The sequence below is a fragment of the Paenibacillus sp. PastM-3 genome, assembly GCF_029893965.1.
Lineage (GTDB): Bacteria > Bacillota > Bacilli > Paenibacillales > Paenibacillaceae > Paenibacillus_AQ.
This window is the reverse complement of record NZ_JARXXP010000013.1, coordinates 1-178,647: the sequence shown is the minus strand read 5'-3', so window position 1 is coordinate 178,647 and position 178,647 is coordinate 1. Positions and strand designations below refer to the sequence as shown.

Annotated in this window: 163 protein-coding genes, 2 pseudogenes, 1 riboswitch and 1 other annotated feature; of the genes and pseudogenes, 122 read left to right on the top strand and 43 right to left on the bottom strand. The window is 53.2% G+C overall.

From position 1 onward, the window contains the following. Positions 1-305 precede the first annotated feature (305 nt). The 4 genes from M2108_RS18880 to M2108_RS18865 all read left to right on the top strand — a co-directional run bounded on the left by M2108_RS18880 (position 306) and on the right by M2108_RS18865 (position 6,066). Complete coding sequence (locus M2108_RS18880) at positions 306-2,189, top strand: glucose PTS transporter subunit IIA (protein WP_277470769.1); 1,884 nt, start codon at positions 306-308, stop codon at positions 2,187-2,189. Then, positions 2,186-3,943 (top strand): phosphoenolpyruvate--protein phosphotransferase, encoded by a 1,758-nt coding sequence (ptsP, locus tag M2108_RS18875; RefSeq protein ID WP_277470770.1) that lies wholly within the window; start codon positions 2,186-2,188, stop codon positions 3,941-3,943. The genes M2108_RS18880 and ptsP overlap by 4 nt, the downstream gene beginning before the upstream one ends. Before the next feature lie 193 nt (positions 3,944-4,136). Continuing rightward, positions 4,137-4,673, top strand: coding sequence for a sigma-70 family RNA polymerase sigma factor (locus M2108_RS18870; RefSeq protein WP_277470771.1), 537 nt, complete (start codon positions 4,137-4,139; stop codon positions 4,671-4,673). Next, positions 4,660-6,066 (top strand): hypothetical protein, encoded by a 1,407-nt coding sequence (locus M2108_RS18865; protein ID WP_277470772.1) that lies wholly within the window; start codon positions 4,660-4,662, stop codon positions 6,064-6,066. Before M2108_RS18870 ends, M2108_RS18865 begins: the two co-directional genes overlap by 14 nt. A gap of 92 nt (positions 6,067-6,158) precedes the next feature. On the opposite strand, the gene M2108_RS18860 is transcribed toward M2108_RS18865, so the two are convergent. Next, a complete protein-coding gene (locus M2108_RS18860) occupies positions 6,159-6,683 on the bottom strand; it encodes a type 1 glutamine amidotransferase domain-containing protein (RefSeq protein WP_277470773.1) in 525 nt (174 codons plus the stop codon). Between the two features lie 207 nt (positions 6,684-6,890). On the opposite strand from M2108_RS18860, the gene M2108_RS18855 reads away from it, so the two are divergent. From M2108_RS18855 to M2108_RS18845, 3 genes are all read left to right on the top strand, one after another. Beyond that, complete coding sequence (locus M2108_RS18855) at positions 6,891-7,343, top strand: hypothetical protein (protein ID WP_280777146.1); 453 nt, start codon at positions 6,891-6,893, stop codon at positions 7,341-7,343. A 274-nt stretch (positions 7,344-7,617) separates the two neighbouring features. Continuing rightward, positions 7,618-8,628 carry a catabolite control protein A gene (gene ccpA, locus M2108_RS18850; RefSeq protein WP_277470775.1) on the top strand — a complete coding sequence of 337 codons (1,011 nt, stop codon included), beginning with the start codon at positions 7,618-7,620 and terminating at the stop codon, positions 8,626-8,628. A gap of 108 nt (positions 8,629-8,736) precedes the next feature. Beyond that, a complete protein-coding gene (locus tag M2108_RS18845; RefSeq protein ID WP_277470776.1) occupies positions 8,737-9,438 on the top strand; it encodes a 5'-methylthioadenosine/adenosylhomocysteine nucleosidase in 702 nt (233 codons plus the stop codon). Positions 9,439-9,449: 11 nt separating this feature from the next. Here M2108_RS18845 and M2108_RS18840 read toward each other — a convergent pair whose 3' ends face one another. Continuing rightward, positions 9,450-10,082, bottom strand: coding sequence for a GNAT family N-acetyltransferase (locus M2108_RS18840; protein ID WP_277470777.1), 633 nt, complete (start codon positions 10,080-10,082; stop codon positions 9,450-9,452). Between the two features lie 161 nt (positions 10,083-10,243). Here M2108_RS18840 and acsA point away from each other — a divergent pair, with 161 nt between their 5' ends. Then, the gene (gene acsA / locus M2108_RS18835) at positions 10,244-11,965 is read left to right on the top strand and encodes an acetate--CoA ligase (protein WP_277470778.1); all 1,722 of its coding nucleotides are present in this window, start codon (positions 10,244-10,246) and stop codon (positions 11,963-11,965) included. 73 nt (positions 11,966-12,038) lie between these two features. On the opposite strand, the gene M2108_RS18830 is transcribed toward acsA, so the two are convergent. Then, positions 12,039-14,972: a transglycosylase domain-containing protein gene (locus M2108_RS18830; protein ID WP_277470779.1), complete on the bottom strand. Its 2,934-nt coding sequence runs from the start codon at positions 14,970-14,972 to the stop codon at positions 12,039-12,041. A gap of 138 nt (positions 14,973-15,110) precedes the next feature. Then, positions 15,111-15,367: a binding site (T-box leader), on the top strand. Between the two features lie 59 nt (positions 15,368-15,426). Here M2108_RS18830 and tyrS point away from each other — a divergent pair. Then, positions 15,427-16,435: pseudogene (tyrS, locus tag M2108_RS18825) on the top strand (tyrosine--tRNA ligase). 51 nt (positions 16,436-16,486) lie between these two features. On the opposite strand, the gene rpsD reads toward tyrS, so the two are convergent. Continuing rightward, a complete protein-coding gene (gene rpsD / locus M2108_RS18820) occupies positions 16,487-17,086 on the bottom strand; it encodes a 30S ribosomal protein S4 (protein WP_277470780.1) in 600 nt (199 codons plus the stop codon). A 392-nt stretch (positions 17,087-17,478) separates the two neighbouring features. On the opposite strand from rpsD, the gene M2108_RS18815 reads away from it, so the two are divergent. The 5 genes from M2108_RS18815 (at position 17,479) to M2108_RS18795 (ending at position 22,508) form a co-directional block, all read left to right on the top strand. Next, positions 17,479-19,482 carry a sensor domain-containing diguanylate cyclase gene (locus M2108_RS18815; RefSeq protein ID WP_280777145.1) on the top strand — a complete coding sequence of 668 codons (2,004 nt, stop codon included), beginning with the start codon at positions 17,479-17,481 and terminating at the stop codon, positions 19,480-19,482. 159 nt (positions 19,483-19,641) lie between these two features. Continuing rightward, entirely contained in the window at positions 19,642-20,487 is an 846-nt protein-coding gene (locus tag M2108_RS18810) for a hypothetical protein (RefSeq protein WP_277506284.1), read from the top strand. A gap of 94 nt (positions 20,488-20,581) precedes the next feature. Then, positions 20,582-21,697 carry an aminopeptidase gene (locus M2108_RS18805; RefSeq protein WP_277470783.1) on the top strand — a complete coding sequence of 372 codons (1,116 nt, stop codon included), beginning with the start codon at positions 20,582-20,584 and terminating at the stop codon, positions 21,695-21,697. A 114-nt stretch (positions 21,698-21,811) separates the two neighbouring features. Beyond that, complete coding sequence (locus tag M2108_RS18800; protein WP_039872573.1) at positions 21,812-22,057, top strand: HPr family phosphocarrier protein; 246 nt, start codon at positions 21,812-21,814, stop codon at positions 22,055-22,057. A gap of 148 nt (positions 22,058-22,205) precedes the next feature. Then, positions 22,206-22,508, top strand: coding sequence for an Fpa/YlaN family protein (locus M2108_RS18795; protein WP_068727580.1), 303 nt, complete (start codon positions 22,206-22,208; stop codon positions 22,506-22,508). Between the two features lie 92 nt (positions 22,509-22,600). Here the strand turns inward: M2108_RS18795 and cax are convergent, their stop codons facing one another. Then, on the bottom strand, positions 22,601-23,671 hold the full coding sequence (cax, locus tag M2108_RS18790) for a calcium/proton exchanger (RefSeq protein ID WP_277470784.1): 1,071 nt from the start codon (positions 23,669-23,671) through the stop codon (positions 22,601-22,603). A gap of 152 nt (positions 23,672-23,823) precedes the next feature. On the opposite strand from cax, the gene M2108_RS18785 reads away from it, so the two are divergent. Further along, positions 23,824-24,189 (top strand): Asp23/Gls24 family envelope stress response protein, encoded by a 366-nt coding sequence (locus tag M2108_RS18785; protein ID WP_019911482.1) that lies wholly within the window; start codon positions 23,824-23,826, stop codon positions 24,187-24,189. A 79-nt stretch (positions 24,190-24,268) separates the two neighbouring features. On the opposite strand, the gene ftsW is transcribed toward M2108_RS18785, so the two are convergent. Both ftsW and M2108_RS18775 read right to left on the bottom strand, forming a co-directional pair. Next, complete coding sequence (gene ftsW, locus M2108_RS18780; RefSeq protein WP_277470785.1) at positions 24,269-25,516, bottom strand: putative lipid II flippase FtsW; 1,248 nt, start codon at positions 25,514-25,516, stop codon at positions 24,269-24,271. Then, positions 25,513-25,860, bottom strand: a complete 348-nt coding sequence (locus M2108_RS18775; RefSeq protein ID WP_277470786.1) for a YugN family protein — start codon at positions 25,858-25,860, stop codon at positions 25,513-25,515. The genes ftsW and M2108_RS18775 overlap by 4 nt, the downstream gene beginning before the upstream one ends. Positions 25,861-26,035: 175 nt before the next feature. Between M2108_RS18775 and M2108_RS18770 the strand changes: the two genes are divergently transcribed. The 11 genes from M2108_RS18770 to M2108_RS18720 all read left to right on the top strand — a co-directional run bounded on the left by M2108_RS18770 (position 26,036) and on the right by M2108_RS18720 (position 36,861). After that, complete coding sequence (locus tag M2108_RS18770; protein ID WP_277470787.1) at positions 26,036-27,205, top strand: M20 family metallopeptidase; 1,170 nt, start codon at positions 26,036-26,038, stop codon at positions 27,203-27,205. A 78-nt stretch (positions 27,206-27,283) separates the two neighbouring features. After that, positions 27,284-27,715, top strand: a complete 432-nt coding sequence (locus M2108_RS18765) for a CBS domain-containing protein (RefSeq protein ID WP_277470788.1) — start codon at positions 27,284-27,286, stop codon at positions 27,713-27,715. 108 nt (positions 27,716-27,823) lie between these two features. Beyond that, positions 27,824-29,521 carry a DNA repair helicase XPB gene (locus M2108_RS18760; RefSeq protein ID WP_277470789.1) on the top strand — a complete coding sequence of 566 codons (1,698 nt, stop codon included), beginning with the start codon at positions 27,824-27,826 and terminating at the stop codon, positions 29,519-29,521. Beyond that, complete coding sequence (locus tag M2108_RS18755) at positions 29,518-31,422, top strand: helicase-associated domain-containing protein (protein WP_277470790.1); 1,905 nt, start codon at positions 29,518-29,520, stop codon at positions 31,420-31,422. Before M2108_RS18760 ends, M2108_RS18755 begins: the two co-directional genes overlap by 4 nt. Before the next feature lie 73 nt (positions 31,423-31,495). Then, positions 31,496-31,933, top strand: coding sequence for a YlbF/YmcA family competence regulator (locus M2108_RS18750; protein ID WP_277470791.1), 438 nt, complete (start codon positions 31,496-31,498; stop codon positions 31,931-31,933). A gap of 42 nt (positions 31,934-31,975) precedes the next feature. Continuing rightward, on the top strand, positions 31,976-32,239 hold the full coding sequence (locus tag M2108_RS18745) for a YlbG family protein (protein WP_039872590.1): 264 nt from the start codon (positions 31,976-31,978) through the stop codon (positions 32,237-32,239). Between the two features lie 197 nt (positions 32,240-32,436). Beyond that, positions 32,437-33,345, top strand: a complete 909-nt coding sequence (locus tag M2108_RS18740) for an EAL domain-containing protein (RefSeq protein WP_277470792.1) — start codon at positions 32,437-32,439, stop codon at positions 33,343-33,345. Further along, a complete protein-coding gene (locus M2108_RS18735) occupies positions 33,326-34,294 on the top strand; it encodes a GGDEF domain-containing protein (protein ID WP_280777144.1) in 969 nt (322 codons plus the stop codon). Before M2108_RS18740 ends, M2108_RS18735 begins: the two co-directional genes overlap by 20 nt. Before the next feature lie 117 nt (positions 34,295-34,411). After that, on the top strand, positions 34,412-34,849 hold the full coding sequence (locus M2108_RS18730) for a hypothetical protein (RefSeq protein ID WP_277470913.1): 438 nt from the start codon (positions 34,412-34,414) through the stop codon (positions 34,847-34,849). A gap of 92 nt (positions 34,850-34,941) precedes the next feature. Further along, on the top strand, positions 34,942-35,841 hold the full coding sequence (locus M2108_RS18725) for a selenium metabolism-associated LysR family transcriptional regulator (RefSeq protein ID WP_277470794.1): 900 nt from the start codon (positions 34,942-34,944) through the stop codon (positions 35,839-35,841). 138 nt (positions 35,842-35,979) lie between these two features. Then, positions 35,980-36,861, top strand: coding sequence for a PHP domain-containing protein (locus M2108_RS18720; protein ID WP_481856926.1), 882 nt, complete (start codon positions 35,980-35,982; stop codon positions 36,859-36,861). Positions 36,862-37,006: 145 nt separating this feature from the next. Here M2108_RS18720 and M2108_RS18715 read toward each other — a convergent pair whose 3' ends face one another. Beyond that, entirely contained in the window at positions 37,007-38,878 is a 1,872-nt protein-coding gene (locus M2108_RS18715; protein ID WP_277470796.1) for an Rqc2 family fibronectin-binding protein, read from the bottom strand. A gap of 193 nt (positions 38,879-39,071) precedes the next feature. Between M2108_RS18715 and M2108_RS18710 the strand changes: the two genes are divergently transcribed. From M2108_RS18710 to M2108_RS18690, 5 genes are all read left to right on the top strand, one after another. Beyond that, positions 39,072-41,891: a calcium-translocating P-type ATPase, SERCA-type gene (locus tag M2108_RS18710; RefSeq protein WP_277470797.1), complete on the top strand. Its 2,820-nt coding sequence runs from the start codon at positions 39,072-39,074 to the stop codon at positions 41,889-41,891. Between the two features lie 83 nt (positions 41,892-41,974). Beyond that, positions 41,975-42,811, top strand: a complete 837-nt coding sequence (gene dapF / locus M2108_RS18705; RefSeq protein ID WP_277470798.1) for a diaminopimelate epimerase — start codon at positions 41,975-41,977, stop codon at positions 42,809-42,811. 190 nt (positions 42,812-43,001) lie between these two features. After that, positions 43,002-44,654 (top strand): spore germination protein, encoded by a 1,653-nt coding sequence (locus M2108_RS18700; protein ID WP_277470799.1) that lies wholly within the window; start codon positions 43,002-43,004, stop codon positions 44,652-44,654. Next, positions 44,641-45,852, top strand: coding sequence for a Ger(x)C family spore germination protein (locus M2108_RS18695; RefSeq protein WP_277470800.1), 1,212 nt, complete (start codon positions 44,641-44,643; stop codon positions 45,850-45,852). Before M2108_RS18700 ends, M2108_RS18695 begins: the two co-directional genes overlap by 14 nt. A gap of 17 nt (positions 45,853-45,869) precedes the next feature. Continuing rightward, on the top strand, positions 45,870-46,970 hold the full coding sequence (locus tag M2108_RS18690) for a GerAB/ArcD/ProY family transporter (RefSeq protein ID WP_277470801.1): 1,101 nt from the start codon (positions 45,870-45,872) through the stop codon (positions 46,968-46,970). On the opposite strand, the gene M2108_RS18685 is transcribed toward M2108_RS18690, so the two are convergent. Next, positions 46,943-47,200 carry a hypothetical protein gene (locus tag M2108_RS18685; protein WP_277470802.1) on the bottom strand — a complete coding sequence of 86 codons (258 nt, stop codon included), beginning with the start codon at positions 47,198-47,200 and terminating at the stop codon, positions 46,943-46,945. The two genes, M2108_RS18690 and M2108_RS18685, sit on opposite strands and share 28 nt — an antisense overlap. Before the next feature lie 170 nt (positions 47,201-47,370). Between M2108_RS18685 and M2108_RS18680 the strand changes: the two genes are divergently transcribed. From M2108_RS18680 to spoVM, 16 genes are all read left to right on the top strand, one after another. Beyond that, positions 47,371-49,245 carry a bifunctional homocysteine S-methyltransferase/methylenetetrahydrofolate reductase gene (locus M2108_RS18680; protein ID WP_277470803.1) on the top strand — a complete coding sequence of 625 codons (1,875 nt, stop codon included), beginning with the start codon at positions 47,371-47,373 and terminating at the stop codon, positions 49,243-49,245. Between the two features lie 38 nt (positions 49,246-49,283). Continuing rightward, positions 49,284-50,180: a YicC/YloC family endoribonuclease gene (locus M2108_RS18675; RefSeq protein ID WP_277470804.1), complete on the top strand. Its 897-nt coding sequence runs from the start codon at positions 49,284-49,286 to the stop codon at positions 50,178-50,180. A 50-nt stretch (positions 50,181-50,230) separates the two neighbouring features. Then, complete coding sequence (remA, locus tag M2108_RS18670; protein WP_006209218.1) at positions 50,231-50,491, top strand: extracellular matrix/biofilm regulator RemA; 261 nt, start codon at positions 50,231-50,233, stop codon at positions 50,489-50,491. Positions 50,492-50,509: 18 nt separating this feature from the next. Then, positions 50,510-51,079 carry a guanylate kinase gene (gene gmk / locus M2108_RS18665; protein WP_090716573.1) on the top strand — a complete coding sequence of 190 codons (570 nt, stop codon included), beginning with the start codon at positions 50,510-50,512 and terminating at the stop codon, positions 51,077-51,079. 55 nt (positions 51,080-51,134) lie between these two features. Continuing rightward, positions 51,135-51,335 (top strand): DNA-directed RNA polymerase subunit omega, encoded by a 201-nt coding sequence (gene rpoZ / locus M2108_RS18660; protein ID WP_277470805.1) that lies wholly within the window; start codon positions 51,135-51,137, stop codon positions 51,333-51,335. A 283-nt stretch (positions 51,336-51,618) separates the two neighbouring features. After that, a complete protein-coding gene (coaBC, locus tag M2108_RS18655) occupies positions 51,619-52,854 on the top strand; it encodes a bifunctional phosphopantothenoylcysteine decarboxylase/phosphopantothenate--cysteine ligase CoaBC (RefSeq protein WP_277470806.1) in 1,236 nt (411 codons plus the stop codon). Continuing rightward, positions 52,854-55,385, top strand: coding sequence for a primosomal protein N' (priA, locus tag M2108_RS18650; RefSeq protein ID WP_277470807.1), 2,532 nt, complete (start codon positions 52,854-52,856; stop codon positions 55,383-55,385). The genes coaBC and priA overlap by 1 nt, the downstream gene beginning before the upstream one ends. A gap of 62 nt (positions 55,386-55,447) precedes the next feature. After that, entirely contained in the window at positions 55,448-55,933 is a 486-nt protein-coding gene (gene def / locus M2108_RS18645; protein WP_277470808.1) for a peptide deformylase, read from the top strand. Positions 55,934-55,938: 5 nt separating this feature from the next. Continuing rightward, complete coding sequence (gene fmt, locus M2108_RS18640) at positions 55,939-56,877, top strand: methionyl-tRNA formyltransferase (protein WP_277470809.1); 939 nt, start codon at positions 55,939-55,941, stop codon at positions 56,875-56,877. Positions 56,878-56,885: 8 nt separating this feature from the next. Beyond that, on the top strand, positions 56,886-58,367 hold the full coding sequence (gene rsmB / locus M2108_RS18635) for a 16S rRNA (cytosine(967)-C(5))-methyltransferase RsmB (RefSeq protein WP_277470810.1): 1,482 nt from the start codon (positions 56,886-56,888) through the stop codon (positions 58,365-58,367). Between the two features lie 165 nt (positions 58,368-58,532). Next, positions 58,533-59,573 carry a dual-specificity RNA methyltransferase RlmN gene (gene rlmN, locus M2108_RS18630; protein WP_277470811.1) on the top strand — a complete coding sequence of 347 codons (1,041 nt, stop codon included), beginning with the start codon at positions 58,533-58,535 and terminating at the stop codon, positions 59,571-59,573. A gap of 6 nt (positions 59,574-59,579) precedes the next feature. Next, on the top strand, positions 59,580-60,356 hold the full coding sequence (locus M2108_RS18625) for a Stp1/IreP family PP2C-type Ser/Thr phosphatase (protein WP_277470812.1): 777 nt from the start codon (positions 59,580-59,582) through the stop codon (positions 60,354-60,356). Beyond that, entirely contained in the window at positions 60,353-62,635 is a 2,283-nt protein-coding gene (pknB, locus tag M2108_RS18620; protein WP_277470914.1) for a Stk1 family PASTA domain-containing Ser/Thr kinase, read from the top strand. The genes M2108_RS18625 and pknB overlap by 4 nt, the downstream gene beginning before the upstream one ends. A 117-nt stretch (positions 62,636-62,752) precedes the next feature. After that, a complete protein-coding gene (rsgA, locus tag M2108_RS18615; RefSeq protein WP_277470813.1) occupies positions 62,753-63,658 on the top strand; it encodes a ribosome small subunit-dependent GTPase A in 906 nt (301 codons plus the stop codon). Positions 63,659-63,661: 3 nt separating this feature from the next. Then, entirely contained in the window at positions 63,662-64,330 is a 669-nt protein-coding gene (gene rpe, locus M2108_RS18610) for a ribulose-phosphate 3-epimerase (RefSeq protein WP_277470814.1), read from the top strand. 209 nt (positions 64,331-64,539) lie between these two features. Further along, complete coding sequence (spoVM, locus tag M2108_RS18605) at positions 64,540-64,620, top strand: stage V sporulation protein SpoVM (RefSeq protein ID WP_020431362.1); 81 nt, start codon at positions 64,540-64,542, stop codon at positions 64,618-64,620. Positions 64,621-64,727: 107 nt separating this feature from the next. Here the strand turns inward: spoVM and rpmB are convergent, their stop codons facing one another. Further along, positions 64,728-64,916: a 50S ribosomal protein L28 gene (rpmB, locus tag M2108_RS18600; protein ID WP_036686205.1), complete on the bottom strand. Its 189-nt coding sequence runs from the start codon at positions 64,914-64,916 to the stop codon at positions 64,728-64,730. 191 nt (positions 64,917-65,107) lie between these two features. Here rpmB and M2108_RS18595 point away from each other — a divergent pair, with 191 nt between their 5' ends. From M2108_RS18595 to M2108_RS18580, 4 genes are all read left to right on the top strand, one after another. Then, complete coding sequence (locus tag M2108_RS18595) at positions 65,108-66,880, top strand: DAK2 domain-containing protein (protein WP_277470815.1); 1,773 nt, start codon at positions 65,108-65,110, stop codon at positions 66,878-66,880. Between the two features lie 29 nt (positions 66,881-66,909). Next, positions 66,910-67,770, top strand: coding sequence for a DegV family protein (locus M2108_RS18590; protein WP_277470816.1), 861 nt, complete (start codon positions 66,910-66,912; stop codon positions 67,768-67,770). Between the two features lie 7 nt (positions 67,771-67,777). Beyond that, positions 67,778-69,835, top strand: coding sequence for an ATP-dependent DNA helicase RecG (gene recG / locus M2108_RS18585; RefSeq protein WP_277470817.1), 2,058 nt, complete (start codon positions 67,778-67,780; stop codon positions 69,833-69,835). 66 nt (positions 69,836-69,901) lie between these two features. Continuing rightward, complete coding sequence (locus tag M2108_RS18580) at positions 69,902-70,189, top strand: stage VI sporulation protein F (RefSeq protein WP_090716595.1); 288 nt, start codon at positions 69,902-69,904, stop codon at positions 70,187-70,189. Between the two features lie 100 nt (positions 70,190-70,289). Here M2108_RS18580 and M2108_RS18575 read toward each other — a convergent pair whose 3' ends face one another. The 3 genes from M2108_RS18575 to M2108_RS18565 form a co-directional block, all read right to left on the bottom strand. Further along, positions 70,290-71,162 (bottom strand): YitT family protein, encoded by an 873-nt coding sequence (locus M2108_RS18575; protein WP_277470818.1) that lies wholly within the window; start codon positions 71,160-71,162, stop codon positions 70,290-70,292. A 70-nt stretch (positions 71,163-71,232) separates the two neighbouring features. Beyond that, on the bottom strand, positions 71,233-71,616 hold the full coding sequence (locus M2108_RS18570) for a hypothetical protein (protein WP_277470819.1): 384 nt from the start codon (positions 71,614-71,616) through the stop codon (positions 71,233-71,235). Positions 71,617-71,921: 305 nt separating this feature from the next. Then, positions 71,922-72,860, bottom strand: a complete 939-nt coding sequence (locus M2108_RS18565; RefSeq protein ID WP_277470820.1) for a C40 family peptidase — start codon at positions 72,858-72,860, stop codon at positions 71,922-71,924. Positions 72,861-73,192: 332 nt separating this feature from the next. On the opposite strand from M2108_RS18565, the gene M2108_RS18560 reads away from it, so the two are divergent. From M2108_RS18560 to M2108_RS18545, 4 genes are all read left to right on the top strand, one after another. Then, positions 73,193-74,263, top strand: coding sequence for an ABC transporter substrate-binding protein (locus M2108_RS18560; RefSeq protein WP_277470821.1), 1,071 nt, complete (start codon positions 73,193-73,195; stop codon positions 74,261-74,263). 68 nt (positions 74,264-74,331) lie between these two features. After that, positions 74,332-75,258, top strand: a complete 927-nt coding sequence (locus M2108_RS18555; RefSeq protein WP_068727508.1) for an ABC transporter permease — start codon at positions 74,332-74,334, stop codon at positions 75,256-75,258. After that, positions 75,245-76,039 (top strand): ABC transporter ATP-binding protein, encoded by a 795-nt coding sequence (locus M2108_RS18550; protein WP_277470822.1) that lies wholly within the window; start codon positions 75,245-75,247, stop codon positions 76,037-76,039. The genes M2108_RS18555 and M2108_RS18550 overlap by 14 nt, the downstream gene beginning before the upstream one ends. A 274-nt stretch (positions 76,040-76,313) precedes the next feature. Next, the gene (locus M2108_RS18545; RefSeq protein WP_277470823.1) at positions 76,314-77,198 is read left to right on the top strand and encodes a GNAT family N-acetyltransferase; all 885 of its coding nucleotides are present in this window, start codon (positions 76,314-76,316) and stop codon (positions 77,196-77,198) included. Here M2108_RS18545 and M2108_RS18540 read toward each other — a convergent pair. Then, on the bottom strand, positions 77,181-77,420 hold the full coding sequence (locus tag M2108_RS18540) for a hypothetical protein (protein ID WP_277470824.1): 240 nt from the start codon (positions 77,418-77,420) through the stop codon (positions 77,181-77,183). The genes M2108_RS18545 and M2108_RS18540 overlap by 18 nt on opposite strands. Positions 77,421-77,577: 157 nt before the next feature. Here M2108_RS18540 and M2108_RS18535 point away from each other — a divergent pair, with 157 nt between their 5' ends. The 12 genes from M2108_RS18535 (at position 77,578) to M2108_RS18480 (ending at position 93,375) form a co-directional block, all read left to right on the top strand. Further along, a complete protein-coding gene (locus tag M2108_RS18535; protein ID WP_277470825.1) occupies positions 77,578-78,369 on the top strand; it encodes an SDR family oxidoreductase in 792 nt (263 codons plus the stop codon). Positions 78,370-78,585: 216 nt separating this feature from the next. Continuing rightward, positions 78,586-79,308 (top strand): MgtC/SapB family protein, encoded by a 723-nt coding sequence (locus M2108_RS18530; RefSeq protein WP_277470826.1) that lies wholly within the window; start codon positions 78,586-78,588, stop codon positions 79,306-79,308. A gap of 84 nt (positions 79,309-79,392) precedes the next feature. Next, the gene (locus M2108_RS18525) at positions 79,393-80,382 is read left to right on the top strand and encodes an aldose 1-epimerase (RefSeq protein WP_277470827.1); all 990 of its coding nucleotides are present in this window, start codon (positions 79,393-79,395) and stop codon (positions 80,380-80,382) included. Positions 80,383-80,599: 217 nt separating this feature from the next. Beyond that, positions 80,600-82,405 (top strand): LTA synthase family protein, encoded by a 1,806-nt coding sequence (locus M2108_RS18520; protein ID WP_277470828.1) that lies wholly within the window; start codon positions 80,600-80,602, stop codon positions 82,403-82,405. Between the two features lie 174 nt (positions 82,406-82,579). Continuing rightward, positions 82,580-83,593: a substrate-binding domain-containing protein gene (locus M2108_RS18515; RefSeq protein WP_277470829.1), complete on the top strand. Its 1,014-nt coding sequence runs from the start codon at positions 82,580-82,582 to the stop codon at positions 83,591-83,593. Positions 83,594-83,617: 24 nt separating this feature from the next. Then, complete coding sequence (locus M2108_RS18510) at positions 83,618-85,486, top strand: cache domain-containing sensor histidine kinase (protein ID WP_277470830.1); 1,869 nt, start codon at positions 83,618-83,620, stop codon at positions 85,484-85,486. Between the two features lie 18 nt (positions 85,487-85,504). After that, positions 85,505-86,749, top strand: coding sequence for a response regulator transcription factor (locus tag M2108_RS18505; RefSeq protein WP_277470831.1), 1,245 nt, complete (start codon positions 85,505-85,507; stop codon positions 86,747-86,749). A gap of 253 nt (positions 86,750-87,002) precedes the next feature. Beyond that, positions 87,003-88,097, top strand: a complete 1,095-nt coding sequence (gene chvE, locus M2108_RS18500; protein ID WP_277470832.1) for a multiple monosaccharide ABC transporter substrate-binding protein — start codon at positions 87,003-87,005, stop codon at positions 88,095-88,097. 103 nt (positions 88,098-88,200) lie between these two features. Continuing rightward, entirely contained in the window at positions 88,201-89,730 is a 1,530-nt protein-coding gene (gene mmsA, locus M2108_RS18495) for a multiple monosaccharide ABC transporter ATP-binding protein (protein ID WP_277470833.1), read from the top strand. Between the two features lie 5 nt (positions 89,731-89,735). Next, positions 89,736-90,899 (top strand): multiple monosaccharide ABC transporter permease, encoded by a 1,164-nt coding sequence (mmsB, locus tag M2108_RS18490; protein WP_277470834.1) that lies wholly within the window; start codon positions 89,736-89,738, stop codon positions 90,897-90,899. Positions 90,900-91,090: 191 nt separating this feature from the next. Next, the gene (locus M2108_RS18485; protein WP_277470835.1) at positions 91,091-91,759 is read left to right on the top strand and encodes a TraX family protein; all 669 of its coding nucleotides are present in this window, start codon (positions 91,091-91,093) and stop codon (positions 91,757-91,759) included. A gap of 101 nt (positions 91,760-91,860) precedes the next feature. Beyond that, on the top strand, positions 91,861-93,375 hold the full coding sequence (locus M2108_RS18480; RefSeq protein ID WP_277470836.1) for a copper amine oxidase N-terminal domain-containing protein: 1,515 nt from the start codon (positions 91,861-91,863) through the stop codon (positions 93,373-93,375). 77 nt (positions 93,376-93,452) lie between these two features. Here M2108_RS18480 and M2108_RS18475 read toward each other — a convergent pair whose 3' ends face one another. Continuing rightward, positions 93,453-93,668 carry a helix-hairpin-helix domain-containing protein gene (locus M2108_RS18475; protein WP_277470837.1) on the bottom strand — a complete coding sequence of 72 codons (216 nt, stop codon included), beginning with the start codon at positions 93,666-93,668 and terminating at the stop codon, positions 93,453-93,455. A gap of 29 nt (positions 93,669-93,697) precedes the next feature. Next, positions 93,698-95,128, bottom strand: coding sequence for a metallophosphoesterase (locus M2108_RS18470; protein ID WP_280777143.1), 1,431 nt, complete (start codon positions 95,126-95,128; stop codon positions 93,698-93,700). A 272-nt stretch (positions 95,129-95,400) separates the two neighbouring features. Between M2108_RS18470 and M2108_RS18465 the strand changes: the two genes are divergently transcribed. Both M2108_RS18465 and M2108_RS18460 read left to right on the top strand, forming a co-directional pair. Next, the gene (locus M2108_RS18465; RefSeq protein ID WP_277470839.1) at positions 95,401-96,000 is read left to right on the top strand and encodes a nitroreductase family protein; all 600 of its coding nucleotides are present in this window, start codon (positions 95,401-95,403) and stop codon (positions 95,998-96,000) included. A gap of 75 nt (positions 96,001-96,075) precedes the next feature. Continuing rightward, positions 96,076-96,270, top strand: coding sequence for a DUF2188 domain-containing protein (locus tag M2108_RS18460; protein ID WP_277470841.1), 195 nt, complete (start codon positions 96,076-96,078; stop codon positions 96,268-96,270). Positions 96,271-96,353: 83 nt separating this feature from the next. On the opposite strand, the gene M2108_RS18455 is transcribed toward M2108_RS18460, so the two are convergent. Beyond that, positions 96,354-97,556, bottom strand: coding sequence for a peptidylprolyl isomerase (locus M2108_RS18455; RefSeq protein WP_277470842.1), 1,203 nt, complete (start codon positions 97,554-97,556; stop codon positions 96,354-96,356). A gap of 227 nt (positions 97,557-97,783) precedes the next feature. Beyond that, complete coding sequence (locus M2108_RS18450) at positions 97,784-98,119, bottom strand: hypothetical protein (RefSeq protein WP_090716633.1); 336 nt, start codon at positions 98,117-98,119, stop codon at positions 97,784-97,786. Positions 98,120-98,344: 225 nt separating this feature from the next. On the opposite strand from M2108_RS18450, the gene M2108_RS18445 reads away from it, so the two are divergent. Continuing rightward, positions 98,345-99,451, top strand: coding sequence for a lactonase family protein (locus M2108_RS18445; RefSeq protein WP_277470843.1), 1,107 nt, complete (start codon positions 98,345-98,347; stop codon positions 99,449-99,451). Positions 99,452-99,523: 72 nt separating this feature from the next. On the opposite strand, the gene hfq is transcribed toward M2108_RS18445, so the two are convergent. Further along, positions 99,524-99,745: an RNA chaperone Hfq gene (hfq, locus tag M2108_RS18440; RefSeq protein ID WP_039872699.1), complete on the bottom strand. Its 222-nt coding sequence runs from the start codon at positions 99,743-99,745 to the stop codon at positions 99,524-99,526. 110 nt (positions 99,746-99,855) lie between these two features. Here hfq and M2108_RS18435 point away from each other — a divergent pair, with 110 nt between their 5' ends. Next, complete coding sequence (locus M2108_RS18435) at positions 99,856-100,500, top strand: phosphatase PAP2 family protein (RefSeq protein ID WP_277470844.1); 645 nt, start codon at positions 99,856-99,858, stop codon at positions 100,498-100,500. A 65-nt stretch (positions 100,501-100,565) separates the two neighbouring features. Here the strand turns inward: M2108_RS18435 and M2108_RS18430 are convergent, their stop codons facing one another. Beyond that, complete coding sequence (locus M2108_RS18430; protein WP_277470845.1) at positions 100,566-101,060, bottom strand: hypothetical protein; 495 nt, start codon at positions 101,058-101,060, stop codon at positions 100,566-100,568. Positions 101,061-101,327: 267 nt separating this feature from the next. On the opposite strand from M2108_RS18430, the gene M2108_RS18425 reads away from it, so the two are divergent. The 3 genes from M2108_RS18425 to bcbE all read left to right on the top strand — a co-directional run bounded on the left by M2108_RS18425 (position 101,328) and on the right by bcbE (position 106,214). Then, complete coding sequence (locus M2108_RS18425; protein WP_068727474.1) at positions 101,328-102,359, top strand: FUSC family protein; 1,032 nt, start codon at positions 101,328-101,330, stop codon at positions 102,357-102,359. Positions 102,360-102,404: 45 nt separating this feature from the next. Continuing rightward, positions 102,405-104,759, top strand: coding sequence for an RNA polymerase recycling motor HelD (gene helD, locus M2108_RS18420; protein WP_277470847.1), 2,355 nt, complete (start codon positions 102,405-102,407; stop codon positions 104,757-104,759). Between the two features lie 192 nt (positions 104,760-104,951). Further along, positions 104,952-106,214, top strand: coding sequence for a bacillibactin exporter BcbE (bcbE, locus tag M2108_RS18415; protein WP_277470848.1), 1,263 nt, complete (start codon positions 104,952-104,954; stop codon positions 106,212-106,214). An 8-nt stretch (positions 106,215-106,222) separates the two neighbouring features. Here the strand turns inward: bcbE and M2108_RS18410 are convergent, their stop codons facing one another. The 3 genes from M2108_RS18410 to fsa form a co-directional block, all read right to left on the bottom strand. Beyond that, on the bottom strand, positions 106,223-107,428 hold the full coding sequence (locus tag M2108_RS18410; RefSeq protein WP_277470849.1) for an MFS transporter: 1,206 nt from the start codon (positions 107,426-107,428) through the stop codon (positions 106,223-106,225). Positions 107,429-107,440: 12 nt separating this feature from the next. Further along, the gene (locus M2108_RS18405) at positions 107,441-107,881 is read right to left on the bottom strand and encodes a MarR family winged helix-turn-helix transcriptional regulator (protein WP_277470850.1); all 441 of its coding nucleotides are present in this window, start codon (positions 107,879-107,881) and stop codon (positions 107,441-107,443) included. 126 nt (positions 107,882-108,007) lie between these two features. Beyond that, on the bottom strand, positions 108,008-108,661 hold the full coding sequence (gene fsa, locus M2108_RS18400) for a fructose-6-phosphate aldolase (protein WP_277470851.1): 654 nt from the start codon (positions 108,659-108,661) through the stop codon (positions 108,008-108,010). A gap of 225 nt (positions 108,662-108,886) precedes the next feature. Between fsa and M2108_RS18395 the strand changes: the two genes are divergently transcribed. The 7 genes from M2108_RS18395 to M2108_RS18365 all read left to right on the top strand — a co-directional run bounded on the left by M2108_RS18395 (position 108,887) and on the right by M2108_RS18365 (position 115,578). Beyond that, positions 108,887-109,357, top strand: coding sequence for a hypothetical protein (locus M2108_RS18395; RefSeq protein ID WP_277506274.1), 471 nt, complete (start codon positions 108,887-108,889; stop codon positions 109,355-109,357). Further along, positions 109,341-109,895, top strand: a complete 555-nt coding sequence (locus tag M2108_RS18390) for a macro domain-containing protein (protein ID WP_277470853.1) — start codon at positions 109,341-109,343, stop codon at positions 109,893-109,895. The genes M2108_RS18395 and M2108_RS18390 overlap by 17 nt, the downstream gene beginning before the upstream one ends. 38 nt (positions 109,896-109,933) lie before the next feature. Then, positions 109,934-110,410 (top strand): GNAT family N-acetyltransferase, encoded by a 477-nt coding sequence (locus M2108_RS18385; protein WP_277470854.1) that lies wholly within the window; start codon positions 109,934-109,936, stop codon positions 110,408-110,410. A 63-nt stretch (positions 110,411-110,473) separates the two neighbouring features. Beyond that, positions 110,474-111,160: a ribose-5-phosphate isomerase RpiA gene (gene rpiA / locus M2108_RS18380; RefSeq protein WP_277470855.1), complete on the top strand. Its 687-nt coding sequence runs from the start codon at positions 110,474-110,476 to the stop codon at positions 111,158-111,160. Between the two features lie 194 nt (positions 111,161-111,354). Then, positions 111,355-111,795, top strand: coding sequence for a GNAT family N-acetyltransferase (locus M2108_RS18375; RefSeq protein ID WP_090716662.1), 441 nt, complete (start codon positions 111,355-111,357; stop codon positions 111,793-111,795). Positions 111,796-111,967: 172 nt separating this feature from the next. Then, positions 111,968-112,420, top strand: a complete 453-nt coding sequence (locus M2108_RS18370) for a MarR family winged helix-turn-helix transcriptional regulator (RefSeq protein WP_277470856.1) — start codon at positions 111,968-111,970, stop codon at positions 112,418-112,420. Then, positions 112,417-115,578 (top strand): MMPL family transporter, encoded by a 3,162-nt coding sequence (locus tag M2108_RS18365; protein ID WP_277470857.1) that lies wholly within the window; start codon positions 112,417-112,419, stop codon positions 115,576-115,578. The genes M2108_RS18370 and M2108_RS18365 overlap by 4 nt, the downstream gene beginning before the upstream one ends. Positions 115,579-115,667: 89 nt before the next feature. Here M2108_RS18365 and M2108_RS18360 read toward each other — a convergent pair whose 3' ends face one another. Continuing rightward, a complete protein-coding gene (locus tag M2108_RS18360) occupies positions 115,668-116,339 on the bottom strand; it encodes a tetratricopeptide repeat protein (RefSeq protein ID WP_277470858.1) in 672 nt (223 codons plus the stop codon). Between the two features lie 126 nt (positions 116,340-116,465). Between M2108_RS18360 and M2108_RS18355 the strand changes: the two genes are divergently transcribed. Beyond that, complete coding sequence (locus M2108_RS18355; protein WP_277470860.1) at positions 116,466-117,464, top strand: aldo/keto reductase; 999 nt, start codon at positions 116,466-116,468, stop codon at positions 117,462-117,464. Positions 117,465-117,632: 168 nt separating this feature from the next. Then, complete coding sequence (locus tag M2108_RS18350; protein WP_277470861.1) at positions 117,633-117,791, top strand: hypothetical protein; 159 nt, start codon at positions 117,633-117,635, stop codon at positions 117,789-117,791. Between the two features lie 105 nt (positions 117,792-117,896). Here the strand turns inward: M2108_RS18350 and M2108_RS18345 are convergent, their stop codons facing one another. The 3 genes from M2108_RS18345 to M2108_RS18335 all read right to left on the bottom strand — a co-directional run bounded on the left by M2108_RS18345 (position 117,897) and on the right by M2108_RS18335 (position 119,429). Beyond that, a complete protein-coding gene (locus M2108_RS18345; RefSeq protein ID WP_277470862.1) occupies positions 117,897-118,796 on the bottom strand; it encodes a manganese catalase family protein in 900 nt (299 codons plus the stop codon). Positions 118,797-118,907: 111 nt separating this feature from the next. Further along, on the bottom strand, positions 118,908-119,213 hold the full coding sequence (locus tag M2108_RS18340) for an HNH endonuclease (RefSeq protein WP_277470863.1): 306 nt from the start codon (positions 119,211-119,213) through the stop codon (positions 118,908-118,910). A gap of 3 nt (positions 119,214-119,216) precedes the next feature. Next, positions 119,217-119,429, bottom strand: a complete 213-nt coding sequence (locus tag M2108_RS18335) for a hypothetical protein (RefSeq protein WP_277470864.1) — start codon at positions 119,427-119,429, stop codon at positions 119,217-119,219. A 198-nt stretch (positions 119,430-119,627) separates the two neighbouring features. Between M2108_RS18335 and M2108_RS18330 the strand changes: the two genes are divergently transcribed. The 18 genes from M2108_RS18330 to M2108_RS18245 all read left to right on the top strand — a co-directional run bounded on the left by M2108_RS18330 (position 119,628) and on the right by M2108_RS18245 (position 142,848). Continuing rightward, positions 119,628-120,971 carry an ABC transporter substrate-binding protein gene (locus M2108_RS18330; RefSeq protein ID WP_277470865.1) on the top strand — a complete coding sequence of 448 codons (1,344 nt, stop codon included), beginning with the start codon at positions 119,628-119,630 and terminating at the stop codon, positions 120,969-120,971. Positions 120,972-121,088: 117 nt separating this feature from the next. Continuing rightward, positions 121,089-122,042: a carbohydrate ABC transporter permease gene (locus M2108_RS18325; RefSeq protein WP_221799559.1), complete on the top strand. Its 954-nt coding sequence runs from the start codon at positions 121,089-121,091 to the stop codon at positions 122,040-122,042. Further along, positions 122,039-122,902, top strand: coding sequence for a carbohydrate ABC transporter permease (locus M2108_RS18320; RefSeq protein ID WP_277470866.1), 864 nt, complete (start codon positions 122,039-122,041; stop codon positions 122,900-122,902). Before M2108_RS18325 ends, M2108_RS18320 begins: the two co-directional genes overlap by 4 nt. 132 nt (positions 122,903-123,034) lie before the next feature. Further along, on the top strand, positions 123,035-124,759 hold the full coding sequence (locus M2108_RS18315; protein ID WP_277470867.1) for a sensor histidine kinase: 1,725 nt from the start codon (positions 123,035-123,037) through the stop codon (positions 124,757-124,759). Between the two features lie 35 nt (positions 124,760-124,794). After that, positions 124,795-126,141: an ABC transporter substrate-binding protein gene (locus tag M2108_RS18310; RefSeq protein ID WP_277470868.1), complete on the top strand. Its 1,347-nt coding sequence runs from the start codon at positions 124,795-124,797 to the stop codon at positions 126,139-126,141. Between the two features lie 18 nt (positions 126,142-126,159). Then, entirely contained in the window at positions 126,160-127,764 is a 1,605-nt protein-coding gene (locus tag M2108_RS18305) for a response regulator (RefSeq protein WP_277470869.1), read from the top strand. A gap of 264 nt (positions 127,765-128,028) precedes the next feature. Continuing rightward, positions 128,029-129,096, top strand: coding sequence for a Delta(5) desaturase DesA (desA, locus tag M2108_RS18300; protein ID WP_277470870.1), 1,068 nt, complete (start codon positions 128,029-128,031; stop codon positions 129,094-129,096). Positions 129,097-129,226: 130 nt separating this feature from the next. After that, complete coding sequence (locus M2108_RS18295; RefSeq protein ID WP_277470915.1) at positions 129,227-130,366, top strand: sensor histidine kinase; 1,140 nt, start codon at positions 129,227-129,229, stop codon at positions 130,364-130,366. Continuing rightward, positions 130,363-130,965, top strand: coding sequence for a response regulator transcription factor (locus tag M2108_RS18290; RefSeq protein WP_068727400.1), 603 nt, complete (start codon positions 130,363-130,365; stop codon positions 130,963-130,965). Before M2108_RS18295 ends, M2108_RS18290 begins: the two co-directional genes overlap by 4 nt. Positions 130,966-131,261: 296 nt before the next feature. Beyond that, positions 131,262-132,698 (top strand): SWIM zinc finger family protein, encoded by a 1,437-nt coding sequence (locus M2108_RS18285; protein WP_277470871.1) that lies wholly within the window; start codon positions 131,262-131,264, stop codon positions 132,696-132,698. Between the two features lie 56 nt (positions 132,699-132,754). After that, the gene (locus M2108_RS18280; protein WP_277470872.1) at positions 132,755-134,605 is read left to right on the top strand and encodes a HEAT repeat domain-containing protein; all 1,851 of its coding nucleotides are present in this window, start codon (positions 132,755-132,757) and stop codon (positions 134,603-134,605) included. A gap of 347 nt (positions 134,606-134,952) precedes the next feature. Further along, on the top strand, positions 134,953-136,056 hold the full coding sequence (locus M2108_RS18275; RefSeq protein WP_221799575.1) for an AAA family ATPase: 1,104 nt from the start codon (positions 134,953-134,955) through the stop codon (positions 136,054-136,056). Then, a complete protein-coding gene (locus M2108_RS18270) occupies positions 136,053-138,398 on the top strand; it encodes a DUF5682 family protein (RefSeq protein ID WP_277470873.1) in 2,346 nt (781 codons plus the stop codon). The genes M2108_RS18275 and M2108_RS18270 overlap by 4 nt, the downstream gene beginning before the upstream one ends. Further along, positions 138,399-139,613, top strand: a complete 1,215-nt coding sequence (locus M2108_RS18265) for a VWA domain-containing protein (RefSeq protein WP_277470875.1) — start codon at positions 138,399-138,401, stop codon at positions 139,611-139,613. 395 nt (positions 139,614-140,008) lie between these two features. After that, the gene (gene asd, locus M2108_RS18260; RefSeq protein WP_277470876.1) at positions 140,009-141,094 is read left to right on the top strand and encodes an aspartate-semialdehyde dehydrogenase; all 1,086 of its coding nucleotides are present in this window, start codon (positions 140,009-140,011) and stop codon (positions 141,092-141,094) included. Positions 141,095-141,219: 125 nt separating this feature from the next. Beyond that, positions 141,220-141,393, top strand: coding sequence for a DUF3934 family protein (locus M2108_RS18255; protein ID WP_277470916.1), 174 nt, complete (start codon positions 141,220-141,222; stop codon positions 141,391-141,393). A 9-nt stretch (positions 141,394-141,402) separates the two neighbouring features. Continuing rightward, positions 141,403-142,098, top strand: coding sequence for a pseudouridine synthase (locus M2108_RS18250; RefSeq protein ID WP_277470877.1), 696 nt, complete (start codon positions 141,403-141,405; stop codon positions 142,096-142,098). 186 nt (positions 142,099-142,284) lie between these two features. Further along, complete coding sequence (locus M2108_RS18245) at positions 142,285-142,848, top strand: GNAT family N-acetyltransferase (protein ID WP_277470878.1); 564 nt, start codon at positions 142,285-142,287, stop codon at positions 142,846-142,848. Positions 142,849-142,920: 72 nt separating this feature from the next. Here M2108_RS18245 and thiE read toward each other — a convergent pair whose 3' ends face one another. From thiE to M2108_RS18210, 7 genes are all read right to left on the bottom strand, one after another. Next, on the bottom strand, positions 142,921-143,586 hold the full coding sequence (thiE, locus tag M2108_RS18240) for a thiamine phosphate synthase (protein WP_277470879.1): 666 nt from the start codon (positions 143,584-143,586) through the stop codon (positions 142,921-142,923). Continuing rightward, positions 143,579-144,403: a bifunctional hydroxymethylpyrimidine kinase/phosphomethylpyrimidine kinase gene (gene thiD, locus M2108_RS18235; RefSeq protein WP_277470881.1), complete on the bottom strand. Its 825-nt coding sequence runs from the start codon at positions 144,401-144,403 to the stop codon at positions 143,579-143,581. Before thiD ends, thiE begins: the two co-directional genes overlap by 8 nt. 27 nt (positions 144,404-144,430) lie before the next feature. After that, a complete protein-coding gene (thiM, locus tag M2108_RS18230) occupies positions 144,431-145,234 on the bottom strand; it encodes a hydroxyethylthiazole kinase (RefSeq protein ID WP_346780570.1) in 804 nt (267 codons plus the stop codon). A gap of 33 nt (positions 145,235-145,267) precedes the next feature. Further along, positions 145,268-146,326, bottom strand: coding sequence for an ABC transporter substrate-binding protein (locus tag M2108_RS18225; protein ID WP_277470883.1), 1,059 nt, complete (start codon positions 146,324-146,326; stop codon positions 145,268-145,270). Further along, positions 146,323-147,099, bottom strand: coding sequence for an ABC transporter permease (locus M2108_RS18220; RefSeq protein WP_277470884.1), 777 nt, complete (start codon positions 147,097-147,099; stop codon positions 146,323-146,325). The genes M2108_RS18225 and M2108_RS18220 overlap by 4 nt, the downstream gene beginning before the upstream one ends. Next, positions 147,080-147,838 carry an ABC transporter ATP-binding protein gene (locus M2108_RS18215; protein ID WP_277470885.1) on the bottom strand — a complete coding sequence of 253 codons (759 nt, stop codon included), beginning with the start codon at positions 147,836-147,838 and terminating at the stop codon, positions 147,080-147,082. Before M2108_RS18215 ends, M2108_RS18220 begins: the two co-directional genes overlap by 20 nt. A gap of 121 nt (positions 147,839-147,959) precedes the next feature. Beyond that, positions 147,960-148,061: riboswitch (TPP riboswitch) on the bottom strand. Between the two features lie 66 nt (positions 148,062-148,127). Further along, on the bottom strand, positions 148,128-148,745 hold the full coding sequence (locus M2108_RS18210; RefSeq protein WP_277470886.1) for a TetR/AcrR family transcriptional regulator: 618 nt from the start codon (positions 148,743-148,745) through the stop codon (positions 148,128-148,130). A gap of 183 nt (positions 148,746-148,928) precedes the next feature. Between M2108_RS18210 and M2108_RS18205 the strand changes: the two genes are divergently transcribed. The 4 genes from M2108_RS18205 (at position 148,929) to M2108_RS18190 (ending at position 152,890) form a co-directional block, all read left to right on the top strand. Continuing rightward, entirely contained in the window at positions 148,929-150,443 is a 1,515-nt protein-coding gene (locus tag M2108_RS18205; RefSeq protein WP_277470887.1) for a DHA2 family efflux MFS transporter permease subunit, read from the top strand. A 156-nt stretch (positions 150,444-150,599) separates the two neighbouring features. Further along, complete coding sequence (locus tag M2108_RS18200; RefSeq protein WP_277470888.1) at positions 150,600-151,433, top strand: amino acid ABC transporter substrate-binding protein; 834 nt, start codon at positions 150,600-150,602, stop codon at positions 151,431-151,433. A 22-nt stretch (positions 151,434-151,455) separates the two neighbouring features. After that, positions 151,456-152,124, top strand: a complete 669-nt coding sequence (locus M2108_RS18195) for an amino acid ABC transporter permease (protein WP_277470889.1) — start codon at positions 151,456-151,458, stop codon at positions 152,122-152,124. Positions 152,125-152,137: 13 nt separating this feature from the next. Beyond that, positions 152,138-152,890 carry an amino acid ABC transporter ATP-binding protein gene (locus tag M2108_RS18190; protein WP_277470890.1) on the top strand — a complete coding sequence of 251 codons (753 nt, stop codon included), beginning with the start codon at positions 152,138-152,140 and terminating at the stop codon, positions 152,888-152,890. Positions 152,891-152,964: 74 nt separating this feature from the next. Here the strand turns inward: M2108_RS18190 and M2108_RS18185 are convergent, their stop codons facing one another. Continuing rightward, entirely contained in the window at positions 152,965-153,630 is a 666-nt protein-coding gene (locus M2108_RS18185; RefSeq protein WP_277470891.1) for an S-layer homology domain-containing protein, read from the bottom strand. Positions 153,631-153,852: 222 nt separating this feature from the next. Between M2108_RS18185 and M2108_RS18180 the strand changes: the two genes are divergently transcribed. Further along, a complete protein-coding gene (locus M2108_RS18180) occupies positions 153,853-154,326 on the top strand; it encodes a Fur family transcriptional regulator (protein WP_277470892.1) in 474 nt (157 codons plus the stop codon). Positions 154,327-154,418: 92 nt separating this feature from the next. Here M2108_RS18180 and M2108_RS18175 read toward each other — a convergent pair whose 3' ends face one another. Continuing rightward, entirely contained in the window at positions 154,419-155,099 is a 681-nt protein-coding gene (locus M2108_RS18175; RefSeq protein ID WP_068727359.1) for a TIGR00266 family protein, read from the bottom strand. A gap of 187 nt (positions 155,100-155,286) precedes the next feature. On the opposite strand from M2108_RS18175, the gene M2108_RS18170 reads away from it, so the two are divergent. Then, complete coding sequence (locus M2108_RS18170; protein ID WP_277470893.1) at positions 155,287-155,505, top strand: hypothetical protein; 219 nt, start codon at positions 155,287-155,289, stop codon at positions 155,503-155,505. Positions 155,506-155,521: 16 nt separating this feature from the next. Here M2108_RS18170 and M2108_RS18165 read toward each other — a convergent pair whose 3' ends face one another. Continuing rightward, positions 155,522-156,340, bottom strand: a complete 819-nt coding sequence (locus M2108_RS18165; protein WP_277470894.1) for a helix-turn-helix domain-containing protein — start codon at positions 156,338-156,340, stop codon at positions 155,522-155,524. Positions 156,341-156,655: 315 nt separating this feature from the next. Between M2108_RS18165 and M2108_RS18160 the strand changes: the two genes are divergently transcribed. The 5 genes from M2108_RS18160 to M2108_RS18140 all read left to right on the top strand — a co-directional run bounded on the left by M2108_RS18160 (position 156,656) and on the right by M2108_RS18140 (position 161,670). Beyond that, positions 156,656-157,423 carry a sugar phosphate isomerase/epimerase family protein gene (locus tag M2108_RS18160; protein ID WP_277470895.1) on the top strand — a complete coding sequence of 256 codons (768 nt, stop codon included), beginning with the start codon at positions 156,656-156,658 and terminating at the stop codon, positions 157,421-157,423. Beyond that, positions 157,416-158,519, top strand: coding sequence for a Gfo/Idh/MocA family protein (locus M2108_RS18155; protein ID WP_277470897.1), 1,104 nt, complete (start codon positions 157,416-157,418; stop codon positions 158,517-158,519). The genes M2108_RS18160 and M2108_RS18155 overlap by 8 nt, the downstream gene beginning before the upstream one ends. 85 nt (positions 158,520-158,604) lie before the next feature. Continuing rightward, positions 158,605-159,675 (top strand): Gfo/Idh/MocA family protein, encoded by a 1,071-nt coding sequence (locus tag M2108_RS18150; protein ID WP_277470898.1) that lies wholly within the window; start codon positions 158,605-158,607, stop codon positions 159,673-159,675. Between the two features lie 36 nt (positions 159,676-159,711). After that, positions 159,712-160,680 (top strand): sugar phosphate isomerase/epimerase family protein, encoded by a 969-nt coding sequence (locus M2108_RS18145; RefSeq protein WP_277470899.1) that lies wholly within the window; start codon positions 159,712-159,714, stop codon positions 160,678-160,680. A 6-nt stretch (positions 160,681-160,686) separates the two neighbouring features. Continuing rightward, the gene (locus M2108_RS18140; RefSeq protein ID WP_277470900.1) at positions 160,687-161,670 is read left to right on the top strand and encodes a phosphotransferase family protein; all 984 of its coding nucleotides are present in this window, start codon (positions 160,687-160,689) and stop codon (positions 161,668-161,670) included. Positions 161,671-161,745: 75 nt separating this feature from the next. Here M2108_RS18140 and fabV read toward each other — a convergent pair whose 3' ends face one another. Continuing rightward, a complete protein-coding gene (gene fabV, locus M2108_RS18135) occupies positions 161,746-162,936 on the bottom strand; it encodes an enoyl-ACP reductase FabV (RefSeq protein WP_277470901.1) in 1,191 nt (396 codons plus the stop codon). Positions 162,937-163,042: 106 nt separating this feature from the next. Between fabV and M2108_RS18130 the strand changes: the two genes are divergently transcribed. The 3 genes from M2108_RS18130 (at position 163,043) to abnB (ending at position 166,481) form a co-directional block, all read left to right on the top strand. Then, positions 163,043-163,630: an HXXEE domain-containing protein gene (locus M2108_RS18130; protein ID WP_277470902.1), complete on the top strand. Its 588-nt coding sequence runs from the start codon at positions 163,043-163,045 to the stop codon at positions 163,628-163,630. A 137-nt stretch (positions 163,631-163,767) separates the two neighbouring features. After that, positions 163,768-164,826 (top strand): ABC transporter ATP-binding protein, encoded by a 1,059-nt coding sequence (locus M2108_RS18125; RefSeq protein WP_068727342.1) that lies wholly within the window; start codon positions 163,768-163,770, stop codon positions 164,824-164,826. Between the two features lie 251 nt (positions 164,827-165,077). After that, positions 165,078-166,481: an arabinan endo-1,5-alpha-L-arabinosidase AbnB gene (gene abnB, locus M2108_RS18120; RefSeq protein WP_277470917.1), complete on the top strand. Its 1,404-nt coding sequence runs from the start codon at positions 165,078-165,080 to the stop codon at positions 166,479-166,481. 97 nt (positions 166,482-166,578) lie between these two features. Here abnB and fabF read toward each other — a convergent pair whose 3' ends face one another. Then, complete coding sequence (fabF, locus tag M2108_RS18115) at positions 166,579-167,814, bottom strand: beta-ketoacyl-ACP synthase II (protein WP_277470903.1); 1,236 nt, start codon at positions 167,812-167,814, stop codon at positions 166,579-166,581. Positions 167,815-167,961: 147 nt separating this feature from the next. Here fabF and M2108_RS18110 point away from each other — a divergent pair, with 147 nt between their 5' ends. The 3 genes from M2108_RS18110 to M2108_RS18100 all read left to right on the top strand — a co-directional run bounded on the left by M2108_RS18110 (position 167,962) and on the right by M2108_RS18100 (position 171,147). Beyond that, positions 167,962-168,798, top strand: a complete 837-nt coding sequence (locus tag M2108_RS18110; RefSeq protein WP_277470904.1) for a helix-turn-helix transcriptional regulator — start codon at positions 167,962-167,964, stop codon at positions 168,796-168,798. Between the two features lie 129 nt (positions 168,799-168,927). After that, complete coding sequence (locus M2108_RS18105; protein WP_277470905.1) at positions 168,928-170,040, top strand: citrate synthase/methylcitrate synthase; 1,113 nt, start codon at positions 168,928-168,930, stop codon at positions 170,038-170,040. A gap of 342 nt (positions 170,041-170,382) precedes the next feature. Next, a complete protein-coding gene (locus M2108_RS18100; RefSeq protein ID WP_277470918.1) occupies positions 170,383-171,147 on the top strand; it encodes an exodeoxyribonuclease III in 765 nt (254 codons plus the stop codon). Between the two features lie 83 nt (positions 171,148-171,230). Here M2108_RS18100 and M2108_RS18095 read toward each other — a convergent pair whose 3' ends face one another. From M2108_RS18095 to M2108_RS18085, 3 genes and pseudogenes are all read right to left on the bottom strand, one after another. Next, a complete protein-coding gene (locus tag M2108_RS18095; RefSeq protein ID WP_280777133.1) occupies positions 171,231-172,706 on the bottom strand; it encodes a serine hydrolase domain-containing protein in 1,476 nt (491 codons plus the stop codon). Between the two features lie 40 nt (positions 172,707-172,746). After that, positions 172,747-172,995: pseudogene (locus M2108_RS18090) on the bottom strand (amidase); the annotation flags it as partial. A gap of 33 nt (positions 172,996-173,028) precedes the next feature. Continuing rightward, positions 173,029-174,162, bottom strand: a complete 1,134-nt coding sequence (locus M2108_RS18085; RefSeq protein WP_277470907.1) for a VanZ family protein — start codon at positions 174,160-174,162, stop codon at positions 173,029-173,031. A 226-nt stretch (positions 174,163-174,388) separates the two neighbouring features. Here M2108_RS18085 and M2108_RS18080 point away from each other — a divergent pair, with 226 nt between their 5' ends. The 4 genes from M2108_RS18080 to M2108_RS18065 all read left to right on the top strand — a co-directional run bounded on the left by M2108_RS18080 (position 174,389) and on the right by M2108_RS18065 (position 177,999). Next, positions 174,389-174,736, top strand: coding sequence for a hypothetical protein (locus M2108_RS18080; protein ID WP_277470908.1), 348 nt, complete (start codon positions 174,389-174,391; stop codon positions 174,734-174,736). 202 nt (positions 174,737-174,938) lie between these two features. Next, entirely contained in the window at positions 174,939-176,171 is a 1,233-nt protein-coding gene (locus M2108_RS18075) for an aminopeptidase (protein WP_277470909.1), read from the top strand. Between the two features lie 171 nt (positions 176,172-176,342). Then, on the top strand, positions 176,343-176,876 hold the full coding sequence (locus M2108_RS18070; RefSeq protein WP_277470910.1) for a sigma-70 family RNA polymerase sigma factor: 534 nt from the start codon (positions 176,343-176,345) through the stop codon (positions 176,874-176,876). Further along, positions 176,869-177,999 carry a DUF4179 domain-containing protein gene (locus M2108_RS18065; protein ID WP_277470911.1) on the top strand — a complete coding sequence of 377 codons (1,131 nt, stop codon included), beginning with the start codon at positions 176,869-176,871 and terminating at the stop codon, positions 177,997-177,999. Before M2108_RS18070 ends, M2108_RS18065 begins: the two co-directional genes overlap by 8 nt. Here the strand turns inward: M2108_RS18065 and M2108_RS18060 are convergent. Continuing rightward, on the bottom strand, positions 177,944-178,144 hold the full coding sequence (locus M2108_RS18060; protein ID WP_277470912.1) for a hypothetical protein: 201 nt from the start codon (positions 178,142-178,144) through the stop codon (positions 177,944-177,946). The two genes, M2108_RS18065 and M2108_RS18060, sit on opposite strands and share 56 nt — an antisense overlap. Between the last annotated feature and the right edge of the window lie 503 nt (positions 178,145-178,647).

Below are 178,647 nucleotides of genomic sequence, written 5' to 3'. Positions count from 1 at the left end.
TGGTGGCTGGTGGCTGGTGGCTGGTGGCTGGTGGCTGGTGGCTGGTGGCTGGTGGCTGGTGGCTGGTGGCTGGTGGCTGGTGGCTGGTGGCTGGTGGCTGGTTGATTGCTGAGTAGAGTTGGCTGTAGCAGCTGGTGAGCTGGGGCATCTTAAAGCAACAAAAGTAACTGTCCGGCAGACCCGGACAGCCAGATAAAACTTCCCATCCTCCCGCCCCGCGTGGTATTCTAGGAGTTGCGTATTCTTTTTGACAAAAACTGCTGGAGCGCTTACCATTTAGCATAGAACGAAAGGAGAGGGTCACCTTGAATTGGCTCGGATCACTGCAGCAGTTGGGCAGAGCCATAATGCTTCCTACCATGGTGTTACCGGCTGCAGCTATTCTGCTGAGTCTGGGCAGCTTGCCGTGGTCTGCATGGGGACTTTCTTCGGTATCTGAAGTGACTACATACGCGGGGCAGGGAATATTTTATTTCATGCCTTATTTATTTGCTGTGGGCGTTGCCTGGGGGCTGTCCAATCAGGCCGGGCCGGCCGGTCTTGCAGCATTAGCGGGAATGTTCACCTATGACCGGATTGTTTCCAATATGGGCGACGGAACGGTTCAGCCTGCAACACTCATCGGAATTATTCTCGGGATTGTCGCCGGTGTGGCGCATAACAAATTTAAAAATATCAAGCTTCCGGAGGCGATCCAGTTTTTTGGCGGGTCGCGGTTTGTGCTCCTGTTCATGGGCCTGTTCTCCGCCCTGTTTGCCTGGGTAATGCTCGGCGTTTCGCCGCTGCTGCAGGATGTGCTTGATCATCTGTTCCGCAATATACAGTCTGCTGGCGGGTACGGCGTGTTCGTATACGGGGTACTGTACAGGGTGCTTACAGCCTTCGGGCTCCATCATATCCTGAATAACGTGTTCTGGTTTCAGCTTGGCAGCTTTACTACTCCTGACGGCAGTGCAGTCGTGCAGGGGGATTTGCCGCGTTTTTTTGCGGGTGACCCGACTGCAGGCGTGTTTATGGCCGGGCTGTTTCCGATTATGATGTTTGCGCTCCCGGCAATTGCACTGGCCATCATCCAGGAAGCGCGTGAGGATCTGAAGCCTAAGATCAAGAAGACTTTTTTGCGTGCCGCGCTGGTCTGCTTTTTGACCGGGGTGTCGGAGCAGATCGAATTTGCGTTCCTGTTTGCGTCCCCGTATCTGTTCGCCGTGCATGTGGTAATGTCGGGTCTGGCTATGGTGCTGACCTATCTGCTGGACATCCATCACGGGTTCTCGTATTCGGCGGGAGCGATTGACTTCTTCCTGAATATGCATCTTTCCCAACGTGCCTGGCTGCTGATTCCGATCGGCATAGGCTACGCGGTTGTTTATTATAATCTGTTCCGCTGGGCGATCCGCCGCTTCCAGATTCCGACTCCGGGACGCGAAGAAGGCTCTGAGCTTGGCGACTGGGCGGGTAATATACCTTATCAGGCTCCGCTGATTCTGGAGGCGCTGGGCGGCAAAGAAAACATCGTCCAGGTGCAGGCCTGCATCACAAGGCTAAGATTAACCGTGCACAATGACCGATATATAGATACATCAGCGCTCAAGGGCCTCGGCTCTGCGGGCATTATTAAGCTTGGCGGCGGCAACGTGCAGGTGGTATTCGGAACCTATTCCGAGCTGATCCGCGAGGAAATCGACAAGCTGATGCTGCGCGATCTGCCGCAGGTACTGTTCTGTGCCCCGATCCAGGGCAAGATGATGCCGATTGAGGAAGTGCCTGACCATATTTTTGCCGCAAAGCTGGTTGGCGACGGGGTGGCTTTTTATCCGGAAAAAGGAGAGCTGGTCTCGCCCGTATTCGGCAAGGTGATGCACGTGTACCCTACAATGCACGCAATTGGCATTTCTACGCCCGAGGGGCTTGAGGTGCTGATGCATATCGGGATCGATACATCCCAGCTCAAGGGGCCGTTTGAGGCGCTTGTACAGGAAGGCGACAGCGTGGAGCCGGGGCAGCTGCTCGTCCGGTTCGATCTGGCTTACCTGCAGGAGCATGCCGCTTCGCTGGCAACGCCGATGGTTATCACCAATCCTGACCGTGTCAAATCGTGGAGCTATGCTCCATTCAAAAATGTTAAAAAGGGGCAGTCTTCGGTAATGTCCGTGGTATTACATGAAAGTGTTGGAGGGGTGGAAGCATGATTCAAGGCATAGGCGCTGCAGCAGGTGTAGCTATCGGGAAGGCCTTTGTCCTGCCTAACTGGGAATGGAGCCTGCCGGACACGCAAGTGAATCCGGTTGATCTGGCCCAGGAATTTGAGCGGTTATATGAAGGAATCCGCACCTCTAAGGATGAGATTGAATTTATCAAAAAAGAATTCCGCGAGGTCGTCGGGCCGGAGGAATCCAGCATTTTTGATGCCCATCTGGCCATTCTGGATGATCCGGTGTTTATGAGTGAAATCCGCGGTATTATTGAACGCCAGTATAAGGCAGCCGAAGTGGCGGTAAAGGAAGCTATCGATCATTTTGTGGCCATGTTCGATCTGCTGGACGATGAATATATGAAGGAGCGGGCGGTAGACATCAAGGATGTCGGCAACCGGCTGCTTAAGCATCTGCTGGGCGCTCCGGAGGTAACTTTGCCTTCTGATACACAGCCCTACATTCTGGTGGCGAAGGAGTTGTCTCCGTCCCAGCTGGCCCACCTGAATCCGGTGTACGTACTGGGGATTGTCACCATGATGGGCGGCAAAACTTCACATTCCTCGATCATGGCCCGGGCGCTCGGGATCCCGCTGGTTGCGGGCCTTGAGAACAAAATCAGCAATCCGATCCAGACCGGCGACATGCTGGCGATGGACGGGGATACCGGCATTGTACAGCTGCATCCGGATGAAGCCACGATACAGTTATATGCCGCAAGACGCGATAAGCAGCAGCGCAAAAAGGAACAGCTTGAGCTGCTCGCTACCGTTGAAGCTGTTACGAAGGACGGCGTAAATCTGCATCTGGCCGGTAATATCAGCTCCGTCAAAGAGCTGGATATGGCGCTGAAGTACGGTGCGGAGGGAGTCGGCCTGTTCCGTACAGAATTCCTGTACATGGACCGGCATTCCTTCCCGACAGAGGAAGAGCAGTTTGAGGTTTATAAGCTGGTCGCCGAGAAGGTTGGCAGCAGCACGGTGGTTATCCGCACGCTGGACGTCGGGGGAGACAAGCATCTTGATTATTTCCAGCTTCCGGAAGAACAGAACCCGTTCCTTGGCTATCGCGCCATCCGCATCAGTCTGGACCGGACGGATTTGTTCAAAACCCAGCTAACAGCAATCCTGCGGGCCAGCCATTACGGCAATGTCAAAATTATGTTCCCGATGATTTCTTCTGTAGAAGAGGTTCAGGCGGCCAAGGCCGTATTGAACGAAGTGAAGCAGGATCTGGATCAACGGGGTATTCCTTATAACGCCAACATTCCGGTCGGCATCATGATTGAGGTTCCGGCAGCTGTTATGATTGCCGACCTCCTGGCTGAGGAAGTCGATTTCTTCAGCATCGGCACCAACGATCTGGTGCAGTATGTGCTGGCCGTGGACCGGATGAACGAGCAGATCGCCCATATGTACCACCCTTACCATCCGGCGGTGCTGCGCATGATCCGGATGACTGTGCAGGCGGCACGCAGCGCCGGTATTGATATCAGCGTCTGCGGCGAGCTGGCGGCGGATGAACGTTCACTGCCGCTCTGGCTGGAGCTCGGAATCAGCAATCTCAGCATGTCGCCGCAGGCGCTGCTGCGTGTGAAGCACAGAACCCTTAATACCATAGCGTCCGAGGCCAGAGAGACGGCAAAAGCCTGCTTCCGCTACAAGACAAGCCTGGAGACGGAAGAAGTACTTGGCGCATTTGCCGGACGGGGAGCTACGGCGGCAGAAGTTATAAAAGAAAAGACATCATAGTGAAAACCAGCGAATAACAGGTTCGCTGAATTGCAGGGTCCGGCGCAATACGCCGGACTTTTTGCGTTACAGGGTACACATAAAAGCATTAGAAAAAAAAGTAAAACCGTTTCCGGGCTCCGGAAGTCAGTATAGATAGAAGTACAAAAGAAGCTTTTGAAGCTGCAAACAAAGGAGGTTAGGATAGCGGAGAATGGAAAATCTGATGGAGGTTGAACATGTCCAGCAGGCCAAAGAGGAGGCTCAGGCCTTTATCAGCCTTGTATCCGGACAGAAAAGGATCCTTTACGGGATAGCCTACAGCTATTTCCGCAGTGAAGCGGATGCACTTGAGATGCTGCAGGAAGCAACGTACCGGGCCTGGAGCAAGCGGAAAAGCCTTAAAGATCCCGGGAAATTTGCACCCTGGATAACACGGATAATGGTTAACTGCTGCAACGATGAAATGAAGCGGAGAAAACGGCTGGTTCCGGTAAAAACACCGGATGAAAGCGGCGGGGTTGTCATGGTATTGACCAGTGACCGGAAGCTGGATATGGAGCAGGCGCTGGATAGCGTGAAGCTGAAATACCGCCAGGTGCTTGTGCTGAAATACTACCGCGACATGACGTTAACAGAGATTGCCGAAGTGCTGGACAAGCCGGAAGGAACAGTCAAAACCTGGCTGAACAAGGGGCTTAAACAGCTGCGTAACAAAATGAAAGGGGGAGCGGCAAATGGCTGGCAGTGAGGAAAGGCTGTTAAAGGAGTATTTTGACGGAATATCAAGGGAATTGGAGGATATACCGCATGTTAAAATGAATGCGGCAATACGCAGCGGCATATCAGGCCCGGCCCGAAACCGGACATCAGCACGTAAGAGGTTTTCGGTAAGTGCAGCAGTAGTATTAGCTGCTGCGGCGCTGTTCGCAGTTCCCTGGATCGGTAAGCAGCCGGAGGCGCTGGAACTACAGAACTTATCAGCTCCATCACAGATGAATGAGGCGTTTACACCTTATCTCTGGAAGGCAATAAATGATACTACCGTATCCTCAGCCATTGAAGCAGGATTGATTGAGCGGGTTAGCGGTGTAACGGCTGAGCAGAACGGGTTTGTACTTAAGGTAGACGGAATTGCCGCAGACCGCAAGGGTATTATGATCTTGTATTCCCTGCAAAATAATACCGGTCAAAAAGCACGTGTGGATAATCTGCAGCTGGAAGGCAAAAGTAACTCACCGGTAAACTACCGGTATGGCTGGGCTTTAAATAACACGGATGTACCAACCGGTACGACTCTAAATTATGAAATATTACAGTGGGCTGAAGGGTTTGATTCACTGCCTGACGAAATCACCCTTGAATTGAATCTTGGTGAGAGCAGGCCGGTTTCTCAAGCTTCCGGAGAAAAACCGCTGGCGGCGCTGTCTGTCCCTATCACACTGGATAAAGGGAAGATGGCCAAGTCAGGCGAGGTCCACACCGTTAACAAAACGCTGACAGTCGGCGGGCAGGAAATCTTAATCAACGAAGTGTATACTTCTGCGACCGGGATTTATCTGGAACCCGTTTACAATGAGCAAAACAGCAAACAAATCTTTTCCATGATTTATCCGCGGTTTTTGTTGGGCGGCAACGGTATTTTTTCAAGTATGAGTCCAGTCCGCACGGTGGTGGTTGAAGGCAAGGAGATGCTGGTATTCGGGAATGACAGCCGTTCCAGCCAGCCGCTTCAATTTCAGCTCGACGGCATTTTGGCGCTGGATAAGGATGCCCTTAAACTGGTTATTGATACGGAACAGCAGCAGATCATCAAAGCTCCCGACAATAACTTAACTATGTCCCTGTATACGGCCGAAAGAGGAACAACGATGATTCTGAAACATAACACAGCACCGGGGAAGAAAAGGTTCTATAACGCTTTAATGCTGGATACTGAGTTTACCGATTCCAAAGGCCAGATTCATTCAACCGCTAATCTGTATGATATTCCGCCGTATCAGGCGTCAGCCGACCAGAAGTCGGTCCCTGTGCTGGATTATATGGGACTAGGCAGCAATAAGTACGCCCAGCCGCTGATATTTACTATAACCAGTTATCCGGCCCCGATTAACCAGAAGGTATCGCTCGAAATCCGTGACTGACTGCCGGACAAAGAAACGGAACAAGCCCTGGACCTCAGGAGATGATGAGGCAGGGCTTGTTTGTCATGCTTGAAAATAAACGTATCGTCCGCTTATTCCCCGGCCAGCGCATCGCAGAAGGCTTTGCCGTATGGAGGAAGGTCAGGCGGGCGGCGGGCGGATATGATGTGTCCGTCAGTCACTACAGCTTCATCCTTCCAGATAGCTCCAGCATTCTCCATGTCGTCGCGAATGCCTGGTGTAGAGGTAACGGTTACCCCGTCCAGGATTTTGGCGGAGATCAGTACCCAGCCGGCATGGCAGATCTGGCCGATCGGCTTTTTGGCCGTGTTGAAATCCTGAACCAGCTTCAGTACGGCACTGTAGCGGCGGATTTTATCGGGTGCCCAGCCTCCGGGCACAAGAATACCGTCGTAATCGGCTGCGCTCAGATCATCCCAGGAATATTCGGCTGTTGCGGGTACACCGTATTTGCCGATATAGGTTTTACCCTTCTCAAGTCCGGCCAGATGGACCTCGGCGCCTTCCTCGCGCACCCGGTATACCGGATACCAGAGCTCCAGATCCTCGAATTCATCATCCACCAGTGCGATCACTTTTTTACTTGATAATCTCATTGTCAGCAGCTCCCTTCGGATCTCGATATCCTGTTCATTCTATCAAATTTGAAATATGAAGTCATCTTTGCATAAACATTACTTTGCTTTATTGCCAAATAAATCATTTAATGCAAATCGGAAGGAGTTTGGATGCCGGAAGTCGAATATAGCTTTGAAAAGGCAGGTTTCTGTGTTTTTTAATTTTTTCAGCCTGAGGTGTAGGAGATGTTAAAAGATAACGTTGTTAAAAAGTCATGCAGCTGCGGTGGAACCATGACCATACATATGCACACCCTGATTTACAGCGCAAAGATCAAAATCACTCACGTCCCTGTCTATACGTGCGGTGTCTGCGCCCGTTATGAACCGTTGCCATCCATTAAGAGGGAGCTGGGCAGACTGATCGGCGAACTGGAGAATGTCATTCCGGGGCGGCGGCTATCTTTTGCTGAACGGAATGAGTGGGCGAGTGTGCTTAAGGAGGTCTTCAGTGCAGGCGAATTTCCCGGGGGGTTCAGTGAACTGGAGGAGAGCATCCGAGAAGCCGCTGAGGCCCGGATTGATGTCCTGCTTGATGTTTACCGGCTGGCTATCGAGCTTGCTGATGTAAAATGGATGGAAGAAACCGGAAGCAGACTGGCGCAATTGGCAGTAAAATCGGCAGAAAACGCGAAATGAAAAGTTTTTTCTGCAAAAATGATGAAAATTTTTCACGAATGTTGGATTTTTCACGGACTTTTTGTTACCATAGTAACAGGTTCATAATTTGTGCAGGTTGAACGCGCTGTATTTGCGGTTTATAGACAAAAACTTCATCCTTTCACAGGACTTTTTTAACATTGAAAGAAATTTGAAAGGAAAATGAAGCGTTATCATTGCACAATTGTACAAAGTGTCGTATCATAATTTTAATTAGTCGAACGATAAAATTTATCGCAATGGAGAGAGTAATTTGACGGTAACCATTTACGATGTAGCTCGCGAAGCAGGCGTATCTATGGCTACGGTATCACGGGTTGTGAATAATAACCCTAACGTGAAGCCGCAGACCCGGAAGAAAGTATTTGAAGCAATTGAACGTTTGGGCTATCGTCCAAATGCCGTGGCGAGAGGTCTTGCCAGCAAGAAAACGACAACCGTAGGGGTTGTCATTCCCGATATCTCCAACTCGATTTTTGCGGAAATTGCCCGCGGGATTGAGGATATCGCGAACATGTATCATTACAATATTATTTTGTGTAATGCGGACAAACGCAAAGAGAAGGAAATCCGTGTTATCAATACGCTTCTGGAGAAACAGGTTGACGGGCTGCTCTTTATGGGCGGTACGGTAACGGATGAGCATATCCAGGCATTCCAGACCTCGGCTGTTCCAATCGTGCTTTGCGCAACCCGCGACGAGAAGGGCACCTATCCTTCGGTTGATATCGACCATGAGAATGCGGCTTTTGATGCGGTGAACACGCTTATCCGTCACGGGCACCGTGAAATTGCGATGATCAGCGGAACGCTGCAGGATCCGGCTAACGGCTATGCGCGGTTCCAAGGCTACAAGAAGGCGCTGGAAGCGGCTGGAATTGAGTATCAGGAAGATCTGGTGCGCATCGGTAACTACCGTTACGAATCCGGTGTCGAAGCGATGAAGTACTTCCTCGGACTCAAGAAGAAGCCGACTGCCATCTTTGCTGCAACAGATGAAATGGCGATTGGCGCCATCCACAGCATTCAGGATGAAGGTCTGAAGGTTCCTGATGACTTCTCGATTATGAGTGTTGACAACATCCGCATGGCTTCCATGGTTCGTCCGCTGCTGACTACTGTAGCTCAGCCGATGTATGACCTGGGTGCGGTTGCGATGAGACTTTTGACCAAGCTGATGAAGAAGGAGACCGTTGAGAATCCGCGGGTTATTCTGCCGCATGAGACAATTCTCCGCCTCTCTGTCAATCACGTGAACAAGTAACAATCTTTTATAAAGGTACGTAGAAAGCTCCTTCGGGAGCTTTTTATGTTGCCCGGGGTGTAATGGTTTCAGATTCCCGCGACAGCGGAGGTAACGGAGGAATATCGATTGAGTGAGGTTATCGGATTAATAGGCGCGATGGATGAGGAGATTGAGCTGCTGCTCAGCAGCATGGACAACAAGCGGACTTCAGTCAAGGCAGGGGTTACATACTATTCCGGCGATGTTTTCGGCAGAAGGGCGGTTCTCTGCAGATCAGGGGTGGGCAAAGTGAATGCGGCAGTCACAACGCAAATTCTGCTGGATACGTTTGGTGTATCCAAGGTGCTCTTTACCGGAGTGGCCGGTGCGGTTCATCCGCTTCTTGACATCGGCGATATCGTCATTTCCTCGGCCTGTATTCAGCATGATATGGATGTGACGGCGCTCGGCTACCCTAAGGGGGTTATTCCTTATCAGGAGGTATCTGTCTTTACTGCAGACGAGAAACTGGTGAAGCTGGCCGAGCAGGCCTGTAAAGAGCTTAAGCAGCATTTTGTAACAGGTATTGTGCTTTCAGGGGATCAATTCATCGCCAGCAGTGAAGCAGTGGAAGCGCTATACCGTGATCTGAACGGCGCTTGTGCAGAGATGGAGGGGGCGGCTGTTGCCCAGGTCTGTTATATGAATGAAGCTCCGTTTGTCATCATCCGTTCCATGTCGGATAAAGCCGACGGCTCAGCTCATGTGAGCTATAATGAATTTACGGTCACAGCAGCACGGTGCTCCCATGCCATTCTCGAATATATGCTGAAGGCGCCGGAGCTGTAAAGATTAATCGGCTAATACATAAAACGCTGCCTGAAGCGGACCCTGTCAAAGGTCTCCTGGGAGGACAATGGCACCCTCTTGCCGATCCGGACCATCAGGCAGTTGGCCGGATGTGAACAAATCTCCGGATCATCGGTGGCGTACCAGACCATCCCTACGGATTTCATCAGCTTTTCCATCATGTTCCGGTAGGCCCATACATCCAGCCCGCTGCCTTTAAGGTCCCAGTGCCAGTAGTATTCTGTAGTGAACACAATACAATTCTCCAGCTGTTCCCGCTCAAAAGCGGCGGCAAGCATCAGTCTGCCAAGCCCGCTTCCCCTGTAACCATTGGCTACCTCTATTGCCCCCAGTTCAATCAGATCCGGCATATTTGCCTGTGACCACAGCTCCAGCTCATCCGGATAATGAAAAGTGACATAACCAACCAGGATCTGGTTACAGACGGCGGCAATAACCCGGCCTTCAGACAATTCGCTGATTTCTATAAGGGCCACCAGCTGCTCATGCGGTTTGCGGAAGGCATCAAGATCGGGATGAATAGTGAGACTGTGCAAAAAGCTTGAAGACACAGGGCCGCTCACGGTGATTAGGCTTATGTTATGCAGGAGGGTGTGTGAGACTGGGATTTTGCAGTGCTCCATGTACCGGGCTCCTTCCGTCTAACTAAATTATGGAATGTAATCGCTTACTGTGTTATACTGATTCCGACATAAAATATTCACAATTATTGTATTGACAGTTGGCGGGGTGTTGAAGTCCCGCTTTTCAAGCTTAAATCAATCCAGCAGGGGAGGCAAGAGTAATGGGGCAAGTCCACAATGAAATTTTGCCGGGCCGTGTAGAACATGCTAATTTGCGCGATTATACCCTGGCAGTGCAGCAATTCCGGTGGGAGGATGTAGAGCGGACTTTCTCCTGGTATCACACCGGCAAGGTGAATATGGCCCATGAAGCGATTGACCGCCATGTCTCGGAAGGACGGGGTGCGGCCACTGCCTTGATCTACAGCGATCTCTCCAGGGAAGAGCGGTACACCTTCTCCGACCTGCAGGAACACTCCAGCCGTTTTGGTAATGTTCTGCGAAAATACGGCGTGGGCAAGGGAGAGCGTGTTTTTATTTTTATGCCGCGCAGCCCGGAACTGTATTTCAGTCTGCTCGGTGTCCTCAGGGTTGGGGCGGTAGCAGGGCCGCTGTTCGAGGCGTTTATGGAGACAGCTGTAAAAGACCGGCTGGAGGATAGCGGTGCGGTTGCTCTGGTGACTACACCGGAGCTGCTGAAACGGGTGAGACGGGAGGAGCTGCCTGCACTCCGGCATATTATAGTAGTTGGCGGAGCCGTAGAGGAGCAGGGAATCATCAGCTATGAGGCGGAGATGGCGGCAGCGAAGGCGGAACTTGAGCCGGAATGGCTTACCCTGGAAGATGGCCTTATTATGCATTATACCTCCGGTTCTACCGGCAAGCCCAAAGGGGTCTATCATGCACAGAGAGCGATGATCCAGCATTATTATACAGGCAAAATTGTGCTGGATTTGCGGCCGGATGATATCTACTGGTGTACCGCAGACCCCGGATGGGTCACCGGCACCTCTTACGGAATTTTCGCGCCCTGGCTGAACGGTGTTGCCAATGTGGTGCGGGGCGGGCGCTTCAGTCCGGGAGACTGGTACAGAACGATTGAGCGCTTCGCTGTCACCGTCTGGTACAGTGCGCCTACAGCATTCCGCATGCTGATGGGTGCAGGGGAGAACAGCCTTGCCGGAATCGATCTGGGCAGCCTCAGGCATGTGCTGTCTGTAGGGGAGCCGCTGAATCCGGAGGTGGTGCGCTGGGGCGATAAAGTCTACCGGCAGCGTATTCATGATACGTGGTGGATGACTGAAACCGGCGCCCAGCTGATCTGCAACTATCCCGGGATGGATATTAAGCCGGGGTCCATGGGACGCCCGCTGCCCGGCATTGAGGCAGCCATTCTCGATGACAGGGGGAATGAGCTGCCGCCTTATTCGATGGGAAATCTGGCGATACGTACGCCCTGGCCTTCCATGATGGCGAAGATCTGGAACAACCAGGCTAAGTACGATGAATACTTCCGGATCCCCGGCTGGTACATCTCCGGTGACTCTGCTTATATGGACGAGGACGGATATTTCTGGTTTCAGGGCCGGATCGATGATGTAATCAATTCCTCAGGGGAGCGCATTGGCCCCTTTGAGGTGGAGAGCAAGCTGGTAGAGCACCCTGCCGTGGCTGAGGCAGGGGTTATCGGGAAGCCCGATTTGCTGCGGGGGGAGATTATAAAGGCTTTTATATCGCTCAGAGAGGGTTATACAGCGACTGCAGAGCTGAAGGATGAGATTGCAGCCTTTGTCAAAGCAGGGCTGTCTGCGCATGCTGCGCCCCGTGAAATTGAGTTTAAGGAGAAGCTGCCCAAAACCCGTTCCGGCAAAATTATGCGCCGCGTGCTGAAGGCCTGGGAGCTGCAGCTTCCGGCAGGCGACCTCTCCACCATTGAGGATTAACGTGATAGGAAGGCACAAAGAAACACCGGTTCCTGCATTCAGCGGGAACCGGTGTTTCTTTGTGTTCTATAACTTATTGGGCATTGCCGGAGCCGGCATTGCTGTTGCCGCCGGCAGCGTTGTTAACGCCGCCGGTCGGTACTTCTTCAGCGCCCGGCGGCTGAATGATAATCATGCCGGGATCTTCTACAGTGCCGTCAGGCGGCAGACTGCCTTCAGGTGTAGCCTCTGCTCCCGGAAGGATCTCCGGGGTTGGCGTCGGCTCTGGTGTCGGGGCAGCGCCTCCGGCAATACTGCCTGAAGCTGTCTCATGCCCGGCTACGTCCACAGCTGTGACATAGAAGGTGGCGTTGACATTCTGCGGTGTGCCCGGTTTAAAGACGGTGCTCTCGCCTGCGGAAATGACCGCCTGCTTCTGGAAGGCGCCTCCGTTCAGTGAACGGTACAGGCGGTAGCCTACTACATCCGGTGAGCCGCTTGCTGCAAAAGCAATGACAGCCTTGCCTGTACTGTAGGAGACACTGACATTACCGGGAGGTGACGGAGCCGTCCCATCGTCTACACGCGGGTCAACCTCGGTCGGGAAGTCGGTTTTGGCATCCGCAGGCAGATAATACTGCAGCGATTCATGCTCTTTCATTCCCTCGAAGGCTGCCAGCAGCTCCTTGATGAGATCCTGAATCGGCTTCTCCCGCTTGACAACGATCTTCTCCTTAAGGAAATCGTCAGGTGTGCCTTCGAGCGGAAGGTAGTTCACACCGTTGTAGGTAATGTATTTGGCTTTGGAGATGCCGTCATCACTGTCCTGCGGCACATATTTGGCATTAAACAGGTCTGTAGTAAACTTATCGGTCAGATCAGTCGGCAGCTTGCCGCTGTAAGCCGAGACCGTCTTCTTGACTATCCCTTCAGGCTGGGCGAACTCCTTGGTTACAAACAGATCCGGCTGCTTGTCGATTACGGCGTTCATGACCTTGGCCCACAGCGTCTGGGCCTGCCGCTTCTGGGTATCGCCCTGTAGCGTATTAATCTGCTCCTTGTAGCCGACCCACATGCCGAGTGTTACATCAGGTGTATAACCCATGAACCAGACATCACCATAATTTTGTGTGGAACCGGTTTTGCCGACTATCGGCACTTCCTTGAAGTGCTTGTAGGTGCTTTTTACGGTGGAAGCCGTACCCTCTGTAATGACGGTCCGCAGCATGTCTGTCATCAGATAAGCAGTCTGCTCGGAGAACACCTGCTCCGGATTCACTTTATGCTGGTAAATGATTTTGCCCTGGGAATCGACGATCTTCTCAATCATGTAGGCATCATTAAAAGCTCCGTTGTTGCCGATTGAAGAATAGGCGTTGGTTAATTCCTCAACGGATACCCCGTAACGGAGACCGCCGATAACCCCGGTCTGCGCATAATAATCATCATCCTGAATAGTGGTTATCCCCAGCTTCTTGGTGAACGCCCAGGATTCTTCAATACCGACCTTGTCGTTAAACAGCTTCAGAGCCGGCAGATTAAGCGATTTGTTAAGCGCGTAGCGGGCTGTAACAAGCCCCTGATAGCGGTTGTTGGCATTCTTCGGAATGTGAAAGCCCTTGGTCCCGTCCTTTAGGATAATCGGGGCATCGTCCAGGATGCTGGCCGGCTGGATCAAACCGCTGTCGAGCGCAGGCAGATAGGCAGCGATCGGTTTCATGGTTGAACCCGGCTGACGGATCATCTGTGTGGCATAGTTCATCTGTTCAATATTAAAATCACGGCCCTCGATCATTCCAAGGATCGCCCCGGTCTTGTTGTCGATCAGCATACCGGCCGTTTGTTCCTTGCCTCTTGTTTCGCTGTCCTTCGTAAAATTATCACTGTCTTCCGAAATGCTGTGCATGGCGCTGTATACTTTTTTGTCAATTGTGGTGTATACGCGGTAACCGCCGGTCATCAGCTGCTGACGGGCTTCCTCAAGCAGGACAGTGTCGTTGCCGGAGGCTGTTGAACCTTCAGCACCCTCCGTGCTCTCTGTAACGTACTTATCCTCATTGATGGACAGCAGAATTTCCGCTGCCTTGCGCTCTGTTTCCAGCATCAGGTAAGGGAAGGTGGCATAAGCTTTCTTCGTATGCGGAGCCAGAGAAGCCTGGATATCAAACTGCAGCGCTTCATTGTATTGTGTTGTCGTGATTTTGTTCTCTTCAAGCATCCGGCGCAGCACAAGCTTCTGGCGCTCCATGGCCCGGCCGAAGGCCGTCTCATTGAATTCACCTACGCCGTTGAAGGCGGAATACTTGGAGGGAAGCTGGGGAAGCCCGGCCAGGTAAGCAGCTTGAGCGACATTGAGCTTGTCGAGATCATCCAGCCCGAATATTCCTTTGGCAGCTGCCTTGATACCGTAAACATTGTAGCCGTTGGAGCCGTTTCCGAAGGGAACCTTGTTAAGGTAGGCTGTAAGGATTTCCTGTTTGGATAAAAATCGCTCCAGGCGCAGCGACAGCAGAATTTCCTTGACCTTGCGGTCCTCTGTACGGTCAAGGTTAAGAAATACACGTCTGGCCAGCTGCTGGGTCAGGGTACTGCCCCCGGTCTGGAAGGACTCGTTAAGCAGCTTCTGCTTGACGGCACGCAGGGTGCTGCTGAAATCAATTCCTACATGCTCGTAGAAATTGTTGTCCTCAATGGCGAGAACGGCATCGATCACCAGCTGTGGAATATCATTAAATTCAATAAGCCTGCGGTCTTCTTCGGTACGGAGCTGGCCAATCGGCTGTCCGTCACGGAAATAAGCAAAGCCGGTGATGGCGTTCTGGCTAACCTGCTGCTGAATCAATTCCTCGGAGCGTACAGGGTCGTCCTTTACAATGGAAGTGACATAGCCTGCCACGGCACCGCCGGCAAACAGAAGGCCCAGGATGCCGAGTATAAACACCCATTTTACGACTGAACCGAACCTGCGGAGCCAGGATCTGCGCGGGGGACGCTGTTTTGCGGTCTTCTTCTTTTTCTCCTCAACCATCGACGATAATCCTCCTTTTAACGGAACTATTATAGCACAATTTGCCGGTTTTGAATGCGCTTCTGCCGGAAAGTAAGTTTAAGGCACTGTTGACTTTTAGAATCCTTTCATGGTATAAAATTACTCAATTGGATACGGACAAAAGCGTTGAAGGACATCAGTAGAAGACAAGCCATGTGTTTCAGAGAGCCGGTGGGTGGTGCGAACCGGCAGCAGGCCCCTTTGAATTACAGTCCGGAGCTGTCCGGAGGAACACAGGTGCACAGGAGGCCTGCCAGTAGTCCGGAACCGGGGCATACCCGTTATGATAATGAAGTGAAGGATCTGCTGCTGCCTCTCTCATGGCGGGGATCTTTAATTAGGGTGGTACCGCGAGCCGTCTGCTCGTCCCTTTGGGGATGAGCAGACGGCTCTTTTTGCATTCAACTGAGACAATTTGAAGGAGGACATGGGTATGAAATGGGAAGATTTGACCCCTGCGCAGCAGCAGGAGGTGGAGCGCCAGCTGGAAATAGCCGTTCGCGGTGCAGCGGAAATTGTGCCGGTGGAGGAACTGAAAAGCAAGCTGGTGAAGTCAGTGGGAACGGGGGTGCCGCTCAACATTAAGCTGGGGCTTGATCCGTCGGCACCCGATATTCATATCGGGCATACCGTTGTTCTGCACAAGCTGCGCCAGTTTCAGCAGTCCGGTCATCAGGTGCAGCTGATTATCGGGGATTTTACCGGAATGATTGGGGACCCTACGGGCAAATCGGAGACACGTAAACAGCTCAGCAGGGACGAAGTGCAGCGTAATGCGGCTACCTACAGGCAGCAGATTTTCAAAATTCTTGATCCTGATAAAACCAGGCTGCTGCTCAATTCGGATTGGCTAAGCCCCATGGACTTTGCGGAGGTTGTCAATCTGGCGGCAAAAGTGACGGTGGCGCGGATGATGGAGCGGGATGATTTCACCAAGCGGTTCCAGGCCGGGCAGGCGATCAGCGTGCATGAGTTCTTCTACCCGCTTATGCAGGGAATGGATTCGGTGGTGAGCAGGACGGATATCGAGATCGGCGGCACTGACCAGAAGTTCAATATCCTTATGGGCCGTACCCTGCAATCCGCGGGATGTGAAGATGCGTCTGGCCCATACGCTGGTCCGGATGTACCATGGGGCAGAGGCGGCAGAGTCCGCACAGCAGCATTTTGTTACAGTGTTTCAGCAGCGTGCGCTGCCGGAGGAGATAGAGAGCTATAGCCTTGCTGCCGCAGAGCTGGAGAACGGTACCCTCAAGCTGGTTAGGCTGCTGACGCTGCTTGGTTTTGCAGAGACGAATAGTGAGGCCAGACGCAGCATCCGGCAGGGGGCAGTGAAGCTGAACGGAATGAAGCTGGAGGAACAGGCTGTAGAGGTCACTCCGCAGGATGGGGATATCATTCAGTTAGGGAAGCGCAGGTTCGCCAGGCTGAATCTGATGTAAAAGACAACAAAAAAAGCCTCCGGGGAACCGGAGGCTTTGATCGAACCAATCTTAACGGTTGTAGAACTCGACGATTTGCTTTTCATCGATATCTTGGGACAGCTCAGCGCGTTCCGGCAAACGAACATATTTGCCTTCGAATGCTGCATCAGCATATTCCAGGTAAGCTGGAAGGTGATTGCGGTTTTCCAGAGCTTCCTTGATGGACTTCATGGAACGGCTTCTTTCGCGAAGACCAATTACATCGCCTACGCTTACACGGTAAGAAGCGATGTCGACTTTTTTGCCGTTAACGGTTACGTGGCCATGGGCTACCAGCTGACGTGCGCCTGCACGGGAGTTAGCAAATCCAAGACGGTAAACGAGGTTATCCAGACGGCTTTCGAGCAGGAACATGAAGTTTTCGCCCGCGATACCCTGGATCTTTTGAGCTTTGGAGAACAAAGTGCGGAATTGCTTCTCGCCCAAACCGTACATGTGACGGAGTTTTTGTTTTTCCAAAAGCTGCATTCCGTAATTACTTACTTTTCTGCGTTGGTTAGCGCCGTGCTGTCCCGGAGGGAAAGGGCGTTTCAGGTCTTTGCCTGTACCGCTAAGGGAAATGCCCAGACGGCGGCTGAGTTTGAATTTAGGTCCGGTGTAACGTGCCATATTAAAGTAGACTCCTTTATAATTGAAATTTCATGGTAGGGCCTATTTGTGCCGCAACCGTCTTCGTGAAAGCGTGTATTTGGTTTCACTCTGCCGGGGAAGTTCAGCCGCTGCCCTGGCAGTAACGGGATGCGTGAGGGTGACACAACGTTACGCCCAAGTAAGACTTCTTATCAGTCTTGTTCAACAATAAATATTATATGAAAACAACAGGCAAAGTCAAGTTCTTCTTTTATAAGATTTTGTCTATCTTTGTCGTTAGTTCTTTGGTCCTAAAAAAAATCCCGGGTTTTAGGAAAATATAATGCATTACAGGAAGAAAGGGAGTAAAATATAGCTAATTAGATGTTATCGGATATATTTTAATTTGAGATGTAAAGGGGATCCTAGTTATGTCGGAACAGGAAGCATGCGTTCAGAAAGATACACGTATGCTGTTGCAGGACACAATGCAATCAAGCGGAGACCCAGGTGATCCCGCCGCGTGGCTGAGGGAGACGGATATCGTATCCTACGATTTCCCGTACGCAGGCCAGTTGCTTGCAGAGAGTTTCAGAGAATGGCGGGGGCTGAATGTACCTCCGTTTGCGAAGCTGTGGGATTGGTGTGTGCTTAACTATAAAGGAAAATGGATTGAAGCGGCTGACGGAACCGGTGCGCAGAGCGGGCTCTGGAGAGCAGAGTGGGAAAAAGGCGCAGCCGGCAGCCTGGACTCACGGGAGCCTGTTACATTCGCCGCAGAAGTTCCGGCGGACAGTTCCGGGATGCAGCTGCTGGTGATCCCTGTGTTTACCAGAAGCAAAGGTGAAATCTTCGCCCTGCTTGGCTGTGCAATGCCGGCTGAGCAATACGAACTGGGCGGACGGCATACGGCGGAAGCGATGGCGATACATTACCAGACCTGCTTTTACCGCAGGTTCGAGCATGTATTTGTCTCTGATCTGGCAGGCGTCCACCAGCATGCCGAGCGTGAAAGCAGCCGCCGCTCCCTGTTGTTCCAGATCGTCCAGCGGATGCACGACAATATTGACGTCAACGCTGTGCTGACCGAGGTGATCGACAGCATTTCTGCGATGTATCCTGGTGCGCGGCTGGAGCTGTTCATGTCGCAGGATCACCGCAGCACCCACCCGCAGGTCAAACCGCTGCCGCTGCGCTGGGGCCAGGACGATGTCTGCGCCAAGGCCTTCAAGGACGGGCGCGTGACTCTGCATGCCGGGCGTGATAATAATTCTGTAGAGATCGGCCTGCCGCTGGGCGGCAAGCAGGGGATATACGGCGTATTTCATATGATGCTGGACAAGCCATCCTTCCCGGATGTAGATCTCCGTTTTCTGACCATGATTGCCGATACTGCAGGAACAGCCTTCGAGAACGCCAAGCTGTATGAGCGCTCAAACCAGCTGATCCGCGAGCTGCGCATGATGAGTGAGCTGACCCAGCGCCTCAACCAGAGTCTGCGTCTCGGGGATATTTTTCAATACGCCTTTGAAGAGCTGCTGGAGATGTTCGGCGCCGATTACTGCTGTATACTGCACCTTAATGAAGAGAAGGGCGGGCTAGAAGCGATCGCCTGCAACTTTCCGCCACTGCGCGGAGAGATTATCGAAACAGGAAAGGGACTGGGCGGGCAGGTGTATGCACTGGGAGAGCCGCTTATATTATCAGAATATAGAAATACCGCAGGCGTTTCTTCAAGGCTTATGACCGCAACGGAGTCGCAGTCGGTGATTGCAACTCCGCTGAATGTGGGCGGAGAGATCCGGGGCGCAATTATGCTGACCCACCGCGAGCCGCATTATTTCTCCTATGACAGCTTCCGTCTGCTGCAGGCGATGGCCGGCCACATCGGACTGGCTGTCGGCAATGCCCGCCTGCATGCTGAGGTCCGCTATCTGGCGAACCGGGATAGCCTGACCGGCCTGTACGCCCGTCACTACCTGGATGAAGAGATCAAGGAGCGGCAGACAAAAGACTTCTGCGGAACACTGGTAGTAGTGGACATCGACCAGTTCAAGATGGTAAACGATACATACGGTCACCAGAAGGGTGACAAAATTCTGAAGCAGGTCAGTGAAATTGTCAAATCTTCCATCCGGCAAGGTGATATAGCAGCGAGGTGGGGCGGTGAGGAGCTCGCGGTTTATTTGCCGCAGCTTGGAATCCAGCAGGCCCAGTTCGTGGCTGAACGGATCCGCAAGCGGGTGATGGGCGAGACGGAGCCTCGTGTCACTGTATCCTGCGGAATCGCCGAATGGAGCTGGACGGATGAGCGGATAAGCGTAGAATCGCTCTTTTACAGGGCGGATATGGCGCTTTATGAGGCAAAGAACAACGGGCGGAACCTGGTAGTCATTGACGGTAAAAATTCAGATGTAAGCATAAAGAATCCTTAGGCTGCCAGCCCAAAGGGTTCTTTTTTTTTGATAAGAACGGGGTCCCTACTAAAGTAACGGAGTCAGCTTCCATGTTAAACCCCGGACTCTGCTTTCTGCATAAGCCTGTTATTGAAGGAGAACCTAGAAAGAAAACCGATCAGGAAAGGCATGAGTGCCATGATAATACGTGTCTTGTCTTATAAGCGAAGAGTTTCGGCGGTGCTGGCTATGCTGCTGCTCAGCGGCTGCACTGTATCCGGCGGCAAGCCGGCCGCGGAGGAGTTGAATCTGGCTCTGGCCGGAATGGACGGAAAGGATGCCGTTACGTTTGAAGGCTCGGCGGCACTGCTGATAGCGGGGAAGCCGGTACCGGAGTCTGCCCTGTATTATGGAGGCAAAGTGCAGGACCATAACCGGATCAGCCTGTATTCCCTGCTTCCGGATGAGGCGGGAGAGATCAGGACGGCTTCGGAGGAAGGCAGCATGGAAAAGTTAGGCGGCAGCAAGGCGTCAACTCCTGCTCTGTATACAAAGCTGGAGAAGAAGAACGGGGAATGGCAGCCTCAGCAATCCGGTGAAGCCGGCAGGCTTGCCGGCCTCAACCCCCTGCAGCAGCTGGAGGAGCTGCAGAAGCCGGACACGCAGGTGACTGAGGAGTCCGGTTCTTCCGGCGGGACCCGGGTGCTGCGGATCAGGTTAAGTCCTGATGCAGCCAAGCGGCAGCTGTCCGAGGAGCTGGAACGGGAAATGCAGGCAATCCGGCAGGAGTCAGACGCTGAATCTGCAGGGCAGACTGCTGAGGTCAAGGAAGCGATGAATGCGCTTTGGACACAGAAGTCCAAGGAGCTTGAACAGCGGATAGATGAAGCTGAAGTGACCTCCGTCTATTTTATGAAGGTGGATACCAGACACAGCCTGCCCAAGAGATTGACCTGGACGCGGACCATCCGTTATCCGGGGATGAGAGATCCCGCAGCCGGGGAAGCGTATGTGACCAAGGTGGATTTTTACGGCTATCAATAGAATGTTACCGGGCACAGAAGGCTTGCGCTGAGTAGAGGGCGTGCTACAATAGAACGGTATGCCATTTTTATGTAAGAGGAAGGAAGAGAGCAGGATGAAGGATCCAAGAATTCAAAAGCTGGCGGCAAACCTTGTAGGGTATTCCGTAGACGTACAGCCTGGCGAAAATGTGCTGGTCGAGATGATCGGCAGTGAACGAGATTTGATCAAAGCTGTTGTGGAGGAGGTCGGCAAAGCCGGAGGCCATGCCTTTGTCCAGCTGACTGACCGCACCGTCCTGCGCAGCATGCTTAAATATGCAACCCCGGAAGGGATCAAAACCTGGGCTGAGATCGACCTGAACCGCATGAAGCAGATGGATTGCTATATCGGTATCCGTGCCGGCGAGAATGTCAACGATCTGGCTGATGTGCCGGAAGAAAATATGAAGCTGTACAATTCCCTGTATTCTCATCCGGTACATAGTGAGCAGCGTGTCAAGCATACCAAATGGGTAGTTCTGCGTTATCCTAACGCGAGCATGGCTCAGCTGGCCAACACCACCACTGAAGCTTTTGAAGACTTCTACTTTGAAGTATGCAACCTGGATTATGCCAAGATGGACAAAGCCCAGGATGCCCTTGCAGAGCTTATGCGGAAGACAGACAAGGTGCGGATCACAGGTCCCGGAACGGAGCTCACCTTCTCGATCAAGGGAATCGGTGCGGAGAAATGCTCCGGACAGAAAAATATCCCTGACGGTGAAGTCTACAGCGCCCCTGTCCGCGATTCCGTTAACGGAACGATCAGCTATAACGCGGCCACGCTGTACAACGGCATCACTTTTGAAAATGTGAAATTCCGCTTTGAGAACGGAAAAATCGTGGAAGCGACCAGCAATGATACCGCCCGCCTTAACGAAATTCTTGATTCCGACGACGGCGCGCGCCATATCGGTGAATTCGCAATCGGCTTCAATCCGTACATCCTGCACCCGATGAAGGATATTCTGTTCGATGAGAAAATCGCCGGCAGCCTTCACTTTACTCCGGGGCAGGCTTATGAAGTGACTGACAACGGCAACCGCTCCTCCATCCACTGGGATCTTGTGCTGATCCAGCGTCCCGAGTACGGCGGCGGGGAGATTTATTTTGATGACGTGCTGATCCGCAAGGATGGAATTTTCGTGATTCCGGAGCTTATTGGTCTGAATCCTGAAAACCTGAAATAAAATGTAATCAACAGAAAACACCTTGCGCGAGTAAGCGGATTCAAGGTATCATGGAATTGGTTACAAATCAACAAGCGAACTAAGTTTTTCTAATCAAGTTGCGGAGGGATTCCTATGTCCAGTAACAATGCGGCAATCGTGGATATTGCCCAAACGGCAAGCCAGTTCAACTCATCAATCGTCCTTCAGGCGGACAACAAGTACATTGACGTCAAGAGCATCCTTGGGTTGTTTACAACTCTGGTTTCCAGTCAAAGCTACGAACTTCATGTTCACGGCACTGATGCCGAAGAAGCAAAGAAAGCAATGAGCGAAGTTTTTTCCAAGCACGGTCTGAATTTTACTGTTGTTGCTGAGTAATCTATCAGCCTCAAAGACGTCCTGCCTATGCGGCAGGGCGTTTTTTTGCAGTCGCGAAACTGAATTCTTGTATTGAATCTCAATTTCGACTAATATTAAACTAAATAGCAGTAACAGCTGTAACTTTTGGACATGGGGGGGAAAATGCATGACTTCATCGGATTTGCAGGAACAGCTTAATCTTAAAGCAATTACTCTTCTACAAGAAGATGCCGATAAAATTCAGAAGCTCATCGAAGTGCAGATGGAGAATCTGGCGACTCGTTACTGCCCTCTCTATGAGGAAGTGCTGGATACCCAGATGTACGGCTTCTCCAGAGAGGTTGATTTTGCGGTCAGGGCGGGGCTTGTACCGGAGTATACAGGTAAGCAGGTACTCAGTGAGCTGGAGCGTAATCTGGCTGTGCTGTACGAGGCGCTGAACAAGAAGGCGGAAGAGCGCGGGAATTAGGCTGAGGCTTCCATCTGTTCATAAAAACGCACATGAGGGTTAGTGACCGCCCATGTGCGTTTTTTGTTGTACAGCAATGTTGGAGAATGAGCCTATACGAGGTAGAAGGAGACTCCAAGAATCATATAGACCGCCAGCAGCAGCAGCCCTTCGTACCAGTTGGTTGAACCGTCCTGAATAATAGACTTGGCTATAAACACGGAGACGGCGATGGCTACAATCTCTATAGTCGTAAAGACGATGTCCATGGTATTACCCAGGAAGTAGCTTGCGAAGATGAGGACAGGCGCTACGAACAGGGCAATCTGCAGGCTGCTGCCGACAGCGATCTCTACAGCAGCCCCGATTTTGTTCTTCATGGCCAGCATTATCGCCGCACTGTGCTCAGCCGCATTCCCGATAATAGCGACGAGGAACGCGCCGACGAACAGTTCGCTGAAGCCGAAGCGCTCGGTCAGCGTCTCCAGCGTGCCGACCAGCCATTCGCTGACAAAAGCGACCATTACCGTAGCCAGAATCAGATACAGGATGGACTTGCCCTTGGACCAGGCAGGAGCATGCTCGTTAGGCAGCTCCTCTGCGTTGTCATCCGTTACATCGGCCAGATATTTCTTGTGGGTAATCATGGAGAAGATCAGCCACGCCATATAAGCAGCAATCAGCAGACCCGCCACAACAAGACTGAGCACATCCGTGTCCCGTTCGGTGATGGAGTGGGTGTTAAAGAACATGGCGGGAACAAAGAGGGCGATGACTGCCACGATCATCAGTGAGCCGTTGAGCCCGGCCAGGGTGACGTTGAAATTCTGAACCTTGAACTTCATTCCCCCGGCAAAAATGCTCAGGCCCAGCACCAGCAGCAGGTTGCCGATAATGGAGCCGGTGAGACTCGCTTTCACCATGTCAAACAGCCCTTCCTTGACCAGGAAGAAGGCAATGATCAGCTCTGCGGCATTACCGAAGGTGGCATTAAGAAAGCCCCCCAGCCGCTGTCCGGCATAGTGGGCTACGCTTTCGGTTGCCCGGCCGAGGAAGCCGGCTACAAAAACAACCGCCACTGCGGATAACACGAATTGCAGCGTGTGATCCCAGTCCGCATAATGTCCGGCTGCGCTTAAGATAAAAGTGATTATCAGCAGCGCCGGAGAAATCCATTTTTTCAAGTGAAACACACCCCGATCTTTGTATGTAGGTTAAATTCATATTTCAATATACCCAAATTAAACCAGGGTGTAAACGGTGCTGCAGAAGTCATTTGCTTTTTAGCCTATTTTCGAATTACAATAATTGATAATGAGTGTAGGGGGGATATGGCATGGCGGAACAACTTCAACTTGAAATGGGAAACATACGGATATCCAATGATGTCGTCTCAAAAATTGCCGGACTAGCGGCATTGGAGACTCCGGGTATAGCGGCCATGTCAGGCGGCTTATCCGAAGGCTGGGCCAAGCGCCTCAGCGGCAAAAATGTGCAGAAGGGCGTCACTGTCGAAGTCGGACAGCTTGAAGCTGCAGTGGATCTGCGTATTATCGTATTGTACGAGACACCGATTCATGAGGTCTGCCGGATGCTGCAGCAGAACGTGCGTGAAGCTGTAGAGAGCATGACAGGGCTCCATATTGTTGAGGTCAATGTAAAGGTAGAAGGCGTTGCCTTTAAGAATGACGAAATCTCTTAAGCCAAGAATGTAAAAAGGCAGTCCGGAATGGGTTTTCCGGACTGCCTTTTTGTATCTTATGAAGCATGAACCGGCAGATTCAGCGGCTGGCGCGTACCTGTCTGACGGTAGTTACAGATTTGGTGACCTCTTCTTTGGCCGGACGGTTGGTTTCACGCGAAATGCTCAGCATAATGCCCATGCAGAACATCGTTACGACCAGTGAAGAACCGCCGTAGCTGATGAACGGAAGTGTGACTCCGGTAAGCGGGATCGTCTTGGTGACTCCGCCTATGTTGACAAAGGCCTGAATGGCGATCAGCCCCATGACCCCGACACCGACCAGCGTACCGAAAGGATCGGTACATCTGAGGGCAATCAGAATCCCTCTCCAGATAAAGTACAGATAGACCAGCAGGAAAATAGCAGTCCCGATAAAACCGAGCTCCTCGCCGATAACAGCGAAAATAAAGTCCGTATAAGGATAAGGCAGGTAGTGCAGCTTCTGGATGCTCTGTCCGAAGCCGGCACCGCCCGCACCGCCTTCTCCAAGTGCCATCAGCGACTGGATAATGTTATAGCCTCCGTCTTCGGCATCCTGGAACGGGTCAAGAAAAGCAGTGATGCGGTCCATTTTGTAATTATTAGCTGCGGCAACAGTAGCAGGCTGCGGCGACAGGAAGTCGATGGCGGTCTTTGCGCCCATTACAATTCCTACACCGAGCACCAGAAGTGCGATAGAGGCGAGAATATGCTTCATGCTGGCACCGCCGGCATAGATAACGAGGCCGCTGGTTGCCACGAGAATCAGACAGGAGCCCAGATCCGGCTGCATCATAATAAGACCGGCAACAATGCCGACTATAACCATGACCGGAATATAGCCGGTGCGAAAATCTCTCAGCCGTTCCCCTTTTTTGGTAATGAGTGCGGCCAGATAGAGAATAATGGAGATTTTGGCCAGCTCTGTGGGCTGGATGCCGAGTCCGCCGATGTTGAACCAGCTCTTGGCCCCGTTAGTGCGCTCAGTGAAAGCGACAAGTAACAGCAGAATAAGCGTAATCAAAAAGATCGGGGCATACCATTTCTTGAATTTGCTATAGTGGATATTCATCACAGTAAACATTACAACACTGCCGACCACTACCCACTGGATCTGATTCTTAAGGAAGTACAGCGGATCGTTTCCGAACTTTTCACTGGCCAGCGTCAGATTGGAGCTGGAGCTGAATACCATGACGAGTCCGAAGCCGACAAGCAGCAGAGTCAGGATAAGCAGCTGGAAATCGGGAGTGCCTCTTTTGGGCAGGCTGGCCTTTTGTTTAGTTTTTCCTTTTACGGTGTTCAAGCTTCAAGCAGTCCTTTCAGCTCAAGAATGCGCTGTGCTGCAGTGTCCAGTACGGGCTGAGGAACCGGGGATTCGTACTCCAGGCCATGGGGAAAGGTGGCCTTGCCCAAGTAAACGGCTTCAATCGCAAGCACGGCATCGGGCTTCTCCAGCTTGCCTTCGACGGCGCGTGTGTTGATCCGCAGGAAATATTCGCTGCCATTCTGGTGATCCTCAATCTTGCAATCGTAAGTGGCTCGGTAGTATTCCCATTGCCAGCGGATAAATCCGGCTTTGGCCGCACTTTCATCCAGATACTGAAGGTCGCTTTGCAGTCCTACGAGGCCAGTGTTCTCAAATATCATAGCGCACATATCCCCCTTGTGAAGTATAATGATAATTTCGTAGCAATATTATAGATGTTCTTCCTCATGATAGTATGTTTCCAGGGGTTGTGCAAGGCAGATCGGCTCTGCAGATACACAGTTTTTTGCGATTCTGCTACAATATAAACACTTGGGAGAAGGGAATGGAACCGTAATGGATAAAAGAAAGATTGAACAGCTGCTTCCGGACATGGTGGAATGGCGCCGTCATCTGCACCGTCATCCGGAGCCGTCGTATGAAGAGAAGGAAACATCGGCTTTTGTGGCGGACAGGCTGGCCGCATTTGGCATAGAAGTGAGGCGCAGCAAAGCCGGTTACGGACTGACCGGAATTCTCAAAGGGGGCAGCCCGGGCAAGACGGTGGTGCTGCGTGCTGACATGGATGCGCTCAACATCACAGAGGAGAGCGGAAGTGAATATGCTTCGCAGAACCCCGGCGTCATGCATGCCTGCGGGCATGACGGGCATACGGCGATGCTGCTTGGGGCAGCGGCCTATTACAGCTCCCGCCGGGACGAGCTCAAGGGCGAGCTGCGCTTCCTGTTCCAGCCGGCGGAGGAGATCTGTCCGGGCGGGGCAAAGGATATGATCGCCGAAGGCGTGCTCGCGGGAGCGGATGCCGTCTACGGGCTGCATCTGTGGACACCGCTGCCGCTGGGGACAGTCGGCAGTGCGCCGGGACCGCTGATGGCCTCGGCCGACGAGTTCTTCATTGATATTACCGGGAAAGGCGGACACGGCGGGATGCCCCACCGCACGGTAGACAGCATTGTAGCTGCTGCGGCGCTCGTAACCCAGCTGCAGACCATTGTCAGCCGCAGTGTGGATCCGCTGCAGCCGGCTGTCCTGAGTATCGGAACGATCCAGGGCGGTACAGCCCAGAACATCATTGCGGAGCGCTGCCGGATAACAGGAACGGTCCGCGCTTTTGATGAAGAGACAAGATATATCATCCGCCGCAGAATTGAAGAGATGGCGGCTGCAGTTGCCGCGGTCTACGGGGCGGAAGCAAAGGTGGATTACCTGATGGGGTATCCGCCGCTTGTCAATGATGAAGCGGAGTTCAGCCGGTTTTTCCGGGTGGCCCCTGAAGCGCTTGGAGATACAGTGCAGGTTATACAAATGGAAAAAATTATGCCGGCTGAAGATTTTGCTTATTATGTGAAGGAGATTCCCGGCTGCTTCATCTTTGTAGGCGCAGGGAATCCGGACAAGAATGCCGTATATCCGCATCATCACAGCAAATTTGATTTTGATGAGGATGCGATGCTGCACGGCGCCAGACTGCTGGTGGCACTTGCTGACTCCTGCCTGAATGAATAATTGTTCTGACTGTGCATAATTCGCCAGAATGAGGGGAACCTACTTCCGTATATTACGGAGCAGACAGGAGGTTCTTTTGTGAAAACAGTCCGGGAAGTGATGACATCGCAGCCTGCAGCGGTTACGCTGCTGGACAATGTCTATGAAGTTGCCGTCAAAATGAGAGACTACGATACCGGGTTTATTCCCGTAGTGGATTCGGAAGCGGGAGGAAAGCTCATCGGGGTTATTACAGACCGCGACCTGGTTCTCAGAGGGTATGCGGAGAAGCATCCGGGTTCTTCCTCAGTTGAGACCGTCATGAGCAGTAAAGTGATCTCCATAGAGGAGACAGCAACTGTGGATGAGGCTGCTGAGCTGATGGCTTCGGAACAAATCCGCCGTCTGCCGGTAACACGCGGCGGCAAGCTGATCGGTGTGGTATCGCTTGGCGATTTGGCTGTAAAACGTATCTTTGCTGACGAAGCGGGAGAAGCGCTGAGTGAAATTTCGCAGCGCCAGCTGCATTGAAGAGGGCAATAAGGGGAGCTCATATCCGCAGCAGTGCGGAGATGGGCTTTTTCCTGTTCGGCCTGTTCTCAGAACAGCTTACAGTGACAATAGACAGGAGGCGATGCTATGAACGGATCCGGGGCATGTATTGCCCGCAAAGACAAGACGGTGCTGCTGGAGTGCGGACATCCGGGGTTTGAGGCCGCAGGCAAAGAGCTTGCAGATTATGCGGAGCTTATAAAAAGCCTCCCGGCCTATCACACCTACCGGATAACCCCGCTGTCCTTATGGAACGCTGCAGCCGGAGGAAGGACGGCGGAGCAGATTATCGCCAGCCTGCGGAACCTGGCACGATGGGGAATTCCGGCCGGGCTGGAAGAAGAAATCAATATGCTGATCACGCGGTACGGGAGACTTACGCTGCATGCCCATGCCGCCGACAGCCGGCTGGTGCTGCTGCGTGCCGACAGCGCGTCGCTGCTGGATGAACTGGAAGGCCGCTTTGGGCTGTATGGGCTTCACCTCAAAAGAAGCGGTGCGCTGGAATGCGTATGCCCGGCAGGCTGCCGTGGGCTGCTGAAGCAGGAGTTGACAAGACTGGGGTACCCGGTGCTGGATTATGCGGGTTACCGGGAAGGGCAGGAGCTGAGCCTTGCCTGGAAGCAGGAAGGGCCCAAGGCTGCAGGCGGCAATGAGGCTGCCTTCGGGCTAAGGGCGTATCAGGAGGAGGCGGTCCGTCTGTTTTACGTAACGGGCGGCAGCGGGGTCGTTGTCCTGCCCTGCGGAGCGGGCAAGACGGTTGTCGGTCTGGCGGTAATGGAAAAGCTGCAGTGCGAGACTCTGATCCTGACTTCCAATACAACCTCGGTTGAGCAATGGCGGGAGGAACTGCTGCAGCGGACCAGCCTTACGGGCAGTGAGATCGGAGAGTATACCGGTGAACGCCGGGAAGTACGGCCTGTCACGCTGGCCACCTATCAGATGCTTACGCACCGCCGCTCTAAAGGAGAGAACTTTGTCCATATGAATCTGTTCAATGAGCGGAATTGGGGCCTGATTATCTATGACGAGGTCCATCTGCTTCCTGCTCCGGTATTCCGGGCTACCGCCGATATTCAGGCGACGCGGCGCCTGGGCCTGACCGCCACGCTGGTCAGGGAGGACGGCCGCGAGGGGGATGTCTTCTCGCTGATCGGGCCGCGCTGCTATGAGCTGCCCTGGAAGTCGCTGGAGAAGCAGGGCTGGATCGCTTCTGTCGAATGTGTGGAGCTGGTCGTGCCGATGGATCCGGGCCTGCGGAGCCGGTATCTCTATGCCGGCGGCAAAGAGCAGTTCCGGCTTGCCGCCGGCAACCCGTCTAAGGCTGCGGCGGCTGCAAGGATCATTGCGGCCCATCCCGGCTCAAAGGTGCTGGTCATCGGCCAGTACCTGGATCAGCTTGAGGCGCTTGCTGCCATCCTGAATGCACCGCTGATAACCGGGAAAACACCGCAGCGCGAACGCAACGCGCTGTATGCAGCGTTCAACGAGGGAATTCTCAAGGTGCTGGTGGTATCCAAGGTAGCCAACTTTGCTGTTAATCTGCCTGACGCCTCGGTTGCAATCGAGGTCTCGGGTGCTTATGGCTCCCGCCAGGAGGAAGCCCAGCGGCTGGGGCGGATTCTGCGTCCCAAGCAGGGCGAGAACAGGGCCTATTTCTACACGCTGGTTACCGGTGACAGCCGTGAACAGGAATTTGCACTGCGGCGCCGCCTGTTCCTGACAGAGCAGGGATATGAATATGCGGTTAAAGCGGCCGGAGAACCGGAGGAGGCAATGTCATGATGACGCTGAGCCCATCTGCCATGGAAGTGCTGGGACGGATATGTGCCGCTTATGCAGACAGGCCGTTCGCAGCGGAGAAGGCCGAGCGGCTGCGTCCTGAAACGCTTTGCCGCGCAGAGCTGCAGCTGGCCATACTGGAGCTGCGCCGGGCAGGGCTGGTTGAGCTGCGCCAGAAGGTCTGGGGCGAGCAGCTGTTCCAGATTCCGCCTCGGCAGCTGGCGGCGGTTCAGCAGGAGTATTTCGCCTGTAAGCTTGAGCCGGTGGCCGGTGAACAGGTGGCCGCCCAGTGGCCCGCTGAGGCGGGACTGGCGGCACAGCTGTTCCGGACGCTGGTGTTCATCGGCCGGGAGGGGCTTCCGCTGACTGTCAAAGGCGGTATCCACAAGAAGCATTCCGGCCGGCTGGCTGCCCTGCTGCCTGTACAGGACAGGCATCTGCAGGGGGTATTTCCGGAATCTCCGGTCTATGAGTCGGTGCCGCTTCCGGTTACGGTGCTCCTGGATCTTGCGCTCACGCTGGGACTGGTCAAGGCCGGGGATAAAGCCTATCAGCTGGAGCAGGATGTATTGCAGAGCTGGCTGGACCTTGATGAATCACAAATGACAAGCCTTTTGTACAGTGTGCTTCTGGAACGTTATGCTGCTGCTGAATCTGCCCTGCAGCATTTTCGCTATCTTTTGCCGTCTCCCGCTTTTGTGCCGGGCAGCTGGTATACGCTTGGCTGTATCCTGAACTTCATGCACCAGTCCGGCCTTGCTGACGGCAAGGAAGCCGGGATACTGCAGCAAGGCTGTCTCAGCTGGCTGCAGTGCCTGGCCGGCTTTGGCTGGTGTGAGCTGGGAATGACGGGCAGCGGAGAAACCTGTTTCCGGTGGACCGGACACAAGCCGGTGCTGTCCGCCGTGAAGCTGCAGGCTTCCGGAGCGGACGCCGATTCCGCTCATCCCTTACCCGATAGCGAAGCAGCTGGAGGGAGCTTTATCGTCCAGCCGGATTTCGAGGTATTGGTATTTCCGGATGTCTCCTACCGGCTGCGCTGGGGGCTCGCAGGCTGTGCGGAGCTGCTGAATATGGACGACGGGATATGGAGCTTCCGGCTTAGCCGGGAAGGGCTGGAGGAAGCGGCAGAACGGGGGCTGCCACCAGAGGAGGCGGCCGGCTGGCTTGCCGCCCGTGCCCGCGGCGGGCTGCCTGATCAGGTCAGGCAGTCTCTGGCCCAGTGGTCGCGCAGCATCGGCCGGACCGCCTGGTCACAGGTGATCCTGCTTGTCTGCCAGAATGAGGTAGACGCAGCCGACATTGCAGCGCATCCCCGGCTTGAGGATAGCCTGACCCGGATCGGCCCGCTTCATTTCATTGTACAGCAGGGCCGTGCGGAACAGGTGCGCAGGGAGCTGGCAGCAGCCGGTCTGGCGCCGCCGCGGCAGATCGGCGGAACCGGGGAAGGGGACGCGGCGCAGCCGCTGTGTCTGCCTGATGACGCCCCCTGGGCCGGGCCGGCTTATGTGCTCCCCTCAGCGGAAGGCGCTTCCGGCCTGCTCGGCAGCAGGGCTGTACTGCGGACAGTACCGGCAGCGTCAGACGGGGCGGGAGAGCCCTTGCTTCCAGGGGAAGACAGCATTCCGCAGATGTGGGTAAGGGAATGGAGAGAGTACCATACAACTACGGCTCAAAAGGTGATGGAGCAGGCTTTCCGGTGGGGGATTAAGGTCCGCTTGTCTATAGACGGGGAGATCTGCGATTTCATCCCTGAGCAGCTCCGCGGGCATCCCTGGAGGGTGGCCGGCGGCCTGATGCCTGCCGGAACCGGGCAGTGCGAAGAAGCGGAGCTGGCGCCGGGTGACTGGAAGGAAATGAAGCTGCTGCTCCCGCAGGAGCTGAGAAATTCTTCTTCTGCTTAGGTGACTGGTTATGTTATGATAGGATAGTCTACACGTTACTGTAGAACATCAGTACAGAAAAGAGTTGACGTTCATGAGCGTAGCGGAAATGAATACGGTCGATATGGCCGAAGTGCTGACATACGCCTATGAATTAGGCGATATGATTAATCAATCCGCTGAAGTTTCGGATTATTTATACTGGAAGGGGCGCGTAAGCGCCAATCCCGAAATCCAGGCCATGGTCAGACGGCTGCAGAGCAAGAAGGAGCTGTTCGAGGAGACACAACGTTTCGGGCATTTTCACCCGAATTACCATATGGCCAAGGACGAAGTGGCAGCAGTCGAGAGGGAGCTTGAGATGTTCGAGGAGGTTGCCCGCTTCAAGCAGGCGGAGGCGACGCTGGACGATATTTTACACTCAATGTCGGAAGCGATCGCATTCTCGGTATCGGAGAGCATCAAGGTGCCAAGCAATGATCCGTCGCCAAAGGGCGGATGCGGCAGCGGAGGCAAGTGCTCCTGCGGATAAGCTGCCCCTTGCAGGGGAGAGAACGAAAGGGCGGATGAGCTTATGTTTGCGGAACGGACAGGATATATCGTATGGGTCAGCGATGTCAAGGCGGCACGCAACCTTGAGAAATACGGAACATTGCATTATGTCTCCCGGAGGATGCATTATGCGGTAATGTATGTGAATGCGGAACGTGCCGAAGAAGTGATGAAGAACGTCCGCAGACTCTCATATGTGCGTAAGATCGAAAGATCCTACCGCAATGAACTGAAGACGGAATACACCAGCAACGGGCAGGACAAGTCACGTTATTACGGCCTGTAGGATAAGTTCATAGGGAGATTGGTATCAGGAAGCAGGCGCTGTCAGCGTCTGCTTTTTGCTTTGAAGTGAAACAGGCCCGAAAAAAAACGGGTGATTGTCGATATTTGGCAGGAAATTTTATCACCGCTTAATACTTTGCGTATATGCTTGTGCTAAGAGTGATAAAATTCACGAAGACAGGCATACAGGTGATCAAAATGAGCAAAGAGCGGGCGCTGTCCCACAAGATAAAATCCATTCCCAGGTATCTTCAGCATTTGAATGTCAGGCTTAAGGGAGAGCTGCAGGAGCTCGGCCAGTTATCCGCCCTGCTGGACATCATGAACAATGAACGTCTGGATACGTATTTTCAGCCGATTCTGCAGCTGCGTACCGGTCATACCGTCGGGCATGAGGTGCTAAACCGTCCTCCGTCCTCCACCTATTTTCCGACCACAGAGCACTTCTATGAATTTGCCGGTCGGACGGACCAGATGTTCCGCTTTGAGCAGAACTGCCGGAGAATGTCACTGCTGAGGTACATGGAACGGCTGCCTCTGGAGGACCGTGCCAGCGGCACGTTAGTCTTCATCAATGTCCATCCCGGTGTGCTGAATGATACCCGCCATAAGAGCGGAGAGACGCTGGCCCTGTTGCAGTCCCTTGGACTGTCTCCGGAGCGTGTCGTGTTTGAACTGACTGAACGGCAGGCTGTACAGGATTATATCGGCTTTGAAAAGGTGCTGTCCCACTACCGTGAGCAGGGCTTCCGCATAGCGGTTGATGATGCAGGCTCAGGCTACAACAGCCTCAAAACACTGGTATACCTCAAGCCGGAATTCATTAAGCTGGACAAGTCGCTGATCCGCGGCATCCACGGCTGCCGGGAACAGCAGGAGCTGCTGGAGCTGATCCGGGAATATGCGGCGCGTTCAGCCACCAAAGTCATTGCGGAAGGCATCGAAACAGCGGAGGAGCTGGTATATCTGCAGAGGGCGGGCATTGAGTTCGGGCAAGGTTATGTGCTGGGCAGGCCGGGGCAGCTTCCGGTACAGGGCAGCTGTCCTGTCGAGCCTATCAAAGCTGCTGGAAGGGGAGTCTATGGCTATGTTTCTTCAAATCGGTGAAATTGCGGAGCATATCCCGGAGATTTCCCCGCAGCATAAATGTGAATATGTGGATCAGATTTTCAAAAGCAATCCCCGGCTGCAAGGTGTTTCCGTTACGGAAAACGGGAAAGCCGTAGCCCTGATTATGCGTATCCGCTTTTATCAGCAGATCGGAACTTTGTATGGCTATACGCTGTATATGGGCAGGGCAGTGGAGCTGGTCATGGACCGCAATCCGCTTGTGGTGGACTACAAGACACGGATTACAGAGGTCAGCCGGCTGGCGATGGACAGAAGCGAGGAGAATCTCTACGACTATGTGCTCGTTACCCATGAGGGGCGTTTGTTCGGTGCGGTGAGCGTGCGCGACCTGCTGCTGAACTTTGCCGAGATTCAGGCGGTGGCAGCCAGCTTTCTTAATCCGCTAACCGGCCTGCCGGGCAATCTGAGTATCAATGAATGGATGGTAAAGGCGCTGCTGCAGGAGCAATTCAGTGTATTATACATAGATCTTGATCATTTCAAGGCTTATAACGATACGTACGGATTCAAAGAAGGGGACCGGCTGATCCAGGCGGCTGCAGAGATTTTGAAGCATTGCGCCCTGCAGCTGGAAGGGTTCCTGGGGCATATCGGCGGGGATGACTTTATTATTTTTATTAACGACTACCAGTTTGAGGAATGCTGCAGGGCGATTATCAGGGAATTTGAGCAGGTTATAAAAGAGTTCTATCATCCGGGCCATCTGGCACAGCAGTACGTTCTGACCGAAGGCCGTTCAGGCGGCATGGAAAAGATCCCGCTGGTCTCAATCTCCGTTGCGGTTGTGACAAACCGTTTTCGCCAGTTTGCTTCGATTGAGGCGTTGTCCGAGGAGGCGGCACGGCTCAAAAAAAAATGCAAGAAGATCAAGGGCAGCAGCTATGTGGATGATTCTGACCTTGCAATGAGCAGAGTGAGCCACTGACTGCAAGCCTGATACCGGCCGTCCCCGGAGCGGCATGCTTGAACAAGCTGCGTCAATGCGGTAAGATTGACAACAATAAGAGCATGCCCTAGACCCTTCCGGTGGAGAGTGATGATGATGCATGGCAAAGGGTTAGACTGGTGGGGGGCATATGAGCCTTTTCACATCATGCTGAATGACTACAGGGTCGCTGATATTATGATAACAAGCCACGCGCAGAGCCGCTATGCGGACCGGGTCAGCCGGGAGGAAGAGGCCGGTTTGGAACCCGCCGCTTTTTTGTGGCAATGCCTGAAGCAGAACCGGATCAAGCCGTATCTGCAGAGCAAATACAACGCCTATTTGATCGATGGAGATATCGTTGTGATTGCAGAGTTCAAGGAGTTGGAGGGTGTCACCAGCCTGTCCGGCCGGCCGCTGCACGTGATGGTGATTGTCTCCTTTCTGGGGCGGATCTCGGCGACTCCACAGCTGCGGGATCTGCAGGGCTACTTCTCGCGTCTGCGGAATTCCCGCCGGATGAAGCTGATGAAGAAGCGCCGCAAACGCAGATAGCGCGCAGCAGTACGCAAAAAGGCATGCGGCCGAGAACCGCATGCCTTTTTTAACAAGATTGATCTATACAGCATTGAAGGAGTCCTGAATACATGAATTTTCATCAGCTTCATATTTTTTATACGGTATCCGAGCAGGGAAGCTTCTCGGCAGCCGCCCAGCGGCTGCATATGACACAGCCTGCGGTTACGATGCAGGTGCAGGCGCTTGAGGATTATTTCGGCACCAAGCTGTTTGACCGCTCCAGCAAGAAGATCGTGCTCTCGGAAGCGGGACAGGTGCTCCTGCCGTATGCACGGCGGAGCATCCAGCTGATCCGCGAAGCGGATCAGGCCATGTCGGCATTCACGCATATGCTGGAGGGACGGCTGCAGCTCGGGGCGAGCCTGACCATCGGCGAATATGTGCTGCCGCGCCTGCTTGGGCCGTTCGGCAAAGACTATCCGAATATCTCTATTAACATGAAAGTTATGAATACCTCACAGATTATTGAGGAGATTCATAAGCATCAGCTGGACTTCGGGCTGGTTGAAGCGCCGGTAGCCCATCCGGCCATGATGCTGGAGCCGGTGATGGGGGATGAGCTGAAGCTGATCGTACCGTGGGGGCATCCGCTGGCCGATCAGGAGGAGGTTACCCTGGCGGATGCGCTGCAATACCCGTTTGTTCTGCGGGAACAGGGGTCGGGTACCCGTATTGTGATGGAGGAGCAACTGCTCGACAAAGGGCTTGATCCGGGAGCCATGAGAATCGTCATGGAGCTGGGCAGTACCGGTGCGGTAAAATCGGCGGTAGAAGCCGGCCTGGGGATCACGATTATCTCTACGTCCTCGGTCAAGCATGAAGTGGCGCTGGGGCTGCTCAAGGTTGTCGATATTACGGATGCCTCCTTCAAGCGGCAGTTCTATGCCATTCATCTGAAGTCTACGCTGCTGCCGATCCCGGCAGTCACCTTCCTGACTTATCTGCGTGAGCATAAGGACGACCGGTAGTACGACAGGGGCTGGCTTGTGGCAAGCATTAAGATGCAATCAAGATGGGTATTCTCCGTGAGGAATGGGATAGTATGAACCGCGTACCTACTTTAGAACAACGGGGTGGCAGAGATGGACAATCAGCAGGATGACATTATGTTAAAAGAAACCGGCCGGACCGGACTGCAGGGATATGCCGACCTGCATACGCATACGCAGGCTTCGGATGGCATGCAGCCGCCGGCGGAGAATGTACGGATCGCCTTTGATAAAGGACTGTCGGCCGTAGCGATCACGGACCATGATACGGTCAGCGGCGTTGCGGAAGCGCTGGAGGCAGGACGGAAATACGGCATTACTGTCGTACCGGGAGTAGAGATCAGCACCCGTGCAGAAGGCAAGGAGATACATGTTCTGGGCTATTATATAGATACTGAACAGGAGCTGTTTCTCTCCAGGCTGGCAGCCCAGCGGGATACCCGGGCTGCCCGGAACGAAGCGATCCTGGCCAGGCTGCGTGAACTTGGTATTGATATTACACTGGAGCAGGTGCTTGCCAATCTCGGCCGTGCATTGAAGCCAGACGAGAGCATCGGACGGCCGCATATTGCCGATGAGCTGGTACGGCTCGGGGCTGCTGCCGACATGCGTGATGCCTTTGACCAATATCTTGCTGAGGGCGCAGCGGCTTATGTCTCACCCCCGCGCATTACACCGGAGGTAGCTTGTGAATGGATCATTCAAGCAGGCGGGACGCCGGTGCTCGCCCATCCCGGCATTTACGGCGATGATGAGCTGGTGCGGGGCATTATTGCCCGCAGCGGGCTGCGGGGCATCGAAGCGCATCATTCGGATCACAGTCCTGAAGATGCTGCACGTTATATGGCGATGGCAGAGCAATACGGGCTGCTTGTTACCGGCGGCTCGGACTTTCACGGTGCGCGTCAGGGCATCATATTCCATGGCGATCTGGGCAGCGTAAGCGTACCGGCGGATGTGCTGAAGCAGCTCCGTGATGCTGCAGGTGACCGCAGATAACCTTGACGTGCGGAACGCTTATGATGTGCCTCCGGATCTATGAAACTGTCAGCTGCTCTATTGACCGTAGCAGCATCCAATAGAAAAGCCGAACCGCAGGAAGTTTATCCTTCCAGCGGTTCGGCTTGTTCTGGTTTATGCAGGTTCAGCTTCTCAGCGTATTCGGCAGGCTTTTAATCCGCTCTTCATCCGGTGTGACAAACAGCGTCTTCTGATGGTCATAAATGACGAAGCCGGGCTTCGCACCGCTTGGCTTGCGGACATGGCGGATCAGGGTGCAGTCAACCGGAACGCTGCTCGACTGTTTGGCCTGGCTGTAATAAGCAGCCAGCTGCGCCGCTTCGTCCAGGGTGGCATCCCCGAACGCCTCACTGCGGATCACGACGTGCGATCCGGGAATGTCCTTGGTATGCAGCCAGGTGTCATTAGGCGAGGCCAGGCGGTTTGTGACGTATTCGTTCTGCAGGTTGTTCTTGCCGACATATATATCCACACCCTCGGATGAGGTATAGACCTGGACGGTCGGCCGGGTAGCCTTCTTCTTCTTTTTACCCTTTTTGCTGCGGTCGCGCAGGTAGCCCTGGCTGATCAGCTCATCGCGGATCTCCTCGATATCGTTAAGCGAGGCATGGGCAAGCTGCTGCAGCAGCGTCTCCATGTAGGTGATCTCTTCATGTGTCTTGGCCTGCTGCTCTTCAATCACAAGCAGGCTGTTCTTGTACTTGTTGTATTTCTTGAAATAACGCTGCGCATTGTCCGACGGAGTGAGCAGCGGATCAAGCGGAATCGTGATTTCTGCCTGATTTTCATCATAATAGTTCACCAGCCGGGCTTCCTTGTCGCCCTTGGACACGGCATGCAGGGAGGCAAAAAGCAGCTCTCCCCAGATCCGGTACTGGTCCGCATCATCTGCTTCCTCCAGATCCTTCTGCAGCTTGGCCAGCTTCTTCACATTCTTGCTCCGCTCGTTGGTGAGAAAGCGTATCAGGTCGGCGACACGCTGCTTGACTGTATCGCGTTCTGCCTTATCCCCGTAATATTCCTCCAGGCAGCTGCTGATCGTGCTGTAATGCCGGACCTCTTCGCCCAGCACACTCAGAGGAATGGCGGAAAAGACCGGCTTGCCCTTGGCATTATTGCCGGAAACCGGAGCGAACCGGAACTCCCTTACAGGCGTCATTACGGAATCAAATGCTGCCCACAGCTTTGCAGGCGCCACCGGACTCTGCGGTACAACCTCCTTGCCTGCTCTATACAGAATTTCTCCGGCGATCAGTGGGCTTACCCCGCTGAAGGCATGTACGAGCCAGCCCGCAGGGTCTGCTGAAGGAGCAGGTCCGCCGCTTCCGTCTTGCACCGGTCCTTCCAGTGAACGCAGCAGTTCGGCAATATCTCCTTCGATCATGTCCTCGGGCTCAGCCTTTACTTCGCTTTCGCCCAGCAGTGCGGCTTCCTCAGCGTCTGCCATCAGCTTGATGAATGCTTCTTCGCCGACCTCCAGCGGATTCAGCTTATGCTGCTGCGGCGGCTCGGTGTAAGCGGCTCCGGGCATGACAACCCGGTAGCTGCTGATTGACGGGGTCACATGATGGATGCCGTCAATGATCGTGCCGCTGGCAAGATCGGTAAGAATGATGTTGCTGTGGCGGCCCATCAGCTCAATGATCAGCTGTTTAGCCGAGACATCGCCAAGCTCGTCACGGGTCCGGATATTGATATGGATGATCCGCTCCATGCCGACCTGGGCAATGCTCTCAATGGTTCCCCCTTCACAATGCTTGCGCAGCAGCATGCAGAACATCGGCGCCTCCGCCGGATTGACGCTGCTGCGTTCGCTCAGGTGCAGGCGGGGATAGGTAGGGTTCGCAGACAGCAGCAGCTTGCCTCCGCCTCCCGCGCCGCGCAGGATGAATATAAGATCGTGTGTGCTGGGCTGATATATTTTGCCGACGCGCGCACCGATAAAGGCCTGAAGCTCGTGCACGATCGCTCTGGTAACAATACCGTCTAATGCCATGATAAAAGCTCTCCTGTCGCAAAATGATTAAGTGCTACTCCCTATGATGCCATACTTTATCACATTCGCGCAAAAGGGAAAGCAGACGGGCAGTGATATTTTGGGACGACCATGAATACACTTGGTCATGAACAGGTGGAAAAGCTGTGCGCCGCCGGAAGTCAAGAAACGACCGGGAGGGGAAAGAAACGATATGGAACAAAAAAGCTGGCACCAGCTCGGTGCAGAGGAGCTGCAGAAGCTGTTCGGCGTTCAGCCGGGAGCGGGCCTGAGCGCAGAGGCAGCTGAGGAAAGACGCAAGGAGAGCGGGTTCAACGAACTGTCGGAGGGGAAAAAAATCTCGCCGCTGACCCTGCTGCTTAACCAGTTCAAGGATTTTATGGTGCTGGTGCTGATGGGGGCAACGCTGGTATCCGGCCTGCTGGGCGAGTACCTCGATGCCATTACGATTGTCGCCATTATCCTGCTTAACGGGGTGCTTGGCTTTGTGCAGGAATTCAGGGCCGAACGTTCGCTGCGGGCGCTGAAACAGCTGTCGGCTCCTAATGCCAAAGTGCTGCGCGGGGGCAGGCAGGAGCTTATCCCGGCCAGATTGCTGGTTCCCGGTGACATCGTGCTGCTGGAGAGCGGTGACCGTGTTCCGGCCGATGTCCGCTGGCTGGAATGCAGTGCACTGTATGCGGAAGAATCGGCGCTGACCGGCGAATCGCTGCCTGTGTCAAAGCATGCCGATGCCATTTCTGCTGCCGAGCTGCCGCTTGGCGACCAGAAAAATATCGGATTTATGGGCACGATGATTACCCGCGGTACAGGCAAAGCTATAGTTGTCCGCACCGGCATGGATACGGAGATGGGCAAAATTGCCGATCTGATTCAGAACACCGAATCGCAGGAAACTCCGCTGCAGCACCGTCTGGAACAGCTGGGCAAAATTCTGATCTATGTTTCATTGGGTCTCACCATAGTTGTAGTGCTGGCCGGTATCCTGCACGGGCAGCCTGCAGCAGCAATGTTCCTTGCAGGCGTGAGCCTTGCCGTAGCCGCTATCCCCGAAGGGCTGCCGGCGATCGTGACGATTGCGCTCGCGCTGGGCGTGCAGCGGATGATTAAACGTAAGGCCATCGTCCGCAAGCTGCCTTCTGTGGAGACGCTCGGCTGTGCTTCGGTGATCTGCTCCGACAAGACAGGCACGCTGACCCAGAATAAAATGACGGTGACGCGTGTCTGGAACGCCGGACGGATTCTGGAGGTGACCGGCGAGGGCTATGCCCCTTCCGGGCAGATTCTGCAGAAGGGCAGACCGGTTGATCTGAAAAATGATCAGAATCTGCGGCGCATGCTGCAGATCGGAGTGCTCTGCAGCAATGCCGAGATTGTTGAAACCTTCCCGGCCGAGCTGCGCGGCAAACGCAAAGGGAAGGAAAAGGGTGAATCTGCGGATAAACCGCTCAGCAGCCAGCCGGTGTGGGAACTGAAAGGTGATCCGACGGAGGGTGCGCTGGTAGCTTTATCCGCCAAAATGGGCCTGACTGCACAGTCGCTCGCAGTAACCTATAGAAGGGAGCAGGAATTCCCGTTTGATTCGGAACGCAAGCTGATGTCCGTTGTCGTCAGCCATCCGGGCGGGCGGATGATCTGCACGAAGGGTGCGCCGGACGTCCTGCTGAACAGCTGCGCTTATATGCTGTGGGAAGGCGCGGTTGTACCATGCACGCCGACGCTGCGCCAGAAGGTGCTGGAAGCGAACGAGGAGATGGCCTCCGGAGCCCTGCGGGTGCTTGGTATGGCCTACCGTGACCTGCGTTCCGGCGAGAGTGCCGGCAGTGAGAAGGAAGCGGAAAGCCAGCTCGTCTTTGCCGGCCTGACCGGCATGATCGACCCTCCGCGGCGTGAAGTGCGTGATGCAATCAGTGTAACCCGCCGGGCGGGGATCAAGACGGTAATGATTACCGGCGACCATGGTACGACCGCAGAAGCGATTGCCCACCAGCTTGGTATCCTGCAGCGCGGCGGAACCGTGCTGACCGGCACACAGCTTAGCCGGATGGATGACGATGAGCTGGATAAGGTGTCCGATAACGTGCATGTCTACGCGCGTGTATCCCCTGAACACAAGCTGCGGATCGTCAAATCGCTGCAGCGCCGCGGCCATGTGGTTGCCATGACCGGCGACGGCGTCAATGACGCTCCCGCGATCAAAGCGGCGGACATCGGGATTTCCATGGGCATTACCGGCACAGATGTTACGAAGGAAGCTTCGGCGCTGGTGCTCGGCGATGATAATTTCTCAACGATTGTTGCTGCCATCGAGGAAGGGCGGAATATTTACGAGAATATCCGCAAATTTATCCGTTACCTGCTGGCCTCCAATGTCGGCGAGATCCTCACCATGTTCTTCGCGATGATGCTCGGCCTGCCGCTGCCGCTGGTGCCGATCCAGATTCTCTGGGTCAACCTTGTAACAGACGGCCTGCCGGCGATGGCTCTTGGGGTAGATCAGCCGGAGAAGGATCTGATGGAGCACAAGCCGCGCGGGGCCAAGGAAAATATTTTTGCCCGCCGCCTGGGCTGGAAGATTATCAGCCGCGGCCTGCTGATCGGGCTCTGTACACTCGGCGCCTTCTGGCTGACGATGCGTACCGCTCCAGGCAGTGCGGAGCAGCTGATCCGCGCACAGTCTGTAGCGTTCGCCACTCTGGTCATGGCCCAGCTGATCCACGTGTTTGACTGCCGCAGCTCACGCTCTGTATTCCACCGCAACCCGCTGCAGAATAAAGCGCTGGTGCTGGCTGTCCTGTCATCCGTGGTGCTGATGCTGGCTGTCATGTACCTGCCGGTGCTTCAGCCGGTCTTCAAGACCGTGCCGCTGAACTTCCGGGAATGGTGCCTGGTATTCGTAAGCGCAGGCATTCCGACGTTCCTGATGGGGGCAGGCAGCGTATGGGGCGGCAAAAAGAATCGCAGCAAAAGCGGCGGCCGTCCGGTGATGAAAAGTACAAAAATTTCAGCATAAAATCAATAGCATTGTCCCCGCTCCTTGAGGTATGCTTGGTTCACATGTGAATGCTAACAAACCTTTTAGGAGTGGACCTTATAATGGAATTTACAAAAATGCACGGTCTTGGCAATGACTTTATTATCATATTCGGCGAGCAGGAGCTGCCGGCTAATGCTGCAGAGCTGGCAGTGAAGCTGTGTAACCGGTTCTTTGGAATCGGTGCCGACGGGCTTGTATACATTCTGCCGTCCGAACGCGGCGACTATATGATGCGCATTATGAACTCGGACGGCTCTGAAGCCGAACAATGCGGCAACGCCATCCGCTGTGTCTCCAAGTACGTTTATGAGCACGGGCTGGTGGAGTCAGAGGAGATTGTGATCGAGACTATTGGCGCAGGCGAGCAGAAGGTGTCGCTGAAGGTGAAGGACGGTGTGGTTGAAACCGTAACGGTAGATATGGGTGAGCCGGTATTGTCCGGCACACAGATTCCGGTAGCGATCGATGCCGAGCCGGTGCTGGATCAGCCGATTGAAACGGATGGAGCTGAATTCAAGTTTACCGCCGTTTCGATGGGCAATCCTCACTGTGTGATCTATGTGGATGATGCTGTCAGTTTTGACCTGGCTACCTGGGGACCGAAGCTGGAGGTCCATCCCTTGTTCCCTAGAAAGGTCAATGTAGAGTTTGCAACCGTCCGTGACCGCGGACATGTGGATATGCGGGTCTGGGAACGCGGTGCAGGTCCTACCTTGGCCTGCGGTACCGGAGCCTGTGCAACGCTGGTATCGTCTGTGCTGAATAATCTGACAGACCGCTCGGCGGTAATTAGCCTTAAAGGCGGAGATCTGTTCATCGAATGGAATGAACAGGATAATCATGTGTATATGACTGGCCCGGCTCAGGTGGTCTATACCGGTTCTGTAGAAGTGTAATCAGGCAGGCGCATCACGCACATTATACTGCAGCAGCCAATAAAAGGATGTCCGGTAAGCCACGCGGCTTGCGGACATCCTTTTTTTATAGCTGTTGTGGTTTGTTTTGCGTTTCAATCCGGCCGGATAGCCGAATAATGGCAGGAAGATCCGCGAATAATAGGAACCATTATCAGAAGGGGGGAGTCCGATGAGCAGCAGTCGGCGGAGCATGGACAGCCAGGCGGAGGCAGCCGGTCTGACGGGCACAGGCGGCAGAACATCCGGATTAACAGAAGATCTGGACGAGACGATCCGTAATATCCGGACCGAGCTTGGGGAGAGCCCGGATCTTAAAGTGCGCAGGCTCCAGATCGGAGGAGAGCGCCGTGTCCAGGCGGCGGCAATCCATATCAGCGGGCTGGCGGACCCGGCTGCCGTCAATGAATTTGTAATCGGCTCGCTCCTGGCGGAGCCGCAGAAGCTCCCGGAGGATACAGCAAATCCTGCCCGGATTCAGGCTGTGCTGCTTGACGGTATTCTGGAGCTGGGGGATGCCGAGGTCACTGATGGCTGGAATGATCTGCTGCTGGCTGTGCTGTCGGGAGATACGGCTGTTCTTATTGAGGGCTGCTTGAGTGCGGTTCTCTGTGATACCAAGGGCGGGGAGTCACGCTCCGTAGAGGAGTCATCCTCCCAAATGGTCGTACGCGGGCCAAAGGACGGGTTCGTAGAATCTGTGGCCACGAACATATCCCTGATCCGCCGGCGGATCAAATCACCGAAGCTGCGGCTGGAATATACGAGAGTCGGCACAGAAACACAGACCCATGTAGCTATGCTCTATATGAAAGAAATAGCAGGGAAGGATCTGGTGGAGGAAGTCCGGAGCCGGCTGAACAAAATTGCGATAGACGAAGTGCTGGAATCGGGATTCATAGAAGAGCTGATCCAGGATAAAACGTTTACCCCCTTCCCGACCATTTATAATTCAGAACGCCCTGACGTAGCTGCAGGAAATCTGCTCGAAGGCAGGGTGGTCATCATTATTGACGGAACCCCGTTTGTGCTGATTCTGCCCGCAGTGTTCACCCAGTTTTTCCAGTCCGCCGAAGACTATTCGCAACGCTTTGACATTGCGATCCTTATGCGGATTGTCCGGTATGTCAGTTTTATAGTACTGCTGCTCGGCCCCTCAGTGTATATTGCCTTAACAACCTATCATTATGAAATGATTCCGACCACCCTGCTTATTAATCTGCTCTCACAGCGGGAAACCGTGCCGTTCCCGGCCTTTGTTGAAGCGCTGCTGATGGAGGGGGCTTTTGAAATCCTTCGTGAAGCCGGTGTACGGATGCCGCGTGTAATCGGACAGACTGTTTCGGTTGTCGGGGCGCTGATTCTCGGTTCAGCTGTCGTGGAAGCCGGCATTATAACTCCCATTATGGTTATCGTTATTGCTCTGACAGGTATTGCGAGTTTTGCCATCCCGGCTTATAACATGGCGATCGCCGGGCGGATCTTCCGTTTCGGATTTCTGCTGCTGGGCGGGATGTTCGGCTTCTACGGCATTACGCTCGGCCTGATCGTGCTGGTAGCGCATATGAACAGCCTGCGTTCATTCGGTATTCCTTATTTATCGCCGTTCGTGCCGTTGTCTGTAAAAGGGCAGAAGGACACCCTTCTCCGGCTGCCGCTCTGGCTTATGAAGCCCGGCAAATCACCGGCGCAGATCAGGAAGGAAATGCCGGATTACAAACGGATGACGACCGGCCATGAAGCTGCGCTGGCGCCTCTCATACGCAGTAACGATGCTGCCGGCAGGCAGGAAGACAAGGAGGTTGGGCGAGGTGAAGAAAAGTAGCTTCTCTTTGGTATTGCTTATTACAGCCCAGCTGGTCATTCCCCTTGTGCTGGCCGGATGCTGGGACAGTGTCGAGCTTAACCGGCGGGCAATCGTGTCCGGTGTCGCCATAGACCGTGGTGAGGGGGAGGCCGAAAAATATGTCCTCTCCTTCCAGGTCATTGTCGCCGACGAAATTTCCGGAGAAAACGCTCGCGGCATCTCACCGGTGGCCCTGTATACAGGCAAGGGCCGTACAATGTTCGAGGCACTGGCCAGTGCTTCCCGCCAGACTGCCCGGTTCTTGTCCCTCGGTCATGTCCGCGTGCTGGTTATTTCCGAGAAGGTAGCGCAGGAAGGCATCAAAGATATGATGGATGTGCTTGAGCGGGAAAGCGATACCCGGTTAACCAGCCTCATTTTTGTAGCCAAAGGACAGCAGGCGAATGATATCCTGTCAACCATGACCGTATTCAGCAAGATTCCCGCCAATGACCTGGTAGAGAAGCTTGATACCACTTCCAAGCAGTTTGGCTATAACTACCGGATGGAAGTTGATGATGTAATCAGGGGGATTCAGCTCAGGGGAGGGGGGCCGGTCATTAACGGTGTCATTATTGACGGCAACCCTGAAGCTGCGGATACGAATGACAACATGAAAACCATTGCCCCGCATGCAGTCATCAAAGTAACAGAGCTAGCCGCTTTTAAGGATGACAGGCTGAAGGGCTGGCTGAAGGGGAATACTGCGCTGGGGACAGCGCTTTTGCACAATAAAATCAAAGGCTATCCGGCAGTCATCCGGTATCCGGGTTCAGGATTTATTGCCTTTAATGTATACCAGTCCCAGCTTGAAGTCAGGGTCAAGGCAGCGGATCCGGAGCATCCCGTTTTTATAGTGAAAATAAGCCAGCAGGCTGCAATCAAGGAAAGTCCAAACAGCCTGGATCTGACTTCCCCTGAGACCCTTCAGAATCTTTCACCCCTGCTGATAGAGGATACCGCTACAAAAATCAGGGCAGCCATTGAAACGGCCAAAAAGTATAAAAGTGACTATATCGGGTTCGGACAGGTAATGGAGCGCAAAAATCCGCAAGGCTGGAAAAAGGTAAGGGATCACTGGGAGGATGTCTTTGCGGCCTGCGAATTCCGGATAGAGGCCGATGCAGTCATCAGACATACCGATATGCGCAGCAACTCATTTCAGGTTAATCCGTAGAGTGGTGGAGGAACAGTATGGGAAAAGTGAAAATAGGATTACTCCAGTTTTTCAGCATTACACTTCTGTTTGAACTGGGGACCTCGCTGGTCGTCAATCTGGGCATGGCAGCCGGCAGGGATGCCTGGCTGTCAATTCTGGTCGGCTCGCTGGCCGGCCTGCTGATGTTTTCGGGGTATGCCTATCTGTACAGAAAGCATCCGGAACTCACATTTACAGGCTATACCCGCAAGCTTCTGGGCAAAACAGCCGGGACACCAGTTGCGCTGCTGTACATTATTTTGTACATGAACCTCTCCGGCAGGGGCCTGCGTGACGGAAGCACGATGCTGGCAATGGCCACGATGCACAACACACCGCTGTTTATTCTCAGCATGCTGATGATTCTGTCGAGCTCCTATGTGCTGCATAAGGGTACAGAGGTGCTTACACGGACTTCGCTGGTGTTTACCATTATTGTTTTAATGATCGGAGTATTCAGTATGGTTCTGCTCATCCTTTCAGGTTCAATTAATCTGCAGCATCTGCTGCCTGTGCTGGGGGATGGCTTCCGGCCGGTAATGGATTCGGTGGTACATCAGAATTATATGTTTCCGTTCGGGGAAATGATTGTCTTTACCATGCTTATGCCCTACCTGTCCGATGTCCGCAAAGGCCCGTGGGTTATTGCTGCAGCCATGCTCGTTTCAGCGCTGCTGCTCAGCGCCACAATCGCGCTTAACATCTCGGTGCTTGGGGCGGATATCGCCAAGCGTTCCCAGCTGCCGCTGATGCCGACAATCAGCAAGATTTCTATATCGGATTTTATCCAGCGGGTGGATATCTTTGTGGTGATGGTGCTGATCATCGGGGTCTTTTTCAAAATGTCGGTCTTTTTCAGCGCCGCCCTGATTGGAATCTCAGAGTTGTTCAATCTCCCGTACCGGCGGATGCTTTATCCCTGTACGCTGATCATCCTGTTTACTTCAATGCTGGATGCCCGCAGCTTCACTGAGCATCTGGATGAAGGGGGCAGGCTGCTGTACACGGTCTACCCGGTGTTCATGATTGTTATCCCTGTTATTCTGATCATTATTACGGCTGTCCGCAGCTACTTTTCGGAACCCCGTCCCGGCTGAGTGCCGCGGACCCAGTAGATAATATCGGGCACAATCAGCGCGAGCAGCATGACGGCAGCAGCCAGCTTTTCTGAAGCGGAATACAGCAGGTAATCTAGGATGTAACCAATATTCCCTCTCCCGTAGCCGAACAGCCAATCCAGCAGATACAGATACAGAAGGGATAGTGCTGATAAAATAAGGATCACTGCATACTTGCGGAGCAGTAATCTGCGCGTTTTTCTTTTCAACCCGGAACCGTCCTTTGCTGGTTAATAAAAGTAGTATGGGCAATTTCTGTAATGCCATGCAGGGCCTCCGCCTGGCCGGTCCATATTTGGGGCTCCTGAATGCTTATCATCCATCCCGTTTTATGTTACATTAGTATGAAACTAATGACAGTATAGGGGAGGTTCTTGCGGTGAAGCCGGATTTGCGCTCTGCATGGAAGAATAACGTGTTGGTCGGAGACGGGGCGATGGGAACCTTTTTATATCAGAAGGGCTTCCCGGTCGGCATCTCCTATGAAGAATTAAATCTGAACTCTCCTGAGGTCATTGAAGATGTGCACCGCAGCTATATTGAAGCCGGAGCCGTGCTCCTGGAGAGCAACACGTACTCCGCCAATTATGACAAGCTGGCCAAATTCGGCCTCGAAGGCAAGGTGGAGGATATTAACCGCGCCGGTGTGCGGATTGCGCGGAAGGCAGCGGGGGAAGCCGGGTATGTAGTCGGCGCCGTAGGCTCCATCCGTGCCGGCAAACGGGCAAATCTGTCCGCTTCCGAGCTGAAACGCTTCTATACCCAGCAGTTCACTGCGCTGCTTGAAGAGCAGCCCGACGGGATTATGCTGGAGACCTTCTATGACGTAGAGGAGCTTCACCTGGCGCTGAAGGCGGTCCGCAAGCTAAGCGGCCTTCCGGTCATCTGCCAGCTGGCGGTGGATGAGACGGCGCGTACGCTTGACGGGTTAACGCTGCCGGAGGCTTTCCGCATTCTGGAGCAGGACGGGGCAGACATTATCGGCTTCAACTGCCGGACCGGGCCTAACGGCATCAAGCGTGCCCTCACAACACTGCAGGGAAGCCTTGCACTGCCGGTGTCGGTCTATCCTAATGCAGGGATCGCCGATTATGTGGACGGGCAGTACCGCTACGGTGCAACGCCGGATTATTTCGGGCAGATGGCCCCTGTCTTTGCGGATATGGGTAGCCGGATTATCGGCGGCTGCTGCGGAACAACACCGCAGCATATCGCTGAAATCTCGGCTGCGCTGCGCGGGTATGTCCCGCAGCCTCTGCCCGAACCGGCCGTGAAGCAGAGTGCGGGCAGCATCACCATTCATGAGCATCTGGAGGAGGACGGCGGCCGGAGTGGCCGTGAGCCGAATCTGGTGGACCTGGTGAAGGAGCGCCATACGGTGATTGTGGAGCTCGACCCGCCGCGTGATCTCGATATTACGAAGTTCATGAAAGGAGCGGAGGCGCTGCGCAGAGCAGGGGCAGATGCTCTGACACTGGCTGACAACTCCCTTGCGGTAACACGGATGAGCAATATGGCGCTCGGCTCGCTGGTACAGGCCCGGACCGGGCTTAGGCCGCTAGTGCATGTTGCCTGCCGGGACCGGAACCTGATCGGGACCCAGTCCCATCTGATGGGCTTTGATGCGCTGGGTATTGACCATGTGCTGGCTGTCACCGGAGATCCGGCGAGGTTCGGCGATCTGCCGGGCTCAAGCTCCATTTACGATTTGACCTCATTCGAAATTATCCGGATGATCAAGCAGCTTAATGACGGGATTGCCTTCTCGGGCAAGCCGCTCAAACAGAAGGCCAAGTTTGTGATCGGGGCTGCGTTTAACCCCAACGTGAAGCATCTGGACAAGGCCGTGCAGCGGCTGGAGAAAAAGATCGCCTCCGGCGCCGATTATATTATGACACAGCCTGTCTATGATCCGGAGCTGATTGCGAATATTGCGGCAGCGACCAAGCATCTCGACATTCCGATCTTCCTCGGAATCATGCCGCTTGCAAGCGGCCGTAATGCCGAATATCTGCACAACGAGGTACCGGGTATCCAGCTGTCGGATGAGGTGCGCAGACGGATGCAGGGGCTGGAAGGCGAAGCCGGCCGGGCAGAGGGTGTCGCCATCGCCAAGGAGCTGCTGGATGCGGCCACTGAACACTTTAACGGGATATACCTGATGACCCCGTTTATGTTCTACGACATGAGCGTACAGCTGCTGGAGTATATTTGGACCAGGCAGGGGCGCAAATTGTCCCCCTTGTTTCGCTAGTAAGAATCAATTACAATAGTGTAATGGATGTGATTCCGTTGTCATTTAGCATGACCGGATACGGTCAAACATCCCTGCAATTCGGCGGTTACAAGATTACGTTCGAAGTCAAATCGGTGAATAACCGGTACTGCGAAGTTGTGCTGCGGATGCCCCGGGATTGGACGGTTTATGAGGATATGCTGCGCAAGACAGTGCAGAACCATATCAGTCGTGGACGGGTAGATGTAATCATTAACAGGGAGACCGCGGATGAGGCGGCTGCCCTGCAGGAGCTGAACCGTCAAGCGGTCAAATCCTACCTGGAATCGGCAGAAGCGCTGAAGAAGGAGTTCGGGCTTGCGGGAGAGCTGACTTTGCGTGATATACTCTCTATGCCCGGTGTTATGGAACTGAAGGAGGGGCCGGCGGCTGTATCAGCCGGTTCACCTGAAGAATGGTCCGAGATGCTTGAGCGGGGATTAACGCAGAGCCTGGAGTCGCTGCTTCAGATGCGTGCCCGGGAAGGAAGCTATCTTGCGGCCGACCTGTCGCGCAGGCTTGTCCATCTTGAAGAGCTGCATGCGGCGATGGCAAGCCTTGCCCCGGCAGTTGTAAGTGAATACCGCGATAAGCTGCGGCAGCGGCTGAGCGAATTGAATGACGGAACGTTCCCATTTGAAGAGCATAAATTCGGAATGGAAATTGCTATTTTTGCCGACCGCTGTAACATAGATGAAGAGCTTACCCGGCTGCACAGTCATTTTGAACAATGCAGAGCCCTGCTTGATGGAAGTGAGCCGGCTGGACGCAAGCTGGACTTTCTCATCCAGGAGATGAACAGGGAGACGAATACAATCGGGTCGAAATGCAATCATCTGAATCTGGTGAATCTCACGCTCGAGATGAAGGCGGAGCTGGAGAAGATTCGTGAGCAGGCGGCGAATATGGAGTAACAGAATTTTCGGCAAGCAATGATGTAACTTATGGGGGGAACAACCGGAACATGGCAATCAAATTAATTAACATCGGCTTTGGGAATATCGTGTCGGCCAACCGTATTATTTCCATTGTCAGCCCGGAATCTGCACCGATCAAGCGTATTATCCAGGAAGCAAGAGACCGGCATATGCTGATCGATGCAACCTATGGCCGCCGGACGCGGGCCGTCATCATCACGGATAGCGACCATGTCATCCTCTCGGCCGTTCAGCCGGAGACAGTGGCACACCGTCTGTCCAGTAAAGATGACGATAACGACGAATAACAACAATTGGAGTGTACTATGTCAAAAGGATTGCTGATTATTTTATCCGGACCATCCGGCGTTGGCAAAGGCACAGTGTGTACAGCACTGAGACCCAAAATGCCCGAGCTTGTCTATTCCGTATCTGCCACCACCCGGAGTCCGCGGGAAGGCGAAGAGAACGGAGTCAATTATTTTTTCAAGAGCAGAGATGAGTTTGCGGCAATGATTGAAGCAGACCAGCTGCTGGAATATGCAGAATATGTAGGGAATTATTACGGGACTCCGCGTGATTTTGTGGAACGGACGCTGGAGAGCGGCAAGGATATCATTCTGGAGATCGAGGTTCAGGGTGCGCTGAAGGTCAAGGAGAAGTTTCCTGAGGGAATCTTTGTGTTCCTGCTGCCTCCTTCGATGGATGAGCTCAAGGACCGCATCCGCGGACGCGGTACGGAGCATCCTGATGTAATCAGCCACCGCATGTCTGTTGCCGAGGATGAGATTGGCCTGATCCGGCACTATGACTACGCCGTAGTGAATGATGAGATCGACCTCGCCTGCAAACGTATTGAGAGCATTATTATCGCCGAGCACTGCAAAGTAAGATAATAAGCGCTGCCAGGATTGAACCATATTTACAGTAAATGATGAAGAGGTGTCTTACGTGCTATATCCGTCTATTGATGAAATGATGAACAAGGTTGACAGCAAGTATTCGCTGGTTGTCGCTGCAGCCCGCCGGGCAAGACTGCTCCGTGAAGGCGGCAAAACTGATGTCAAAGCGCCTAAATCGCACAAGTTCGTTGGCGTTGCATTGGAAGAAATCTACGAAGACCGTATTGTTGTAACACGGGGCGAAGAGTAGGTCGCACTTTCTGCTACACCTGCAGCAGAACCGGCTCCGCTATATCAGCTGTTTCTGCTCCGGTTAGCCGGATTTATGTAGTATAATGTCATATGTAGCCCGTACCCGGGCTGTTCCTGACAACCGGAAGGTTGTTATTTTTTTAGAAACGGGTGCCAACCTTGATAGAAGGCGGCGCAGCCGTTTCTTCTTGCCGGTTCAGGCCGATTCCGGCTATCATCCGGCTATTGATTGTCAGATCAGGTTCAATGGAGCCTGATACAGGCTTGAAACAGGGGGGATTATGTTGAACAGCTTAACAGGCAAAACCATTATCCTTGGCGTTACAGGGGGCATTGCTGCCTATAAGGCGGCAGCCTTGACCAGCAAGCTGACCCAGAAGGGGGCCGAGGTTCATGTGATTATGACAGCTTCGGCCAAGCAGTTTATTACCGAGCTGACTTTTCAGTCGCTGTCCAAACAACGGGTATACAGTGATACCTTCCAGGAGCGTGACCCCGCTTCGATCTCTCATATTGATCTGGCCGGTTCCGCCGACCTGGTGCTGGTTGCACCGGCAACCGCCAATATAATTGCCAAGATGGCACATGGCCTGGCTGATGATATGCTATCCACCACGCTGCTTGCCACTACTGCACCTGTCATGGTTGCGCCGGCGATGAATGTGCATATGTACCAGCATCCGGCTGTAGTCAGCAATATGAATACACTGGCTTCACGCGGCGTGCAGTTTATCGAACCCGGCGAAGGGCTGCTGGCCTGCGGCTATGTAGGCAAAGGCAGACTTGAGGAGCCGGAGTCGATTGTCCGTGTGGTCGAGCAATATTTCAACATTCAGGCTGATAGAGTTAAAGGTCCTTTAAGCGGCAAAAAAGTGATGGTTACCGCAGGCGGAACTGTTGAACGCATTGATCCGGTCCGTTATATTTCCAATGATTCCTCCGGCAAGATGGGCTTTGCGATCGCCCGTGCTGCGCGGGCCATGGGCGCAGAGGTAACCCTGATCGCGGCACGGACAGACGAAGCGCCGCCGCAGGATCCTGAAATTACCCTGGTCCGGGTGGAATCGGCACAGTCCATGCTGGATGAGGTTATCAGCCGCTGGAACAGCTGCGATATTCTCATTAAGGCTGCTGCTGTAGCCGACTACCGTCCGAAGCACAGTGCGGATGCCAAAATTAAAAAGAGCGGGGATACCATGACGCTTGAGCTGGTTAAGACCACCGACATCCTGGAGAGTCTGGGCAAGGTGAAGGAGAACCAGTTTCTGATCGGCTTTGCCGCTGAAACGGGCAATGCCGAATATTATGCCAAGGATAAGCTGGTCCGCAAAAATCTGGATCTGATCGTTGCAAACGACGTGTCCAGAGCAGGCGCCGGATTTGGCACGGATACCAATATTGTGTCCATTTACGATGCGGACGGACTGGTGCTGGATCTTCCGCTCAGCTCCAAGGACGAGGTGGCGCGCCGACTGCTGACACTTGCGGCTGAACGGGTAACCGGAGTAACACGATAATGGAGATAGCGAAGGTCATTGTCGATGTTCCTGTACGCAGCACCGACCGGCCGTTCGACTACTCTATTCCCGATGCTCTGCGGCTGTGGATCGAAGTCGGCAGCCGTGTAGCGGTTCCCTTCGGACACCGCACAGTACAGGGATTCGTCGTTTCGCTGGAGTCCGGAGAGACCGGGACGGCTTCCGGGCTTAAGCCGATCCAGGAGGTCCTTGACCTGCTCCCGCCGCTGTCTCCGGAGCTGGTTGAATTAGGGGACTGGATGAGCCAGCGCTATGCCTGCCGGCGGATCTCTGCCCTGCAGGCTATGCTGCCTACCGCGCTCAAAGGCAAGGCTGAACGCCTGATCTCTCTGGGCGAAGAAGCTGAAGCTGCGGATAAGCCGGCAGATGAACTGTTTCCGCTGTTCCTGGAGGAGGATCTGGAGGAGCGGACGATCATTGATTTCGTCAGAAAAGCCGGAGAAGTGTCCATGAAGCAGCTGACCCGCAGCTTTCCCGGAGCTGCAGAGACTGTCAAGTTTATGCTGCGCCGGGGCGTGCTTACCGAGAGCCAGTCCATCAAGGACAAAATGGGCAAGAAGAAGCTGAAGGCTGTTGACCTGGCGATCGGGCTGGCTGCAGCCCGCGAATCGCTCAGCACCTTCCCGGCGCGGTCGGCCCGGCAGAAAGACGTCCTGTCCTTTCTGGTTGAGATGGAGCAGATGCTGCCCATGCCGATGAAGGATCTGCTGGCCGTTCTGCAGGTTACGGCGGGTACGGTCAAGGCGCTGGAAGAAAAGGGCTACATTGAAATTAGTGAAATTGAAGTTTACCGCGATCCTTACCGGGGCCGCGACTTTAAGTCAAGCTCACCTTTGCCGCTTACACCTGAGCAGCAGAAGGTTTTCACGCGGATAGCCCGGACGGTTGATGAGCAGCAGCATGAGGTCTTTCTGCTGCACGGGGTTACCGGCAGCGGAAAAACGGAGATTTATCTGCAGTGTATACAGCGTGCTATGGATCAGGGCAGACAGGCTGTGGTGCTTGTGCCGGAAATTGCGCTCACCCCGCAGATGGTCGAACGGTTCAAAGGACGGTTCGGCAGCGGCGTAGCGGTTATGCACAGCCGATTGTCTGTCGGTGAACGTTATGACGAGTGGCGCAAGATCAGGGAAGGCAAAGCGATGGTTGCCGTCGGGGCCCGCTCGGCGGTATTTGCCCCGTTTGCCAACCTGGGGCTGATTATTATGGATGAAGAGCATGAATCCTCCTATAAGCAGGAGGAGAATCCGAAATACCATGCCCGCGATGTGGCTGTCCGCAGGGCAGAGCAGGGCGGGGCAGCGGTTATTCTTGGCTCTGCCACTCCTTCACTGGAGAGCTATCATGCAGCCAGAGCCCAGAGTGACATTCACTTCTCGCCGGTACTGCTGGAGATGCCAACCCGTGCCCTTGGAAATGAATTGCCGAAGGTGCATGTGGTGGATATGCGCGATGAGCTGAAGGAAGGGAACCGCTCAATGTTCAGCCGCAGACTTCACGCTGCACTGGAGAGCAGGCTGGAGAAAGGGGAGCAGACCGTACTGCTCCTGAACCGCAGAGGCTTCTCCACCTTTGTCATGTGCCGCAGCTGCGGTTATGTAGCCACCTGCCCCGAATGCGATATTTCGCTGACTTATCACAGCCGCAGTGACAATCTGCGCTGTCATTACTGCGGTCACGCAGAGCCCTCGCCAAAGGTCTGCCCGGAATGCGGCAGCGAGCATATCCGCTTTTTTGGGACAGGAACCCAGCGTGTGGAGGAAGAGCTGGGCAAGCTCTTCCCCGGTATCCGGGTTATCCGGATGGATGTGGATACGACAACAGAGAAGGGCTCGCATGAGAAGCTGCTGAACCAGTTCCGCGACAAAAAGGCCGACGTCCTGCTTGGCACACAGATGGTGGCCAAGGGGCTGGATTTTCCGGATGTAACCCTTGTCGGAGTCATAACCGCAGATTCTGCACTGAACCTGCCGGACTTCCGGGCCGGGGAGAAGACCTTCCAGCTGCTTACGCAAGTGGCTGGCCGGGCCGGCAGACATCAGCTTCCCGGTGAAGTTGTCGTGCAGTCCTACACGCCGGAGCATTACTCGATCGTGCATGCCAGCGGACACGACTATTACTCCTTCGTCCGCGAAGAGCTGAAGCACCGCAGAGCCCTGCATTACCCGCCGTACTGCCGGTTGATTCTCGTCACCCTCTCGCACGAGCAGCTTCCGCTGCTGCTGAAGATGGCAGAGAATTACGCGCTGAATCTGCAGGGACGGGCAAGACAGCTCCGCTGGTTCGCCAGCCTGGACAAGCTGTCCGCGGATGCGCTTGACCTGCTAGGACCTGTCGCTTCACCGCTGCCGAAGCTGAAAGGAAGATACCGGTTCCAGTGTATTATCAAATGGCGGGGGGCAATCGATGCCATCGGGCTGGCCCGCCAGATTGCCGAGGAGCTGGAAGATTCGGTCCGCGACAACAACCTGCAGATCAGTATCGACGTAGATCCGCAGATGTTGATGTAGTTTTATGGCGTGATACAATATAGTGATTATAGAATGTTCAGAACAAGGATGGTGTACGTGTAATGGCAATCAGATTAATTGTAAAAGAACCGGATGAGGTATTGCACAAAACAGCAAAAGCTGTAACGAAAGTGACCCCGAATGTCCAGAAGCTTCTTGATGATATGGCGGATACGATGTACGATGCGGAAGGGGTTGGCCTTGCTGCGCCTCAAGTAGGAATTCTGAAGCGTCTGATCGTTGTAGATGCCGATGAGGAGCACGGACTGATCAAGCTGATCAATCCGGAGATCATAAGTACAGAAGGCGAACAGTTCGGACCGGAAGGCTGCCTGAGCATTCCTGGACTAAACGGCGATGTCCGCCGGGCAGAGACAGTAACTGTACGCGGTCTTGACCGTGAAGGCAATGAGGTTACCATTACGGGCAGCGGCCTTCTGGCCCGCGCATTCCAGCATGAAATTGACCATCTCAACGGAGTTTTATTTACCGATATTGCTGAGAAGGTTTATGAGTACACTGCTGAGCACAACGAGTCCGGGGAGTGAATCGAATGAAAATTGTATTCATGGGCACACCGGCTTTTGCCGTGCCTTCCCTGAAAATGCTTGTGGAGGAAGGTTATGATGTGGTGGCTGTAATTACACAGCCCGACCGGCCGCAGGGCCGCAAGAAGACGCTTATGCCTACTCCGGTGAAGGAGGCCGCCCTATCGCTAGGGCTTCCGGTGCTGCAGCCGGAGCGGCTGCGCCGGCCGGAAGCAGTGGCAGAGCTTGCTGCCTATGCTCCTGATCTGATTGTTACAGCCGCTTATGGCCAGATTCTGCCTAAAAGTGTGCTTGATCTGCCGCGCAACGGCTGTGTTAATGTCCATGGCTCGTTGCTGCCGAAATACCGCGGGGGTGCCCCGATCCAGCGCTGCATCATCAACGGGGAGACAGTAACCGGTGTAACTTTGATGTATATGGCTGAAGGGCTGGATACCGGTGATATGATTTCCCGTGTCGAAGTGCCGATTGGAGATGAGGACACTGCAGGCGATCTGTTTGAAAAGCTGAGCCTGGCCGGACGTGATCTGCTGAAGACGGAGATGCCTAAGCTGGCAGCGGGCCGAGTTGAAGCAGTGCAGCAGGATGACAATGAAGCCACTTATGCGCCGAATTTGAGCCGCGATGATGAGCGGATCGACTGGAATACAGGCTCCCGTGACATTTACAACCGGATCCGGGGACTTGTCCCCTTCTCCGGGGCGTTCACTCTCTGGAACGGCGAAACCTTTAAGATATGGGCGGCTGCTAAGCCTGCTGACCGGCAGACTGCAGCTTCCAAAGCACCGGGCACAGTGCTTGCAGTCAATGAGCGCGGTGTAGAGGTGAGCACCGGTGACGGTTCACTGCTGCTGACCTCTGTGCAGCCGGCAGGCAAAAAAGCGATGAGCGCCGGTGACTTCAGCCGCGGTGCGGCTATGAGTCCCGGAACGGTGCTGGGTTGAGCGCGGGCATGAATGGAGGCGGCCCGGGACGCAGCGGACAGCGGCCCGGACACAATGGCGATTCCGCCAAGCCGCAGGGCAGCCGGGTGCAAGGCGGAAGCGGGGCAGCCGGGAAAAGCGCGGACAGGGGAACACGTCCGGCAGCTTCATCCCGCGCTGTGGCGCTTGATGTGCTGGTCCGGGTAGAGCAGGAGGGTGCCTACAGCAACCTCCTGCTGAACAGCAGCCTGCAAAAGTCCGGACTCAGCCGTGAGGATTCCGGGCTGGCTACAGAGCTGGTATATGGCACATTGTCCCGGTTGATTACACTGGATTACGTGCTTGAGGATTTTGTAAGCAAGGGGATCGCCAAGCTGACGCCTTGGGTGCGCAATCTGCTGCGGCTGAGCCTGTATCAGATCATGTATCTGGACCGCATTCCGCCGCATGCTGCTGTCAATGAGGCGGTTAATATAGCCAAGAAACGCGGCCATCAGGGCATCTCCGGGATGGTTAACGGAGTATTGCGCAGCGTGCTGCGCGCCGGTGAGCTGCCGGTACTGAAAAAGAGCCTCAGCGAAACTGAGCGAATCTCTATCCTCTACTCCCATCCTTTATGGATGGTAGAGCGCTGGGCGGCTGAGTATGGAGCCGGAACAGCAGAAGCGATGTGCGCCGCCAATAATGAACCGCCGGCTGTCAGCGTCCGGGTGAATACGACAATGATCAGCCGGGACAAGCTGCTTGAAGAGATGCAGGAGGCGGGAATCAATGCGGCTGCTTCCAGGTTAAGCCCGTACGGCATTATAGTTAAGGGAGCCGGCAATCTCGCGTTAACCTCCTGGTATTCGGACGGTTATCTGTCCGTACAGGATGAAAGCTCAATGCTGGTTGCGGAAGCTGTCGCTCCGGAGCCTGGTATGAGAGTCCTTGACTGCTGTGCTGCCCCTGGCGGCAAAAGCGCCCATATGGGCGAACTGATGAAGGACGATGGCTATATCTATGCCAACGATCTTCATCCCCACAAGGCCAGGCTAATCTCCGATCAGGCAGCGCGCCTTGGGCTGGACTGCATCACGACAGGCAGCGCAGATGCGCTTGAGCTTGCCGGTGAGCTGCCGGCAGAGTCTTTTGACCGGATTCTACTGGATGCCCCGTGCTCGGGGCTCGGAGTAATCCGGCGCAAGCCGGATCTCAAATGGCGCAAGCAGCCGGAGGATGTAGACAGCATTGCCGGACTGCAGGCAGAGCTGCTGCAGTCCGTCTCCAGGCTGCTGAAGCCGGGAGGAGTGCTGGTCTACAGCACCTGCACGACGGAGCAGGCGGAGAACAGTGCAATTGTGTCCGCTTTTCTGAAGCAGAACCCGGACTTCGTTCCGGTAAGCTTCAGTTCTCCGGTATGGGAGCGGACCAAGGATACGGCGCTTGCTGCCGGCGACGGCATCCAGCTGCTGCCCCAGCATTTCGGCAGCGACGGATTCTATATCGCCCGTCTGCAGCGACTCTTGTAAGTCGGCAGAACGGCTGAATTTTAACAGAGGACCCGCCCGCAGATTCTGGTGCGCGGCGGGCTTTTCTTTTACCGTCTCTGAATTTTGTGTTAAAATAGGAAGAATGATAAATAATACGCATATCCTTGAGAATATAATTTGATGAAAGAACAGGTGCTAATAATAATGAAACCTTTAATATATGATTTTAGTTTGGAAGAATTGCAGCAGTGGGCAAAGGACAACGGAGAACCGGCTTTCCGCGGGGGACAGATCTTTGACTGGCTCTATGTCAAGCGTGTCAATGATTTTGAATCGATGAGCAACCTGTCCAAGGCGCTGCGTGCAAAGCTGGATGAACAGTTCAGAATAAACGCCCTGACTGAAATTACGAAGCTGGAATCCAAGGACGGAACAGTGAAATTCCTGTTTGGCCTGCATGATGATCATGCAATCGAAACAGTTATTATGAAACACAATTACGGTAACAGCGTATGTGTTACGACACAGGTAGGCTGCCGGATCGGCTGCACGTTCTGCGCCTCCACGCTGGGCGGGCTAAAGCGCGACCTGACTGCCGGTGAAATTGTTGCCCAGGTGGTTCGCTCCCAGCAAATTCTGGATGCCCGGGGCGAGCGTGTCAGCAGTATCGTAATCATGGGAACAGGCGAGCCGTTCGAGAACTACGATGCTACCATGAGATTCCTGCGGCTGATGATCCATGAAAAGGGGCTGAATATCGGACAACGGCACATTACCGTCTCTACAAGCGGTATCGTACCGAACATCTACAAATTCGCCGACGAAGACACCCAGATCAATCTCGCGATTTCTATCCATGCTCCTAATGATGCGCTGCGCTCCAAGCTGATGCCGGTTAACCGGCGTTACCCGTTTGACGATGTAATTGAATCACTGCGTTATTATCAGGCCAAGACAGGCCGCCGCATTAGCTTCGAATACGCTCTGATCGGCGGGGTTAATGACCAGCCTGAACATGCCAAGGAGCTGGCGGGTGTTCTCAAGACGATGCTGTGCCACGTCAACCTGATTCCGGTCAACCATGTGCCGGAGCGCAAGTACGTGCGGACTTCCCGCAATGATATTTTTGAATTTCAGCGTATCCTGGCCGACCATGGTGTGAACGTGACAATCCGCCGTGAGCAGGGCCATGATATTGCGGCCGCATGCGGACAGCTGCGCGCCAAACATATGGAGTTGGGGTGAGGATATTTGATCAGAACAGTTCATGCCAGCGATGTCGGACGGGTACGTACCGTCAATGAGGATTCGGTCTGGATAGGCGCTACGCGCCACGGTTATACCCTTGGTATTATCGCCGATGGGATGGGGGGGCATCTGGCCGGAGATACGGCCAGCCGGCTGGCTCTGGAGGCCATGCGGAACGCGCTGGACGATCTGCCGCCTGAAAGGGCGGGCGGAGAGCTCAGTGAAGCATTGTCTTCCGCAATTATTGCAGCCAACCGTACGGTCTTTATTGAGTCATCCCGTGATGAGAAGTACCATAACATGGGGACTACTGTCGTTGCGGCTTTGCTTAACGGGGCTGAAGGTTATATCGGCCATATCGGGGACAGCAGAGCTTATCTAATCAAAGACAGTGCCGCAATTCAGTTAACCGAGGATCATACACTGGTCAATGAGCTGTTCAAGAACGGCCAGATCAGCCTGGAGGAGCTCGGCAGCCATCCGCGCCGCAATGTGCTGCTCAGGGCATTGGGAACCGATGCCGAGGTAGAGGCGGATTTGGCTCCTGTAAGCCTTGCTCCAGGTGAGCTGCTGCTGCTGTGCAGTGACGGCCTGAGCAATTTTGTCAGCCAGGAGCATCTGGGCAAGGTCGCGGGCATCCACGAGATCCCTTTAGAGGAAAGAGCGGACCGCTTACTTCAACTGGCATTGCTTGCCGGTGGCGGCGATAATATCAGCGTCGCTATGTTAGAACACCAAGGAGAGGCCGCTGTGCCCGAGACAAAGGAGTGGAACAGATGATCGGTCACGAATTGGGCGGCCGTTACCAAGTCATCGAGCGGATCGGGGGAGGCGGCATGGCGCTTGTCTACAGAGCCCATGATATCCTGCTTAACCGGAACGTCGCCATAAAAGTACTGAGAAACCAGTTTGTGCATGATGAGGAGTTTATCCGCCGCTTCCGGCGCGAGGCGCAGTCGGCTGCCTCCTTGTCGCATCCCAACGTGGTCAGCATCTACGATGTAGGCCAGGAAGAGGATGTGCATTATATTGTTATGGAGTATGTGGAAGGCAAGAACCTGAACGAGATCATCAAAGAACGGGCACCGCTACAGGTGGATGAAGCCATAAGGATCGCATCCCAGATCTGCGATGCGCTGGATCATGCCCATCAGAACCAGATTATCCACCGGGATATCAAGCCTCATAATATTCTGATCGGCCGTAACGGAAGGGTCAAAGTAACAGATTTCGGAATTGCCCGTGCGGTTACTTCAACCACCATAACGCAGACAGGCTCGGTAGTCGGCTCAGTGCACTATTTTTCACCGGAGCATGCCAAGGGGGTAACCACCGGGGAGAAATCAGATCTGTATTCACTCGGCATTGTACTCTACCAGATGTTGACCGGTGTGCTGCCTTTTTTGGGCGAAAGCCCGATCAGTGTAGCGCTCAAACATCTGCAGGAGGAATTTGAGGAGCCGCGTGTGCTGAATCCGCTGATTCCGCAGAGCGTTGAGAATGTAATCCTGCGTTCCATGCGTAAAAATCCGGACGAGCGCTATCAGTCAGCTAAGCAGATGCTCCATGATCTGGAGACCTGCCTGCTGCCGGAACGGCGCAGTGAGGCCAAGGCATCCTTTCATGATGACGATGATGAAGAACGGACCCGGATTATTCCGGCAATCAAGCCGATCCAGCATACACTGGGCAGCCGCAGCGGAGGCGGAGAGGACCGGATGCGCCGGAATGAGGATGATGAGGACGTTCCGGACCAGCCGAAAGGGAAGCGGAAATGGGGCATGCCGGCATTATGGGTCGGCTTAACGCTGCTCCTGCTGATTGCAATGGGCAGTGTGGCCTGGTATGTCAGGTCACAGCTGGTTGTTGCAGAAGTAACCGTGCCTAACGTAATTAACCATTCTCTTGAAGAGGCGACTGCAATGCTTGAAGAAATCGGCCTTACAGTGGAAGACCCGGTTGTGCAGCTGTACAATCCTAACTTTGACGAGAATGTCGTCTGGGAGCAAAATAAGAAGGAAGGCACTGTGGTCAAGGAAGGCACTCACATTATTCTTACGGTTAGTACGGCCAAGCCAACTTCGACCGTGCCGAAGCTCACCGGCGGAACTTATGAGGATGCTGTAAAAGCACTTGTGGCGGATGGTGTGGACCAAAGCCGGATCAGCCAGGACCCGCGGTTCAGCGAAGACTTCCCTGAGGGGCAGGTTATCGGCTCTGAGCCTGCGGAAGGCAGCGAATATGATCCGGAAACAGCCTCGTTTGTTATATTTGTCAGCAAAGGCCAGGAGAGCAAGCCGATGCCAGACCTGACGAACAAGACACAGAAGGAAGCCAAGGCCATCCTGGAAGAGATGGGGCTGGTTCTGGATGAAGTCAGCGAGGATACCAGTTATTCCATCGAAAAAGGAAAAATCACCAAGCAGTGGCCTTATGAGCAGGGTGATCTGGTATCCCCGGGTGATAAGATCTCTGTATCTGTAAGTACCGGATACCCGCCGGAAGCTTTGAATTATACGTTCAACGTGCCGGTGGCGCCATCCAGTGAAGGCAAAAAGACCCAAATCCGGATTGTCTATTCCGATGCCCGCAATAACGGTGAGCCTCAGGAATGGGGAACACGGACAATTGCCAAGTCACAGGTACTGTCCGTGAATCTGGTCCTTGCACCTAATAAGGACGGGGCGGTTTCCATTTATCAGGACGGTGAATATATCGAGGCCTTTGAAGTCCGTTATTCAGATGCGAAGAATGGTACAGTCCAGCAGCCTGAGCCGCCTGCAACCCAGACGCCTGAGCCGACTGTAGCGCCGACCCAGGCACCGCCCGAACCGACAATTGAGCCGGAGATTCTGCCACCGGATTCCGGAGAAGGAGAGAATCCGGATGAGGTTGACCAGACCGGATTTCTGACAAATGAAGCGGTCCAGGTCAAGCAGGCCGGGAATGGTAAAGGCAATGATAAAGGCAATGATAAAGGCAATGATAAAAGCAACGATAAAAGCAACGAAAAAGGCAACGGGAACGGTAATAATAAAGACAAGAGTAAAGATCATTAACAGAGATAAGCAGCAGTCATTCCTGTACAACAGGGCCGGCTGAAGCAGCAGGGTGACCCGGGTTGATTCTAAGCTTGGGTCATTTGTGCAAAATCAGGAGAGGAAGGCTCATTATGTATGCCTGAAGGTATAATCATTAAAGCGCTGAGCGGCTATTATTACGTGAAGCCGCTGCATGACGGAAACATTGTGACAGAAGAAGAGGCAGTTCAGTGCAGGGGCCGGGGAATCCTGAAGAAAAAAGGGACTTCACCGCTCGTAGGCGATCGTATTATTTATATTCTGACCGAGAACGGTGAGGGGATGGTTGACGAAATCCTGCCCCGGGAATCCGAGCTGATCCGGCCGCCGGTTGCTAATGTCAAGCTGGCGGTACTGCTATTCTCGGTTCGTGAGCCGGATATGAACCTGAATCTGCTGGATAAATTTCTGGTACACATCGAGCACTCCGGCCTGGAGCCGCTGATTGTGCTGACCAAACAGGATCTGGCTGAGGATGACGGGCAGGCAACGGCCCAGGTGAAGGACCTCTATGAAAAAATCGGCTATGAGGTATTGGTTACCAGTTCCCTTGACGGCTCAGGCAGCGAGGAGCTGCGAACGAGACTGGCCGGCGTCATCAGTGTGTTCTCCGGACAGTCGGGTGTCGGCAAATCAACACTGCTGAACCGGATTGTGCCCAATCTTGAGCTGGAGACAGGCGAAATCAGCATGCGTCTGGGCCGCGGGCGCCATACGACCCGTCATGTCGAGCTGATCGATATCGGCAGCGGGGGGTTCGTAGCGGATACTCCCGGCTTCAGCCAGCTGGATTTTCTGGAACTGGGAGTGGAGGAGCTGTCTGTCTGCTTCAGGGAGTTCGCCTCCTATGCGGAGAGCTGCAAGTTTCGCGGCTGCAGCCATCTGCATGAGCCGGGCTGCAAGGTCATAGAGGCCTGGCAGGCCGGAGAAATTGCGGACAGCCGCTACGAGCATTACAAGCTGTTTTATAATGAGATGAAGGACAAGAAACGGAGGTACTAACTTATGATCTTACTCGCTCCATCCATTTTATCCGCAGATTTTGCCGCCCTCGGTGCTGAGGTTGCCGTTGCTGAGGCCAGCGGCGGAGACTGGATACATGTTGATGTAATGGACGGCCACTTTGTGCCGAATATTACACTCGGCCCTCCGATTGTCAAAGCAGTAAAGGCACATACGTCTTTGCCGCTTGATGTTCATTTGATGATTGAACACCCTGAACGGTATATCGCGGATTTTGCCGCTGCCGGCGCATCCGTCATTACTGTACATGCAGAGGCCTGTGTACACCTTCACCGGGTGATCCATCAGATTAAAGAGCTGGGCCTGATGGCCGGTGTAGCCATTAATCCGGCAACGCCGGCTTCGGCTGTGCGTGAAGTGCTTGAGGATGTGGACATGGTACTGGTGATGACAGTGAATCCTGGCTTCGGTGGACAAGCCTTTATTCCGAATACCCTGCGCAAGATCCGGCAGATCCGTGAATGGGCTGCTGAAATCAATCATCCTAATCTGCGGATCGAGGTGGACGGCGGAATAGCAGAGGCAACCGCGGGACTGGTGGCTGAGGCCGGCGCCGATGTGCTGGTTGCAGGCAATGCCGTATTTGGACGTCCTGACCGCGCAGCCGCCATACAGGCCATCCGGGAGGCGGCAGAGGCTGCACTCCGATAATCCTTCCAGAAAGCCAAGCATTAAGGGGATTAACCGATTAAGGTAATAGGCCAAGTTATGGCCGCATAAATATGGTTACATGAGCAGAAATCTCATGTAGCCTTTTTTTTGTACTTCAAGGGAGGTCTGCACCTCGTCAGGGTTATATGAGTATTATGAATTCCGGGTAGTCTCCTACCGTACGGCAACAATTGATGGGAGGGTTAATAATGAAATTTTACACGTTTAAGCTGCCAAGATTTTTGGGAGGTTTTGTTAAAGCAATCTTGAACACATTTCAGAAGAGCTGAGTTTATAACCAAACAGAAAACATGAAAAAAAGCACCTTACGAAAGTAAAGGGTGCTTTTTGCTTCATTCATATGAAAGATCGCTAGATCCTGGAAAAATTCCAAGGACTAAACGCGCTCAACTTTACCGGCTTTCAAAGCACGGGTGCTGACATACACGCGTTTCGGTTTGCCGTTCACAAGAATGCGGACCTTCTGAACGTTAACTCCCCAAGAACGACGGTTGCGGTTGTTAGCGTGAGACACGTGGTTACCGCTGCTCGGCTTCTTGCCAGTTACTGCACATTTGCGGGACATAGATTACACCTCCTTGTTACTTACACCTGCATAAAACAATACTTAAATATAATATCACAGCAAAATTTGCTACGTCAACCGATTCAAAAACATTTATTTCTTTTAGCTCTTATAGTACAATATAAATTAGTGCATTATGTCCAGTTGATCATGGAATTGATTAGGCATGAAGTTAGGAAGGGGAATTCTCATTGAGTAAGCGTTCTATAAACGGAGCAGATTTTACCGCAATGGTACTTGCCGGCGCGGAGAAGCTGCAGCAGCATGCAGAGCACGTCAATTCCTTGAATGTATTTCCGGTACCGGATGGGGATACAGGAACAAATATGAATCTGACGATGACCGCAGGTGCGAACGAATTGAAAAAGAATAATACCGCCTCGGTCGGTCAATGTGCAGGAGTACTCTCCAAAGGCCTGTTGATGGGCGCACGGGGGAACTCCGGCGTTATTTTGTCACAGCTGTTCAGAGGTCTTGGACGCTACGCCGCCCAATATGATGAGCTGAACACGCAGCAGTTCGCAGCAGCGCTGCAGACCGGTGTGGATACAGCCTACAAAGCAGTGGTCAAGCCTGTAGAAGGCACCATTCTTACCGTTGCCAAAGAAGCAGCCAGACATGCCGTCTACTTTGCACGACGTACTACCGATATTACGGAGCTCATGACGGAGGTGCTGGCCAAAGCCAAAGAAGCGCTGGCGAATACCCCGGAACTGCTGCCCGTTCTGAAGCAAGTCGGCGTTGTGGATTCCGGCGGGCAGGGTCTCGTCTACATTTATGAAGGATTCCATCAGTATCTGACCAGCGGAAGCACGGCTGTGCAGCCTATTGTACAGGGACAAGCTCCCGCACCTGCCGCAGCGGCACCTGTGCTGACCAAGCCGGTAAATGTACCTTCATCTGTGCAGTCCTCTGCCCAGTCCCAGCTTCATACGGAAGATATTGAATTCTTATATGATATGGAGTTTTTTATTAACCGCCAGCTTGGCGGTACCGGAGCAAATTTCGATGAAGGGAAATTCCGGAAAGCGTTATCAGTCAACGGCGACTCGATTATTGTCATTTCCGATGACGAAACCATTAAGGTTCATGTGCATTCGAAGACTCCGGGTGATGTGCTTAACCTCGCGCTTCTTTACGGAGAGATCACCCAGATTCATATCCTGAACATGCGTGAGCAGCATCGTGACCTGCTGACGGCCGGAATGGATATTGCGCCAATGCCTGAGCTGTTCGCCGAGATTCCGAAGGAGCACAGCACAGTGCAGGCGCCTGCGGTTCCTCCGGCAGATGACCTCGCTCCTTACGGCTTCATCGCTGTATCATCCGGAGACGGCATTTCCGAGATTTTCAAAAGTCTTGGCGTCGATGTCGTGCTGGCCGGCGGGCAGACGATGAATCCGAGCACCGAGGACTTTGTAAATGCGATTTCCTCCATCTCTGCCAAGCATGTATATCTTTTGCCGAACAACTCTAATATCGTCCTTGCAGCACAGCAGGCCAAAGATCTGCTTGAAAGCGAACGTGAGGTTACTGTTATTCCAAGCAAGAGCATTCCGCAAGGGATTGCAGCAGCGTTTGCCTTCCAGGAAGACGACGCCGTTGAGACCAATACGGAAAGCATGCTGGAAGCCATCTCCCAGGTGAAATCGGGGCAGGTAACCAATGCGGTCCGGGATACGGTTATTGAGGAGCTTGAGATCAAATCCGGACAATTCATAGGGATTTCCAATTCGAAGATTGTAGCGGCATCCGACGAGCTGCTTGCGGCAAGCCAGGCGCTGCTTGATACCATGCTTGTTAACGGTGATGAAATCGTCACTGTGTTGACCGGTGCTGAAGCTGATGAAGGGGTTACAGAATCGCTCGTCAGCTGGCTGGAGGAATCTTATCCGCAGGTCGAAGTGGAAGTACACGAAGGCGGACAGCCGTTGTACTACTATCTTTTCTCTGTAGAACCATAGGTTGATATTATAGTTTGGGGAGGAAATCCATGAATCGTACGGTTATTGTCACAGACAGCACATCAGATATCCCGCCGTCATTGGCGGAGGCATACGGCATTGAGGTCGTGCCGCTAACGCTAATGTTCGGCGAACAGGCTTTCCGGGATAATCTGGATATGACACCGGAGCAATTCTATGAGCGCCTTCCCCGCTCACAGCAGCTGCCGACAACCTCGCAGCCGTCACCGGTCGAGTACATGAATGTGTACCGCAGCATTATGGAGCGCTATCCGGACAGCCCGGTTCTGTCCTTCCACATTTCATCCGGACTGAGCGGAACCTATCAGTCTGCAGTGCTTGCCAAGTCTATGCTCGAGGAGGAAGGGGACCATATCACAGTAGTGGATTCGCTGTCCGCTTCCTACGGTTTCGGGTTCATGGTAGTGGCTGCAGGCCGGATGGCTGCTGAAGGCAAGGGTCCGGCTGAAATACTGGAAGCCGTGGAGAAGCTCCGGCAGTCCCGTAAGCTGTACTTCCTTGTAGATACGCTCGAATATCTGCAGAAGGGCGGCAGAATCGGTAAAGCGTCTGCATTTCTCGGTACGCTGCTGAATATCAAGCCGATTCTTTCCATTGATGACGAGGGCATTATCTATGCGGTGGAGAAGGTCAGGGGCCGCAAGAAGGCGGTTGCCCGGATGATCGAGCTGTTCAAGAACAATCTGCCGGGTATAGACAAAATCAACGTGGCCGTGGGTCATACGGCGGAACCGGCTTACGGCGAAGAATTTCTGAATGAACTGGCTGGGCACTTCACTCTGGAAGAGAAGGTGCTGACCAACATTGGTCCGGTCGTAGGCAGTCATGTCGGCAACGGAACGCTAGCCGTGTTCATTTGGCCCGCGTAAATAGGGGATGAATAAGCTGCTATCACTTGATCAAATTGAAGTCAAACAAATAAATGGCGTGAGCGCTCAAAAGCAAAGCGAGCTTCACGCCTTTGGCGTCTTTACAGTTAAGGACCTGTTGGAATATTATCCGTTCCGCTATGAGGATTACCGGCCGAAGTCGCTGAGTGAGGTCAAGCATGGCGAAAAAGCAACTCTGATTGCCAAAGTGATCGGCATTCCGGTATTGCAGCGGTACGGGGGGAAATCGCGGATCAGCTGTAAAATGGTGGCTGAGCCCTGGATGTTCACGGCTACCTGGTTCAATCAGCCTTATGTCCGTGAACAGCTGACTGCTGGCCGCGAGATTGTCCTCTCCGGCAAATGGGACCAGAAGCGCAGCCAGATCACGGTATCGAATTATGAATTCCCGGACCGCGGTGAGGGCAAGACCGGGACACTGCAGCCGGTTTATTCGGTAGGGGGCAAGATCACCCAGACTTGGCTGCGCAAGGTGATCAATCAGGGAATGCAGCAGTACGGCGAGCTAATACCGGAGATTCTGCCTCAGGTCATCCTGCGTAAATATGATTTTATGCCGCGCAAAAAGGCTATTGCCACGATTCACCAGCCTGAGGATACCCGTGAAGGCCAGCAGGGACGGCGCCGGATGGTCTATGAGGAGCTGTTCCTGTTCCAGCTCAAGGTCCAGGCGTTCCGGGTGCTGAATCAGGGCAGAATGGATGGTGTACGGCATACGGTTGACAATGCGACTGTGCGCCAGTTCGTGCGGAGCCTGCCGTTTGAGCTGACAGATGCCCAGAAGCATGTAGAACTGGAGATCCTGCAGGATATGCGCTCTGCTTCCTGTATGAACCGGCTGCTGCAGGGAGATGTAGGCTCCGGTAAAACAGTGCTAGCTGCCATTGCACTATATGCTTCCGTTAAATCGGGATTTCAAGGGGCGCTGATGGTGCCGACCGAGATACTCGCAGAGCAGCATATGCGTTCCCTCACAAGGATGTTTGAGCCCTTCGGCATTACGGTCGGACTGCTGACAGGTAGCGTCAGCGGCCGCAAGCGCAAGGATTTGCTGGCTTCCCTGCAAATGGGAATGCTTGATATTGTTGTAGGCACCCATGCATTGATCCAGGAGGATGTGTTCTTCCGTGAGTTGGGCCTGGTTGTGACGGACGAGCAGCACCGCTTTGGCGTTAACCAGCGAAGCATCCTCCGGCGTAAGGGGTATAATCCTGATGTGCTTACAATGACGGCAACACCCATACCGCGCACGCTGGCCATAACCGTGTTCGGTGATATGGATGTGTCCACATTGTCAGAGCGCCCCAAAGGGCGTGTGCCGATTACTACTTACTGGGTCAAGCATGATCTCATGGAGCGGGTGCTGAAGCTGGTGAACCGCGAAGTGGATCAGGGCAGACAGGCATACCTGATCTGTCCGCTGATCGAGGAGTCGGAGAAGCTGGATGTGCAGAATGCGATTGATCTTCATGTCCAGATGTCACAGGCCTTTCCGGATTACAGGGTTGGCCTGCTGCACGGCCGGATGACTCCGGCGGAGAAGGACGAAGTGATGCGGGCTTTCTACAGCAATGAAATCCAGCTTCTCGTCTCCACTACAGTGGTAGAGGTTGGCGTTGATGTTCCCAATGCGACGCTTATGATTATTATGGATGCTGACCGGTTTGGATTGTCACAGCTGCATCAGCTGCGGGGGCGGGTCGGACGCGGCCAGCATGCTTCGTATTGCGTGCTGGTGGCTGATCCGAAATCCGAAATCGGCCGGGAACGGATGACAGCCATGACGGATACCGATGACGGATTCGAAGTTTCACGCCGCGACCTGGAGCTGCGCGGGCCGGGTGATTTCTTCGGAACGAAGCAGAGCGGCCTGCCGGAATTCCGGCTGGCCGATATGACCGCCGATTTCGAAGTACTGGAGCAGGCGCGTGATGATGCCGCTATGCTGCTCAAGGACACCACCTTCTGGACCTCGGCTGATTATGCGCCTCTGCGCAGCTATTTGCAGGCTGAACAGATATTCCAAGGGGAAATCATTGATTAAATAGGCACATGCGGCGGACTGCCTTCATATACTGTGAATGATTGGATATGACGGGAGGTGCTGCATTTGGGTTATCAGCAATATGGAATCAGTCCCCAGCTGGTGGAGCGCATCAAGCTGAAGATGAAGAATCCGGCTGTGAAGGAACGGATCAAGAACATGGTTAACGGCGTTTCCAAGCAGGAGCTGCAGGATACTGCAGTAGTTCGCAGGCTTGTGCGGAATGCTGCGGCAGTACTTAACGAGAAGCTGACGGGAGCGCAGGAGGAGCAGATCGTGAAGTTTGTCATCGCCCAGAAAATTGATCCGAATAACACGTTCCACCTTATCCGCCTGTGGGGAATGTTCCGCTGAGCTGGAAGGATGCCGGTCATCAAGAAACACAAAAAGACGTTTCCGCAAAGAGCTGCGGGAACGTCTTTTTGTCAAATAAAAGCCGAACCTTGCTTGGTGTTTAGCTTATTTTGCGGCGCACCCAATCAGCAATGCTGTCCGGCTGGTTGCTGGTCACGGTAATCTTGCTGTTCTGGTCAAAGGAACGGACGATGGAAGTAAGTGCATCTTCCTCTAGCTTGCTCGCCAGACAGAATAGTACGCCGGGCTGGCCATTCTTATTGCCGGGCCGGATCAGCTTGGCATCCCTCTTGAGGGAGTGCTGGAGTGCCTTGCGAATCTCCTCACAGTGGCTGCTGGTGATCCAGACCGCCCTGGAGCGGGATAGGCCGCGCAATGAAAAGCGTACACCTTCAAAGGCGAGCAGATAAGCGATAATACTGTACATCGCCTGATCCCAGCCGAACAGCATGCCTCCGGCAAGCAGAATGGAGCAGTTAAACAGCATGATGACCACTTCGGCTGATTTGGCGGGGCCCCCGTCAGTTAACAGAAAGCCCTGCTCTCTTGCATTTCCGGAAAGTCCGCCTGAACGGATCATAATGCCGATTCCGAGGCCAAGGCAGAGTCCTCCGGCAACAGCAGCAATCAACGGATCAGCGGAAACTGCCGGAAAATGGTGCAGCGCCAGTGAGCCGATTGTCAGGCAGAACAAGCCAAGCAAGGTATAGAGTGCAAAGCGCAGATTAATCTGCCTGCGAGACAACAGAATAAACGGCAGATTGAACAGAAACAGAAACAGGCCAAGCCGCATTTCGGTAAGATGGGCCAGCAGGGCTGACAAGCCGGCGATGCCGCCAAGCACAAGCTTGTGCGGCATCAGGAACAGCTCAAGTCCGACTGCCGCCAGCAGGCCTCCGCATATCACACAGAGGATACGGATCAGCCTGGTCCGGCCAGAGGCCGGAAGTTCATGACCTAATGGTTGATTCATCCAAGGGTTCCTCCTTCGGCAGGGAAACTGTATTGTATACCGCCGAAGCGGCATAGCGGTAAGGTTAGTGTTAAGAGGCAGTTTGACAGATGGATGAACTGTATACTTCAACATAATTAGATGTATATTTGAGCGGCCTGAGCAGCAGCCGTTTCAAACGGTTGTAGAACTGCGGATACAGCAGGACGAAGCAGACAGGCAGCCCCGTGTCCTGAGAGACAGGCAAAGGGTTTCCGTGATGAGCACTGCGCATAAACGGCACCGATTTCGGCAATGGCCCATGCAATCGGGCTGGCTGTGTCATTTTGTGCTCATAGCGTTCAATGTGCGGATATTGCTCAGGCTCGGCATTGCTGTCCGCTCCGGTTGAGGCTGTGAGCGTCATGAGAAGCAGAAGCGGAGCCAGTCCTGCGCGGAGCCAGACTGTAAGCGGTTTAGCTGCTAAATATGCCATTTTAGAAACACCTCCTTGCTGTATCTTGTAGTTTAAGCATACCATATGTTTTGTGACAGAACCAATTGAATGACGGATTTTGAAGCCCGGAAAGTGCCGGAATAACGAAGTAGCACCAGTAAATAAGTGATTGTGAGGGTAAAAGGGGATTTGAAATATATTTTTTGCCAAAGATGCGCTTATTCCACCAGAGATGGATTATTTACAGGCTTGCCATCTTTCGGAACTGCATAAAAAACCAGCAGTGGCTCCGGTTAAACGGTCCATCCGCTGGTTTATCATTAACATTGCATATAAAATGCTGTTTACAGCACACGCTGCATATGAAGAATAACGTTATGCCAATAGCCGGTATCGAGCTCGCTGATCTGCACACCGGGTTCGCCCCAGGTATGAATGAATTTACCGTTACCGATATAAATGCCAACATGGCCGGGAACGGCATCGCTCTCAAAGCGTCCTGGAACAGTGAAAAAAATCAGATCTCCGGCTTTAAGCTCATCACGGCTTACCCTCCGGCCCACATTATCCTGATCCCGCGCAAGACGCGGCAGCTCAACACCGAATTTTCTAAATACGTGGCGGGTAAAAGAGGAGCAGTCAAATTTCTTGGTCTCCTCATAGGAGCCGGCTCCGAAATCATATGGAACGCCGAGAAACTTTTTGGCATAGGCAACAAGCTCACCGGTATCCACATTAGAAGCACTCTGAATCCGCAGGGTATTGGTCGTACCCGGACCTGATGATGCATTGCCATTTATAATTCCGGCATCTTTGTCGGTCGGAGCGGCAATATTGATCTCGCCCGTAGTCGGATTCCAGCCTACTTCAGTCTGCAGCAGCTTTGATAAAGAAGTCGGAGTGATATAGATCTGGCCGTCCCGGCGGATCGGGGCATCGGGCAAGGTTACTTTGTCACCAAGCGAGAACACCTGGGCAGAATTTGGCTTCAGCATATACATTACATCGGTATAGCCGATTTTGGCGAAGCCCCCGCTGGAGGTGTCATCCTTCATCCGGTATCCCAGGACGGCGGCAGCAGGTTTTAGCGGAATCCAAAATTTTCCGTGATCGTCCTTAACATAAGCTTTTTCGTAATAGCTGCCGGCAAAAGAGCCGGAAGGTGTGATTGAGTTAGCCTTGGGCTTCTGATCTTTCTGATAATACCCGCATGCACTGCCTGTGAGGGAAAGCGCAATTAAAAGTGCGGCTGCTGCTGATTTTTTGTATACTGTCCTTTTCATATGTCACGCTCCATCTTCAAACTGTAGCTTCAGTTTGTGCAAAACGCTGGCTTTTATCAGAGTGAACTTACTGGATTTGCTTCCTGTTCCTACATGGCGCGCAGATTTCGGAGGAAACTGTTGGCATTGTGCGCATTTTGTAATATCTGGATTGCTGATTAACGATTGACGGATAAACAACCTACATATAATATAAGTTTAATGGATTTGCTGTATTTGATGGGAGATTCGTGTAAGCTATTGCTTTAATGCTTTTAAAGATGAAAGCGATAATGCTGAGTCGCTCACTTTGATACACGCGCTGATACCGTAAACAGAAAAGGGGATATCTGATGAAAAAATCGAAACTTTGGGCCGGTCTGGGCCTGTGCTTGATGCTGGTTGCAGCAGGCTGCGGAAACAACAATGCGGTTAACACGGGATCAACGAATAGCGGCAATGCAACGGCTGCAACGGAGGCACCAGCCAATGCGGGTACGGATGATGCCAAATCTTACAAAATTGCGATCTCACAGTATGTAGAGCATCCGTCACTGGATGCAACGCGAGAGGGCTTCCTGGCGGCACTGAAGGACGCTGGAATTGTAGAAGGTGAGAACTTGACGGTAGATTTCCAGAACGCCCAGGCGGACCAGGCGAATAACCTGTCAGTTGCCCAGAAGATAGCCGGAGACAAAAATGATCTTGTCCTGGGGATTGCAACGCCGTCCGCACAGGCGCTTGTACAGAATGTGAAGGATACACCAATTCTGTTCGCAGCTGTCACCGATCCGCTTGATGCCAAGATTGTGAGTGATCTGGAGCATCCCGGCGGGAACGTCTCCGGTGCGTCAGATACTAATCCTGAGGCTATTACACGGCTGATGAATTTTATCGCTACCCAGTTCCCTGATGTGAAGAAGCTCGGGCTGATTATCAACGAAGGCGAACCGAACGCCGTAGTTATGTCGGGTATTGCCAAGGAAGAGCTGGACAAGCACGGCATCGAGCTGGTGAAGGCAGCTATTACGAATACGTCCGAAGTGAAGCAGGCCGCAGAATCTCTGCTTGGCCGTGTAGATGCATTCTACATCACTCTGGATAACTCGGTTGTAAGCGGTGTGGATGCCATTATCCAGACGGCAAACGATAACAAGCTGCCGTTCTTCTCCGCTGACCGCGACACCGTTGAGAAAGGCGCTTTTGCGACAGTAGGCTTCAAGTATTATGACCATGGCTACCAGGTAGGTGAAATGGCTGCAGACGTACTGAAGAACGGCACAAGCCCTGGCGATATGAAGGTGTCCATGCAAGAGAAGCTGGATCTGATTCTTAACCTCAAGGCAGCAGCAGCCCAAGGAATTGAAGTAACAGATGCCATGAAGGCTGAAGTGGCCGATCAGGCGAACAACATCATTCAATAAGAGCCAGACATTATTATGGGGCGATCCCGGACGGGACGCCCCTTGCCGCTTGAAGGAGGAAGTCACCTATGTATAATTCAATGCTCGGAGCCCTGGAAATGGGCCTCTTGTACGCGTTTATGGCTCTAGGGGTATATATTACGTTCCGGATTCTTGATTTCCCGGATTTGACTGTAGATGGAAGCTTTACAACCGGCGGGGCAATTGCTGCTGTCATGATTACGAACGGTTCTGCACCTTGGCTCGCTACCCTTTGTGCGCTTGGCGGCGGTATGGTGGCCGGGATGTGTACGGGATTGCTGCACACCAAGGGCAAGATCAACGGTCTGCTGTCGGGGATTCTCATGATGATTGCGCTTTATTCAATCAACCTGCGGATTCTGGGCAAGCCGAACGTCTCACTGATGGGTGAAGACACCTTATTCAGCTCTATTAATCCGCTGCTCGTTATGCCGTTTGTTGTTATCCTGGTCAAAATTCTGATGGACCTGTTCCTGCGGACAGATCTCGGACTCGCCCTGCGGGCAACCGGTGACAACGCGCGGATGATCCGCAGCTTCGGTGTTAACACAGATACTACGACTATTCTCGGCATCAGTCTGTCGAACGGCATGGTTGCACTCTCCGGTGCACTGATTGCCCAGTATTCTACTTTTGCTGATTCTTCTATGGGTATTGGTATGATTGTTATCGGTCTGGCTTCGGTTATTATCGGGGAAGCTATCTTTGGGGCCGGAAGTGTCTTCCGGGCTACGCTGGCTGCTGTTCTCGGCTCGATCGTATACCGTATCGTTGTAGCGCTTGCGCTCCGGGTGCCATGGCTGGAAGCCTCGGATCTGAAGCTGATTACCGCCATTATCGTTATAATTGCCTTGTTGTTCCCTTCAATTCAGCGGTATCTGAAGACGAAGAGCACTGCACGCAAACGTACGGCAGAGCTTGCAGAGCAGGCTCTGCGCAGCAAGAAAGGGGGAGCAGCCAATGCTAAAGCTTGATAATGTCTCCAAGCTGTTCAATCCCGGCACCCCGGATGAGAAGATTGCCCTGCTCGGAATAGACCTGGAGCTGCGGGCCGGTGATTTCGTAACCATCATCGGCAGTAACGGTGCAGGCAAATCAACCTTGATGAATATCATTTCCGGCGTGATGAAGCCCGATCTCGGCGAAGCGCGGATCGAAGGGAACTCTATCAGCCATCTTCCGGAGTTCCAGCGGGCCCGCTGGATCGGCCGGGTCTTCCAGGACCCGATGGCTGGTACAGCCCCGCATATGACGATTGAAGAGAATCTCGCGATGGCCTATAAGCGCGGACAGAGCCGCGGCCTGGCCTTCGGAGTGAATGCGGCCAGACGTGCTGTGTTCCGTGAACAACTAAGCCGTCTGGGCATTGGTCTTGAGAACCGCCTGCGGGCCAAGGTAGGGCTGCTGTCCGGCGGTGAGCGGCAGGCGCTCAGCCTGCTGATGGCGACCTTTACACAGCCGCAGATTCTGCTGCTGGACGAGCATACGGCAGCGCTTGACCCTGCCCGTGCCGATCTGATTACGAAGCTCACAGAAACCATTGTACGGGAAATGAACCTGACGACACTGATGGTTACCCATAACATGGAGCAGGCCATCCGTCTCGGTAACCGGCTGATCATGATGGATAAAGGTTCAATCATTCTGGATATTGACGAATCACGCAAGAAGGATTTGACCGTTGAGCGCCTGCTGGGTGAATTCGAAACCATCAGCGGGCACAAGCTGGCAGATGACCGCATGATGCTGGGATAAAGATTACAGACTGATTATCCTCGGAATTTTGGAGATAAAGACTTGAACACAGTGAATGACCTTTGACTGTGGCTCAAGTCTTTTTGTTCTAAATGAAGTTTTCTAACCTGTGTTGACTGTTTCAGATATTGGAATACAATGGATTAGTGCCCATCGGCATGATTTAGAAGGAGGCGGTGCCAATGGAAGCTTTAACAAAACGGACAGAAATTAGAGGGATAATGCCTAATCGTCCATAAACTGCATAGTTCCCTCTCGGATGAGGTTTTTATATATGCAGCAGCATATTTACAAAATGACAGATTACAGTGACACCCAGCTTGAGCTGGTCCGCAGCCTGGAACAATTGTGCAAGACAGCAGACAGCTCCAGTCTGCGGGTAGGCGTTGAAAGCCTGAAGGAAATAGGTGGTGATGAAGCCTATCTTTGCCTGAGCGGCGGCCGGTTAACCGGATTTCTCAGCTGGTATACTTCAGACGGCATAGAAGCAAATCTAAATGCGATGGTTCATCCGGACTTCCGGCGGCAGGGCATCTTCCGCAGCCTGCTGCAGCAAGCCGCGGGCGATATGCGCATTCAGGGACTGGCGACCTGCCGGATTCGGGTTCCCGCGGACTCAGAGCCGGGGATTCAAGCTGCGCGTGAATTAGGTGCAGAGTTTGCAACTGCCCAGTATACGATGATGCTGAACCGCAGGGAGATAACTGAAGCCAGTCAGTCAGCTCCTCAAGTGCATCATTTGGTTATCCGCCGCGAAGAGACCCGGGATTCAGGATTCATGATAGCTTGCCTGTCGCAAGCCTTTAGTGATTCCGAAGAATGGACGCGCAGCTACCTGGCACATACCGCAGCTCCGGACCGGGTAACCTATATTGCTGAATCCGGCTCTGAACCAGCCGGAATGATCCGCATTCATTATCCGGGGCATTCGCTGGCCGTTATCCATGATTTTTGTGTCTTGCCTGCGCAGCAGGGCAAAGGAATCGGCGGGCAAATGTTATCCACAGTCGTCGATCTTCTTAAACAGCAGGCAGAACTGATGGTTCGGCTGAGCGTAGTTACTAATAACATCCAGGCCTTGAAGCTATATGGGAATTCCGGGTTTGAAATAACGGCTGAGTCACATTACTATGTGATCTTGTTAAGCCGGTTGAGCTGAATACGAGAACACCAACGGACCGCTGCAGGTTGTATCCTGCGCGGTCCATTTCTTTGACTGCCTCACCCAGGCAACGGCCAGAGCCTCTTTAAGCTGGGCTAAATGGCGCTCCTCATGAATGCTGGCAAAATCAACCCACTGCGCCGCTATCTGCTGAAAGAGCCTGCATAATGTCCGCGGTAATGGCTTTTCCATCAGGTAGAGATGCTCCATGACCTGCATTGCCGGCCATTTCCCCTCAGCAGGCTTACAGCCTGTTGCTGGTCTTTCTAAGGGTATTCAGATTCATCACATAAGTCAAAATCCAGCGAACCCGGTTCATTTCCGTGAATGCGAGGTAAAGGTTAGGGAAAGAACAACAACAGGAGGGAACACAACAATGGCAGAACTTAAATTAGCAGGCAAGGTAGCAGTTGTAACCGGCGGAGGTTCAGGTATCGGTAAAGCTTCTGTTCTGGAATTTGCCAGAAACGGCGCCAAGGTCATTTTGCTGGACCGTACACCTGATAATGCCGAAAAAGTAAAACGGCAGGTGGAAGAAGCGGGCGGAGAGGCCCTTGTAATCGAATGTGATATTGAACAGCCGCAGCAGGTAAAAGAAGCAATCGATCAGGCAGCAGCCACATGGGGTCGGCTGGATATTGTGTTCGCAAATGCCGGAATCAACGGAGCTATGGCACCGATTGAAACGATGGAGATGGAGGACTGGAATCAGACCATTCATATCAATTTGCGGGGGACGTTCGCAACTGTAAAATATGCGATACCGCATCTGAAGGAGAAGGGCGGCAGTATCCTGATTAACAGCTCCATTAACGGCAACCGTGTCTTTTCCAATATCGGGTTCTCGGCTTACAGTACTACCAAGGCGGGACAGGTTGCTTTTATGAAAATGGCGGCGTTAGAGCTGGCCCAGTACAAGATCAGAGTCAACGCGATTTGTCCAGGCGCCATCTCGACCAATATTGATGATAACACCTATCCTTCTGAGGATCTGGAGGAAGTAAAGATTCCTGTGGATTTCCCTGAGGGCGATCAGCCGCTGGAGGAAGGGCCGGGACGTCCGGACCAGGTGGCCAAGCTTGCACTGTTTCTCGCTTCGAACGATTCCGATCATATAACAGGTACAGAGATTTATTGTGACGGTGCCGAATCGCTATTACACGGCTAGACCATTCTATTCACTTCTATACCAGCATACCTTATAAAGTATAGTTCCTCCTTCGGAAGAAACGGATTCCACCACCGGCAATGCTGCAGCTGCCTATAACAGGTTAAAGCGGTATGCGGCAGAGCGGTATGCGTTTCTTCTTTTTTTACATTTTGTTATAAGCCTGGCGGCTGTTTTAAGGTATACTGATTCTATCTGTTTTATTGAGGAGGAGCCATGAGTATTGATCTTCACACAGAATCGATTGTAAAACTGCTGGTGGCCATGCTGTTCGGGCTGTTCATCGGCATCGACCGGCAATTAAAGCAGAAACCGCTGGGAATCCGGACCAGCATGGTCATCAGTATCGCAAGCTGTCTTGTGACGCTTGTCTCCATTCATGCGTACGACAAATTTGGCGGAGCGGAACATCCGACGATGGACCCGATGCGGCTGGCCGCACAGATTGTCAGCGGGATCGGTTTCCTGGGAGCCGGTGTGATTTTGCGCAGGGGTGGAGATGCCATTTCGGGCCTGACCTCAGCGGCGCTTATCTGGACTGCCTCGGGGATCGGAATTGCGGTAGGCGCAGGCTTTTATCTGGAGGCGGGGTATGCGGTAGTGCTGCTTATGTTCGCTGTGAACGCAGTTCCGCTGCTGATCAAGGCAATCGGCCCGGAGGTGCTTAACAAGCATGAAATCTCTGTCAGAATCATTATGGAGCCCAACTACGTGCTGACAGAGGTCATACAGAAGATCGAGGGACGTCCTATGACAGAACAGCGTAAATCACGTAAACCGGGCCGGGCCATCCGCCGGATGAAAATCAAGGATCTGGATGACGGCAGACAGCTGATCGATATGGTTTTGTCTGCGCCTGACCATGATTATGCGACAGAAATCTATTACGATGTTAAAAAAATTGAACATGTCATGAGCGTCGAAGTCGAACAATTGTAAAAATGCCATGTTACCGCTTCCGCAGATGTGTTAATCTATCTAAGAGAGTCATTTTGAGCTTATGGAAGGGAGAAAGAATGTACAATGTCGATTACTGCTTATGAAGGACAATTTGAAGGGGAAGCTGCAGTCTGGCTGAAGGCCGGGCGTTACGAGGCGGCAATCCTGCCGCATATCGGGGGCAATCTGATCTGCTTCCGCGATACCGAGAATGGTTACCGTTTCCTGCATGAGCCGGCTGCGGAGGAGATGGAAGCATTCAAAGCAAGCCCGGGGATTCATGGCATTCCGGTGCTGTTTCCTCCAAACCGTTATGAGGACGGGGAGTTCCCTTTTAACGGCAAGACTTATCATCTGCCCGTAAATGAAACGGCAACCGGCAACCATCTGCATGGTTTTCTACATACGGCTGCCTGGGAAGTTGAAGAATTTGGCGCCGGCAAAAGCGAGAGCTTCGTTACAGTAGCCATCAAGGTGGATGAGAACCATCCTTCTTATCAATATCTGCCTTTCAAATATACCGTTAAGCTGCGCTATACGCTTGGCGAAGGCGGATTGTCCCAGCACCTGCAGGTGCATAATGACGGTCAAGAGCTGATGCCGTGTCTGCTGGCCTTCCATACCGCCATTAATGCGCCGTTTGCACCTGGAAGTACACCGCAGGATTACAAGGTGAAGCTGACGATCGGTGAACGCTGGGAGCTTAACGAGCGTATGCTGCCTACAGGGGCTTACCAGGAGCTGACTGCGGACGAAATTGCCATGCGTGATGAAGGCCTTTATCCGTTCTATGCGCCAATGGACAACCATTATACTGCAGTGGCCCAAAATGGCCGTAACCGGATGGAACTCACGGACAGCAAGTCTGGTGTAACGCTGGTTTATGATGTAGGAACATCGTACAAGCAGTGGATGATCTGGAACAACGGGGCAACCGAAGGCTTCTTCTGTCCTGAACCGCAGATTAACCTCGTGAATGCGCCGAAGGTTGATCTTCCGGCCGATAGAATCGGGCTGTTCAGTCTGGCGCCGGGAGAATTCTGGGAAGAGACCAGCCGCCTGTATGTAAAATAGTATAGTTAAGCGGGGAATGCCGCGTGTATTAAGAGGTTAAAATCGGGCGGGAAGCAGCTACGTGCTGCTCCCGCTTTTTTGCTTGTCGAAAAAAGTATACCTCCAGCCGGCCGAGGTTAAGAATAGGAGCAACGGTACAAGGGGATGTCCCGGATTTAATCCTGTTTTAAGGTAAGTGGCGTATACTACACGTTTAGTATAGATAGGAGTGATTGTTTTGCGCCACACAATATTACCCAGGCGGACATGGCTACTGGCAGCCGGCCTGCTGCTTGCCGGATTCCTGCTGAATTTCTGCCTGCAGGCAGCCTCATTCAGTCTGGAGCTTCAACGTATATTCAGCTGGATCCGTGAGTATCCACTGTTATATCTATCCGGCAGCCTGTTTTTCTTTTTCCTTCTGCTGGCAGCAGCAGTCTTTCTGCCCAATATGTATATCGGGCCGGGAATAATCCTGCTGGCCGTTGCCGCGGCGGGTACGGCCAATTATAAAAAGCTGTCAACAACCGGGGAGCCGCTGTTTCCCTGGGATCTGCTGCTGCTCAAAAATGCCGCAGATATGCGCACCATCACGAAGGGCATGATCTCGCCGCTGCTGCTGGCCGCAGGAGTGCTGTTCGTTGCTGTGCTTGTCTTCCTGCTGCGCAGGCTTCCGCAGGTGAAGCTGCGCCTGCCGTTCAGATTATCGCTGGGCGCTGTATCTGTTATCATACTGGCCGGATTTATCGTTATGGTAAGCGGGCAGAGTCCGCTTGCTTCCTCACTGAAGTACCAGAATATCTTCTGGAATCAGAAGGTGAACTATACGCAGAATGGCTTTCTCTATGCCTTTACAGGCAATATGCGGCAAAATCTGATGGAGCAGCCGGAAGGGTACAGCCGGCAGGCAATCGAAGAAATTGCTGCCAGGTACAGTAAGCTGCCGGATACCGGGAGTGTGCCTGCTGCAGGAGAGCAGCCCAACATTCTGTTCATGATGGATGAAGCTTTTTTTGACCCGACCCGGCTGGATGGGCTTGCCTTCAGTGAAGACCCGCTTAGCTTTATCCATAAGGCGGGGGCCACAGTGCCTTCCGGCTATCTGCTCTCGCCTGAATTTGGCGGAAATACGGCCAATGTGGAATTTGAAGCGCTGACCGGCTTGTCCATGTATTTTCTGAAAGACGGCTCCATCCCATACCAGCAGCGGCTTGTCAAAATGTCCTCCCTGCCGTCCATCGTCAGCATCCTGAAGGAGCGCGGCTACAGGGCGGAGGCGCTGCACCCCTTCGATGAAACCTTCTATAACCGCAACCGGGTATACCCGGTGCTTGGCTTCGATTCGTTCACCAGTGACAAGGATCTGGGTGACAGCGGCCGTATTACACCTGACGGTTATATCTCCGACAAGTTTGCCGTGCAGGAGGCGGTCCGGCGGTTTAAATCGGCGGCAGACCCGGTATTTCTCCATCTGGTGACGATGCAGAATCATTTTCCGTTCACCAAAGGGCTGAACGGGCCGAATACCATTAGCGTCAGCGGGGTGGAGGCTGAATATAAAGATGAAATCGAAACCTATGTGCATAATACCAGGCTTACTGACGAAGCGATGGCTTATCTGCAGCAGGAGCTGCTGACAATAGAGCGGCCGACCATTGCTGTATTCTGGGGCGACCATCTGCCGGCGCTGTCTTCGGGTATTTATACGGCAGCAGGCTGGGACAGTGAGCCCCGGCTGAAGCATGAGACAAAGCTGATGATCCTGGCCAACTTCGACATCGGAGCGGGTCCGCTTGGGACGCTCAGTCCGGCATATCTGGGCCCGCAGGTCTTCCGGTTGTCCGGAATGTCCCTGCCTCCGTATTATAAGCTGCTTGAACAGGTTCAGGCAGAGATCCCCGGGCTAAGTAAAGCTGTTCTGCTCGGTAATTCCGGTCCGCTGAGCGGCTTGACTCCAAAACAGCAGGTGCTGCTTGACGATTACCGCCTGGTGGAATATGACCTGCTGGAGGGAGAGAGCTACTCGGCAGGCCTGCTGTTCTGATCCGCAGCGGCAGCAGGTTTGCGTACAGTCCCCCATTGCGGGGCCTGTTTGCCTATGTATAGCATGTGCTGCCAATTGCGCAGCGGCCAATCATTTGTTATTTTCAACTTCCGGCAAACAAGGTATCATGGCCTTAGCAACTGATTATCATCCACTTATGAAAGGGGTTACATTGTGAAGAAGCTGTGGCTGGTCTATGTGCTTCTGATCGGAATTTTCCTGGTGTATGTACTGAACTACAAGCTGCAGGCAAGCAGCACGGACCCTTGGGAAACGGCGGGACTGCGCGGCAATATCGAAGACAAATATGTAATGGTCACCTTTCAGCTTGGTATCGATTACTGGAAAAGTGTCCTGAAGGGCTTTGAGGATGCTGCGGAGGAACTCAATGTTTCCGTAGAATATCATGGCTCGACTCAGCATGACGCGAATGAGCAAATGACGGTATTGGAACAGATTATTGCCAGAAAGCCGGCAGGCATTGCCATCTCTGCGGTCAACTCCGAATTGCTGACAGCCACGATCAACAAAGCGGTGGATAGCGGAATCCCGGTTGTTCTGTTTGATTCGGGTGCTCCTGCAAGTAAAGCTTACTCGTTCCTGGGCACGAATAATTACAATGCCGGAGTTGAGGCAGCGCGCAAGATGGCAGAGCTTACGGGCGGACAGGGAGAAGTAGCCATCATCACAACACCTGAGCAGCATAACCATCAGGAGCGTACAGACGGATTCAGTGTGACCATCCGCAGCGAGTTTCCGGAGATGAAAGTAGTAGCCGTCAAAGACGGCCATGGCGATCAGGTCGCTTCAAGGGAGGCTGCGGGGCAGCTGCTGGCCGCTTATCCGCAGCTTAAAGGGATCTTTGCTACGGAATCCAACGGAGGAATCGGAGTGGCTGAGGCAGTGAGGAAAATACAGGGTACGGACTCCTGGGTGCAGATTATCAGCTTTGATACCGATAAAGGCACGCTGGATCTGGTGAAGGAAGGACGGATCGCTGCAACAATGGCCCAAGGCACCTGGAATATGGGTTTTTGGTCGCTGACCGAGCTGTTTCACCTGCACCGCGGCCTGCTGGAGGACTCTTCAGCCTATCTCAATAATAAGCCGCTGCCGGTGCCGGATACAGTAGATACGGGCATTGATGTGGTGACCCGGGCGAATGTGGAGAATTATTATGCCAAGTAGCGCCGGCCGGGGGAGGGACATCTTATGAAAAGGCGCGGGCTGACTATTGAAAAGCTTAAGCTGAATAATATGCCGATCCGCTATAAGCTGATCATTCATTTTCTGTTAATCAGCATTCTGCCTTCCATCGGGCTAGGGCTGCTGATCGGCTGGACTGTAGACCGTAGAGTGGAGCAGCAGAGCAATGAGAATACGATGCAGCTGATTGGCAAGGTCAATGCCGCACTGGAGAATGATGTGGAGAATCTGCAGAAAATATCTTATCTGATCTCGTTCGACCCCGGGGTCGAGGCTTTTCTGAGCGGTCAGCTTCCGGGCAGCGCAGGCTCAGGCGTGACCGGAGTTAACGGTGAGCCGGTGGAATATAACATCCGCAAGTTCCTGCAGGGCTTCACTACGCTCAGCTCGGAAATCGCCGGAATAATGCTGGTAAACCGGGACGGTGATTACATCAGTAACGAGATGTACACCCGGCCGGATACCGAACTGACCGAGGAGGCATGGTACAAGGCGGCAGCGGCCAACAAAGGGATCTTCAAAATAATCGGGCATCCTTACGGCCGTGCCGTCAAGTCCCATGCCGACTATAAAGAAAGTGAGGTCGTATCTGCCGTCAGAGCGATTGTAGATCCCGATACGCAGATCGTTCAGGGAGTGGTGCTGGTGGATATGAAGCTGCGGGCAATTGCCGAAACTGCACGGGATGTCACGCTGGGCAAAACCGGCTATCTGACTGTGGTCGACAGCAGCGGGGAGATTGTTTATACGCCGCAGCACCCGTTCATGCAGTCTATTCAGGCAGACCTGTTTACTGACAGCTCCGGTATTACCTCGGTAGAAGCGGATAAGCGGGAGATTCAGCTGATTTACCGGACCTCGTCTTTTACCGGCTGGACTACGGTAGGTGTTTTTCCGATGGATGAATCGGCCTATGGTGTACGGGAAATCACCTTTAATGTAGTCACCTTTGTATTCGTAGTCTGCATGCTCGGGATGACGGCCTCTTTCTATCTGGCCTATTCGATCTCCCGGCCGATCGGCCAGCTGGCCTCCTTCATGAGCAAAGCACAGTCCGGTGATCTGACGATCCGCTACTGGGGGAACCGTTCGGATGAGATCGGAATGCTTGGCCGCAGCTTCAATACGATGCTGGTCCAGATCAGCCGGCTGCTCTCGCTGACCGAGCTGCAGGCACGGCAGAAGCGGGAAGCGGAGCTGCGCAGCCTGCAGGCGCATATCAAGCCGCATTTTCTCTACAATACGCTTGATACGATCCATTGGATGGCCCGCAGCAAAGGTGCGGAGGATATTGCCGGCGTGGTGCAGGCTCTCTCCAGGCTGTTCCGGCTGGGGCTTAGCAAGGGCAGTGACATTATCCCGCTGTCAGATGAGCTGGAGCATATCGTCAGTTATTTGCAGATTCAGCATACCCGGTACAGCAGTAAGCTGTCTTACTCCATTTCAGCGGATCCCCGGCTCGGTGAGCTGTATGTGCTGAAGCTGCTGCTGCAGCCGATTGTGGAAAATGCCATTTATCACGGAATCAAGGAACGGCGCGGACCCGGCCGGATTGCGATTACAGTAGAAGAACGGGAAGGTGACCTGTACCTGACAGTAACGGATGACGGTGCCGGAATGGCCGCAGAGCGGCTTGCGCTGCTTAACAAGCGTCTGGAGTCAGCTGGAGCGGATGGTGAAGCTGCAGAGGCTGACCAAGGGGCAGTTGACAGCGGCGGCAGCGGCTACGGCATTCTGAATGTGCAGGCAAGGATCAGGCTCACTTACGGGGAGCCTTATGGTCTGCATATTGATAGTACAGCAGGGAGTGGCACCGTAGTAACTGTCCGGCATCCGGTTGTACGGAGCAGCAGTCCGGCGGATTATGCTGACTAAGAGAGGGGCTTGAGTGCTATGGAGCATTGGAAGGTGATGATTGCCGACGATGAAGAGATTATCCGTGAAGGCATCCGGCAATGTGTAGACTGGAAGAGTCTCGGCCTAGAAGTAGCAGCGGAGGCGGAAGACGGGGAAGAGGCGCTTGAACTTGCAATGCACCATGGGATCCACATCGCGCTTGTGGATCTGAACATGCCGATTATGCATGGCATTGAGCTGATGAAGCAGCTGAAGGAGCGTCTGCCGGGATGCCGGATTATTGTCATTACCGGGCATGATGAATTCTCCTATGCCCAGGAGTCCATCCGGCTGCAGGTTAATGATTACATACTGAAGCCCGCAGATCCGCAGCAGCTGTTGCAGGTGCTGCGGGGGGTACGGGATGAACTGGAGACTGAGCGCCGGCAAAGCGAGCACTTCCAGCAAGCCTCGAGACAGATCCTCAAGAACTTTCCGCTGCTGCGTGAACGCTTCTGCCAGGAATGGCTGGAGGGGAACCTCAGCCGCGAGGAGATTGGTGAGCAGCTGCAATTTCTGAAGCTGCCCCCGGCCTGCCCGGAGCTGCTTGCCGTGATCCGCTGGCGCGGCGAAGTACGCCAGCCGGCGATGAAGGACAGCGAGCGCCAGCTGTTTCTGTATGCCATAGAGAACATCAGTGCAGAGCTGCTGGAGGCTTATCCCAAGGTCATTTTCCGGGATAGCGCCGGGCTGATAGTCATCCTTCTATGGGAAGGCAGCGCAGAAGCGGCGCTGGCCGGCATTGAGGCAGCAGTGCGCAGCCATCTCAAGATTGCTGTAGAGCTTGGGTTCCAGCAGGTTTCCGGCGATCTGACCGGTCTGCCCGCTGCTTACCGCAAATGCAGGGTATCCCTGTCCAGCGAGCAGCCGCTGTCGCCGCTCGTCCGCCGGGCCAGACAACATATGCTGGAGCATTACACCGAATGTGATCTGAGTCTGGAGTCGATGGCCGGGAAGCTCCAGGCCTCTCCGGTCTATCTCAGCCGTCTGTTCAAGCAGGAGCTGGGTGAATCGTTTGGCACCTATCTGACTCAGATCCGGATCCGTAAAGCCGCTCAGCTGCTGAATTCCACCGAATGGAGTATCCATGAAATTGCCGAACGCTCAGGTTACGAGACGCAGCATTATTTCAGCACAGCTTTCAAAAAACAGACTGGCGTATCTCCGCTGCAGTTCCGTAAAGGCGTGCTTCCCGGTGAGACAGAGGGCGGCGGAAGGACCGGGAATGGCGGGTACAGGTAAAGATGTAAGTAAAGCCCGATCTATAAACAAGGCACCGTATCTTACCGTGTATACATTGCAGGACACATGCAGCTCTATGCTGAATGTGTCCTTTTTTGTCCATGATTGTAAGCGTAAACACAAAGGTGGTTTTTTTATAAAAACAGTAGTTTCAGTGTAAATACGGCCAGGTATACGCATTGCTATACTCAATTTGTGAAGCGGGAGGCACCCGCCTCTCAGAAACAACAGAACCTTTCAGGGGGAATGCAGAATGAAGAAAATTGGACTTATCCTGTTGACGCTGGCACTGATGCTGATGACTGCCGCTTGCGGTAACGCGGACAATTCGGGCAGCTCGGGCAGCTCAGAAGGAAAGAGCGGCAAAGTAGGAATCGCGATGCCTACGAAATCTTCCGAACGCTGGGTGAATGACGGCAACAATATGGTGAAGGAGTTCGAAGCACTGGGGTACAGTACGGACCTGCAATATGCGGAGGATGTTGTTGAAAATCAGGTAGCGCAGATTGAGAATATGATCACCAAAGGGGTTAAGGCGCTTGTAATCGCTTCAATCGACGGTGAGGCCTTAACCGATGTGCTGCAGAAAGCGCATGACGCGGGTGTAAGCGTAATTGCATATGACCGGCTGATCAAAAAGAGTGAATATGTAGACTATTATGCTACCTTCGACAATTTCAAGGTCGGTGTACTGCAGGGCTCCTATATTGAAGGGAAGCTGGGGCTGAAGGAAGGTAAGGGGCCTTTCAACATCGAGCTGTTCGGCGGCTCACCGGACGATAATAATGCGTACTTCTTTTTCGACGGGGCGATGTCCGTCCTGAAGCCTTATATCGACTCAGGCAAGCTGGTTGTACGCAGCAAACAGACTACGATGGAACAAGTGGCAACCTTGCGCTGGGATGGTGCCACTGCCCAGGCGCGGATGGATAATCTGCTGAGCGCCAACTATGCTAGCGACAATCTTGATGCGGTGCTTTCTCCTTATGACGGCATCAGCATCGGCATTCTCTCTTCCCTGAAGGGGGTAGGCTACGGCTCGGGAGATAAGAAGCTGCCTGTTGTGACAGGCCAAGATGCCGAGCTTGCGTCGGTGAAATCAATTCTTGCCGGAGAGCAGACCCAAACCGTGTTCAAGGATACCCGTGAGCTGGCCAAGAAGGCAGTACAAATGACGGAAAGTGTGCTGAAGGGTACGGAAGCGGAGGTCAATGATACGACCACTTATGACAACGGAGTCAAAATTGTTCCTTCTTATCTGCTTGAACCTGTCTCTGTAGACGCAGGCAATGTGGATAAAGTGCTGGTTGAGGGCGGCTATTACACTAAAGAGCAGCTCGGCCAGTAACCGGCTGGCACAATATAAGCGTATAAGCGGCATGCGGCGGCTTTTTCTGAACAGCCGCCGGCATTCCGCTTCACAGTAACAGGGAAAGCTGGGTGAGAGTCTGATGAGTGAGTATATTTTGGAAATGAAGGGGATTACGAAGACCTTTCCTGGGGTCAAGGCGCTGTCGGATGTTAACCTGAAGGTGAAGGCGGGCGAGATCCATGCCCTCTGCGGGGAGAACGGAGCCGGAAAGTCGACCCTGATGAAGGTGCTTAGCGGTGTATATCCGCACGGCAGTTATGAAGGGGATATCCTGTTCGGCGGCGAGGTATGCCAGTTCAGGGATATCAAGGACAGCGAACGGCTGGGCATCGTCATTATTCATCAGGAGCTGGCGCTGATTCCGTATTTGTCGATTTCGGAAAATATCTTCCTTGGCAATGAGCAGGTAAAGCGAGGAGTAATCAACTGGAATGAAACGACGCTGAGAACCAGGGAGCTGCTCAAGACCGTCGGCCTGGGCGAATCTCCGCTGACCCGGGTATCGGCAATCGGTGTCGGCAAGCAGCAGCTGGTGGAGATCGCCAAGGCGCTGTCCAAAGAAGTGAAGCTGCTCATTCTTGATGAGCCTACAGCGGCGCTGAACGAGGATGATAGCGAGAACCTGCTGACCTTGATCCTGGAGCTGAAGAAGCGGGGAATCTCCTCCATTATCATTTCACACAAATTGAACGAAATCGAGAAGATAGCGGATTCGGTAACGATATTGCGGGACGGCCGGACGATCAGAACGCTGGATATGAAGCAAGATGCGGTAACGGAGGATGTCATTATAAAAGGCATGGTCGGCCGCGATCTGACTAACCGCTATCCGGAGCGGTCGCCGGAGCTTGGGGAGACCATTTTTGAAATCCGCGACTGGGAGGTGTATCACCCGACGCAGGCAGACCGCAAAATGCTGGACCGGATCAATATGCATATCCGCCGCGGTGAGGTAGTCGGCATTGCCGGGCTGATGGGGGCCGGCCGGACAGAGCTGGCGATGAGTGTGTTCGGCAAATCGTACGGCAGACGGATCAGCGGAGAGCTGTACATGCATGGCCGGGAGGTTCATTTCAATGACATCAGCCAGGCTATTGCGGGCGGACTTGCCTATGTAACGGAAGACCGCAAGCATTATGGCCTGATCCTGATTGATGATATCAAACGCAACATTTCGCTCAGCAGCCTGCATAAGCTGTCCCGGCACGGTGTGATCGACGAGAATGAGGAAGTGCTGGTGGCCGAGGAATACCGTAGGAAGCTGAACATCAAGACACCAAGTATTCTGCAGAAAACGGTGAATTTAAGCGGCGGCAACCAGCAGAAGGTTGTGCTAAGCAAGTGGATCTATGCCCAGCCGGATGTGCTTATACTGGATGAGCCGACACGCGGCATTGACGTTGGCGCCAAATATGAAATTTATTCGATTATTAACAGCCTGGCTGCGGAAGGACGGGGCGTGCTGGTCATCTCCTCCGAGCTGCCGGAAATTATCGGGATGTGCGACAGAATTTATACGATGTGCGAGGGACGGATCACAGGTGAGGTGCAGCGGCAGGATGCTACGCAGGAGCTGCTGATGAAATATATGACACGAAGCAGGGGGTAACACCAATGGGAGCGATCAGTGAACTTTTCAAAAAGAATATACGCCAATATGGCATGATTATTGCCTTGATCTTCATTTCCGTCTTCTTTCAGATTCTGACCGACGGCATTCTGCTTAAGCCGTTGAATGTGACAAACCTTATTTTGCAGAACAGCTACATTCTGGTGCTTGCGATCGGCATGGTGCTGGTGATCATTACCGGCCATATCGATCTGTCAGTCGGTTCTGTCGCCGCTTTTATCGGGGCGCTTTCGGCCATTATGATGGTTGAGCAGCAGATGAATCCCGTGCTGGCCGTTGTAATTTCGCTGCTGATGGGTGCACTTGTCGGCGCCTGGCAGGGCTTCTGGGTTGCCTATATCAAAATCCCCGCATTTATCGTAACGCTGGCAGGCATGCTGCTGTTCCGCGGATTAACGATGATTGTGCTGAACGGGCAGTCGATAGCCCCGTTTCCCAAGACATTCCAAAAAATCAGCTCCGGTTTCATCCCCGATTTCACGGACGGAAGCACGCTGAATGTAGTGACGCTTCTGGCAGGCATTATTCTGTCTGTCCTGGTAGTCCTTCAAGAGATCAGAATCCGGAGAACCTCGGTCAAATACGGATTTGAACAATCGCCGCTCTGGATTTCAATAGTGAAGGCGGCTGCACTCATTATCGTTATGAATCTGTTTACCTTTGTCCTCGCTCAGTATAACGGGATTCCCAACATCCTTCTCATCCTGCTGGTGCTGATTGCTGTCTATTCCTTTGTGATGAACAATATGACGATGGGCCGTCATATTTACGCGCTGGGAGGCAATGAGAAAGCAGCGAGCCTTTCAGGAGTAAAAACCAAACGGGTCACCTTCTGGGTATTCGTAAATATGGGCGTACTGTCCGCTTTGTCCGGCCTCGTCTTTGCTGCCCGCCTGAATTCGGCTACACCAAAGGCCGGAACCAATTTTGAGCTGGATGCTATTGCAGCCTGCTTCATAGGCGGGGCTTCGGCTTCGGGAGGGATCGGCACGGTAGTCGGAGCCATCATCGGCGGTCTGGTCATGGGCGTTATGAATAACGGAATGTCCCTTGTCGGCCTTGGTGTAGACTGGCAGCAGGGCATTAAAGGTCTGGTGCTGCTGCTGGCTGTAGGGTTTGACATTTACAACAAATCAAAAACTGCCTAACCGGTCATTGATGCCGCAGACACATGCAAAGCCGCCTCCGCATTAGCGGGGCGGCTTTCCTTTTATTTTAGAATATATATTTCCTAACTAAAGGAAAACGCTTGCAGCTTGTGGAAATAGTAGACAGGCTTGCGCTGCCCGGCAAAGCAATGGATAATAGCACTCATAGAACATAAATCAGGAGGCCGGAGATGCAGATTATTGCAATGCTTACTATGCTTATTGATCACATAGGCTACATCTTTTTCCCGGATGAGATGGGCTGGAGAATCATTGGAAGAATCGCCTTTCCGATTTACTGCTACGGGCTGGTGCAAGGGCATATACATACTAAATCGAGACCAAGGTATCTGATGAGGCTGCTGCTCATTGCGGTTATTGCCCAGATTCCGTACAATATGGCGCTTGACCCCGGCGGCTGGAATGTTGTCTTTACGCTGCTGCTCTCGGCCATTGTGCTGCTCATACTGGATAAGCTGCCGTCGCTCTGGCTGGGTATTCCGGTTGTATTGATAGCTGTTTATATAATGGATGTTCTTCCGCTTGATTATAATGCCTACGGTCTGATCCTCGTACTGATCTTCCGTTATGCACATTCATATTATCTGATTTTGGCCCATTTTGCGCTGAACAGCTTCTATCTGTTCTATAGCGGCTGGCTGGTCCAGATGTTCAGTATCGTACCGACCATTCTTGTTGCGGTATTTCCTGCTGCATGGGCTTTCCTTGAGAAAAGACGCCTGCCCCGCTGGGTATGGTGGTCCTTTTATCCGGGACACCTGGCGGTACTGGCCATAATCAAGATTATCTTTTACCAGGATTGGGTAAATATTCAATGGAAAACTCTGTTTATGCTTTAGGAGAGTTCCTGCAACCAGGGTATACAGCACTTTTCACTGCAAGTCCTTCCTCTTTTGAGTTGATGGATAGATGTACAAATAACCGATAAAGGAGTCATGCTATGAGGAGAATGAAGAAAGGCACCAAATGGCTGCTGCCGGTACTGGCAATGCTGCTGATTCTGGCAGGTTGCCAAACAGTCGGAGGGCTGGATGTTAACAAGGCACTGCTGGGGGATCTTGATGTCAAATCAGTGGAATCCAGCACTACTTTATCCTTGAAGGCTGTTCCGGCTGACGGAATCAGTGCCGAGGATCTTGAAATGATTGAACTTATCAATTCCTTCTCTGTTAATATCGCTCATGTAAAGCTGCAGGATAACGGTAATGTTTCCGCAGCCGGATCCGTAGCCTACAAGCAGGCGACTGTACCGTTTACCCTGTCCATGGATCAGGAGGCGGTGGTCTTTAATGCAGAGGGAGCGAAGCAGCCGTTCTATTTCCCGCTTGAGAGTTACGATGAATCGCTTGGCTTAGAAGGGCTGGATGAGAGCAAGCTGCAGGATATCTCCAAGCTTGTTACACAATTTGTAGTCAAGAATTTGCCAAACCCGGCTGCTATCAGCGCTACTTCGGTTAGCGAAACTGTGTATGGCCAGCAACTGAACCTGACGAAGCTACATACCGAAATTACAGGCGACGAGCTGCCTGCTCTGGTGAAGAGCTTCCTCAAATCCGTGTCGAAGGATACTGAAGGCTTTACAGCCCTGATTAGTGGTCTTTATGATTACCTGTATCCGATTCTTACAGCAGCCGGAGCTGATGACGAGCTGGATATGCTCGGATTCGGCGATATTCCGCTGGAGGATAAGGAAGGCGTTGTGACAGTGGCCCATGATGCTGCCAAGCTGGCTGTGGATGCACTCCTGCTTGTCTATGACAAGCAGCTAGAGAGTCTTTACGAGACAACACCTGAACTGGCTACTGTGCTGAGCAAGGATACGAAGCTGCAGGTGGACCTGTTTGTAGACAGCGGCTTCCATATCCGCAAGCAGAACATTGACCTGACCGTTGCACTGCCTGCCAGTGAGGACTTGCCGCTGAAGAGCATTTCGGTTCAGTCACAGAGTCAGACCTGGAATGTGAACGGGGCGGTTACCGCAGACCTGATCAGCAAGGACGGTGCTCTGGATCTGTCGAACACCGAGCTGACTCCGGGTGAAACCCTGCGTAATTTTGAGCCGGGCTCTACTGTATACAATATGCTTAAGGACGATATGAAAATAACGGCCAAAACGCTGATGATTACCCCCGATGACGACTATTATTATCCGGTAGTGATCGGAGGGACCACCTGGGTTCCGCTGCGTTATGTAGCTGAGGATCTGGATGCCGAAGTGACCTGGGATGGTGCAAGCAAATCCATTACGGTGACTGATGATGTATACGGAGATGCAGTCGTATTCAAAATCGGTTCCGATCAAGCACTTGTGAGCGGGAAGACGGTGAAGCTGTCGCTTCCGGTATTCGTGGATGAATACGGGGATGCTAATGTACCGCTCCGTGTGCTGGCCGAAGGGCTGCATGCTAAGGTTGAGAAGGATGAAGAAGGCTACATCTGGATCGAACGCCCTTAATCAGTGCAACATTTCTGGAATTGTAAAAAGCCGGAGTTCCCTGAAGCGGGACTCCGGCTTTTTGCTGCGGATTCATATTATTCGGCAAAAGAAAGTCCTTTTGCAGCAAGCGTCTCCCGGAGAATTACGATTCCTTTTGGTCCCATGCCATGGAGCTTCAAAAGATCGGTTTCCTTGATCGCGGTGAGCTGCTCAAGCCGGGTATAGCCGGCTTGGGCCAGTGCCCGCAGTGCAGGCTGGGAGAGCTTGCCGGGGAAGCCGCTATCCGCCGGCGGTACCATACGGGTAGTCATCTGCAGTCTCCTTTCTGCAGCATTGCTGCTTACTGGGTGGTCAGAGTCACTTCCAGTGCTATGTTGCTTTGCTCCTTGGGCTTGAGCATGCTGCTGATGTATCCGGACATGAAGCCTTCCTTCTGGCTCAGCCATAGCTGGTAACCCGGCATTGCTTGTATGGCTTCTGCATCAGTGCCGGCTGTGCCGGCAAAATATTTAATATTCAGCGCCGACATCATCCTGGCCATCGATTGCTTGTCTGCTTCGCTAAAGCTGCTGTCCTTCAGATTCTTCATCGCTTTGTTATAGGAGCTTTCTGAAAAAGACTGCTCGGCATATGCTTTAAATTGTAACAGGTTCGGATCTGTAATTCCATTGTCTACCGCCCATTGCTCGACGTCAACCGAAGCGGTATGATAGGTGACTTTCCGGGACCGGGTATCAAAGGTCATCTCGCCATACTGGTGCGGGTTGACGGCAAAGGCGCTGGTGGCAATATCGTACACCGGAAGGGCATTTGAATCTGCTGCTGTCTGGCCGGCAGCAGGATCACGTCGGATATCTTGCATGTGGATATGTCCGGATAACACGAGATTAAGGCCGTCCTGACGAAGGGCAACCATCGTCTCCTGACTGTTGTTAAGCTTGAAACCGGATACGGACATGGAAGTGTGGCTGAGCAGATTATGGTGCATCACGGTTACGATGGAAGCGTGATGCTCTGAAGCCAGCTTCACACAATCTTTTATCCAGGATAAAGTCGCCGGAAGAATCCGCCCGTCCGTCTGCGGGAACCCGTATTTCTCGTTGTTTACATATTGGCTGCTGTCAATCATAAGCAGCCATAAGCCCGGTGAGGCCTCCACAACATAGCTCAAACTGCCCGTATCCCTTGAAATAGCTTCATTGTATCCGTAGTCAGCATACAGCTCCGTGAAATCCTGACTGGTGATATGGTCAGTCACAATCTGTTTATCACCCTTAAAAGATCTTGCCCAGGGGTTGAACAGATCATGATTGCCGGGGATGACATAAACAGAGGTGCCCTGCTTCTCGATACGCTTCAGCTTGGCGGCAAGCTCCTTGTGGCTGTCCGCCTCACCGTTGTTGGTCAGATCGCCGCTCAGGATCAGAAATTGCGGCTTTTTAAGCTCTGCATCATGGACAAGCGCCTCCATAAGCTCATCGCTGTAAGGCAGCATTTTGCCGTCACCGCTGTTTACATAGCTCTGGAAGGCCGGACCGCCGTCCTGCAGTGACTTGTTAAGATAATGGGTATCTGTTGCAACCCAGAATGACACCGGCTGGGTAGAGGTCATGGAGCTGACAGCAGGAACTGCTCTTTCTTCGTGAGCGTCAGATGACAAATTTGTGTCTTTGCAGCCTGGCAGGATAGAAACTGCGGCAAGCAGTATGGTGAAAGCAATCAAGGGTGATTTTTTAAACGGAAAAGCATTTCTTTTAGCGGAAAATATCATGGTTAGAACCTTCCTTCAACAATATGGCTGAATCATTGTAGCGTATTAACAGCGGTTTTGTATATCGGCATGGGCAGGCAGGTGTTTCGAATCACGCTCATGTGATTATAGAAAATAGTGGAAAGCGTATAAACAAGCGGATTACAGCGAGAATAAGGATGGATACAAACACAGGAGCAGGAAAAAAATATGAAATAGGAGTTGTTTTATCGGAATAGAAGTGTTAAGATATACAAAAGTTAGTTACTAAAATAAATGGAGGTAGTTATCTTATGTCTAAGAGTTTTCTGGAAGCTGTAGAAGCAAGACGGTCCGTATATGCAATCAGTAAGGAATCCCCGATCTCGGATGATCAAATTAAGGAAATTGTTGAAGCGGCCGTATTACATAGCCCGACTTCATTTAACTCCCAAAGCTCCAGAGCAGTAGTTCTGCTTGGCGAACAGCATGATAAGCTGTGGGATATCACTGCTGAAACGCTCCGCAAAATTGTACCGACAGAGCAATTCGAAGGTACAGCCCAGAAGCTGGCTTCGTTCAAAGCTGGCTACGGCTCCGTACTGTTCTTTGAGGATCAGGCGGTTGTGAAGAATCTGCAAGAAAATTTTGCCCTGTACGCTGACAATTTCCCGATTTGGTCGAACCAGTCCTCGGGTATTCTGCAGTTTGTTGTCTGGACTGCCTTCGCTGAAGCCGGTCTTGGCGCTTCGCTCCAGCACTACAACCCGCTGATTGATGATGAAGTGAAGGAAACCTTCGGCATTCCTGCAGAATGGAAGCTGATTGCCCAGCTGCCGTTCGGCACAACGGTTACCGCACCGGGACCTAAAGAGTTCCAGCCGATTGAAGAACGTGTAAAAGTGATTAAATAAGCAGCAGCCATACTTGTTTGAAACCTCCTTAATCAGGATAAGTAGTACTATAACCTGATTAAGGAGGTTTTTGTTATGCCTTGGAACAAGGATAATTATCCGGATTCCCTGAAGAATTTCATGGCACCGGTGCGCAACAAAGCGATTGATATTGCAAATGCACTGCTGGAGGAAGGGTATGACGAAGGGCGGGCCATCGCTATTGCCACGGCACAGGCCAAAGAGTGGGGCGAGAACCACGATAAGCAGATCCGCAAGAAAAACACATAGCAGCTGCCGTCTGCGTAACTGGCAGCATAAAAAAAGGACCAGCGGTTTCATTAACCGTCTGGTCCTTACGTTATTTGATCAGCTTATTTTGCAGCAGGAGCTTCTGTAGCTTCCGGAGCAGCAGATGCTTCCGGTGTAGCAGAGGCTTCCGGCTCATCGGTCAGTGTGTTGGTAATCTTGGCGTTTGTAGTCAGATCCTGCAGCCAGGTGGAGGACATCTCGGACACCTTCTGGGAAATAAGGGTCTTTTTGATTTCGTCTTTCTTTTCATCCAGCGTGTATTCATGAGCTTCCTTACGGTCCGTCACCTTGATCACATGATAGCCGTAATCCGTCTTCACAGCACCGCTGGTTTCACCGACTTTGAGGGCGAAGGCAGCATCAGAGAACTCTGTAACCATGTCTCCCTTTTTGAAGAAGCCAAGATCCCCGCCGTTGTCCTTAGAACCGGTGTCGGAGGATTTCTCTTGAGCCAAAGTAGCGAAATCAGCGCCGTCTTTGAGCTGCTTGACAATATCATCGGCTTCTTCCTTGGTAGCAACCAGGATATGGGAAGCCTGTACTTCTTCCTCCTGGTTAAAGGTGGCTTTGTTGTCATTAAAGTAATTGGTAATGTCTTCATCGGTAACGGTAACCTTAGGCTCAAGCAGCTTGCGGATCTCAACCTGCAGCGGCATTTGCGCCTTCAGATCATCCAGCGTCATGGAGCTTTGGGCCAGCGCGGCGTTCAGTGCATCTTCACCGCCAAACTGGGTTTTCAGGTCTTCAATTTCGGCATTGATATCTTCGTCGGTAACCGTAATGTTGGCTTTCTTGGCTTCCTGGTCTACAAGGGTAGTAGTAATCAGGTTCTGCAGAGTCGATTCGCCGCCTGCTTCAACCAGCTTATCATACAGCTGCGCTTTGGTAATATCAGTACCATTGACGGTAGCAACCGCAACGCTGTTATCATCTTTCTGGAAAGGCGGTTTGATCAATACTATAATCAGTGCTGCTGCAAGAACGATCGATGCGATCATCCAGCCCTTGCCGCCTTTAGGGGAGGAGGGAGGAGGATTGCCGCCGCCAACCTTGCTCATCACAGGAACAGCTTCAGGTGTTACATCTGCTGCTGCATTATTAGCAGGTTCAACCGGTTCTTGTGCTGCTGGAACAGCTTCTTCTGCCGCTGCAGGAACCGTTTCGGCTTCCACTGGTGCTTCATTGGTGTTTGCGGAAGCGTCAGTCTCTTCGGGTGTTGCGTTGTCGTTCAATTGCCCATTTGTTTCAAATTCTTTTTTGTCCATTATAATTAATGACTCCCTTCGATATAGGTGATGCCTGTCTTTCTACAACTTTACCAGAAATTCCGATTCCAAACCTTAAGAAAGTATAAAAAAGCAAAATCGCTTTTTAAGATTTTATTAAGATAAAAGGAAAAAGCCGGAGGCAGGGGAATCCCGTACGCTCCGGCTTATTGGCAGAAGTCATAAGATTGCATAAGGTCAGCCTGTTTCTGCATTCAAAAACTTGCTTAAGAAGTAAGCCCTTTCAGCAGATGGCGTATGCTTTCCTGTTTCCGTCTGGGAACACGGACATTTTTGGCGTAAAGGCCCTTCTCTCCGAAATAGATGCAGTCGTCTTCAATCGCGCTGATCTTGTTCAGATTCACGTAGCAGCCTCCGTAAACATGATAGTAACTGGAATTCGACAACAACCGGTTTAATTGCTCGGCAGTCATTCTCTTTTTAATGTTATAGTTTCTGCCGTGAAAAATGACCAGATCATGGTCCCCGACCTTAAAGAACAGAATGTCTGTTTCCACCTCGAAGTCCTCATATACATTTCTGGCTTCCAGCAGGCTGCTCATTCGTGTTCCCCCTTTTTACAATTTTAACGACGCGTGTTAGCGCTTTCATTATAGCATATTCTAATTTCTTTGAGAAGTCTTATTTTTGAAATGTTTTTTGTCATTTTTTCCGTTGCATTTGTCATAGACGCTGAAAAATTGTAAATTATAAAGATGGCTGTTGTTTGAATGAGAGCCAGGCTGCATATAAAACACCGGATGGACTTATGGAGGAGGAAAACCGAGATGAAAGAAAATTCCAGACTATTGCTGTTTACCGGCTCCTATGCGAGTGCTGAGGATAACGGGGTACAGGTATATGCATTTGACGGGGAGGCCGGAGGTACGCTGAAGCTGCTGGACAGTGTGCAGGGCATCGCCAATCCTACCTTTGTTAATGTGGATACTGCGAAGAACCGGCTGTATGCAATTGGCGAGAAGCTTAACCGTGACGGGATCAAGGAGGGCGAGGTCGTAACCCTGGCCATTGATCCGCAGACCGGCAGCCTGACTGAGCTGAGCCGGATTGACACCATGCCCGCTTCTGAAGCAGGGCAGACGACAACCTGTCACATTAACAGGGATGCCGCAGGCGAGTTTATCGTTGTATGCAGCTATCACGGCGGCCTTGTAGGCCTGCTGAGAACAGATGCTGGCGGAACGCCGGTGCGCCTGACAGATACTGCTGTACATACGGGCAAAGGAACAGTGCCCGGCCAGGAGAAGCCGCATCCGCATTCGGCTGTTTTCAGCCCGGACGAGCGCTTCCTGTTTGTGTCCGATCTTGGCCTGGATCTGATCCGCACTTACCGGGTCAACCGGGATGCCGGAACGCTTGAGGTTCAAGGTGAAATCAAGGTGGAGGCAGGAGCGGGCCCCCGTCATTTTGTATTCCATCCGGACGGCAAATCCGCCTATGTCATTAACGAGCTGAACAGCACGGTTACCTCCTTCCTGTATGACAGCGAGTCAGGAGCCTTGAAGACAGCAGTTACCGTGCCTACGCTGCCGGATGATTATTCCTATACAAATAATGGCTGTGCAGAAATCGCCTTCTCGGCGGACGGACGCTTCCTGTATGGCTCGAACCGCGGTCATGACAGTATCGTGGTCTATACGGTAAACGCCGAAACAGCGGAGCTTACGGTTGTTGAGCATGTGTCTACACGTGGAGGTCATCCGCGCCACTTCACTGTTACACCGGATGGTGAATATCTGATTGTAGCCAACCGTGACGGCAATAACCTGGTTGTATTCTCTCTCGATCAAGCGACCGGACGGTTGACCTTTACCGGTAACGAAGCGAAGACGTCCAAGCCAGTGTGTGTTAAGCCGGCAGTATTTCCTGCCTGATTCAGGCCGGCTTCATAGCTGATTGACCAAAAAAGGAACACCGGAAGGGCTGGCTCCGGTGTTCCTTTTGACCTATTTAAGCGAAACTGGCTTGAGCGGTACAACAGTGGAGACCGCTGATTTGAACAAAACGTTCTGTTTGCCGTCACCCTGACCTGTCAGAGTGATTGTATAAGCATCGTAAGAGGTGACGAGTCCCTGCATTTTGACTCCGTTAGTTGTAAAAATCGTTACGGGCACCTTTGTTGAAATGCACTGGTTCAACAAACGTTCCTGCAGCTTTAGACTTTCCACTTTGGCAGCACTCCATCTTTGTATGAATTGTCTTCCTGTCCCATTATATCACGGCAAGACGGTTCTCGGGCAATGTCTTCACAGAATACGTATCAGACAAGGGGTTTGTTATGTTTCAATACCGCAGATGGTCCAGAGGATTCCGGTTCTCTTTATGGTTTGCATTAGGCTTTGCCGTCATTTCCCTGCTTGTGGCACTGAACAAGACGGCTTATTTTGACAACTCCATCATTCATGCCGTACAATCAGCGGAGTCGCCGGGATTGACCTCTTTGGCTAAAAGCCTGTCACTGGTCGGCTCATCGAAGCTGGCGGTTATGATTTCACTTGTTACCATGGCACTGCTCTTTTTTGTGCTGAAGCACCGGATGGAGCTCGTTCTGTTCCTCTGGGTGGGCTTAGGCTCCCAGCTGCTGAATACCTGGCTCAAGCTGTGGTTTCACCGGGAGCGTCCGAGTATTCACCGTCTGATTGAACAGGCTGGCTACAGCTTTCCCAGTGGTCATTCCATGGCTGCCTTTTCCCTATACGGGGTCTTGGCATACCTGCTCTGGCGTCATATGCGGCGGAAAAGAGAACGGCTTATACTGATTCTGTTCACTGTACTTATGACCCTTGGCATCGGCTGGAGCCGGATCTATCTGGGTGTCCATTATCCGAGCGATGTGATCGGCGGATATGCGGCAAGCGGCGCCTGGCTGATGCTGTCGGTTGCCTGCTTTGAAGCTTACCAGAATACCCGCAAACGGAAATAAAGACTTTATGTATAAAAAATACGGACATCATCAGCCTGTACAGGCAATGGTGTCCGTATCCCGGCTTATTTGACCGGTGCTGCCGGCTTTCCAGGAGTACCTTTATGCGAATTGGCGGCAGAAGAGATGCTAAGCTTCAGCAGTGCCGGAAGCCCTGCTTTCAGCTTTTTGACTTCTTCCTTGGTCAGCTGCCCCTCCTTGAGGGACTCATCCAGCTTGAGGCTGGCGGCTTCACTGAGCTTCTGAATGTACTGGTCCTCGCTCCAGCCTTTTTTTTCCTTGGCCAGACTGTAAAGGGTTTGTCCGTTTCTCAGGCTGTCCATAAGCTCCCGGCGGTCCATTTCCAGAAGCCTGGCAGTTTCGCCCAGGATAAAATGTCCGCCTGTTTTCAGGCCCCTGCTGTGATGCGGATGTGACGGCTGCTCTTTACCGGGGCTGGTCTGGTCCGCTGCCGGTGCTGGCGTACTGCCTGAACCCGTCTCGGCATAAGCAGCGGCCGGAGCCAGGCAGAGCATGACGGCTGCCGTAAATGCTGCAATTGTTCTGATCTTGTTGCTCATGCGTTCACCTCTTGGGATGGAATGGTATTGCCGTACACAGTATTACCGGGAAGCTGAAAGCAACATGAAGTTTAGCTTAAGCTTGTCTAAAAATTCGCCGGCATGGTTCATGGGTAATTACATATGTACCCTTATAGAGATTGACGGAAGACTTACAGGATATACATAACAGGTGTGGACAAACTTTAGATTAATGCTTCCGAAGCGAGTTTTGCCGAAGAAATACAACGGAAGCATATGCTATGCAAAACTTTAGGAGGGATGGATTTGGCTTTTGGCGCCCGGATATTAAAAACAGGAATGGCAGTAACGCTTGCCCTTTATTTATCTGTACTTCTGCAGTTTTCTTCTCCTGTCGGCGCAGCCATTGCAGCAATATTTGCCATGCAGCCGTCCATTTACCGCTCGTGGCGGTATTTCCTGGACCAGATCCAGACGAGCACCATGGGAGCGGTGATTGCGCTGCTGGGCGGGATGCTCCTGTCTAACGAACCGATTGCAGTAGGACTTGTATGTATTCTGGTTATTATGATCAGTATGAAAATGAACCGTGCCGATACCATCGGCCTGACTCTGGTTACTGTAATTTCCGTGATGGAGGCGTCCGGGCAGTGGGAGTTCGCGCTGACCCGCTTTTTGCTTACACTGACCGGGATTGTCTCTGCATTTCTTATAAATATCAGCGTATTCCCGCCCAAGCCGCGCAAGCAATACATCCAGCAGATTGAGAATGTATTTACCAGCCTGTCATTGCTGCTGCGGACCGCAGTCTCGCATGAGATGAAGGAAAGCGTGTTCCGGGATGAAAAAAATGCGCTGGAAGGCTCGATCAAGTCGCTGGCCGATAAGTATGCCCTCTTCGAGGAGGAACAGAAACAGCTGCGCAGGGCAAAATACAGCCAGACCCGGCAAATGGTCGTATATAAAAACCTGCTGCACACCCTGCAAAAAGGCTTTGAGGTGCTGGAGGCGATTGACCGCCATTATTTCCAGGCCGAGCGGACCGAGCGGACCGATGAGCTGTTTGACCGGCACCTGGAGCAGCTGATTAAATATCATGAGTACATTCTGCTCAAGTTCGAAGACAAGCTGAAGCCGGGCTCCAATGATTCGGAGCTGCTTGCCGAAGACAATGACAGGTTCCTGGAGGCGGCCATCCAGGGCTATAATCCCGAGAAATCGGGACAGCTGCGCTTGTCAGTGGTAGCGGCGGCGATCTATGATTATGGTTACCAGCTTGACCGGCTTGACAGGCTGGCGGATCAGATCAACCGGGTGAACAGTGATGAGAAGGAATAACCGGAGCAGACTTGAACGGCAACCTTTCAAAGGGGATGAAATACAGTGGAGAAACATGATCAAGAATGGAAACAAGAACAGGAACGGGTGACAGGAATTACCCGGCTGCTAGCTGCCCATATCCGTCGTCTCTCAGAAGAGCTGGGCCTGCACCGTACCGATGTTGTTGATATGCGCAAAGATTTCTGGGAAGAGGTTACAGTAAACTTCAGCAGCCCGGATGATCTTGGGGAGACCTCGACCAGCCTGCGGCAGCAGGCGCAAATCCTGAATGAACGGGAGCGTCACCATCTGCAGTCGAGCAAGGCGCTCAAAAAATATAGAAAACTGGTAAATTCACCATACTTCGGCAGAATTGATTTCTCAGAACAGCCTGGAGCTGAGGCGGAGCGCATTTACCTTGGAATCGGCTCATTAATGGAGGACGACGGCACCTTTCTGATTTACGACTGGCGTGCACCTATTTCCAGCCTTTATTACGATGGGGCTCCCGGACCCGCGGCCTATGAGACGCCCGGAGGCCTGATCAGCGGAACCATGGAGCTCAAACGCCAGTTCGTGATCGACAGCGGCCTGATCGAGGTCATGTTTGACACCGGCATGACCATCGGTGATGAACTGCTGCAGCAGGTACTGAGCCACAGTGCGGATGACCGGATGAAAAGCATTGTAGCTACCATCCAGAAGGAGCAGAATGCGGTTATCCGTAATGACCGGAGCCGGATGCTGGTCGTGCAGGGAGCGGCGGGCAGCGGTAAAACCTCCGCGGCGCTCCAGCGCGTAGCCTATCTGCTCTATAAATACCGCGCAGTCCTGCAGGCAGACCAGATGCTGCTGTTCTCGCCAAATCCGCTGTTCAACAGCTACGTTTCTACAGTACTTCCCGAGCTCGGTGAAGAAAACATGCAGCAGACCACCTTCCAGATGTATCTGGAGCACAGGCTCGGCCAGGAATTTCAGCTTGAGGATGTGTTCAGCCAGACCGAGAGTCTGCTGGCCGCGCCGGATCATCCGTCAGCAGAAATCCGCCGCGCCGGAATCGGCTATAAATCGTCTGTAGCTTTTCTTGATGCCATCCGGAGATATGTCAATCTGCTTGAGCATGAGGGCATGCTGTTCAAACCGCTGATGTTTCAGGGAAAAGCTATCGTCAGCAAGGAAGAGATGCAGCGGCAGTTCTATACTTACGCCCCCACTATCAAGCTTGCGAACCGGATCGATCTGATGACCGGCTGGCTGCTCAAGCAAATTGCCGCTTTTAGCGTAGAAGAGCGCAATGCCCCGTGGGTAGAGGAGCAGATGGAGCTGCTGGATACGAGCGACTATCAGCGTGCGTACCATATGACACGGCGCAAGGGCGGCGGGCACAACGAGAGCTTTGATGATTTTGACACCGAGAAAAGCATGCTGGCCCGCTATATCGTCAGCCAGAAGCTGAAGCCGCTGCGCGGCTGGACCAAGCGCGGCCGGTTCGTCGATGTCAAAGGGCTGTATAGCAGGCTCTTTACGGACCGCAGGCTGATGGACAGCATGAATTCCGGGGCAGGGCTGCCGGAGCATTGGGATGAAATCTGCAGGCTTACACTGGATAAGCTTGACGCTGGCGAGCTGTCCTATGAAGATGCGACTCCCTTCCTGTATCTGAAGGAGCTGAGCCAGGGGTTCCGGACAAATACACTTATCCGCCACGTTATTGTTGATGAGGTACAGGATTACTCCCCGTTCCAGCTGGAATTTATGCGCCGGCTCTTCCCGCGGGCCAAAATGACGGTGCTGGGGGACCTCAACCAGGCCATCTATGCACAGGGTGAAGTGCTTGGCGATTTGTCTGGCCTGGTCAGCATTTACGGCAAGGAGAACACTGAGGTGATCTCCCTGACCAGAAGTTACCGTTCCACCTTTGAGATAGTGGAATTTACCAGGGCCATGATTCCCGGCGGAGAACGGATTGTTCCCTTCAACCGGCGGGGCGAGGCTCCGTCTCTTACCGTTGTGAACAGTGAACCCGAACTGCTGGCTGCAGTGGAACAGGATGTGCTGAAGCTGCATGCCGCAGGCTATCATTATGTTGCTGTAATCTGCAAAACGGCAGAAGAGAGCGCCGGAGTGCATGCCAAGCTGCAAAACAGCCTTCCGGTCAGACTGGTAACCAAGGAAACCCCGAATTTCCAGAAGGGAACGCTGGTGCTTCCCGCCTACCTGGCCAAAGGCGTAGAGTTTGATGCTGTTATTATTTATGATGGCTCACAGGAAAAGTACGGCAGGGAAAATGAACGCAAGCTGTTCTATACCGCCTGTACCCGGGCTATGCATCTGTTGCATATATACAGCCTTGGCCGGCCCAGCTCATTTTTGCCCGATCCGGCAGCAGCAGGATCGGCGGAAGCCGGATTGCTGTAATGGCTGAAAGCTCTAACTGAACAATGGAAAAATGGCGCAGGATTGCCCTATTAGGGATCGTCCTGCGCCATTTTTTGTGGAAATCATATGTTTTTGGGGGCCTCACTTTGCGGGGTTATTTTGTATGCATACAGTCGGACTGAACCAAGCACACTAACGGGGATTGTCAATGACAGTAAAGGTGGTCACTCTATGAAGGATAAGAAATGGGATCTTATGGCGTTAGCCTCCATTCCACTTATTATGACCCTCGGCAACTCCATGCTCCTTCCGGTATTGCCGCAAATTTCGCGCGAGCTTCATATCAGTTCCTTTCAGGTCAGCCTGCTGATTACGCTGTATGGCTTAATGGCTATTCTGATGATTCCGGTTGCCGGCTATCTCTCGGACCGGTTCGGGCGCAAAAAAATCATTATGCCAAGCCTGATTATTGCTGCTGCGGGCGGAGCTGTATGTATCGCTGCGGCCCTGTTTACCAAAGGAATAACAGCATACTGGATCATATTGGGGGGGCGTGTGCTGCAGGGGATCGGTGCGGCAGGTGCTTTTCCCATTGTCCTGCCCTTTGTAGGGGATATGTTCAAGGACGAAAAAGTGGTAAGCAAAAGTCTCGGTCTGATTGAAACGTCCAATACCTTCGGCAAGGTGCTCAGTCCGATTCTCGGTGCTTATCTGGGACTGCTGCTGTGGTACGCTCCGTTTATCTCCATTCCGGTTTTATGCATCATTTCTTTTTTGCTTGTTCTGTTTTTGGTTAAGGAGCCGGAACGGGAAGCTGATCAGCAGAGTCTTAAAGATTTTATGTCAGGCATTGTTGCTATCCTGCGGGAGCACGGCCGGTGGCTGTATGCTATTTTTGCCATAGGCGGTATATGTATGTTTGTAACATTCGGGGTCCTTTTTTATTTATCGGAAACGCTTGAGGACAAATATAATATTCACGGGGTGATAAAAGGCCTCGTGCTGGCCATTCCGCTTGCTCTCTTGTGCCTTGCCTCCTACGGAAGCGGGAAAATCATCGGGCAAAGTAAGCTGCGGATGAAGTGGATCGGCTGCGGCGGTATGTTCCTGATAACTGCGGGCATGATTATTACGGGGTTTGGTTCAGGGCTTTACTGGCTGGTAGGGCTGCTTAGTGTGGGGGGGGTGGGTATCGGTATTGCACTGCCTTGTCTGGATGCCCTGATTACCGAAGGCATTGACCAGCAAAACCGCGGAACAATCACCTCCTTGTACAGCAGCATGCGGTTCATCGGTGTAGCCCTGGGGCCGCCGGTTATCTCGCTGCTGATGCCAAGGGGGCAATGGCTGCTGTTCGGTACGATGGCTGGAGTCAGCGCGATAGGAGGTCTGCTTACGCTGCTGGCTGTTACTCCCGGCAAGAGCTCCGGAAGCGGTCAGAGAGGTGAAAAGCAGATCCAGCTTCCGCGCGTAATCCGCCAGCGGGCCCGGTAACCGCCAAATTACCGGCTAACCTGTACGCTGCTGGAAGCTGAACGGCTGCGCCGCTTTGTGATGAGAACTATGCTGTAAATGACCAGCAGCAGTAAGGGAGCCAGCGCTGAATAACGGTACATCACGGCATAGGAATTATACAAAGCGACTGAGCCAAGAATCATGGTGCCGACAGCAACTCCGAAATCCAGGGAGTTCAGGAACATTCCGTTGGCCGTCCCGCGCTGAAGGGGATCGACGGACTGGATCATCCAGGTCTGCAGCGCCGGCTGCATGGAACCGAAACCGATGCCGTAACAGAGTGCTGCCGGAAACAGTGCAGCAGTTGAGGAAGCGAAGGAGAGCAGCAGCAGTCCTCCTATAATAAACAGGCTGCCGGGAATCAGCAGGGCTGCGGGGCCGAAGCGGTCATAGATTTTACCGGAAACAGGCCGGATAATGACGATAGCCACGGCGTTAAACAGGAAAAAGTATGCAATGTGGTCCAAATGCGCCTCTTGTCCGTACAGGGCAAGGAAACCAAGCAGTCCGCCATAGGAAACCGACAGCAGCAGATTCAGCAGGCCGGGGATCAGCAGCTTACGGAACACATTGCCCTTAGGCCCGGGTATTGCAGCCGGCGCAGGCTCTTTGTGATGAGCCGGCAGGCTTCGGGTCAGGCGGTAGCCCAGCGGCAAAATCAAAGCAAGCGCGAGCCCTGTGCACAGCAGCAGAGAGCTGAAGCCTGGGCCCTGCAGCAGGCTGAGTCCGATCAGCGGACCGGCGGACATGGCCAGGCTGGTCGAAAGCCCGAAGTAGCCCAGGCCTTCACCCATCCGGCGGATCGGAATGACATCGGAGGCCATTGTCGGGAATGCAGTGCTGGCCATGCCGAAGCCGATGCCGAACAGCATGCGCATCAGCAGCAGGACCATAATAGTCCCTGACCAGTAATAGCCGGCTACAGCGGTTAAGCAGATTGCCACGCCAAGGAAGATAAGCAGATTGCGGCCGCCTTTTTCCATTGCTTTGCCGGCGAAGAGCCGGGAAGCAATAGCACTGAGTGCAAAAAGACTGGTAACCAGACTGATCTGCACAGATGTAGCGGATAAGCTGTCTTTGGCATAGACAGGCAAAGTTGACAAGGTCATCTGCAGGCCGATAAACAGCAGCAGGTTACAGATGGTAAGAGTGACAAACGATTTGGTCCATAAGCGTTCTGATGAATGATTCAATATGTTCTGCTCCTATTCTTGTTGTGTATTCTCTGTGTTGTGATAGATATGCTCCAGCATACTTCGGAGCTGTTCAAGCTCCACATCTGTAAGGCCTGTTACAGCTGTGCTGATAACTTGCCGTTCGAGGGCGACGGTGTTCTCGATCAGCTGCTTGCCCTCGGCAGTCGGGTAGAGCAGGAAAGCCCGGCGGTCACTCTGGTTCAGCGATTTCGTGATGAAGCCCTTCTTGAGCAGCAATTCAACAATTCTTGCGGTTGTAGGCTGATCTTTGGCGGCTGCGACTGCAACCTCCTTCTGGTTAATTCCGCTGCGGTCGACAATCATCAGCAGCACAGACCATTGTTCAGGAGTAATGTCATAAGGCTTCAGCGCTCGGGCGAAGGCGGTGGATATTCTCCGGTAGGTAGAGCCAAGCAGAAAGCCCAGAAATTGTTGGGGGGAACCGGACATAAAGATCGTCCTTTCATAAATAATTGTTATGACAATTATAATTATGACAATCAATACTGTCAACTAATATAGCGGCAAAAAAGCACCCCCCGCGCAGGGAGGTGCTTCAGTTGTTAAATGAATCTGTTATTTTGCTTCCTTTGGTACGGATTCCCAGTCCTTCAGGAATCGGTCAATCCCGCTATCCGTTAGTGGATGCTTCCACAGGGATGGGAGCAGGGAGCCGGGAATGGTCGCGATATGCGCGCCGGCAATCGCCGCTTCTTCCACATGGGCGATATTGCGGATGCTCGCTGCAATAATCTCGGAGGACAGCCCGTAATTGGTCAGGATTGTCTTCAGGTCCTTGATCAGCTTCATTCCGTCCACCCCGATATCATCCAGGCGGCCGACAAACGGGCTGATATAAGTAGCGCCGGCCTTAGCGGCCATCAGGCCTTGTGCGGCGGAGAAAATAAGGGTAACGTTGGTCTTGATGCCGCGTTTGGTCAGCTCGTAGCAGGCAGCCAGGCCGTCTTCAGTCATCGGGAGCTTGATAACTACGTTCGGTGCCCATTCTGCAATTTCAAGCGCTTCGCTCAGCATTTCGTCAGTAGTAAGGCCGATAACCTCGGCGCTTACAGGACCGGGTACAATCTCAACGATTTCTTTGATTACATCTTTGAACAATCTGCCTTCTTTGGCGATCAGCGACGGATTTGTCGTTACGCCATCCACTAATCCGAGCCGGGTAATCCGTTTGATTTCTTCAATATTACCGGTATCCAAGAAAAATTTCATTGAAGCGATTCCTCCTTGATATCTTATGGATTGACAAACAGCTTGTACAACCTCATTATGTATCATGCCGCATGAAGTTTCAACTGTTAATTTGAATATTTCAATTTAACTTTATAGAATTTTTGCTTTAATCCGAATTACACCCCTTAGGACCATTCCCCGGCATCATTTCCCATGATAATATAGTAACGGTGTTGTATAAAAGAACGCGAATGGCAGGTGAGCATGATGATCACGGCAATTGCCGGTGCCGCCTTGTTTCTGCTGCTTGCCGCCGGACTGATCGCCTATCAGAACAGCAGGCTGATCAGGCAGCAGGAGGCAGAAAGCGCTGCGGCCCCCACCGGAAAACTCACGTATTCCGTATTTTTCGAGCAATTTCGCGGGGATGAGGAAAGGCCGGAAGCGGTACCTTTATTTCAATATACTGTGCTCTCCGGACCTGAGGAAAAGCTCCAGGAGGGAGAAACGGGGACTACTTATGCTCTGTGCCGCGTACCGGCCGGTACCGGTGAAATGACTCTGGAGGATGCCCGGCAATGGATGCAGACACGTATCCGCGCTGCATCCATTCAGCGTGTGCTGTCTGAACATTTATCATTTCCCGGCAAAGCGGATCGTAAAGGGGAAAAAGAGCTGATTATCAATCTGGAAGCTACGGTGAGGGAGGAAGCAGGATATGCAAGTCCGCATTAATCATGTGGTTATAGCCGTGAGTGCCGGAGATATCACAGCCTGGAAAGGCGATATCATCGTTAATGCCTCCAATTCCGGACTTTACGGCGGAGGGGGAGTTGACGGGGCGATCCACCGGGCCGGAGGCCCGCAGATTGCCGCCGAATGTGCGGTAATCCGCCAGAAGCAGGGCGGCGTCATGCCAGGCGAGGCTGCATTTACAACCGCAGGCAGACTGCCTAACCTGGGGATCATACATACTGTCGGACCGATCTGGAAAGGCGGAGCTGCAGGGGAGGAGGCGACGCTGGCCAGATGCTATATCAGCAGCCTTGACCTGGCCTGCGCCCGCGGAGCACGCAGTATTGCTTTTCCGAATATCAGCACGGGTATCTACAATTTCCCGAAAAAACTGGCCTGCGAGACTGCGCTTTCTATCGTTATAAATTACGTTCATAGCAATGAGCCGGACAAGCTGCCGCTGGACACCATCACATTTATCTGCTTTGAGCCGGACAATGCCCGGCTCTACGAGGAAACGCTTAAAACTTATATCTAAAGAGACCGGTTAACCGGAAGGACGGAGGAGCCCTGGAGATGTCATCTGTTACTGAATTGAAATTTGTTACTGTCCAGCCCGATAATACGGATCTGCGGGATCTGATTGAACGTCTGGATGAAGATTTGAAGGCGCGCTATCCGCATGAAATGATCTATGTGGTTGATTTCACTGACCCCAAGGTTAAAGAGATGACCTTCGTCGTAGCCTATCTGGGAGGGCAGCCAGTCGGCTGCGGGGGACTGCGGCCGCTGGAGAAAGACAGCAGCGTGATGGAGCTGAAGCGCTTCTATGTGGAGCCGGGCAGCCGCAAGATGGGCATTGCCGGTAAAATGCTGGCGGATCTGGAGGAGAAGGCTGCTGTCGCGGGATGTGTGGAGATCAAGCTGGAGACCGGAATTAAACAGCCGGAAGCCATAGCGCTTTATGTCAAGCACGGCTACCGGCCCATTGATCTGTTCGGCCAGTATATCGGCGATCCGGACAGTGTCTGCTACGGCAAAATACTGTCCTGAATGCCGGTCAGGTATGGTATTTGCCGATTAGACCATTATAAAGGAAAATATGGGGGTATTAAAATGAGTGTCAATGTAAAGCAGCTGGCTGCGGAGAAAGCCGTGGAATATGTACAGGACGGGATGAAGGTAGGTCTGGGAACAGGCTCAACCGCTTATTGGGCCATCCGGAAGCTGGGCGAGCGTGTCCGTGAGGGCCTTAACATTACCGCTGTGGCCACTTCGCAGGCTTCCGAGGATCAGGCGCGTGAACTTGGCATTCCGCTGGTTGCCTTCAGCGAGATCGACCACCTCGATCTGACCATTGACGGTGCGGACGAACTGGACAGCAAGCTTCAGCTGATCAAGGGCGGCGGCGGTGCCCTGCTGCGCGAGAAGATTGTGGCGATGGGCAGCACGCGGATGATCGTTGTGGCTGATGAGAGCAAAGCGGTTGACACGCTCGGCAAATTTCCGCTGCCTGTGGAGATTGTCCCGTTTGCCTGGGAATGGACGGTAGCCAAGCTGGCGAAGCTCGGCTGCAGACCGGAGCTGCGCCGCAGCGGGGATGAGCTCTACCGGACGGACAACGGTAACTACATTGCCGATTGCCATTTTGAAGCGATCGTTTCAGCCCCTGAGCTGGCAGAACAGCTCCAGGGCATTTCAGGCGTAGTGGATCACGGGCTGTTCATCGGTATTGCCAGCATGGCTATTATCGGCAAGCAAAATGGCAGCATCGAGATCATCGAAGCTGAAACCGAACTCTAGGAAGCGGGTAAAACGCCGGATACCACTCTTCCTCCCGCAGGCGTCCCCGGCCGGCTGTGCGTTTGTTTATCGGACTTGTACTGCTTCTTTACAGCGGGGCTGTGCTATACTGGATATTTCTCGGGTTTGGCGGCGTCTGGTCAGGATTATTACTTCTGAGAATTACATCAATATTAAGGGAGGCTTGAACATTTATGCTTATTGATCTGAAGCAGCGCATAGGAACACCTGAAGTAGATGAGCTGCTGGCCTATGCGGTCATTGATGAACCGGATGCGCTCTGGCGCGCTTCGGCCGAATACGGCAAATATGCCGCGCTGCAGCTTAACGGCTGGGAAGAGGAAGGGCTGCTGCTCGGCCTCGTAGGCTTTGAAGAGACGGAGGATGGTTCACTCGACATCCGCCACATCGCGGTGCTGCCTGAGAACAGAGGCAAAGGCTATGCACGCGGTATGATTCTCGAGCTGATGACCCTGCGGAATCCGCGGTATGTATTGGCGGAAACGGAAGATGAGGTTGCCGCCAACTTTTACCGCGCCCTGGGCTTTATGGTGTACAGTCTGGGCGAGAATCCGGCGGGAATCGAAATGTTCCGTTGTGTGTATGAGGTTGAGGAAGATGAGGATGACGAATAGAGCTTGTAAGCAGCTGCTATCTGAAGAAAGCTATCCGGCGCATGGTACCGGGTAGCTTTTTGTTGTCTAAATCAATGGAAACAATTGACTTTTGGAGCAGTGAATCATATAGTTTTAGTGTGAAACAGTTCTAGACATGAACTATTTGTCCAATATTGAGGAGGGCGAAGTTTTGAATGAGGAAGCAGAGCACTGGATAACCCGGTATGTTGATGCTTATCTGATAGTGACCAGGCAGATCAGTGCACGGATCAAGGAACGGATTGCCGAAGGTTTGACAACCGACCAGTTTTTGATCCTGAGGTTGATTAAGGCACAGGAGCAGTGTACGTCAACCTATCTGGCGGAGTCTGTCTGTGTAGGCAAGAGCTCGATTACAGCCATCATTAACCGGCTTGACGAGGCAGGCATGATTGAGCGGACCCGTGATGAAAATGACCGGCGCCTGGTGTATTTGTCGCTCACGGAGCAGGGGGAAGAGGTTTATCAGCTGGCGGAAAAGCAGGTGAAGGATGTAATCTCACCGTATTTGCTTCATTTTGAGGAGGACGATATCGAGAAGTTCATCACCATGTTTGAGAAGCTGGCCTTTTTAATGCAGGAGACGGGAGGGAGAAACGAGTGAAGACGATTTTGAAAGTCAGATGGGCAGTGATTGCGATTTGGCTTGCTGCTGCGGTTGTGTTGTTTTTAACAGCACCGTCAATGTCTGAGCTGGTCCGTGAAAAGGGGCAAATCTCGGTTCCGGGCGGTTATTCGTCATCGAGAGCAGCCGAGATTATGAAGGAGGTTGCTGCCGCCAAAGAGGGCGAAACCCTGCATCAGGTTGCCCTGGTATTTAACAAGCCGGAGGGACTGAGCGCAGGAGACAGGGAGAGCATCAGACAAGGAGTGGAGAAGCTAGCTGCGGAGAAGGAGGCGCTGAACCTTGATGCGATAACAGAGCCATTTTCACAGACAGAGCTGGAAAATACGCTGATTGCCAAGGACGGGCAGACCATTATGGTTGCGTTGTCGGTTAAAGGCGGGGATGAAACGGTAAAGGCGCTGCCGGAAAAGGTAAATGAGCTGCTTGCGGATGTAACCGCAGACCATTACCTGACCAGTGAAGGGCTGATTACGGAAGATACGATCGTCAGCTCAGAGGCCGGACTCAAAAAATCCGAGTACATAACCGTAGTCTTTATCCTGCTTATTCTGTTCGTTGTGTTCCGTTCGTTCGTGGCTCCGCTTGTGCCGCTGCTGACCGTAGGGCTTAGCTATATCGTGTCCCAGTCGGTTGTAGCCTTCCTGGTGGACCGGTTTGATTTTCCACTGTCAACCTTTACGCAGATCTTCATGGTGGCCGTGATGTTCGGAATCGGAACGGATTACTGTATTCTGCTGATTAGCCGTTTCAAGGAGGAGCTGGCATCTGCGGAGGATACAAAAAGTGCCATTATATCTACTTACCGCAAAGCAGGCGGGACTGTCTTCTATTCCGGACTTGCTGTATTTGTCGGGTTCGTAGCCATCGGCTTGTCAAAGTTCATGCTGTACCGTTCTGCGGTGGCTGTAGCAGTAGGGATCGCAGTCATGCTGCTGGCCCTCGTTACGGTGGTTCCGTTCTTTATGGCCGTGCTGGGCAAGAAGCTGTTCTGGCCGTCACGCGGCAGTCTGGAGCACAATGAAAGCCGGATCTGGGGAGCGGCGGGCTCCTTTTCACTGAAACGGCCTTGGGCGGCGCTTCTGATTGTGGCGGCAGTCGTCGTTCCGTTCCTGGTGACTTATGACGGCAGGCTTTCCTTCAACAGCATGGATGAAATCGGACCGGATTACGCTTCCGTGAAGGGTTTTAATATTATTTCCGAAAGCTTTGGTCCCGGTGAATCGATGCCTGGCAGGATAGTCATTAAAAATGATGACCGGATGGATACACCGGAATATATGGGACTCGCCGAAAAAATCAGCCGAGAGCTGGAGAAAGTAGACGGCGTCAAGGCGGTACGCAGCCTGTCGCGGCCAACCGGAGAGCTAATCAATGATTTTCTGATTCCGGTTCAGGTGGCAACACTGTCGGACGGTCTTAGTCAAAGCAATGACGGCCTGAACCAGATTCAGTCCGGACTTGCCGAAGCAGGCAGGCAGCTGAGTGCGAACGGGCCCAAGCTTAAGGAAGCGGCGGCCGGCAGCGTGAAGCTCACAGAAGGCACAGCTGAGCTGAAGCAGGGTATAGCAGTCCTGGGGGCCGGACTCACGCAGATTGAGGACGGAATCAGGAGCGGCGCTGCCGGAGCGGGTGAGATTAAAACCGGACTCGCCCGGGCTGCAGCCAGTGCGAAGCAGCTTGCAGAGGCGAACAACGCGCTGCTGGCAGGCTACAAGCAGATAGGCGCGGGGCTGACGGCGCTGAGCGGTGGGCTTGATGATCTGCAGCCCAAGCTTGAAGGTGCAGCTGCAGCACTCACCGGTCTGGATGCGTCCTTTACGGGACTCGAGAGCAGTCATCCTGAGCTGCTTCAGGATATGAATTACCAGGTCATCAAAGGCACCGTGTCTCAGACCGGAACGGGAACCGCACAGCTTGCGGCAGGACTCGGGCAGATTGCCGGCCAGCTGAACAGTGCCTCATCGGGGCTGAACGAAGCCAATGCCGGCTATGCCAAAGCTGCAGCCGGCCAGACCGCCCTGACGCAGGGGCTTGAGCAGCTGGCGGACGGAATCGGCCGGCTCCAGACGGGCCTCAACCAGGCTGCAGAAGGCCAAGGCCAGATTGTTGGTAAAATTCCGGCAATCAGCAGCGGACTGGATCAGCTGCAGGGCGGACAGCAGCAGCTGGCCGAAGGCTTTGGACAGCTGACCGGACAGATCGGCGAACTGACCGGCGGACTCAGTGACAGTGCGGACGGCCTGCAGCAAATCACAGCAGGGCTCAGCTCGGCACAGGATTATCTGCAGCAGATTCAGGATGCCAAAGAGGATGAGCTGAGCGGCTTCTTTGTTCCTTCAGAAGCGTTGGAAGCGGAAGCGATGCAGCAGGTATTCGGCACCTATCTGTCAAATGACCGCAAGGTAATGACGCTGGATGTCGTATTCGCGGAGAATCCGTACAGTGCCAAAGCCATTGGCAGCATACCGGATATTCAGGACGCGGTTGACCGTGCGGTGAAAGGAACCAAGCTGGAAAATGCCGAAACGGCAATCAGCGGTGTAACCAGTACGTATAACGATCTCCAGACGATCTCGGGCGAGGACTATACACGGACGGTTGTGCTGATGCTGGCAGGTATTTTCATTATTCTGGTCCTGCTGCTGCGCTCGGTGATTATGCCGCTGTACCTGATCGGCTCACTGCTGGTCACTTATATTACAGCACTCGGCATTACGGAAGCGATATTTGTACATCTGCTGGATTATTCAGGCATCACCTGGACCACACCATTCTTCAGCTTTGTTATGCTGGTTGCACTTGGCGTCGACTACAGCATCTTTCTGATGGCCCGTTTTAATGAGTATAAAACCTGGGATGTGCGCGAAGCGATTCTGCATGCCATGCGCAATATGGGGACAGTCATCTTGTCGGCGGTAGTTATTCTGGGCGGAACCTTTGCCTCAATGTATCCATCCGGGGTGCTGTCGATGATGCAGATTGCCACTGTAGTGTTATCGGGTCTTGCCCTGTATGCGCTGATCTTCCTGCCATTCTTCGTTCCGGTGATGGTGCGGATGTTCGGGCGGACGAACTGGTGGCCGTTCAGCGTCAAAGACAGTGGAGAGCCTGCGAAGCACGATCTTAATCTGTAGATAGTTAGTCAGGGCAAAACACCTCTGTGCACTACTGGAGTCCCAGCCATGCACAGAGGTGCTTTAATCGGTTTATGTACTGTCCGGCCCTAGCGCATTTTAGCCAAAAAACTGCGCAGCGCCCAGCCGCGCTCCTGACGTTTCTTGTATTTAGGCAGCGAGCGGTAAATCGCTATGGATTCTTCAAAAGCTCGTCTGGCCTCGTCATTTCTGCCGAGAGCCTTGTACATGGAGCCCGCCAGATAATAAGCTTCGCTGGAAGAAGTGTGGATTTCTTGGAATTGGCTTACATAGTGCAACGCTTTGTCCTGGTCAACACCCCGGAATATCTCGGCCAGGCGGAGAAAAGGCTGGCCATATTGTGCCCGGCGGTTAATCTCCAGCCCTTGCAGCATCTGGGCTTCGCCCTCCGGAAGCATCCCGAGCCTCAGATTCGCATAGCCAAGCTCGACCCAATATTCGGCGGATTGCTCGTACCGGTCGGCGATTTGCAGCAGAAGCTCTTTTGCATCGCTGTAACGCTTGCGTTCGATCAGCAGGCGGGCCAGCTCGAATTTGGAGGAGACATCATTGGGATTGAGGGTAATGGCCGTCCGCAATCTGGACATTTGCCGTCCCCGGCGGAAAGGCTTGGCAATGCTGGGCAAGATGCCGACAAACCGGCGGTCCAGAAAATACAGGACCAGCAACAAAACAATTAAGGCCAGAAAGGGATTACCTAAAAATTGTGCAAGAAACAAAAAGCCCAGGATTTTAAACATGAAGTCCCTCCGATAAAGTTGTAACTCCGGTCAGCGTTCACTTAACATCTAACATGCAGAGCAGGGTAATTATACCATATTATTCAGTATTGCTGACTCCAAAATTTTTGGGAAGAAGGATGAGTTATGAGTACAGTAACAGCAGAAACTTCATTACGCCCGCTGGGACAATCGGAGCTGTCCGTTTCACCGCTGGGTCTTGGCTGCTGGCAATTCAGCCGGGGCAGCGGAATCGTAGGCAAGTACTGGAGCAATCTTGAGGATACCGATATCCTCGATATTGTCCGGGTAAGTCTGGAAGGCGGCATGAACTGGGTCGACACGGCTGAAATATACGGGGGAGGCAAGTCGGAGCAGGCGCTGGCAGCAGCTTTGGATCAGCTGAAGCTGGCGGGCAGCGCTCGCGCGGAGCCGTTGATTGCTACCAAATGGTGGCCGCTGTTCCGGACGGCGGGCTCTATACCAGCAACCATTGATGAACGGATCCGCTGCCTGGGCGGACGGCAGATCGACTTGTATCAGATCCACCAGCCGTTCTCATTATCTTCGATAGCAAGTGAGATGAAGGCAATGGCCGGCCTGGTTAAAGCCGGGAAAATCCGGTATGCCGGAGTGAGTAATTATTCAGCCGGACAGATGGTCAAAGCACACCGGCTGCTGCAGGAGCACGGGCTGAAGCTGGTGTCCAATCAGGTCAAATATAATCTGCTTCACCGGAGTATTGACCGGAACGGGACAATGGCGGCCGCGAAGGAGCTGGGTATCTCCATTATCGCTTATTCCCCGCTGCAGCAGGGGGTTCTGACCGGGCGCTTCCATAACGATCCGGAACAGATCAGTAAGCTGTCTATGATCAGACGGCTACAGTCAGGACTGGATGAGAAGGGTCTTGCCCGCAGCAAGCCGCTGATCGATCTTTTGGCGGATTTGGCCGGGAAGTATGGGGTGACTCACGGTCAGGTTGCGTTGAACTGGCTGATTCACTTCCACGGGGACACCGTCGTGGCGATTCCCGGAGCGTCCAAAGTCCGGCATGCCAAAGAAAATATCGGAGCAATGGGTTTCCGGCTGAACGAACATGAGCTTCAGCAGCTGGATGATGCCTCATGGGCTGCTTTGAAATAGCTTTTATGGATAGCTTTAGGCCTGAATCAGGGTCTGAAGCTATTTTTTTATGATTATGCAAAAAATATGCAAAAAAAAGGGTTTAGGAATGGAAGCAGATGGTTATATAAGGGATAAGTCATTCGCATCCGTGCAAGGGTGTAGATTTCGGAAGGAGGCTGAACCATTATGAATATGGCAGTACATAATCTTATGGCTTACAATCATCAATTCTTTAGACCTCACCCGGTCACCGAGCACAAGCAGACCAGAAGCGAAGATACAACGCAAAGCTTTCAGGATATTCTTAACGAGAAGCTCAACAGACCGAATCTGTTGAAGCGGTAACATGGGGAATTTTATTGCAGTTTTCACAGCCAATTCGATGTAATGAATATAAAAGCCGGATTTCTGCTTTAGAGCAGAATCCGGCTTTTTTGCGTCTGTCCGTAATCAGTGAATACCGGCAGCCTGTTGCAGACGTGCGGCGATGGCCAGGAAATCCTCCTCGGAAATACCGGGGGCAAATTCTTCAGGAACCTCCGGCGCTTCGGCTATCGGGTATCCTTTCGGGGAACCTTCCACTACCTCAAGCGGCTTCCCGTCCTCGGGATGCGGGCCTTTCCAGATTTGTTTTATGGCCGTAAAATCGTTATCGCTGTTGGTGTACAGCTTTGTGTGAAGACCTTTGGATTCATACTTATGCGTTTCTGTGAAAGCTTTGTTGCTCAGAGAGGGGATAGGAACGAGCTTGCTGACATCCACACCTGTAGCCATCTCCAGGGCTTTGGCGTAAGCAACCACATGCACCCCGCCGCGCACCAGCAAATATCCGACAACCTCGCGCGCAGCCGGATGATCGGTCAATTCATATACCTTCATCTTATGAGCTCTGGCTCCGCATTCCAGAAAGAAATTGTGCAGCAGATCCAATATCAGATTGCCGCTGTTAAATACATATTCCCCGCTCCAGGGGCGGCCCATTGAATCAATCGGCAGAGCGGATTGGGCGCCGGCAAGCGCAAAATAGGTGTTCCGCATATCCTTGAACGGGTTAAGCGGAGTCTGGTCAGGCTCTTTATATTCCGTAGAGCCGCATTGGCACTTGTTCACGGCGTGTGCAACCAGCTCCACATGCCCGAGCTCTTCAGCAGTAATACTGGTAACGAGATCATAGAAGGGCTTCAGCTTTTTTTTGCCGCGGAAGTTAAACGATTGAAACAGATAGTTATTCAATGTAGACATTTCGCCGAATTTTCCGCCCATCAGCTCCTGTACGGCAGCGGCAGCATTAGGGTCCGGACGCTCAACAGCAGGAATTTCGATGGCAATTTCGTCAAATCGTTTGAACATAACAGCACCTCACTATAGATTGGTATCGGCTGAGCAGCCTCTTTTCGCCCCATAGTGTCTCCCTGACATACGTACTCTACTCACCATTATTATGAAACAGGCGGTTCAGCCTCATCGCTTCCCGCGGACACGCTGTGATTTGCGCAGCTTGGGCTCTGAACCGGGAGCCTGCTTGCCGATCCACTTCAAATAGGAGGAAAACTGCGGGTCATGCTGCAGCGCCTCCACCGTTGTAAGCCCGAGCACCACCAGATCATCATTGGTGTAGAGTGCGTGGATCTGCCGGTGGCAGGCTTTGCACAGCAGCGCTGTCTGCTGCAGGGCGCCGCCTTTTTCGCGCGGGACCAGATGGTGGACAGTGGTTGCCAGGGGAGAACGGCCGCACAATTCGCAGGTGCCGGAAGGCTGTCCCTTCATGATTTAGCCCCTTACTTCAAAGAACTGGCAGGTGCGGCGCGAGTAATAGGTCAAGTCGCTGACCCGCGACTGGATAATGACATCGGAATCGGTGAAACGGACAACCGTTGCCCCTGAATTCACCAGATGATCATCTTCAAAGACCCGTACCGGCAGCTTGTGGTCAATCGCTTCCTGGAAGTCACTGTCGGTATACAGCGGGCGGTTGATAGGCATAAGAGCATTCTCCTTTTAGCTGTGAATATGAACTGGAAATACAACCAGTATACCTGCGGAGGAGTGATAAATCCAATCCGGGCTGCCCGGAATCGTAAGTATTTCAACCCTAAATCGGAAGTTTGCCTCCTCTGCAAAAGCGTTCTCCTACGGTACACTAAGTCTTGTAAGAGAAACCTTTGAGAGGGGTACAGAGGAATGAAAACAGGAAAGAACCTGGCGCTTGCACTTGCGTCCGTTATGCTCGTTGGATCACTGGCAGCATGCGGGGGCAACAATGCAGAGAATAATGCGGGTAACAACGCAAAAAGCACAAACGCACCAGCTACGGACACGGCAACTACAGAACCGGCTGAAAAAGTGGAGCTGTCCTTCTGGACACTCGGTAACGTCAACTATGAAGAGCTGGCGAACGAGTATACGAAGGAGCATCCGAATGTTACGATCAAAATCCAAAATACCGGTGACCAGACTGCACACCACAACAATCTGACTACCGCTCTGTCTGCAGGCTCCGGCGCACCTGATATTTTCCAACTTGAAATCGGTTTCATGGAGCGTTTCATCAGTGCCCAGGACAAATTCTACAACCTGAACGACCTTGGCGCCAAAGACATTCAGGCTAACTATCTGGACTGGAAATGGAAACAGGCTTCCTCGATCGACGGCAGCTTCCAGCTGGGACTTCCGACAGATATCGGGCCGACAGTTGTCTACTACCGCACCGACCTGGCTGAAGCAGCCGGACTGCCTAGCGATCCTGAGGGCTTCAGCGCGGCAATCGACACCTGGGACAAGTTCGCTGCTGTAGCCAAGGCTTACAAAGACAAGACCGGCAAGTACTTCTCCGACTTGACTGACTTGACTTACAACGCTCTGCGCGACCAGTCTGCAGATGAAATCTACTTCAGCAAGGCAGACGGGAAGTTCATCGGCGATACCAATCCGCAGGTCAAGAAAGCTTACGATTTCACGGTAAAAGGCATTCAGGAAGGCTGGATCAGCAACTACCTGCTGTGGTCGCCTGAATGGGGCCAGGGCATGAGCGACGGCTCGTTCGCTGTAGTCATGGGACCAGCATGGATGGCCGGTAATATCAAGAGCAATGCGCCGGATTCGGCCGGTAAATGGAAAATTGCCCAGCTGCCTGAAGGTGCCGGAAACTGGGGCGGATCGTTCATCACCCTGCCTAAGGAAGGCAAACACCCGAAAGAAGCTTATGATTTCATCCAGTGGCTGGTTAACAAGGACAATCAGCTGGAATCCTTCAAGACCAAAGGTCTAATGCCTTCGATTCCTGCACTGTATGAAGATCCTGCATTCGTAGACTTCAAGGATGATTTCTTCGGCGGACAGCAGACTGCAGTGGAATTCGGTAAAGCGGCTAACCGCGTTAAACCGGTATACTACGGACCGCTGCATGACCAGACCGATACCTTCTTCAAAAATGCGCTCAAGAACGTAATCGAGAAGAAAGCCGACCCTGCAAAAGAGTGGGATGATGCTGTAAAACAGGCGAAGACTCTGGCTGAACGCAGCTAGACTCCAAGCTCAAGCGTGATATGAACCGGACATCCGGATTCCTGAGAGGGCAGGCAGACCCCGGGAATCCGGATTCTTCGGAAAAAAGAGCTTTCTTAATTATCCTGGAGGTGTGACATGGCAGAACCCGTAATTACGAGTCCGCATGCCGAGAGCAAACGCCCTTTTTTAACTGAACAAAGACGGAGCCGGATTACGGCCTATACCTTTATCTCACCGTTCTTTATTCTGTTCTCGATATTCGGACTATACCCGATCTTTTTTACCTTCTATTTATCCTTCTTCAAATGGGATGCACTCAATCCGATGAAATTCGTCGGCTTCAAAAATTATGATCTGGTCACCAGTGACCCGACCTTCTGGATTTCCTTCAGCAACACGCTCATTATGGGCCTGATGGGTACTGTCCCGCAGGTTATGCTGGCGCTGCTGCTGGCTGTGCTGCTGCACTCGGGAATGACCAAATTTAAAAAGACGTTCCGTATTCTTTATTTCATGCCGAATATTACGTCCATTGTGGCCGTTACGCTCGTATTCAGCACCCTGTTCGGCAATAACGGGATGATCAACTGGATGCTGAACGGCCTTGGGCTTGAAAGTGTTGCTTTTAACTCCGGCTGGTGGGGTGTCAAAATCGCTATCTCCACGATGGTAATGTGGCGCTGGACGGGCTACAACGCCATTATCTTCCTGTCCGGTCTGCAGAGTATTCCGATGGACCTGTATGAATCCGCCCGCATTGACGGTGCCAACCGCAGACAGCAGCTATTCTCAATTACGCTGCCGCTGCTCAAGCCGTTCATTATTTTTGTATCCCTGCAGTCGACGATCGGCGCCCTGCAGCTGTTCACGGAGCCTTATGTATTCCTTGGCCAGGCTGGAACCGGCTCCACCCGCCAGGAAGGGATTACCATGGTTACTTATCTGTACAGTGAAGCGTTCCGTAACGGCTTCTTCGGTACAGCGGCGGCAACAGCGGTTATGCTGTTCCTCGTCACTATTCTCTTCTCCATCCTTAACATGCTGATTTCCAGAGGCACAGGCGGAGACACTGGAGGCAAGAAAGCATGAGTACACTGCGTATGTTCAGAAAAAAACCGGATGATCTTGGCTTCTTCGGCAAGCTGGGCTTTTATTTTCTGCTGATTCTCGGGGCGCTGGTCTCAGTATTCCCGTTCTACTGGATGTTTGTGGTCGGCACCAACGACAAGGGGGCAGTATTCCATGTACCGCCGCTGCTGACAATCGGAGACCAGTTCTTCGACAATTTCAAGCGTGTACTGGAAAAAGCGGATTTCTTCCAGGCGCTTGGCAACTCACTGTTCGTATCCTCGATGGTAACCGTTTCGGTCGTCTTTTTCTGTACACTGGCCGGTTACGCTTTTGCCAAATATGAATTCCCGTTCAAAAACGCGCTGTTCGTATTCGTTATCGCCACTCTGATCGTTCCGCAGCAGCTGGGCGTGCTTCCGACTTATGTTATCATGGCCAAACTGCACTGGATTGACAGCTACAAGGCGCTGATTGTACCGGCGATGGTCAATGCGTTCGGGATCTTCTGGATGAGACAGTATATTGCCTCAGCAGTGCCGACCGAGCTGATTGAAGCGGGACGTATTGATGGGGGCGGCCATTTCCGTATTTTCTGGAATATCGCCGTACCAGTAATCACACCTGCGATGGCAACACTGGGTATCCTCAATTTCATGACCGTATGGAATGACTTCTTCTGGCCGCTCGTTGTGCTGAAGAACAAGGAGCACTATACCATTCAGATTGCGCTTCAGCAGCTCTTCACAACCCGTGACGGTCTTGACTATGGTATGATCATGTCCGCAACTTTTACGGCGACGCTTCCGCTGCTGATTGTATTCCTGCTGTTCAGCCGCTGGGTTATCGCCGGTCTGACTTCAGGCGCAATCAAGAGCTAGAGCAGACAGGAAACAGGAGCTTACGTGAAGAATAGTAGTGGAGACAGATGCGGCAGAGCCGTCCTTGCAGGCAAGGGCGGCCTCACTCCCGCTTGAGTCCGGCTAAAGACAGCAGGGGGAAGGTAAACGGCAATGAAGCTAAGACGAAAAATCCTGTTCGCTATTATTCTTCTCGTATTCATTCCCGTCATCGTAATGGGAATCGTTACGTATGTTAACTTTTCAAAAACAATGGAGAAGAAATCGAGCAGCTTTTACTGGATCTCGTTACTTGAGACCGACCGCAAGCTTAAATTCGCACTCAGCGAAATATCATCCATTACGAATTCGGCCATTACGCAGCCTGCCATTCAGCAGTCGCTAAAGCAGCCGAATTTTGTGCTGACTTACGACCGCAAGCAGGAGATCAACAATCTGCTGATCAACCATCCGATGATCACCTCCTTCAGCCTCTACGGAAAGGACCGGCTGCTGTACCAGTACAATGCTCCGATGTCATTTGCCGATATGCAGGGGCAGGTGTGGTATGGCGCAATGGAAGGCGCTGAGGGCAGGCCGGTCTGGTCCGGGCCGGGAGAAAACGGATCGGAGGCTGCAGGCAATCCGGTGCTGGTGCAGGCCAGAGTCATTAAGGATTATTACTCCCTTGAGGATATCGGCTATCTGGTTGTGTACGTCAAGCCGGATCTGCTGGACCAGATTTTCTGGGAGGCGGCGACGCTGAAGAAAGGCGACATTCTGCTGGTTAACAGGCAGGGCAATATTGTCTTTAACAAATCCGGGGAACATATCGGGCAGCGGACGGAGTTTCCTTTTTTGCAGGCGGATTATACCCAAAGCCAGGACTATTACATCGACAATTACCAAGGAGAGAAATCGCTGATTACTTACCTGCCTTCACATAATACCGACTGGTATCTCGCGGCAATCACCCCGATGAATCTGATTTCCTCGGAGTCCGATTCGATCCGCAACCTGGCGATTATTCTGGGAACGGTTTCACTGCTGTCTGCTTTTCTGTTCGACCGCTATTTCGTCAGGAGGCTGGTGCGCAGCATCAATAGTGCGGTCAACGGGATGAAGCGGGTTAAACAGGGTATTTTTATGCCGATTACCACACCGCTCCGGTCGGATGATGAGAGTGACCTGCTGATCGACGGCTTCAACCGGATGAGCTCGCAGATCAGTGAGCTGATCCAGCAGGTGCAGACCGAGCAGGGGCGCAAGAAGGAAGCGGAAATGCAGGCCCTGATGGCCCAGATCAACCCGCATTTTATCTATAACTCACTGGAATCAATCAACTCGATGGCCGTGCTGGCAGGCAACCGCGATATCAGCAAGATGGTCGTTTCACTCGGCAAGCTGCTGCGCATCAGCATCAGCCAGAACCAGGAGCTGATCCCGCTGCAGATGGAGCTTGAGCATGTCCGGCATTATCTGGATATCCAGAAATTCCGGTTCGAGGATAAATTCAGCTACCGGATTGATCTGCCGGATGAGCTCAGACAGGTGATGACCCAGAAGCTGATTGTCCAGCCGATCGTAGAGAATGCGCTCTATCACGCCATCGAACAGATGGAGGAGCACGGGGAGATTACGATCAGCGCACAGCGCAGCGGCAAGGATATCATTATTATAGTAAAGGATAACGGGCCCGGCTTTGACCTCTCTACTCTAATGAGCCTGTGGGACACGGAGCACAGCAATCCCAAGAAATATGCGGACAGCGGAGTCGGCCTGCGTAATGTGCATGAGCGCCTGAACATCCGCTTTGGCCATCCTTACGGCATTGTAGTCTGTTCCTCCCCGGGATTCGGTTCAACAATCTGTATCCGGATTCCGACCATACAGCCATGAAATACTTTATCGGAACGAAAGCGGGGAGAAACGCTGTGAGATGGTTGACCAAATGGGGCTGGATTCTGCTGTACATTGCACTGATGGCCGGAGCGGTATTGTTTATATCGTTTGGCAATAAGGAGCCGATTGAAGATAATTCTCCGGAGAAAATAACACTTACCTTCCGCCATTTCTGGATGAAGGAGCATGACCGGCCGCTGCTGGCCATCTTTGAGGAAGTTGTTCAGGAGTATCAGAAGGATCATCCTAACGTTAAAGTGAATTTTGAGGGACTGGATCAGACGATTCACCGTGAGCAGAAGCTGAAAAGTGAAATGGTCACCGGGACTCCGCCCGATATGTTCGTACTGTTCGGCGGTGCGGAGATTGAGCCTTATGTGCGCTCTAACCGTCTGATGGATCTGACCGGCTTTGTGCAGGATAACGGGCTCAACCATCAATTCAGTGACCTGCATCTGTGGACCTTTGACCAGCATATTTACGGGCTGCCGATCGAAGGGAATGCCGAGCCGCTGTATTACAATAAGACACTGTTCAAGAAACTGGGCATCAAGCCGCCGGAAACTGTCAGCGAGCTGGATAAGGCCATCCGTCAGCTGAAGGATGCGGGGATAACCCCGTTCGCGCTTGGCAATGAGGACCGCTGGCCTGCCGGGATTTTTGCCCATTATCTGATGGACCGTTATGCCGGACCGGAGCTGATCCAGAAGCTGGTTGCCGGAAAAGACGGTGTGACTTTTGTTAATAAGGAATATCTGGAGGCGTTCAGCCATCTGGAGCGATGGATCGGCGAGGGCGCATTCAGCCAAGACTCTAATGATACCTCACCGGAAAATGCGGTACGCATGTTCAGCGGCGGAGAAGCCGGAATGTATCTGAACGGCAACTGGGATATTAACCTGTTCACCGGGGAGACAGCCCCGGCAGGCTTCGAGAATGAAGTGGGGGTTATCCCGTTCCCTTCGCTGGCCGCCGGGACTGAGCCCTCCATCGCCGGAGGTTATACGATCGGCATCGGCCTGTCTTCCAGCCTGACGGGAACGAAGCGCGAAGCGGCGCTGGAGCTGATGAAAGCCTTCTATACGAAGGAGATTCAGACGCGGATTGTCTATGAAGGGCTGAGAATTCCTTCGATGCGGATTGACTTTGATCCCGAGAAAACCGGACCTGTGTTCGCGCAGGTGATGGAGATTATGGCTAAAGACCGCCAGAGCTTTGTGCCGTATGACAACCTGCTGTCGCCTGAAGTGAAGAAGACCTTCCTCAGTGTCATCGAAGAAATGATTGACGGCGGTTTGGCGGCGGGGGATGCCCTGCAGCAGCTGCAATCCGCGTCGGAGCAATACTGGAATCTTATACAGAGCTCGGCTGTACAATAAATCTGGGAGGTGCGGGAAGTGGGTGCACGGCAAGAACAATACAAAGTGCTGCTGGTGGATGATGAGCCGATTATTCTGCGCAGCTTAAAGGTGGCTATTCCCTGGGAGGAGCTGGGCCTGACGATCGCCGGTGAAGCCCGCAACGGGGAAGCCGCACTGCGGCTGATCGAGGAAACCTCACCGCAGATTGTGATCAGCGACATCCGGATGCCGGTGATCGATGGTATCGCATTAATGAAGGAGCTGCTTCCGAAGAATCCGAAGCTGCTGTTTATATTTATCAGCGGCTACGGGGAATTTGAGTATGCGCGGGATGCCCTGCGGCTTGGCGCCTTTGATTATTTGCTTAAGCCGATTGACCATGACGAGCTGACGGATATGCTAACCCGGGCGCGTGCGAAGCTGGACCGTCAGAAGGAGAATGAACAGCTGATGCATTCGGTACAGATGCTGTCCATGCTGGCGAGGGAGCGGATGTTCGCCGAGTTCACGCTCGGCAATTCCCGGCCGCTGCAGCATTTGAAATGGCTGGAGAACAGTGAGCTGGAGCGCGAGTATTTTATGGCGGTGGTCAGACTGGACGACTATGCCTCTCTTACCGCCAAATGGAGCGCAGAGGAGAAGCATTTGTGGCTGTTTGCAATCCGCAACATCCTGGAGGAATGGTCGCTGGAGAACGGCGCCTTATCGATTTTTCCGTTCTACAACGGCGAATGGGTGCTGCTGTTCCCCGGAAGTCTGAGCACGGTCAAGAAGGAGCTCGGCGAGCGGCTTGTCGCCGATATCAAACGTTATTCCAAGCTGCACTGCTCGGTAGGGATCAGCCGCAGTACACAGGGCATTGACCAGCTGAGTACCGTGTATCCGCTCGCTGCCAAAGCTTTGTACCGCCGCTTTTATTCCGGTGAAGCAGGTGTGTTCATCGAAGAGGAGACGCCGGAAGCCGGAGAACGCGAGGTGCAGTATCCCAAGGAGCTGGAGCTGTCGCTGATCGAGAGCATCCGTACGCTGAATCTGGAGCGGATGCTGCTGCTGTTCGATGAGATGGCCTGCTTCATTGAAGCTCAGGCGCTGACCAAGGAGCTGGCCCAGCGGGTAATCATTGAACTGGTCGTCGTCCTGTACAGGCAGTTCGAGCAGATGGGCCTGCAGGCGGAATGGTCGCTGGAAGGGCTGATGGGTAAGCTGCAGGGCCTGGGGACACTGACGGCGGTCATCAATGTGCTTAAGCAGGATTTCCGTGACTGGATGCTGGAAGGCAGTAGGCAGGCAGCGCGCGATGACGGCCGCAGCGTGGTCGATAAAGTCAAAAGATACATTGAGGACAACTACCACAAGGATCTGAGCATTGAGGAGGTGGCGGAGGTAGCGGATTTGAGCATCAGCCACTTCTGTACCTTGTTCAAGCAGGTATCCGGCTATACCTTTCTCGAGTTTGTAACCCACTGCCGGATGGAGAAAGCGAAATATATACTGCAGAACAGCAGTGTCAAGGTATACCAGGTGGCGCCGTTAGTCGGCTACCAGGACCCGAAATATTTCACCCAGGTGTTTAAAAAGGCTACAGGGAAGACGCCGACCGAATACCGGGAAGAGATGATGAGGCTGGCGGGTGAAGGCTGAGGACGTTAAATAGGGACTTTAATCTGACCTTTGCTCAAAGTTAAAAAGTGAATAGCAATAACCTTTTCAGCTGCAGCTGTCCGGGGGGAGCACTCCGGGAGCTGCGGCTTGTTTTATTTTTAAAGTAACCAAGCCGGCTTGATGCAATATGATAAATGTCATACCCCTTCCTTGATGTTTATGTCTTACGGCCATGACACATCCTTTACTATAATTAAGGTAAATATATGAAGAGTGAGCGCACATACAAGGAGGAACCTACAGATGTCCAAGAGCAGCACTTCATCCCAGCTCTCCAGCCTGAAAAAAAGCGTGGCCCCTTTTGAAAAAAATGACCGTAATACAAGCATAAAGCAGATGATTAATACGCTTGGCCCGCTGTTCCTGCTATGGGCGGCTGCTTATTTCAGCCTGTCCGTCTCTTACTGGCTTACCCTGCTGTTCGCCGTACCGGCTGCAGGCTTTGTCATCCGCACCTTTATTATTTTTCATGACTGCTGTCATGGCTCGTTCTTCAAGAACCGCAAGGCGAATGATATTCTCGGAACGATCACCGGTGTGCTGACCCTTGTCCCATACCGCCAGTGGAAAAGAAGCCATTCCATCCACCACGCAGGCAGCAGCAACCTTGACAAACGGGGCATCGGCGACATCTGGATCATGACTGTTGATGAGTACATTGCCGCCAAGCCGCTGCAGCGTTTCTGGTACCGGATCTACCGCAATCCGCTGGTCATGTTCGGCGCAGGCCCGATTGCCGTGTTCCTGATCCAGTACCGCTTTAACGTAAAAAGCGCCAGACGCCAGGAGCGGATGAATACGTATCTGACGAATGTGCTGATTGCGGCGCTGTATGCGGGGATGATCTGGCTTGTAGGCTGGCAGGCTTTTCTGCTGGTGCAGCTGCCGATCGTGTTCGTCTCAGGCTTCCTGGGCATCTGGCTGTTCTATGTGCAGCATCAGTTTGAGGATACATTTTTTGAGCATGAGGAGGAGTGGAGCTACGTTATGGCAGCCGTTGAAGGAAGCTCGTATTACAAGCTGCCCAAGCTGCTGCAATGGATTACCGGCAACATCGGCTTTCACCATGTGCATCACCTCGCACCCAAGGTGCCTAACTATAATCTGGAGCTGGCCCATAACGCTACACCGCCGCTGCAGAAAGCAACGACCATTACCATCGGCACAAGCTTGAAGGCAATCCATTTCCGTCTGTGGGACGAGGAGAATAAAGGATTTGTCAGCTTTAAGGAAATTAAAGACCGGTTGCGGAAGCCGCTGCCTTCTGTTGAAGGGATGAAGATACAGAAACCCGGCCTGCAGGCCAAATAGAAGAGCTCCGGAGCCGGAGTCAGGAGAGGAAGCAGACACGCAGATCGGCGGCGGGTACGCTTCTTCTCTTTTTTGCTGCGGATTATGCTAAAATGGGGGTACAAACTTGCTGGCAAAAAGGATGGCGGATATGCAGAAGTGGCATCATATTTTTCATAAAAGTACAGGTCTGAGCCCTTATGTATGGGTTGTGTTCTATATTCTCCCGTTTTACTCGATCTTCCGCTCATCCTCGGCGGACCGCTGGGTGTACGGCATTGTCATGATTATTTTGTTCTTTGCCTGTTATGTGCTCGCGTTCAAATCCCGGGGCTGGCTGGTCTACTTCTGGACGAGTGTGCAGATTGTGGTCTCGATTACGATGACGCTGATGTTCGGGTATATGTATTTCGCGCTGTTTCTGGCCTTTTTTATCGGGAATATCCAGAGCCGGGCGGGCTTCTTCACGATGTACACGATTCACCTGCTGACGACGATTGTGGCAATCAATTACGAGCTTATCACGCGCAATCCGGTGTTCTTGTCCCAGCTGCCCTTTGTGCTGGTCAGTATCATTGCAGTAGTGCTGCTGCCTGCCACCACCTATAACCGCAATAACCAGGATAAGCTGCAGGGCCAGCTGGAGGATGCCAACAAACGGATCTCTGAACTGGTCATAATGGAAGAGCGGCAGCGGATTTCGCGGGATCTGCATGATACACTGGGTCAAAAGCTGTCCCTGATCGGCCTCAAGAGCGACCTGGCCGGCAAGCTGATTAACAAAAATCCGGCGCAGGCGATCGTGGAAATTAACGATGTCAGACAGACGGCAAGAAGCGCGCTTAAAGAGGTCCGGGAGATGATTACCCAGATGCGGGGGATCCGGCTGGAGGAAGAACTGGTGCGGATCAGGCAGCTTCTGCAGGCGGCGGAGATTGAGTTTGAGCTGGAGGGCAGCCCGAAGCTGGAAAATACCTCATTAATTACGGAAAATGTGCTCAGTATGTGCATGAAAGAAGCGGTGACGAATGTTGTCAAGCATAGCGGTGCCTCGCGGTGCCGCATTCAGATTGAGCCCTCCCGAACGGAACTGGTCATCAGGGTATCTGATAACGGCAAAGGGCTTGACGCGGCTAATCTGAATTATAAAGGCCATGGCATTCAGGGGATGAAGGAACGCCTGGAGTTCGTCAACGGATGTATGGAAATGCAACATATTAACGGAACAACCATTATCATTAAAGCACCGACAGTAATCCGGCAACTTGAAATGGAGGCGAAAGAGGGATGATTCATATCGTGATTGCTGAAGACCAGCGCATGCTGCTCGGCGCACTGGCTTCGCTGCTGGATCTGGAAGAGGATATGAAGGTAGTGGGCCGCGCAGGCAATGGTGAAGAGGCGGTTAGACTGGTGCAGCAGCACAAGCCGGATATCTGTATTATGGACATTGAAATGCCGGCGATGACCGGACTGGAGGCGGCAGAAGCGCTGAAGGGCTCCGGCTGTAAAATCATGATCCTGACCACGTTCGCCCGGGCCGGTTATTTTGAGCGTGCTGTAAAAGCCGGTGTGGACGCTTATCTGCTCAAGGACAGCCCCAGCGAGGAGCTTGCCCTTTCCATCCGCAGCGTCATGGCCGGCAGACGAATCTATGCCCCGGAGCTGATGGATGAAGCCTACAGCAGTGAAGCCAACCCGCTGACCCAGCGCGAAAAGGAAGTGCTTGGCCTGATCGCCGACGGTAAAAACACAAAAGAAATCGCCAGCCAGCTCTATATAACGACCGGCACCGTCCGCAACTATATTTCAGTGATTCTCGACAAGCTGGATGTCGGCAACCGGATTGAGGCGATAACACGTTTCAAGGAAAAGGGCTGGTTTAAATAAAAGGTTTAAGCTATAGCGTACGGGCGGTGGCAGTCTGTCTGCGGAGAAGGAGGGACCTTAGGGGGTCCGTCCTATTTTTTTTGGAGAGAAGTAAGGGAAGGATGGTTTGTATAGTTCCTATTGCCCAATTTTTCCATAACGCGGCTTGTAAGATTGGAAGCGCAGTTTATTTTTGTTAAGATAAATGCAAACATGTGATCTTATCCAACCGGTATGGGTAATTGAGGTTATGTGCCATTTTTATGCAATACTGTTCTGTTCTCATATTTCAGCTTACAAGTCGGGAGGTATCTGCTTTGCCTGAACTTACATCATCCTATGTCGATTCCTTAGCACCAAACACCGCCGCCATTAAGAACGGCCAGGGCCTGGTGCGCAAAAAGAGCTTTATCCAGCTTCACCGCACCGAGAACGGCGAGCTGCTGTTCGGACAATGTGCGGGAAGCGGCAAAACGCCGTACGAATGCTCTGTAGACTTCATTGCTCCGGAGAATCCGGTGTTCCGCTGCTCCTGCCCGAGCCGCCAGTTTCCCTGCAAGCATGCCCTTGGATTATTGTACGCCTATGTGGAGGGACAGACCTTTACTCCTGCACCTGTTCCGGAGGATATAGCAGCCAAACGGGAGAAGGCGGAGAAACGGGAAGAAAACAAGGTAAAGCAGGCTGCCGAAGGCAGCCCGGCCAAACCGAAGAAGGTTAATAAATCCGCGCTCAAGAAAAAAATCACAGCCCAGCTGGAAGGGCTGGACCTGCTGGAGAAGCTGGTGCTCTCGCTGATCCGCGGAGGCTTGTCTGCTATCGACGCCAAGACGCTCAAGACGGTGCAGGAGCATGTGAAGCAGCTTGGCAACTATTATCTGTCCGGTGCGCAGATTGAGCTGCGCAGGTTTGCGCTGCTGCTCGGTAAAGGAGAGGACCGTGAACAGGGCTATACATATGCGGTCCGGCAGCTGACCCTGCTGCATGCCTTTATTAAAAAAGGCCGCAGCTATCTGACTGCCAGAAGCGAGGACCCCGAGCTGGCGCTTGACCATGAATCAACGATCGATGAATGGCTAGGCCATGCCTGGCAGCTGTCTGAGTTGAAGGAATACGGGCTGACGGCGGAGAATGCGGAGCTGCTTCAGCTGGCTTTTTACAGCTATGATGACAAGGCCCGCCAGGAATTCGTGGATCAGGGGTACTGGCTGGATACATCGGCCGGTGCCGTTTATAAGACATTGCATTACCGTCCGTACAAGGCAGCCAAGCTGCTGCGTGAGGAAGACAGCTTCTATGAAGTGGCCGAGGTGCCGCTGCTCTATAAATATCCGGGGGACATGAATCCGCGGGTCCGCTATGAAGGGATGACATCCAGGCCCGTAACCCCGGCTGATCTGGAACAGGTCCATGGTCATGCCCACCGTTCGATCGCCGAAGCGGTCAAGAAAGTAAAGAACCAGCTGAAGAATCCGCTGAGTGACAAGGAGCCGGTGCTTCTGCTCTATGCGGTAAGTATCAGTCAGACCGATCAAGGCGAGTATCTGATAACAGATGAAGCAGGGGGGCAGCTTGTGCTGGAGGATGTTCCCGCCCTGTCCCAGGGCACAACCGGCCTGCTGCCGTTTCTGCCGGCTGCCTGCCTTGAACACTGCACCCTGCTGGTCATGTTCGAACATGATATGGACCGGGGCAGACTTGCAGCCCAGCCGCTTGGCATCATGCATGCTGAAGGCATTACAAGGCTGCTCTAACTGACTATAAGTCTGAATTAATAACCATTGCATACTATCTCGTTAGGGGGACGCGCATGAGTACAGCATTATTGCAAGAGCTTCATCAGGAGGTCAGAAGACTATATATTGCGGGCAGCGATCTGGCTGCGGATGATTTCCGCCTGAAACGGCTGCTGCCGCAGTTCGAGCAGCTGGGCGAACGGGCTGCTGTGTTCAAGCGGCTTGGTGAGGGAATTTCGGCATTGCTGTCAACAGAAGCTGCTGCAGGTCAGACTTCGGCAGTGAAGCTGCAGGACCTGACGCTGCTGCTGGAATCGGTGCTGTATACGCAGGGCAGCACCTCGCCATCCGGCGGCGAAGCTGCTCAGCTGCAGGGCAGCGCTTTTGGACTGCAAACCGGGGTTTCCTCCAGAAGGATTGCCGCCGTCCGTCAGGCATTAACGACAACAGGGAGCGGCAGATATGAGACGGTGCTTGAGGCGTTTAAGGATGGCGTGTTTCAGGATCTGCGGCTGCTCCCGCTGGCCGTCGGTGCGCTTGGCGATCCCTATGCGGAGCTTGCCGACTTTGCCATGAACAAGATTGTGCCATCCTATGGTCCGGCTGCAGCTGATTATCTGGTTCAGCATTTCAATCCCGCCGGCGGAAAAAGCGAAGTCCGCAAGCTGCACGTAATCAAAGCAGTGGGCCGTCCGGAGCTGCTTGAAGAGATCTACAAGGCTGCCGGCAGCGGCAGCGATGATGTGCGGGCGGCAGCTATTCTCTGTCTGGCCGGTCAGCAGGAATATGTCCAGGCACTGCTGGAATGGACTGCGGACAAGAAGAAGCCGATCCGGGAAGCAGCATATACGGCACTTGCGGAAGGCGGCTCAGCAGAGGGGCTGGAGCGGCTGTTTGAGGCTTTTGCCGGAAGGAAAGACCGGGAACTGGCAGCCTATGCGCTGGCGAATTGGCCGTCTGCCCCGCTGGGGGAACGGCTGTCAGTGAAGTTTATGGATGAGCTGCGGGAGGCCCTTGCAGCTGATCATAAAGACAGCAAAAAGAACGAGGCGCTCTGGAACGTCATTTCGCCTTACCTGATAGCCCTTGCTGATATCCGCAATCCGCTGCTGGATGAAATATACCGCTTTATTATTGAGGAATATGACCGGTTTGCCGCACTAGGGTGGCTGCATCTGCTGGACCGGGCTGCGCGGTATCAGGAGACTGCGCTTTCGGAGCAGGGACTTGAGCTGCTGCGGGAGCTGGATAACAAGAGCGTCCGCTATCTGTCCTACTACTTCCGTGCAGCGCAGCAGCTTCTTACAGCCAAGGAGCTCTACAATGAGTTCGCCGGCGGCTCGCTAATCGACAAGATGAAAGCGAGGCTGGCCAAAGATGCCGCCACGCGCAACCGTGTGCTGCAGGATACGCTTGAGGAGCAGATCTTGAATGCGGAAAGAGTGACTTATGAGCTCTCCTGGGATTATGCCGGAAGCCGCCAGCAGTATGTGTGGGAGATGCTGTCTCCGGAACGGATTGCGGCTGAGTGGGATCCGCGGTGGCTGGACTGGGCGATCGAACGGGATGCGCCGGAGCTCGCATCAGCCCTTGCCCGCCCAGATCATTCCGGTGTACGGGAGTATCTGACCGCCAAACTTAACCGGGAAGGCAAGCACCGTAAAGACTTTGATTTCGTGTCCAGCCTGTTTAAGGGACTGGAACGAGCGGGGGTTCCTGAACAGGAGCGTCAGGAGCTGCTGATCTCGGTGTTGGAGCAGCAGAGATTTCAAAATCCGTATATGTTCCATTTTTATTTGCTCGAGCAGATGCTGGGCTTCCCGGCAGGTTATGCCGGACGAATTGAAGCGGTCTTGCCTAAATACCGCTATGAGAGCAAAGCTCAGCTCGAATACTTGGTTAATCACCTGCGGAGCCGGCAATAGGTGGCAGCAGGTTGACGGATGGCGGGAGTCGGGGGCTAGGAGTTAGGCGTTGGTAGACGGATGCAAAATCTAGTTGGATTTTCGCCACTTAATTCCCGATATTTTTAACATTTGCAGTGTTTAGGTGGAAAAACGCCATCTAATTTGGTCCAAATAGCCTTCCAGGGCTGATTTACGGGAAATTAAGTGGCATTTTTCCAACTAGAATTTCAATAACGTTATTCGCAGAAGAATTAGGTGGCTATTTTCCACTTAGATGGATGAAGAACGCTAAGGGCAGGAGCGGCTTGAGAAATCGCCGGCCTTTCAAGGAAATATACATGAGTTTACACAAAGGAGAGGTGTAGATGTCAACGGGACAAGAGCAGCTTCAGGATTACATGCGGCTGCCTGCGGAGGTGCTGTACCGCGAGGAGCTTGAAGCGCTGATCAAGGAGGATACCGGGAAAATCCCGGCCGGCTGGCAGATGTCGCCTCGTTCGGTTCTGACCTTTATCGCCGGAGGGAAAGCCGGAAAAAAGGTGATTACCCCAAAGTATATCGGGAATACGCGGCTGATCGAGATGGCTGTAGCCACGCTGGTTACGGATCGTGCACTGCTGCTGATCGGGGAGCCGGGTACGGCCAAATCGTGGCTGTCCGAGAACCTGGCGGCGGCGATTTACGGCAACTCCGGCCTGGTTGTTCAGGGAACAGCAGGAACCAGCGAGGAGCAGGTTCGCTACTCCTGGAACTATGCGATGCTGCTGGCAAACGGGCCGACTCCGGAGGCGCTTGTGAGAAGCCCGATTATGCGGGCCATGGAAGATGGCGGCATCGCCCGCTTCGAGGAAATATCCCGCTGCGCCTCCGAAGTGCAGGACGCGCTGATCTCCATCCTGTCGGAGAAGACTATTTCCGTACCGGAGCTGGGCAAGGAAACCAGCGCACGCAAGGGCTTCTCAATTATTGCCACAGCCAATACCAGAGACCGCGGGGTCAATGAGATGTCTGCCGCCCTGAAACGGCGGTTCAATATCATTGTGCTGCCGGCACCGTCAGATATCGAGACGGAGCTTTCCATTGTGAAAAAGCGGGTAGCCGAGATTGCTGCCTCCTACGAACTTCAGGCTGCCGTTCCCGCAGATGATGCTCTGCTTAAGGTGGTTACGATTTTCCGCGAGCTGCGCAGCGGGATGACACTGGACAAGAAGGAGAAGGTGAAGACGCCGGCGGGAGTGATTTCGACGGCCGAGGCGATCTCGCTTCTGACCAACAGTATGGCACTGGCTGCAAGCTTCGGGAGCGGTGAGCTGACGGACAATGATCTGGCAGCCGGCCTGCAGGGCGCCATTGTGAAGGATGATGACAAGGATAAGCTGGTCTGGAAAGAGTATCTCGATAATGTGATGAAGAAAAAGGGGACGGAGTGGCGGGGCCTGTACCAGGCCTGTAAGGAGATGAACGAGTGACTGCGGCTGCTGAAGCTGGGGTACGTATCTTCGGGGTGCGCCATTTGTCCCCCGGCGGGGCCAGGCATCTGCTGGACTTTCTGGATGAACACAAGCCGACAGCAGTGCTGATAGAAGGTCCCAGTGATGCAACGGATGAAATCCGCCATCTGACCGAGGGAGCAACCAGGCCCCCCGTGGCCATCCTGGCCTTCACCGATCAGGTTCCTGTCCGGACGGTGCTCTGGCCGTTCGCTGTATACTCTCCGGAGTATCAGGCGATGAAATGGGCGCGGAAGCATAAGGCGGAAGCAGCCTTCATTGACCTTCCGTCCTCTGTAACCCTGGGCCTGCAGGATGCCATGAACCGGAGCAGAGCTGCCGGACCGGAGGTTGCGCCTTCCGCTGACCAGGCGGGTGAGCCGGAAGCGGCAGAAATTCAGGATGAGTCATCCGTTTACAGCCGGATTGCCCAGCTTGCCGGCGAATATGATTACGACATGTATTGGGAACGCAATTATGAGCATAACGACAGCAGCGGGGCGTATCAGGCTGCGATTCGTGCTTTTTCGGCGCACATGCGTGAGCTGGGAGAGGAGAAGGAGCTCAGAGAGCAGCCTTCCGAGTATGCTTACAATGCGCTGCGTGAAGCCTATATGCGCCGCCAGATCGGGCAGGCGGTTGCTGCAGGGCACAAGCCGGATAAAATTGTAGTCATCTGCGGGGCGTATCATGACTCTGCACTGGCGGCAGCGCTGCCGGCTATGAGTGATGAAGAGCTCGCTGCGCTCCCGTCACGCAGCACCAAGCTGACGCTGATGCCTTACTCGTACTATAAGCTGTCCACCATGTCCGGTTATGGCGCAGGCAACGCAGCTCCACATTACTTTGAAATGATGTGGGACGCTATGGCTGCCGGCAAGCCTGAGGAGCTGCCGCACCGCTATCTTTCTGCGGTGGCCGGCCATGTACGCAGCGGCGGTACCTACCGCTCCACCGCTGAAGTGATTGAAGCGGTCAGGCTGGCAGAATCGCTGGCTGCCCTGCATGGCGGCAGCAGGCCCGCGCTGCGCGACCTGCGCGATGCGGCCCAGACACTGCTAGGCCATGGAGACCTTGGCGCTATAGCAGAGCCGCTGGCGCGCGTAGATGTCGGTACGGCGATCGGCTATTTGCCTGAGGGAGTCAGTCAGACCCCGATTCAGGATGATCTGAACCGTCTGCTGAAGCAGTATAAGCTGGAGAAATACAAGTCAGCGGTAGCAAGCGACCTGCAGCTCGATCTCCGCGAGAACCGCAGAGTATCCAGTGAACAGGCAGCCTTCCTTGATCTGAACCGTTCGGTTTTGTTTCACCGGCTGAGCCTGCTGGGCATATCCTTTGCCAAGAACCGTCCAAGCGGACAGGATAGTGCGACCTGGGCGGAGCATTGGGTCATTCAGTGGTCACCCGAGGTGGAGATTCAGGTGGTCGAATCGACGCTGCTGGGTGAGACCGTTGAGGTGGCAGTTGCCTATGTGCTGCGTGAGAAGCTTCAGGAATGCCGTTCCATTGCCGAAGCTTCGGTGCTGATCCGGATTGCCTGCCAGTGCGCCATGACAGCCCAGATGGAGGAAGGTACCCGGGTGCTGCAGAATCTGGCTGCCCTCAGCCGGGACGTGGTCGGAATGGCTGCTGCTGCCCGTGAGCTGTCAACCATCCTGAGCTTCGGGGATATCCGCAAAGTCGATACTGCACCGCTCCTGCCTCTGCTTGAGGAACTGTTCAACAGAGGCTGCCTGTTCCTGCTGGACGCCAGCGGCTGCAACGATGAGGCGGCAGGGGCGATGCTGACGGCAATGAACGAACTGAACGGTATTTCGCTGGAGCATGGCGACAAGCTGGATGACGGTCAATGGCTGCAGGAGCTGCAGCAGCTCGCGGAACGTGATGACCGCAATCCGCGTCTATCCGGTTATGCCTGCGCGATTCTGCTGGAGCGCGGCAGCGTTTCGGCCGGGGAGCTTGCGGCTGAAGTGTCGCGCCGTTTGTCCCCGGGCATACCGGCCGATCTGGGCGCCGGCTGGTTCGAAGGCCTGTCGATGCGCGGGCATTATGGCCTGCTGTCACGGATGAGCCTATGGGAGCAGCTGAATGATTATATCAATGCGCTGGATGACGACCAATTCAAGCGGGCACTGGTCTTTCTCCGGAGAGCGTTCAGTACGTTCTCCCCGCGCGAGAAGACGATGATTTCCGAGCTGCTTGGCGAGCTGTGGGGTGTGAACAGCGAGCAGGCGGCAGAGGTGCTGACCGGTGAGCTGAAGGAGGAGGAAGCCAAAATGCTGGATGAGCTGAATGATTTTGACTTCGGGGACTTTTAGATGACAAATGAACATGTAGAGAAATATACGCTGACCCGCTGGCGGCTGATTCTCGGCCAGGAGGCGGATGCGGCGCTGTCCGGATACGGGGAAGGCGGGCAGCTGTCGCTGACGGAAGAAGAGCGGGTAATGGATGCTGCCCTGGCGGCCATTTATGATGAGACGGGAGCCGGGGGGGCTTCGGGGAAGGCGGCCAGCAGCAATAGGGGGAGGGGCACAGGCTCCGGGCACGGTTCCCTGAACCTGTCCAAATGGCTGGGTGACGTGCGCAGCTTCTTTCCGGAAGATGTGGTCTCGATTATCCAGAGCGATGCGATGGAGCGCAAAGGCTGGAAGCAGCTGCTGTTTGAGCCTGAGCTGCTGGCTGCAGTCAAGCCGGATATTCAGCTGGTGGGAACCCTGCTCTCGCTGAAGGGCAAAATTCCCGAGAAGACAAAAGAGACGGCACGTATGCTTGTTAAGGCGCTGGTTGATGATCTCGTCAAGCTGCTGGAGACAGATATCCGGCGGGCAGTGACCGGAGCGCTCAACAAGCGCCAGCATTCCCCTCTGCCGTCGCTCAGCGGCCTGGACTGGAAGCTGACAATCCAGCGCAATCTCAAGCATTATGACCAGGAGCGGCGGATTATTATTCCTGAGCGTTTTTATTACTTTGACCGGGCCCGCCGCAGCAAGGAATGGACGGTAATCGTAGATATTGACCAAAGCGGTTCGATGGCGGATTCCGTTATCTGGGCATCGGTGATCGGCTCGATTTTTGCCAGTATCCCGGCCTTGAACACACGTGTGGTCGTCTTCGATACTGAGGTGGTAGACCTGACCGAGCAATGCGCCAATGACCCGGTTGATATGCTGTTTGGCATTCAGCTCGGCGGGGGGACAGACATTAATAAATCCGTTAAATACTGTGAGCAGTTTATCGAAGAACCCAAAAAGACGCTGTTTATCATCGTCTCTGACCTGTACGAGAACGGCAACCAGGCAGCGCTGGTACGGCGGATGCGTGAGCTCCGGGAGTCCGGTGTCCGCACAATGACACTGCTGGCCTTGTCCGATTCCGGCAAGCCCTCTTATGACGAAAGACTTGCAAGGCAGCTGTCCAGGGATGGAACACCTTGCTTTGCCTGTACCCCCGCACTGCTGCCGGCACTGGTTGAAGGAGCGCTGAAGGGCCAGGATCTTGGGGAGCTGGCCAAACGGCTGGGTGCCCAGTAATTCTGCTGAATATAAGATCAAACTCAAGCATTATACTCAATGGCTCCGCTCCTTTAACAGAAGGACGGAGTCTTTTTAGATTTGCCGAATCCCAGGAACTCAAGGGAGCATTTTGTTGCTTTTACCCAGTTCCCGATTAGTGTGTCCGCATATCCTGGGCAATAGGAGGCGTGGCAGTTGCTGATTTCATAAACATATATAATAATTTCCATAAAAAGCTCTGCATATCTGTGCTTAATTAAGCACGGTTATTCTGGGGACGTTTGGACGGAACGCTTTATCTTATCCAGTATTAACTTTTCATTCACATATTGTGTAAGCTGCGTATATCATTTATAATCGGTTATTAAAAAGCACCTAACAATAGGAGCAGCTTGAAAGGAAATGAATCCCTTATGTCAAGTAAATTAAGAGCGGGTATCGTTGGCGGTACCGGTATGGTGGGTCAGCGTTTTGTTGCACTCCTTGAGAATCATCCGTGGTTTCAGGTAACCGTTATTGCTGCAAGCCGGAATTCGGCCGGTAAAACGTACGAGGAATCAGTAAAAGGCAGATGGAAGCTGGCTACACCTATGCCCGAAGCGGTAAAAGGCATTATGGTTCAGGATGCCTCTAATGTAGAAGAAGTGGCTGCAGATGTCGATCTGATTTTCTGTGCCGTAGATATGAAAAAAGAAGAAATCAAGGCGCTGGAAGAAGCCTATGCCAAGACAGGAACGCCTGTCATTTCCAATAACTCGGCACACCGCTGGACGCCTGACGTTCCGATGGTCATTCCTGAGATCAATCCGGAGCATCTGGCGGTTATCGCCCAGCAGCGCAAACGTCTGGGAACGGAAACAGGCTTCATCGCGGTTAAGCCGAACTGCTCTATCCAGAGCTACATGCCGGCGCTGAATGCCCTCAAGGAATTTAAGCCGTCCAAGGTTGTAGTGACCACTTATCAGGCTATTTCCGGCGCGGGTAAAACCTTTGCCGACTGGCCGGAAATGCTTGACAACGTCATTCCGTACATCGGCGGTGAAGAAGAGAAGAGCGAGCAGGAGCCGCTGCGGATCTGGGGCGAGGTATCAGAAGAAGGTATCGTTAAAAGCGAACAGCCTGTCATTACCAGCCAGTGTATTCGTGTGCCGGTAGCCGACGGCCATCTGGCAGCAGTATTCGCTTCCTTTGAACAGAAGCCTTCCAAGGAAGAAATCCTGGAGCGCTGGAACAGCTTTAAGGGACGTCCGCAGGAGCTGGAGCTGCCAAGCGCACCTAAACAGTTCATCACTTATTTCGAAGAAGAAAACCGTCCTCAGACCAAGCTTGACCGGGACATCGAGAACGGCATGGGCGTGTCCGCAGGCAGACTGCGTGAAGATTCGCTGTATGATTACAAATTCGTCAGCCTCTCCCACAACACAGTACGCGGCGCAGCCGGCGGTGCAGTGCTGATCGCAGAGCTGCTGAAGGCAGAAGGCTATATCCAGCCGAAATAATATCGTTTTTGTACAGCCTGCCGGACTGGTTCCGGCAGGCTGTTTGCGTATTTACCTGACAGGCCATGCTTAATAATGGTAAGATAGGTTGGATTGCAAAGAAACTGAACAAAAGACGGAGTGATATAGTGGCAAAAAGTAAAGGCGGCGGCACAGGCAGAGGAACCGGCAGCAAGGGCTGGACCCGCTGGAATAAAACAGCCAAGCCGGTGAAACCAAATAAAGGACCGGCAGGCGGCCAGGGGCCGAAAGGTGCAATTAAAGCCGGCAGTGATAATAAAAAGGGCGGCAGTAAATAGGATCTGGAGATGAGAATCGATAAATACATGAGCATGACCGGCATTTACCCGCGCCGGGAAACGGCCAGACTGCTTGCAGCCGGCCGGATAACGGTTAACGGTGAGGTCTGCGGCAAAAATACCCTTTTGGAGCCGGATGATCTGGTCGCTGTTGACGGCAACCCGGTCAGCTTGACTGCACAGGAATACGTATATCTGGCCCTGAACAAGCCGGTTGGCATTACCTGCACAGCTGCGCGCGGGGTTGAGGGCAACATCATTGATTATATTAACTATCCCTCCCGGGTCTTTGCTGTGGGACGGCTCGACAAACTTTCGGAAGGCCTGATTCTGCTCACGAATGACGGTGATATTGTTAACAAAATGATGCGTTCGGAAAATCAGCATGAGAAGGAATACCATGTAACCGTGGATAAGCCGGTGACCGCAGCATTCCTGGAGGCCATGTCCGCCGGTGTTGCCATTCTCGGAACCGTCACAAAGCCTTGTATTACCTATCCGATAGCAGAGCAGGAGTTCGGGATAATACTCACGCAGGGGCTCAATCTGCAGATCCGCCGGATGTGCAGGGAGCTGGGCCAAAGCGTACTCCGTCTGGAACGGACCCGGATTATGAACATTACACTGGACGGCCTGGAAAGAGGAGCGTGGCGGCATCTGACCGGGGAGGAGCTGGACAGGCTGATGCAGACGCTGAATGGATGAGAACCGGATGAACTATTTTGCGTATAAGTGAAAAACCGTACCCCGGCTGCATTAGCGGCAGGATACGGTTTTTTTATACAACAAAAGAGGGTTATTCAGCTGCCCGTCTTGCGTACCTTTTCAGCGATCATTCAGGTGGTAAATGCTATAATTAACATTCGCGAGAAAAAGGGGGGCACATAGCTTATGATCATTGGTCAACGGCAGGTTGAACGGAACGGAATCTTTTATATGATCAGATCAGCCGTCCGTGAAGATGCCGCGGAGCTGTCCGTAGTAAGGCTGCAGATTGACGGGGAGACGGAGAATATGGAGCGGCGCCAGGGCGAAGGCTTTATCAGCCCGGAAGGCTTTGAAGAGATTATCTGCAAGGATACGGAAGCGGACAGGAACTTGTTTCTTATAGCGGAAGTAGAAGGGAGGATCGCCGGATTCTCCAGGTGTGAGGGAAGCGTGCTGTCCAGAAATGCACATAAGGTTGAATTCGGCATTTGCATTCTGCGGGCGTTCTGGGGATACGGGATCGGCTACAGTCTGCTGCAGCAGGCCACTTCCTGGGCGGACAGCCAGGGGATCGTCAAGATGGGGCTGACGGTGCTGGAGACCAATACCGGGGCGATCTCGCTCTACCGCAGGTTCGGATTCGAAACCGAGGGCATCCTGAAAAAAGACAAGCTGCTGGCAGACGGTACATACTATAACACGCTGGTTATGAGCAGATTTAAGGATCCGCTAACGGATGAAGCATAACAGCATTATTCTTTTTTGCAAAACAGGGCGGGCGGCATCCGAAAGATGCTGCCCGCCCTGTTTGTATCTTCTTTAAGTCCTGCTGCTTATGATGACTTTATGCAGCAGATGCCTTGCTGCGCCAGTGATCTCCGGGGCTTGCGCAACCGCTGAGATCACCGAGATTCCATCTGCACCTGCGCGTATCACAGGTGTCACATTGTCTGCAGTAATACCGCCGATTCCCACCAGCGGTATGCTGAGCCCGCTGCGTCTTAGCTGTTCGATCACTTGTGTTCCCTGTACTGCTCTGGCATCCTCCTTGGAGGAGGTCGGGTAAACCGGGCCTACGCCGAGATAATCTGCACCATCCGCAATCGCCTGCTGTGCTTCTTCCAGCGTATGCGCCGATACGCCGACGATCTTGTCAGCACCGAGCCTGCGGCGGATGGCAGCGGCCGGCTCATCCTCCTGGCCGACATGGACCCCGTCGGCACCCAGCATTTCAGCAAGCCCGATATCGTCATTGACGATAAAGGGGATGCCGCGCTGCCGGCAGATGCCCTGGAGCTGGCGGGCCAGATCAACAGCTGCAGCGCCGCTCAGCGCACCGGGACCCTTTTCCCGGAACTGGAACAGGGTAATGCCGCCGTTAACCGCCTGCAGCAGCGTGTCTGCCGGAGACAGGCGGCAGTTCACACTGCCCATTATAAAATACAGCTTCAGCAATTCCCTGATATGTTCGCTGCGGCTAAGCATTCTGGTGCCCCTCTCTTTGACTGCGCCGGTACGCAAAATGGTTGGTCGGACCATGGCCGCTGCCGATGCCCAGGCTGTGTTCTATGGCCGCGTGAATAAAAGCTTTGGCTGTCTGTATAGCCTCATTAACAGTATCTCCTGCGGCAAGAGCGGCGGTAATGGCTGCCGAGAAGGTACAGCCGGTTCCGTGCGTATGCCGGGTATCTATGCGGGGGCTGCTCAGGTACGTTATAGCCTGCCCGTCATATATTAGATCCCTCACACCGTCCGTTCCGTCATCATGGCCCCCCTTGAGCACAACATACCCTGGGCCCATCGAGTGAATCAGCCTGGCAGCCTGTTCACGCTCTTTGAGCCCGGTGATGGTCATGCCGGTTAATATTTCGGCTTCGGGAATATTGGGGGTGACGACCAGAGACAGCGGCAGCAGCTCGCTGATTAGTGCTTCCACCGCCTCCTGCAGCAGGAGAGGAGAGCCGCCCTTGGCGACCATCACCGGATCGACAACTAGCCGGCTCCAGCCGTATTCCCTGATCTTGGCGGCAGTGGTTGTTATAATTGCACTGCTGAACAGCATACCTGTCTTTACAGCATCCGGCTGCAAATCAGCTCCAACAGAGTCGAGCTGGGCAGCCACTGCCTCCTCCGTCAGGGGATAGACAGCCTGAACGCCCAGCGTATTCTGCGCCGTGACTGCTGTGAGTGCCGACATGCCGTACACGCCCAGCTCCTGAAAGGTTTTGAGGTCGGCCTGGATGCCGGCACCGCCGCCGCTGTCCGAACCGGCAATGGTAAGTGCCTTCATTACTTGGGTCATACCGCATTCTCCTTTGCCTGAAGGTTGTTATTGGTCAAGCTGAAAGATACAAGATCTTACACTGTAGATTTCCGGGGTCACCGCTGACAGCTGGTTCAGAAATTCAATCTGGAACGCTCCCGGCCCCTGGCCTTCAGTCCGCTCTGCGGCGATCTCAGCGGCGACGCCATAAAAGGAAATCGCTTCTGCTGCCGCTTCCAGCCATGCGCCTTCGCTCGCGGCAAGAAATGCACCGGTCACTGCGCTGAGCAGGCACCCGGTTCCGGTCACCTTGGTCAGAACCGGATGGCCGTTACTGGCGACAAAGGTGCGGCTGCCGTCGGTAATGACATCCTCCCGGCCGGTAACGATGACTACACAGCCGAGCTTTTGGGCAGCCTTTTTGGCTAATGCAGTCACATCGCCTTCGCCTGCACCGGCATCTACGCCCTTGCTGGCCCAGCTCTCGCCGGCTACATTGGCCACCTCGGCCACATTGCCGCGCAGCGCAGTCAGCTGCATGGACTGCACCAGCTTTTGTGTGACCTCGCTGCGGTAAGCAGTCGCTCCGGCGCCCACCGGATCAAGCACCAGCGGTACGCCATGGGTGTTGGCGGACTGTCCGGCGAGGATCATGGAGTTGATGGCCTGTTCGTTCAAGGTGCCGATATTCAGCACCACTGCTCCGGACATGGCGGCAACATCCGCAACCTCTTCGCGTGCATCGGCCATAAAAGGGGAGGCACCCAGCGCCAGCAGCCCGTTGGCGGAGAAGTTGGCCACCACGATGTTTGTAATGTTATGTACGAGCGGATTCAGCTCGCGTACCTTGGCTAAATAGGACATGATTATTCCTCCTGAAAATTAGGATCTAAAATGTAACCCTCACAAATTAACAAAGGCTTCATCGCTTTCCGTTTCACCGGACAGCAGCCCGCTTCTAGACAGCCAGTCTGCGACCCGGTTCCACGACTCTGATGTCTGATATCCGAAAGGCTCGTCTCCTGCATCCATCAGCGGCAGCAAGATGTCCAGACTTTGGCTCTCGATCTCACGGTCGAGCGGGGCCGTGCTGTCCTCATGGGCCAGCAGAATATCCAGAGCTTCCTTCGGGTGATCCTGCACGAACTGCTGTCCTTTACGGGCCGCGTTCATGAATTTGCTGTAGAAATCCTTGGATTCCTGAAGCCGCTGCTCACCGGCAACCAGCACCAGCTCATAATAGTCAGGCACTCCGAAGGCTGTAGGGTCGATGGATGTAACAGGATGATTCTCCTTGTCCAGTATCAGCTGCTCGTGATTGATGAAGCCGCCAATGATGGCATCAACGCGGCCTGCGGTAATGGCAGGAATCAGGTCAAAGCCGACATCCACCATCGTAATCGACTGCGGATCACCGCCGTCATGCTCCACCATGGTCCGCAGCATAGCTTCATAGAGTGGTATGGAGGAGTAACCTGCGGTTTTACCGGTAAGCTCCTTGGGGCTTTTGATGCCGCTGTCAGCCGGAACCAGCAGATGATTGAGCGGATGACGGACTAGCGCGGCAACAGATACAACGGGAATTTCCTCTGAACGGGCCATCAGCACCTGGGGCTGATAGCTGAGGGCAAGATCAACCTTGCCTGCGGCGGCCAGCTTCAGGGCATCGTTGCTGTCGGCAGGCATTTGCAGTACAACTTCAAGTCCCTCCTCGGCAAAATAACCCTTTTCTTGAGCAGCATACAAAAAAGAATGCACTGCATTCGGATACCAGTCCAGCATGACTGTCATCTTGTGCAGCTGCCCACTGACATTGCCTGAGGCAGCATCCGTGGAGGGATCAGCTGCATTTGACCCGCTGCAGCCGCTGATTACAGCAAGCAGGCTGGTCAGGACCAGCAGCGCGGCTCTAACGCGCAGATTTCTTTTAGATGATTTGTTACAGATGGGATTAGTGCTCATCGTCGTAAACCTCTTTTCTTTACAATAATTTGTTCAGCAGCGCAGACACTCAGGAACAGCAGGACTCCCAGAACAGAGAGCAGAAAGACAGCGGCGAACAGCTCTGCGCTGTGCAGATTGCCGGCCATCCGGCGGCTGTAATAGCCGAGACCCCGGCTGCCTCCGAGCCATTCACCGATGGTGGCTCCAATGACGCAATAGACAATCGACAGCTTCAAACCTGAGAAATAGGCGGGCAGCGCCAGCGGGATCTGCGTTTTGACCAGCAGCTGCCGGCGGCTGGCACCAAGAGTCAGCAGGAGCTCCTTGTATTGCTCCCCGCTTTTATACAGTCCGTCGTAAGTACCGACTACAACCGGGAAGAAGGCGGTCAGAAAAACAACGGCAATTTTGCCCCCGAGTGAATAGCCGAACCACATAATCAGGATAGGGGAGAGCGCAATCAGCGGAATGGTCTGGCTGACAATCAGCAGCGGATACACCGCTTTGGCCAGCGGCTGGAACAGATGCATCCCCAGTCCCAGCAGGGTGCCGCAGCCTGCGGATAACAGGAACCCGAGCAGGATTTCCTGCAAGGTGGCCGGCAAATGCACACTTAGCAGCAAAGTCCGGTGTTCCAGCAGTGCGGCCCAGACCGAGGAAGGTGCGGGCAGGATGAACGCGGGAACCTCACCGAACCGTACACCGCCTTCCCAGACTGCGATGATTATCAGCACCAGCAGGGCGGCAGGAGCATAGGCGTGAAGAAGCCGTTTAATGCGCAATGCTCTCATACAGCCTCCGCTCCAGCTCTTCCCGCAGCTGCATAAACTGCGGCTGATAGATCAGCTCCCCGTGCCTTGGCCGCGGCAGCGGCACAGCAATCTCCTGCAGGCTCCCGCTATGCATGAGGCAGATCCGGTCGCTGAGCAGCAGTGCCTCCTCCAGATCATGGGTGATGAACAGCACCGTCCGGCCCAGGCTGCTCCACAGCTGCAGCAGCCAGCGGTGCAGGCCGCGCTTGGTCAGGGCATCAAGTGCTCCGAAAGGCTCATCAAGCAGCAGCAGCTCACTCCCTGCGGACAGCGTCCGGGCAAGGGCAATCCGCTGGCGCATGCCGCCGGACAGCTCCTCCGGATAAGCATTCTCCGTGCCGGCAAGGCCGAGACTGTGCAGCAGGCTGCGGATCTGCTGCACGGCAGCCTCTTTGCTGCCGCTCCGCTTCAGCTCCCACGCCAGCAGGCAATTGTCCAGCACGGTTCTCCACGGCAGCAGCAGATCCTGCTGCGGCATATAGCCGATCTTTCCAAGCCGGGCAGCACTGCCGGTTGAAGGCCTGCCGCCGAATGAAATGTCTCCGCTAGAAGGTTCAAGCAGCCCGGCGATGATACGCAGCAGGGTGCTTTTCCCGCAGCCGCTGGCTCCGACCAGGGAAATGAATTCTCCCTGCTGTACGTTCATGGACAGCCCTTGGATAACAGGCCGGCCTGACCCGGCGCCATAGGAATAGCTAAGATTAGTAATCGAGAGCATAGCAGTCTACTTTACCTCCTTGAATTACGAAAAACATTGAACGCAAAAAGACCTCTTCATTTCTGGAGGAAATAAAGAGGTCTGAAAGATAAAGTCTGTCAACTGGATACAGACAATGCTGATCGTTCCTGCTCCACTTCCCTCCGCTGGTATGATCCAGATCAGGTTCCAAGGGTCCGGAGCTTAGCTCCGTCTCAGTCGGCCGACTCCCCTAGTGAAATAAAAGATTCTTATTCAATTCGTAATTGCTAATTAATATACCATAACCTGGCGGTTTGTAAAGAGAGGCTTACTGCCCTTTTTGAATGCCGGTTACGAACAGGGCGAGTATACCGTCCGTAATCTGCTCCTTAGTTGAGCCGTGCTGCTTCATCTGATACAGATACAAATCGGGGCTTAGCACGGCAATCAGAGCCGTGGCTGTAAACTGCGGATCAACCAGACCGATCTCACCACCGGCGGCAGCGCGTCTGAGCAGCTGGGTCAGAAACTCGTTCAGCCTGCGGAAAAAGGGGTGTTCAAACTGGGTGAGCTGCTTCTTGCCGGTAAACTCCGATTTGATCAGCTGCAGCAGCTCGGCATGCTGCTCAATAAATCCGACAATCCGGCTGATGCTGCGCTGCAGGTGATCAAGAGCAGCCTTATCTGCCTGCGGCAGTGCCAGCTCATTTTCCAGACTGAGCAGAAACCGGTCCGTGCTGTCGCGCAGCAGCAATGAACAAATTTCACCTTTATCAGAAAAACGTCGGTACAGTGAGCCCTGGCCGATTCCGGCCCGCTTGGCGATGGCGTACATACTGACAGCCTCCAGCCCGTTTGCGGTGAACAGCTCGCGCGCTGCCTCTAGAATACGCTCCTTATACGGGTCAGATGCGGCGGATGGGACAATAGGTTTAGAAGGGGTCATGGCTTTTCCTTTCGGTATAGGTAGTATTCAGCTTATATAATCAAGAATTTATTGACACAGCGGACAATTGTCCGTAGACTGTTAATGAATTATACGGACAGTTGTCCGCATAGACATTATATAAAGAGAAGGGTTCAGCGGTCAATGTCACAGAACCTGTACTGGCATAGGAGGAGAAAGAAGATGCAAGGAGTAATCAAGGAGGATGCCGAGTTCCGGTTGTCCGGTATCCTGGTGCCGCTGCTGGCGATCATATTCGGTGTATTTATGGTTGTCCTCGACAGCACGGCGATGAATGTGGCGTTATCTACGCTGGTTGAAGATTTTCATACCAATCTGACAACACTGCAGTGGATTGTAACCGGCTATATGCTGGCACAGGCTTCGGTCATTCCGCTGTCCGGCTGGCTGTCCGACCGCTTCGGGGCCAAAACCGTTTTTCTGACTGCAGTAGTGGTATTCACAATAGGTTCCATTCTATGCGCTACGCCAAACAGTGCAGAATGGCTGATTGCATTCCGGGTGCTGCAGGGACTCGGGGGCGGCTGCGTTTTGCCGGTAGGCATGGCCTATGTGTACAAGCTCGCACCCAAGAGCAAGGTCGGCATTGTAATGGGCATTATGGGTATTCCGGTGCTGTTCGCTCCGGCCATCGGGCCGGTTCTGTCCGGCTGGCTGGTTCAATATCATTCATGGAGATGGATCTTCCTGATCAATATCCCGATCGGCATTATCTGCCTGCTTATTGGCCTGCGCAAGCTGCCGAATGCTAAGCGCGGACAGGTACCGGGAATGGATAAGCTGGGGATGATCCTCGGGCCGCTGGCCTTTGCCTCTCTGACCTACGGGGTCAGTCAGGGGGCGGAAAGCTGGTCCTCCAAAAAAACACTGATCGGGCTTGCACTTGGACTGGCAGCGCTGATTGCTTTTGTCATCGCCGAGCTGCGTTCCAGGACGCCGCTGCTGGAGCTGCGCATCCTGCGCTCGGTTGATTTCACCACAGGCATTCTGGTCCAGTGGATCGCCCAGTTCGGGTTGTACGGAGCCCTGTTCCTGCTTCCGCAGTTTCTGCAGCAGGCCCGCGGCTTCGGTGCTTTTGACACCGGACTGACTCTGCTCCCGCAGGCGATTGCCTCCGGCCTGATGATGCCGGTGGCCGGTATTCTTTTTGACAAAATCGGGGTGCGCTGGCTTGTCGTCTGCGGCCTCAGCCTCGTCTCCGGTGCACTGTATCAATATTCCCATGTGGATCTGTCTACAGAGAGCCGGGATCTGATCGTACCGCTGATCATGTGCGGAGCAGGCATGGGGATGATGATGATGCCGATGAATACCCACCTGCTGAATAAAGCGCCCATTCATCTGGTCAACCGGGTGACTTCGCTGACGAACTCGATGCAGCAGGTGATTAACTCGCTTGCGGTATCCACGCTGGTTACCATTCTTACCTCTAGAGCAGCGTCCCGCGGTGCCGAAATGCAGGCAGCTGCTGCCGCATCCGGCGTTGATCCTGCCAAAGCTTCACCTGAAGTGCTGAAGCAGGCCACACAGACTGTAATGGCACAGGGCTTTGCCGATACCTTCCACATCATGATTTTTGTCGCCTTGGGGGGAGCTGTGCTCGGACTGCTGCTGCGTAGAGGGCGTAAAGGCAGAGATGGTGAATCCAGACCGCAGGCAGAAATGATGCACGGTTAACGAAAATAGGCGTAGACTGGAAATCCCTGCTTACCTGAAAGGGTCGGCGGGGATTTTTTTGCGCTGCGGACGCTGGAGAGGGAGAAGAATAGGTTTTTGGGGCATAATAACTTCAAACTATATCACCGCCAAACACAGCCTGAGGAGGAACAAATAATGAAAACATGGGCTCTGGCCCCGCTGCTGCTGCTGGGAATACTGCTTGCAGCCTGCGGAACCAGCGATAACACGAATACAGCTGAAGGAACTACTGGAGGCGCCGATGTAACGGCAGCCCCTGCAGAGCAGAACAGTCTGGAGAAGATAAAGGCCTCAGGCAAGCTGAGGATCGGTACCGAAGGAACCTATTCCCCGTTCACTTATCATGATGCTGACGGAACGCTCACAGGCTTCGATGTGGACATCGCCCGGGAGATAGCCAAACGGATCGGGGTGGAAGCCGAGTTTATCGAGACCCAGTGGGACGGAATTTTTGCCGGGTTGGATGCAAAACGCTTCGATACTATTTTTAATGAGGTGTCGATTACGGATGAGCGCAAGGTCAAATATGACTTCTCCGAGCCTTATGTCATGTCCAAAGCCGTGCTGATTGTCAGCGAAAAGAATAACGACATCAAGAGATTTGCGGATCTGAAGGGCAAAAAATCCGGCCAGTCGCTGACCAGCAACCTGTCCGACATCGCCCGTCAGAACGGTGCTGAAATAGTGGCCGTGGAAGGCTTCAATCAGGCCATCGATCTGCTCGTTTCCGGCCGGATTGATGCGACTGTAAATGACGGGCTCTCTTTTCTGGATCTGAAAAAGCAGAAGCCCGATGTCCAAATTAAGCAGGTGGACGAAATCGCCGAAGGCTCGCAGAGTGCAGCCGTATTCCTGAAGGGGAATGAAGAGCTGGTGGAGGCGGTGAACAGGGCTCTGGCAGACATGAAGCAGGATGGAACGTATCTGGCGATTTCCGAGAAATATTTCGGTGCAGACGTCTCCAAATAAAGGCTGGAGGAGCTTCTAAGCGATGGATGAACGTAAGCTGCAAATTTTTCTGGATTCGCTGCTGCCCCTGTTCAAGGCCGGCGTGGCATATACGATCCCGCTGGCGCTGGTCTCCTTCGTGCTGGGCCTGCTGCTTGCGGTTGCTACAGCGCTGGTAAGGCTTTCCTCATGGCGCATTCCGGAGCTGATTGCCAGATTCTATGTCTGGATCATCCGGGGGACGCCGCTGCTGGTGCAGCTGTTCATCATCTTTTACGGGCTGCCGTCAGCAGGCATTGTGCTTGATCCGTTTATTGCTGCCGTTATCGGCTTTACCTTGAGTGTTGGGGCCTACTCCTCCGAAATTGTCCGTGCGGCCATTTTGTCGATTCCTAAAGGGCAATGGGAGGCTGCGTACTCTGTGGGGATGACCCGGGGACAGGCCCTGCGCAGAATCATCCTGCCCCAGGCGGCGCGGGTGTCGGTTCCGCCGCTTGCCAATTCTTTTATCAGCCTGGTAAAAGATACATCGCTTGCGGCCGGCATCACCTATGTTGAGATGTTCCGGACTGCCCAGCAGATCACTGCAACAACCTATGAGCCGCTGCTGCTCTATTCCGAAGCTGCGTTATTCTACCTGCTGTTCTGCTCAGTGTTGTCAGGGCTGCAGAATGTGCTCGAAAAACGCTTTGACCGCTATACGGCAAGATAGGAGGACAGCCCGTATGATCGAAATCAGGGATCTGCATAAGAGCTTTGGCCCGCTGGAGGTGCTTAAAGGCATTAATCTCCGGCTGGAGTATGGTAAAGTGCTTGTTATCATCGGTCCTTCAGGATCCGGCAAAACAACCCTGCTGCGCTGCTTCAATCTGCTGGAGCTGCCCGATCAGGGCATTCTTAACGTTGCCGGAATAGAGATCCGTTTCGCCGAAAAAGCCAAAATTCCCCGCAAGACGGTCCTGGGCCTGCGTCAAAAGACAGGAATGGTCTTCCAGTCCTATAACCTGTTTCCGCATATGACTGCTCTCGGCAATGTGATGGAGGGACAGATTACCGTGCAGAGGCGTTCCCGGGAGGAAGCGCGAAGCCGGGGACTTGAGCTTCTGGGCAAGGTGGGATTGTCGGACAAGGCGGAGGCTTATCCCCATCAGCTGTCCGGCGGGCAGCAGCAGCGGGTGGCTATCGCCCGGGCGATGGCGGTGGAGCCGGAGGTTCTTCTCTTTGATGAGCCGACCTCGGCACTTGATCCGGAGCTGGTCGGTGAGGTGCTGAAGGTGATCAGGCAGCTTGCTTCTGAAGGGATGACAATGGTCATTGTGACCCATGAAATGAAGTTTGCCGCTGATGTTGCTGATCTGATTGTCCTGATGGATCAGGGGTTCATTCTGGAACAGGGGACCCCGCAGCAAGTGCTGCAGCATTCGCAGAATCCGCGTGTCCGGCAGTTCCTGAACAGATTAAGCGGAGATGAACAATAAAAGGCAGTCCGGGGGAAGCCGGATTGCCTTTTTACGTCTGAGCATCCCGTTTACGGGTTGATCAGGTTACGCGGTTAATCACCGGATGCTGCCTGACGGCCATTAAGATATTCCAATGCGTTATAGAGCATAACGGCAGCTTCAGCACGGGTAATTTCGCTTTTCGGATTAAAATTGCCTTTGGCATCAAGGGCATTGACGTTGTATTTGAGCGAACGCTGAATGCTGCCCTGATAGGACGGGTTCATCTGTTCCTCATCTGCAATCTTGGCAGGCACGATGTTAATCATCGGCAGATTGCCCGCCTTTTCCATGCCCTGAATCAGCAGGCTGGTGAACAATTCCTTGGTTACCGGCTTGGACGGGTCAATGTCTGCCGGAATCTCCACCCCGTTATAATGGGCATTGATGAAAGCCTCGGCATACCAGGCGTTATCTTTGACTTTGCTGAATATCGCACTGGCTACCGGCGCCTTGTTGAAGTCAATGGCCGCAAGGCTTAGCTGCAGGCCGCCGGAAATAAACTGCACGGCCTGGGCATTGGTAACAATGGAGCCGGGTAGAAAACGGGTATCCGACAGCCCCTTGATCAGCCCCTTCGACTTCAGGGAATTAATCTTGTCTTTGCCGGTCACATTATCGATATCCTTAAAGGTGCCGCCGGCCGCAAAGAGGGGACTCACGAGCGAGAAGGATAGGAGCGAAACGGTTGTAATCACTGCGAAAGCAGGCTTTTTCATCATTGTTGTTCACCTCTGTACATAGGTTGGGCCGCTTGGCCATTAGTACCTATTGTGACGCAGCAATCGATGGAAAGGTTGCGGGAAAACCCGGCTATAATGTTATAATAATGTCAGGTGCTTTTCATTTTTAGTATATTTTGTTATGCTTATATCGTAATGATTACTGATTACCAGCTAGTGACAGGCAGACTTGTTATATGGAAAGGTGGTAGAGCCAGAATGAACCCGATTGCAAATATCAGCCAGCAGTTTGCCGCGCATAACTATAAATTGACCCCTCAGCGTGAAGCGATCGTGAAGGTGCTGCTCGACAACGAAGAGGAGCATTTAAGCGTAGAAGAAGTCTATATGAGAGTTAAAAACAGCTACCCGCATCTGGGACTGGCCACCGTGTACCGGACCCTTGAGCTGTTGTGCGAGCTGCATATCGTTGAAAAAATGAATTTCGGCGACGGTGTGGCCCGTTATGACCTGCGGGGTGACGGCCATGGTCATATGCACCATCATCTGATCTGCAGCGTCTGCGGCCGGCTTGAAGAGATCAAGGATGACTGGCTGCTGGAGCTGGAGCAGCGGCTGGAGGCGGAATACGGCTTCAGCGTAACGGATCACCGGCTTGATTTCAAAGGCACCTATAATAACTGCAGGCAGACCGGCTGTAAAGGTGACAAGGAACGCAAGGCTGTATCCTGACAGCTTAAACATTTCAACAAAAAAGAAGCAAGGCGGCGATAACGCGGCGTTGCTTCTTTTTGCGGTAAGCACATTATAAGATCTGTAACAGGTCAGGATTTGCTGGGAACAAATGACCGGATCCAGCTGCCGAAGCTGCCGGGATTACGGGACTGTACAAGGATTACACCCTCGCCGCGGAACCGGCAGACGATGGCTTCACCGCTGGTCAAGCTGTTCAGCCAGCCTGATGCGGCCTTTTCAATCTTGTAGTCCATATAACTTGGCCATGCCACCAGATGCCCGTTGTCAACAATCATCTCTTCCCCGGGAGCCAGGTTGATTGCATGGATGGCCCCGAACGACGAGAGGAAGACCGTTCCGCGCCCGCTGATTTCCACAATAAAAAAGCCTTCGCCCGAGAATAACCCTCTGGCCAGGTTTTGCATCTTGGTATTAACCTGTATCCCTTGCGTGCCGGCCAGGAAGCCGTCTTTTTGCACATAAAGGTTATAAGAGCCGTCGAGCTCGATCGACTGAATGTCACCGAGCGCTCCCGGTGCAAGGAGCACCTCACATTGGCCGCGCGTTGCGGTCAGTTCCTGGAAGAAGAACTTTTCCCCGCTGAGCATCCGGCCCAGGCCCCGCATGAGCCCTCCGTCTACCGTCCCTCTTAATTCAATGCCCGGCGACATGGCAACCATGGCACCCATTTCGGCTTTTACACTCTCGCCCGGATTCAGTTCTACCTTGAGCATTGCGAACGCACCGTCATATAGTACATCGTATTTCATCGTTATCCCCCTCCGGTTCAACCGCTTGTCCTGCTAAATTCTCATCTAGTATACCATTTTCTGGTTCATCAAGCTGATAGAACAAGAGACGGTAAAGAAAAGTTAACAAAAACTGTACCGGGAAACGGGTGCGGGAATATGTTAAAATTGAATTATGTTAGCTAAACAGTAAAGGAGTGTTGCTGAAATGGCACGTACAAAAACTCAGAAGGCACTGCGCAGTGCAGAGCGTACGGGAACATGGTGCGCAGAGAATAACCGGAGAACCGCCGCGGATTATGGCGCAATCTCACAGCATGTGCGGGTCACCCCGGGCAAACGGGAGAAACTGAATAAGGTCAAACACAAGGAGCGGATCTTTCAGGATGGCGCTCCTTTTGCTTGGCTTGCAGGGAAAGCCGGCTGATCAGGATAACATCAGGTTACATTTGTTCTCTGCTGTATGTACGGTACTGCTTGGGCGACATCCCGAATCTTCCGCGGAACAGCCGGTGGAAATACGTATAATTGGCAAACCCGCAGGTTTCGGAGACATGCTCCAGGGGCATCGGGCTGAAGGTAATTCGTTCCCTGGCCATTTCCAGCCGTACATCATTGACATATTTGACAATGCTGGTTCCGAATGCCTCCTTGAACAGATGAACCGCCCGCGAAACAGATATATCCGCGTAGGCTGCCACATCCTCAAGCCGGAAGGGGATCGCAGCATGCTCCTCCACATATTGCTTCATCCGGTAGGCAAGATACCCCTTGGGTGAAATCGCCCGCTGCTGCGTCATCAGCCTGTCGATTTCCATACATAGAATCTGCAGATAACAGGCAGTAATCTCCGGTGAGGACTCGGACAGCCGGCGCTGCTCCAGAACGAGCTGGCGGAACAGGCCGAGAAAGTGCTCGGTAAGCGGCAAGCGGAGCACTGCCGGACGCGGCTTGCGGCCCCACCAGTCCTCAATCCAGGGTCCGCCGCAAAAAATATGGTAATCCCCGCTCTCTACCCGCGGCTTGCCGGCAGCATACGTTTCTTTATCGATGCTCAGATAATAGGGGTCATTTGGAGCAAACAGCATCAAATCGCCTGCTTCAACAGCTGACAGCTCGCCGCCAATCCGGGTCCGGCTCCGTCCTTCGGTCTGCAGGCGCAGCAGATAATTCTGTACTCCGTCCGCGCGGGACATGTGAAAAGGCTTGCGGTGAAAGGAAAATCCGGCAGTATAAACGTGGCATGGTGCGGTGTAGGTCATGTGTCCTCCTGAGTGACAGAAATGAGAGCCAGATTGTTCATGTTTGAATCATATTATTCATTTTATTATATACGCTTTCATATTACCATGTAGCTATGCAAAAACATATACAGAATGCAAAGGAGGCTGTGCTGCAGCTCTTGGAGCTACATAAGCAGTTAGCGGAAATGGAGAGTACTGAAGCGGAGTATACAGGGTGGGATTAAATGGCAGCCCTTTTGTTCAGGTGACCCGTAAGGCTGGCCTGGGCTTGTCTCTTAGAGGACACCAATAGCGGTACGCACAGTAACTTGATACGGATTAGGAGTGGGAGCAATGTTAAAACTGGGTCTTCAGCTGTATACGCTTAGAGAAGAACTGGAACAGGATTTTGAAGGTACGCTGCGCAAGGTTGCGGAGCTGGGATATACCGGTGTGGAGTTTTTCCACTATTTCGGCCGGAGTGCAGAGGAAGTAAAGGCACTGCTGGAGGAGACCGGACTTGCTGTGCTGGGAGCACATCGTCCGTATGATGCCATGCTGAACGATACTGCAGAAGAGATCCGTTATAATCTGGCCATCGGGAACCGGAATCTGATCATTCCTTTTTTGACGGAAGAGCAGCGCAACTATGCAGAAGTAGCGGCCAACCTGCGGGTGATCGGTGAAAAGTGCCGTGAGCAGGGGGCAGTCCTGTCTTACCACAATCATGATTTTGAATTCACGGATTCCTATGGGGAGCGCACCGCTTTTGACGGTATCTTTGAAGAGGTGCCGGCGGACCTGCTCCAGGTGGAAATGGATACCTGCTGGGTACACTTCGCCGGGTTTGATCCGGTAGCTTACATTCAGAAGTATGCAGGCCGTCTGCCGATCATCCATCTTAAGGATGTGAAGAAGCGCGAAGACGGATCGCCGGAAACGGTTGTTTTGGGAGAAGGGGAGGTAAATCTTTCCGCTATACTGGAAGCTGCGGCTGAAGCCGGCGTAGAATGGGCTGTTGTGGAGCAGGATTTCTGCAGCCGTTCACCGCTGGCAAGTGTAGAAGACAGTTTAAACTGGGTAAAAGCTTATGCTAATCAAGGGGGAAAAGTTCATGTCTAACATCAAACACAAAATTGCTATTATCGGCTGCGGAGGTATCGCAAACGGTAAACATATGCCGAGCTTGTCCCGTCAGGCGGATGCCGAAATGGTAGCCTTCTGCGATATTATTGAAGAACGCGCACAGGAAGCCGCCGGTAAATACGGCGCCGAAGGCGCTGCAGTTTATACCGATTTCCGTGAGATGCTGGCAGCCGGCGGATTTGACATTGTGCATGTATGTACACCGAACGACAGCCATTCCGAAATCACTGTAGCGGCGCTCGAAGCCGGCAACCATGTTATGTGCGAGAAGCCGATGGCGAAGACTGCGGCCCAGGCGCAGGAGATGCTTGAGGCTGCACGCCGTACCGGCAAAAAGCTTTCGATCGCCTACCAGAACCGCTTCCGTGCAGACAGTGAATACCTCAAGGGGATGTGCGAAGCCGGAGAGCTCGGCGACATCTATTACGGTAAGGCGATTGCTCTGCGCCGCCGTGCAGTTCCTACCTGGGGTGTATTCCTGGATGAAGAGAAGCAGGGCGGAGGCCCGCTGATCGATATCGGTACGCATGCCCTCGACCTGACGCTGTGGCTGATGGACAACTACAAGCCGCGTATGGTGGTAGGTTCGACCTTCCACAAGCTGGGCCAGCGCAAGAATGCCGCTAATGCCTTCGGACCGTGGGACCCGGAACAGTTCAAGGTTGAGGATTCTGCTTTTGGCTTTATTACTATGGAAAATGGCGCAACCATCTCGCTGGAATCCAGCTGGGCGCTTAATGTCTCCGAGTTCGGGGAAGCTAAGACATTGCTGGCCGGTACTGAAGGAGGGGCCGACATGAAGGACGGCCTGCGCATCAACGGTGAACGGGCCGGACGCCTGTTCGAAACGAAGGTCGATCTCTCCTCAGGCGGTGTAGCCTTCTACAGCGGTTCCGCAGAATCCGAAGCTGACCGTGAAGCCCGCCTGTGGCTGGAGGCGGTAAGAGAAGACAAAGATCCGGTTGTTTTGCCGGAGCAGGCGCTTGTCGTCACCCAGATCCTTGAAGCGGTATATGAATCTGCGCGTACCGGACGGGCCGTATATTTTGACGGCAGCTCGGACAACGAATAGAATAAAATTAGCCGGAAACCCTGGAAGAAATGTGCAGGGTTTTCGGCAATGATAAGGAATCATCAGACAAACAGGAGTGGAATCCATGAGTTCTAATAAACATACTGTAGTTATCGTCGGGTACGGCGGAATGGGAAGCTATCATGGTCAATTGATCAGCGAAAACCCAAATCTTGAGGTAGCAGGAACGTTTGACCTGCTGGAAGGACGCCGGAAAGCGTCTGTCGAGGCAGGGTACAAAGCCTATGAAAGCTATGAGGAGGTGCTGGCAGACCCGGCAGTTGAGGTAGTGCTGATTGCTACCCCTAATGATGTGCATAAGGAGATTGCCGTCCGGGCGCTGCAGGCAGGCAAGCATGTAGTCTGCGAGAAGCCTGTGGCCATGTCTTCTTCAGAGCTGAAGGAGATGATTGCTGCTGCTGATGAGGCCGGCCGGGTGCTGATGGTGCACCAGAACAGACGCTGGGATGAGGATTTCCGGATCATCAAGCAAATGTACGAGACGGAGACGATCGGAACCCTGTTCCAGATTGAGTCCCGTGTACACGGTGCGAACGGCATTCCGGGCGACTGGCGGCATGTCAAGGCACAGGGCGGCGGCATGCTGCTGGACTGGGGCGTGCATCTGCTGGACCAGCTGCTGTTCATGATTGACAGCAGAGTAACCAGTGTCTCCAGCACCCTGAGCTTTATCCTCGGCAATGATGTTGACGACGGCTTTGAGGCAGTGCTGCAGTTTGAGAACGGCATCAAGGCAATAGTTGAAGTAGGCACAACGAACTTCATTACGCTGCCCCGATGGTATGTGAAGGGGGTGGAAGGATCGGCAGTCATTGAAGACTGGTCGCTCAGCGGCAGAATCGTGACCCGCAACAATGAATCCGAGCACCGCGAACCGACTCCGATCCGCGCCGGAGTAGGCCTTACCAAGACGATGGCTCCACCGTCGGAAGGCTCTACGATCACTGCCGGACTGCCGCCGGCAGCCGAGCTGCCGGACGGATTCTACAGCAATTTCGTGGCGGTAATCGAGGGGACAGCGGAACCAATCGTCAAAAATTCGGAAGTGCTGCGTGTGCAGAATCTGATTGAAGCGATTTTTGCAGCTGCTGAGAAGAACGAGGTTATCAAGGATTTTGATACTTACGGGGTTTAAAAGCGGACAATAAAACGGATGAGAGGCGGCAGGTCAATGAAACTTGGAGTATTTATGGTGCTTTTCGGCGGTCGCAAGCTGGAGGATGCACTGGATTATGTAGTTTCCAAAGGGCTCAAGGCGGTAGAGATCGGTACAGGGGGCTATCCGGGGAACAGCCACTGCGATGCAAAGCTGCTGCTGGAGAACGAAGCGGCGCTGCAGGAATTCAAGCACCAAATCGAATCGCGCGGGCTGATCATCAGTGCGCTTAGCTGTCATGGCAATCCGCTGCATCCGCAGAAGGAGCTGGCGCAGAAGGACCATGAGGATTTCGTTAATTCCGTCAAGCTGGCCCAGAAGCTGGGAGTTCAGGTGGTCAACACCTTCTCCGGCTGTCCGGGAGACCATGAAGGTGCGAAGTATCCAAACTGGCCGGTGGCTCCATGGCCGAACGATTACCAGGAGATTCTGGCCTGGCAGTGGGAGAACAAAGTCATTCCGTATTGGAAGGAAATGGCTGATTTCGCCACGGAGCATGGCGTGAAGATTGGTCTGGAGCTGCATGGAGGCTTCTCCGTTCACACTCCTGCAACCCTGCTGCGGCTGCGTGAAGCTGCCGGAGATGCCATCGGCGCCAACCTTGATCCGAGCCATATGTGGTGGCAGGGCATTGATCCGGTGCAGGCCATTCACATTCTCGGCAGGGCAGGAGCGATCCATCACTTCCATGCCAAGGATACGGTGATCGATCCGGTGAACGTCAACAAGCACGGTCTTACCGATATGCAGCCGTACACCAATATGCTTGACCGCGCCTGGCAGTTCCGCTCCGTGGGTTACGGGCATGATGTGAAGACCTGGGCGGATATCATCAGCGCGCTGCGTCTGGTCGGCTATGATTACGTAGTCAGCATTGAGCATGAAGACGGCCTGATGTCGATTGAAGAAGGCTTCTCCAAGGCTGTCGACAATCTCCGGCAGGTGCTGATTGAGGAACCGCTTGGCGAGATGTGGTGGGTATAAACGCCGGTGGAGAGCTTTACTAAGGTCAAGCTGGATGACAGCCAGCTTAGGGCTGCGGTGCAAGCCGCTTTTGGTGAAGGTTGTGCTGTTCTCTCATGTACAGAGCTGACCGGCGGATTTTTTAATACGGCTTATGATCTGGAGCTTGAGGACGGGAAACAGGTAATTCTGAAGGTGGCCCCATCTCTCGAAACCAGAACACTTAGCTATGAGTGCAATATAATGGCCGCTGAAGTGAATGCGCTCCGCCTTGTTGCAACAGACGGACGGATTCCGGTTCCTGCGGTGTACAGCTTTGATGACAGCAGCAGTGTTCTGCCTTGCCCTTATTTTTTTATGGAAAAGGTGTATGGACAGCCGTACAGTGAGGTGAAAGAAAGCTATTCACCCGCAGAACAGGCTGAGATTGAGCGGGAACTGGGCCGGTATCAGCGCCTGATTAACGGGATTACCGGGACAAGGTTCGGGCTGTTCACACAGGATGCAGGGGAAGATGCGCTGACATGGCGGGAGTCGTTCACCGGAATGCTTCGCACACTGCTAGAGGACGCCAGGGAGCTAGGGGTGACTTTGCCGGCAGAGGATGAGCTAATCTGGAAGGTGCTGGGGCATTATCTGCCGGCTCTGGATGAGGTGACGGAACCGCGGCTGATCCATTGGGATCTGTGGAATGGCAATCTGTTTGTGCAGGACGGGAAAATTGTCTCTATCATTGACTGGGAGCGGGCCCTGTGGGGCGATGTGCTGATGGAATATTATTTCCGTCATTTTGAGCATTCAGCGCCTTTCTATGAGGGTTACGGGCAGACCTTCGGCAGTCCGGGAGAGCGTCTGCGTATCAAGCTCTATGATTTCTATCTGGATCTGATTCTGAGGATTGAATGTGACTCACGCCAATACAAGGACGAGAATCATATCCGCTGGACTGCGGATAATCTTGCAGAAAGCTGGAAATCCTTTAGCACCTTGGGCAGTAGTCCGATAGCGTAAGCGCAAGAAGGCCGGGCCGCCATCCGCGGAACCCGGCCTTCTTGTGTGGATAACTAGATCTGCCTGACTGACAGCTTAAAACTGGTTCGGAACAATGACAACAGGGTCTGTATCCGCCTCATAATCAATTCCGGCAGTCTCAAAGCCGAACAGCTGGAAGAACTCCTCACGGTAGCTGCGCAGATCGGACAGCTCATCCATGGTCTCCGTAGTCAGCAGCGGCCAAAGCCGGTCAACTTCCGCCTGTACGGAAGGCTCCAGCTCCCAGTCGTCGATCCGGATACGCCCCGCCTCATCAACTGGAATGCCTCCGGCAGCATATAAGCGTTCATTGAACAGCCGGTAGGCCTGCTCGATGCAGCCTTCGTGTGTGCCGTGTTCCTTCATGATCTTGTACAGGAGCGAGATGTAGAGCGGGACTACCGGCAAGGCTGAGCTGGACTGCGTAACCAGGCCTTTGCTGACTGCCACATAAGCCCGTCCGCCGCCGGGGGCAAGCTGGCTGTCCAGCAGCCGGGCGGTCGCCTCCAGGTGGTCTTTAGCCCGGCCTATGGTGCCCTTGCGGTAGATCTCCTGGGTAAGCTCCGGACCGATATAGGAGAACGCCAGCGTTACGGCATCGTCAGCCAGAACCTCGGCTGCTTTCAGGCTGTCAATCCACAGCTGCCAGTCTTCACCGCCCATAACATGAACAGTATCCTCCATTTCCGGTTCAGAGGCCGGGTCTACAGTGACCTGCGTGACTTCCCCGGTATGGAAATTGACCGTTTTGTTGGTATAGGGTTCACCGATGGGCTTCAGCACAGAATTGTAAACCTGCCCGGTTACAGGGTCTGTCCTCCGGCCGGTAGCTACGCTGTAAATAACCAGATCGACCTGTCCGAGCTCACGCCGGATAAGATCTGCGGTACGCTCCTTGGTCTCCCGGGTGAAGGCATCTCCGCATACACTGTAGGAGCGCAGGCCTGCCTCAAGAGCCGCCTGTTCAAAGGCAGCCGAGTTATACCAGCCTGCCGATGCAGTTCGAGTCTCAGTGGCTGTACTTGGGCGGTAGACGCCGACAGTTGCAGCTCCCGCACCAAAGGCAGCCGTGATTCTGGATGCGAGCCCGTAGCCGGTTGAGGCTCCAATTACCAGTACATTGCGGGGGCCCTTTATTGCCGGACGGGTACGGATATATCCGATCTGCTTCTGAACCTGCCGTGCGCAGCCTGCGGGATGGGCGGTTGTACATATAAAGCCCCTTGTTCTTGGCTTGATGATCACCTTGGAATCATTCCTTTCCGGGAAGCTGTGAAATATAACTCAGTAAGACATAAAACAAAGCGCTATAATAGCCAGTATACGGCCTGATGAGTCAGCTTGTACAACAGTGAACCCGCAAAAATGTCCGTATTCATGTGGGGGAGGACTGGTTAAAATGCTGGATTGGCTTAATCAACACATAGACACGATAAGTCTATTATGGCTGCTGCCTGTTTGCTTCATGTTTCATGATTTTGAAGAAATTTTAACCGTGGAGAGCTGGGGTAATACTTACGGAAACAGAGTGGAAGCCGCTATTCCCCCGCGGATGCGCAAAATGTACATCTCCTCTATACAAATGACAACCAGAAATTTTGCGCTGGATGTACTGTTTGTATATTTCCTGATCGTTTCAGTTACCGCAGCTGCGGTGTTCTTTTCCTTTTATACGCTGTATTTAGCTGTGACCGCCCTGTTTTTGCTGCATGTTTTTACTCATTTTGGACAGAGTATTTACTTGAAGCTGTATACACCGGGAGTTGTAACGGCGCTGTTCATTGCTTTGCCATATTCGCTGTATGCCTTTTATCGGCTTCTTTCGGAAAAGATCGTTGGTCTGCACGACATTGGATGGGCGTTGCTGCTGCTGTTTTTGTTGACGCCTCCGGTTGTCTGGGGTTTGCTGAAGAGCAGAGGACGTCATCAAAGAACATAGCTGACATGTATTGTATGATTCATTTTCTGAAAAGCACTTGACTAAGAGGCATAATGCTAGATAAAATATTACTTATTGCCTATTCTATATAATGAGAACTATTTCGTACTTTTGAAAAGAGCAGAGAGGGTGACAGGATGGAGCGCCTTTTAGAGGTAAAAGACCTAGCAATTTCATTCAAGACACGCGGCGGAGAAGTACAAGCAATCCGTGGTGTTAACTTTCATGTGAATAAAGGTGAAACACTGGCGATTGTCGGCGAATCCGGTTCCGGTAAGAGTGTAACCTCCCAGGCGGTTATGAAGCTTGTACCGCAGCCGCAGGGACAATACAAGCGCGGACAGATTTTGTTCGACGGGCAAGACCTGATTCATAAGACCGAAAAGCAGATGCAAAAAATCCGCGGTAAGGAGATCGGCATGATCTTTCAGGATCCGATGACTTCCCTGAATCCGATGATGAAGGTCGGAAAGCAGATTACCGAGGTATTGTTCAAACACGAGAAGATCAGCAAGGACGCCGCTTACAAGCGTGCTGTCGAGCTGCTGGGCCTGGTGGGTATTCCTTCCCCGGAACGCCGCTTCCAGCAGTACCCGCATGAGTTCTCCGGCGGTATGCGTCAGCGTGTCGTAATCGCCATGGCGCTTGCGGCCAATCCTAAGCTGCTGATTGCCGATGAGCCGACAACAGCGCTTGACGTAACCATTCAGGCCCAGATTCTGGATCTGATGAAGGATCTGCAGAAGAAGATTGATACTGCGATTATCTTCATTACCCATGACCTCGGTGTTGTAGCCAGAATGGCTGACCGCGTTGCGGTTATGTATGCCGGACAGATTGTGGAAATGGGAACAGCGGAAGAAATCTTCTATGATCCTAGACATCCGTATACCTGGGGTCTGCTTGCTTCCATGCCAAGCCTTGACAGCAAGGGCTCCATGCTGACAGCTATTCCGGGAACGCCTCCAGATCTGATCAAGCCGCCTAAGGGCGATGCCTTTGCCCTGCGCAGCACATATGCCATGGCGATTGATATGGAGAAGGAACCTCCGATGTACAAGGTTTCGGACTCTCATCTGGTGAAGTCCTGGCTGATGCATCCGATGGCTCCGGCTGTCGAGCCTCCTGCGGTTGTGAAGAAGAGACAGCGTGTATTGCCTAATGCGTATCCGCAGCCGGTTCTGGTTGAAGGGTAGTACGGAGTATTAATTACGCGCTGGAGCTGCATACTGGTAAGATTAGCGTCAGGCCGTTTTGCGGCTTGGCGCTTTTTTGTGTCCTGTTATTGACCACTGAACAACGCTGAATTGAATTTATTTTATATAATTATGAAATAGTATTTATATATTTAAATAAAACTATTGACTATTTTAGCTTTCCGCAGCAAAATGTAAGGGTATACATAGGAGGTATAGTCATGAAAAAACGTGCTGTAACCACATTATTAATGTTAACCGTATTATCAGGCTGCGGCGGAAACGGCGACAGCGTGCCCAAGTTTGAAAATGTCTCTGTCCATGACCCATCCGTTATCAAAGTAGACGGGACCTATTATGTCTTTGGCTCCCATCTGGCTTCAGCCAAATCCAAGGATCTGATGGCCTGGGAACAGATCTCTTCCGTGGTGGAGGACGGGAATGTGCTCATTCCCAATGTGACTGAGGAGCTTAGCGAGACCTTCAGCTGGGCACAGTCGGACACGCTCTGGGCGCCGGATGTCATTCAGCTCGCTGACGGCAAGTTTTACATGTATTATGATGCCTGCCGCGGGGATTCACCGCTGTCGGCGATGGGGATCGCTGTTTCGGATAAGATTGAAGGGCCATATAAGGATCTGGGAATTATCCTGAAATCCGGTATGGCCGGGATCGGCGATGACGGTGAAGTTTATGATGCCACCCAGAAGCCGAATGTTGTTGACCCGGATGTCTTTTTTGATAAGGACGGCAAGCTATGGATGGTATACGGTTCTTATTCCGGCGGTATTTTTATCCTGGAGCTTGATCCGGCGAGCGGCTTCCCGCTCCCGGACCAGGGCTACGGCAAAAAACTGCTTGGAGCCAATCATGCGCGGATTGAAGGCCCTTATATGCTGTATAGTCCTGAGACCGATTACTACTATCTGTTCCTCTCTTACGGCGGGCTTGATGCGGACGGGGGATATAATATCCGTGTTGCCCGTTCCAAGAATCCGGATGGCCCGTTTGAGGACTCTGAAGGCAAAGCGATGCTGGATGCTGTCGGAAACCCTGACAAGCTGTTCGATGATCCCGTATATGCACCTTACGGCGTCAAGCTGATGGGGAATTTCGAATTTCTGAACAGTGCATCCGAGCCGGAAGCCACGGGGGAGGGTTATGTATCTCCTGGACATAATTCAGCTTATTACGATGAGAAAAGCGGCCGGTATTTCCTGATATTCCATACACGCTTCCCATACCGCGGTGAAGAGCATGAGGTGCGTGTACATCAGATGTTCATGAATGAGGACGGCTGGCCTGTAGTCGCACCGCACCGTTACGGCGGGGAGGCCATCGGCAGTTACAAGGCAAAGGATATTACCGGAGAGTACAAATATATTAATCACGGTAGGGGTATCAGCGCAGAGACAGTCGAATCTGAGATGATTGAGCTGACCGCGGACGGCAAGATAACTGGGGCGGTAACCGGTACATGGAGCTTGGAAGGCGAGCATACCGCTAAGATTACAGTAGAAGGCGTAGAATACAAAGGTGTATTCTTACGGGAATGGAACGAAGCGGTGAACGGGAATGTGATGACCTTTACCGCGTTGTCCGGAGACGGAACTGCAGTTTGGGGAAGTCATGTATCTGAAGGAAGCACGAAATAACATAGCGAAATGCTGATTAGACAACGGGCAGCCCGCTTAGCGTATTCAATGCGCTGAGCGGGCTGCTGCTGTGCTGAGGATGTGGAGGTGATAAGAATTACCGGTACTTCCGGAGCACGATTACGGCGTTGTGCCCGCCGAAGCCGAACGAATTGGATATGCCGATATCCAGCTCTGCCTTCCGGGCGGTATTCGGCACATAATCCAGATCGCAGACTTCATCTGGCGTCTCCTGGTTGATTGTAGGCGGTATTAAACCCTGTTCAATACTCTTGATCAGAGCGACCGCCTCCAGGCCGCCGGCCGCCCCCAGTGCGTGACCGGTCATTGATTTATTGGCTGTGACCGGAATGCGGTATGCCGCTTTCCCGAACAGCTTCTTGATCGCTGCTGTTTCCGAACGGTCGCCAATCAGGGTGCTGGTGGCATGAGCGCTGATCAGGTCCACTTCTTCAGGCTGAATTCCTGCTTCACCCAAAGCCAGCTTCATAGCCAGATAAGCACCTGTACCCTCAGGGTGGGTCGCAACCATATGATAAGCATCCGAGCTGGCCCCGTAGCCGGTAACTTCGGCATAAATAGTTGCGCTCCGGCGCAGCGCATGGGTCAGTGACTCCAGAATGAGGATGGCACCGCCTTCGCCGATCACGAAGCCGTCCCGGCTGCCGTCGAACGGACGGCTGGCCTTCTCCGGTTCTTCATTACGCGTAGAGAGCGAAGTGGCATTACCGAAGCTGGCCAGCGAGATTTCAGTAACGGCAGCTTCCGCACCGCCGGCAATTATGCAATCGGCACCGCCGTAACGGATCAGCCGGAAAGCCTCACCGATGGCGGTGTTGCCGATTGAGCAGGCGGTAACAGGCGAGAGGGCAGGGCCAAGTGCGCCGAACCGTATACTGATTGCAGCTGCGGCCATATTGGAGATCAGCATGGGGATGAGTGTCGGGCTGACTCTTTCCGGCCCGCGGGTCCTGAGCAGCTCAGCCTGCTCCATTAGGGTGTGAATGCCGCCGACGCCTGAACCGACATAAACACCGAGCCGCTCCCGGTCCATCTGCTCCAGCTGCAGCCCGGAATCGGCCCAGGCATCCTCGGCGGCAGCCAGTGCAAACTGGGTGAACCGGTCCATCCGGCGGGCTTCCTTACGGCCGAACCGGCCCTCCGGATCGAAGTCCCTGACCTGTCCGGCGATCTTGCTTTTATAGCGGGCTGTATCAAATGAAGTAATGGGCGAAACACCAGATTCTCCGGCGCTCAGACGTCTCCAGAATTGCTCTACAGAATTGCCAAGCGGTGAAATGACTCCCATGCCGGTGATAACTACACGTTCCATATAAATCCTCCTATGAACAGGCTGTTTATTCTCCCAAAGGGTACAAACAGTATTTTTCCACTTTACTTATCCTATTACAAGTTGTGGTTTATACTAGTATAATTACTACTAGTGTAATATCGAATCCGGATAAGGCGGGTACACAATATGTCTAATGAGACTAGATTGCAGGCATTGTCGGGGTTTCTCAAATCACGCAGGGCCTCGCTTACGCCGGCTTCCGTCGGGCTGCCGGAAGGGACGCGCAGACGGACTCCCGGTCTGAGACGTGAGGAGGTAGCACAGCTTGCAGGGGTAAGCAGTACATGGTACACATGGCTTGAGCAAGGTCGGGACATCAAGGTGTCGCCCTCGGTGCTTGAATGCATTGCCACAGCGCTGAGGCTGACCAAGGATGAGCGGAATTATCTGTTTGCTCTGGCACTGGACAATGGCCCCGGCCCGGCGGCCTATCAGCAGGAGGAGGTTACCGTAATCAGCCCCTCCCTGCAAAAAATACTGCAGGAGCTTACGACCTGTCCGACCATTATTTCAGACCGTCACTGTAATATCGTGGGCTGGAACAAAGCGGCTGCCCATGTATTTCTGGATTTTGCGCAGCTCCCGGCAGAGGGGCGGAATATGATCTCCCTCTTGTTCGTCCGCAAGGAATTCCAGCGGCTGGCTGTGAACTGGGAACAGTTTGTGCGGGGGTATCTATCTATTTTCAGGGCCTATTACGGACAGTATGTTGAAGACTGCTGGTATGATGATTTCATCGCGGAGATGAAGGGGATGCATCCCCGTTTTCAGGAGCTGTGGGAGGAGAGCAGGGTCAGCAGTGCGCCGGATGTAGTCCTGGAATTCCGCCATGCCAAAGCGGGAAAAATGCTCTTCCACCTCACCTCGCTGCAGGTACACGGCACTGCCGATTTACGCTGCAGCATTTACACTCCGGCCGCAGAATCCGGTACAGAATCCAAGCTGCAGCTGCTGATGAAGTAGGCTGTTTGGTTTGCTGATAAAAAATATTTATGTATTCATAAAAAACAATAAATATGCAATATCTCAAATCCGGCATATACTCCTTATATGATGTTAACTTTAGTGCGAACGGAAAAGGAGTATGTAACAATGGCAAAGGTAACCGGATTGGAAGGCGTAGTTGCAGGAGAAACAGATATCGGACTGGTGGATGGCGAGAAGGGCTATCTGGTCTACCGCGGATATTGGGCGAAGGAGCTTGCCGTAAGCAAGAGCTATGAGGAGGTTGCGTACCTGCTCTGGAACCGCCGTCTGCCGGGAGCGGATGAGCTGGCACAGCTCAAGCAGGAGATGGCGGCAGCGCGGACGATTCCGGACTATTTGAAGCAAATGATTGATCTGCTGCCGCCTACGATCCCGATGATGCTTGTCCTGCAGAGTGCGGTAGCAGCCTTAGGCGACAAAGACAACGCGACGTGGCCGCCAACCCTGAAGCAGGCGATACGGCTGACATCGGTTCTGCCGACGATCATTGCCTACAGGTACCGCAAGGTTAACAATCTGCCTGAAGTTGAGCCGCTGGCAGAGCTGGGGCATGCTGCGAATTACCTGTACATGCTGACCGGAAGCATTCCCGAAGAAGCGCATGTACAGGCGCTAAGCGCCTATCAGATCCTGTGTATGGAGCATGGCATGAATGCTTCCACCTTTGCTTCAAGGGTTGTCCTGTCGACAGAATCAGATATATGTGCAGCGGTCTGCGGTGCCATCGGGGCGATGAAAGGCCCGCTGCACGGGGGTGCGCCATCAGAGGTTATCGCCATGCTGGAGGAGATCGGCACGATGGACCGTGCTGAGCCGTGGATCCGCGGGGTTCTGGAGAACCGCGGTAAAATCATGGGCTTCGGCCACCGGATCTACAAGACGAAGGACCCGCGTGCAGAAGCGCTGATGATTGCCACGGAAGCCATGATCGGCAAGGATCCTTCCTTTGATCTTGCGATTCATGTGGAGCACACGGCCATCAGGCTGCTGGAGGAATACAAGCCCGGCCGCCGGCTGTTCACAAATGTTGAATTTTATGCTGCAGCTATTCTCAAGGCGCTGCAGCTGGACCCGGACATTTTTACACCGACCTTCACGGCCGGAAGAATTGTCGGCTGGACCTCTCATATTCTGGAGCAGGCGGAGAACAACCGTATTTTCCGCCCGCAGTCGGTTTATACAGGTCCTATGCCGGAGACAGAAGCTGAGACTGTATAACGGAGCAGATTTTCACAATCATACGAAACCCCTGGCCAGTTAAGCAGCCAGGGGTCTTTTACTGAAGGAGGAGGGTTTATGAGCGAGTACGGCGGATACTCTGGTCTCACATTTTGAACAGTCAGACTAAAAATCTGTTGTTGCAAACAGGGTATTCAGACCTCCTTTGCTTTTGATAGATTATTATATTCAGTGATTCTATTAATGCTGTTACAGATGGCTTAGGAGATTCGCGCAATTTATTGCATCACGCCGCCGTACTCTCTGACAGGCCATTGTATGGTAGACTATATAGATTGAGCTTAAATAATATAGAGTGAAAATATAAGGAGAATGCATATGATCAAGCTGGTATCGTGGAACGTCAACGGCCTCAGGGCCTGCGTGGGCAAAGGCTTTAATGATTATTTCAAAGAGAGTGCGGCAGATATCTTTTGTGTACAGGAGACCAAGCTGCAGGAGGGGCAGATTACGCTGGACCACGGGGAGGAGTACTACCAGTTCTGGAATTACGCGCAGAAAAAGGGTTACTCCGGAACGGCTGTTTTCACCAGAATCAAGCCGCTTTCGGTAAGATATGGGCTGGAGGAGGATTCCGAGCCGGAGGGCCGGGTGATTACCCTGGAGTTTGACGGCTTTTACCTGGTTAATGTCTACACTCCAAACGCCAAACGCGATCTGACCAGGCTGGACTACAGAATGGAATGGGAAGACCGGTTCCGCGGCTATCTTCTTGCGCTGGACAAGCACAAGCCGGTGCTGGTCTGCGGCGATCTTAACGTAGCCCATGCCGATATCGACCTGAAAAATGCCAAAGCCAACCGCGGAAATTCAGGATTTACCGATGAAGAGCGCGCCAAAATGACAACACTGCTGGATTCCGGCTTCATTGATACCTTTAGATTCTTTTATCCGGAAAAGGAAGGTGCGTATACCTGGTGGTCTTATATGCCCAAGATCCGGGAGCGGAACGTGGGCTGGCGGATTGATTATTTCCTGGCCTCTTCCCGGCTGGCTCCGCAGCTGGTGGATGCGGCGATTGACTGCAATATACTGGGCAGCGACCATTGTCCGGTCATTCTCAAGATAAACGAGCCTGCAGTATAATCCAATAATATGCTAAAAGCGGCCATGCAGTCCGGAAGGAGCTGTAATGGCCGCTTGTTTGTACAGGGTGGAAGCCCGCCGGGTTATGCCTGGATTCTGCCTTTGATCGTTACAGGCTCCGGCGCTCCCATGCTTACGTTTGCAGACTGGGTTAGCGTTAAGGATTGTTCACTGAACGTGATCTCGATCGTGAATATGAACGGCTGTTCAACCATCAGCAATGTCAGCTGCAGCGTATCTTCAGCTGTCCAGGTGAAGCTGGACATCATAGCATCGGGAGCTGCCGGACCGGGCATCAGCCTCACCTGACTTGCCGCCCATGCTCCGCGTCCTAGTATAAGCTCCTGGCTTCCGCCATGCTGATCTTGAAGCGTCAAGCGGGCTTCATTGTCACTAATGGATATGGACAGTGCATCAATCTGCAGATCGTTGGACTCCAGCTGGTAGGTCTGGCCGTTTATTGACGACTCCAAAGCTGAAAGAGGCTTGATTTCCGGCGGTATAATTGACAGCGAGCGGAGCTGGCCGGCTAGCTGTTCTGCCGCTGAAGCCTGCTGCCCCAGCTCAGGCTGTATATCATTTAATGCCGGCAGCAGCAGCTCCCACACGGCATTCATTACCTCCTGCATCTGGTGGGTACCGCTGGTGATGGCTACTACTGCATCCTGTTCCGGCATGACGATACAGAACTGGCCGAAAGCCCCGTCGCCGCGGTATAGACCATGCCGGCATCTCCAGAACTGATAGCCGTAGCCTTGGGACCAGTCACCGCTGTCCGGCTTGCCGTCCCCGTTCTGAATCTGCAAAGCGCTCGCTTCTGCCACCCATTCTTGCGGGAGCAGCTGCTTGCCGTTCCACAAGCCCTTTTGCAGATACAGCTGTCCGAATCTGGCGATATCTTCAGTAGTGATGCTGAGCCCGAAACCGCCGGTGTTGATGCCGCGGGGACAGGAGTCCCACACAGGATTAATAATGCCAAGGGGGCTGAACAGCCGCGGGTGAAGAAAATCCAGCAGCGTCTGTCCGGTTACTTTCTGGAGAATGGCAGATAGCATATAAGTTGCTCCGGTATTGTACAGGAAATGGCTGCCCGGCTCCCGATCAACCGGAAGCTGCAGAAAGGCTCTGACCCAGTTGCCCTCGGCATCCTTCATCATTTCCGGCATGGTATCTGAGGTGTGGCCTGTGCCCATCATCAGCAGATGCCGGATATTCATCCCGGCCAGATGGCTGCCGGGGTTCCCGGGGGCTTCCTCCGGGAAGAAGGAGATGACCTTGTCCTCCAGCGACAGCAGCTGCTCGGCTGCTGCGAGGCCGATGGCTGTGGCCGTGAAGCTTTTGCTGAGTGAAAATAACATGTGCCTGCGCTCCGGGCTATACGGTGCCCACCAGCCCTCAGCCACCACATGGCCGTGCCGCAGCAGCATAAAGCTGTGAAGTGCAAGCTGAGACTCCTTAATCCGGTTCAAAAATGCGGAAATTGCGCTGGATTGAATACCTTGCTCCTCTGGCATGCTTCTTGGCAATTGCGGTACAGGAATACTAGTCTTGTTCATCATTACCGCTCCTCACTGGATAAATGGGATAAGAGTGCATTATTTAAGACAGGCAGGGCGGAATCCGCCGCCTTGCTGCCTGTTCAAACCCGTAAGCATTCCTTAGCAGTACAGGCTCGCTGAAAGCGGTACCGGAAAAGGTAACGCCGTGCGGGCCTTTTGTAGTGTAGCCGCCCGGAGTAATGATCCCGTCAGCTGCATATCCGGCAGGTACTGTAATTAGCGGGTAGCCTGCCCTGGCTGCAAGATCAGTTCCATGAAATCCGGGAAACATCAGCGCATCAAGGCGGTTTAGGTGATGATTCCAGCATATACACTCTCCTTGTTATTGGGCTATTTGCGGCGAATCGTCAGCAGCAGCCTGCTGCACTTTCTCCGGCCAGGTAATCAGATTCCGCGTACCGCTTAACCTTTCGTAGAAAAGCTCCTTCTTCCGGAATATGCTAATGACGATATGAATAAGAAACAGGAGATCTGCCAGCAGCACCACGCCGCGGGCGGAAGCAGCCAGCTCAGGGTTCATGGTCTCAGCATATGCCGAATCAAACAGCATAATATTCATTCCAGGCAAAACGGCATACAGCAATCCGTATCTGACGGTCAGTCTCCAGAGCTCCGGCCTGCCGGATTTACCTTGTAACCGGATGCGTACGACCCATTTCCCCGGCGTCTTGCCTCCTGTCAAGCGCGGAAGGAGCAGAAAGTAAACGGCTAGCGTAATCCAGACAGGATAAGGAGCGGGAGACAGGCTCAACAGACCTGCAGCTGGCAGCCATACACAGGCATCCAGCATAAAAGCAATCCCGCGGCGGGTATAGGTGACCCGTTTGGCGCTTAAATCCTCATTAGTATCCAGCCGTTCAATCCGCGGAAGAGCCGAGGATATCCAAAGGGCGGTTCTGTACCCGGCAATCCCGCCAAGCGTATTGGTGATCAGATCATCAACATCGAACACCCGGTACGGATGGTCGAAGAAGCCGTAAATGCCCGTGATCTGCGTAATCTCAAACAGCAGGGACAGGCTGAAGGAGAGCAGGATGCAGACCACCCATCTGGTGCGGAAATAATAACCCAGGAACATGCCAAACGGCACCGTCAGCAGCACATTAAATACAGCCTGATAAAAAGGAGGCTCACTCAGCAGCGTTATATAGGTAGACGGGTCGTCAGCGGTGAAACGGCTGCTGTGCAGAATTTCCTCAATGAACTGCAGCGGGGCAAGCTGCAGACTGCCGCCTGCAGGAGCCGGATTATGCCTGGTCGCCGGGAACGGCAGCATGATCAGATAAAAGACATTTAACAGATAGAGCAGCAGCAGATAAAGGATCAGCGCCCGCAGCTTATGGATATAACCGTAACGCCGGTACTGGACTATCAGGAAGGGCAAAGTAAACAGCAGCGCCGCAACCGGAAAGGACATAAACGCATAGGAAATAGGGAAAAGATAGGAATCAAACATAGTTCACCTGCCGTTAAAAAATTTGGTTCCCGGGAACATCCCGGCAAGCTCCGCTGGCCGTTAGACGATCTAACCGGGCAGAATCCCTGCAGCCGGAGCAAATCAAAGGCAGGTTAAGCTGGCTTTTCCATTATAGAATTTATTGAAAGCGTCCTCAATGGATTTAATCATTATAATGATTTTTTCCGGCTTGGCATACATTGGTCTGGAGAGGAGCGTGAGCTATATGGAAAAGAAAGTGCAGCATTACTATAAACTGAAAGCCAAGCACAAGGAAATCGAGAAGGAGCTGGCAGAGCTCAGGCAGGAAATCGTGGCTTACTGTGCCGCACAGGGAGATACGGATACTGTAATCGGAAACTACAGGGTTAAGCTGGTTACACAGAACCGCAAGGAATATGATGATGAAAAGCTGTACAATACCCTGGCTGATCCCCAGGTGTGGCGGCTGCTGTCCAGAGCTGATCCGGCCAAGGTAGCCAGTCTCGCCAAGCTGAAGGTCATAGCGGAGGATAAGCTCACGGATACTTACACAGTGAAGGAAGTAACTTTACTGCAGGTGGAAAAACAATAAGCGGGCATAGACAGCATTCAAAAGAGGCGGTTCCTGCCTGCGCGGGAGCTGCCTTTTTAGGCTGCTCCGGCTCCGCTGCAGGGCTGCTGCAAGTCCGCCTCCGGGAACAATAATCGCCAACGTATCTGTTTTGCGTTAAAATAACAACTGGAGCATTAGAGAGTTACACTGGAATATAGTCAGATATGGAGGAAGAGCAATCATGAAGGATTTTGAACTGATGCTGGAGAAATATGCCGATCTGGTGGTCAAGGTCGGAGTTAATGTACAGCCCGGGCAGGTGCTGATGGTTCATGCGCCGCTCGAAACCGCTGAGCTTACCCGCCTGATCGTAGGCAAAGCCTATGAAGCAGGCGCCAAATATGTAATGGTGGACTGGGATGACGAGGCCGTTACGCGTATCCGTTACGAGAAGGCGCCTGAAGACTCATTCAGCTATTATCCGCAGTGGCATGCCGATATGCTGGAGGGCTTTGCGGAGGAAGGCGGAGCGATTTTACATATAAAAGTACCTGATCCGGAGCTGCTGCGCGGCATTGATTCAGCCAAGGTATCCACAGCAGTCAAAGCAGCGGCAATCGCCCGCAAGAAATATCAGAACTATACCCGCAGCAGCAAAATCAGCTGGTCGCTGATCAAGGCGCCAACCCGCGCCTGGGCTGATAAAGTATTTGCGGATCTGCCGGAGGAGCAGCGGATTGATGCCATGTGGGAAGCGGTATTCCAGATGAACCGCGTAGACGCCGGGGACCCGGTGGCGGCTTGGCGCGAGCATATTGCCCAGCTGAAGCTCAGCCAGGACCGGATGAACGCCAAACGCTACAAGAGCCTTCATTACCGCGCACCTGGCACCGACCTCCGCGTTGAGCTGCCGGAAGGCCATCTGTGGCGCGGCGGCGGCGGCGAGAACGGAAGCGGGGTTTATTTTGTGGCGAATATGCCTACTGAGGAGATCTATACAATGCCGCTGCGCACCGGTGTAAACGGCACGGTATCCAGTACGCTTCCGCTGAACCTGAACGGCCGTCTTGTGGACGGGATTACGTTTACTTTTACAGATGGAAAGGTTACCGCCTACGACGCCGCTTCAGGCCGTGAGCATCTGACCTCCCTGCTGGAAACGGACGAAGGTGCATCTTATCTGGGTGAAGTGGCTCTCGTGCAGCATGACTCGCCGATCTCCCGCCTGAACAGAGTATTTTACAACACGGGTATTGACGAAAATGCCTCCTGCCATTTCGCGCTGGGCAGCGCATATCCGGTTAATATCGAAGGCGGCGTAGGCCTCAGCAGTGAAGAGCTGATCAAGCGGGGCGCCAATGTGAGCCTGACCCATGTCGACTTTATGATCGGCTCGGCTGAGCTGGAGATCGACGGCGAACGGGCTGACGGCACAGTCGAGCCGGTATTCCGCAAAGGAAACTGGGTGCTGTAACGCAGACTTTTGCATAATCAAAGGTAATGTCTAGAAGAGCCTCCATGCCGGGGGCTCTTTTGAATGTACATATAGTTGAAATCACGTTGAAAAAAGAATGACTTAGGGAAAACCGTTTGCTGCTGCTCTCCGTCTTATACATATGAAAGGTTATAGAGAGGGGGGGACTGGATGACGATGTCTGGTGTGGAGATGAAAAGATTAACCGGCGCTGCTTCCAGTGAGGAGTCACGGTTTTATGAAGCGGTGATGGAGCATAGTGAACGCCTGTATCAGATTGCCTACAGTTATCTGGGCAACCGCAATGATGCGCTGGAGGCTGTGCAGGAGACAACCTGCCGGGCGTGGATCAAACGGAGAACACTGAAGGATCAGCGGGCTTTTAAAGCCTGGATCATCCGGATTCTAATTTACGTGTGCATTGACGAGCAGCGCAGAAGAAAACGGAGTGTGCCGACACCTGACGAGCGTATGCGGGAGCCGGTTATGAAGCCGGATACCGGTAAGCTGGAAATGCGCTGGGCGCTGGAGCAGGTCAAGCCGAAATACAGGCATGTGCTGCTGCTTAAATATTATAATGACATGACGCTTGCAGATATTGCGGAGCTGCTGGACAAGCCTGAAGGGACCATCAAAACTTGGCAGCATAAAGGGCTGAAGCAGCTCAGAACCATACTGAAGGATCGGGGGGAATGGAATGATTAACAGCAGGGAAGAGCAGGTAATGACGACGGATGCAGCACGGATGCAGCGTGAGATTCAGGCGGAAACGGACAACCACTACATCAGGCTGGCGGTTCAAAATGGCCTCGAACGCGGGGTAAATAGCTCGAAGCGGGCTGCGATGATGAAAGGTTCCATCTTCGGGCTGGCCGCAGCCGCAATGATTGCTGTCCTGCTGTTCATCATCCCGGTGCTGTATGATAAACAGCAGCCCACTACTGCCAAATCCGGGCCGGCGGACTGGGGTGTGCTTGAGCCGTTCAGGGAATTTAATGGTTATGACATCAACTCGGCTACCTTCGAATCAGCGGTCCGCAATGACTATATTCAGCTGCTGGACCAGGGCGTGGAGGTTGAGGGCTATATGGTTACACTGAATGCAGTGACAGCTGATGAAAACCGGATTATCCTTTTATATACGGCAGAAACATCGATTGATCAGGAAATCTACGGTTTTAGCAGCAGCAGAATGCTGGATGTACAGACTGGCAGCCTGCTGAACCGTAATGGTGGAGTGGACGCACATGCCAAAATAAACGGGGAAGACAACTATCATAAATATTACGGCAAAAGCGTGTTCGAGCTGGACCGCAGCAAGCCGTTCCCAACGCAGCTGGAGGCCGATTTCCTGATTGCTTCCGTCGATCCGGGCAAAATGGATGACCCCAGGACGGGTACCATTATGGCGGATATTCATTACTCCCCGCGGATTAAAGTCACTTTCAATCTGGATCAAAAATTCAAGGAGATCCCGACAAAGGTTATTCATCCGGATAAAAGCTTTCTGCTTGCCGGTCACGAGGTTGTTCTGAGCCAGGTTGAGCTGTCACCGTTAATGATCCGGGCCCGGTTTGCCCTCAAGAATGAAGCGGAGAATACGTGGGAGGTAAGACGGGCGATTTTTGAAGCCGGCTCCGGAAAGGTTATCGCTGGGACTGGTAAGGGCACGGTAGAGCTGCCTTTGCTGTCGGCGGCTGGGACAGACAATGGCTTTGAGGAGCTGTTCGCCAGCACTCTGCTGGATGATCCGGAGTCGCTTGTTCTGGAATTTACAGCGAAGACAGGCGACAGCCAGTCTGTGATGGAGTTTGATTTGTTAAAATAGCTGAAATAGCGGAAATAGCGGAAATAGCTAAAATAGCTAAAATAGCTAAAATAGCTGAAATAGCTGAAATAGCTGAAATAGCTGAAATAGCTGAATTAGCTGAAATAGCGGAAATAGCTAAAATAGCTAAAATAGCACTTGGCAAAGCCCCCGCTTATCTCTCAGCGGGGACGTGTGCGTGTGCCTTAGGGCACCGGGACATTTTAGGGCTAGCCTGCTGCCGCCCATTAAAGGGAAAAGTCCCTTTAAATCAGTAAAAATGACCCTCTCAGCAGCCCAATAAAGGGAAATTTCCCATTAAATCGGAACAATGTCCCGTCAAACGGCTCCGTTAAAGGGAAAAATCCCTTTAAATCAGTAAAATGATCCGCCAAGCGGCCCAATAAGGGGAAATTTCCCATTAAATCGGAACAATGTCCCGTCAAACGGCACGATTAAAGGGAAAAATCCCTTTAAATCAGTAAAAATGACCCTCTCAGCGCAGTACACTTGCAAAGAATCTAACATCAGATCAATCAGAGAAAACCAGGAGTAGTTCATTACCCTTCTACCTAAAAAGGCCGCACGAATTCTACCCCAGCTACAACCAATTTTTAAAATGGATTTGGAATCGCTTATTCACTTAAGAACAATGAGAATTCGCTTAGG

Coding starts and splice junctions, on each gene's coding strand:
- ptsP (WP_277470770.1), top strand. CDS start 2,186: ATGATTCAAGGCATAGGCGCTGCAGCAGGTGTAGCTATCGGGAAGGCC.
- M2108_RS18870 (WP_277470771.1), top strand. CDS start 4,137: ATGGAAAATCTGATGGAGGTTGAACATGTCCAGCAGGCCAAAGAGGAG.
- M2108_RS18865 (WP_277470772.1), top strand. CDS start 4,660: ATGGCTGGCAGTGAGGAAAGGCTGTTAAAGGAGTATTTTGACGGAATA.
- M2108_RS18860 (WP_277470773.1), bottom strand. CDS start 6,683: ATGAGATTATCAAGTAAAAAAGTGATCGCACTGGTGGATGATGAATTC.
- M2108_RS18855 (WP_280777146.1), top strand. CDS start 6,891: ATGTTAAAAGATAACGTTGTTAAAAAGTCATGCAGCTGCGGTGGAACC.
- M2108_RS18840 (WP_277470777.1), bottom strand. CDS start 10,082: ATGGAGCACTGCAAAATCCCAGTCTCACACACCCTCCTGCATAACATA.
- acsA (WP_277470778.1), top strand. CDS start 10,244: ATGGGGCAAGTCCACAATGAAATTTTGCCGGGCCGTGTAGAACATGCT.
- M2108_RS18830 (WP_277470779.1), bottom strand. CDS start 14,972: ATGGTTGAGGAGAAAAAGAAGAAGACCGCAAAACAGCGTCCCCCGCGC.
- rpsD (WP_277470780.1), bottom strand. CDS start 17,086: ATGGCACGTTACACCGGACCTAAATTCAAACTCAGCCGCCGTCTGGGC.
- M2108_RS18815 (WP_280777145.1), top strand. CDS start 17,479: ATGTCGGAACAGGAAGCATGCGTTCAGAAAGATACACGTATGCTGTTG.
- M2108_RS18810 (WP_277506284.1), top strand. CDS start 19,642: ATGATAATACGTGTCTTGTCTTATAAGCGAAGAGTTTCGGCGGTGCTG.
- M2108_RS18805 (WP_277470783.1), top strand. CDS start 20,582: ATGAAGGATCCAAGAATTCAAAAGCTGGCGGCAAACCTTGTAGGGTAT.
- M2108_RS18800 (WP_039872573.1), top strand. CDS start 21,812: ATGTCCAGTAACAATGCGGCAATCGTGGATATTGCCCAAACGGCAAGC.
- M2108_RS18795 (WP_068727580.1), top strand. CDS start 22,206: ATGACTTCATCGGATTTGCAGGAACAGCTTAATCTTAAAGCAATTACT.
- M2108_RS18785 (WP_019911482.1), top strand. CDS start 23,824: ATGGCGGAACAACTTCAACTTGAAATGGGAAACATACGGATATCCAAT.
- M2108_RS18775 (WP_277470786.1), bottom strand. CDS start 25,860: ATGATATTTGAGAACACTGGCCTCGTAGGACTGCAAAGCGACCTTCAG.
- M2108_RS18770 (WP_277470787.1), top strand. CDS start 26,036: ATGGATAAAAGAAAGATTGAACAGCTGCTTCCGGACATGGTGGAATGG.
- M2108_RS18760 (WP_277470789.1), top strand. CDS start 27,824: ATGAACGGATCCGGGGCATGTATTGCCCGCAAAGACAAGACGGTGCTG.
- M2108_RS18755 (WP_277470790.1), top strand. CDS start 29,518: ATGATGACGCTGAGCCCATCTGCCATGGAAGTGCTGGGACGGATATGT.
- M2108_RS18750 (WP_277470791.1), top strand. CDS start 31,496: ATGAGCGTAGCGGAAATGAATACGGTCGATATGGCCGAAGTGCTGACA.
- M2108_RS18745 (WP_039872590.1), top strand. CDS start 31,976: ATGTTTGCGGAACGGACAGGATATATCGTATGGGTCAGCGATGTCAAG.
- M2108_RS18740 (WP_277470792.1), top strand. CDS start 32,437: ATGAGCAAAGAGCGGGCGCTGTCCCACAAGATAAAATCCATTCCCAGG.
- M2108_RS18735 (WP_280777144.1), top strand. CDS start 33,326: ATGTTTCTTCAAATCGGTGAAATTGCGGAGCATATCCCGGAGATTTCC.
- M2108_RS18730 (WP_277470913.1), top strand. CDS start 34,412: ATGCATGGCAAAGGGTTAGACTGGTGGGGGGCATATGAGCCTTTTCAC.
- M2108_RS18725 (WP_277470794.1), top strand. CDS start 34,942: ATGAATTTTCATCAGCTTCATATTTTTTATACGGTATCCGAGCAGGGA.
- M2108_RS18720 (WP_481856926.1), top strand. CDS start 35,980: ATGTTAAAAGAAACCGGCCGGACCGGACTGCAGGGATATGCCGACCTG.
- M2108_RS18715 (WP_277470796.1), bottom strand. CDS start 38,878: ATGGCATTAGACGGTATTGTTACCAGAGCGATCGTGCACGAGCTTCAG.
- M2108_RS18710 (WP_277470797.1), top strand. CDS start 39,072: ATGGAACAAAAAAGCTGGCACCAGCTCGGTGCAGAGGAGCTGCAGAAG.
- dapF (WP_277470798.1), top strand. CDS start 41,975: ATGGAATTTACAAAAATGCACGGTCTTGGCAATGACTTTATTATCATA.
- M2108_RS18700 (WP_277470799.1), top strand. CDS start 43,002: ATGAGCAGCAGTCGGCGGAGCATGGACAGCCAGGCGGAGGCAGCCGGT.
- M2108_RS18690 (WP_277470801.1), top strand. CDS start 45,870: ATGGGAAAAGTGAAAATAGGATTACTCCAGTTTTTCAGCATTACACTT.
- remA (WP_006209218.1), top strand. CDS start 50,231: ATGGCAATCAAATTAATTAACATCGGCTTTGGGAATATCGTGTCGGCC.
- gmk (WP_090716573.1), top strand. CDS start 50,510: ATGTCAAAAGGATTGCTGATTATTTTATCCGGACCATCCGGCGTTGGC.
- coaBC (WP_277470806.1), top strand. CDS start 51,619: ATGTTGAACAGCTTAACAGGCAAAACCATTATCCTTGGCGTTACAGGG.
- priA (WP_277470807.1), top strand. CDS start 52,854: ATGGAGATAGCGAAGGTCATTGTCGATGTTCCTGTACGCAGCACCGAC.
- def (WP_277470808.1), top strand. CDS start 55,448: ATGGCAATCAGATTAATTGTAAAAGAACCGGATGAGGTATTGCACAAA.
- fmt (WP_277470809.1), top strand. CDS start 55,939: ATGAAAATTGTATTCATGGGCACACCGGCTTTTGCCGTGCCTTCCCTG.
- rsmB (WP_277470810.1), top strand. CDS start 56,886: ATGAATGGAGGCGGCCCGGGACGCAGCGGACAGCGGCCCGGACACAAT.
- rlmN (WP_277470811.1), top strand. CDS start 58,533: ATGAAACCTTTAATATATGATTTTAGTTTGGAAGAATTGCAGCAGTGG.
- pknB (WP_277470914.1), top strand. CDS start 60,353: ATGATCGGTCACGAATTGGGCGGCCGTTACCAAGTCATCGAGCGGATC.
- rsgA (WP_277470813.1), top strand. CDS start 62,753: ATGCCTGAAGGTATAATCATTAAAGCGCTGAGCGGCTATTATTACGTG.
- rpe (WP_277470814.1), top strand. CDS start 63,662: ATGATCTTACTCGCTCCATCCATTTTATCCGCAGATTTTGCCGCCCTC.
- spoVM (WP_020431362.1), top strand. CDS start 64,540: ATGAAATTTTACACGTTTAAGCTGCCAAGATTTTTGGGAGGTTTTGTT.
- rpmB (WP_036686205.1), bottom strand. CDS start 64,916: ATGTCCCGCAAATGTGCAGTAACTGGCAAGAAGCCGAGCAGCGGTAAC.
- M2108_RS18590 (WP_277470816.1), top strand. CDS start 66,910: ATGAATCGTACGGTTATTGTCACAGACAGCACATCAGATATCCCGCCG.
- recG (WP_277470817.1), top strand. CDS start 67,778: ATGAATAAGCTGCTATCACTTGATCAAATTGAAGTCAAACAAATAAAT.
- M2108_RS18575 (WP_277470818.1), bottom strand. CDS start 71,162: ATGAATCAACCATTAGGTCATGAACTTCCGGCCTCTGGCCGGACCAGG.
- M2108_RS18570 (WP_277470819.1), bottom strand. CDS start 71,616: ATGGCATATTTAGCAGCTAAACCGCTTACAGTCTGGCTCCGCGCAGGA.
- M2108_RS18565 (WP_277470820.1), bottom strand. CDS start 72,860: ATGAAAAGGACAGTATACAAAAAATCAGCAGCAGCCGCACTTTTAATT.
- M2108_RS18560 (WP_277470821.1), top strand. CDS start 73,193: ATGAAAAAATCGAAACTTTGGGCCGGTCTGGGCCTGTGCTTGATGCTG.
- M2108_RS18555 (WP_068727508.1), top strand. CDS start 74,332: ATGTATAATTCAATGCTCGGAGCCCTGGAAATGGGCCTCTTGTACGCG.
- M2108_RS18550 (WP_277470822.1), top strand. CDS start 75,245: ATGCTAAAGCTTGATAATGTCTCCAAGCTGTTCAATCCCGGCACCCCG.
- M2108_RS18545 (WP_277470823.1), top strand. CDS start 76,314: ATGCAGCAGCATATTTACAAAATGACAGATTACAGTGACACCCAGCTT.
- M2108_RS18540 (WP_277470824.1), bottom strand. CDS start 77,420: ATGCAGGTCATGGAGCATCTCTACCTGATGGAAAAGCCATTACCGCGG.
- M2108_RS18535 (WP_277470825.1), top strand. CDS start 77,578: ATGGCAGAACTTAAATTAGCAGGCAAGGTAGCAGTTGTAACCGGCGGA.
- M2108_RS18530 (WP_277470826.1), top strand. CDS start 78,586: ATGAGTATTGATCTTCACACAGAATCGATTGTAAAACTGCTGGTGGCC.
- M2108_RS18525 (WP_277470827.1), top strand. CDS start 79,393: ATGTCGATTACTGCTTATGAAGGACAATTTGAAGGGGAAGCTGCAGTC.
- M2108_RS18510 (WP_277470830.1), top strand. CDS start 83,618: ATGAAAAGGCGCGGGCTGACTATTGAAAAGCTTAAGCTGAATAATATG.
- M2108_RS18505 (WP_277470831.1), top strand. CDS start 85,505: ATGGAGCATTGGAAGGTGATGATTGCCGACGATGAAGAGATTATCCGT.
- chvE (WP_277470832.1), top strand. CDS start 87,003: ATGAAGAAAATTGGACTTATCCTGTTGACGCTGGCACTGATGCTGATG.
- mmsA (WP_277470833.1), top strand. CDS start 88,201: ATGAGTGAGTATATTTTGGAAATGAAGGGGATTACGAAGACCTTTCCT.
- mmsB (WP_277470834.1), top strand. CDS start 89,736: ATGGGAGCGATCAGTGAACTTTTCAAAAAGAATATACGCCAATATGGC.
- M2108_RS18485 (WP_277470835.1), top strand. CDS start 91,091: ATGCAGATTATTGCAATGCTTACTATGCTTATTGATCACATAGGCTAC.
- M2108_RS18480 (WP_277470836.1), top strand. CDS start 91,861: ATGAGGAGAATGAAGAAAGGCACCAAATGGCTGCTGCCGGTACTGGCA.
- M2108_RS18475 (WP_277470837.1), bottom strand. CDS start 93,668: ATGACTACCCGTATGGTACCGCCGGCGGATAGCGGCTTCCCCGGCAAG.
- M2108_RS18470 (WP_280777143.1), bottom strand. CDS start 95,128: ATGATATTTTCCGCTAAAAGAAATGCTTTTCCGTTTAAAAAATCACCC.
- M2108_RS18465 (WP_277470839.1), top strand. CDS start 95,401: ATGTCTAAGAGTTTTCTGGAAGCTGTAGAAGCAAGACGGTCCGTATAT.
- M2108_RS18460 (WP_277470841.1), top strand. CDS start 96,076: ATGCCTTGGAACAAGGATAATTATCCGGATTCCCTGAAGAATTTCATG.
- M2108_RS18455 (WP_277470842.1), bottom strand. CDS start 97,556: ATGGACAAAAAAGAATTTGAAACAAATGGGCAATTGAACGACAACGCA.
- M2108_RS18450 (WP_090716633.1), bottom strand. CDS start 98,119: ATGAGCAGCCTGCTGGAAGCCAGAAATGTATATGAGGACTTCGAGGTG.
- M2108_RS18445 (WP_277470843.1), top strand. CDS start 98,345: ATGAAAGAAAATTCCAGACTATTGCTGTTTACCGGCTCCTATGCGAGT.
- M2108_RS18435 (WP_277470844.1), top strand. CDS start 99,856: ATGTTTCAATACCGCAGATGGTCCAGAGGATTCCGGTTCTCTTTATGG.
- M2108_RS18430 (WP_277470845.1), bottom strand. CDS start 101,060: ATGAGCAACAAGATCAGAACAATTGCAGCATTTACGGCAGCCGTCATG.
- bcbE (WP_277470848.1), top strand. CDS start 104,952: ATGAAGGATAAGAAATGGGATCTTATGGCGTTAGCCTCCATTCCACTT.
- M2108_RS18405 (WP_277470850.1), bottom strand. CDS start 107,881: ATGTCCGGTTCCCCCCAACAATTTCTGGGCTTTCTGCTTGGCTCTACC.
- fsa (WP_277470851.1), bottom strand. CDS start 108,661: ATGAAATTTTTCTTGGATACCGGTAATATTGAAGAAATCAAACGGATT.
- M2108_RS18395 (WP_277506274.1), top strand. CDS start 108,887: ATGATGATCACGGCAATTGCCGGTGCCGCCTTGTTTCTGCTGCTTGCC.
- M2108_RS18390 (WP_277470853.1), top strand. CDS start 109,341: ATGCAAGTCCGCATTAATCATGTGGTTATAGCCGTGAGTGCCGGAGAT.
- M2108_RS18385 (WP_277470854.1), top strand. CDS start 109,934: ATGTCATCTGTTACTGAATTGAAATTTGTTACTGTCCAGCCCGATAAT.
- rpiA (WP_277470855.1), top strand. CDS start 110,474: ATGAGTGTCAATGTAAAGCAGCTGGCTGCGGAGAAAGCCGTGGAATAT.
- M2108_RS18375 (WP_090716662.1), top strand. CDS start 111,355: ATGCTTATTGATCTGAAGCAGCGCATAGGAACACCTGAAGTAGATGAG.
- M2108_RS18360 (WP_277470858.1), bottom strand. CDS start 116,339: ATGTTTAAAATCCTGGGCTTTTTGTTTCTTGCACAATTTTTAGGTAAT.
- M2108_RS18355 (WP_277470860.1), top strand. CDS start 116,466: ATGAGTACAGTAACAGCAGAAACTTCATTACGCCCGCTGGGACAATCG.
- M2108_RS18350 (WP_277470861.1), top strand. CDS start 117,633: ATGAATATGGCAGTACATAATCTTATGGCTTACAATCATCAATTCTTT.
- M2108_RS18345 (WP_277470862.1), bottom strand. CDS start 118,796: ATGTTCAAACGATTTGACGAAATTGCCATCGAAATTCCTGCTGTTGAG.
- M2108_RS18340 (WP_277470863.1), bottom strand. CDS start 119,213: ATGAAGGGACAGCCTTCCGGCACCTGCGAATTGTGCGGCCGTTCTCCC.
- M2108_RS18335 (WP_277470864.1), bottom strand. CDS start 119,429: ATGCCTATCAACCGCCCGCTGTATACCGACAGTGACTTCCAGGAAGCG.
- M2108_RS18330 (WP_277470865.1), top strand. CDS start 119,628: ATGAAAACAGGAAAGAACCTGGCGCTTGCACTTGCGTCCGTTATGCTC.
- M2108_RS18325 (WP_221799559.1), top strand. CDS start 121,089: ATGGCAGAACCCGTAATTACGAGTCCGCATGCCGAGAGCAAACGCCCT.
- M2108_RS18320 (WP_277470866.1), top strand. CDS start 122,039: ATGAGTACACTGCGTATGTTCAGAAAAAAACCGGATGATCTTGGCTTC.
- M2108_RS18315 (WP_277470867.1), top strand. CDS start 123,035: ATGAAGCTAAGACGAAAAATCCTGTTCGCTATTATTCTTCTCGTATTC.
- desA (WP_277470870.1), top strand. CDS start 128,029: ATGTCCAAGAGCAGCACTTCATCCCAGCTCTCCAGCCTGAAAAAAAGC.
- M2108_RS18295 (WP_277470915.1), top strand. CDS start 129,227: ATGCAGAAGTGGCATCATATTTTTCATAAAAGTACAGGTCTGAGCCCT.
- M2108_RS18290 (WP_068727400.1), top strand. CDS start 130,363: ATGATTCATATCGTGATTGCTGAAGACCAGCGCATGCTGCTCGGCGCA.
- M2108_RS18280 (WP_277470872.1), top strand. CDS start 132,755: ATGAGTACAGCATTATTGCAAGAGCTTCATCAGGAGGTCAGAAGACTA.
- M2108_RS18275 (WP_221799575.1), top strand. CDS start 134,953: ATGTCAACGGGACAAGAGCAGCTTCAGGATTACATGCGGCTGCCTGCG.
- M2108_RS18265 (WP_277470875.1), top strand. CDS start 138,399: ATGACAAATGAACATGTAGAGAAATATACGCTGACCCGCTGGCGGCTG.
- asd (WP_277470876.1), top strand. CDS start 140,009: ATGTCAAGTAAATTAAGAGCGGGTATCGTTGGCGGTACCGGTATGGTG.
- M2108_RS18250 (WP_277470877.1), top strand. CDS start 141,403: ATGAGAATCGATAAATACATGAGCATGACCGGCATTTACCCGCGCCGG.
- M2108_RS18245 (WP_277470878.1), top strand. CDS start 142,285: ATGATCATTGGTCAACGGCAGGTTGAACGGAACGGAATCTTTTATATG.
- thiE (WP_277470879.1), bottom strand. CDS start 143,586: ATGCTTAGCCGCAGCGAACATATCAGGGAATTGCTGAAGCTGTATTTT.
- thiD (WP_277470881.1), bottom strand. CDS start 144,403: ATGACCCAAGTAATGAAGGCACTTACCATTGCCGGTTCGGACAGCGGC.
- M2108_RS18225 (WP_277470883.1), bottom strand. CDS start 146,326: ATGAGCACTAATCCCATCTGTAACAAATCATCTAAAAGAAATCTGCGC.
- M2108_RS18220 (WP_277470884.1), bottom strand. CDS start 147,099: ATGAGAGCATTGCGCATTAAACGGCTTCTTCACGCCTATGCTCCTGCC.
- M2108_RS18215 (WP_277470885.1), bottom strand. CDS start 147,838: ATGCTCTCGATTACTAATCTTAGCTATTCCTATGGCGCCGGGTCAGGC.
- M2108_RS18210 (WP_277470886.1), bottom strand. CDS start 148,745: ATGACCCCTTCTAAACCTATTGTCCCATCCGCCGCATCTGACCCGTAT.
- M2108_RS18205 (WP_277470887.1), top strand. CDS start 148,929: ATGCAAGGAGTAATCAAGGAGGATGCCGAGTTCCGGTTGTCCGGTATC.
- M2108_RS18200 (WP_277470888.1), top strand. CDS start 150,600: ATGAAAACATGGGCTCTGGCCCCGCTGCTGCTGCTGGGAATACTGCTT.
- M2108_RS18195 (WP_277470889.1), top strand. CDS start 151,456: ATGGATGAACGTAAGCTGCAAATTTTTCTGGATTCGCTGCTGCCCCTG.
- M2108_RS18190 (WP_277470890.1), top strand. CDS start 152,138: ATGATCGAAATCAGGGATCTGCATAAGAGCTTTGGCCCGCTGGAGGTG.
- M2108_RS18185 (WP_277470891.1), bottom strand. CDS start 153,630: ATGAAAAAGCCTGCTTTCGCAGTGATTACAACCGTTTCGCTCCTATCC.
- M2108_RS18180 (WP_277470892.1), top strand. CDS start 153,853: ATGAACCCGATTGCAAATATCAGCCAGCAGTTTGCCGCGCATAACTAT.
- M2108_RS18175 (WP_068727359.1), bottom strand. CDS start 155,099: ATGAAATACGATGTACTATATGACGGTGCGTTCGCAATGCTCAAGGTA.
- M2108_RS18170 (WP_277470893.1), top strand. CDS start 155,287: ATGGCACGTACAAAAACTCAGAAGGCACTGCGCAGTGCAGAGCGTACG.
- M2108_RS18165 (WP_277470894.1), bottom strand. CDS start 156,340: ATGACCTACACCGCACCATGCCACGTTTATACTGCCGGATTTTCCTTT.
- M2108_RS18160 (WP_277470895.1), top strand. CDS start 156,656: ATGTTAAAACTGGGTCTTCAGCTGTATACGCTTAGAGAAGAACTGGAA.
- M2108_RS18155 (WP_277470897.1), top strand. CDS start 157,416: ATGTCTAACATCAAACACAAAATTGCTATTATCGGCTGCGGAGGTATC.
- M2108_RS18150 (WP_277470898.1), top strand. CDS start 158,605: ATGAGTTCTAATAAACATACTGTAGTTATCGTCGGGTACGGCGGAATG.
- M2108_RS18145 (WP_277470899.1), top strand. CDS start 159,712: ATGAAACTTGGAGTATTTATGGTGCTTTTCGGCGGTCGCAAGCTGGAG.
- M2108_RS18125 (WP_068727342.1), top strand. CDS start 163,768: ATGGAGCGCCTTTTAGAGGTAAAAGACCTAGCAATTTCATTCAAGACA.
- abnB (WP_277470917.1), top strand. CDS start 165,078: ATGTTAACCGTATTATCAGGCTGCGGCGGAAACGGCGACAGCGTGCCC.
- fabF (WP_277470903.1), bottom strand. CDS start 167,814: ATGGAACGTGTAGTTATCACCGGCATGGGAGTCATTTCACCGCTTGGC.
- M2108_RS18110 (WP_277470904.1), top strand. CDS start 167,962: ATGTCTAATGAGACTAGATTGCAGGCATTGTCGGGGTTTCTCAAATCA.
- M2108_RS18105 (WP_277470905.1), top strand. CDS start 168,928: ATGGCAAAGGTAACCGGATTGGAAGGCGTAGTTGCAGGAGAAACAGAT.
- M2108_RS18095 (WP_280777133.1), bottom strand. CDS start 172,706: ATGATGAACAAGACTAGTATTCCTGTACCGCAATTGCCAAGAAGCATG.
- M2108_RS18085 (WP_277470907.1), bottom strand. CDS start 174,162: ATGTTTGATTCCTATCTTTTCCCTATTTCCTATGCGTTTATGTCCTTT.
- M2108_RS18080 (WP_277470908.1), top strand. CDS start 174,389: ATGGAAAAGAAAGTGCAGCATTACTATAAACTGAAAGCCAAGCACAAG.
- M2108_RS18075 (WP_277470909.1), top strand. CDS start 174,939: ATGAAGGATTTTGAACTGATGCTGGAGAAATATGCCGATCTGGTGGTC.
- M2108_RS18070 (WP_277470910.1), top strand. CDS start 176,343: ATGACGATGTCTGGTGTGGAGATGAAAAGATTAACCGGCGCTGCTTCC.
- M2108_RS18065 (WP_277470911.1), top strand. CDS start 176,869: ATGATTAACAGCAGGGAAGAGCAGGTAATGACGACGGATGCAGCACGG.